The sequence below is a fragment of the Streptomyces sp. NPDC002144 genome, from assembly GCF_053593695.1.
This window is the reverse complement of sequence record NZ_JBSFDB010000010.1, coordinates 1-222,664: the sequence shown is the minus strand read 5'-3', so window position 1 is coordinate 222,664 and position 222,664 is coordinate 1. Positions and strand designations below refer to the sequence as shown.

Genomic DNA, 222,664 nt, shown 5'->3' with positions numbered 1-222,664 from the left:
TTCGACGAGCTGGTCTTCAAGTACTACAAGGACCAGGACGCCGCCGTGGCCGCCCTGCGCAAGGGCGAGGTCTCCTTCGTCGCCGGCCAGCCCGCCCTGACGCCGGCTCAGGCGGCCTCCCTCAAGGGCCAGTCCGACATCAAGGTCAACGACGCCCCCGGCCGCCGCTTCTACGCCCTGGCGACCAACCCGGGCGCGAAGGCGAAGAACGGCCAGAAGTTCGGCGACGGCGACCCGTCCCTGCTGGACCAGCGGGTGCGGCACGCGCTGTTCCTGGCGGTCGACCGCAAGACGATCATCGACAAGGTGTTCCAGGGCCACGCGGTCGAGGGCCAGGGCTACATCCCGCCCCGCTTCTCGACGTACTTCTGGAAACCGGACCCGGGCCAGGAGCTCGCCTACGACCCCGCCAGGGCCGCCCAGCTCCTCGACCAGGCCGGGTACAAGAAGAACGCCGACGGCAAGCGGGTCGGCAAGGACGGCAAGCCGCTGAACTACCGCGTCCTGTGCCACGCCACCGACCCCAACGACAAGGCGGTCGGACAGTACCTCAAGGAGTGGTGGGCGAAGCTCGGCATCGGCATGAGCCTGGACTGCCTGGACAACGTCACCGACCCCTGGCTCGCCGGCAAGTACGACCTCGCCTTCGACGGCTGGTCCGTCAACCCCGACCCGGACTACGTGCTGTCCATCCACACCTGCGCCGCCCTGCCCGCCACCCCGAAGGACACCGGCGCGACCGACAACTTCGTCTGCGACAAGACCTACGACGAGCTGTACGCCCGGCAGCTCGCCGAGTACGACCCCGGCAAACGGGCCGGCATCGTCAAGCAGATGGAGTCGCGGCTGTACGACCTCGGCTACATGAACGTCATGGCGTACCCGAACGCCGTCGAGGCCTACCGCACCGACCAGATCAAGTCGATCGAGACGATGCCCAGGGCCGCCGGCAACATCTACGGCCAGGACGGCTACTGGAGCTGGTGGTCCGCGGTCCCGGCCGACTCCGGCGACTCCTCCGGCGGCAGCTCGACCGGCGTGATCATCGGGGTCGTCGCGGGTATCGTGGTCCTCGCCGGGGCCGGGGCCTTCCTCGCGCGGCGCCGGCGCGCCACCGCCGACGACCGCGAGTAGGCCGTGTCCATCCAACCGACGGCGCCCGACTCGGCGTCGGCAGCGGTCGACAAGGCCGCCGTACCGGTCCCCGCCGGTACGGCGGCCCGTGGCCCACGGGCGCGGACCGCCACCGCGTATCTGCGCTACGGGGCGGCCAAGGCGGGCGGCGCCGCCGTGTCGCTGCTCGCCGTCCTGGTCACCGGCTTCTTCCTGTTCCGGCTGATCCCGGGTGACCCGGTCAAGACGATGACCGGCGGCCGTCCGGTGTCGGCCGGACAACTGGCCGAGTACCACAAGGAGTTCGGCCTGGACCTGCCGCTGTGGGAGCAGTTCGCCGACTACTGCCGCAAGGCGCTCACCGGCGACCTGGGCACCTCGTACCAGTTCCGCACCCCGGTCATCGACAAGATCACCGAGGCGCTGCCGAACACCCTGCTGCTGACCGGCACGGCCTTCGTCCTCTACACCGCGCTCGGCATGTTCCTCGGCACCCGCTCGGCCTGGCGGCACGGCGGACTCGGCGACAAGCTCAACACCGGCCTGGCGCTGACCCTCTACTCCGTCCCGTCCTTCTGGCTGGGCCTGCTGGTCATCATCGTGTTCGCCGTGGGCCTCGGCCCCATTCCGGGCCTGTTCCCGACCGGCGGCATGGAGTCGGGCGGCAAGGAGGGCTTCGCCTACGTCCTCGACGTCGCCCACCATCTCGTCCTGCCGGTGGTCACGCTGGTCGCGGTCGAGTACGGCCAGACGCTGCTGGTCACCCGCTCGGCGCTGCTCGACGAGATGGGCAGCGACTATCTGACGACCGCCCGCGCCAAGGGCCTGAGGGACGACCTGGTGCGGCGCCGGCACGCGGTGCCGAACGCGCTGCTGCCCACGGTCACCCTGGTCTTCGTCAACCTCGGCCGGACCGTCGCCGGCGTCATCCTGGTCGAGACCGTCTTCTCATGGCCGGGCCTCGGCGGGCTGTTCTACCAGGCCCTGAGCGTGCCCGATCTGCCCCTGGTGCAGGGGCTGTTCCTCTTCTTCGCCTCGTCGGTGATCGTCATGAACACTCTGGCCGACCTGGTCTACCCGCTGCTCGACCCCCGGGTGGGCCGATGACGACCGACACCGCGCCCGGGCCCCGCACGCTGGCCTGGCAGCGCCGGCGCCGCTCCGCCGCGCGGTTCTGGCGGCAGTACCGCACCCACCGCGCGGGCCTCGTCGGGCTGGCCGCGCTCGCCCTGTTCGCGCTGGTCGCGCTGACGGCCCCGCTGACCGTCGGCTCCGGGGTGACCGGGGTGACCGACGCGCCGGGCAGTCCGCTGCAGGCGCCGAGCGGTGAGTTCCCGCTGGGCACCGACCGGTTCGGGCGGAACCTGCTCGGACTGGTGGTGTGGGGCTCGCGGGTCTCGCTGCTCGTGGGGCTGCTCGCGGCCGTGCTGTCGGTGGTGATCGGCACGGTCGTCGGGATCACCGCCGGGCACTTCCGGGGGGTGTACGCGACCGTGCTGATGCGGATCACCGACTGGTTCCTGGTGATGCCGGCGCTGGTGCTGGCCATCGCGCTGACCACGGTGATGCCCCACTCCCTGGGCACGGTGATCCTCGCGATCGGCGTCACCTCCTGGCCCACCACGGCCCGGCTGGTGCGCGCGCAGACGCTGGCGGTCGAGTCACGGCCGTACATCGAGCGCGCGAAGGCGCTCGGCGGCGGTCACTGGCACGTCATGAGCCGACATGTGCTGCCCAACGTGATGCCGCTGGTGCTCGCCCAGACGACCCTGATGATCTCCTCCTCCGTCCTCGCCGAGGCGACCCTGGCCTTCCTGGGCCTCGGCGATCCGACGGTGATCTCCTGGGGCGGGCTGCTGCAGGACGCGCGGGAGGCGGGCGCGGTCAGCTCCGGCGACTGGTGGTACCTCGTGCCGCCGGGCATCGCCATCGCGGTGGTCGCGCTGGCGTTCACCCTGTGCGGGCGCGCGGTCGAGTCGGTTCTCAACCCCAGGCTGGGGGTGGCCCGTTGACGCTGCTGGAGGTCCGGAACCTGGAGGTGACCTACCCGGGCGGGGCGGCCGCGGTACGGGGCGTGGACCTGTCCCTCGCGGCGGGCCGCAAGCTGGGCATCGCGGGCGAGTCGGGGTGCGGCAAGTCGACGCTGGCGCTCGCGCTGCTGCGGCTGCTGCCCGCCGGGGCGCGGGTGTCCGGGGAGGTCCTGCTGGACGGCGAGGACGTCCTGACCATGCGGTGGGGGCAGGTGCGGGCGGTGCGCTGGGCGGGGGCCTCGATCGTCTTCCAGGGCGCGATGCACTCCCTCAACCCCGTGCACCGCGTGGGCGACCAGATCGCCGAGCCGATCCTGCTGCACCGCAGGGCGACGGCGTCCGCGGCGCGTGAGAAGACCGGCGAACTGCTGGAGCACGTGGGCCTGCCGGCCTCCCGCGCCTCCGCCTACCCGCACGAGCTCTCCGGCGGTCAGCGCCAACGCGTGATGATCGCCATGGCGCTCGCCTGCGACCCCCGCCTGATCATCGCCGACGAGCCGACCACGGCACTGGACGTGATGATCCAGGCACAGATCCTCCGGCTGATCGAACAGCTCGTGGCGGAACAGGACGTGGGTCTCGTCATGATCAGCCACGACCTGGCCGTCCTCGCCGACACCTGCGACCGGCTGGCGGTGATGTACGCGGGCCGGATCGTCGAGGAGGGCCCCGCCCGGCAGGTCTACGAGGACGCCCGGCACCCGTACGCCAAGGCCCTGTCGGCCGCCTTCCCGCGCATCGGCGACCCGGCCTCCCGGTTCGCCCCCCGCGGCCTGGCCGGCGACCCGCCCGACCCGTCCGAGCTGCCCTCGGGCTGCACGTTCCACCCACGGTGCCCGGAGGCACTGGACCGCTGCGCCACGGAGGACCAGCCGCTCCGCGACGCGGGACCCGGCCGAGAGGCGGCCTGCGTGCACGTGGGCGCGCCCGGACCGGGACCGACGGCTGCGGCAGAGGACGCGAGGAGTACGACATGACGACGGGGAGTCCTGCCGAGCGTCCCGAACCGGCGGCGACGGCGCTGCTCAGTGCGCGGAGCCTGCGGGTGACGTTCCCGGGGCGGCGCGGGGAGGCGGCCGTGCGGGCCGTGGACGGCGTGGAGCTGGACCTCCGGGCCGGGGAGATCGTGGCGCTGGTCGGCGAGTCGGGCTGCGGCAAGACGACGCTGGCGCGCACCCTGCTGGGGCTGGTGAAACCGACGGAGGGGCAAGTCCGGTTCGCAGGGGCGCCGTTGGAGTACACCTCCCGAGCCCTCAAGGCATACCGCCGACGCGTCCAGCTCGTACTGCAGGACCCGAGCGGGTCGCTGAACCCTCGGCACACCGTGTACGACGCGGTGGCCGAGGGGCTGCGGATCCACGGGTACGGCGGCGACGAACGCACCGCCGTGGCCTCGGCGTTGTCCCGGGCGGGGCTGCGTCCCGCGGAGCGCTTCTTCCTGCGCTACCCGCACGAGCTGTCCGGCGGTCAGCGCCAACGCGTGGTCATCGCGGGCGCGTTGGTCCTGGAACCGGAGCTCATCGTCGCCGACGAGCCCGTGGCGTCACTGGACGCGTCCGTGCGCGGCGAGATCCTGGCGCTGCTGCTGCGACTGCGCACGGACCTGGGCCTGTCCGCCCTGGTGGTCACCCACGACCTGGGCCTGGCCTGGAACATCGCGGACCGCGTGGCGGTGATGTACCTGGGCCGGATCGTGGAGACGGGCGACGTGGAACAGGTCCTCACCGCCCCCCGGCACCCCTACACCCAGGCCCTGTTGTCGGTCCTCCCGGAGGCGCCGGGCGCCCCGCTGGTCCTGACCGGCGAACCCCCGGACCCGTCCCGCATCCCCCCGGGCTGCCGCTTCCACACCCGCTGCCAGATCCTGTCCTCGGGCGAGGCGGACACCACGGGCGTCGCAAGCCGCTGCCGCACGGAGGACCCCGAGATCCTGACCGCGTCCCCCGTCCCACAGGTCGCCTGCCACTGGGCGCGGGCACGGGTGACCACATAACCCCGCGCTACGTCACGGGCGGTGCCACGAACACCCCAAGGGGCGCGGGGAACTGCGCGACCAGCCACGACGGCGCCACGGCCGACGGACAACCCCCGCCCTGAACGCCAGTTCCCGGCACCAGCCAAACTCGGGGTACCGGGAACAAGGGCTCAGCCGCCGCAGGCTTACGCGTGGACGACGTCCTTCTCCTCCGCGAAGTGGCAGGCAGACTCGTGGGCGGCCGGAGTGTCGGCGCCCTTGAAGCGTTCCGGGATCGCCAGCACGGGCACCTCCTCCGCGCACTTGTCCTGGGCCTTCCAGCAACGGGTGCGGAAGCGGCAGCCCGAGGGCGGGTTGGCCGGGGACGGCACGTCACCGGTGAGGATGATCCGCTCGCGCTGCTCCCGCGCCTCCGGGTCCGGCACCGGAACAGCCGACAGCAACGCCTGGGTGTAGGGGTGCGTCGGGTGCTCGTAGATCTGCTCGTCGGAGCCGATCTCGGCCATCTTGCCCAGGTACATCACGCCGACCCGGTCGGAGATGTGCCGGACGATGGACAGGTCGTGCGCGATGAAGATGTACGACAGGTTGAACTCGTCCTGCAGCCGCTCCATCAGGTTGATGACCTGCGCCTGGACGGAGACGTCCAGCGCCGACACCGGCTCGTCGCAGATGATCACCTCGGGGTTCAGGGCCAGACCGCGCGCGATGCCGATGCGCTGACGCTGACCACCCGAGAACTGGTGCGGATAGCGGTTGATGTACTCCGGGTTGAGCCCGACGACGTCCAGCAGCTCCTGCACCCGGCGCCGCCGGTCACCCTTCGGTGCCACCTCGGGGTGGATGTCGTACGGCTCCCCGATGATGTCACCCACGGTCATCCGCGGGTTGAGCGAGGTGTACGGGTCCTGGAAGATCATCTGGATGTTCCGGCGGACCGCCTTCAGCGCCCGCCCGGACAGCCTGGTGATGTCCTGGCCCTTGTAGAAGACCTCGCCGGAGGTGGCCCGCTCCAGGTTCATCAGCAGCTTGGCGACCGTCGACTTGCCGCAGCCCGACTCACCCACGATGCCCAGGGTCTCGCCCTGGTGCAGGTCGAAGGAGATGCCGTCGACGGCCTTCACCGCACCGATCTGACGCTTGATGACGATGCCCTGGGTCAGCGGGAAGTGCTTGACCAGGTTGCGCACCTGAAGGATCGGTTCGCCCCGCTCCACCGGCGCGTCGAGCGCGGCCACCGCCTCCGTCTCGGAGTTGACGTCGGCGACCTCCACGTCGGAGACGTTCGGCGTGGCGTCCTGCGGCTCGGCGGCCGGGGTCGTCTCAGCCATGGATCGTCTCCTTCCAGAAGTGGCACGCGCTGGCGCGGCCGGGCAGTTCGCTGCCGTCCGCCTCGGTCACCGGGACCAGCGGCGGGCGGTCGGTGCGGCAGATGTCCTGCGCCTTCTCGCAGCGCGGGTTGAAGGCACAGCCGCTGGGCACCTTCAGCAGGTTGGGCGGCAGACCCTTGATCGCGTACAGCTCCTGGCCCTTCTGGTCCAGACGCGGGATCGAGTCGAGCAGACCGCGGGTGTAGGGGTGGGCGGGACGCTTGTACAGCTCGTGCACCGGCGCCGTCTCCACGATCCGGCCCGCGTACATCACCGCGATCTTGTCGGCGACGTCCGCGACGACACCGAGGTCGTGGGTGATGAGGATCAGGCCCATCTGGTACTCGCGCTGGAGCTCCGCGAGCAGGTCCATCACCTGGGCCTGCACGGTCACGTCGAGGGCCGTGGTGGGCTCGTCGGCGATGATCAGGTCCGGCTCCAGGGCGAGCGCCATCGCGATCATGATGCGCTGGCGCATACCGCCGGAGAACTGGTGCGGGTAGTCGTTCACCCGGGCCGCGGCGGCCGGGATGTTCACCCGGTCCATCAGCTCGATGGCCTTGGCCTTGGCCGCCTTGCGGGACATCCCCTGGTGGACGCGGAACATCTCACCGAGCTGGAACCCCACGCTGAGCACGGGGTTGAGCGCGGAGAGCGCGTCCTGGAAGATCATCGCGATGCGGGCACCGCGCAGCTTGCGCCGTTCCTCGGCGGACATGGTGAGCATGTCCTCGCCGTAGAACCGGATCTCCCCCTGGGGGATGCGGGCCGGCGGCATGTCGAGGATGCCCATGATCGCCTGCGCGGTCACGGACTTGCCGGAGCCGGACTCGCCGAGCACGGCCAGCGTCTCCCCGGAGTTCACCGAGTAGTTGACACCGTTGACGGCCTTCACCACGCCGTCGCGGGTCTGGAACTCGACGTGCAGGTCGCGCACTTCGAGCAGCGGGCCCTTGCCCTTGCCGTCGCCGGACAGGGACGCCGGAGCGGCGTCGGTCGGGTCGATGATGGTCACGTACGCCTCCCTCAGCGCATCTTGGGGTCGAAGGCGTCGCGGACCACGTCGCCGAGCACGATGAACGCCAGCACGGTGAGGCTCAGCGCGCCGGCCGGGAACAGCAGCGCGTGCGGCGAGGTCAGGAACCGGTCCTGGGCGTCACTGATCATCAGACCCCAGGAGATGTTCGGGGACTGGATGCCGATGCCCAGGTAGGACAGGGCGGCCTCGGCCGAGATGTAGACGCCGAGGTTCATCGTCGTGATGACGATGACGGGGGCGAGGGTGTTGGGCAGGATGTGCCGGAAGGCGATCCGCCACGAGTCCGCGCCCAGCGCCCGGGCGGCCGTCACATAGTCGTTGTACTTGTTGGAGATGACCTCGCCGCGCATGATCCGGAAGACCTGCGGCCAGCCGAGGATCGCCATGATGAACGAGACCGACCAGACGTCGCCGCCGCCCCAGATCGACATGATCAGCAGACCACCGACGATCAGCGGCAGCGCGGAGAACACCTCGGTGATCCGGGACAGGACCGCGTCGATCCAGCCGCCGACCAGACCGGCCAGCATGCCCAGCAGACCGCCGATCAGGGTGGTGACCACGGTCGTCACCACACCGACGACGATCGAGTTGCGGGTGCCGTACACGGTGCGGGTGTAGATGTCGCAGCCCTGCACGTCGAAGCCGAACAGGTGCCCGGACGTGGGCGGGTTCATGGAGTTCTGCAGCTGGCAGAACCCGTCGGAGTACGGGGAGCGGGCCGTGAACAGACTCGGCGCGATCGCCAGGGCGAGCAGGCACACGATGATGAACGCCGTCACCAGGAACATGGGCCGCTTGCGCAGGTCCGTCCAGCCGTCCTTGAGCAGGCTGGCCTGCCGGGCCGCCGCCTTCTCCTCGGCCTCGATCTCCTTGGCGATGGCGGCCTCGTCGGTGGTGGGCCTCTCTATCGTCTTCTCACTCATAGCGAATCCTCGGGTCGAGCACGGCGTACATCAGGTCTACGAGGAGGTTGGCGACCAGGTAGATCAGCACCAGCAGGGTCACCAGACCGACCACGACGGGCCGTTCACGCAGATAGACCGACTGCGCCAACTGGCCACCGATACCGGGCATGTTGAACACGCGCTCGGTGATGATGGCGCCGCCCATCAGGGCGCCGAGGTCGAAGCCCAGGAAGGTGACGACCGGGATCAGCGAGTTGCGCAGCGCGTGCAGACCGATGACCCGCCGCATGGGCAGGCCCTTGGCGATCGCCGTGCGGACGTAGTCGGCGCGGATCGACTCGCTCATGCTCGTCCGGGTGAGCCGGGAGATGTACGCCATGGAGGTCGAGGCGAGGACGATGGCGGGCAGGATGTAGCTCTGCGGCCAGCCCTTCTCGATACCGGCGACCGGCGTGATCTTGAGGTTCACACCGAACTCCAGCTGGAGCACGCTGCCGAGCACGAACACCGGGATCGAGATGAGTACCAGCGTCGAGATCAGCACGACGTTGTCGACGAACTTGCCCTTCTTCAGGGCGGAGAAGACACCCGCGACGATGCCGATCACGGCCTCGATCGCGAACGCGGTCAGACCCAGCTTGAGGGTGATCGGGAACCGCTCCGAGACGATGTCGGAGATGGCACGTCCGTTGTACGTCTCGCCGAGGTCACCGGTGAAGACGCCGCTGATGTAGTGCCAGTACTGCTGGTAGAGCGGCTCGTTGAGGTGGTAGTGCGCGCGGAGGATCGCCGCGACGTTGGGGTCGGCCCGCTTGTCGCCGGCCAGTGCCTGGATCGGGTCGCCGGGCAGAGCGAAGACCAGGCAGAAGATGATGAACGTGACGCCTATGACCACAGGGATCACCTGCAGCAGGCGGCGCACGACGTATCGGCCCATGGGTACTCCAGAGGGGGTGCTCGACCCGACCGTGGCCGAGGGGAGAGCACGGTCGGACGGGAGACGGCGCAGAGGTGAGCAGGGGAAGGGTATTCCTCCCCCTGCTCACCCCGTACCGTTCAGGACTGCTCAGAACCTGGTCAGCTGAGCTTGACCTGGTCCCACAGGATCTGGTGACCGGCGACCTTCATCGACTTGATCTTGTCGCTGAAGCCGGCGTTCATCGTGTAGAAGTACACCGGGATGTACGGCAGGTCCTTCAGCAGCACGTCGTCGGCCTGCTGGTAGATCTTGATCGCTTCCTCGTGGGTCGGGGCCTGGTCGCCCTGGACGAGGAGCTTCTCGAACTGCTCGTTGACGTAACCCGAGTAGTTCGAACCGTTGGTGATGGCGTCCTTGGAGAAGATCGGACGGAGGTAGTCCTCCATGTCCGGGTAGTCCATGCTCCAGCCCATACGGAACGCGCCCTGGTACTTCTTGGCGTCCAGGTCGTTCAGGATGGTCTGGAACTGCTCGAACGGCTTGGCCGTCACCTTGATGCCGAGGGCCTGCTGGATCTGGTTGGCCACGGCCTCGACCCACTCCTTGTGGCCGCCGTCCGCGTTGTAGCCGATCTCCAGCTTGTTGCCCGGCAGACCACCGCTCTGCTTGTAGAGCTCCTTGGCCTTGGTCGGGTTGTAGGTGCAGGAATCGCCGCAGGCGCCCTTGCGGTAGCCGTCGATGATCGGGCTGATGTAGTCGTCCGCGGGCGTACGGGCGCCCAGGAAGATCTTCGACGTGATCGTCTTGCGGTCGATCGCCATGGAGATCGACTTGCGCAGGTCGGCGTTCTGGAAGGCCTTGTTGTACTTGATCGGGAAGCCGATGTAGCCGACGGCCGAGTCGGCCTCGTCGATGTAACGGCCCGGCAGGTCCTTGTGGTACGTCGGCAGGCCCGAGTTGGGGATCGTCAGCAGCGTGTCGAGGTTGCCGGCGACGAGGTCCTTGTAGGCCGTGTCCAGGTTCGAGTAGATCTTGAAGTTGACACCCTTGACCTCGATCTTCGAGGCGTCCGGGTACTTGTCGTACTTCGTGGTGTCGATCTCCTGGTTGTGCTTGAACGTGCCCTTCATCTGGAAGGGGCCGTTGCCGATCGGGGCCTCGCCGAAGCCCTTCGGGTCCTTGAAGAACGCCTTGGGCAGCGGGACGAACGCCGTGAAGGACAGCTGCGACGGGAACGCGGAGAACGCGCCGTCGAGGGTGACCTGGAGGGTGTTGTCGTCGATGGCCTTCAGACCGGAGAGCTTGTCGGTCTTCGGCTTCTTGCCCTCGCCCGGGTTCAGGTCCGCGTAGCCCTGGATGTGGCTGAACAGCGGGTTGGTCTGCTGGGCGTTGGTCTGGTTCGCGCCGTAGTTCCAGGCGTCGATGAAGGACTGGGCGGTGACCTTCTCGCCGTTGTGGAAGGTGTAGCCCGACTTCAGCTTGATCGTCCAGACCTTGTTGTCCTTGGACTCGATCGACTCAGCCATGGCGTTGACGACCTTGTTGTCGGCGTCAAGCTTGGTCAGACCCGTGAAGAGGGCGTTGATGACCTGGCCGCCCTCGGTCTCGTACGTGTTGGTCGGGACCAGGCTGTTCTGCGGCTCACCGATCTCCACCGAGACCACGCCGTTGCCCTTGCCACTGCCCGAGCTGCCGTTGTCCCCGCCGCCGCCACAGGCCGTCGCACCCAGCGCCACTACGGCGGCTATCGCAACCCACTTGGCGCTCTTGGCACCACGCATGGGGCTCCTCCTCATGAGTCCATTGGTTCACCGCATGGGGGAGCACATGACACATCACCGTTACCGGTGCCTGAAATGGTCAGGTGCCCCCGCGCTCGATGAGTCGGCGCCGCTGCAGCGCGTGACCCGTTGATCCGAGCTCTACGCGCCTAACTATCTGCCATGCACCGGGGCCGAACCACTCCCCCAAGGTCTCGGTTCGATCACACCTTGCGCGAACATCTTCCAAAATCCGGACAAAGGGTTTGCTGAAAGATCCCTGCGAAACGGACTTGTTACACATCTACCGGTCACGGCCGTCCGCATTCCGGACACATGGCTGTAATAAATCGGTTGCGGAAGAGTCGGTTTGCGTGCCTGCGCCAACAGGGACTCCAACGGGTCGTCAGACCACGGCTGTTCGTCGCACAGCCGGAGTACAGGCAGGACCGACATCAGCGCAGGGTAGTGCCAATGACCCGACATGTGGGGCCCTCGAACCAAGATGAAGGGTTTTCCCTACCTTCCCCGAAACCGGGACCGGGCACCGCGTCAGACGCGGTGCCCGGGATGTTCGTACTGACGCGGTGTCAGCCGTGCTTGGCGCGGCTCGCGGCGCGGGCGCGCTCGCGGGCGTCCAGGTTCACCTTGCGGATGCGGACCGCCTCCGGGGTGACCTCCACGCACTCGTCGTCCCGGCAGAACTCCAGGGACTGCTCCAGGGAGAGCTTGCGCGGCGGGACGATCGACTCGGCCACGTCGGCCGTGGACGAGCGCATGTTGGTGAGCTTCTTCTCCTTGGTGATGTTGACGTCCATGTCGTCGGAGCGCGAGTTCTCGCCGACGATCATGCCCTCGTACACCTCGGTGCCGGGCTCGACGAACAGCACGCCGCGCTCCTGCAGGTTCGTCATCGCGAACGCCGTGACCACGCCGGCGCGGTCGGCGACCAGGGAGCCGTTGTTGCGGGTCTGCAGGGTGCCGAACCAGGGCTCGTGGCCCTCGTGGATGGAGTGGCCGATGCCGGTGCCGCGGGTCTGGGTCAGGAACTCCGTACGGAAGCCGATGAGACCGCGGGAGGGCACCACGAACTCCATGCGGACCCAGCCGGAGCCGTGGTTGGACATGTTGTCCATCCGGCCCTTGCGGACGCCCATGAGCTGGGTGACCGCGCCCATGTGCTCCTCGGGCACGTCGATCGTCATGCGCTCGACCGGCTCGTAGACCTTGCCGTCGACGTCCTTGGTGACGACCTGGGGCTTGCCGACGGTGAGCTCGTAGCCCTCCCGGCGCATGGTCTCGACCAGGATGGCGAGCGCGAGCTCACCACGGCCCTGGACCTCCCAGGCGTCGGGGCGGTCGGTGTCGAGCACCCGCAGCGAGACGTTGCCGATGAGCTCGCGGTCGAGACGGTCCTTGACCTGACGGGCGGTCACCTTGCGGTCCTTGACGGCCGCCTTCGCGTCGGCGCCCTTGCCGGAGCCGCCACGGCCGACCATCGGGGAGGTGTTGGTGCCGATGACCATGGAGATCGCGGGCTCGTCGACCGTGATCAGCGGCAGCGGGACCGGGTTCTCGGTGTCGGCCAGCGTCTCGCCGATCATGATGTCCGGGATGCCGGCGACGGCACAGATGTCACCGGGACCCGCCTTCTCGGCGGGCTTGCGGGTGAGCGCCTCGGTCATCATCAGCTCGGAGATGCGGACGTTGGCGACGGTGCCGTCCCGCTTGATCCAGGCGACGGTCTGGCCCTTCCTGAGCTCGCCCTGCTCGACGCGGAGCAGCGCGATACGGCCGAGGAAGTTGTCGGCGTCCAGGTTGGTGACGTGGGCCTGGAGCGGCGCGTCCTCGTCGTAGGTGGGGGCCGGGATGTGGTCCAGGATCGTGGAGAAGAACGGCTCCAGGCTGGTGGAGTCGGCCGGCACGGTGCCGTTCTCCGGCTTGGTCAGCGAGGCGATGCCGTCACGGCCGCAGGCGTAGACGATCGGGAACTCGATCTGCTCCTCGTCCGCGTCCAGGTCGAGGAAGAGGTCGTAGGTCTCGTTGACGACCTCGTCGATGCGGGAGTCCGGGCGGTCCGTCTTGTTGATGCACAGGATGACGGGCAGCCGCTGCTGGAGGGCCTTGCGCAGCACGAACCGGGTCTGCGGAAGCGGACCCTCGGAGGCGTCGACGAGCAGGACGACCCCGTCCACCATGGACAGACCGCGCTCGACCTCGCCGCCGAAGTCGGCGTGGCCGGGGGTGTCGATGATGTTGATGGTGATCGGGTCCCCGCCGTCCTTGGGGTGGTACTTCACCGCCGTGTTCTTGGCGAGGATCGTGATGCCCTTCTCACGCTCCAGGTCGTTCGAGTCCATCATGCGGTCGTCGACGCCCTCGAGCTGGTGCGCGGCGAAGGCGCCGGCCTGCTTCAGCATGCCGTCGACGATGGTCGTCTTGCCGTGGTCGACGTGGGCGACGATGGCGACGTTGCGGATGTCGTGGCGCGTGGCCATAGTGAGGCGTACTCCCGGAGTGTGAGGAACGGGCCGTCGCGTACGTCTGTGTGACGCGGCCCCTGCCGGGCGCAACATGCCACGGCCTCACCCCATGGTACGTGCCGTCCCGGGCAGGGGCTCGCCGGCCTCAGTTCCCGCTCGGACTGGGCGAGGCCTTCGCGCCCTTCCGCAGGAATCCCATGTCCTCGTAGACCGGCGCCCGGAAGCCGAACGCGCCCGCGTTGACCAGGTCCTTCCGTGCGGCGACCAGCTGTGGCCGCTGGTACAGCGGAATCGATCCGGCGGCCGCCCAGATCCGTGAGTCGGCCTTGCGGATCAGGGCGTGGTTCTCGTCGTCGTCCAGGGTGGAGGCAGCCTGGTCGAACAACTGATCCACCTGGTCGGTGCCGACGCGGGTGTAGTTCTGCTCCACGTTCAGCGATCCGTCGGCGGCGGGCACCGGCTTGGCGTAGATCGGCCGTGCGTCGGTCGCCGGGAAGGCGGAGGCGGGCCACGAGTACAGCGCGAGGTCGTAGTCGCCGGAGGCGATGTGGTCCTTGAAGTAGCTGTCGTCGGACACCTTCACGATCCGCGTACGGATCCCGACCCGGGCCAGCATCCCGCTGATCCGGTCCGCCACCGTGCGCAGGCTCTCCGAACCGGCGCCCGAGGGGATCACCAGGCGCAGGTCCAGCGCCTTGCCGTCCTTGGCCAGCACCCCTGCCGAGGCCCCGGCCGGGGCCGCCGTGCCCTTCGGTGCGTACGCCCCCGGCGCACCGCCCTGCCTGAGCTGGGCGTCGCCGTACTGCTTGCCGTCGGCGAGGTGCTTCGCGCCGTCCTCGCCCTGGTGCCTGCGGTCGTCCATGGCCTGGGCCTTGTCGTCCTCGCCGACGATGTACGTCCCGTCGTCGCTGTCGGACTCGTCCCGTGACTTCTTGCTCTCGGATCCGGCCGCCTCGGAGCTCTTCTTCTTCGTGTCTGTCTTTTCTCCCTTCTCTTCCTTCTGCTCCTTGACCGGTCCGCCCCGAACCCAGCCGGCGTCGGCGAGCAGCGCCTGGGCCTCGGCGGTGTCCTGGCCGCCGAGCGCGCCGCTGTTGTCGGCGTACGCGGCCTGCCCGGCGAGGGCGAGATGGCTGCCGACCGGCACGGCGGGCAGGCCGAGCGGTCCGAGTACGGCCTTGGCGAGGGCGGCGCGGTCGATGGCTCGGGCCACGGCACGGCGTACCCGCTCGTCGGTGAGGGGGCCGGCGGAGCCGTTGAGGGCGAGCTGGGTGTAGGCCGGTTCCAGGGACTTGCGGACCTCGAAGACGCGCAGGGCCTGCTGCTGCAGCTCGTACCCGATGATCTTCCTGACCTGCTTCTTCAGGGTGCGCATTTCCTTGCCCGCCGACTCGTCGTCGGTGTCGTGCTTCAGGGCCCACGAGCGCAACGACTTCGCGGCCAGACGTCCGCCGCCGGGGCCCATCAGCGGGGTGCCGGTGCCCTTGGAGCGGGCGGCCAGGTCGATGCGCTGGGCGTCGGCGGGGTCGATCTCGGCCAGGTCGATCTTCCCGTCGGCCAGCGCGGCGGCGCGCTTGTCGCGCGGTACGGCGGTGAGGTCGATCTCGGACAGCTTGGCGGGCCGGCCCCACCAGCGGGCGTTGCGGACCAGGGTGACCTTGTCGTCCTTCGGGTCGACCTGGCGCGGGGTGAAGGGCCCGGCGGTGACCTTGAGCTTGCGGCGGGCGCCGTCGTTGAAGGCGTCCGGGGTGCCCATGACGTCTTTGGGGTACAGCGGGGAGAACAGTGAGCGCCAGTCGGCGTAGGGCCGGGCGAAGGTGACCTTGACCTCGAGGTCGTTGGCGCCGCGCTCGACCTTCTCGATGCGGTCGTAGCCGGCGTTGCGGGCGGTCCAGTAGGCGCTGTCCTTGCCGGACAGGGCGCGCCACTGGGCGGCGAAGTCGGCGGCGCCGATCTCCCGGCCGTCGCTCCAGACGGCCTGCTGGTTGAGCCGGTAGACCACGACCTGCTTGGGCTCGGTCTTGACGACCCGGGCGGACTCCAGATAGTCGGCGTCACGCACCGGCCGGCCCTGGGCGTCCAGCCGGAACATGGCGGGCAGCACGGCCTGGGCGATGCGGGTGGTGGTCGCGTCGGCGTCCGACTGGAAGGTGTTGAGGGTGTCCGGTACGTCGTCCACGGCCCAGCGCAGTGTCCCGCCGTCGGCGATCAGCTGCCGGCCTGACGAGGCGATGTCCTGCCCGGCGAGCGGCTTGCCGGCGGGGTCGTCCGAACCGCACCCGGCGAGCACGGGCACGGTGAGCGCGCTCGCGGCGAGGAAGGCGACCGAACGCGTGACGCTCCGCTGACGGGAGCGGCGCGATGGGCCGTCGTTCGTCTGCGACGCCGTCGTAGCCGGTCGCGCCCCGCGGCGCGGCCGCTGGTCGATGCTCTCCCGCGCCCCTTCAGGGCGCTGCAGTCCGGCGCCGTCGTAGGACATCTCTGCTACCTCCGGGGGAAGCCGCTCTCGCCGCCGGTGCGGGCGGGTCTGATCACTTTTGGCGGTATTTGGAGTTGATCAGATGTACGGCCCCACTGAAAGGGAAACGGTTCGCCAGGCCGGGACGACACGGCGACGAGGACGTCGAAGCCCACCCGTGCGGCCTACCTCACGCCGGCCTCCGGCCTCGGTTGCCGGGGGGTCCGCCCGGAGCCAGACTGAGAAGCGGGCCGGGCGCGGCGTGCGCTCCGGCGCTCAAAGAGCGCATACAGGCGTGCACTGGAGGCCTGCAATCCGCCAATCGCTGCACATCCCTTCCCAGCGGCAGGTGTGACGCGCAACACTCGCAGGCGCATGAACGTTGCCACCTGAGGCCCGACGGCTCATGGAAGTGAGGTCACGTCATGTCCGTGCAAGACGACCTGACGTCGGTCCAGCGCTGCCTCGACGACCTGTCCCGGTCGGTGAACCGCCTGGAGCAGGAGCTGGGCGGCAACACCCTGGACATGCGCCGAGTCCGCGCCGACGCCGAGCACCTGCGGGAGAGCGTCCAGCTCCTGCGCGCCGCGGCGGCGGTGAAGGCCGCGCCCGGCAAACCGGAACTCGTCACCATCCCCGACCAGCCGTACGACGACTCTCTGTGGACGGACTCCGACGACGAGGGTCTCGGCGCGCACCACCGCAAACATCACTGAGCGCCTTCCCACACCGACCGGAGTCATGAGTTGGCCACTGGTACGGAACCCCATCTGAACAGCGGCGGCGTGAGAACGGGTACGCGCGCCGCGATCGACGCCCCGCATCTGCGGACCGACCGCTGGTGGCTGGCCCCGGCCGCCACCGCGGCCGGCCTGCTGGCCTTCATCGTGTACTCGACCTGGCGGGCCTTCGCGAACGCGGACTACTACTCGGCGCCGTACGTCTCGCCGTTCTACTCGCCGTGTCTGGCGGAGAACTGCAAGAACATGCCCTCGGGCCCGAACGCCGATCTCTTCGGCAGCTGGTGGGCGATCTCCCCGGCGATCATCATCCTGATCTTCCCGCTGGGCTTCCGCCTGACCTGCTACTACTACCGCAAGGCCTACTACCGGGGCTTCTGGGCCTCTCCCCCGGCCTGCGCGGTGGCCGAGCCGCACAAGAAGTACACCGGCGAGACCCGCTTCCCGCTGATCCTGCAGAACATCCACCGGTACTTCTTCTACGCGGCGATCCTGGTCGCGGGCGTGCTGACCTACGACACCGTGCTGTCCTTCCGCGACACGGACGAGAACTGGGGCCACATGGGCCTCGGCACCGTCGTCTTCCTGGTCAACATCACGCTGATCTGGGCGTACACGATCTCCTGCCACTCCTGCCGGCACATCGTCGGCGGGAAGCTCAAGCACTTCTCCAAACACCCCGTGCGCTACAAGGCATGGCAGTTCGTCGGGCGGCTCAACGCCCGGCACATGCTCCTGGCCTGGGCGTCGTTGGTGAGCGTGGCGCTCGCCGACTTCTACGTCTATCTGGTCGCATCCGGTGTCTTCGACGATCCGCGCTTCTTCTGACTGAGATGAGTGGGGCCTAACTGATGTCCGTGGTCGACCGCCAGGAGTGGGACGTCGTCGTGGTCGGCGCCGGGGGCGCGGGCCTCCGGGCCGCCATCGAGGCGCGCGAGCGAGGCGCCCGTACGGCAGTCATCTGCAAGTCGCTGTTCGGCAAGGCGCACACCGTGATGGCCGAGGGCGGCATCGCGGCGGCCATGGCCAACGTCAACGCGCACGACAACTGGCAGGTCCACTTCCGCGACACCATGCGCGGCGGCAAGTTCCTCAACCAGTGGCGGATGGCGGAGCTGCACGCCCAGGAGGCCCCGGACCGGGTGTGGGAGCTGGAGACCTGGGGTGCCCTCTTCGACCGTACGAAGGAAGGGAAGATCTCCCAGCGCAACTTCGGCGGCCACGAGTACCCGCGCCTGGCGCACGTCGGCGACCGTACGGGCCTGGAGCTGATCCGCACCCTCCAGCAGAAGATCGTCTCCCTCCAGCAGGAGGACAAGAAGGAGACCGGGGACTACGAGTCCCGCCTGAAGGTCTTCCAGGAGTGCACGGTCACCCGGGTCCTGAAGGACGGCTCGCGCGTGAGTGGCGTCTTCGCCTACGAGCGCGAGACCGGCCGTTTCTTCGTCCTGGAGGCGCCCGCCGTCGTCATCGCCACCGGTGGCATCGGCAAGTCCTTCAAGGTCACGTCGAACTCGTGGGAGTACACGGGCGACGGCCACGCACTGGCCCTGCTCGCCGGAGCGCCCCTGCTGAACATGGAATTCGTGCAGTTCCACCCGACGGGCATGGTCTGGCCGCCGTCGGTGAAGGGCATCCTCGTCACCGAGTCGGTCCGCGGCGACGGCGGGGTGCTGAGGAACTCCGAGGGCAAGCGGTTCATGTTCGACTACGTCCCCGACGTCTTCAAGGAGAAGTACGCCGAGTCGGAGGAGGAGGGCGACCGCTGGTACGAGGACCCGGACAACAACCGGCGTCCCCCCGAGCTGCTGCCGCGTGACGAGGTCGCCCGCGCGATCAACTCCGAGGTGAAGGCGGGCCGGGGCTCCCCGCACGGCGGTGTCTTCCTGGACGTGTCGACCCGGATGCCCGCCGAGGTCATCCGGCGCCGGCTGCCCTCCATGTACCACCAGTTCAAGGAGCTGGCGGACGTCGACATCACGGCGGAGGCGATGGAGGTCGGGCCGACCTGCCACTACGTGATGGGCGGCATCGCGGTCGACTCGGACTCGGCGGCGGCCCGAGGGGTGCCCGGACTGTTCGCGGCCGGCGAGGTCGCGGGTGGCATGCACGGCTCCAACCGTCTCGGCGGCAACTCCCTCTCCGACCTGCTGGTCTTCGGGCGCCGGGCCGGCTGGCACGCGGCCGAGTACGCGACCGGCCTCACGGAGAACCGCCCGCCGGTGGACGACGGCCAGGTGGACACGGCGGCGGCGGAGGCCCTGCGGCCCTTCTCCGCCGAGGGCCCGGCCCCCGGCGAGGACGACGGACGTCCACCGGAGAACCCGTACACGCTCCACCAGGAACTCCAGCAGACCATGAACGACCTGGTGGGCATCATCCGCCGCGAGGGCGAGATGGAGCAGGCCCTGCAGAAGCTCGCGGATCTGCGGGTACGGGCCCGCCGGGCCGGCGTCGAGGGCCACCGTCAGTTCAACCCCGGCTGGCACCTCGCGCTGGACCTCAGGAACATGCTGCTGGTCAGCGAGTGCGTGGCCCGGGCCGCGCTGGAGCGCACCGAGTCGCGCGGCGGCCACACCCGGGAGGACTTCCCGGCGATGGACCGCAAGTGGCGCAACGTGAACCTGCTGTGCCGGCTGACCGACCCCACGGGCGGGCTCGCGGCCACGGACCCCGTCCGCGGTCAGATCGACCTCACCCGCGAGAGCACCGAACCCATCCGCCCCGACCTGCTCGCCCTCTTCGACAAGGAAGAGCTGGTCAAGTACCTCGCCGAAGAGGAGCTGTACGAGTGAACAGCTACGAGGCCCGCTTCAAGGTGTGGCGGGGCGACGTCAAGGGCGGCGGCCTGGAGGACTTCGCCGTCGAGGTCAACGACGGCGAGGTGGTGCTCGACATCATCCACCGCCTCCAGGCCACCCAGGCCCCCGACCTCGCGGTCCGCTGGAACTGCAAGGCGGGCAAGTGCGGTTCGTGCTCCGCGGAGATCAACGGCCGCCCGCGTCTGATGTGCATGACCCGTATGTCGGTGTTCACGCGGGAGGAGACGATCACGGTCACTCCGCTGCGTGCCTTCCCGGTCGTCCGCGATCTCGTCACGAACGTCGGCTTCAACTACCAGAAGGCACGGGAGGTCCCGGCCTTCGTGCCGCCCGCGGACCTCGGTCCCGGCGAGTACCGCATGATGCAGGAGGACGTGGACCGCTCCCAGGAGTTCCGCAAGTGCATCGAGTGCTTCCTGTGCCAGGACACCTGCCATGTCGTGCGGGACCACGAGGAGAACAAGCCCGCGTTCGCCGGCCCGCGCTTCCTGATGCGGGTCGCCGAACTGGACATGCATCCGCTGGACGCGGCCGCCGACACCGGCCTGGACCGCAAGAAGACCGCCCAGGACGAACACGGCCTCGGCTACTGCAACATCACCAAGTGCTGCACGGAGGTCTGCCCCGAGGGCATCAAGATCACCGACAACGCCCTGATCCCTCTGAAGGAACGCGCCGTTGACCGCAAGTACGACCCACTGGTATGGCTGGGCTCGAAGATCAGGAGGCGCTCCTCAGCAGGCTGAGCGCCCGCAGGAGGTTGCCCTCGGCGATGGCCCGCATCGGCTCCGGTTCCGGGAAGTCGCCCTGGACGAGGGTCAACGGGCCCGCGACCAGGCTCAGGTGCATGGCCAGGCGGTACAGACGCATCCGGTCGGGGTCCAGGTCCGGGACGCGCAGGGCGTCGTAGTGCGGACCGAAGCGGATCTCCAGGAACACGTGCTCGTGCTCGACGTCGAAGTAGAGCAGGCCCTCGATGTCGATGAGTGCCGGGTGACCGTCTGCGGTCAGCAGTACGTGGTCCGGGCCGAGTTCGCCGTGGATGAGGGTGTGGGAACGGTTTCGGGGCCGGACCTCGGCGGCCAAAGCCCGTACTTTGTCGGCGAGTTCGTCGTGGGCGGCCGCCACGCGGGGTTCGAGCGCGGCGGCCTGCTCGATGGAGCGCAGGGCGCCCTCGGTGACCCGTTGCTCGCACGAATCCCCGTACGAGACACCGCCGTTGTCGACCAGGGCCACTTTGCCGAAGGCCGGGGCGTCCTGGGCGTGCAGCGCGGCGAGCATCTCCGCGAGGCGTTCCATGAGGGCGGGCGCCGCCTGTGGATCCCGCTCCAGCGCCTCCTCCAGGCTGCCGCCGGTGACGTCCTCGACGATCGCCGCGTCGGCCGGGAGGTGGGTGTGCGTGGCGTCGACGTGCAGCAGGCGGGGCGTGCGGACGCCGGCGGTGGTGAGCCGGTCGTGGGCCGCGGTGAGCAGGTCGAGGCCGGTGCCGTGGGAGAAAGGGTCGCGCAGGTCGGAGGGGCCCGCGTCCCAGTAGTCCTCGCCGGCCGACCAGAGGTAGGCGACGGCGGTCGTGCCGTCGTCGAGGGCGAGACGGTAGACGCCCTTCTTGCTGCCGCCGCGCAGCCGGCGCACCGCGGTGAGGGCGCGGCCCGGACCTAGGGCGGCGCGGGCGAGCGGGGCGAGGTCGGCGGGGGTGGCGTGCTGGCGTGTGGCGCTCACCGGCCCGAGTCTCCCCCGTATGCCCGCCCCCGGCCTCCCCTTTTCCCGCCGCTGCTCCTTCCGCTGCTCCTTCCGCCCCCTGGCCGCCCCCCACTCGCGCCCCCGCATTACCGCCCATACGCTCCGAAATGTGACGCCATCCTTGATCCGAGGCCGGCCCCGGCGGGCCACCTCCCACATATGCGCGCGGGTGATGTACACCCTGGTCGGCGTGCTGGTCGGGGTGGTGTGGCTGGTACTGCCGGGGGCGACGGCTCCCGAGACGCACGCGGCCGCCATGGGCGCGTCGGCGAGCACGGACGAGACGTCGACCGCCGACCTGGTGCTGCCGCTGGTCGCGGCGGGCGCGGTCCTCGTGCTGGGCGTGTACGGGTACGTACGGCGGACCCGGCGGGCACGGACCCGGACGACACCGGCGGCGGCCGCCGCCATGGCGCCCGACACCTCACCCCTCACCGAACTCGACGAACTCGACGAACTCGACGAACGGGCACGGCAGTTGCTGGTCGAGGCCGACGACGCCGTGCGCACCCGCCGCGAGGAACTCGATCTCCTCCGGGCCCGGATCGGTCCGGAGGCCGCGGAGCCCCACGCACAGGCCCTGCGGGACGCCGAGGCCGAACTGGCGGCCGCCTTCCGGATACGGCAGCAGTACGAGGACGGCGTACCCGAGGACGAGACCTCCCGTCGGCACACGCTCACCGGGATCGTCGGCCGGTGTCAGGAGGCGCGGCGGCGGCTGGAGGGGTTCGACCGCGGGGACCTGGGAGAGGCGCTGGAGTTCGCCGAGACCCGCTTCCGTGACCTGACCGCCCGCACCGGAGCCACCGGGACGACCCCGACCCGCCTCGCCGAGCGCTACGGACCCACGGCGACCGGCCCGGTCACCGGGTACGTCGAACAGGCCAAGGACCGCCTGGTGATCGCCACCACCCACCTCAACCAGGTCCGTCAGTCGACCGACCTGGACGACGAGGAGAGCGCGGTACGGCATCTGCGGGCCGCCGAGACCTCCACAGCCCGGGCCGACGCCCTGCTCACCGCCGTCGACCGGCTCGCCTCCGACCTGTCGGCCGCCGAGAGCCTCCTCCCGGCCGCCCTGACCGGCGCGGAGGCGGAACTCACGGGAGTGAGCGATCGCGCCGACGCCGACCGCGTGCTGGCCGCCGTGAGGGAAGAGGTGACGGCACGGCCGTACGATCCCCTGGACGCCCTTCGTCGCGTGGTGGGGGCGACCGTGCCGCTCGGGGCGGGCCGGGACGGTGTGCTGTCGGCAGCGGCCCTCCTGGTCGCCCGGAACGCCGTCGCCACCGCCGACACCCACATCACGGTGCGCCGAGAGTTCGTGGGCAGCACCGCGCGCACCCGTCTCGCGGAGGCACGCCGGCTGCTGCTCACCGATCCCTGGTCGGCCGCCGTCCGGGCCGACGAGTCGATGCGGAGCCCCTAGAACAGGCTCAGCAACGCCTCCGCGGGGTCCGTCAGGCCCGTCTCCCCGTCCGGGAGGGGCAGTTCGAACCACACCGTCTTGCCGCGAGGTGTCCGCCGGGAGCCCCACGCGGCGCTGAGCAGGCCGACCAGTTGCAGTCCGCGGCCGCCCTCGTCCGTGTCCCGGGCGCGCCGGCGCCGTGGCTGGACAAGGCCGGAGTCCCAGACCTCGCACACCAGCGTGCGGTCCAGCAGCAGCCGGAGCCTGATCTCGCCCTCGCCGTAGCGCAGGGCGTTCGTCACCAGCTCGCTGACCAGCAGTTCGGTGGTGTCGACCAGCGGCTCCAGGTCCCACGACAGCAGCTGTCCGCGGGCGTACTCCCGGGCCCGGCCCACGCTCCGCGGCTCCCGCGGCAGCGTCCAGTCGCCGACCGAGTCGGCGGGCAGCCCCTGCACCCGGGCCATCAGCAGCGCGATGTCGTCCTCGCCGTGGTGGGTGTCGAGGGTGTTCAGGACGTGGTCGCAGACGTCCTCCAGCGGCCTGCTGGGATCCGTCAGCGCGCCCACGAAGGCCTGCAGGCCCTCGTCCAGGGGATGATCGCGGCTTTCGACCAGTCCATCCGTGTAGAGCGCCAACAGGGCGCCTTCGGGCAGTTCGACCTCCACCTCCTCGAAGGGCTCGCCGCCGACGCCCAGCGGCATGCCCGGCGGCACGTCCAGCATCAGCGCGTCCTCGCCCGGTTCGACCAGGACCGGCGGCAGATGGCCCGCGTTGGCGAAGGTGCAGCGACGGGTGACGGAGTCGTAGACGGCGTACACGCAGGTCGCCAGGTACACCTCGGACAGGTCGGCCTCACGGGGCCGGCGCGCGGCCCGGGTGGCCTGCTGGACGCCGCCGGGGGCGCCGAGCCCGCGGGCGATCTCGTCCAACGCCGAGAGCACCTCGGCCGGTTCGAGGTCCAGCAGGGCCAGCGTCCGTACGGCGGAGCGCAGTTCGCCCATCGCCACGGCCGCCCGCAGACCGCGGCCCATGACGTCGCCCACCACCAACGCCGTGCGGTGCCCGGGCAGTTCGATCACGTCGAACCAGTCGCCGCCGACCTCGCTTGGCCGGTCGGAGGAGGAGTTGCCGGGCAGGTAGCGGCAGGCGATGTCCAGTCCGGAGGCGACCGGGTCGCCGGGCGGGAGCAGCGAGCGTTGCAGTATCAACGCCCGTTCGTGCTCGCGCCGGTAGAGACGGGCGTTGTCGATGCAGACGGCGGCCCGGGCCGCGAGCTCCACCGCGAGGTCGCGGTCCCGGTCCCCGAACGGTTCGCTGCCCTTCGTACGGGCGAACTGCGCGAGCCCCACCACGGTGTCGTGGGCGACCATCGGCACGGCCAGCGTGGACTGGACGACTCCGCCGTCCTCCGCGGGCACGAGCTGGGTGCGGGCGGTGCGCAGGGCGTCCGCGCAGGGCGAGTTGAACGGGTAGTGGTGGACGGCGCCCACGGCGACCGGCGCGCCACCGCCGACGAACGGGGCGTCGGAGACCGCGCTGGCGAAGGCGACCCGGCGCAGCTGCGCGCTGCCGTCGGCGAGCCCGGGCGGGGTCTCGTCACCGGCCAGCAGGCCCTGGTAGAGGTCGACGGTCGCGAGGTCGCAGAAGCCGGGGACGACCACGTCGAGGAGTTCGCGGGCCGTGGTCTCCAGGTCGAGGGAGTTGCCGATGCGGGCACCCGCCTCGTTCAGCAGGGCGAGATTGCGCCGTGCGGCGGCCGCTTCCCGGGCGGCGGCGCGGCGGGCGGTGATGTCGGTTCCGAGCCAGGCGATGCCGATGGGGCGGCCCGATCCGCTGTGCACGCGGTAGAGGTTGATGGACCAGTGGCGGCGCTCGTCGGAACCCGGCAGGAAGCCCGTGACGTGCATGTCCGTGATGGAGTCACCGGTTTCGAGGACCCGGCGCAGGGTCGCGGCGACCCGCTCGGCCTCGGGCCGGGGCAGATAGTCGTGGACGCCCTTGCCGAGATGGTCGTCGGGGGTGCCGCCGAACAGCGAGGCGAACCGCTGGTTGGCGCGCCGCACCCGCAGATCGGTGTCGATCAGCAGGAACCCGAACGGAGATTGACCGAAAATCGACTGCGATGCGGCAAGGTCGGTCTCGATGCTGCGCAGAGTGCGCACGTCGACGACGATGCAGACGGCACCCCGGCGGGCGTCCTCGGTCTGCGTGGGCATGACGTACACCTCGGCGAGGCCGCGCCCGCCCGCGTCGTCCTCGGCGGTCGCGGGCACCCGGAAGGGCACCACACCGGTCCACTCCCGTCCGTCGAGGATCTCGGCCATCTTCCGCTGCCCCTGCTCGCGCAGGTCGGGGTCGATGAAGGCCTCGATGGGGTCCATGCCGACGGCCCGCTCGGCGCCGATGCCGAAGAGCTGCTCGGCGCGCAGGCTCCACTGGTCCACCAGGCCGTCGGGGCCGATCGAGAAGGACGCGACCTTGATGTAGTCGTAGATCGAGCCGGGCGGGCTGCTCTGCCACATCGCGTCACCGGGCGGTGTCCCGTCGAAGGAGGACAGCCCGGTGCCACCCGTCGCCCGGCCCGTGCCGTCCGCCGCGGCGGCTGCCGCGGCCTCCGCCCTCGCGCCGTCCGACGGGTCCTCGGACTCCGTGGCCTTCGCTGGTATCTCGCTCACGCGAACCGTCCCCTCCAGCTCACCGCGTCCGGTACCGGTCACCGGGGGCGGCTGCCCGCAGTATCCAGCACTACGGCGCCGCACAACACGGTGTTCACGATCACAGCACGGTCCCGGCGGTTTTCGGTCCCGGCTGTGAGAACACTTCCAGTCTTCTAACCAGCGGACACGCCGTCGAATCACACCCTTCCGTGGCTTGTGCCGACGCGCGCCGCAGTTCTACAGAGCGGGGGCCGCCGTACAGCCTCCGCCGTCTCAGTTCGGCACGGCGAGCTCGAACCACACCGTCTTTCCCGCCGCGCCCGGCCGGGTACCCCAGCGGCGGGAGGAATGGGCCACCAGCTGCAGTCCGCGGCCCCCTTCGTCCTCGGGGTGGGCGACGCGCTCGCGGGGCGGGTCGGGCAGCGGGTCGGAGACCTCGACCAGCAGCACGGCGGGGAGGCGGGGCGAGCGGACCAGGCGGACGCCGATGGGGCCGGTGGCGTGTCTCAGGGAGTTGGTCACCAGCTCGCTGACCAGCAGGGCGGCAAGGTCACCGAGGACGTCCAGGCGCCAGGTGTGGAGCTGGCCGCGGACCGCCGTGCGGGCGGTTCTGACGACGTCAGGTTCCGCGGGAAAGGTCCACTCGGCGCAGTCGCCTTCGGTGTCGATCACGCCGATCACTTCCCGGGCCAGGAACTCGCCCCACGCATGTCCGGTTTCGTGGGGTTAATGGGCACATACCCGATATCCAGGGGGCAGTACCGTCCATGGGGGCGCACGGTGGCACGAACGGCGTACAGGGGGTTCGAGTGCGTCTGTCGAGTACCTCTAGGGACCCGGCTGTGTCACCTTGCGGACCGCTTCCACGTCCTGGTCCAGCCAGTCCACGTCCCAGGTCTCGTCCGGGGACAGCCAGCGCAGTTCGTCATGGTCCTGGAGCGGCTTGGGGGCGGGGGACCCCGGCAGAAGGCGGGCCGTGAAGACCTGGAGGACGTACGGCGGCCTCAGCGGCCACTCCCCCGGCACGCGCCGCACGGCCTCCGCGTCCACACCCAGTTCCTCGCGCAGTTCGCGCACCAGGGCCGCCTCGGGGGTCTCCCCCGCCTCCACCTTGCCGCCCGGCAGTTCCCAGCGGCCGGCGAGCTCGGGTGGGGCGCTGCGGCGGGCGGCGAGGAGGCGGCCGTCGTCGAGGAGGGCGGCTCCCACCACCACGATCCGTTCGCTCATGGGCGGGAGCCTACGGGAGTCAGTCGACCGCGCCGCCCTGGCCGTTCTGACCGATGCGCTCGACCCAGTAGAGCTGTTTGTGGCCGCGGTCGTCGAGGCTGTCGGCGATCTTCTGGGCCTCCGCCCGGGTCGCGTACCGGCCCACGCGGTAGCGATTGCCGTTGTCGTCCTGCCGTATGACGAGCCAGGGAAGAGTGATCGTGCCGTCGTTCATCGCGCCCCACCGCCCCCGCCCTCTGAGGAAACCGCAATCCGCATATGCCCGAGCCTACGCCTTACCTTCACGCAGCGAATACGGCTTTTCACAAAGAGGTACGCAACCGGCCAGATCGAGGGGGGCGCACGAAAAGGAACGCGCCGCCTCCGGGCGTGCGCGCATCCAGTTGGCGACATGCCAGAGGCACCTGCGGCGACCTGCGAGAACGTCCGGATTTCAGCGGCGGAGGAACGGGTTCCGGGGGGCGGCCGCAGGAGCTCCGGGAATGGTTGCCGGGGGTAACCGCCGTAAAGGTGTGCGCTATTTCACCGGGAGGTGGTACGCGACCCGGTAGCGGTCGGCCGGGATGACCACGTCGGCGGTCTCCACGGGGCGGCCCGAGGCGTAGAAGGTGCGCTGTACGACGATGACGACATGGCCCGGGACGCCGCCCAGGGCGAGCAGTTCCTCCGCGAGGCCGGGGCGGGCGCCGACCTCCTCGGTGACGTTGTCCACGATCACGTCGATCGCCGCCATGCGCTCGACGACACCCATGCCGCCCAGCGGCCCCTCCTCGGGGAGCATCACGGGCGTGCGCCCGGTGACCGCGAGGGGCTCCCAGGAGGTGGAGAGCATCATCGCCTCGCCGGCCTCCCGGAACACGTACCGGGTGCACATCACGCGGTCGCCGGGCCTGATGCACAGGCGCTCGGCGACGGCGCCGCTCGCCTCGGTCTGCTCGCTGCTGGACTCCCAGGTGCCACGTGCGTCGGCGTCCGCCTGCTCCTGACGGAAGGGGGTGGCCCCGCCCGCCGGGCGGAAGCCGGAGCGGGCGACACTGCGGGGCACCGGCCGCTCGCGCACATACGTCCCCGAGCCGGAGCGGCCCTCGACCAGACCCTCGGCCATCAGCACCTTGCGCGCCTCCAGGGCCACGGTGTCCGAGACGCCGTACTCCTCGCGGATTCTGGCCTGGGACGGGAGACGGGTGTGCGGTGGCAGCGATCCGTTGACGATCTTCTGGCGGAGATCACCCGCGACACGCAGGTACGCCGGCTGCTCACCGAAAGTCACTGGCCGCTCCCATCAGGTTGTACAGACAGCAACAGCGTGGCAACCGTGGGTTCCGCCATGCAAGCAAAGGCCAGAGAATCACTCGATGTGGTGACATGCGGCCCCTGAAGCCTTTACGCAGGCACTTTCTCCCCGCTATGGCCGCCGTCACACCTCGACATCGGAACCTCCTCCGGTGCCCCCCTCCTGGGCGCCCGGATCGTCCGTCGCGGGCGGGGTCGTGGCGAGGCCCAGAGCCTTGCGGGCGGTGACCGACCGGCGCGGGGACTCCTCCACCGTGATCGGACCGTAGGCGGCGTAGAAGCCGTCCGCGTCGGTGGCCGCGGCGACCTGTGCCCACTGCTTGCCCAGGGAGTCCACCTCCTTGGCGACGGCGGAGACGGGGCTCTTCGCGTCCGCCGGCCACACGTGCTGCCGGAGCAGGCCGGCCTCCTTGGTGAACGCGTCCGACACCCGCCCCGCCCAGGCCGTGTTGGCCCGCAGGTCCTCCCCGGGGCTGACCGCGGGCTGACCGTCGAGGGCCACGTTGCCTAGGTTGACGGCCCGCAGGTAGGCGAGCTGATGGGCGTTCAGCGACCGGCCGTCGTTGCGCAGTGAGCCGGTGAGACCGGCGGTCTCGTCGGTGTTGCCGAACACGCAGGTGACGTCGCGGTCGCCGAGCCGCCAGCTCTGCCGGGTCGGCGTCAGGTAGTACACGTCCACATCGACGGGTACGGCCCAGGAGTCCATGGCGTAGGTGTAGCGCAGCGCGTAGCACCGGGTCTCGGCGACCTGGCTGACCTTGGCGTCCCCGGGGAAGGACGGGTATCCGCCCATCGTGAAGGCGGCGAAGACCTCGCCGTCGTGCCTGCCTTCGCACGGCAGCTTGTCGACGTCGTAGGTGAAGCCCTCCAGGGACCCGCCGGGCACGTCGAAGCACTCGCCCTTGGCCAGGGTGTAGGCACTGCCGTTGTCCTTCGCGGCGTCCTTGAAGCCGTCCCAGAAGTCGGACACGCCACCCGTGGCCAGCGTCAGCACCCACAGGGCGATCCCGAGCGAGGACAGCACGGAGCCCGTCACGGCCATCCCCCTGCCCCGCTCCCCCGTCCGCCGGATCTGCCCCAGCGCGATCAGTCCCAGCAGCAGCCCGGCCGCCGGAACGCAGCACAGGATGCCGAGCACGAGAGAGGCGACGGAGAGCCCGTTTACCGGCGCGGGCCGGTTGTAGGGGCTGTATCCCTGCCCCCAGGGCTGGTACGGGTACGGCTGCGCGTGCGGCCCCTGGGCCCCGTACGGCCCCTGCGGGTACGGCGGCTGCCCGTACGGCGGCTGCGGGAACTGGCCCTGCTGGTAAGGCCCTTGGGGCTCCTGCGGCTGCGGGGGCACAGGGGGCGGGGGTATGGACACGGGTACCGTGCTCCTGTTTCGGGGCGGCGCCGGGGGTGCGCGTGGGGGCGGGCGGGGCGTACGCGCCGACGTGCTGCGCCGGCGTACCTGCCTGGGCGCATGGTAAGCGCGAGGTGAGCGGGGGTGGAACGGTGGCCGCCCCGCCTCAGTCCGCCTTCTCGACCGCCAGCCTGCGCTGTTCCTCCTCCACGATGCGCCGGGCGATGGTGGCGTCCGATATGTCGACCGCGTCCGGGGTGGCGTCGGCGGTGTCGCTGCGGCGGGCGTAGGCGTCGAAGAGGCGGTCCTTGTTCTCGAGGATGCGCAGCAGGCGTTCGTCCACGCTGTCCGTCGCGAGCAGGCGGTGCACCTGGACCGGACGGACCTGGCCCATGCGGTGGGCGCGGGCCACGGCCTGGTGCTCCAGGGTCGGTTTGACCTGCGGCTCGCACAGGACGACGACGGACGCGGCCTGGAGGTTCAGGCCGACGCCGCCGGCCTCGATCTGTGCGAGCAGGACGGCGTGCCCGTCGGCGGCCGTGAAGTCGTCGACCAGGCGCTGGCGGCGGGCGGCCGGGACACGGCCCGATATCGGCCCGAACGTCTCCTCGCCCAGCGCCTGTTGAACGGCGGCCAGGACGTCCCGGAAGTACGAGAAGACGACCACTTTCAGGCCGTTGGCCGCCGCTTCGGCGACCAGTTCGCCGAGCCGCTGGAGCTTCGCGGACTTCGCCGGGTCGGCATAGGCGGCCCGGCGCATGGCCATGAAGTTCCCCTCGGCGACGGCCGTGCGGTACGCGTCCTGGTCGGCGGCGGAGAACTCCTCCCACTCGTCGGTGTGCAACAGGGCGGGCAGCTCGGTGAGTACGTCCTGCTGGTTGCGGCGCAGATAGGCGGGCGCGACGGATCTGCGGAAGACGTGCGGGCCGGCCACCGCGTGGCTGTCGTGGATCTCGGGCACGAGGTCGGGCTGGAGGTAGCGGACCAGGGTGCGGAACTCCTCGACGCGGTTCTCCATCGGTGTGCCCGTGAGGAACAGGACACGGTCGCAGGCCCGCGTCCAGGCGGCGATGGAGCGGGCGCGGCGGGTGTCGGGGTTCTTGACGTAGTGCGCCTCGTCGACGACGAGCATCCCGGGAACGCTGCCGTCGCGGGCCGTGCCGCCGCGAGCGGCCCTTCCGGGTGCCGGCAGGGTGTGCAGGAGGTCGAAGGTGGTGAGGGCGACGCCGCCGCGCTCACGCCACTCGGCGTACGCGTCCTGCCGGTCGGGGCCGTGCACGGGCACCGCGCGCAGGGTGCTGCGGGAGCGGATCTCCCGGGTCCAGTTGATCAGCACGCTCGCCGGGGACACCACCAGGAAGTGGGTCTGCCCCTGGGCCGCGAGATGGGCGAGGGCGGCGATCGCCTGGACCGTCTTGCCGAGGCCCATCTCGTCGCCGAGGACGACCCGGCGCTGGGCGAGGGCGAAGCGGGCGCCGAAGGACTGGTAGCCGCGCAGCGAGACCCGGCGGTGGGTGTCGTCGAGCGGCTGGGCGTGCACACGCCGGGCCACCTCCGAGGGCAGGAAGCCCTCGGCGGCCGCCTCGTCCGTACGGTGCTCGGAGACCTCGGCGAGCTGGCTGTAGTACTCGGCGGAGCGCAGCTCGAAGTCGACCCAGGCCTCGATGTCGGACGCCGGGCCGCGCAGCAGGTCGGTGGACGCCTGGGCCAGTTGGAGCGGGGTGCCCTTCGCGTCCGCGTCGGCCGCCAGCTCGCTCAGCCGCGCCGTCGCCGTGAGGGCGGCCTCCTTGCGGCGGCGCCCGGCGAGGGCGAGACGGAGGCGGCCGGTGGCGGGGCGGGCCGCGGGCAGCAGCTCGCGCAGGGTGCGGTCGAGCCGCGCGGCGGTGTCCACGGCCCTGCGCAGCTCCGGGCCGGCCTCGACGAGGCGGTGCAGGGCGACGACGAGGGCGGTGGTCCGGGGTTCGGGGCGGTCCACGTCGATGCGGACCGACACGGTCTCCTCGACCGCCCGCGCGATCTGCCCCGCGGCGGCCAGGGCCTGGTCGGCGGTCTGGGCGCCGACGCCGGGGATCTGCCGCAGCTGGAAGCGTCCGGCCTCGTACACCGAGCGCACCGTGGTGAACCCCGCCGCCTCCACGGCCGCGAGCCGCAGCCGGCCCTCGGTGGCGTCCTTGAGACGGGCGACGGGGATCGACTCCAGTTCCTTGGCGACCAGTTCGTCCCGCAGCGGAGCGAGCGCGGAGCGGACCGCCTCGAGGGCGCGGGCGTGGTCCTCGAGGACGGTGCGGGCGGCGTCGTACAGCCGTGTGCCCCGCGCGCACACCTCCCGCGCCCGCCGCCCCACCGGCGCGGTCCGCGCCTCCCCCACGTCCACCATGCCGCCCCTCGCCCGCCGTCCAGCCCGGTACGCACATCTTGGCACCGGGGACCGACAACGGGGCGGCCTGTGGACAACGGGGCTCAGTCCCCGAACCCCGTCCGCCGGGTCAGCTTCTCCCAGGCCGTGACGTCCTCGCGCACCTGGTCCAGGTGGCCCAGAACCGCGCTCACTCCGTCGTCGCCGAGGGGCAGGCGCAGGGGCGTGCGGTCCGACTCCAGGGCGCGCAGGACGAGCGCGGCCGCCTTGGCCGGGTCGCCGGCGTGCTCATCGAAGCCGGCGTCGACCATCGCGCGCGTACTGCCCACCGTGGCGTAGGCGCCGCCGTCGGCGCTGGCCCGTGTGCCCTCGTAGAGCGAGGTCCGGAAGGCACCCGGCTCGACGATCAGCACCTTGACGCCGAACTCGGCGGCCTCGCCCGCGAGCGCCTCGGACATGCCCTCCAGGGCGAACTTGGTGCCGCTGTACGCCGAGAAGCCGGGGAAGGACATCTGTCCGCCCATGCTGCTCATCTGCACGACGGCCCCCGAGCGCCGCTCCCGCATGGACGGCAGCACGGCCCGCACGAGCGCAGCGGGCCCGAACACGTGCACGTCGAACAGGTCGCGCAGTTCGTCGTCCGTGGTCTCCTCGAAGGCACCGACGTGCCCCCGGCCCGCGTTGTTGACCAGCACGTCGATCCGTCCGTGCCGTGCAAGCACGTCCCGTACGGCCGGCTCGGCGGCGGAGACGTCGGCGACGTCGAGCCGCAGCGCCTCCACCTGGTCGGGGTGCGCGGCGACGAGGTCGTCGAGGCCCTCGGGCCGCCGCGCGGCGCCCACCACCACGTCGCCGTCGGCGACCGCCGCCTCCGCGAGGGCCCGCCCGAGTCCGCTGCTCGCACCGGTGATCAGCCACACCTTGTTCATGACACCTCTCCTGAATCGGTCCGCGTCCAGGCTGCTCCCGGCGCCCGCGGCCCGTCCAAGACCTACGCTGACAACCGATGGTTATGACGACGGACGTCCATGTACGCGACCTGCGCTACTTCGTCACGGTCGCCGAGGAACTGCACTTCACCCGCGCGGCCGAACGGCTGTACGTCTCCCAGCCCGCCCTGAGCAAGCAGATCCGGGCGCTGGAGCGGCAGTTGGGGGTGCAGCTGCTGCGCCGGGACCGGCAGGGCGTGGAGCTGACCCCGGCCGGCGCGGAACTGCTGCCGCACGCCCGGAGGGTGATCGAGGCGTGGGCGGAGGGCGCGTCGGCGATGCGGGAGGCGCGGGCCGCGCTGCGCAGCACGCTGGTCGTGGGCATGAGCACCAGCCCTGGCCGTGGCGGTCTGCTCCCGGCCATCCGCTCCCGCTTCACGGCCGCGCACCCGGGGGCCACGGTCCGGCTGCGGCAGGTCAGTTGGGAGGATCCGACGGCGGGCCTCGCGGACGGCGAGGCGGACGTGGCGTTCGTCTGGCTGTCCCTGCCCGACCAGGAGCGGTACGCCTGGACGGTGGTCGCCGAGGAGCCCCGTCTGGTCGCCCTCCCCGACACCCACCCCCTCGCCGCCCGCCCCGAGATCGACTTCGCGGACCTCGCCGACGAGCCCTTCCTCGCCCTGCCGCCCAGCGCGGGCCCCCTGCGCGACTACTGGCTGGCGCTCGAGGAACGCGGCGGCCGTCCGCCCCGGGTGGGCGCGGAGATCGCCAGCACGGAGGAGACGTACGAGGCCCTGGTCGCCGGCCTTGGGGTGTGCCTGGTGGCCACGGGCAACGTCCCGCTGGTCACCATGGGCGGCGTGGTGACCCGCCCGGTGCGCGGCCTGGGCCCGAGCCGCTATGTGCTGGCGTGGCGCCGGGAGGACCGGCGGGCACTGGTGGCGGGGTACGTCGAGGCCTGCCGGCAGGTGGCGCGGGGCGGCTGAGCCGCCGGTCGTCCTCGAACGGCATCGGCCCCGTCCCTGCGGGCGAACCGCACCTCACGAGCAACCAGGAGTCAGCACCCGGTCAGCACGGCAACGCTGAAGGGGCTGAGATCACCAGAGCTCAGCCCCTTCTGATCTGCGCTGGACGAACCACCTGGCGCACGGAAATGGACCGCTCACACGTTGAAGCGGAACGTCCACCACAACGCTCTCACCTGCGGAAACGGGCTTCTGAGAGATCCAAGTCAGCACAGAATCAGCACGGAAAAACAAGGTCAGCACCTAGGCCACTTCGTCGTACCCCTCCGGGGTTCGCGGAGCCTCGCTCGGGACCTCCACCGGCACGGGCCTCATGGCATTCTGCATGACCTCACGGCAGCGGTGCCAGGCACCCGGAACGAGGTGCCCATAGATGTCCACGGTGGTCTTGATCGACTTGTGGCCCAGCCAGCGCGAGACCTCGTGGATCGGGATGCCGTTTGCAAGAGCAGTCGACGCGAAGAAGTGCCTCAGCGAGTGCGGGGTGTACTTCGGCTTGCCGTTCACGTCGACCAGACCGGCGGCCCGACATGCCTTCTTGAAGTGGTAGCCGTACGTCGTTGCCGTGGGCATGGTGCCCTTGCCTCGCTCACGCGGGGCGAAGAAGACTTCGAGCTGTCGGTCCTTGCCCGCCTTGTCCTTGAAGGCAACCGGGATCGAATCCCACTGCTCCAAGTGGGCGTCGATCTCCTCGTCGATGAACGGAGCGACCGGGATGTCTCGGTACTCCCCCTCGGCCCGATGCTTCAGCGGGACGAAGGTCGTACGGCGGTCCCCACGGTTGGCCTGCGAGCTGACCTGCCAGCGGACGCGGATGAAGTCGGTCCGCCGGCACTCGCTCGCGAAGGCCAGGGTCTCGCTGATCCGGAGGCCAGCCCCCGACTGCAAGTAGATCGACAGCCGGTACTGAGGCGAGATGTGCTTCGCCAACAGCTCGACCTCTTCGAGGCTGGGAATCTCGTCCTCGTCCACGGCGAGCGAACTCGTCCGAGGGATCTTGACACCCTTCGCTGGGTTCTCGGATATGCGCTTCTCAACGACGGCAGCCTCAAGCATCGCGGCCACGAACTTCATCCGGTCGTTGATCGTCGAAGCGGCCATGCCCTCGCCCTTGCGGTGCAGCGCCGCTACGAAGCGCTCGAAGTCGGCCTTCGCGAGCCCGGCGAGAGTCTTGCGGCCGAGGTGGGGGACGAGGTGGTTCTTCGTGAACCCCTCGTAGTTGCGCAGGGTGCCCTCGGCGAGGATCTGCCGATCCAACCACTCCCGCGACCAGGCCCGAAGCGTTATAGCGCCACGCTGGGGGTCGAGGTAGATCCCCATCCCCTTGTCGTGCTCGACCTTGGAGGCGAAGGCGTCAGCTCCGTCCGGACCGGTCTTCTTGTCGAACGTCTTCTCTCGCTGACGCGCGGTCCGGCCGCCAGGCTCTCTGTAGCGGACAGTCCATTTGTGCCCACATCGCGCCTTGTCGCAGGGGTACTCCTTGCTCTGCGGGTCGGTCTTGCACTTCTGGAACACCGTGGCCATGCGGCCCCCTATCTCTTGTCTCTGTTTCAGGCACAGGTGTGCCGCTATCCGTAGTGGTCTTCGAGGTACGCGACGATGTCGCGCTCGCGGAATCTCAGGAGCCGCCCCACCTTCTGGGCCTTCAACCCCCAGTGGCGGTACTTGTTCCGCACGGTGATGTCGCTGACCTTCAGCCATTCGGCCACTTCTTCCGGGGTCAGCAGCCGGTTGCTCCCCCCTGCCGTCAAGGCGCCACCCGCCCGTTCGCCTCGAAGGCGGCGTGGGTGACCGGCATCAGCTCGGCGAAGATCGCCTCGGCCTTCTCGGCGCACATCTCGATCTCGCGCTGAGGGTTGGAGACGAAGGCGGCGTCCTCGCGGTGGGTACGCAGGCTCAGGAAGTTCATGAGGCCGCGGGGGTTCAGGGTGACGTACATCGAGCTGTAGATGCCGACCGGGAGGGCTGCGCGGGCGACCTCGCGGGCGATGCCGGCGGAGAGCATCCGCTCGTAGGACTGGTAGGCGGTCTCGTAGGCGCGGAACAGCTCGGCGTCCACGGTGGCGAACTGCTCTGGGGTGCCGGGCTCGAATCGGTAGTGGCCGGGCTTGCCGGTTTGGACGAGGTTGCGGCCTACGGAGGGGAGGTAGAAGTCGGGCCTCAACTCGCGGTAGCGGGCGGACTCTTCGTTGTACGAGGCGATGCGGTGGCGCTGCCATTCGCGGAAGACGAAGATCGGGGCCTCGATGTACAGGGTGAGACTGCCGTGCTCGAACGGGCTGCCGTGACGCTCGCGCATGAGGTACTTGATCAGGCCCTCGTCGCTGGCGGCCAGAGTCCGGCCGGTCTCGTCCTGGCGGGCCTGGGCGCCGAGGGTGGAGACACGGGCGGCCCGTACGACGGCGAGGTCCGAGAGGTTGTGGTCGACGAGTTCGACGCGCATGTCGGAGCGGAGGTTGAAGGGGCTGGTCACGGCTGACCCTTTCTGGTCTCAGGTTTACATTCAGGCCGCGTTGCGTGCGGCGTGCTCCTCGTAGGAGCGGCGGGACTGCTTCGTGAGGTGCCACATGCCGAAATCGCACTGGTAGACGCGGTTTTCACGGTTCTGCGGGTGGCGACCCTCCCAGCGCTGGGCCTGGCGGTCGCGCTTGGCCTGGGCCCGGCCGAGGGCCTTCTCGGCGGCGCGGCGGTCGCCGAAGGCTCGCTTGTCGGAGCAGTCGCAGGTGTGGAACTCGACGGTCTTCACGGGGAGGGTTCTCCTTGGCTGATCAGGGACGCTTCTTTGCGATCAGGCCACTGTTTCGGGCCATCCGCATGTAGGTGAGGACCGTCTGACGCTGGACGCCGAGGTATTCGGCGAGGTGGCGAGCCGGGTTGAGTACCCCGTCAGCCTCGGCCTTGAGGTAGTGGGCGGCAAGGCGGACGAGGAAGGCTTCGGTGACACGGTTGCCCTGGCGGAGGTCTCGCAGCTCGGCGATCTCGGCTTCGGTCATCTTCGGGGCGCGGAGTGCGTTCGTCATGGAGGTATCCGTTCTGCGGTCATGTCGCCCGGAACTTGTCGCACGGGCAGGTGGGTATCTGACAGGCGCCTCGGGCGGCGCCGGCAAGCGAGTGGGTGAAGGGGGCGTGGCCGCAATCGGGGTGGAAGCACCAGCCCTTCCAGCCCTTCTTGCCGTCGATGTTGGCGAGCGTGACGCCGGGGGCGTAGAGCTTGACCAGGCGGCCGGTGCCCCCGATCGCGAGCTTGTTGGCGAAGGCTTTCGCCTCGGCCTCGTTGCCGAACGGGGCCCAGTTGAGCCCGCGGCTTCCGTCCTTCCAGGTGTGGACCAGGGCCACCCAGTCGCGCATCTGGAGGATCTCGCCCATCTCCTTGATCAGGGCTTTGGCCATCTGGTCGGCGCTCTCGAAGGTGGGGTCCTCCAAGAGCGCCTTCACGGCCTCGACCTCTTCCTTGCGGGGGGTGATTCGCATGGTTCCACCTTAACACGGTGGTTCCATGTTTACATGGTGAGCGGGATGAGCTGCATCACGCGGTCGTGAAGCTGAGCCAAGGTGCCGTCGTTGCGGATCACGTCGTCGAAGAGGTACCCGGCGAGGGCGTTCTCGCTGACGTGGCCTGCCTCTCGGATGGGCTCCTGGCCGGGCCGCTCGATCGCGACGACAAGGCCGCCATGGGCGCGGATAGCTTCGGCCTCGTTGGGGAAGCGCACGTCGGTGATGACGGTCGCGCCCCACGTCGTGAAGTCGCGGAACAGGGCGTCGACCCAGACGTTCTCGCCGAGGACTCCTCGGCCGCCCTCGGTCCCGAGGCGCTGGAGGTAGCGGCGTACCTCCGGATACGTCTCCTTCGCGGCGTCCCAGCCGTACTGGTCGACCTCGTACCGCAGAGTGGTGAACCCGTCGGAGTAGGACGGCTCGTCGAGGACAGGGTTCATCGCGTACAGGATGTCGCGCACCTTGTCGGCGAAGGCCCGGCGGGACCAGCCTGCGTCGAGGAGGGCCTGAGCCGCGCTGTCCTTGCCCGAGCGGGCGGCGCCGGCAAGTCCAATCAGGGGAATGGTCACGGGAGTTGTCCTTTCCAGTCAGGCGGAGGTGGTGTCGGCGGCGGCCGGGGCTGCCTCGTCGATGGCGGTCTCGAAGGACCAGGCGCCCTCCATGAGGGACAGGCGCATTTGCAGGTCGGCGTGACGGCCCTGAAGCTCGCGGAGCATCCGGTCGACCTCGCGGTACTCCTCGCGCAGATCGAAGGTGCGGGTGGCGCGCTGGGCACGGGTATGCGCGGCGGCCTTCTCGTGGACGAGAGCGGCGTCGGCCTGGTGCAGCTCGACCAGGGCCCAGATCAGCTCGCGCGTCTTGTCGCGGACTCCCTTCGGGGCCGGGTAGTCGCCGATGCCGGTCTCCAGGCGGCGGACCGAGAAGTCGCGCTTCGTCTCGCGCTTCGTGTAGACGTGCAGCCCCTCGGCCAGACGCGAGCCCCACACTTCGAGGTCGCCCTCGCAGGCCGCGTACGAGGCTCGGCCATACCCGACGTACAGGCCGGACGGGAGGAACTCCCAGGCGTTCTCGTTGGGACCGTTCGTGTGCCAGGTGACGAGCGGCTCGTCGTAGACGGGGGCGATCTGGACCGTCCCGCGGATTCGGGGGCCGGTCACGCGGTAGGTGGTGATCCAGGGCCGGTCGGGAGTAGCCCACGGCTTGTCGTCGGGCTCGGTGGTCGACCGCTCGAATGTGACGGTGCCGAAGGACAGGCCGACGTGCCCGGCGTACTTGAAGGTGTCCATGCTCATGGTGGTGTGCTCTCTGTGAGGGCCGCCCCTGCCCTCTCCCTGTATGGACGGGGGCGGCTGGTGTGCTCGTGACGGTCAGGCGGCGTAGCAGGCGTGGACGGGGATGCCCTCGGCCTTGGCGTGCTGGATGCAGTTCTCAGCGCACTCGACGAAGAAGGCGAGGGCCTTCTCGGCGGCGTCGGAGAGGGTCTGGGCCATCTCGAAGCGGGCGTTCTGCATGCGGAGCAGCTCGTCGCCGAACATCAGGTAGAGGCCCTCGCCGCTCCAGTAGATCCGGCCTCCGCCGCGTGGGTTGTTGGCGTTCTGCTCGTGGAACACGGCGTCGCCCGTGAGGCCGCGCTCGATGCGGACTCGCATGCTCGCGCCGTCCGAGAGGGTCAGGCGGTCGGTGTGCGTCTTCATGGGACTTCCCTTCGGGTCAGACGGTGGTGCCGGCGGGGCGCGCGGCGTAGAAGCGGAGGGCCTCGCGGGCCTGGGCTCGGGCGTACGGCTTGCCGTAGAAGCCGAAGCAGGAGTCGACGTGCTCCCAGGTCTCCATGGACTCGTCGGGGTCGTCGTCACGGGTCCAGCCGACGCGCTCCTCGACCACGAAGCCCCACACGTCGCCCTCGGCCCATGCCTCGTATTCCTGCATCTCGGCCTCGACGTATCCCTCGGTGAGGAGGCCGCCGTCGATGGCGCGGGCCTCTTCGCCGGTCACGTACCAGAGGGAGCGCGGCCCCCGTTCTGGGCTGGACTCCAGCACGATCCCGCCGTGGTAGATCGAGACGTAGCGGGTGAAGATGTCCACGCCGGTCCAGCGGTTCCACTTCAGGCGCTCCCACGCCCAGGCGAGCGGGCCGCCGTCCTTGTCGACGGGGTGGTACTGGCCGAGGTGGGTGTCGATGGTGATGACGTGGACGAGCGTCTCGGCGTCGTTGCGGGGGTTCTCGGGGTGCTCGTCGAGCACCAGGCGCACGCGGAAGCGGCCGTCTTCGGTGGTGGCGAGTACATCGGTCATGTTCGGTTCCTTCGTGGGGTGGGGGCCGCCCCGGCTCTCCCTGTGTGCGAGGGCGGCCCGTGGTGCGAGAGGTGATCAGGCGGCCGGGGCTGCGGCGAGGGCCTCGGTGTCCCAGGCGGGTATCGGGCGGCCGATCTCGGCGTATCGGGCGGCGCGCTTCGCGGCGTTCGCCGAGCCCGAGTACGGGCAGCCCTTGTGACGGCGAGGCGGTGCGGGGTTGGCGCCCTTCCGGTCCCGCATGTGCGAGTAGTAGACCTCGATCTCGGCGTCGCACAGCTCGTCGACCAGGGCCCAGCGGTGTTCGCTGCCGGGGTAGCCGTGGTGGGCGCCCGCGCATCGGGTGCGGGTGCAGCCTTCCGGCTCGGGGACCGGAGTGGTGCGGGGGGCGTAACCGAGTTCGGTCATGCGGGCCCAGGCGGCTTGGAGGCTCTCCAGGTTGCGCGGGGTGGCGCGCAGGAAGGAAGCGAGGAACGGGGCGGTCATGTGTCCTGCCTTTCAGGCGAGTTGGGGAGGTCAGGCGTTGTTGAGGCGGTCGAGGGTCTCGTCGGCGTGACGTTCGAGGATTCGGTGTGCGATCTCGTGCTGTCGGTAGGCAGCGGCGAGGGTGCGGATCTTCTGGCCGTAGTGGGCGAGGTAGCCGAGGTACGGGCCGAACTCCAAGGTCACGGCGTACTTCATGTCGGCTTCGATCTGGGCCTTCTCTTCGGTCAGGTCGATGTGGTCGCGGAGGTTCTTCAGGCCGTCCGGCTGGGCGTTCATGTGGTGGGCCTTTCGGTTCAGGCGTGGTCGGGGGCGGGGAGGTAGCCGAGGGTGCCGGCGGAGTCGATGACCCAGACCTCGCCCTCGTCGAAGACCAGATCGCGGGGGAGGATCTCGGAGCCGCAGTTGTCGCAGCGGAAGCGGCCGGAGGGCTGGACGCCGAAGGGGGCCTTGTTGCACTCGGCGCAGATGATCGTGATCACGGGTAGCCTTTCTGGGGTGGCCCCTCCCTCTCCCTGTGGGAGGGGCCGCTTGCGTCAGGAAGTGGTCTTGTAGCCGTCGCGGCAGGTGACGTACGAGGTGTCACCGATCAGGGCCCAGCAGTCGGCATGTCCGTCGATCTCGCCCCAGAGCACGCGTCCCTGCTTCTGCATGCGCTCGTCGAAGGTCGGGATGTGCCGGGGAGGCTTCGGCTCGTGGTGGACGCCCACGGCGTCGGCGAGGATCAGGAAGACGGCGGCGCTGAATCCGGCGACGATGGCGCGGAGGAGCTTCTTCACTTGCCCTCGGTCCCTTCGAGCAGGGCGAGCAGCTCGTCGACTGCCGCGTACTCGGCGGGGCTGACGTAGCGCCATTCCTTGTCGGGGAGCATCTCGACTGGCAGGGCCAGGGCGAGGCTCTCGGCGGTCTCGGCGAGGTTGCAGAGCGTGTACCACTCCTGTGTGCCTGGGTCGTAGTCGTTGCGCCAGGCGGTGACCTCTCGGGCGGTCTTGAGCACGTCGGCGACGAGGTTCTTGATCCTTTCGAGCGCGATCGACTCGGCGTTCCGGATGGTTGGCATCATGTTTACACTCCGTGCGGTGGAAGCCGGGCGGGTCAGTTGGACCAGAAGACGTGGATGCCGCCGGACACCTCTTCGGCGTGCAGGCCGCCGCTGAACAGCTCCTCGGCCGCCCTCGTCCAGTCGATCTCATTGAAGGGCCAGCGCGTCATGCGCTCCTTGTCCTCGTCCGAGGAGGTCATCTCGGCCCACTCCTGGGCGTAGCTCGCCTCGTCGTCGTAGAAGCCCCGGTAGGCGTCGCGAAACTTGTCGATCCAGTGCGCGCGGTCGGACTGCTCGCCGAACACCTCGACCCAGCAGGCGAACGCTTGGGCCTCGTCCTCGGTCAGGCTGGCCAGGGCCTCGGCGATCTCAGCCGCCTCGGACGGCGAGCACTCGCCCTCCAGGGCTCCGCAGAAACCCTCGTGGTCCATCACCCACAGTTCCTCGTGGGAGGTCTCCCGCTTGTGCAGGTCGGCCGGGGTGACCAGATCGGCCGTGTCGGCGGCGTACCAATCACCCACCAGGCGACCGGCGTTGTAGCAGGCCAGGCAACCGATCCAGACTTGCGGGTCGACCTTACGGGCCGTGATCATGCGTCCTCGCTTTCGCGGTAAGGGGGCCGCCCCTCCCACTCCCTGTTTGGGCAGGGGCGGCCAATGGGCGGGGGTCAGACGGAGATCAGGTCCCAGCCGTCGAGGATGTGAGCGATGGCGGCCTCGTCGATCCGGGCCTTCGCTGCGGCCTCGCGCTCCTCGTACGTCGGCAGGTCGAAGGACATGACCGTCTGGGCGAGCGGGTCGGCTTCGAGCGGCTCGAAGAATCCGGCGACCACCACGTCACCGATCCGGAGGAGGAGGGACAGCGCGCCGCACTCGGGGGCGATGAAGGCGATCTGGTCGTCAGGCTTGATCATGATGTGGCTCGCTTTCGAGTGACTGGGGAAGGGTTAGGCAGCGGCGGGGGTGGAGGCGTCGCGCACTGCGGTAAGCGCGGCCTTGACCTGGGCGAGCGCTTCGGCGCGCTGACCGGCCGACTTGTACTGCCAGGACTGCACCTTGAAGACCGGCGCATCGGTCGGGCCCTCGTACGAGCCCAGCCACTTCAAGATCGAGCGGCGGTGGGCGAGGTCTGCCGCCTCCCGGCGGACCACGGCGGCCAAGATGGTCTGCCAGTGGTGCTCGACCCAGAAGGCCGGGGTGTTCACGCGGTTCGTCAGCGCGGTGCCCACGTGACCCGCGAGGCCGGACTCGTCGTCGTACTCGTTGGCCAGGTTGTGAATCGCGCGGCTGCGGAATCGCTGGGCGGCGAGTCGCAGTTCCTCGCGGTCGGTCGACAGGGCGAGGCAGACCACTCCGCGGTGCTGGTCCACCATGCCGGCGGCAGCCTTGATCGCGTCGGGCAGGGACGTGCTCATGTAGTCCTCACGTTCGGGGATGGTTCGATGCGGGCTGGCATCGTCAGAGGGGAGGAACCGCCTCCCGCTGACACCCCATGCGGGGTGTTTCGCCTTTGCATCCGGGGGAGTTGGGCCGCCCCTCCCCGAGAGGGGGAGGTCAGGGAGGGACGGCAGTTCAGGGGTGGGTCAGGCCCGTGCGAGATCGCTGTTCGAGGTGACCTCCTGCACGGAGATCCCGTGCTCGTGAATCACGCCGCAGTCGTCCTCGCCGCAATCGCACTCGTCGCGGAGCATCTGTGCGTGCATCTCGGCGCAGCCCTGGGCGTACTGCCAGGCCGACCACAGCGAGGTGAAGCGGGACTCGGCGTCGCGCTCGTATCCCTCGCGCTGCGTCACCAGGACCCGGCCGTTCGCCTGTGCCTCGACCTCCCACAGGCCCACCAGGTCGCCGTTCTCACGCCAGACCCGGACCTCATGGTTCGGCTCGCACTCGCCCTCGAAGGTGCACCCCGAGCCATCGCAGTAATTCGAGAAGCAGTGCCATGTCTCGGCCGGGTCGCACTCGGAGTCGCGACAGGACTGGCACTCGCGGGCATTCATGATGTGCATCCCGCAGCACTCGCAGTCGTACGCGCCTCGGATGATCTCCTCGGACTCGTCTTCGAGCAGATCCCAGCCCTCGGGGATGAAATCCCACACGTCGTCGGGCTCGTCGTCGAGGTAGTGGTCGATGTACGTCGTCTCGCCCCTGTCGTCCTCGACGATCAGCATCAGGTACCAGCGGGCGTCGGAGGGGGCAACGATGGTCGACATGTGTGCTCGCATTCAGGGGAGGGGGCCGCCCCTGCCCTCTCCCTGTGTGGGAAGGGGCGGCCTGGTTACAGGTTTACACTCGGGCTTAGGCGTCGACGGTCTCGACGAACCCGGCGTCCTCCCGCTCGGCGAGCTGGGCCTCCAGCTCCGCGATCCGCTGACGCGCCTTGTCGTAGGCGAAGGACACCTCGTCGAGGCGGTTGCGCAGGTTGTAGGCGATGGACAGCAGGTCGAACCGCTGCACGTCGCGCTTCTGGAGGTTGACCGGGCGGACCGGCTTCGGGGCCTCGATCTCGGCGACCATCTGCGCCGTGATGAAGATGAACCCGCCGCAGTAGGTGCAGCGCTCCTCGGCGTCCTGCTCGGAGACGTTCCGCTCGTAGAAGCTGAAGTCGACGCACCCGTAGCACCGGAAGTCGCCGTCCGACTTCTTGACCCCCACCGCCTTGCCGTACTGGCGGTCGGTGTCGGAGAACACGTACTCGGTCATGTGACCTTACCCTTCAGGCTTGGCTGGTCTCAAGTTTACACCAGCCCGCTTTGTTTGGCCGAACCGGGCTGGTTCGGCGTGGTTCCAACTTTACCATGCTCGCTGTTCGGAGTTTCGCGTTTGGCCTGGTCAGCGGTAGGCACTCCCATTGTCCTACCGCCCGGACTCTTGGCCGGTCGCTTCCCTCCCGGACCTTGCGGCCCGTTCAGCTTGCGGTGGTCACACCTTAACACGCTTCCCGGTCCGATCCGCAACCCCCTTGCGTGAGCTGCGATTTCCCGGTCCTGCCTGCCCTTCCCGTTCGGCCCGTTGCCGTGCCGTTCGGTGCGGTGTGGTCACACCTTAACACATTGCTCGGGGTGCCTGTCCATTCGGCCCGTACGTACGCCGTGCCTGCCCTCCCCTACGCGTGCGCGTGACGCAGGCAGGCAGACAGGCAGCGTGCAACGTCCGTCATGTCTGGTCGACGACTGCGCGTCCTGCTGTGTGCGTGTCTCACGCGCTCTGTCTGTCGCTGTCTCATCCGTGCATGCATGCGTCATTGCTCACGCTGTGACCACGTACATCCGATGCGAGGTGCTGTGTGTACGTGTGTCACCACATGTCCGATTACACCCAATCCACCGGCCTCTTGCCCTTGCGTTCGATCTCGCACCGACTTGCGCCGACGCCTGGGGATGGGTGGGGGTATGACCCAGCCGGCAACGGAAGAGGGGCCGCCGGGTCTTAGCAGCTCGGATTCTGCCACGGTTCCAAGGTCGACCACGCCCCCGCGCTCGCCCGCCCTCCAGGTCGTAAATGTGCAGGTCAGCGGCGGCGAGAGCGTTCTGCAGGGTGGTCGCCACGAGTGCACAGGAATGAGCGCCGGCGGATGGGGCCCAGCGTCGCTCACCACGCCGTCAGCGCGGCCCAGCTCGGCCGCGCTCGCCCGCCCGAAGTACGTCTTCGCGTCTTCCCGCAGTGCCGCCCTTCCGGGCGGCCCTCGCCGCTGGCGTCTTCACGCTATCCGCCCTCCGGGCGGCCCTACTCCTTCGCCGCCGCTTCCTTCCGCCGTCGCCCTTCCGCCGTCGCCCTTCCGCCGTCGCCCTTCGGGCGCCGCCGGGGTGTGAGCGAGGTCACAGGCTTTCTTCTTTCCGGAATCAAGATCATCTAGCGACTTCTATATGTAAGTACGTAAGTCGCGAGTAGCAAGGCTTGAGCCCCTGTCGGGGCTCGCCAGCATGAAGACGCCTTACGTATTTCGCGCGTCCGCGAATTGCAGGCTTGGCCCCCGGAGGGGGCCACCTGAATGAAGACGAAAGACGTACGCACGTAATCGCGTCTTTCGCGCATGGGGGGCCTGCTTGAAGATCCTCGAACTCTGCGCAGGGTACGGCGGCGTCGGCATGGCTGTCGCTCCCCTCATCGGCGGGCGCGTCGTCTACGTGGCGGAAAGCGCGCCAGGCCCGAGCGCCGTCCTCGCTGAGAGGTACCCGAACGCTCCCAACCTCGGCGACATCCGCGAGATCAACTGGGCTCAGCTCGTGGGCCTGGTCGACGTGATCACCGCAGGGTTCCCCTGCCAGGACATCTCGATTGCGGGGAACCGGGTTGGAATTCGAGGCGCTCGCTCTGGAGTTTGGGTCTACGTCCTTGAAGCAGTTCGCGTCATACGACCGCGAATCCTCTTCTTGGAAAACGTCTCGAACATCCGGACGCGCGGGCTCGAAGTCGTCCTCGGTGACCTGGCCGAGATCGGGTATAGCGCGCGGTGGGTGTGCGTTCGAGCTACCGCAGCTCACGCCCCTCACCTCCGTGACCGGTGGTTCTGTATCGCGACCCCTGAAGACCCCGACCTCGAACTTGGGATCTAACGGCGGCGCTCGCCCGCCGGCTGAACGTCGAGCTGGGGGGCATGGCCCGACCCTCGACGACGAAGCGTGCTACCTGCTCCCGTACTCGGAAGCGATCCTCGAAGGCCGCGAGCCCGAGCCTGCGGTCGACGGCCCCAACTCCCCCGCGCACTGGTGGGGTGAGTACCTCCCCGCTATCCGGCAGTGGGAGGCAGTGACCGACCGTGCCGCTCCCCCGCCAACCGAGGCAGGCCGCAAGGGCGGCCCCCGCGTAACCGTCGAGTGGGTCGAGTGGCTCATGGGCCTCCCCCTCGGCTACGTCACCGCCGTCCCCGGCCTGACGCGCGGGCAACAGCTTCAGATCCTCGGGAACGGCGTCGTCCCGCAACAGGCTTCCGCCGCGTTCGCGGCACTCCTCGCCCTGGGGGTGTGATGCCGAACTGGGCTTCCTCAGACCGACGCGAACGGTTGCCGGCGGACTGGCCGAAGATCCGACTCCGCGTCCTGCGCCGAGACGGCCATCGCTGCACGGCCCGTGATCAGTACGGGCAGCGCTGCGAGGAACCGGCTACGGACGTGGACCACATCGTGCCTGGTGATGACCATCGAGAGACCAACCTTCGAGCACTCTGCGGGTTTCATCACCGGGCCAAGTCCTCACGCGAGGGAGCCCTCGCTCTGGCCGCACAGCGGCGACGGATCAATCAGCGGTTCAAGCGGACCGAGGCCCATCCGGGGCTTCTGTAAGGGAGGCGCCCGTGTTCACTGCTGCCTGGGTCGCATGGATCGGCCTGTTCGTCGTGATCGAGGGCGCCGCCCTGTACCTGAAGGAACCCGGCGACACCTTGTCCGAGCATGTCTGGAAGTGGTTCCACACCGCGAAGGGCACCGTGCCGGACCGGACAACCCGGCTCCGCCGTTTCGTCCTGGTCGCGTTCCTGGCCTGGGTCTCCGCCCACTTCCTGACGGGCGGCATGTTCTGACCTGACATGAAGGAGGTGAGCCGGTGCCCGGCCCCGTACCCAACCGTGAAGCTGATCTGGCTCGCCCCCGAGAGCGCAAGGGCTCGGACGTTCAGTCGGTGACACGAGGCGTCGCCCGGCCCACGAAGGTGCCGAACGCTGACCGCAACTGGCACCCCATCGCGAAGCGCCTGTGGGACTCCCTGAAGGAGTCCGGCCAGGCCGACTTCTACCAGCAGTCCGACTGGGCGCTCGCCTACTCGCTGTGCGAAGACCTCTCCTACTACAAGAAGTCCGGCAAGCGGTCGGGACAGATGCTCCAGACCATCTACAGCGCCTTCGAGCGGCTCCTCGTCGCCGAGGGCGACCGACGCCGCGTGCGTATCGAGCTGCACGAGCCCGAGCCCGAGGAGCAGTCCGCGGCCGTCCTCGCCATCGCCGACTACAAGAAGGAGCTGGGCTTCGCCAAGTAGGTGAGCCGCCCTTCGGGCGGCCCAACCATGAGGGGAGGTGAGTCCCATTCCAGCCCTCACAGCAGAAGAGATCGACGCCCTCGAACCGTCGTTCCTCGGTCCGACGTGGACGAAGGAGCCGGACGGTTCCTGGAAGCTCCCCGAGCGCACGCTCGGCTGGCAAATCGCCGGTTGGTGCGCCGAGTTCCTCAAAGCCGAGGACGGCGGGCCCTGGCGCTTCACGCGCGAGCAGCTCCGTTTCGTCTTGTGGTGGTACGCGGTCGACGAGAACGGCCGCTTCATCTACCGCAAGGGAGTCCTCCAGCGCCTCAAGGGCTGGGGCTTAGGGCAAGGACCCGCTCCTCGCGGTCATCTCCCTGGTTGAGTTCGTCGGGCCCTCCCGCTTCTCGCACTGGGACCAGGCCGGGCAGCCGGTCGGCGTCCCGCACCCCCAGGCGTGGGTGCAGATCGCGGCCGTCAGCCGCGACCAGACGCGCAACACGATGACGCTGATGCCGTCCCTGATGTCGGACAAGCTCATCGAGACGTACGGCATCAAGGCCGGGGCCGAGCTGATCCGCGCGAACGGTGGCCGGCAGAGGCTCGAAGCGGTCACGTCGTCGTTCCGCGCCCTTGAGGGCGGCCGAGTCACGTTCACGGTGCTCAACGAGACGCACCACTGGGTGACCGGCAACAACGGCGACCGCATGTACGAGACGATCGACGGCAACGCGACGAAGAAGGACTCGCGCTATCTGGCGATCACGAACGCGTACCTCCCCGGCGAGGACTCCGTCGCCGAGAAGATGCGTGAGGCGTTCGAGAAGATCCGCGAGGGCCGCGCTGCGGACATCGGCTTCATGTACGACTCGATCGAGGCCCACCCGGCGACACCCCTGACGCCCGAGGCGATCCGTATCGTCCTGCCGAAGATCCGTGGTGACGCGGTGTGGCTGCGGGTCGAGACGATCCTTCAGTCGATTCTCGACACGACGATCGCGCCGAGCCGCTCGCGGCGTATGTGGCTGAACCAGATCGTTGCGGCCGAGGACGCCCTCTTCGGCCCGGCCGAATGGGATGTGCTCCGTAACGACGCGCTGACGCTCCAGCCCGGCGACGAGATCACGATCGGCTTCGACGGCGGCCTCCGTGACGACAGCACGGCCCTGGTGGCTCTGCGCGTCAGCGACATGGCGGCCTTCGTGCTGGGGCTGTGGGAGAAGCCGGACGGTCCGGCCGGGAAGGACTGGGAGGTCCCCCGCGACCAGGTGGACAGCGCCGTGCACGACGCGTTCCGCGCGTTCGAGGTGCAGGGCATGTACGCCGACGTTGCCCTCTGGGAGTCCTACATCTCCGAGTGGTCGCAGGCGTACGGCGAGGGCCTGGCCGTGAAGGCGCCCGGCAAGGACGCGATCGGCTGGGACATGAGGACCAGCCTCAAGGCCGCGACCCTGGCGAACGAGCGCCTGATGCGCTCGATCTTCGATCGCAAGCTCGCCCACGACGGCGACCTGAAGCTCCGCCGGCACGTGCTGAACGCGCGGCGCCGGACCAACAACTACGGCGTCTCCTTCGGCAAGGAGAGCCGCGAGTCCCCCAAGAAGGTCGACGCGTACGCGGCCCTGATGCTCGCGCACGAGGCCCTGTTCGACCTGCGCGCCCGTGGCCGGAAGGTCCGTAAGCGGACTGGCCGGGGCTTCTTCCTGTAGCAGTGTAAAGATGTAACCAAGGGTGGTGAGTTCATGGCCGACACCCAACCCGCCTCCCTGGCGGTGCAGCTCCTCGCCATCCTTGGCCGGGATAAGGACCGGCTGACCCGGATCGACGACTACCTTCACGGGCGTCACGACGATCCGTACATGCCCGCGATGGCCGACGACGAGTATCGGCTCCTCGCGAAGCGGTCCATATCGAACTGGACCCCGCTCCTCGTCAACACCCCGGCACAGGCCCTCTACGTGGACGGCTACCGGGCGGGCGACGAGGACGGCAAGGGCTCGGCGACGGATCTGTCCTCTCCCCAGTGGGAGCACTGGCAGCGTTCCCGCCTCGACGCCCGGCAGTCCGCCGTCTACAAGGGCGCTCTGACGTACGGGCATTCGTTCACGCTGACCGAGCGCGTCAAGGGCGTGGTGCTGACGAAGGGCCTGTCCGCGCTGCGGACGGCTGCCCTGTACGAGGACCCGGCGAACGACGACACCCCGTACGCGGCGCTGACCGTGGTGACCTGGCCGCACGCCGAGACTCCCGGCCGGGCCCGCATGTGGGACGGCACCTTCGAGTACGCGGTCACCTTCAAGTCGCTGGACGACGCGGACGGCGTGAAGGTCGGCAAGGGCAGGCGCCACGGCGCGAGCGAGTGTCCGGTGACCCGCTTCGCGGCGTCGGTGGACCTCGAAGGCCGCACGGTCGGCGTGATCGAGCCGATGATCCCGCTCCAGAACCGGATCAACCAGACCATCTTCGATCTCCTCGTCGCCCAGACGTACGCCTCGGTGAAGGTCCGGACCGTCACGGGCATGGCCCCGCCGGTCCAGCGCGATCCGGAGACGGGTGAGGTCGTCTACGACGATCAGGGCAACCCGATCCCCCTGCCGATCAACCACAACGCGAAGCGGTTCCTCTTCGCCGAGGACCCCGACGTGAAGTTCGGCAGCCTCGACGAGACCCCGCTCGGCGGGTTCATCGACTCGATCGACATGAGCATCCGGCACCTCAGCGCCGTCGCGCAGGTACCGCCTCACCATCTGCTCGGACAGATCGCCAACCTCTCGGCCGAGGCTCTCCAGGCCGCCGAGACGGCGCTGTCTCGCAAGATCCAGGAGTTCCGCACGGTGTTCGGTGAAGCCTGGGAGAGAGTGTTCAGGCTGGCCGCCGAGCTGGAAGGCCAGGGCGCTGCCGACGACTTCAAGGGCGAGGTCATCTGGCGCGACATGGAACAGCGCAGCCTCGCGCAGGCCGCTGACGCGCTGGGCAAGCTGCGCGAGCAGCTCGGTATCCCGGCGAAGGGTCTGTGGAAGCGCGTCCCGAACGTCACGCAAACCGAGCTGGACGAGTGGGACGACCTTGCTGACGAGGAAGACTCGGTGGGTCAGCTCGCGTCCGCGTTGAACCGCGCGACGCCCGAGCCGGTCACCGCGGATTCGATGCCGGCGGCTGCATGACGCGGAAGTCGAGGCAGGCCGAGACCGATGAAGTCTCGGCCGCCTTCCACGTCGCGCTGACGCAGATCGGCGCGCAGACCACAGCTGAGGCCCTGGCCCTGTGGGCGGACGTTCCGGTCGACCAGCGGGCGGCCACGGCGGGCGGATGGCTGCGCAAGGCCATCACGCTCGTCATGTCCCGTCGTCGCCAGTCACGCGACTTGGCGCGGGCCTACTACCGGCTCGCCCGAGCGCTCCAGACCGGAACGACGGTCGCCGACCCGTATCACCCCGAGCCCACGTACGTGACACTCGCCGACCTGCGGCGAGAGTTCGCCGCCCTGGCGGGCACGTACGAGCCGCCCTCCGAGAGCCCGTCCGACCCCCCGCCTGATACAGGCGAGAAAAACTCGAGGTCCGCCGGCACCGATGAAACGGCGCCCGAAGACGACGACCAGGGCCAGACGCCCGGCGACGACTCGGCAGCCGTCATCGACGACCAGGACCAGGGCGACGGACAGGACGGCGAAGACGACTGGGAGCGCATCCTCGTCGAGGAGCTGAACGGGCTCCGTGAGGAAGAGGACCGGATCGAGCGCCAGGCCGAAGAGGAGCTTCGGATCGTCCTCGAAGCCCTCGGTCCGGCCAACCTCGACCGGCGCATGACCGTCGAGGACGCCGACCCCGACGAGGCCAAGCGGCAGGCGGGATCGCAGCAGGCAGCCGCGGCCTCCCGCATCGCCATGAACGGCGCCCGGTCAACGAACTGGACGCACATGACCCGCGACCGGCGGGCCCTCGGATACGTGCGCCTGTCGCGTACGGGCACCCCGTGCGGCTGGTGCGCCATGTTGATCAGCCGGGGCCCGGTCTACAAGTCCCGCGAGTCCGCCACCTTCGCGGACGGCGACAAGTACCACGACAACTGCCACTGCTACGCGATGCCGATCTGGAATCGGGATCAGTACCAGTCGAGCGAACTGACCGCCCTTTCGCGGCAGTACGAGTCCCTGTGGCCAGAGGTCACCAAGGGTCACACCGGCAAGGACGCGGTGAGCGTCTGGCGCCGGTTCATCCGCAAGCAACAACGAGCCGCAGCCCAGGAGGCGCGGCAGTCCACGAGCACGGCCCCGGAGGCGTGAAGTGTCTGACGAGAAGCCCAACGACGAGGAGACCCCGAGCGGCGAGACCCCGCCCGGCCAGAAGCCGGACGAGGAGCAGAAGCCGAACGACAAGGCCGGTGCCGGCGGATCGTCGACCAGCGAGGAAGACGAGCTGCCCGACTGGGCCCGCAAGGAACTGGCGAAGGTCCGCATTGAGGCGGCCGGATACCGCACTCGACTGCGGGACGCCGAGACGAGGCTCTCCGGAGCCAAGAGCCCGGAGGAGTTCGAGGCCGCCCTCGCGGACGTGAAGGCCAAGAACGCCGAGCTTGAGCGCTCTCTCCTCATCTCCACCGTGGCCCGCAAGTTCGACCTCCCCGAGGCCCTGGCGGGTCGCCTGCGCGGCGACACCCCCGAGGAGCTGGAGGCCGACGCGAAGGCCCTTCAGGCTCTCGTCACCCCTGCCGCCCCGCCCTCTCTCGGCGGCGGCCTCGATCCGTCCGACGAGGACGACGGAGAGATGGACCCGCGCAAGCTCGCGCGGCGAACCAGGCGCTTCTAGCGCCTCCGATGACCCCCCTTTCTGAACCCCCGTGCTGAACCGGCCGGGGGTCTTTTCATGCCCCGGAGGTAACACCCCTTGGCCACCGCACAGCATCAGGTCGTAAAGCCTCAGAAGCTGGTCAACACCGCAGTCGGGATGCTTGAGCAGGAGCTGATCATCCCCAACCTGTTCCAGAAGCAGGGCGTCGACCAGTTCAAGGGTGCCGAGAACGACACGATCTCCATGAAGGTCGAAGGCATCCTGCCGTTCCACGACTACGCGTGGCGTAACGACCGCTCGAACCCCATCGTCTTCGACGAGTACAGCGAGCGGACCATCGCCGTGACCTTCGGCGGCAACGTGTACTCGGCGGTCAAGCTCACCGACGAGCAGAACGACTTCGACATCGACAACTGGTCGAAGCTCCTGCGCCCGCAGTCCAAGGCTGTGGCTCGCGGCCTCCAGCGCCGAGCCGTCAACCTCCTGACCGGCCAGACCTACAACGCCACCATCGGCAACGCTCAGCAGAACCTTCGCGGTGCGCTGATCGAGGCCCGGCGCGTGCTGAACGCCTTTCACGCTCCGAAGGAGGGCCGTTACCTTCTGGTCGGCACCGAGTTCGAGTCGGCGCTCCTGAACGACGACAAGCTCAACCTCGCGCAGAACGTCGGTGACAGCGAGGCCGAGTCCGCGCTGCGTACCGCGAGCATCGGCGACCGCATGGGCTTCCGCATCGTGGTCGACCAGACCATCCCTGCCGACACCGCGTACGCCTTCGCGTCCTCGGCGTTCATCTTCCTGTCCGGCGCCCCGAGCGTCCCGCAGTCGGTTCCTTACGGCGCGACCACCTCGTTCGAGAACATCGCCCTGCGATGGGTCCGCGACTACGACCCGCTGTACATGCAGGACCGCTCGGTCGTGAACACGTACGCGGGCTTCCGGTCCGTGACGGACGTGCTCGTCGGCTGGGACCAGGCGAACGAGAAGGAGATCGTCTCCACTCAGGAGCACTTCGTTCGCGGCATCAAGCTCCAGCTCGACGGCAAGTCCGACTACCCGGCGGCCGGAAGCGAGCTGGCCACGATCACCGGCGTCTCCGACGCGAAGGTGTGGACCCCGACCGGCATGAAGGCCGAGACGGACCCGGCCAACGCCTGACCTGACCGGCGGAGCTGGTTCATCTGGGCCTGATTGCAGATGGCCCAGCTCCGCCGTCCCTTCTCCCGAGAGGAGTCTCATTGGCGTACGCCACTCTCGACGAGCTGAAGGGCCGCCTCGACTGGGAGTTGGACGCCGACGAGCTGCGCATCGCTGCCGGCGCATTGGAAGACGCTTCGGACCTTGCGGCCACCTACGGCCGTGACTGGCCCGAGGACACCGCGCCCCGGCTGGTGAAGACGCTCGTGCTGAAGTCCGCGGCGAGGTACATGCGGAACCCGAACGGCTACACGCAGAGCCGGGCCGGGGACGAGACGCTCGCCTGGTCGGACATCGGCCGTGATGCGGGCACCGTGTACTTCACCCGCGAGGAGATCCGGCTCCTTGAGGAGCTGGCCGGGCGCAAGCGCGGGATCTCCAGCGTGGTCGTCTCCGCCTGGGGCACGAAGCCCCGTGCGGCCGATGTCGGCCGCGTGCCGGTCGACTACTCCCCCGCCTCGCCGTTCCCCCTGTTCGGGGATGAGGTGAGCCCCTGGTGAGCATGCAACGCAGGCGGGGCCAGATGGCGACCGTGTGGGCCACGAAGGAGATCACCGACAACCGGGGGAACAAGGTGATCACCGTGGACGAGGACAACCCGATCACAGTGAGGGCCGCCTTCATCCCGCAGCGGTCCGGCAAGGCCGAGGTCCCCGGCCAGCAGCAGATCAACGTGACGCGGATGATCGTGGACGCCCATGTCGAGGGCGTCACCCTCTGGTCCCGCGTCCGCTGGCAGGGCCGCATGTGGGACGTGGTGACTCCGCCGGCATACCACCACGGCGACCGCCGCACCCGGCACTGGTCGATCGACGTGAGGGAGCGGCCCTGATGGCGCACATCGAAGACAAGGTGGGTCGACACAAGCTGGAGAAGTACATCGCTCTCCTGCCCGGCGTTCAGGACGCCCTTGACGAGGCCCGGTTCGAGATCGCTGCCCGCGCCGAGGAGCTGCTCCTTCAGCATCGCCTCGAAGGCCACGCACAGATCGACGTGGTGGACGGCGATGTCGACAAGTACGTGGTCCTGGACGACGAGCGCGGCAAGGCCGCTGCCCTGTCGATCGAGTACGGCCGCGCCGCTTCCGTCGAGGTCCGGACCCGCAAGGACGGCACCACGTACCTCGCCACGGTGGGCGCGATGGACGGCCTGTTCATCCTGGCCCGCGCCGCGAACCTCCCCAAGAAGCGGAAGGGGAAGGTGCACCTCGACTGATGGCAGGCATCCCCGACCACATCAAGGCCATGGCGGAGCTGTCGCCGGTCGAGGATCTCCTCCTGGCCGTGCTGCGCGAGGGCCTGCCCGGCGTCCGGGTGAAGTCCCTCGTCGACCTGCACGAAGAGTTCCCCCTCGTCCTGGTCCGCCGCGACCCGACGTGGGGCGAATGGCAGGGCGACACCCGCTTCACGGACGCGGCCCGCATCGTCATCAACACGTTCGCGCCGGACCCCAACGGGGACGAGGACGCGGCGATTCTCGGCGAGGCCGTCCGCGTCGTCATGCGCGACGCCTGGCTGAACCAGAAGGTCTATCCGCGCCTTGGCCACATCATCCGCGTGGACCTGAATTCCGCGCCGAGACGCGCTTCGGACTGGGCGACCGCTACCGGCCCCGTCCAGTACGCCGACCTCCCAACGGGGGTGTGGCGCTACGAGTCGATCTACGACGTGCAGATCCGTAAGCCACGGACTCGCCCCTACACCCCCTGATAGTTCCCATCACGCAAGGCCCGGTCCCCATTCGGGGTGCCGGGCCTTTTTGCGTGCGCGAGTAAGGATGCAGCCTCTTGGCGATCAACGACAACGCAGTTCTTGTCGTCGGGTCCGGTAACTACCTGACGGCGCCGGTCGGCACGGCAATGCCCGCCGATCTCCTGACGCCTACCTCCCCGTGGCAGAACGTCGGTCACACCTCCCTGGAAGACATCTTCGGAATCACTTCCGAGGGCGGCGAGGCGACCACGATCGGGTCGCTCCAGAACAAGTCTCTGCGCACGAAGTACAGCGCGCGTACGGAGACGATGACTTTCACGCTCCAGCAGTTCGACACTGCCGGGCTGAAGCTGTACTTCGGCGCCAACGCGCCGATTCTGCCGGACGGTTCGGTCGGCGTTCCAACCAACCCGGAGCCCACTCAGTCGGCGTTCCTCGCGGTATTCGTGGACGGCGACAACCACTTCGCCTTCTACGCGCCCCGAGCGGAAATCTACCGCGCCGACGACATGGCGATCTCGGACACCGAGTCCCTCGCCGGTCTGCCGCTCGGCGTCAAGCCGATGGCCTACGGCAACAACACCTGGACGTACGCGATCACGCCTCTCGGCGGCGTACTGGCGACCGGTGCTTCCGCCGGCACCCCCGGCTCCTTCACTCCTGACGGCGCCACCACCCCGGCCAACCTCGCCGGCATGTCCAGCGTGATCGCCACCCCGACGACCGCATGGACCACGGGTCAGCACGTGATCCTCGGCGACGGCTCGAAGGCGTACTGGAACGGAACCGCCTGGGTGGCTGGCCAGGCGTGATGACTCCCGGCGCGGGCGCATTGCGGACCCGCCCGCGCCGGGCCTCCCCCTCTCTCCTCGGTCCGCTCCCCCCTGTCTGTCTTCTCTCTGGAGGTCCGCAACCCCATGGCTTCTTACTCCCTCGACGACATCCGCGCCGCCGCTGAGCGCAAGTACGGCTCGACCGACATCGAGGTCGGCGGCGAGACCGTCCGACTGCTCAACCCGCTGCGCCTGCCCAAGGCTCGGCGCGATGCGCTGCTCGCCCTTCAGGAGCAGATGGGCAAGGAGGACAGCGACCAGGCCGAGCTTCTGTCCGAGGCGATCCGCACCGTGGCGCAGTCCGAGAAGGCCGCCGCGAACCTGCTCGACGAGGTGGGCGGCGACCTCGCGATCCTCGCCGAAATCTTCGGCCACTACGGCGAGAGCACTCAGGCGGGGGAAGCCTCGGCCTCGCAGGGCTGATCGACGAATACGGCGAGGGTCTGTACCCGGACCTGCTCTTCCACTTCGGCATCGACCTTGCCGAAGTGATAGCAGGCCGGGGCCCTTCCCCGTCTCTCGTCCTTCTGCTTGTGCAGAGGCTTCCCGACACCTCTCTTACGGTCGCGCTCGCGTCGGGCGGCCGTGAGTTCTTCGGCTGGGGTCAGGACCGGCACATGACCGCCGACCTATTCGACGCGATCAACCAGAACACCAGGGCGACCGGCCAGTGGGGCAAGAACAAGGCCCCCAAGATTCCGTCCTACCCGAGACCGCAGCCAAAGAAGGCCCCGGAAAAGAAGGCCAAGAAGCTGCGCTCCGTCGCCGAAATCTACAAACACTTCCAGCGGAGGTAAGCCGGTGTCGGATGCGAATGTTGTCGGCCGCGTAGCGGTAAAGGTCATGCCGGACACCTCCGGCTTCAAGGATGACCTGAAGGAAAAGCTCAAGAAGATTGAGCACGACATCGCGGTCACCATTCGCACGAAGGCGGACGCGAGCGGCGCCCGCAAGGATGTCCTTGAAGCGGTCCGGGCGATCAACAAGGACAACAAGGCCACCGACACCCGCAAGATCCGCTTCTACACGAAGCTCGACCTCAACGGCATGTCCAGCGAGGTCGCCAAGGCTGTACGCGAGTACCAGGCCCGCGCGAACCAGCACCGGATCACCTTCAACGCGACCGGCCGTCAGGTCGTAGACGAGGCCCGCCGGGTTCGCCGGCAGGCGGATGCCGAGCTGTCCGACCTGCACATCGGGGTCAACCTCGACAACCAGGGCTCGGTCATGGCCGCCATCGGCAAGGTGAAGGCCGCCCTCGTCGCGCTTGGCGAGACGGACATCGCCGTCGACATCAACGAGCCGAGCCTCAACGCCGCGATCCACATGTTCGAGGACCGCCTCGACGAGATCGGGCACATCAACCTCCGGGTCGACAAGGACAGCAAGGCATCGGTCGACGCCGCCGTGTCGGAGATCGAGCGAGAGCTTCAGAAGCTCGCCGAGACCGACATGAAGGTCAAGCTCGACCAGGCGTCCTTGGAAGAGGCGAAGCGCAACCTGCTCGCCGAGTCCCGCCGGGCTGCTCAGGAGACGGCCGACGAGATTCAGCAGGATCTCGACGCCATCCGCATCAAGCCCAAGCTCGACGAGCAGAAGGTCGCCCAGATCAAGCGGCAGCTCGAAGCAGCCTTCGAGCAGATGCACGCGCTGAAGGCGCAGATCACGCCCGAGCTGGACGCGCTCGCGAAGCGCAAGGTCGAGCGCGACATCGACGATCTTCAAGACAAGATCGACAAGCTCAAGTCGGAAGTCGAGCCCGAGGTCTCCCGTACCGGAATCCTCGGCGTGATGACGCACATGGCGATCCTCACGCGTAACCGGGTCGTCGACATCATCCCGAAGGTGAACGCCTCGGCTGCGGCTGCAACCGTCGCTGCCCTGAAGGCGCTCTCCGGGGCCCGAGTGATCAGCGAGATGTTCGAGGGCCTCTGGGACACGCTCAAGAACCTCGACAAGGGCGCCCCGATGATCGGCACCCTTGCGACGGCCATCGCCGGTCTGGGCGCCTCGGGCATCGCGGCGGCGAGCAACCTCGCCTCGCTGTCCTCGTCGCTGGCGTCGATCGGGCCAACGGCCCTGCTTTTGCCCGGACTTCTGGGCGGCATGGCCGTGGGCCTGGGTGTCTCGATCGCCGCCTTCAAGGACTTCAACAAGGTCGTCCCCGAGGTCAAGTCGGCACTGTCCGGCCTCCAGGACACCATCTCGAAGAACTTCTGGGACAAGGCCGCCGAGCCCATTCGGAACGTCGTCGATGACCTGCTCCCGAAGTTCACTGCCGGCGTCTCGAAGACCGCTACCGAGCTGGGCGGGTTCTTCGGCTCCTTCGCGACCAACCTCGGCACCTCTCTGTCCCCGGCCTTGGACCAGATGTTCAAGGACCTGTCGGACTCGATCAGCATCGCGACGGACGGCACGGACACCTTCGCGTCGATCATCTCGACCCTCGGCCGAGTCGGCACGAGTTACCTGCCCGACCTCGCGTCCTGGTTCGTCAAGATCAGCGAGAACTTCGACGCCTGGCTGAAGAAGAAGGGCGACAACGGCCTCAAGGACATGATCGACCAGGGCATCCAAGCCCTGAAGGATCTCGGGTCCATCCTGGCCGACACGGGCGGCATCCTCGCTGGCTTCGCTCGCGCGGCTGAGTCCGCCGGCGGATCAACGCTCGGCACCCTTGCCGACGCTCTCGACCGCATCCACAAGACTGTGGACAGCGAGGGCTTCCAGAAGGGGATGACCGCAGTCTTCGCCTCGGCCCACGAGGCGATGCAGCGGATCGCCGACGAGTCCGGCCCGGCCGTCGAGAACCTCTTCAAGTCCCTCGGCTCGCTCCTGACGACGATCCTGCCGCAGGTCGGCACGGTCATTGGCACGGCTTTGGGCGCCATCGCGGGCGCCCTCTCGCAGCCCGCCGTGACCGACGGCATCAAGGCCCTGTTCGACGGCATCGAATCCGCGGTGAGTGCCCTCGCCCCGGCGATGGCCCCGCTCGGCGCGGCCTTCGGTGCACTCCTGCAACTGGTCGGCTCCATGCTGACCAGCCTCGGTCCGCTGATCGCGTCCATCCTGACGCCGCTCTCGCAGGCGTTCACCCAGCTCGCCCCCGCGATCGAGCCCCTGATCGGGCTCCTCGGCGAGGCCCTGGGCGGCGTGGTCGCCGCGCTGGCACCGCTCCTGATGTCCGTGGTCGAGGCCGTGACGCCGCTGATCTCGGCACTGGTCGAGGGCCTGGCCCCGATCATCCCCCTGATCACCGAGGCCCTGTCCGTCATGTCGGAGGCGCTTCAGCCGGTCATCGAGATTCTGATGCAGATTCTCACGGCCGCGATCATGCCTCTGATCCCGGTTATCCAGTCACTCGCCGCCGAGTTCCTGCCCCAGATTTCCGAGGCATTCGCCGCCGTCATGGAGGCGATTCAGCCGCTCCTCGAAGCACTGCTTTCCCTGGTGAACTTCCTGATGCCGATCCTGGCACCAGCGATCGAGTTCATCGCGGGCCTCTTCCTGGGCGCCCTGGTCGACGCGATCAAGGGTGTGGCTGATGTCTTCACCGGACTGAAGAACATCTTCGTCGGTGTCTGGGACATCATCGTCGGCGTCTTCAAGACGGTCATCGGCTTCTTCAAGGGCACGATTACCGGCGACTGGTCGACTTTCGGCAACGGCCTGAAGCAGCTCTGGAACGGAATCAAGTCGTTCCTTTCCGGCCTGTGGGACACGATCAAGGGCGCCTTCAATATCTTCCTGAGCGTCGGAATCCTCGGCGTCGGAGGAAAGCTACTCAAGGGCATCGGCGAGATGTTCAAGGGTGGCTGGACGGCCGTAAAGACGATCTGCCTTGAGCTGTGGAGTTCGCTCTCCTCACGGTGGTCGACTTTCCTCGCCGACCTGAAGGCGGCGCCGGGCGCGGCCCTGTCGGCTATCGCCAAGTTCTTCAGTCAGACGTGGGCCGACATCAAGACCGCCGCGACGGCGGCCTGGGACGCAGTGAAGGGCATCTTCAAGTCGAAGCTGTCCGATTGCGTCACCACCGTGAAGGAGCTGCCCGGCAAGGTCAAGGAGGTCTTCTCCGGAGCGGGCCGCATCCTGCTCGACGCCGGTAAGAAGATCATCGGCGGTCTGATCGACGGCATCAAGTCGATGTTCGGTGCGGTCAAGTCCAAGCTCGGCGAGCTGACCAGCAAGCTGACGGACTGGAAGGGTCCGGCCCCGAAGGACGCCAAGCTCCTTTACAACGCGGGCCAGTTGATCATCAAGGGTCTGATAAAGGGCCTTGAGTCGCAGTACGACAAGGTCAAGAAGTCGCTGCAAGACCTCACGGCGCAAATCCCGAAGAACGCCTCTAAGGGATTGAAGGACCGGATCAACAAGGACCGGACCAAGCTCCTTCAGTTGCTCGCCCAGTGGGAGGGCATCGGGAAGAAGCTCGAAGCCGCGAAGGACAAGCTCGACAAGATCCGCGAGGAAGCCGCCAACTACCGGAAGCAGATCGCGGATCAGGTCATCGGCACTGGCGATGTGACGAAGATCGAGGACACCTCGTTCAGCGGAATCTCGTCGGGCCTGAAGAACGCAGTCGAGCAGGCTAAGAAGTTCGCGGCCGTCCTCAAGCGGCTCAAGGATCTGGGCCTGAACTCCACGACGTTCGACCAGATCGCCTCCGCCGGACCGGAGGCCGGCCTCGCCGCAGCCGAGGCTATTGCGAACGCAGGCTTGAGCGGCGTCAACGAGATCAACGACCTGCAAAAGGAGCTGGAGAAGTACGCCAACTCGGCCGGGTCCACCGCGTCGCACTACATGTACGACGCCGGGATCAAGGCGGCCGAAGGGTTGGTCAAGGGTCTCGAAGCTCAGCAGGACGCGATCGAGAAGCAAATGCTCAAGATCGCGGACGCCATGGTCAACGCGATCAAGAAGGCGCTGGACATCCACAGCCCGAGCCGCCTGTTCCGCAAGCTCGGCAACTTCGTCGGCAAGGGCTTCGGCCTCGGCGTCGAGGACCAGCAGACGCACGTGGAGCGCGCGACCAACGCCCTCGCGGCGAGCGCAGTGTCGGGCGCCTCTCGGCATGTCACGGCCGCCGTCTCGGGCGGCCTCTCGGCGGCTGGTGGCGGCCAGTCCGTGACGAAGGTTCTGAACTACTACGCGGGCTCCGGTAGCTCCCTCTCGTCCGAGGAGGAGCTGTTCGCGGCTGCCTCGCGGGCAAGGATGGTCGGCTGGTGAAGCTCGAACTGAGCAGCCCCTCGGACAGGCTCGACCTGGCCGGGTTCGAGACTGACGGAGTGGGGTTCCAGGCCCTTGCCGGCATCACCGGCTTGGGCCTGCCCCAGCTCTCCGTGCAGTGGCTTGAAGGCGCAGGGGACGGCGCCGCCTACCGTGGGCGGCGCGTCCTCCCCCGCGACATCGACATCCCCCTCGACATCGTGGGGCGCAACCGGGCGCACCTCGCCGAGCTGGTGACTCGCCTCGCGCGGGTCCTGGCCGACGAGTGCACCCTGACGTACATCGACGCGGCGGGGGTCCGCTGGTCGACACCGGTCCGATGGATCGGCGGAGGCAACATCGACCCCGGCACGGGTGACCGGGACGTTCAGACCGTCATCACCCTGCGGGCCCCCTCTCCGTACTTCCTGGCGGACTCCGCGCAGACGGTCACGATCGGCGGCACCACGGCGGCCCCGTTCCTGTCGGCCATGTCGTCGATGCCGCTCTCCTCGTCACAGGCGATCGGCTCAGCAGAGCTGACCAATGACGGCGACGTGGCCGCGTATCCGGTGTTCCAGGTGTTCGGGCCGGGTGACAACTTCAAGGCCATCGGCCCCGGCGGGGAGACGCTCTGGTACACGGGCTCGATCACCTCGACGGGCAGCATCACCGTCGACATGGGGACGGGCGTCGTCAAGGACGGCTCGGGCGCGAACGTGTACCGCTACCTGTCCACCGCTCCCCGCTTCTGGTCCGTCCCTCCGGGGACATCGACGATCTCTGTCTCGCTCCTGAACACGACGACCGCCTCGCGGATCGTCGTCTCGTGGCGACCTCGTAAGTGGGTGGTGATCTAGTGCGGCAAGAGGATCTCCTCGTCGAGGTCCGGGACAAGACCCTGACTCGCGTGGGGGCCATCCCTGCGGATCTCCTGACCATGGAGGCGACCGACACCCACAACAACGTCGGCACGTGGAAGCTCCAGATCAACGCGGAGCATCCGCTCGCCGCTGTCCTGTCGACTCCGGGCGCCGGCATCATCGTCACCGGTCCGGCCGACGTGCTGTTCTCGGGGCCGGTCACGAAGACCGAGACGGCCGTGACCGCGACCGATCCCCTGGGCACGCTGACCGTCGAGGGTGTCGACGACACGATCATCCTGTCCGACATGCTCGCCTGGCCCGACCCGGCCAACGGGGATGCCGCCACGCAGAGCCGGGCCTACGACGACCGGACCGACGCGGCCGAGAACCTCATGCACGCGTACGTCAACGCGAACTGCGGGCCGGGCGCCCCGGCCAACCGGCGCCGGACCGGGCTCATCATGGGCACGAACGGCGGGCGCGGCCAGATCGTCAGCAAGTCCCCCCGCTTCCAGCAGCTCGGCGAGCTGTGCAAGGAGCTGGCCGACCCGAACGGCCTGGGCTTCCGGATCGTGCAGCGCGGCTCCAACCTTGTCTTCGAGACGTACGCGGTCGCCGACCGCACGAAGGAGGCCCGGCTCGGCGTCGTGAACAACACGCTCGCCGGTCAGCGGGTCACCGTGTCCACGCCGCAAAAGACTCGCGTAATCGTCGGCGGCGACGGGGACGGTTCCAACCGCCTGTTCGTCGGCGTCGACAACGCCGACTCGCTCGCCGCCGAGTCCGACTGGGGACGCCGCATCGAATCCTTCGTGGACGAGCGGTCGACCACCGACACGGCCGAGCTGACGCAGAAGGGTACGGAGGCCCTCGCAGACGGCGGCACCACCGTGAAGGCGGCCCAGGCCGTACCGATGGAAGACAGCGCTCTCGACTTCGGACGCGACTGGTTCCTCGGCGACAAGGTATCCGTCATCGTCGGCGGCACGGAGATGGCGGCCGTCGTCACGGGCATGGTCCTGAAGGTCGACGAGGACGGCTACCGGCTCGGCGCGACCCTGGGCGACCCGACTCCGCTCGATCCCGACGCGGCGGCGGCTGCCGCGCAGAAGGACTTGGAGTCGCGCGTCTCCTCGCTGGAGCGCACAGCGGAGGCCACCCCGCCCGGCCCTCGCGTTGTCGATCCCGGCGGCATCACGCAGGCCACGCCGCCCACCGCCTACCCGCAGGGCGCGACGACCGAGTTCTACCTGAGCGCCACCGCGGCTACTGCCGGCGGCTGGGACTTCGGTGGCAAGTGGGGCTACGTCACGACCCGCGTGTGGAGTGGCGGCGACGCTACGCAGACTTGGCGCCGGGTCCACGCGAACACAACGGCGCACGAGATGTGGGTGCGTGGCGGCAACTCAACCGGCTGGTCGCCTTGGCGGCAGGTGGCCTTCGACAGTCAGCTCACCGCCTCCGCTGTCACGCAGTCGACGGCCGTCGCGAGCTACCCCGAGGGCGTGTCGACCCTCTACATGACCGACACCGAGGCCACGTCCGGCGGCTGGGACTTCGGCGGCAAGTGGGGAATCCTCGTTACTCGCAAGCTGCGCGGCGACGCTACGCAGACGTGGCACCGAGCGGCGGGCACCTCCGCGACCGAGACGTGGATGCGCTCCGGTAGCGGCTCCGGGTGGGGGCCGTGGCGACAGGTGGCCTTCGACAACATCCTCAGCGCGACGGCGGTCACCCAAGCATCGCTGCCGTCCGCCTACCCAACCGGCACGTCCACCGTGGTCATGGACTCCACGCAGGCCACGGCCGGCGGATGGTCCTTCGGCTCGGGCGGCCGGTACGGAGTCCTGACCACCTTCCACCCCGTCGGCAGCACGTACGCACACCAGACGTGGCGGCGACTGAGCCCGACCGTCACCGAGGAGTGGTTCCGCACTGGGAACGACGCGGCGGGCTGGACGGCTTGGAAGACGGCCGCGCATGCCGAGCAGACCCCGCGCGGAGTGCTGGCCTTGCAGACCCTCGGGACGACGGCCTACGTCGGCGACACCGAGTCCATCGTCTACACCCAGCAGTTCCAGGCTGACGCGGGCCGTTGCTACAAGGTCACGATCCGCATCGCGGCCGTGGACACCGACGCGACGGGCGACAACGCCAACACGAACATCCGGTACGCCAAGCAGAGCGCCATGACGACCGTGCGATGGGCGACCGGTACGACGGTCAGTACGTCCTCGACGGCGATCGGCACGTTCTACAGCACCACGTACGACGACGACTCGAACTCAGCGACCGGCATGGACGCCACCTTCTACCTGAACAACCCCCCGGCCGGGCCGATCACGGTCGGCGTGGGGCTCAACACCCGCCGGGCTGCCGCCACGTACGGCATGGTCCGCTTCCTGCCGTCGACCCTCTCGACTCTCGCGATCGAGGATGTCGGCGCGGCCCTGTAAGGAGTCTCCCCTTTGGCAATCACGTCCTACCCGTTCGACAACCAGTCCGTCACGGAGACCCAGTTCTCCCAGATGTTCCGGGAGTTCCAGGAGTCGGGAGTCGTCGCCTCGTTCGGCGGCTCCGGCTTCACGGTCACGGCCGGTACGGGCATGAACCTGAACGTCTCCTCGGGCTTGGCCTTCCTGCGCGGGCACATGGTGCAGTCGACCGCGACCGAGGTCGTCACCATCCCGGCCGCCGGCACCTCCGTACGGGTCGACCGAGTGATCCTGCGACTCGACCCGTCGCTGAACTCCATCGTCCTCGCGGTGAAGCAGGGCACCGCAGGCTCGACGACCCCGGCCGCCCTGACCCAGACGGACACGGGCATCTATGAATTGCCCCTGGCTCAGGTCACGGTGAATGCGAGCGTCACCTCGATCGCGTCCGGGGACATTCAGAGGACGCGTCCCTTCGTGGGGACTCGCATCCTCGTCTGGAACTCCCTGACCCGTCCCACGAGCCCGCGCCTGGGACAGATCGGCTACAACGCCGACACCTCCGCTTTCGAGTTCTGGAACGACACGGCATGGACGCCGCTGATCTCGAATGTCTCCTGGGCCAACCTGTCGGGCAAGCCTGCGACGTTCCCCGCGTCCGCGCACACGCACAAGTGGGCGGAGATCACTGACGCCCCCACGTCCCTGCCCCCGGCCGCGCACACGCACGACTGGACGCAGGTCACGGGCAAGCCGACGAGCTTCCCGCCCACCTCGCACGAGCACGACTGGACGCAACTCAATAACGTCCCCACGTCGTTCCCGCCGTCGTCCCACTCCCACGCGTGGTCGTCCATCACCTCGAAGCCGAGCACGTTCCCGCCCTCGTCTCACTCGCACTCGTCCTACCTTGAGTCCGGCGACACGATCGCCTGGGCCAACGGCACGAAGCGCGTGCACGCCGACTCCGTGTCTGGCTCCGGGACGTATTACGCGGTGTGGGTGCAGGGCGACGGCACCTTCGCGCGCAACACCAGCTCGCGCCGCTTCAAGCAGAACATCCGGGACATCGACATCGACCCCGAGGCAGTTCTGTCCCTGCGTCCCCGCATCTACGACCGGCGCCCGAAGGAAGAGGGCGGCGACTACCTGCGGGACGAGTTCGGTCTCATCGCCGAAGAGGTCGCCGAGACACTCCCCGAGATCGTCACCTACGACGAAGAGGGACGCATCGACGCCCTGCGCTATGACCTGCTCGGCGTCGCGCTCCTGTCCGTCGTGCAGGACCAGGCCGACCGGATCGAGCGACTGGAGCAGCTCGTCTCGGAGCTGTCCCGTTGAGCATGTCCCCTGACGTACAGGTCGCATTGGTCTCTGCCGGCGGCATGGTCACCGCGGCTTTGGTCGGCGTGCTGGTCGAGCTGGTACGCCGCCAGGGGACAGCCCTCGCCGAGGTGCGCGAGCACGCCCAAGAGGCCCGAGATCAGGTCTCCAACACCCACACGACGAACCTCCGGGACGACTTGGACCGCGTGATCGCGGGACTCGATCGCGTCCTTGACGGCCAGGCCGAGCACAGCCGGGACATCCGCGAACTGCGCGCCGAGTTGTCCCACGAGCGGATCGAGCGCCTGGCCGTCTCCGAGCGGCTCGACACCCACATCTCGACGACCGCCCCCTAAGACCTCCCATTCCCCGAGGCCCTGTCCCCACGGACGGGGCCTTTCGCATGTCCCAAAGGAGGACACCCCCTTGACCACTCAGGCTCAGAAGATCCTCGGCATAGCCAGGGCCGAGAAGGGCTACCACGAGGGCCGGAAGACCGGTCACTGGAACAACGACCAGAAGTACAGCGACGAGACCCCTGGCCTGGAGTGGAGCGACTTTCAGGCGTGGTGCGCGACGTTCGTGTCCTGGTGCGCCATGAAGGCCGGGCTCGCCGACCTGTACCCGCGCACCGCGTCGTGCGCGACCGGCGTCGCCTGGTTCAAGCAGCGCGGGCGGTTCTCGGCCTTCCCCGCGATCGGCGCCCAGGTGTTCTTCGGCAAGAACGGTGGGACGCACACCGGCCTCGTCTACGACTACGACGACGACCCGGACGGCTTCATCTACACGATCGAGGGCAACACCAACGCGGACGGCAGCCCCGAGGGCGACGGCGTGTACGAGAAGAAGCACCGCCGCAAGGACGCCTACGTGTTCGGCTACGGCTACCCGGCCTTCGCCGAGGGCATCAAGTCGGCTGACCCGGCCTGGAAGGACAAGGCCCCGAAGCCCGAGCCCTCGAAGCCCAAGCCGCCGGCACCGAAGCCCGCTCCGGTGAAGACCGCGATCGTGTCTCTTGACCCTGCGGTAAAGCCGGGCGTCCACCACAAGCAGGTCAAGGAGCTTCAGCAGCTCCTCATCAAGGCCGGGTACGGCCCGATCAAGGGAGCCGTGACCGACTTCTACGGACCGGAGACTCAGCGCGCGGTGGCCCGCTTCCATGACCGGAACCCGAAGTACCGAAGCGGCCTGCACGACCCGAAGATCGGGCCGCAGGGCTTCATCGCTCTCCAGAAGCAGGCGGGCCGCCGATGAGCAAGCACCGCAAGCCCGTCGCCGCCGTCCTGTCTGCTCTGCCCGTCCGCTACCGCTCGCGCGCCGGGGCCGTCGTCGCGGCCCTGGGCGTGATCGTGAGCGTCGCCGCCACCGTCTACGCCGACCGGCCCGAGGTCGCCCTGATCGTTCAGGTAGCGACCGCCCTGGGCCTGGTCGAAGGCCGGGACTCCGAGTAGCACTGCGCCCCCCTGCTGGCCCTTCGCGGGTCGGCAGGGGGGCGCCTTTCGTCGTCTCAGGACTGCTTGGCCTTGGCCTTCTTCTCCGCCTCGATCTGATCCAGCGTGGCCACGCGGGTACGGCGTCGCCGCTGTGCCGGGGGCTTCTCGGCCGCCGTCGTCTTCTTCGCGGTTGTCTTCTTGGCGGTTGTCTTCTTGGCGGTCGTCTTCTTGGCCGTCGCCTTCTTCGCCGCAGGCTCGGGCTTCTCGCCCTCGTCCACCGCGTTCAGGTAGAGCGGTCCTTGCTCCGCCTCTTCCGCCGGCACCAGGGGGCCGAAGACCTTCTCGACGGGGGCAATGTCCTCGGCGCACAGGTCGCGCGTCACGCCCTCACCGTTCTCAGGGGTGAGCGTGTACCGCGTGGCGGGGCGGTCCTTGCGTTCGCAGATGTCACAAACACGCACGGTGATCGTTAGATCCATTCTCCGCTCCCCTCGCCTGCGGCTTCCTCGCGACGATTCCACCGCAGGCGAGGGGGCTGGGTCAAAGTTGTCAGGCGGTCTGGGGCTGGATTCGCTTCAGGTAGCGGCTGCCGGTCCGGCGGTCGCGACCCATGACCTTCGCGAGGTTGGGGCCGTTGACCTCCTTGCCCTGGGCGGCGAGGGTCTCGGCGGCCTTGCGGATCTCCTCGTCGCTCGGGCCGGGGCGACCGGGACGGCGACGGGCGCGGGCCTTGGCCACCTCGTCGACCGGCGGCTCGATGCCGTCGAGGGTGGGCTGAACGGGCTCGGCGTCCTGGTCCTGGTGCTCGTCCTGGCCCTGGCCCTCGACGGTCTGCGGAGCCTCGGCCTGCACGGGTCGTGCGGAGCGGATGACCATGTGGGCGACGTGACCGGCGACGATCGCGGGGACGGCCGAGACGGCTGCGACCAGGGCCTTGGAGGAGGTCATGTACCCGGCCGCGATCCAGTGGGCGACGACCTGTCCCGTCAGGGTCATGCCCAGGGCGCCTATCGCACCAGCGACGGCCGAGCCCCGGCCCTTCTCCCCCTTCTCGCGGCTCTCGGTGAACCAGACCGCGACGACGGCGTAGACGCTCATGCAGACCGGCATGCCGGCGGCGACCCACTCGCCCCATCCGGCGGTGCGGGCGAGCTGGTACTCGCCGGGGGCGGACATGGCGAGGGCGACGGCCAGGACGAGGGCGCCGACGACGTAGGCGTACCAGGGCAGACGAGGCAGGCGTGCAGACGTAGACATGGGTGTGCCTTTCAAGGCGGTGCAGGTGAAGGGGAGGGGGTTACTTGGCCATGGCCGCGCGAGCGGCGCGGAAGGCGGCGAGGCCCTCGGGGGCGAGGGGGCCGCGCTCGGCCCCGGCCTCGTCGAGCAGCTCGCGAACGGAGGCGGACAGCTCGACGCCCGAGCAGACGCCGCAGATGCCGGACTCCTGGCCAGCGGGGAGCAGACGGCCGCAGCCGTCCTCGCAGTCGGCGTACTGCTTCCACTGCCGCTTGCGCTCGGGGCGCTTGCGGTCGAGGCGGTCAACGATCAGGCGCGCGGCGGAGTAGACCTTCGCGGGAAGGCCCTGGGTCACGGCGTCGGTGATCTCGCCGATGGTGGCACCGCGGTCGAGCCAGTCGGCGACCTCGGGGGCGAGCTTGCCCACCTGCCGGTCGGACAGCTTCAGGCGGCTGTCGATCGCGGCGAAGCGGCGCAGGATGCGGGCGGCCTCGGCGGTCTGTTTGTCCTGCTTCTCGCTGGTGCCCTCCCTCTGCTCAGCCCCGGTCGGGGCGTCGCTGTCCTGCGGAGGGAAGGGAGGGATCTTTCCCTGGTCCTTGGAGGAGTTCCTTTCCCCCGAAGGGGACGTTCCCGCGTTCCCAGGGGCCGGGTCTCCGGTTGCCGGAGATGCGGGAACCGGGGAGACCTCCGTCTGGGGAAGGTCATGGATGGCCGTCTCGGTCCACACGCGGCCGGTCTCCGGGTCGCGGATGGTGAACCGGAAGTAGTAGCCGTGGGCCACCAGCTCATCGAGAGCGTTGGCGACGCCCTTGCGGCCTACGCCGGGGTTGTTGTCGGCCAGGGTGCGCACGTCTTCCTTGGCCCCATCGGGCAGGGAGATCAGGTGCAGCCACAGGCCACGCGCGGTGAAGGACAGCTTTCGGTTACGGGCAGTGCTATTAGGCACCACCGTGAAGTCCCGATCGTGCCGGGTACGATGGATTCGCATTGGGAGCTACCACTCTCAGTGCCAGACCCCGGAGCGTTGGCGCGCTGCCGGGGTCACTTGTTTTCACTTGAAGATCGACATCTCTGTCGGGTCACAGCTTGACATGATCAACGTCTGAAGGTCAACCTTTACATCGACAACTGAAGCTCAGGACTCATCCTCCGGGATGACGGCCGCGTGCAGAAGTGAGACCGCAAGCCGATGAAGGGGGAGACATGCCCAAGTCCAAGATCGTCGATGAAGAGGAAGTTAAGCGCTGGTTCGAAGAGGGCCAGACGTACGAGTGGATGCAGACGCAGTACCGCGAGAAGTACAACATCGAGACCTCAGTCCCCATGTGGTCGGCGTACCGAAGGCGCAGAGGGCTCGAACGCCGGAACCTACGCGATGACCAGTTGCTTCCCTGGAAGATCAAGGACGAGCACCGTCATCAGTACCCGGCCCTCATGCTGCGGGCCGAGGCTCGGCGTCGCGCCGGCAAGGAGCTGACCGAGCGCGACGAGCGCCGCCTTGCGTCCTGGAAGCGGATGCTCGACGAGGACAAGCTCGTCGTGCACTACGACGGCGAGACCGAGGACGGCTTCTTCTACGTGCCGCGCGAGGAGCGCGACAAGGACCTGATCCGCGAGCCGCGCGCCAAGACCGGCAACAAGGCTCGTGACTGAACAGTACACCGACTATCGAACGTTCTCGAACGACTGTTCGTATCCACCCCCCGGCTGATCGAGCGGGGGGTTTCTCATTCTCAGGTCGTATGCACCCCTGACCTGGAGCTAGGTAAGTTAAGCGGACGGTAAACGTCCGGTGAACGTCACGTGTGGACGATCACAGAGTTCGGATACCGGACGCACATTGACACTGTGTGTGGCCACCACATAGAACAGTGACCAGTAAGTCTCATGTTTACATCGAGGGGGGTCCAGCATGCCGCTGAAGGCGACGAGCGCTGAGCCCGTGACGCCGCCGTACGGCACGAAGTGCCTGTTCGTACGGGACGGCGAGGACGTGCGCAACGAGGGAGCGCTCTCCGATCTGTACGGGCTCGCAGGTCTCACGAAGGCTCGACACATGATCAAGGAGGGGACCCTGCTCAGCGCTGTCAAGTTGAACCTGCCAACTGGTATGTCCCTCGTCGGAGACCCCTCCGCCTGGGACTGTGCCCTGATCGTCGACACGAAAACCCCGGCGGCCTCCATGCGCAAGGCGCTCGACCTGGTGAAGCTCATCGGACTGGAGCTGATCCCGGAAGAGGAGCACGAGCCCGAGCTGCTGGACGACGGAACGGTGCGCTTCTGGCTCGTCCCGTCCAACCCCGAAGACCCGTTCGCCGAAGAGATGGAGCCCACCGCTTGAAGATCGTCGACCTGACGCCGACGCCGACCGTCCCTCGTGACGGCTGGGACCGGCCGCTCGTCATCCCGAAGCAGGGCGGCAAGCCCAGGGCGCTGACCCGTACGACGACGTTCATCGACTGCATCGAGGACAAGAGTGCGCTGTCCGACTGGCACAAGCGCATGACCCTGGTAGGGGCGGCCAAGCGGCCTGACCTTCTGGACGTGGTGAGGCAGCTCGACCCGGAGGACCAGGCCGACAAACGCAGGCTCACGGCCCTCGCCGAGCAGGCGATCGACATCGCCGGGGCGAACACGAAGCGGGAGAAGGGCACGCACCTTCACACGCTGTCGGAGTACGTAGACCGCGGTGAGCCCCTGCCCGCCGGCACCGCCGTGCGCGACCAGCTCGACATGGCCGCCTACATGGGGGCGACCGTCGAGTTCACCGTGAAGGCCGTGGAGAAGTTCGTCGTCGTCCCCGAGCTGGGCACGGGCGGTACGTTCGACCGGCTCTTGGAGTACGCCGGGCCCGGCCCGGACGGCGAGCACGTCGAAGGTCACTTCATCGGCGACCTGAAGACGGGCAGCGTCCAGTACGGCGCCCTCAAGATGGCGTCCCAGCTCGCGGTCTACAGCCGGGGCGAGTTCTACGACTACACCCGCTTCCCCGTCGACCCGGCGGACAGGAAGGCGTTCGCCGCGTGGAAAAAGCGCGAGGTGCCGGCGGACGAGGCGGCCCAGGCGTACACGCCTCTGCCCGGCCACGTCTCCCAGAAGTGGGGCATCATCATCAACCTGCCTGCGGGCTCCGCCGATTGCACCCTGTACTGGGTCGACTTGGAGATCGGCTGGGCTGCGGCCAAGCTCGCCCGCGAGATCCGCGCCATGCGCAGCGTGAAGAACGCGATGCTTCCGTGGGTGACCGGCCTCACAGATCCGAAGGCCGCTTAACTGCGGCCCGCGTGTTAAGTTTGTACCCAGAGACCAAGGGAGTGAAGTGAACGCAGATCAGGCGGAACTCGTCACGTCTTACCCGGACGGGACGATCGGCGTCACCATCAAGTACGGCAAGGGCTACGAGGACACATGGGCCGTGTTCCGTGGCTCCGTGAGGCAGGTCCGTCAACTGATCTGCGACTACTTCGGGTTCGAGTGTAAAGATGTAACCAGTCTCTCGCTGAGCGATCTGGTCGTCAATGCGACGAACCTCGCCCACGGCAAGGGCAACATCGCCTCGATCCTCGACGCCCGGATCATCCCGGACGGCGCTCCCGAGCAGCTCCCGGCGAACGACCCCTGGGCGGCGGCCACGGCTGCCAAGCCTGAACCCAAGGCCGACAACCCGTCCGCCTGGATTCTCGGCGAGATCGAGACGCAGACGACCATCGCCGACCTGCAAAAGCTGTGGGCGGCGAACCAGGCGATGTTCGCCGACCCCGCCGTCATGGCCGCCTACAAGGCCCGAGGCAGGGCCCTGAAGAACGGATGAGGCCGATGGTCGTCGTCCTCGCCCTGGTCCTGGCGGTGTCCGTACTGGGCGCCGTCATCACACCGAGGCTCTCCGAGCCCACCCCCTACACCCGCACTGAAGGAGAAGAAACCGAGTGACCCTGAACTTCGTCGAGATCCCGACCGCTGGCGGCGGCTGGTTCAAGCCCGCTGATGTGAAGGACGCCGTGGCGTTCCTGATCGAGGTCAACTCGTACGAGGCCCAGCGCCCCACCCCGAACGGTCCGAAGGACTCGGCGCTGTGCGACATCACCGTGTTCAAGGACCGCGAGGCCCTGGAGAAGCTCGCCCCCGAGGTCAACAAGGGCACGCGGGTCGAGCAAACCCTTCTCGCCCGTGACCTGGAAAAGGTCGTCGGCAACGCCACGATCGTCAAGCTCGACCAGGTTCCGCCGAAGCGGCCGGGCGCACACCCGGCATGGGTGTGGCGTCCCGTGAACGACGCCGCTGTCCGCCAGAAGGTCATCGAGTACGCCCAGGCCCGCGAGGCCGCCGTTCAGGCCGCCGTCGCCGAGGCCCCGTCCTTCGACTGATCCCGCGAGGAGCTGGGGGCTGGTCGCAAGGCTGGCCCCCGCCCTCGGGTCTGGAGGACCCCGTGAACCGTCCCGACTGGGACTGCTGGGCGATGAGCATCGCCGACGCCGTGGCCACTCGTGCGGACTGCACGCGGGCCCAGGTCGGCGCCGTGCTCCTGTCCCGTACGAACCGCGTGCTCAGCGTCGGTTACAACGGCCTGCCGGCGGGACTGCCGGGCTGCGCAACGGCCGCGAACTGTCCGCGCGGTCGGCTCTCCGTCGAGGAGTGCGCCCGCGATTCGGACTACTCGAACTGCGCGGCCGTCCACGCCGAGGCCAACGCCATCCACCACGCCGACCCCGCCCAACTGCGGGGCTCGACCTTGTACGTCACCCGCAAGCCGTGCCCGGCCTGCCTGACCCTGATCCGTTCGGCGGGAATCCGCCGCGTCGTCCACAGAGAGGAGCCGCCGAGTGCTGACCCCCGCTAGGTCGCTGGCCCTGCATGCCGAGTCCGGCAAGGAGCTGCCGCGCGTCGAGGCGTTCGATGCGCTGTACGGCATGGGATGCCGCCCGCGTCACGGCGAGGTCATCATGATCGCGGGCCGGTCGGGCACGCAGAAGTCCGGCTTCGCCCTGTACTGGGTGGCGCAGATGAACCTTCCCACCCTGTACTTCTCCGCCGACATGTCCGCCTTCACCGCGTCCTCGCGGCTCGCGTCGATGGCGACCGGCGACACCACAGAGATGGTCGAGGCGGGCATGGCGGCCGGAGGCCGTCACCGCGAGGAGTACCTCTCTTCGCTGGCCCCCCTGAACATCACCTTCTCGTTCGGCTCGCCGATCACCTGGAAGACGGTTGACGAGGAGCTGGAGGCGTACGTCGAACTGTGGGACGCCTACCCGGCCGTGCTGGTCTTCGACAACCTCATGGACTTCGAGGGCGCCGAGTCGGACTACACCGAGCAGATGTCCGTGATGAGCGGCCTCACCGAGCTTGCGCGCGCGACCGGCGCGACCGTGATCGTCCTGCATCACGCGAGCGACAAGAGCTGGGAGGCGAAGTCGGACCCGTGGGCCCCGCCGTCCCGAGACCAGGTGAAGGGCGGTCTCAGCGAGAAGCCCGAGCTGTCCCTGTCGGTCGCCCTGGACCCGACCTCGCACGAGTACCGGGTCGCGGTGATCAAACAGCGCATGGGCCCCTGTGATCCCACGGCCAGGCGGTACGCGTCGATGCGCTGTCACCCCGAGGTGACCCGCTTCTCGAAGCTCGAACGGGTCGTGCCGATGGCCACTCCCTCTCAGCCCTGGTCTCCGACCGGCATCCTCAATCAGAAGGCGGTGTAAAGTTTGACCCCAAAAACGACCGAGCGGAACCGTGCCAACCGGCGCAAGGGCGCCGCCTGGGAGACCGAACTCCTCGCGGGCCTGCGGTCCGTAGGAGAGGACGCCGAACGGCTCCGGCTGGCTGGTGCAGAGGACGAGGGCGACCTCGTTGTCCGTGAAGACGACGGCCTGTTCACGGTCATCGAGACGAAGAACGCCAAGCTCGAACCGGGCCCGTTCCTCGACGAGGCCGAGCGCGAGCGGCTCAACTTCGCCAAGCACAGGGGTATTCACCCCGATCAGGTGGAAGCGATCGTCGTCGTCAAGCGCCGGGGCAAGGGATGGCGCAAGGCGTTCGTCCTGACCACGGTCGAGGCGTACTTCGGACTGGACGCCGAATGACCGCGCTGACGTACGAGGAAGAGGCCGAGCGCGAGCGCCTGGTCCTGGAGCTGGGCCGGTTCGATCTGGAGACAGCTGCCGGCGCCGGGCTCGAATCCCTCGGATACGACGACGACAAGGGGTGGTTCGTCGGAAGGCGGGCCTCATGAGGTTCAGCCGGATCGACAACGACCACCAGGGCGAGAGCGAGAAGCCGACCCTCGAAGCGGTCTTCGCCCACTACGAGATCGAGTTCGACGACCACCGCGCGAAGGGCATGACGCACTGCCCGTTCCACGAGGACGACACCCCGTCCTTCTCCTGGAACACCGACCGCCAGGTGTGGAAGTGCCACTCGTGCAACGAGGCCGGGGACTCCTACACGCTGATCATGAAGAAGGAGAAGACCGACTTTGTCGGAGCCAAGCGTTTTGCAGCCTCTCTCGCCTTCGCAACGCGAGATGTTGGAGGAGGCGACCGCGGCCTATCAGGCAGCTCTTACGCCGGGCGTCGCAAGGTACCTGCTCGATCGCGGGATCGGGCGGGACGAGGCAACTACGTACCGGCTTGGCGTCGTCGGTGACCAGCCCTTTCCCGGCCACGAGAAGTACCGGGGCATGCTCGCCATCCCCTACCTCGACCGGCATGGCAGTCCGCTGACGATCCGCTTCCGCTGCCTTGAGGAGCACGACCACCGGGCCAACTTCCACGGGAAGTACAACACGATCAAGGACGACCCGCCCCGCATGTACGGGATCGACTCGGTTCACCAGGCCGGGGACACGCTCGACGTGGCGGAGGGCGAACTCGACCGGATCATCCTGCGGAAGATCGGCCTTCACGCGGTCGCCATCCCCGGCGCCGCCCTCTGGCAAGGACGCCACAGGCGGATGCTCGCAGGCTTCAACCGCGTCCGCGTGTGGGGCGACCCGGACGACGCGGGCGCCGAGTTCACCGCCCGCATCTGCCGGGCCCTGCGGTCCGCGAAGGCCGTACGGCTGCGTGACGGCGACGTGACCGACACCTACATCCAGGGGGGCGCTCACGCCCTCCTCGACCTGATCAAGGAGGACACCCAGTGACCGAGGCGACCACCGCCAAGAAGACCGCCGGCAAGCGGCCCGCCCGTGCGGCCGATCCCCTGGCCGCCATCCTGACGGAGGTCCGCAACCAGGCCCGGACGGTCGGCGACCTTCCCCCGAACCTCGTCGGCGGACACCTGCCCTCGCGAGGGGCCGACAACTACCGCATGCGGGCGGACGACTGGGCCGCGATCAACGAGGCCCGCGAGGACGCCGGGACGCTCGGCGTTGACGGCCTGGCCGTCCAGACCGCCTTCGCCGCCTTCGGCGGTCGCACCGTCGACGAGATCCGCAGCGGCCTCGTACGGCTGGCCGCTCTCGCCGTGTCGGCCGTGGCCCAGATCGACAGGGGGCCGAAGTGAGCGATCCCCTGCCGGGCGAGCCGGGCCCGACCTTGAAGCGGCTGTACGAGGAGCTGGAGCCGGACGTACGCGAGACGGTCCTCGTCCGGCTGCTGGACGGCTCCTCGGCCGAGCGCCTGGCCCTGGTCCTGCGCAAGCACGGACACCGCGTCTCCGCCTCCACCATCCGCACCTACCGCCGTTCCCTTCGTGATGGAGTGTAAAGTTTGAACCAGTCCGAGCTGCTGAACGACCTTCTCGCCACGCCGACCGCCCCGGCCCTCGCGGGCCGCCAGGCCGACCCCGACAAGGACTTCACCCGTCAGATCGAGGTCACTGGCGACGCGGCCGAGGTGACCGTGCGCGGTCCCGAGGGAATCGACCCGGAGTCCACGGCGGCCGATGTGCTCCGCGCCCACCACCTCGACCCCGCCGAGTGGGAGATCACCGGCTTCCGGTCGAGCGAGTGGACCATGCCGAACGGCGAGCCGGGCGTTTCAGCCCGCTTCTCCTTCGGCCGCCGCAGGGTGCCGGCGATTCTCGAGCGTCCCAATGTCGACGAGCTGCTTCGTGTCTTCGAGGACCACATCCCGGCGCCCCGCTCGGCGGAGCCCGAGGACGGCGAGTGGACGTACGTCATCGCCCTCGGGGACATGCAGTTCGGCAAGGTTGACGGGGACGGCTACGAAGGCACCCTGCACCGCGCGATGGACTGCATCGACAAGGCCGCCGACCTGCTGTCTCAGTACCGGTGGCGGTACAAGATCGAGCACGTCCACCTCGCCTGGCTCGGCGACCACATCGAAGGCTTCGTCTCACAGGGCGGCTCGAACGTGGCCCGGACCCAGCTCACCCTTACCGAGCAGATCCGGTTGACCCGTCGTCTCATGACGTACGCGATCCTCCGCCTCGCCCCGCTGGTCGCCCGACTCACGGTCGTCGCGGTGCCCGGCAACCACGGTGAGGCCGTCCGTGTGCTCGGCAAGGGCATGACCCGCTACGACGACAGCCATGACACCGACGCCCTGATCTCTGTCGGCGAGGCTCTAGCCCTGGCGGGCGAGGAGTACGCGCATGTCGAGGTGTACGTCCCCGACACGGACGAGCTGACGGTCGTCGTCGAGTGCTCGGGCACGGTCGTTGCCCACGCCCACGGCCACCAGTGGCGGCCCGGCAAGCACTTCGAGTGGTGGCGGGGCCAGGCGTTCGACAAGACGAGCGCGATGCACACCGCGGATCTGCTCCTCGCCGGTCACCTGCATCACGAGTTCATCGACACGGACGGGCCCAGGACGTTCATCCAGGTCCCCGCCATGGAGTCCGAGTCGACGTGGTGGCGGCACCTGAAGGGCACGCGCGGGGCGCCCGGACTGCTGGTCATGGTCACGAAGGACGGCGACGTGCCGGTCAAGGAGGTGGTCAGGTGAGCGCCTCACCGGGCGTCGACTGGCGGGTCCTCGACCTGCCCGAGGTCGTGGCCCTCGCGGGCCGGGCTGCCCGCCGCATCGCGGACGGCTACGAGGACACGCTGACGATGGAGTACGAGGACGCCCGGCAAGAGGCGCTCATCATCCTGGCGACGAAGCCGCAGATGGTGAACGAGTGCCTCGCGGACCCCGCGCTTGGGCTCGGCGTGCTCTATCACCGCCTGGTGCTCGATCTCGTCGACCGCGTGAAGACCGAGGCCAAGCGCCGCATCCGGCACACCTCCTACGAGGCGGCCTGCAATGCGGCCGAGAGGGGCCGCGTGTGAGCGGTTACGACCGGCGCCTCGTCGAGCACCTCCTTCCGGCCGTGTGGGACGTGGAAGCCGCCTACGGCATCCGCAACCCACAGGCCCCGGACGCCGACATGCCGCGCGGGACCGTCGACAAGAAGGCCGCCGGCACCCTGTTCGCCCACCTCGCCGACATCCGGCGGGGCTGGGCGACCGCCCCTCTCTCCCTGGTCGAGAAGCGAGCGCTGTTCATGCACTTCGCCCTCGACTGGGACGACCGCCGGATAGCGGCCCGCGAGGCGGTCACCGACCGCGCCGTCCGCTACCGGCTCGAACGAGGTGTCGGCAAGCTCGCCGCCCACCTCAACGGCACTGACTACATCGACAGCTACGACGAGTTGGAGGACGCAGCTTGAGCGAGACCCCGCCCGAGGGGCCGGTGATCGTGGAGCCCCCGGCCGGTATGGGCCCGGAAGAGTACGAGTTTTGGGACGACGCCACCCTCACCTACTACGAGCGCCAGGACGACGGCACGGTCATCTCCCGGCCCTACAACCAGAACGAGGTCACCCAGTACCAGGCCCGAGCCGCCCTCGACAGCCTTCAGCAGGAGGCCACGACGGCGATTGACTACCTGAGCGACCGGATCGACCTGAGCCTCGCCTATCTGGCGCTCACGGCGCCGACCGCCGAGGAGACGGCGGCGCAGATCAAAGTGCTGTCCGACCTCGCCGCATACAGCGCCGGAACCCTGAAGCGGGTCATCAAGGTTCTGTCCGTCCTGCTGAACCGGCCGGTCTGATCTTGGCCGAGCCGCTGACCATCACCACCCAGAAGGAGAACCCCATCAACACCCCCGTCGTCCCGTTCGGCCCGACCGGTCAGACCGTCTACGAGCGCACCTACAGCCGGACCAAGGCAGACGGCACGCGCGAGACGTGGCCCGAGACGGTCCGCCGCGTGGCCGCCGGCAACCTGGCGCTCGTCTACGGTCCGGCCGAGGGCTGGAGCGACGCCGTACGGGCCGAGCATGACGAGCTGGTCGCCCTCATGGACCGCTTCGCCGTGCTCCCCGCTGGCCGCCACCTGTGGGCGTCTGGCGTGAAGGGCAGGCAGTACCTCTTCAACTGCCACGTCTCAGGCTGGGGCGAGAAGCTGTCCCGCCACTTCGAGTTCAGCTTCATGCGACTCATGGAAGGGGGCGGTGTCGGTGCGAACTACAGCTCCCGCTTCCTGGTCCCGTACGGCCTGCCTCGCCGGGCTCTGACCGTTCACGTGGTGTGCGACCCCTCGCACCCGGACTACGAGGAGATGAAGGCCGCGGGTCTCCTCTCGACCGCCTACGACTCCGACTGGGCCGGAGCCTTCGAGGTCGAGGACTCCCGCGAGGGCTGGGCCGCCGCGATGGTGGACCTGATCGACACCTTCATGACCGACGACGAGGTGAAGCACAGCGACCGCGTGTACGACGTATCGCGCGTGCGTGGCAAGGGCGCCCGCCTGAAGACCTTCGGCGGCGTCGCCTCGGGCCCGGCCCCCTTCGGCCGCATGATGCAGGAGATCGGCCGCGTCATGTCCGACGCCTCCCGCCGCGAGTTCTGCTTCTCGTACTGCTCACGCGAGCTGTGCCACGACTGCACGAACCGCCGGCACCTGACGCCGACCGAGGCCATGGAGATCGACCATGCCATCGCCGAGTGCGTCGTCTCGGGTGGCAACCGGCGCTCGGCCCGCATGGCGATCTGCCACTGGGCGGACCCGTACATCGACGACTTCCTGTCGTGCAAGCTCGACCCCTCGAAGCACTGGACCACCAATGTGTCGGTCGAGATCGACCAGGACTTCATCGAGTACCTGTCCGGCGACCGGTTCGACGACTTCGGCCCCGGCGGCACGGAGCTGGCCCGCAAGGTGCACCGCAAGGTCGTCGAGGGAATGCTCGCGAACGGCGAGCCCGGCTACTGGAACTCGACCTTCAGCAACGAGGGCGAGCCCAACACGGTCGTAGCGACGAACCCGTGCGGCGAGATCGCGCTCATGCCGTGGGAGAACTGCAACCTCGGGCACATCAACCTCGACGCCTTCGTGGTCGACGGTCACGAGGCGTACGACGAGACCGGCCTGAAGCGGGCCCACGAGCTGATGACCCGCTTCCTGATCCGGGCCACGTACGGCGACGTGAACGACGCCGAGCAGGCCGAACGCCTGGCCGCCAACCGGCGAATCGGCGTCGGCCACCTGGGCGTTCAGGGGTTCCTCGCCAAGCAGGGCATCCGCTACAGCGAAGCGCCGGCGCACACCCGCTTCCGGCTTCTCCTCCGCCGCCTGAAGCGCACGGTCCGGGAGGCCGCCCGTACGTACGCGTTCGAGCTGCGGATAGCCGAGCCGGTCAAGGTGACCACCGTGGCGCCGACCGGCACCGTGGCCAAGCTGCCTGGCGTGACCGAGGGCATCCATCCCGTCTACGCCAGGACGTTCCTGCGGCGCGTCCGCTTCTCGCTCGCCGACCCGGCACAGGCCGCGAAGGTCGAGGAGTTCAGGGCGGAAGGGTACGAGGTCGAGCCCTGCGTCTACGACGCCTCCGGGAACACGGCCGTCGTCTCCTTCCCCACGCTGGACAAGCTCGTCGAAGAGGTCGAGGCGCGCGGCTACCCGGCGGACCTGGTGGAGTCGGCCGACGAGCTGTCCCTCGGCCAGATGCTTGCCTTCCAGGCGATGTACCAGGCGGAGTACGCGGACAACGCGGTGAGCTTCACGGCGAACGTGCCCGAGGGCCTGGACGTGGACGAGACGGCGGACGTGATCGAGAAGTGGCTGCCCCACCTGAAGGGAACCACGATCATGGTCGACGGCACCCGACCGCAGGCCCCGTACGAGCGGATCACCCGCGAGCAGTTCGAGGCGTACGAGTCCTATCGGGTCGAGGACTCCACCGACGAGGAGTGCTCGAACGGCGCTTGCCCGATCAGGTAACTGCCTTGTGTAGAAGCTAAGTTGGGCCCCTTTCGAGGGGCCCTTCTGGCGTTCCCGCAGGTAGAATGGCTACATGACGTTCAAGATGACGTGGGCGCTGGTCGCCGAGCACGCAGACGAGTGGACCGGCAGCGACTTCCGCGAGGCGGCTGCGGTCCTCGACGAGAAGATCGGGACGGCCGTCTCTGAGAGCGGCATGAACCCCGATGCGCAGGCTCACTTCCGCGAGACGTTCCTCGCCCCGGTCCGGGACGGCATTAACGTCGCCGGGAAGGCGGCAGTCGAGGCCGGGCGAGAGTGGAGCGAGGCCGCGGGTCCTCTGCTCGTCGCCCTGACCCCGGCTGCGTAAGGTCAACTTCGGCACCCGTGGCAAGTCCTGGCAAGTTTCTCGACGTCTCGGTGCTGCTTCGTGCAGGATCAGGCACAGAGGGCGACACCAGCCTCACGAGGAGGGCATCATGGCACTGCGCAAGCTCGGCAAGGACCCGAACAGCCCCAACGGCAACTCGCCCACCGTGTACTTGGACGAGGAAACGGACAGGTACCTCGTGCAGGGGTTCAAGGTTGTGGACGAGGAGCGACTCGCCGAACTGAACCTCCCTGCCCACGAAACGGTGGTGGACATCCCTCGGTACATGGCGAAGTTCTTCCTCGACATCGACAAGGACCCCGCCACCGCCATCCCCGACCCGGAGGAGAAGAAGGGTGCCGGCCCCAACGTTTGAGGAGCTGTTCCGCGACTGCCACAGGACTGCCGTCCATCTGGAGTCGCGCGACGCTTACATGAAGTCGGACCCCGTTTTCCTCGACTGGCAGGCCGGTGCGACCATCGACCCGGCGGAACGCTGGGGTGCCTGGCTCTCCATTGTCTCGGAGGCCGTGTCCCGAGGAGTCGAGGTGCGACGGGCGCGAATCGTCTCGGTTCCCGTAAGCGAGTACATTCGCTTCGAGCACGAGGTGACGGCGCGGCTGAATATCGCGGCGGGTGAAGATGTACGTTGGCTGTCGCGGCGAAATGCGACGGGCCTGTCCCTGCCGGGAAACGACTTCTGGGTTTTCGACTCCAGCCTTGTGTACGTGAATCACTTCGACGGTGAAGGCGAACCTACGGAGCCGGAACTCACAGAGGACCCGGAGATCGTAAAGCTCTGCGGAGCCGCATTCGAGGCCGTCTGGAGCGTAGCCACGCCCCACGCAGAGTTCGAGCTGTACTGAAACTTCGCATAGGATCGCCACCGCAAAATGGAACCGGCATCTTCGAGCGTCCAGGAAGCCCGCAAGTCGCTCGGACGGCGCCTTGGTGAAATCCGAAAGTCGGCCGGGCTCACTAAGAGAGCCCTGGCTCAAGGACTCGGATGGCACGAGTCGAAGGCATCGCGCTTCGAGAGCGGCACACGTGCGCCCTCGGAGCGCGACCTTCGTGCGTGGTGCCACGCATGCGGTGCGGACGATCAGGCCGAAGACCTGGTTTCGACGGCCCAGGGCATCGAAGGCATGTACGTCGAGTGGCGCGAGATGGAGCGCGACGGCCTCACCTATGCCCAGCGGTCCGCCCTGCCGCTCTGGGAGCGCACTCAGCGCTTCCGCTTCTACTCGCCGTGGCTGATTCCCGGCCCAGTGCAGACCGCCTCGTACATTAAGGCGCTGCTGACTTCCATTCGCGACCACCGGGGCCTCGCCGACGACATCGACTCCGCGGTTGAAGTCCGCGTCGAGAAGCAGAAGATCGTCTACCGGAATCACCAGTTCTCCATCGTGCTGGAAGAGGACGCCCTCTACCATCGTGTCGGCGGGCCGGCGGTCCTGGCCGGACAGCTCGGGTACCTGCTCACAGTCATGGCTCTGCCCACAGTGAGTATCGGAATCATTCCGCGAGATATCGAACGGCCTTTCATGCCCGTCGAGGGGTTCTTCCTCTTCGACGATCACACTGTGAACGTCGAACTGGTATCCGCGCACCTGACTGTCGTACAAAGGCATGAGGTCGCAATGTACGCCGAGACCTTCACGGCACTGGCCGAACTCTCCGTCACTGGGCACGCCGCACGCGACATCATCACCAGGGCCATCAATTCACTCGACTGAGCCTGGCAAGTATGGGCACACTCCTGGAGTTATGCTCGCCGCCCCTCCTACCGTTATGCGCACGGTTCCAAAACGTGCCTGGGAGGGACGTGATGGCATTGGCAAGTCCGGGCAAGTCGGAGGTACTTGCGGACGAATTCGAGGACGACGGCGACCCCTTTAGCGTGGCGGAAGCATCCTCGCTTAGCGACACCGTTCTCACGTTCCGCCTGGGCACGACGACTCGCGAGCAGTTGGACCGCTACTTGCCGCGACTTGCCAACGAGTTGAGCGGCATCCTCGACACGGACTTGGGCGCCCAGGAGGACGGCGATGTACAGCAAATCGTCCGCAAGGCGAGGAAGCTGATTGAACTCCCGAACAGGCCGACCAGCGAGACGCCGACGTTCGGAACCTTCATCTACCTCCGAGATGTCGCAACCCTGTTGCGCCGGCTGCTGTGGATCTACACCGCGCGGAACGATCTGGAGGCGCCGTGACGGTCAGAGAAGACCAGATCGTCCGGGAGCTGTCCCACTACATCGCCAAACACCCAGAAGAACAGATGGCGTTGATGCCGGTCTACGACGCCGCCGTGGACCACTCGCGGCGCCGAGCCTGCACCCACGACCAGCGCTGCCCTGTCGTGGTGACGGGGGCCGTCGTCGTGAACGAGGAGGGCCGCGTCCTCTGCCTGCGGAACGGGAACGGCTATGCGCTCGCCGAGGCCCAGCCGGAAGAGGAGGACGACACCCTCAGCGGTGCGGCCCTACGCCTGCTGACCGAGCAGATCGGCATCCGCGACGTGTGGACGCAGCCCGGCTCTGAGGGCGCCTTTCTGGTCGACGTGACCAGGCCGGGCCAGCACAGCTACGGGCCGCGCCTCCGCGTCGGCATCCGATACCTGTTCCGCGCCCACTCCGGTGCCGTCTTCCCCTCGATGATCGACATGGGCGCAGCGGCCTGGATGCCCCTCGCCGAAATCGGCATCGAGGCCGTCCGCAGGCGCGTAGAGAGCCACTTGATCGGAATCCAGTGAGCCCCCGCAATCAACAACTCGCCTACATCGCAAGCCTTTTGGCGCTCGGCGGCGCCATCCTGCTCGGAATCTGGAGGGGCTGAATGCAGTACGTGCACAGGAGTGCCAGGGCGACGCACGACGAGCCGCCCCCTCCGCCAGTCGGAACGGTCCCCACGCACCGGCCGCCGTCTGATGTCCGCGTGGGCGATTTCATCCTCCTCGACGGCCAGTACCAGCGAATACAGGACATGAGGTCCACCGGCACCGCCTCGGTCCGCGTCCTGCACTTCGCCGGACGTGCCCCCTGGACCATGCGCGAGGCGCAGACCACTTACCGGCCCATCGACTACTGCTGATCGCAGCCCCCTCGGGCCCGCACGACCCCCTTCACCCTCTCGACGCGAGGAGCTTTGGCATGCGCTTTCGCAAGATTCACGGAGCGGGCAACGACTTCGTACTCTTCACGGACCCCGGCCAGAAGGACGACACGGCCTGGGCCAAGACGGCGGAGCAACTGTGCGCCAGGCGTACCGGTGTGGGGGCGGATGGCCTGGTCGTCAGCCGTCCCGCTGAAGACGACCCCGCCATGCTCGAAGTCCAGTGCTTCAACGCGGACGGGTCGGTCGCCACGATGTGTGGCAACGCGCTGCGGTGCGCGGCCTGGGCAGCCCACCACGACGACGGCCTCGGGGCGACAAACGTCCGGAAGCTCCGCATGGCGGGCGTCGTGCACGAAGCCGTTATCGACACGGACTCCGTGTGGGTCACAGCCGAGGTCCGGGCGATCGAGCCCCGTCGCTTACAAACCGTCATCAACGGCCAGCCGACATGGTTCGACAGCGCGCACACCGGGACCGAACACGTCGTCGCCGTCGTGAACGACGTGGACGCGATCGACACAGAACTCGTAGGCCGGATCGTCCGGCACCACGAACGCGTCGCCCCCCTCGGCACGAACGTCAACTTCGTCCAGCACCTTGGCGGCCAGGCGCTGAAGATCCGCACGTACGAGCGCGGAGTCGAGGCAGAGACCCTCTCCTGCGGCAGTGGAGCTGTCGCCGCATTCGTCATCGCCACCATGCGCGGCCTCGTCGGCAAGCGCGAGGTCACGGTGCACAACAAGGCCGGTGAGCCTCTCACCGTCCGCCCGCACGAGCGCCATCCGAACCGGACCGCATGGGTTGGCGGGCCGGTCACCTACACCTTCGAAGGGGTACTCGCATGACCCTCTTTCTCGACTCCAGTTCGGACCAGCCGGTACACGTGGCCGCCGAAGCGCTCCGCGCGTGGGGGCGGAGCCGCAAGGGCCTCGGCGTCGCCCTCATCTACGGCCCCGTGTCCGCCGAGGACCGGCTCTACCACTCGAAGTGTCCCGTCGAACAGCGGTCTGTCACCGCCCTGGGCGAGGCCCTGGAAGAGATCGGCGCGAAGTGGAAGGTGCTGGACCCCACCGAGCCCGACTTCATTCAGGAGCTGTCCGGGTACGACGTAGCCCTCTCCAATCTCCACGGCCCGTACGGCGAGGATGGCCGGTTGCAGGGCCTGCTCGACTACCTGCGCGTGCCCTACTGCGGCAGCGGGGTGCAGGCATCCGCGGTGGCCGCAGACAAGATCCTCTGCAAGCGGGTGATGCTGACCCTCGGCGTCCCGACGCCCGGCTGGCGTGTCTGGTCCGGCGGCCCGACGAACTGGGGCGGGCAGACCGTCATGGTGAAGCCGCCCTTCGGCGGGTCCAGCGTCGGCATGAGTCTCGTCCGTGAGGCGGAGGAGCTACCCCGCGCCCTCGCGGACGCTGCCGGCGCAGAGGGTGACGAGGTACTGATCGAGGACTACGTGATCGGCACTCCGGTGACCGTAGGACTGCTGGAGCTGCCGGGCGGGTCCGTCGTCGTCTTCCCGCCGCTGACCACCGAGGCGACCGAAGCCGAGTTCTACGACGCCGACACCAAACTGGACATGGACTCCAAGGGGACGGTGACCGTCCGCGTCGCCGAGCTGGAGCCCGTCACCCTGGACAGGATCAGCAGGGACGCGCGGACGCTGTGGGACGGGATGGGGCTGCGCGGCTCCGCCCGCATCGACTTCATCGTCACGGAGGACGGCGACGCCTTCGTGCTGGAGGTCAACACCACGCCGGGCATGTCCCGTGACAGCAACTTCGCGGTCGGGGCGGCGATGGTCGGGCTCACGCACACGGATGTCGTGCTGGCGATGCTTCATGAGGCCCTGGCCCGGCCGCCGTACGATGTCCCCCTGCCCACTCCCGTGTTCTCCAGCACCACGCCGACGCGGGAGGCTGCCGTCTCGCCGTAGGAGCCTGCCGCTGTGCCGCGCGTCCACGATGTCCCCCTGTGTCGACAGCTCATCGAACCCGCCGAGTGGGATCTACACGGCGGCTGGGCACTGGGAGACAGGATCGAATGGTCCAACCGGGCGTGCGGCCTGGCGTCGCTGAGGGCGATCGTGCTCGCCTACGGGCGCGAGGCGCCCACGGTGACGGAACTCCTGAAGCTCGCGGTCAAGCACGAGGTTCTGACCCCGCGTGGAGCCCTTCACGCGGGGATCGCGAGCCTGGCAGCCGACCTCGGAGTGCCAGCGACCGCAGAGCCGGTACCGGCCGACGAACTGCTCGGCCGCCTCGACGATGCCCCACTCATCGCCTCCGTGACCGAGCAGTTTCCCGACGATGGGCGCAAGGGCGGACACCTCGTCATCCTTCACGGCTACGAGGACGGCCCGGACCCGACGATCCTCTTCCGAGACCCGTCGAGATGGGGCCAGACGCACGATCGCGTCCCCCTCAGCCGCCTGTCCTGCTCGTACACGGGCCGCGCAATCACCTTCGAACCCCTGAAGACCAACGGAGACTCTTGATGCCCGAGGCAGACGGCGACACGGCCGAGACGACTGCCGGCCGGACGATCGCTGTACTCGGCGAGATGCTGGAGCTAGGCGACGAGGCGGTAGACGCCCACCGCGAGATCGGACGCTTCGCGGCCGAAGTCGGCGTCGATCTCGTCGTGGCGGTCGGTGGAGACCTCGCCAAGCAGCTCGCCCTCGCAGCGGGCGACGCAGGCGTACCCGACATTGCGATCGTGGGCGACAACAAGACCGCTGCCGCCTATCTCCACACCGTCGTGAAGCCAGGCGACACGGTCCTGGTCAAGGCTTCACGCGGCGGGCAGCTCTGGCAGATCGCCCAGTCACTCTCTGGCCAGCCCGTCACGAACCTGTCCGGCCAGCCTGCCGACTGATGGCGCGCGGTGACCCGCTAACTCGCCAGACCGAACGCCGAGTCGGCGCTCTCCTCCTTGACCGCCGGGGCAGCGTCGACAGGCTGCAAGGGCGTGGGGTCGGAAGGGGCAGGCTGTTCGACCCCCGCCTCGTCCTGGGCCTCGACGACGGTCGTTAGATCCTCGCTCGTCACCTCGGACGCGGCTTCGCCTTTGGCCTCAACCTGGGTGGCGTCCACGACGGTATCGACGATCTCACCGATGGCGGCCTGGGAGACCTCTTGCGGGTTCTCCACGACGACCGGTGCCGGGTCGGCGATCACCTCGTTCGTGGTCGGGTCCGTGAGCGTCACCTCGACCATGCACGGAGGTGCTTCCGAGGACTCCTCGATCGGGGCCACCACGTCGGCCGTGACGGTGACCGACTCGGACACCTGGGCAGTAGCCGTGACCTGAAGGGCTTCCACGTCCGCGTCACGGTCCATGTCGAGCGCGTAGACCGTGAACTGAGGTTCCGTGCCGGGCAGGCTGATGTCCGCCATGAAGGTACGGAAGGGCACGAGGCCGTCCGGCAGGCTCTTGACGGCATCCTCGATCGGGTCGGGAACAACCTGCTTCACAGCGCCCTTGATGCTGTCCTTGATGCCGCTCTTGGCCTTCTTCTTCGGCTTGCTCGCCTTCTTCCTCGTCGTGCCGGCGGAGCCACTCTTGCCCGGCGCGGCCTTGCTGCCCCTGACGGCCGGGGCCGCGCCCTTGGCTCGCCCGTCCTGGGCGACGACCTTCTTGTCCAGGCTCGCAGCGGCGATGTAGCTGTCGGCGTCGGGGGCTTCAACTCCGTCGCTCGCGGCGGTGAAATCGGCGTCTTCGGCGGGCGTGAGGTGTCGGTACACCTCGCCGTCGACAAGGACGTACGCGCCGTCGTCGTCGCCGTCGTCCTCGTCCCCCGGCCTGAAGCCGTAGGCGAGTTCGTGAGCCTCTTCCTGCGTCATACCTCGGCTCAGGGCTTGGCGGACGATGGCTTCCCGCTGCTCGGGGGTGAACTCCACCCCGGAGATGCCTCCGTGCCCGTCGAAGAAGGTCGGGATGTAGCCGTCGCTCTCGGCGGGCCGTGTGGAGCCGTTTCCGGCGTTGCGGGCGGCTGCCTCGCCTCCTTGGCTCTGCGAGTCCTCTGCGGCCACGTCAGGGACGCTATGGCCCGGCCTCTGCCCCCTGTTGCCCGGCGTCTCGTCGTCGGCCACGTCGACTGTCGCCAGGGTTCCGGCGTAGACGATTCCGGCCGCAGCCATGCCCCAGCTCAGCATGGCGAGCCTGCGTTGCGGCTCACCCTTGGCAGGGATGGCCAGGATTCGAGAGACGGGTTTGCGATGGCGCATGGCGGTGCGGCCCCCCATAAGTGGAATCTGAGAGTCCACCGATTAGAACATGGGAACGCGCGTTCGACCGAAGGGGGTATGTCTCGATAAAAGATCATCATCCTCGGGGGGCATTCAGCTCATACCGGCGGATGACGCGAGCCCACCCCTGGGCCCCCTCTACCCCCCGGTAGCCACTCGTCCAAAGTCAGCACCAAGTCAGCACGGAAGGGGTTCCGAGGGGTGATGGGAGGTGCTTCCAGGTCAGCACCAAGTCAGCACGGGAACGAAAAGGGGGCCCACCCCCGAAGGGATGGACCCCATCTGACCTGCATGTTTGCAAGATCAGGAGTGCCGTGCTATGTGACCTGCTACACGTTGAAGCGGAACTCCACCACGTCCCCGTCCTGCATCACGTAGTCCTTGCCCTCCATCCGCGCCTTCCCCTTCGCGCGGGCCTCGGTGACCGAGCCGGTCTCCACCAGGTCGTCGAAGGAGATGACCTCCGCCTTGATGAAGCCCTTCTGGAAGTCGGTGTGGATGACGCCGGCGGCCTCGGGGGCGGTGGCGCCCTTCTTGATGGTCCAGGCGCGGGATTCCTTCGGGCCGGCCGTGAGGTAGGTCTGCAGGCCGAGAGTGTCGAAGCCGACGCGGGCCAGGGTCGCGAGGCCGGGCTCGTCCTGGCCGACGGACTGGAGCAGCTCCAGCGCCTCCTCCTCGTCGAGCTCGGCGAGGTCCGCCTCCAGCTTGGCGTTGAGGAAGATCGCCTCGGCGGGGGCGACCAGGGCGCGCTGCTCGTTCTTGAAGTCCTCGTCGACCAGTTCGTCCTCGTCGACGTTGAAGACGTACAGGAAGGGCTTGGTCGTCAGCAGGTGCAGGTCGTGGAGCGGCTCGGCGCGCTCGCTGCCCTGGACGATGCCGTGCGCGAAGAGCGTGTCGCCCTTCTCCAGGATCTCCTTGGCCTCCTCGACGGCCTTCACCTTCGGCGCGACGTCCTTCTTGATCCGCGACTCCTTCTGCAGGCGCGGCAGGACCTTCTCGATGGTCTGGAGGTCGGCGAGGATCAGCTCGGTGTTGATCGTCTCGATGTCGTCCTTCGGCGAGACCTTGCCGTCGACGTGGACGACGTTCTCGTCCTTGAAGGCGCGGATGACCTGGCAGATCGCGTCGGACTCACGGATGTTCGCGAGGAACTTGTTGCCCAGGCCCTCGCCCTCGGAGGCGCCGCGCACGATGCCCGCGATGTCGACGAAGTCGACGGTCGCCGGCAGGACGCGCTGGGAGGAGAAGATTTCGGCCAGTTTGGTGAGCCGCGCGTCGGGGACGCCGACCACGCCCACGTTCGGCTCGATCGTGGCGAACGGGTAGTTGGCCGCGAGCACGTCGTTCTTGGTCAGGGCGTTGAACAGGGTCGACTTGCCGACATTCGGCAGACCGACGATTCCGATCGTGAGCGACACGTTGCGACTTCCCGTACGTGAGAGGAGGGGACTGGAGGGGCTGGGCCGATCCCCCAGTCTACGGCGTGCCCGACCCCCCTCCGGCTACCGATCGAACGCATGGCCAAGCTCTGCCCTCCGGCGTGTCCGAGACGCGATTCGGCACATAAACCGACCTAGGTTGGTGGTGTGGAGCAACACAGGACGCGACCCCCGCACGACCGAACGCGACGCGGCACGCCCCCGCTGCCCCCACAGGCGGCGCACGGCGGGGCCGCCGAGGCCGGCGCCCGTCCCGCGCAGCAACGTCCGGCCGCCCGTCCGGCGTCGCGGCAGCCGGGTCCGCCGCCGGCCGAGGCGGTGCGACGGCTGCCGAACCCGCGGCTGACCGGGCTGGGCGGCGGTCTGTTCAGCGGGACGGCGATGCTCGTGCTGGGCTGCCTGGACGCGTTGCTCTTCGGGTCCTCGACCGCCTTCTACGGCGTGCTGTTCCTGCCGGTGTGCCTGCTGACGGCGGTCTGGGTGCGCAGGAACGACCTGGTGAGCGCCCCCGTCGTCGTACCGATCGCCTTCGCGGTGGGCCTGCTGCCGATCGCCGACGACGGTGGCGGCGGGCTGCTGGGGCGCCTGATGGGCCTGGTGACGGCGCTCGCCACGCAGGCCTTGTGGCTGTACGGGGGGACGCTGGTCGCGGGAGCGATCGTCACCGTGCGCAAGATCGCCCTGCGGCGCCGACGGGCGCTCCGGTATCGGAACGACCCGTTCCGTTAGCCGTCCGTCGCCGCGTGCATCGCCGCGCCCACGATGCCGGCGTTGTTCTGCAGCTGCGCCGGGACGATCTCCGCCGCGATGCCCTCGATGTGGGGCAGGAACTTGTTCGCCTTGCGGCTGACGCCGCCGCCGATGATGAACAGGTCGGGCGAGAAGAGCATCTCGACATGGGCGAGGTACTTCTGGACGCGGTGCGCCCAGTGCTCCCAGGAGAGCTCCTCGTCGTCCTTGGCCTTGCTGGAGGCGCGCTTCTCCGCGTCGTGGCCGTGCAGCTCGAGGTGGCCGAGCTCGCTGTTGGGGACGAGGATCCCGTCGACGAACAGGGCGCTGCCGATGCCGGTGCCGAAGGTCAGCAGGATGACCACGCCCTTGCGGTCCTTGCCGGCGCCGAAGTGCATCTCGGCGACGCCCGCCGCGTCCGCGTCGTTGACCACCGTCACCGGGAGGCCGCCGAGGCGCTCGCTGAACAACGCGCGCGCGTCCGTGTCGACCCAGCTCTTGTCGACGTTCGCGGCCGTACGGATGTGGGAGCCGTCCGTGACCACGCCCGGGAAGGTCAGGCCGACCGGGCCGGTCCAGCCGAACTGGTCGACGACCAGCTTGACCCCGTCGGCCACGCTGTCGGGTGTCGAAGGGTGCGGGGTGAGCACCTTGAACCGCTCCTGGGCCAGGTCGCCCCTGTCGAGATCAACAGGGGCGCCCTTGATCCCGGATCCGCCGATGTCAACGCCGAAGATCTGCATGGCCCTACGTTACGACGGACGACTGGCGGTCACTCGGCCGAGGTTCCGGTGCGCTCGGCGATCAGTGCCGCCGCCTCCTCGCGGAGGTCACGGCGGAGTTCCTTGGGCAGCGAGAAGGTGATGGACTCCTCGGCCGCCTTGACGATCTCCACGTCCTCGAAGCCGCGCTGCGACAGCCACTGAAGGACCTGCTCGACCAGGACCTCGGGGACGGAGGCGCCGGAGGTCACGCCGACCGTGGAGACGCCCTCCAGCCAGGCCTCGTCGATCTCGTCGGCGAAGTCCACCAGGTAGGCCTCGCGGGCGCCGGCCAGCTTGGCCACCTCGACAAGGCGCTTGGAGTTGGAGGAGTTGCGGGAGCCGACCACGATGACCAGGTCCGCCTCGGCGCCCATCTGCTTCACCGCGAGCTGGCGGTTCTGGGTGGCGTAGCAGATGTCGTCGCTGGGCGGGGAGATCAGCTGCGGGAACTTCTCCTTTAGGGCGTCGACGGTCTCCATGGTCTCGTCGACGGAGAGGGTGGTCTGGGAGAGCCACACGACCTTGGACGGGTCGCGGACCTCGACCCCGGCGACGTCGCCGGGGCCGTCGACCAGCGTGATGTGGTCGGGGGCCTCGCCGGAGGTGCCGATGACCTCCTCGTGGCCCTCGTGCCCGATCAGGAGGATGTCGTAGTCCTCCTTGGCGAAGCGGACGGCTTCCTTGTGGACCTTGGTGACCAGGGGGCAGGTCGCGTCGATGGTGGCCAGCCTGCCGCGCTCGGCCTCCTCGTGGACGACGGGGGCCACGCCGTGCGCGGAGAACATCACGATGTTCCCCTCAGGGACCTCCTCCGTGCGCTCGACGAAGATCGCGCCCTTCTTCTCCAGGGTCTGCACGACGTACTTGTTGTGCACGATCTCGTGCCGGACATAGATCGGAGCCCCGTACTGCTCCAGGGCTTTCTCGACGGCGATCACGGCGCGGTCCACACCCGCGCAGTAGCCCCGGGGGGCGGCGAGCAGGACACGGCGGCCAGGCGAAGCGGTCATGCGACCCATCGTAAGGCCGCGCCCGGGAGGCCGAAGATCATGTCCGGTCGGCGCAGCCGGCCCGGGGTGTCGGTTGCGGCCGTTACCCTCGCGGCATGGCTCTCAACACGTCCGCGGAGACTCCCCTGCCCGTCGGTGAGGTGTCGCGGCTCATCGGCGGGTGGATCGACCGGCTGGGGGCTGTCTGGGTCGAGGGGCAGATCACGCAGTTGTCGCGGCGGCCCGGCGCCGGGGTGGTGTTCCTGACGCTGCGCGACCCCTCGTACGACATCTCGATCGGGGTCACCTGCTATCGGCAGACCTTCGACGCGGTGGCCGACATCGTGAGCGAGGGCGCGCGGGTCGTCGTGTACGCCAAGCCCGAGTGGTACGCACCCCGCGGCCAGCTCTCGCTGCGCGCCGCCGAGATAAGGCCCGTCGGGGTCGGTGAACTGCTCGCGCGGCTGGAGCAGTTGAAGAAGACGCTGGCCGCCGAGGGCCTGTTCGCGGCGGAGCGGAAGAAGCCGTTGCCGTTTCTGCCGCAGCTCATCGGGCTGGTGTGCGGACGGGCCTCCGCGGCCGAGCGGGACGTGCTGGAGAACGCCCGGCACCGCTGGCCCGCCGTCCGCTTCGAGGTGCGCAACGTCGCCGTCCAGGGCGTGCACGCCGTCCCGCAGGTCGTACAGGCCGTGAAGGAGCTCGACGAGCTGGGCGACGTGGACGTGATCATCGTCGCGCGCGGCGGCGGCAGCGTGGATGATCTGCTGCCCTTCTCGGACGAGCAGCTGGTGCGCGCGGTCGCCGAGTGCCGTACGCCGGTGGTGTCGGCCATCGGTCACGAGCCGGACAACCCCCTTCTCGACCACGTGGCCGACCTGCGGGCCTCCACACCGACCGACGCGGCCAAGAAGGTCGTACCGGACGTCGGGGAGGAGTACGAGCGGGTGCGGCAGCTGCGGGACCGGGCGCGGCGGTGCGTGGAGGCCTTCGTCGAGCGGGAGGAGCGGGGGCTAGCGCACGCCCTCGCCCGGCCCTCGATAGAGGATCCGCACCGGATGATCGACGAGCGGGCCGACCATGTGGCCTCGCTGGTCGAGCGGTCCCGGCGGACCCTCGGTCATCTCCTCGACCGCGCCGACTCCGAGCTGACGCACACGCACGCGCGCGTGGTGGCCCTCTCCCCCGCCGCCACCTTGAAGCGCGGTTACGCCGTGCTGCAGAAGGCCGACGGGCACGTGGTGCGGGACCCGGCCGAGGTGGCGGCCGAGGAGCCGCTGCGGGCGCGGGTCTCCGAGGGTGAGTTCTCCGTACGAGTCGATGTCTAGGGTGGGCGGATGAGCAGCAAGGTGGCGGAAGAGGCGCTCGGGTACGAGCAGGCCCGGGACGAGCTGATCGAGGTCGTACGACGGCTGGAGGCCGGCGGTACGACGCTGGAGGAGTCCCTGGCGCTGTGGGAGCGGGGCGAGGAGCTGGCCAAGGTCTGCCGGCGCTGGCTGGACGGGGCGCGGGCCCGGCTGGACGCGGCGCTGGCGGAGGAGGCCGGGGACGAGGAAGGCGAGTAGCCGTACACGGGTTCGTGTGAGGCGGATCACCGCGGCCCGTTTTTTGTTGAAGCTTGAATTTCCTTGGCGTACCTTCGTCACGTCAGCATATCCGGACCGCGGTCCGGTACGGAGCCCGACGCCACCCCGAGGAAGATCCCCCATGTCTCTCGTTCTTGACCCCGCCGCCCAGGACCTGCTGTTCCGCGAGGCCCGCACCGCGAACACCTTCACCGACGAGCCGGTCACCGAAGAGCAGGTGCAGGCGATCTACGACCTGGTCAAGTACGGCCCGACGTCCATGAACCAGTCGCCGCTGCGCGTCACGCTGGTCCGCTCCGCCGAGGCCCGTGAGCGTCTGGTGAAGCACCTGGCCGAGGGCAACCAGAAGAAGACCGCCGCCGCCCCGCTGGTCGCGATCCTCTCCGCGGACAACGAGTTCCACGAGGAGCTGCCGCACCTCTTCCCGCACTTCCCGCAGGCCAAGGACATGTTCGCGGGCAGCCGCGAGGCCCGTGAGAAGAACGCCGGCCTGAACGCGGCCCTGCAGGCCGCCTACTTCATCATCGGCGTGCGCGCCGCCGGCCTCGCCGCGGGCCCGATGACCGGCGCCGACCTCGCGGGCATCCAGAAGGAGTTCCTGGACGACGACCACACCCCGCTGATGGTCGTCAACATCGGCAAGCCGGGCGAGGACGCCTGGTTCCCGCGCTCCCCGCGCCTGGAGTACGAGCAGGTCGTCACCACGGTCTGAGCGGGTTCCGTACGACGAGAGGCCCCCGGCGGTGTCGCCGGGGGCCTCTCGCGCGCTCTTACGCGGTCACGACGTCTTCAGCGCCTGAGCCATCTCGGTCAGCTGCTGGAAGGAGCCGGTGCCCGCGACCACGGTCGTCGAGCCCTTGGCGGGCAGCACGAGGGCGTCGTAGCGGCCGCCGGTGTAGCGCGTCCAGGTCCGGCCGTCGATCCGCTGAGTGTTCTTGGTGGCCGTCGCGCCCTGGGTGGCCTGGTCGATGAACTCCGACGGCTTCTGAGTGGACTGCTCGATCTGCACGTACTGACCGTCGGGGGCGTGGAAGCCCAGGTGCCACGCGTCGAAGTTCGCGCCGTCGAAGCGGATCGAGGTCGCTTTCCAGGCCGTCGGCAGGCCCTCGGGGGCGGCCACGGGGTAGGCCGCGGAACGGCGCGCCGTGAGGAGCTCGACGCGGTAGTCCACCCGGGGGATGTCGGGAGCGGAGTCGTCGTGCGGGATGAACACGTAGATGAGCGCCGCCGCGATCCCGATCAGGCCCAGGGAGAGGACCATGTCCCGGACCGTTTTCTGCTTGCCGTTCGAACCTGCCACGCCCCCTATCGTCGCAGGTGCCCGGTCCGCTCATCCGTGGGGTCCCCTGCTCATTTTGTCGGACTGACGATAGAGTCGAGGGTCGAACCCTCATCCGGCCGTCGTCGTATCAGAAAGGTGCGCCTCGATGACCGAGCATCATCACCTGCCGTCCGAGCTCGAAGTCCCCAGCGAAGCCCCCGACCGCAACCTCGCCCTGGAACTCGTCCGGGTGACCGAAGCCGCCGCGATGGCCGCCGGCCGCTGGGTCGGGCGGGGCGACAAGAACGGCGCCGACGGTGCCGCGGTGCGCGCCATGCGGACCCTCGTCCACACGGTGTCGATGAACGGCATCGTGGTCATCGGCGAGGGCGAGAAGGACGAGGCGCCGATGCTCTTCAACGGAGAGCGTGTCGGAGACGGCACGGGGCCGGAGTGCGACATCGCCGTCGACCCGATCGACGGCACGACCCTGACGGCCAAGGGCATGCCGAACGCGATCGCCGTGCTGGCGGCCGCCGACCGCGGGTCGATGTTCGACCCGTCGGCCGTGTTCTACATGGACAAGCTGGTCACCGGGCCCGAGGCGGCGGACTTCGTCGACATCGACGCGCCGGTGTCCGTGAACATCCGGCGGGTGGCCAAGGCCAAGCGGTCGACGCCGGAGGACGTGACGGTGGTGATCCTGGACCGGCCGCGGCACGAGGGGATCATCAAGGAGATCCGGGAGGCGGGCGCGCGGATCAAGCTGATCTCCGACGGTGACGTCGCCGGGTCGATCTACGCGCTGCGCGAGGGCACCGGCGTCGACATGCTGCTCGGCATCGGCGGTACGCCGGAGGGGATCATCTCCGCCTGCGCGGTGAAGTGCCTGGGCGGGACCATCCAGGGCAAGCTGTGGCCGAAGGACGACGCGGAGCGGCAGCGGGCGCTCGACGCCGGGCACGATCTGGACCGGGTGCTGATGACCGACGACCTGGTGTCCGGGGAGAACGTGTTCTTCGTCGCGACCGGCATCACCGACGGCGAGCTGCTGCGCGGCGTGCGCTACCGCTCGGAGACCGCGACGACCGACTCGATCGTGATGCGCTCGAAGTCGGGCACGGTCCGGCGGATCGCCTCCGACCACCGGCTGAGCAAGCTGCGGGCCTACAGCGCGATCGACTTCGACCGGGCCAAGTAGCGGCGGCGGCCGGCGCATGAACAAGGGGGCGCCCCCTGGTGCGGAGGGGGCGCCCGGCTCACGTACGTCTCGCCGCTAGCCCGCCTGCGCTATGCGTCCCTGGGCCCGCGCGGCCTTCTTCAGCTCCATCTCGCGGCGTCGGCGGCGGGCCAGGACCACACGGCGTTCCGCGGCGGTCAGGCCGCCCCAGACGCCGTAGGGCTCGGGCTGCAGCAGGGCGTGTTCACGGCACTCGACCATGACCGGGCAGCGGGCGCAGACCCGCTTGGCCGCCTCCTCGCGGGAGAGCCGGGCGGCGGTGGGTTCCTTGGAAGGGGCGAAGAACAGGCCGGCCTCGTCGCGCCGACACACCGCCTCGGTGTGCCATGGAGCGTCTTGGTCCCTGTCCCGCACTGGCCCCCGCTGGGCCGGTACGGCAGCTACCTGCAGGGACGTATGCGGCGGTTGCAGCACGGTCTACTCCTGACGACGGCTTCGCGAGCGAGAGACGATGCAGCAAGCCCTACCCGCTGTGCGCGCGCCTATGCACTGAGTTCCGAACCGCTGGAATCCACGATTCACACTTGTCAACGGCCCAGGTGTTTGCGCAAACTCCGGTCGACCTTGTGCTGAACGCGATCGAGGATGTCGGCGACGAGCTTGCCCCGCTTGGGCCGCGCCTCCACGTTGCCCAGCACGGCCCAGCCGTCGACGTAGACGACGGGGGCGTCCGGGTCGGACGAATCCAGCGGAGCCACCTCGAAGTTGCCGAGCACACCGCCGCCGGTGCCGCGCAGCGACACGTTCTCCGGGACGCGGACCTCGATGTTGCCGAAGACCGAGACCGCCTTGACCACGACCTGCTGGTACTCGAAGAGGGCCTCGCTGAGGTCTATCTCCACGCTTCCGAAGATCGCGTACGCGTGGATACGGCGGCCGGCCCGCCAGCGGCCCTTGCGCATGGCGCTGCTGAACACCGCCACAACGTTGTCGTCCGGGTCCACCGGGATCGCGCCCACGGTCGGGCGGCTCGGGGCCGCGGCGAAGGCGGGGGCCGCTCGATGGCGGTGGGCGGCCGGCAGGTCCCGGATGAAGACCTCCAGCTCGCCGACCGTCTTGGCGGCGAGCACGCCCTCCACCCGCTCGGCGTGCTCGTCGGCGGTCAGGCGGCCCTCGGCGAGGGCCTCGCGCAGGATGTCGGCGATACGGTCCCGGTCGGCGTCCGAGGCACGCAGCTCCGGCGCCGCGGGGGCGGGTTCGGTGTGCTTCTGAAGGTCCACGGCAGCAGCGTACCCAAACACGATAGATCGCGACACCCCCGACTGAGCCTTACCTCACAGGCTTCCGGCCTTGGACAGGTTCTAGGCTGGTGAGGCCCGCCAACGTCGGCGGGTCGTCGTCTGTCGAGTGAGGAATGGCCCGCGATGCCGCCTAGTTCCCCCCCGCCCAACCCTGCGTTCGCGTACACCGATCTGCTCCCCATGGGAGAGGACACCACCCCCTACCGGCTGGTGACCTCCGAGGGTGTCTCCACCTTCGAGGCCGACGGGCGGACGTTCCTCAAGGTGGAGCCGGAGGCGCTGCGCAAGCTCGCCGAGGAGGCCATCCACGACATCCAGCACTACCTGCGGCCCGCCCACCTCGCCCAGCTCCGCCGCATCATCGACGACCCCGAGGCGTCCGCCAACGACAAGTTCGTCGCGCTGGACCTGCTGAAGAACGCCAACATCGCGGCCGCGGGCGTGCTGCCGATGTGCCAGGACACCGGCACGGCGATCGTCATGGGCAAGCGCGGGCAGAACGTCCTCACCCGGGGCGGCGACGAGGAGGCCCTGAGCCGGGGCATCTACGACGCCTACACCCGGCTGAACCTGCGCTACTCGCAGATGGCCCCGCTGACCATGTGGGACGAGAAGAACACAGGCTCCAACCTCCCGGCCCAGATCGAGCTGTACGCGACCGACGGCGGCGCCTACAAGTTCCTGTTCATGGCGAAGGGCGGCGGCTCCGCCAACAAGTCGTTCCTGTACCAGGAGACCAAGGCCGTCCTGAACGAGGCCTCCATGATGAAGTTCCTGGAGGAGAAGATCCGTTCGCTGGGCACGGCCGCCTGTCCGCCGTACCACCTGGCGATCGTCGTCGGCGGTACGTCCGCCGAGTACGCGCTGAAGACCGCCAAGTACGCCTCCGCGCACTACCTGGACGAGATCCCGGCCGAGGGCTCCGAGCTCGGGCACGGCTTCCGGGACAAGGAGCTGGAGCAGAAGGTCTTCGAGCTGACGCAGAAGATCGGCATCGGCGCGCAGTTCGGCGGCAAGTACTTCTGCCACGACGTACGGGTCGTCCGGCTGCCGCGGCACGGCGCTTCCTGCCCGGTCGCCATCGCCGTCTCCTGCTCGGCCGACCGCCAGGCGCTCGCCAAGATCACGCCCGAGGGCGTCTTCCTGGAGCAGCTGGAGACGGACCCGGCGCGCTTCCTGCCGGAGACGACCGACGAGCACCTCGACGAGTCCTCGGACGTCGTGAGGATCGACCTCAACCAGCCGATGGAGTCGATCCTCGCCGAACTCACCAAGTACCCGGTGAAGACCCGCCTCTCGCTCACCGGTCCGCTGGTCGTGGCCCGTGACATCGCGCACGCCAAGATCAAGGAACGCCTCGACGCCGGCGAGGAGATGCCGCAGTACCTGAAGGACCACCCGGTGTACTACGCGGGCCCGGCGAAGACCCCGGAGGGCTACGCCTCCGGTTCCTTCGGCCCGACGACCGCCGGCCGCATGGACTCCTACGTCGAGCAGTTCCAGGCCGCGGGCGGCTCCAAGGTGATGCTCGCCAAGGGCAACCGCAGCAAGCAGGTCACGGACGCGTGCGGCACCCACGGCGGCTTCTACCTCGGCTCCATCGGCGGCCCGGCCGCCCGCCTCGCCCAGGACTGCATCAAGAAGGTCGAGGTCGTCGAGTACGAGGAGCTCGGCATGGAAGCGGTCTGGAAGATCGAGGTCGAGGACTTCCCGGCGTTCATCGTGGTGGACGACAAGGGCAACGACTTCTTCCAGGATCCTGCTCCGGCGCCGACATTCACCACGATCCCGGTGCGGGGTCCCGGGCTCGCGTAGTGCCTCTGGTGCGGCAGGGGATGGATTTCGCCCCCGCCGCCCCTACCCGGCCCATCCCCAGGGGCTGCCGCCCCTTCGACCCCGCCCAGGGGGCTCCGCCCCCTGACCCCCGTTCGGCCCGAAGGGCCTCGTCCTCAAACGCCGGACGGGCTGGATGGTGCAGCTGGACGAACAAGTCCAACGACTTCTTCCAGGACCCGGCCCCGCAGCCGACGTTCACGTCGATCCCGGTGCGGGGACCGGGGCCGGCCTGATCTCTCGGACGGACGCCCGCCCCTGATTGCGGCAGGGGCGGGCGTCTCTGATCAGCCGCTGCAGAGGACCAGGTTGACCGTGCCGCCCACCGGGACCGTCTTCGGGCTGTGCGGGTCGGCCATGAACACCGAGCCCGGCTTGCAGCCCGTGACCGGCCTCTTGGAGACCGCGCCGAGCTGGAGCTGGGCCTTTGCCAGCAGCTGCTTGGCGTACACCAGGTCCAGGCCCGCGAAGTCGATGGTGAACGAATCCCCGGGCTTGCCGACGACCACGGTGGTGAGCTTGCTCCCGTGCTGGGTGGCGCCCCTGGAGGCGACGGCGCTGTGCGCTTCCTGACCACCGCTCATCGAGGCCAGGGCCGTGCCCCCGCCCGCGACGATCAGCGCGGTGGCGACCGCCGCGATGCCGACGGCCCGCCTGCGCCGGGTGCGGCGGACGATGCCGGGCGCGTCGAATTCGGGCGCGTCGGCGGAGTTCGCGTAACGGTTCATGGCGTTCACCAGTTCCTCTTCGAAGGGTGCGCAGCCGGAGGGCCGCGCCTCGTGCGACGTCATCGGATTCCTCCCTGGGGCTGCCGTGGTGAAGGGCCGGAGAGTGCGGGGAACTGGCTTCTCAGCTTCTCGATCCCCCGGGCCAGCTGCGAGCGCACCGTGCTCGGGGAGATGTCCAGGTCGACCGCTATCTCGGTGTCGGAGAGGTCGTGGAAGTACCGCAGCACCACGACCGTCCGCATCCGCATGGGCAGTTGCTGCAGCGCGCGCACCAACTGGTCCCTGCTGTCGGCCTGTCCGTACTCGTCCCCCGGCGCCACGCGGTCGCCGCTGTCCGGCACGGTCCTGCGGAACCTGCGCCAGCGGTCGTTGGCCAGGTTCACCATGATCCGCCGCACATAGGCGTCGGGGGCGTCCTTGGCCGAGATCGCGCGCCACTTGCGGCAGGCCCGCTCCAGGGTCTCCTGGACCAGGTCCTCGGCCGCGTCACGGTTGCCCGTGAGCACCAGGGCACCCCGGAACAGCGCGGCCGACCGGGCGGCGACGAAAGCGTCGAAGTCCGTCTCCACACGCTCCTCCCTTCCTGTCACCCGTCCTCGACGCGCACGTCCCCCGGTCTGCTGCACGGCCGTGGTGAGACGTGGGTCACAGCACCCGGGTGGCCCAGGAGCCGGAACATCCCCGCCCTCCCGATCGCTGTACGGAACATGAGCGAATACCGGATCGAGCACGACTCCATGGGTGAGGTACGCGTCCCCGCCGAGGCCAAGTGGCGGGCCCAGACCCAGCGCGCCGTCGAGAACTTCCCCATCTCCGGCCAGCACATCGAGCGCGCCCACATCGAGGCGCTCGCCCGGATCAAGGGCGCCGCCGCGAAGGTGAACGCGCGGCTCGGGGTGCTCGACAAGGACATCGCCGAGGCGATCCAGGAGGCGGCCGCGGAGGTCGCCCGGGGCGACTGGGACGAGCACTTCCCGATCGACGTCTTCCAGACCGGTTCGGGCACCTCGTCCAACATGAACACCAACGAGGTCGTCGCCACGCTGGCGAGCGAGCGGCTGGGCCGGGACGTCCACCCCAACGACCACGTCAACGCCTCACAGTCGTCCAACGACGTCTTCCCCTCCTCCATCCACATCGCCGCGACCGCCGCCGTCACCCAGGACCTGATCCCGGCCCTGGAGCACCTGGCCGGCTCGCTGGAGCGCAAGTCGGAGGAGTTCGCGGACGTCGTGAAGTCGGGGCGGACGCATCTGATGGACGCCACGCCCGTGACGCTCGGTCAGGAGTTCGGCGGGTACGCGGCCCAGATCCGGTACGGCGTCGAGCGGCTGCGCGCCTCGCTCCCCCGCCTCGCCGAGCTGCCCCTGGGCGGCACCGCCGTCGGCACCGGCATCAACACCCCGCCCGGGTTCTCCGCGGCCGTCATCGAGGAGGTCGCCCGGGTCACCGGGCTGCCGCTGACCGAGGCCCGCGACCACTTCGAGGCGCAGGGCGCGCGGGACGGCATCGTCGAGACGAGCGGACAGCTCAGGACCATCGCGGTCGGGCTGACGAAGATCGCCAACGATCTGCGCTGGATGTCGTCCGGCCCGCGCACCGGGCTCGCCGAGATCGCGCTGCCCGACCTGCAGCCCGGTTCCTCGATCATGCCGGGCAAGGTCAACCCGGTGATCCCGGAGGCGGTGCTCATGGTCGCCGCGCAGGTCATCGGGAACGACGCCACCGTCGCCACCGCCGGAGCGGCCGGCAACTTCGAGCTGAACGTCATGCTGCCGGTGATCGCGAAGAACATCCTGGAGTCGGTCCGGCTGCTGGCCAACGTCTCCCGGCTGCTCGCCGACCGCACCGTGGACGGCATCACCGCGAACCGGGAGCGGGCCCGTGAGTACGCCGAGTCGTCGCCGTCCGTGGTGACGCCGCTGAACAAGTACATCGGGTACGAGGAGGCCGCGAAGGTCGCCAAGAAGGCGCTGGCGGAGCGGAAGACGATCCGTCAGGTGGTGCTGGAGAGCGGATACGTGGAGCGCGGCGACCTGACCGAACAGCAGCTCGACGAGGCGCTGGATGTCCTGCGGATGACGCGCCCGTAACCGATCGTCGCCGTGGCGAGAACCGTGACGCGCGCCGCAGCGTCGTATGCCTGCGGCACCTAATATCTGTGCATGACGGACGGTGGAGCGGTGAGTACGGGCGTGGCGGGCGGTTCGACGGGCTTCTGGGCCCCCGGGACACAGGTCCTGTGGCGGTACCGGGAGAACGCCGGCGATCGCGTCCACATCGCGCGTCCCGTCACCGTCGTCCGGGACGACGCCGAGCTGCTCGCCGTGTGGCTGGCGCCCGGCACGGAGTGCGTGAGACCGGTGCTCGCCGACGGCACGCCGGTGCACCAGGAGCCGCTGCGCTCGCGGTACACCAAGCCCCGGACCGTCCAGCTCGACCGCTGGTTCGGCACGGGCGTGCTGAAGCTGGCCCGGCCCGGCGAGCCCTGGTCGGTGTGGCTGTTCTGGGAGCCGGGCTGGCGGTTCAAGAACTGGTACGTCAACCTTGAGACACCGCTGGAGCGTTGGGCCGGCGGAGTCGACTCCGAGGACCACTTCCTGGACATCTGTGTGTATCCCGACCGCAGTTGGGCCTGGCGCGACGAGGACGAGTTCGCGCAGGCCCGGCAGGACGGGCTGATGGACGACCACGTGGCCGAACAGGTACGCCGGGCGGGGCTGTCCGCGGTGGAGGTGATCCGCGCCTGGGGCCCGCCGTACAGCGACGGCTGGCAGCACTGGCGCCCGGATCCGTCCTGGGCTGTACCTTCGTTGCCGGAGGACTGGGACCGTACGCCCGCGCACGTGTCCACATGAGACCCTTGATGCGCCCCCGGTCTGCAACCGTAGGATCGTCCTCCGCAAAGTAGTCAGGGGTCGGTGCGCAGCACCTTCGTCGAGGGGCGGTGGTCGGGTGGCGGGTGGACGCGCAGAGGCAACTGTCGGAGTATGCGCTGGGCTTGACCGATCGTCACCGAGGGGCGGCAGGACGTGAGCGAGGGGTACGAGGGCAACACCGGAACGAGCCGTGAACGGTTCGCCGGTGGCACAGGAACATCCTCTGACCACGCGGGAATTCCGTTCCGGGTGCAGGTATTCCGGGTATCGGGATTTCGGCGGGACCAACCGCGCGTACGACGCGCAGCCCCGGACGGACGGATTCGACACGCGTGACGGAGCATCCGATCTCCTTCGAGCGCCCGCAGCCGGGCGCCGACCCCGCGGACGCCCGCGGGGCGCTCCTGCACACCCAGGCACCGGTGGCCACGCCCTCGGCGGCCTTACCCGCACAGGCACGCACCGGGGAGACACCGTCGACGCCGGGTACGGCCACGCCGTGCGGCAAGGGAAAGGAACCGGCCTCGCCCTCCGACATCAGCGGCCCCGAGCACTCCCAGCCCGCGGCCGTGGAACCCGACACCCATCGCCCGCGGCCCGTGCCGGAGTCCATCCCGGCGCAGCCGGGCACCGAGCCGGACCGGCCGCAGGACGGCCCCGAGCGCCGTACCGGACAGGGGCTGCCGCCCGGGCGGCCCACACCCATGCGGCGGGACGGGGACCGGCTCAGGTTCGTGGGAGCGGCGACCCGGCGGATCGCCCGGGGCATCGACCTGGACGAGATCGTCATGGGTCTGTGCCGGGCGACCGTGCCGACGTTCTCCGACGCGATCCTGGTCTATCTGCGCGATCCGCTGCCGGTCGGTGACGAGCGTCCCATGGGCCCGCTGGTGCTGCGGCTGCGGCGCACCGACCGCATCCCGACCGAGCGGGACACCGAGGGCTTCTCACCGGCGCTCCAGCCGGAGCCGGCCGAGCTGTCGGAGCTGGACACGCTGGGCGCCGAGCTGTGCGAGGTGCGGCCCGGCAGCGCGCTCGCGGAGGTGCTGCGCGGGGTGCGGCCGGTCTTCACGGACGCGCCCGGCGCCCACGCCGCGCTGCCCGAACTGCTCGGCGACGGCGGCGAACTGGCCGTGCCCGGCGGGCAGCGCGCGATCCTCGCCCCGCTGCGGGGCCGGCGCCGGGTGATCGGCGCCGCGCTGTTCCTGCGCCGCCCGGAGCGCATCCCCTTCGAACCGGACGACCTGCTGGTCGCCGCCCAGCTGGCCACGCACAGCGCGCTGGGCATCGACAAGGCGGTGCTGTACGGCCGTGAGGCGTACATCGCCGACGAGCTGCAGCGCACGATGCTCCCGGAGACCCTCCCGCGCCCCACGGGCGTCCGGCTGGCGTCGCGCTATCTGCCGGCCGCGGAGACGGCACGGGTGGGCGGCGACTGGTACGACGCGATCCCCCTGCCGGGCAGCCGGGTCGCGCTGGTCGTCGGTGACGTGATGGGTCACTCCATGACGTCGGCGGCGATCATGGGCCAGCTGCGGACGACGGCCCAAACGCTCGCGGGACTGGACCTGCCCCCGCAGGAGGTCCTGCACCACCTCGACGAGCAGGCCCAGCGCCTCGGCACGGACCGCATGGCGACCTGTCTGTACGCCGTCTACGACCCCGTCTCGCACCGCATCACCATCGCCAACGCGGGCCATCCGCCGCCGGTGCTGCTGCATCTGGGCGGGCGGGCCGAGGTGCTGCGGGTGCCGCCGGGCGCGCCGATCGGCGTCGGCGGCGTCGACTTCGAGGCCGTGGAGCTGGACGCGCCGGCCGGGGCGACCCTGCTGCTGTACACCGACGGGCTGGTGGAGTCCCGGCTGCGGGACGTGTGGACCGGCATAGAGCAGCTGCGCGAGAAGCTCGCCGCGACCGCGGCGCTGACGGGACCGGACCATCCGCCGCCACTGGAGGCGCTGTGCGACGAAGTGCTCGACATGCTCGGACCGGGCGACCGGGACGACGACATCGCACTGCTCGCGGCCCGCTTCGACGGGATCGCGCCGAGTGACGTGGCGTACTGGTTCCTGGAGCCGGAGGACGCGGCCCCCGGCCGTGCCCGGCGACTCGCCCGGCGGGCACTGGCCCGCTGGGACATGGAGGACCTGAGCGACTCGGTCGAGCTGCTGGTGAGCGAGGTCGTCACGAACGCGGTGCGGTACGCGTCGCGTCCGGTCACCCTGCGATTGCTGCGGACCGACGTGCTGCGCTGCGAAGTGGGCGACGACGTGCCCCAGTTGCCGCGGCTGCGCCAGGCCCGGGCGACCGACGAGGGCGGCCGCGGGCTGTACCTCGTCAACCGGCTGGCACGGCGGTGGGGGGCGACCCGGCTGAGTACGGGGAAGGTCGTCTGGTTCGAACTCAGCAAGACGGCCGTACCGAGCTGACGAAGTGAGGAGGGGCGCCCGGTGTGATCACCGGGCGCCCCTCCTTCTTGCCGTCTACTGACCGCCGTTCGGATTCAGCGGATCCACCGGGGGCGACGGGGAGTTGGACGGGCTGTTGCTGGGAGAGTTCGACGGGCTGTTGCTGGGAGAGTTCGACGGGGAGTTGCTCGGCTTGTTCGACGGGGTGCTGCTCGGCGTGTTGGACGGGGTGTTGCTCGGGGTGTTCGACGGGGAGTTGCTGGGGGTGCTCGACGGAGTCTCCGACGGCTGGACCGCAGCGCCCTGGGTGGTGTCCAGTTCGAACTTGGTGACGCTGTCCATCACACCGAAGGTGTAGGCGGCCCAGATCCGGGCCGGGTAGCTGCCACCGTTGATACGGCCGCTCGGGCTTCCGGGGACATTGCCCGTGGCGCCCGTCATCGGGACCTGGGCGTGCGACTTGGGGTCCTCGCCGAACAGGCCGACGGAGGTCACCAGGTTCGGCGTGAAGCCGGTGAACCAGGCCGACTTGTTGTTGTCGGACGTACCCGTCTTGCCGGCCACCTGCTGGCCGTCGCGCTCCGGGTTGCTCGCCACCGACGTCTTGGCCGTACCGTCGTCGACCACGCCCGTGAGGACCGAGGTCACCGTGTCGGCTGCCTGGGGGGTGATGACCTGGTCGCCGACGGGGTTCGGGAAGCTGACCGCCTGGTTCTTGCGCTCGGCCGACTTGATGATCGTCGGGGTGACCTTCTTGCCGTGGTTGTCGAGGGTGGCGTAGATGCCGGCCATCTCCATCGGGCTGGCGCCCATGGAGCCCAGCGTCTGCGCGGGAACCGCCTGCATGCCCTTGGTGTCCATGCCGAGCTTGCCGGCGACGGTCATCACCTCCTGCATGCCCACGTCGACACCCATCTGCGCGAAGACCGAGTTGACGGAGTCGTTCATCGCCTTCTGGACGGTGATCTTCCCGTAGTTCTGCTTGTCCTCGTTGGGCGGGGCGAAGCCGACCTTGGTGCCGTTGTCGACCACCTGGCGGCCGCTCGTGCCGTCGTAGATCGTGTTCGCGTCGATGGCCCGGCCGTCCTGGGTCTTCGCGTCCTCGTTGAGGGCGGCGGCCAGGATGACCGGCTTGAAGGTGGAGGCGGGCTGGTAGTCCTTGCGCGTCGCGTTGTTCGTGTAGTGCTTGAAGTAGTCGACGCCGCCGTACAGGGCGACGACCTTGCCCGTCTTCGGGTCGACGGAGACCGCGCCGGCCTGGACGACGCCGTCGACCTTCCGCTTCTTCTCGTTGAGCTTGCTGGTCAGCTGCTGCTTGACCGACTGCTCCAGCGACTTCTGCTTCTTCTTGTCGATGTTCAGGGTGACGGTCCAGCCGCCCTGGGTCACCAGCGCCTCGGCGTCATTGAGGTTGGAGGCGGTGCCGTTGGCCACGAGCTGCCGCTCCAGCGCCGCGTTGGCCGCGTCCACCAGGTAGCCGGTCTGCCCCTCCATGCCGGGCGCCGCCTTGGGCGCCTTCGGCACCGGGAACTTCAGGGCCTGACGCTTGCCCGCGTCCAGCCAGTTCATCTTGACCATGTTGTCCAGGACGTAGTTCCACCGGGCCTGCGCCAGCCTCTTGCCGGTGTCGGTGGCGATCGCCCAGTCGTACTGGTTCGGCGCCTGGAGGAGCGCCGCGAGGTACGCGCCCTCCTGGACCGTCAGCTTCTGGGCGTCCTTGTGGTAGTACGCCTGCGCCGCGGCCTGGATGCCGTAGGCGCCCCGGCCGTAGTAGCTGGTGTTGATGTAGCCGGCGAGGATGTAGTCCTTGGACTTCTGGCGGTCCAGCTTCAGCGAGATGACCAGTTCCTTCAGCTTGCGCGTGACGGTCTGGTTCTGGGTCAGGTAGTAGTTCTTGACGTACTGCTGGGTGATCGTCGAACCGCCCTGCGCGCCCTTGCCGGAGAGCGTGTTGAGCAGGCCTCGGGCCGTGCCCCTCAGGTCGACGCCGGAGTCCTTGTAGAAGGTCTTGTTCTCGGCGGCGACGAAGGTGTGCTGGACGTCCTTGGGGACCTCGGCGAGGTCGACGGTCTCCCGGTTGAGCTTGCCGCTGCGGGTGAGGATCGAGCCGTCGCTGTACTTGTACACGTTGCTCTGCAGCGTGGCGTCGGCGTTCGCGGCCGGTATGGGGGTCATGACGTACAGCGCGACGAAGGCGCCCATGCCGAGCAGGCAGAGGGCGAAGATCGTGCCGACGATCTTCTTCCAGGTGAAGAGCCGGCGTATGAAGCTCCGGCCGTCCTTGCCCTTCCCCTTGCCCTTGGGCTTGCCCCGGCCCTTGGCCGCCTTGCGGGCCGCCGCCCGGCCGCCGATGACGGTGGGCTCCATCGTGTCCGTGCCGCCCGCCGGCGCCGCCGGTGCGGACGAGCGCGTAGGGGGCGCCGCGCGGCGGCCACCGCGCTGTCGCGCTCGTCTCTCTTCGGCCCGTCCCATGAGTCCGATCCGCTCCGCTTCGTTCATGTGTGCTCACGAGTCACACAGGTTCGCCGCTCAGGTCAGCTCAGAAAGCTAACACCAGGAGATAGGGCAAAGGTCCGTCGATCCGGCCTTTTGCGGGCGTGACAATCAGCACCCGTTCCATAGGAACCGACGGATCAGAGCGGTTCAGGGTTGCTCTGCGGGGGTAAAGTGATATCACTTAGATAGAGCCGAGCTAGGTAAGAATTCGGCCAATCAGACCGTGAGAGACGTACGAGAACGGGGGACCGTCCATGTCCGCACAGGACTCCGCACCCACCGCCGACATACCGGAGATGCCCGCGCCACGGGTGCGGGAGGTGACCGCGCACAGTATCGGCGGGGCGCTCGCGCTGCTGCTCGGGCTGGTCGGGCTGCTGATCGCCGTCGTGCTGTTCGTGGCCGCCTCGGCGAATCCCGGCTTCGCGGTCGGCGGCGTCGTCGTCCTCGTCGCCGCGCTCATCTCCCTGCGTGGCCTGAACACCGTGGCACCGGGCGAGGCGCGGGTGGTGCAGCTCTTCGGGCGCTACCGGGGGACGATCCGGCAGGACGGGCTGCGCTGGGTCAACCCGTTCACATCGCGCACGAAGATTTCCACCCGTGTACGCAACCACGAGACCGCGGTGCTGAAGGTGAACGACGCCTACGGCAATCCGATCGAACTGGCCGCCGTGGTGGTCTGGAAGGTGCGGGACACCGCCCAGGCGACGTTCGAGGTCGACAACTATCTGGAGTTCGTCGCCACGCAGACCGAGGCGGCCGTACGGCACATCGCCATCGAGTACCCCTACGACGCGCACGAGGAGGGCGGGCTGTCGCTGCGCGGCAACGCCGAGGAGATCACCGAGAAGCTCGCCCTCGAACTCCACGCGCGCGTGGAGGCGGCCGGTGTGCAGATCATCGAATCCCGGTTCACCCATCTCGCGTACGCTCCCGAGATCGCCTCGGCGATGCTCCAGCGGCAGCAGGCGGGAGCCGTCGTGGCGGCCCGGCGGCAGATCGTGGACGGAGCGGTCGGGATGGTCGAGGCGGCGCTCGCCAGGATCTCCGAGAGGGACATCGTGGAACTGGACGAGGAGCGCAAGGCGGCGATGGTGTCCAACCTATTGGTGGTGCTGTGCGGGGACCGCGCGCCGCAGCCCGTACTCAACACCGGGACCCTCTACCAGTGACGGAACCCTCCGAGAGCGCCACGCCCGGGCGCCGGCCGCAGCAGCGCAAGCAGGTGCTGCTGCGGCTGGACCCGGCCGTCTACGAGGCGCTCGCCCGCTGGGCCGGCGACGAGCTGCGCTCCGCCAACGCCCAGATCGAGTTCCTGCTGCGCAGGGCACTGAAGGAGGCGGGGCGCCTTCCCGGGGACGCGGGGCCCATCCCCAGAAGGGGCCGGCCACCGACGCCACCCCAGTGACGGAGTTGTGACATTCGGCCCTCACCTGCGGGGCCCCACGCCCCGCCATGATCTACACACCGTGCGTATACATGATGGGTATACACGCCGTGTACAGTCCTCGCCATGTCCATCGGTCACACCCTTCTGGGGCTCCTTGAGTCCGGGCCGCGCCACGGTTACGACCTGAAGCGGGCCTTCGACGAGAAGTTCGGTCACGACCGGCCGCTGCACTACGGCCAGGTCTACTCGACGATGTCCCGGCTGCTGAAGAACGGCCTCGTCGAGGTCGACGGCATCGAGGCGGGCGGCGGGCCCGAGCGCAAGCGGTACGCCATCACCGACGCCGGGATCACCGACGTCGAGCGGTGGCTCGCGACGCCGGAGGCCCCCGAGCCGTACCTCCAGTCGACGCTCTACACCAAGGTCGTCCTCGCGCTGCTGACGCACCGCAACGCGGCCGACATCCTCGACACCCAGCGTGCCGAGCACCTGCGGATGATGCGCATCCTGACGGATCGGAAGAGGAAGGGCGACCTCGCCGACCAGCTCATCTGCGACCACGCCCTCTTCCATCTCGAGGCCGACCTGCGGTGGCTGGAGCTCACCGCGGCGCGTCTCGACAAGCTCGCCGAGGTGGTGGCCAAGTGACTCCTGCCGGTTCCCTGCTGATCGCCGACGACCTGCACAAGGCGTACGGTCCGACGGTCGCCCTCGACGGCGCCGAGTTCTCCATCCACCCGGGCGAGGTCGTCGCCGTGATGGGCCCCTCCGGGTCCGGCAAGTCGACGCTGCTGCACTGCCTCGCCGGAATCGTGCCGCCCGACTCGGGTTCGATCATCTACAACGGGCGCGAGATGGCGACCATGAGCGACGCCGAGCGCAGTGCGCTGCGGCGCTCGGAGTTCGGGTTCGTCTTCCAGTTCGGGCAGTTGGTGCCGGAACTGACCTGCGTCGAGAACGTCGCCCTGCCCCTCAGGCTGAACGGCACCCCCCGCAAGGAGGCCGAGCGGACCGCGCTGACCTGGATGGAGCGCCTCGAGGTCGACGATCTGCGCAAGAAGCGGCCCGGCGAGGTCTCCGGCGGTCAGGGGCAGCGGGTCGCCGTCGCCCGGGCGCTGGTCACCAGCCCGCGTGTGCTGTTCGCCGACGAGCCGACCGGCGCGCTCGACTCGCTCAACGGCGAGCGCGTGATGGACCTGCTGACGGACGCGGCCCGGTCCACCAACGCGGCCGTCGTGCTCGTCACGCACGAGGCGCGGGTGGCCGCCTACTCGGACCGCGAGATCGTCGTACGGGACGGCAAGTCCCGGGACATGGAGCGGGTCGTATGACACTGCGGGGGTGGGCCGGGGATCTGGCCATGGGGGTGCGGTTCGCCTTCGCGGGCGGCCGTGAGGGGTGGACGCGGGCCGTGCTGACGGCCGTCGGCGTCGGCCTCGGTGTGGCGTTGCTGCTGCTGACCACGGCGATACCGAGCGCGCTGTCCGCACGGAACCAACGCGGCACCGACCGGGACGACTTCACGTACAGCGGGAAGGTACTCCCGAAGGCGGACGACACGCTGATCATCGGCAGGGCCGACACGACGTTCCGCAGCAAGGACGTACGGGGGCGGCTGCTGGAGCCGGAGGGGACGCGGTCCCCGCTGCCACCGGGAGTCGCGAAGTTCCCGGCGAAGGGCGAGATGGTCGTCTCGCCCGCGCTGGAGAAGCTGCTGAAGTCCGGTTCCGGCGAGCTTCTGCGGGACCGCCTGCCCTACCGGGTGACCGGGACGATAGGACACTCCGGGATCATCGGGCCCGGCGAACTCGCCTACTACGCGGGCGCGACCGGGCTGGAGAACCATCTCGCCACTGGCTACGTCGAGCGGATCCACTACTTCGGTCCCTCCGCCCAGCATCAGCCGGACAAGCTCGACCCGATCCTGCTGCTGCTCATCATGATCATCTTTGTGGTGCTGCTGCTGCCCGTCGGTGTGTTCATCGCGGCCGCCGTGCGCTTCGGCGGCGAGCGCCGCGACCGCAGGCTCGCGGCGCTGCGACTGGTCGGGGCGGACGGGCGGATGGCGCGCCGGATCGCGGGGGGCGAGGCGCTCGCGGGGGCGCTGCTCGGCCTCGTGCTCGGCACCGTCTTCTTCCTGGCCGGGCGGCAGTCGGCCGGGCTGCTCGTGGTCCGGGACATCAGCGTGTTCCCGAGCGACCTCAATCCCTCGCCCGCGCTGGTCGTGCTGGTCGCCGTCGCCGTGCCGGCCGCGGCCGTGCTGGTGACCCTGTTCGCGCTGCGCGGAGTCGTCATCGAACCGCTCGGTGTGGTCCGTACGGCGAAGCCGCCGCGCCGGAGGCTGTGGTGGCGGCTCCTGCTGCCGCTGGGCGGGCTCGGGTTGCTGTACCCGATGGTCGGACAGGGCAACCGCAACGGGGACTTCAACGAGTGGATGGTGATCGGCGGCACCGTCCTGCTGCTGATCGGCGTCACCGCGCTGCTGCCGTGGGTCGTGGAGGCCGTGGTGAACCGGCTCGACGCCGGCAGCGTCTCCTGGCAACTGGCCGTGCGAAGGCTGCAGTTGAGCAGCGGGTCGGCCGCCCGCATGGTCAACGGCATCGCGGTCGCGGTGGCCGGGGCGATCGCCCTGCAGATGCTGTTCTCGGGCGTGCAGCACGACTACGTCAAGGCGACCGCCGACGATCTGCGCCGCGCGCAGCTCCAGATCAACCTGCAGGGCCATGTCACGCCGGAGCTGCTGCGCACCCAGTTCGCCCACACCAAGGGCGTGCGCAGCGCGCTGACCCTGGCCACGGGCTCGGTGGGCGACCGGGCGAAGGACCCGCAGAACTCGACCGAGGTGGCCGTCGGCAGCTGCGCCGAACTGCGCGAGGTGGCACGGCTGACGTCCTGCCGCGAGGGCGACGTCTTCCGGATCACCGGCCGCGGCGAGTACGACGACGCCGCGAAGTTCGCCAAGCCGGGCACCACCCTGTGGTTCGAGGGCTACAGCGACGCCAGCCACGTGTCGGTGAAGATGCCCGCCGGGATCAAGACGGCCGGCATGCGCGAGGACCCGACCGGCTACGAACGCGGCGGTCTGCTGTTCACCTCGGGCGCGCTGCCCGGGGCCGCGGTGGCCGAGCTGGCCCAGGAGGCGTTCGTCGCGGTGGACTCCTCGGTGCCGGACGCCCGCGAGTACGCGCGCAACACCGCCGCGCGGCTCGATCCACTGGCTGATGTGTACGCCCTGACGGAAGGCAAGGTGAATCTGCAGTTCCGTTCCATCCGCACCGGCCTGTTCGTCGGCGCGACCTGCGTCCTGATGCTGATCGGCGCGAGTCTGCTGGTCTCCCAGCTGGAGCAGTTGCGGGAGCGCAGGAAGCTGCTGTCGTCGCTGGTCGCCTTCGGCACCCGGCGCCGCACGCTGAGCCTGTCGGTGCTGTGGCAGACGGCGGTCCCGATCGGGCTGGGGCTGGCGCTGGCCTCGGTGGTCGGACTGACCCTGGGCGCGGTGCTGCTGCGGATGACCGGCGAGTCGGTGACCGTGGACTGGGCGAGCGTGCTGTCCATGACGGGCATCGGCGCCGCCGTGGTCCTCGCGGTGACCGTGCTCAGTCTGCCGCCGCTGCTGCGGCTGATGCGCCCGGACGGCCTGCGCACCGAGTAGGCGGTTCCCGGGCGCCGGGCCCCTCCCCCTGCGACGGGGAGGGGCCCGGCCCGTTCACAGGCTGTAGCTCTGCACCACCCGTCGTACCTGCGCGAACAGCATCCCCACGTTGACGGACTTGCGGCAGACGACGACCGCGACGACGTCCTGCTGCTCGTTCATCCGCACGAACAGGTGGGTGAGGTTCTCGCTGTTGACGAGGATCTCCTGGAAGAAGTGGTTCTCGCTCTGCATCCCGCGTCGTTCCTTGAAGACGTCCTCGATCATCACCACCGTGCGGCCCTGGAACAGGTCGAGGGTGGCGCCCGCGAGCAGGTCCAGGACCTCCGGCGGGTGGTTGTCGACCGTCTCGTACGACAGCAGCATGCCGGTCGACATGTCGACGACGCCCGAGGCCACACAGTCGGGCGCGTCCGTACGGAGAGACTTGACCAGGCCCATCACCTGGTCGGAGAAACCGGGGGTCATACGCTTCGTCGCCATCCCTTCAGACTCCTTCAGCCGTCTTGTTCATGAGGATCGAACCGATCCGGTCGAGCGCCGGCTGGGTCGCCCGGTGCAGCCTGTCGACGTCCAGGCCCTCGTCGCCGAGGACGACCATCAGGGCCGTGTCGCCGACGGCGTAGAAGGCGGCACAGCCGTGGCTGCCGTAGGTAACCGTCCGGCGCAGGGTGCCCCGGGCGGTCGCCTGGGCGGTGCGCCGGGCGAGGCCGAGACCGGCCGCGGCGAGCGCGGCGAGTCCCTCCGGGTCGATCGAGTCGGCGGTGTCGGCGGCGATGAGCAGCCCGTCGGACGCCGCGACCGCGGTATCGGTGATGCCGGTCACCTGCTCCCGCAGGCCGCGCATCTCGTGCGCCAGGGCTTCGTGATCCATGTAATCAACTCCTCCTTACTGCTGGGCATGTGTTCATCCGGGGCTTCCGTTCATCTCGGGCTTCCGTTCATCTCGGGCTTCCGTTCCTGAGGCGGAAGAAGCCGCCCGGGCGGCGGCGGGGCAGGTCGACGGGCGAGGGCTGCTCGGGCGGGGGCGGGGCGGGCGGCGGGGGTGTGCGGTGCCGCAGGCCCTCGGGGGGTGTGTGGACCGGGATCGGGGTGGGCGCCGGCGCGCACTCCAGTAGTCCCTCGGCGAGCATGCGGGCCACCTCCACGGTGACGGTGTAGACCCCGCGCCCGGTCCGGAAGGCGAGGTCGCGGGAGGTACGGCGGCCATCGGCATGGGTGAGCAGATCCCACCGCAGCTCACTGAACGGGCCGTCCGACTCCCTCACGGGCCGGGGGCGTTCGCGGTCCGGGTGGACGGGGTGGGGCATAGCGGCGAGCGCGGCGAGCTTGCGGGAGGCGTCCTGCAGCAACCGGGAGGGCGGCTCGCCGACGGCGACCGGGGCGGGCGGTTCGAGGCCGGGGGCGGCGTGCTCGCAGTCCTCCACCCGGCCCGCGACGATCGCGAACGCGGCGTCCCGCAGGGCCATCGTGCACACCACCCTGAGCTGGGCGGCCCCGGCGAACCCGTGCGCGATCAGCCCCGTGCCCGGCCAGCGCGCTCCCCCGGCCTCCCGCACCAGCGCGGCCCACTGCTCCCCGCTCACCCGCCCCGAGCGCAGCAGCAGCGCCTCAGCGCCGGGTGCCCCCGGCGACTCGACGGAGACGACGAGACCGCCGCGCAGATGGAACACCCCGCCCGGTGTCCCGGCCACCCGCAGCTCCCCCGTGAGCCCCTCCCGTCCGCATGCGGCCAGGGACCGCGCCAGCAGCTCGTAGCCCGACATCACGCCCCTCGCCCTGCCGCAGGTCGCACATACGCCTGACGCGTAGCGCTGAGGGGGGAATGTGTATCAGTCCGCGCGCATATTCCGGCCGGAGATTTCCGACCTGTCCCCGGATGGCGGAAGTTGAGCCCGGGGGCCGCGCAAATAGCTTTGTTCGGCGCGCATTTGATCGAACACCGGGGGTGTTTCGAACGCCGGTCGCGGCGCCTCAGAAGCGTGCCGAACGGCCTCTCCGGTGTCGGCGGACAGGTTGGTCGGCACCCGGGCGGGGCCCGACGGGAGCAGCGACGCACAGGGTTTCTTGGCGCAGGAGGACGGAAACAGCGGCGCACAGGGATTCTTGGCGCAGGAGGACGGGAGCACCGCCGTCCCGGACGGGCGCGGCCCCGCTCACTCCCCGCTCACTCCTGCCGGGCGGAGTCCCCTGTGTCGCCCTCGGCGGCACCCGGGGCCGCCCCCACGGACTCTCCCTCGGTCCGAACCGCCGCGTCCTCGATCACCGGCCCGGCATCGGCGGGTTCACCGGCGTCAGTACCGGCGGCCGCCTGGCGCTCCGCGTCGTACGCCCGCAGATAACCCACCACCGTGTTCGTCACCGCCACCAGTGGTACGGCGACCACCGCGCCGCCGATGCCCGCCACCATGCCGCCCGCGGCGACCGTGAGGACCACCGCGAGGGGGTGGACGCGGACCGCGCGGCCGAGGATGAAGGGCTGCAGGATGTGGCCCTCGATCTGCTGGACCGCGAGGACCACGACCAGCGTCATCACCGCGGTGAACACGCCCTGGGTGACCAGTGCGACGACCACCGCGAGCGCGCCGGAGGCCACCGCGCCGACTAGCGGGATGAAGGAGAACAGGAAGATGAACACGGCCAGCGGCACGGCCATGGGGACGTCGAGGAAGTAGATGCCGATGCCGATGAAGATGGCGTCGATGAGGGCCACCAGGACCGTGCCGCGGACGTAGGCGGTCAGCGTCCGCCAGGCACGCGGGCCGGCGCCGGCGACCGCGGGCCGGGCCGCCGCGGGGACCAGCTTCAGGGACCACTCCCAGATGCGCCGGCCGTCGTAGAGCAGGAACAGCGTCGAGAAGAACGTCAGCAGGATGCCGGTGAGCGCCTCCACGACGACCTGGACGCCCTCCAGACCGAAGGAGGTGATCTGGTCGGTGTTGGCGCCGACCGCCTCCCGCAGGTTCTTGGCGATCTGGTTGATCTGCTTGTCGGTGACGTGGAAGGGGCTCTTCAGCAGCCAGTTGCGCAGATCGTCGATGCCGTTCTGGATCTGGTCGGAGAGGTTGTCGATGTTCTCCATGACCTGCCAGGTCACGAACCAGCCCAGCAGTCCCAGGATCACGAAGCCGAAGATCGCGGTGAGGGCGGTGGCGGGCCCGCGCGGGACGCCGTGCCGCTTCAGGCGGGCCACCGTCGGCTGCAGCAGCGCGGTGATGAGCAGCGCGATGACGAAGGCGAAGACGACGAGTTGTACGGCGCTGATGACCCGCATCAGCACCCAGACGGTGCCCGCGAGCACCAGCAGCCGCCAGCCCGCCTCGGCGGCCACCCGGACACCCCAGGGCACGGCCTGGGCGGGGTCGGGGCGGGCGGGGGCCGGGTGGACCTCGATGACGTGGTCGACGTGATCGACGTGATCGACGTGGTCGTTCCGGTCGCCGGCGCGTGCGGGCTGTTTCTCGGTGCGGACGGGCCGGGCGGACCTGCGGGGCGGGGGGCCGACCTCGGCCTCCTCCCGCTCCACCTCGGCGCGGCGCTCGTCCAGCCGCTCGCTCACCTCGGTGAGACCGGCGCCGAGCCGGCCGAGCCACCCTGGCACTCGCGACATGATCCGTCCTCTTCCCCCGCGTACCCGGGTGCTGGCCACCACTCCCCCCTGGAGTCGTTCGCGTCCGACCGTACAGGGCGACAGCCCCTCCCCCTAGGACGGGGAGGGGCTGTCGAAGGTTGAGAGCGGGGCGCGGGACCCCGACGGCTCAGTACCAGTGGTTGGCTTCCCAGAAGGACTGCGCCGCGCACGGGCTGCCGTAGCGGCTGTTCATGTAGTTCAGGCCCCACTTGATCTGCGTGGCCGGGTTGGTCTGCCAGTCGGAGCCCGCCGAGGAGTACTTCGAGGCGGGCAGGGCCTGGAAGAGACCGTAGGCACCGGAGGAGGCGTTGATCGCGTGGTAGTTCCAGCTGGACTCGTGGTCCACGATGTAGCTGAAGCACTGGAACTGGCCGGCCGGCACCATCTGCCGGGCCATCGACTGGATCTCGGCGACGCTGTACGAGCTCTGGACCGGGAAGTCGGCGCTGCTGCGGCTCGCGGCGGACTTGGCCTGGGCGCGCTCCTTGGCCTCCTTCGCCGCCTTCTCGGCGGCGGCCTTCTTGGCCACGGCGGTGTCGGCGGCAGCCTTGCGGGCGGCCTCCTCGGCGTCCTTCTTGGCGCTCGCGTCCGCCTGGATGGCCTGGGCGTCGGCCTGCTGCGTCAGGGACGCGGTCTGCACCTGGGCCTGCTGGCCCGCGGGTATGTCCGCGAGCAGCGTGGTGTCGGCTGCCGTCGCCTCGGCGTCGTTGTTCTGCGCGACGCTGCCCGAGGCAACGCCCACGACACTTCCGACGGCGGTGACCGCGGTGGCCGAGGCCACTGCGAATCCCCGGACCGAAATCCGGCTCACACGGTTTCCTTCCAGCATCGCCCGCTTCGGTGACCCTGGCGGACGCAATCGTGCCCCTAGACGCTGGCCTCCCAACTGCGGGGTCACGGGAGGCACGGGCCCGGTGGGCAACTCCCGTGCGGGGAGCGCCGCGTGGTGCTCGGGCGGCATACGACGACCGGTATGGAGTTGACGGGTGGTGCTTCTGTGGCGCCGTACCGCTGGGGGTACAGCTGTGTCGTATGCGGGGCCTGACAGGAGTGAGACTCTGCCGTACGCGGACGCCGGGTGGCAATTCCGAGTTGCGTGTGAAAGCTCACATCCGGTTTGGCCCTGGGGATTTCGCGAAACCACCACACGTGAAAGCGCCGCCCCACTAGGCTCACAGCCTTTGCGGGACGGCGCCAACTGGTGCGCGATCGGTCAGATTTGCCCGTCTTCCAGCATTTCGGTCACCAGGGCGGCGATCTGGGACCTCTCGGACCTCGTCAGGGTCACATGGGCGAAGAGCGGGTGCCCCTTCAGCTTCTCGACGACGGCGACGACACCGTCGTAGCGGCCTACGCGCAGATTGTCCCGCTGTGCCACGTCATGGGTGAGAACCACCCGTGAATTGGCGCCGATCCGGGAGAGAACGGTCAGCAGGACGTTCCGTTCCAGCGACTGCGCCTCGTCCACGATCACGAACGCGTCGTGCAGCGAACGGCCGCGGATGTGGGTGAGCGGCAGGACCTCGAGCATCCCGCGCGCGGTGACCTCCTCGATGACCTCGCGGCTGGTGACCGCGGACAGCGTGTCGAAGACCGCCTGCGCCCAGGGGCTCATCTTCTCGGCCTCGGAGCCCGGCAGATAGCCCAGCTCCTGCCCGCCCACCGCGTACAGCGGACGGAAGACCATCACCTTCTGGTGCTGGCGGCGCTCCAGGACCGCCTCCAGACCCGCGCACAGCGCGAGCGCCGACTTGCCGGTGCCGGCCCGGCCGCCCATCGAGACGATCCCGACGTCCGGGTCGAGCAGCAGGTCGAGCGCAATCCGCTGCTCGGCACTCCTGCCCTTGATGCCGAAGGCCTCCCGGTCTCCGCGCACCAGGCGGACGTTGCCCTCCGCCGTGACCCGGCCGAGCGCCTTGCCGCGCTCGGAGTGGATGGTCAGGCCGGTGTGCACGGGCAGGTCGGACGCCTCGGGGACGTAGACGTGCCCCTCCTCGAAGAGGATGTCCACCTGCTCGGCGGGCAGGGTCAGCTCGGACATCCCGGTCCAGCCGGAGGAGTCCGTGATGGCGAGTTCCGCGCGGTACTCCTCGGCGAGGAGGCCCACGGAGGACGCCTTGATCCGCAGCGGCAGGTCCTTCGACACGACGGTGACGTCGAACCCCTCGGCCTGCAGATTGCGGGCGACCGCGAGGATGCGGGAGTCGTTGTCCCCCAGGCGGTAGCCGGTCGGCAGAACGCTGGGGTCCGAGTGGTTGAGCTCGACACGGACGGTCCCGCCCAGCTCCCCGATCGGAATGGGGGCGTCGAGGCGGCCGTACTTCACCCGGAACTCGTCGAGCAGACGCAGGGCCTGCCGGGCGAAGTAACCGAGTTCGGGATGGTGCCGCTTCGCCTCCAGCTCCGTGACCACCACGATGGGGAGCACGACCTCGTGCTCGTCGAAGCGGCTCAGGGCGTTCGGGTCGGCCAGCAGGACGCTGGTGTCGAGAACATAGGTGCGCCGGTCTGGCTTGTGGCGCTTTGTGCTGGTCACCACGGAAGGACGTACCCCCTCGGATGAGGTCGGGGAGCGACGGAGTGGAGCTGGACCGGTCGACGGCCGCGATGCACGGGCCGAGAACCGGCCCTCCGCCTTGTCTTCCGTGCTGGAACCGCACGGTCGGGCTGGTGCAAAGGGCCTCCCGGGCGGACGGCCCCGTGCCGCCCGCTGAGATCCGACACCCGTGGTTCGGGCATCGACCTGACTGGCTTATGCCCTCGAACATGCGTCACCATGCCGACACGAATGACGGCGCTCCGGTGAACTCATTGTTACTTCCACCCCAAAAAGGGGTAGACGCCCCGATCGGTACGGCAGCCGCCGTAACGGTACGTCAGCCGCCGTAACGCCTGTGTCGCGCCGCGTAGTCACGCAGGGCGCGCAGGAAGTCGACCTTGCGGAAGGCCGGCCAGAAGACCTCGCAGAAGTAGTACTCCGAGTGAGCGGTCTGCCACAGCATGAAACCGGACAACCGCTGCTCGCCGCTGGTGCGGATGACCAGGTCGGGATCGGGCTGGTCGCCGGTGTAGAGATGGCGCCCGATCATGTCGACGTCCACGGCCTCGGCCAGGTCCTCCATCGCGGTGCCCTTGTCGTGGGCGTCCAGGAGCATGGAGCGCACCGCGTCGGCGATCTCCTGGCGGCCGCCGTAGCCGATGGCGACGTTGACGAGTATCCCGTCGACGCCGGCGGTGGCCTCCTCGGCCTCCTTCAGGGTGGTCTGCATCCGGGGCGGGAGCAGGTCGAGGGTGCCGACGTGGTGCACCCGCCAGCGGCCGTCCGTCGCGAGCGTCCGTACGACGTCCTCGATGATCCCGAGCAGCGGGCCGAGCTCCTCCTGCGGACGGTCGAAGTTGTCCGTCGACAGCAGCCAGAGGGTGACGACCTCGACGTCCGTCTCCGTGCACCAGCCGAGGAACTCCTCGATCTTCTCCGCGCCGGCCCGGTGACCGTGCACGGTCGTGGAGCCGGCCGCCTTCGCCCAGCGGCGGTTGCCGTCCATGATGACGCCGATGTGCTTGGGCACCTGAGCGTGGTCCAGGTGGCCTTCCACCCGGCGTGCGTACAGCCTGACCAACAGGCCGCGCAGCTTGTCGCGCAGGTTCACGTGATCGTCAGCCCCTCCGTACCGATGCGGTCCCCGCGGCCCGCAGCCTACCGGTGGTTGTAGCAGGCGCCTATTTGAGGGCGCGGCGGGCTGTTGGCGCCGCCGACGGGATCCCTCTTGGGGAGTACCCCGTGTGGACACGAAAACCGGGTGGGTCTGTGCACGACGACCGGGCGGGTGCGGGCACAAAAAACGGGCCGGTCCGTGGGGGGGAGACGGACCGGCCCGAGGGGGGGTTTCCACCATAACCCTTCGTAAGTGATGCTGCGTGCATCGGCGTGCCACAACTACTCTCCGGAATCGAACGGCGACGCCCGGGTGGTCGCCGCGAGGGGGTTCCGGAGGGGTTTCATGGCCGGATCACTGCGGTTTCCCAGGGAGAACGCGGAGATGTGAAGGAAAGCGGAAGACTGTGCGGCGTTTGGCTGATCGGTGTCGGCATCGCCCGGGTGGGTGACCCGGGCCGCGAACGTCCGCTTGACGCCGGAGCGGGTCGCGCCGCCGGGAAAACGGCACCGCGCAGCCCCCTCCTCTGCGCGGTGCCGCCCGCGCAGCTTTGCTCACGCGAATTACCTTGGTCTGAACTTACGTGACACGTGGGGCTGAATACCACTCGCGGTCATAACAATGCGGAAACCGCGATCCGGGATGGATCTGGGACCCCGCGGCGGATCTGGACAGATGTCAGACAGATCTCGGGCACGCCAGGGCCGCATCTAGGACAGAAACCGTCCTAGTCAGCCCCTACGGTCGGCCCATGACCCTCAGGATCAGCTGGAACGAGGCGAGCGCACGACGACTGGAGCGGCAGTTCCTGGCCAACCCTGCCGAGCGGGGCACTCCGGTCTCCGACATCGTCGCCGCGATGCTCGGCGCGCATGCGCAGGTGCTGTCCGCCGCCGAGCTGTCGGTGGGGGTGAGGGCGACGGGGGTGACACGGGACGAGGTGCGCGGCGCGCTGTGGGAAGAACACGCGCTCGTGAAGACGTACGGCCCGAGGGGCACCGTCCATCTGCTGCCGGCCGCCGAACTCCCCCTGTGGAGCTCGGCGTTGCCCGCGGTGCCCTCTGCGGCGAGTCCGCCCGCGCCGGACGTGCGAGTGAGCGAGGAACAGGCGGAGCGGATCCTCGCCGCGATCTCCGACGCGCTCGACGGGGCGTGTCTGACCCTGGACGAACTGGGCGAGGAGGTCGTCGCCCGCACCGGCCCCTGGGCCGGCGACCGGGTCATGCCCGCCTTCCAGGACCTCTGGCCGCGCTGGCGCCAGGTCATGCACCGGGCCGGCCAGTCCGGCGCGCTGTGCTTCGCCCCGGACCGCGGCCGCAGGGCGACCTTCACCCGCCCGGCCCAGTTCACCGCGCTCCCGGCGGACGAGGCCCTGGGTGAGCTGGTACGACGCTATCTGCGCGCGTACGGCCCCGCGACCCCGCGGACCTTCGCGAAGTGGCTGGCGGCGAAGCCGGGTTGGGCCGCCGAACTGTTCGGCAGGCTCGCCGAGGCGGGCGCGATCGAGGAGGTCGTCTTCGAGGGCACCGGGGACTGGTGGATCGCGGCCGGCGACACGGAGTTCCCCGAGGAGCGGGTGCGCGGGGTCCGGCTTCTGCCCTACTTCGACGCGTACGGCATCGCGGCGCAACCCCGGGAGTCACTGTTCCCGGGGGACGCCTACCGGAGGGCCCTGGCGGGCGGGCAGGCCGGCAACTACCCCGTGCTGTTGGTCGACGGGGTGGTGGCGGGCGTCTGGCACCAGCGGCGCCGAGGCCGCCGTACGACGGTGACGGTGGAGCCGCTCGGGCGGCTGACGGGGCGGCAGGAGCGGGAGTTGGGCGAGCGGGTGGACCGGGTGGGTGAAGTGCTGGGGACGGCGGTGGAATTGGTGGTGGGGGAGGTGGGGGTGGGGCCGCATGCGTAGGTGTTGCGGACCGTTGCCTTGCGAACCATTGCCCCTTTGGTTGGTACATGGTTGGTTTCGCTGGTACATGGTTGGTATATGGCCCGCGTGGGTCAGCGGATGGGCTTGCGGGCCTCGATGAGGTGTCGGGTGCTGTGGGCGACGAAGGGGCCCTCGGACTCGATCCGCTCGTGCAGGGCGCGGAGTTGGGGCTCGTAGGCCTCGGCGGTGAAGCCCGGGACCATCCAGATGACCTTGCGCAGGAAGTGGACGACGGCCGCGATGTCGTGGAACTCGATCCGCAGCCGCTCGGCACGCAGGTCGACGATCTCCAGGCCGGCGGCCTCGGCGCCGGCGCGTTCGCGGTCGGGGTGGCGGTCGCTGACGGATGCCTCCGGCTGGGGGCCGAGGAAGTGCTCGACCAGCTCGAAGACGCTGCGTGGGCCGACGTGCTGGGCGAAGTACGTGCCGCCGGGCTGCAGGACCCGGGCGATCTCCGTCCAGTGCGGGGTGACGGGGTGCCGGCTGCTGACGAGGTCGAAGGCACCGTCCGCGAAGGGCAGCGGCGCGTCCTCGGGGGCGGCGACGACAGCGGTTCCGCGCGGGCGCAGCAGCTCGGTGGCCTTGGCGACGTTGGGCGGCCAGCCCTCGGTGGCGACGGTGAGCACGGGGATCTTCGGGGCCCGCCCGAGGGCGAAGTCCAGGACCTCCCCGCCCCCGGTCTGGACGTCGAGTGCGGCGGAGGCCCGCGCGAGACGTTCGGCGAGCGAGACGGCGTAGCCCCACGAGGGCCGCTGCTCGGTGGCCCGCCCCTCGAACCAGGAGAAGTCCCATCCGTCGGTGGGCACGGCGACGCCTTCGGCGAGGAGGTCGTCGAAAGTGCGAGGTTCACTGGTTCGGTGTTGAGGGGCCATGGGTTGATCCTGGCAAGGAGTTGCTGGTCGGCGCCGCTGGTTTTTTCGGGGGCTGGAGCTTGTCGGGGGGGCTGGAGCTTTTCGAGGGCCGGAGCTTTTCGAGGGCCGGAGCTTTTCGGGGGTGCTTGAGCAGGGCGCCGAAGACGACGAGCGGCCCGCCGACAGGGTCCCCCCGCCGGGCTCACGGATCGGCGATGAGCCCACCCACGCCAGACCCTGACTCCCCCTGTGCCCGACGGCGACGACCTGCCCACCACGGTCCACGACGACGGCACGCACGGGCCGACTCAGGGGACGAGCGGCCTTACCTCTGTCGCCGCGAATCGTACGAAGCCCTCCGGGTCGGGCTCGTCGCCGGTCGGTTGGAGGATCACCGTGTCGGCGCCGGCCTCCGCGAGCCGTTGAACGGCCTTGGCGACGGCGCCGGCGTCTCCGGCGACACCGAGGTCGGGGACGTTCTCGACGCCCTCGTCGACGAGTGCGGCGCGCAGACGGGCGGCGGCGTCGACGCCGGTGGCGGCGAGGAGGAAGACGACGACTTCGTGCGGTGCGTCGGCGCCCGCGCCGGCGTCGGTGCGGCCGCTCGACTCCCTTCCCTCGTCGATGAGTTGCCGGGCCCGTCGTACCCCATCCGCGGTGGTGGAGGCGGTCAGGATGGTGCCGTCGGCGGCCTCGCCGGTCAGCCGCAGCGTACGGGGCCCGGTGGCGCCGGCGAGGACGGGCACGGGTTCGGCGGGCGGCCAGTCGAGAGCGACGTCGTCGAGACGGACGTACCGCCCGCTGGTCGTCAGCCGCTCCCCGCGCAACAGGGCGCGCAACGCGACGAGGTGCTCGCGCAGCAACGTCACCGGCGACTCCACCCGCGCGCCGACCTGGCCCATCCAGTCCTGCACGCCGTGACCGACGCCGAGGATGGCGCGGCCGGGGAACATACGGTGCAGCGCGGCGGCCTCCATGGCGGTGACGGCGACGTTCCGCAACGGGACGGGCAGCAGCCCGACCCCGATCCGCACCCGCTCGGTCCAGGCGAGGGCGGCAGCGGCGGTAGAGATCCCGCCCTCCCTGAAACAGTCCTCCCACAACCACAACTGCTCCAGCCCACACTCATCCGCAACACGAGCAACACTCCGAAGCCGCTCGGGGGGAAGCTGGGGACGGAACACAGCGCCTAGTCCGGTCATGGTGGCGTTCCTACCCCGGGGACGGCCCCGAGCAACGACTTTACGAACCCCACGGTCAGGGTTGACGTAGTACGTAGAGGCGACGCGGGCCCGGTACGGCGATCACCGCGGCGAAGCGGGGATCACCTGCGAACCAGATCTCCCGGACCTGCGCCTTGCGTTCGGGCCTGGCCCGTTTCCCGAGGCGGCCTCCCCACCACACGGACCGCACATGAGAATGCATGGCCATCGTCACCCGTTCGTCCGGCGCCTCCGGATGGGGGAACCTCAGCCAGGCGTACCCGGCTCGAACGCCTGGTGTGTTGCCGACGCCGCTCTCCGGCGTGTGGAACGTCTGCCATGGGTACCGCCGAAGCAGGCGCCGCGCACGCAACGCCCCCCTCCAATAGGCCACCTGGAGAAACGTCCGGTAGAACGCGTACGCCATGGGTGCGAAGAAGAGCCACAACGTCCAGGCGGCGGACATGCTCACGTACCACGCCAGCAGGCCCGTCCACGCAACCGGCCAGAGGATCTGGCCGAGGACCGCACACGTGAGGAGCTTCGCCCAGGCACGGCGGGTGGCCGCGTCGTCCCAGGCCGAGCGATGGTGCGTAGGGGCCATTTCAGTCCAAGGTGAGGATCGCGAGCGGTCGGCCATCGGGGCACGGAACGTATGCCGTGTTCTGCAGCAGTCGGTGCCCGGTGGTGTTTCCCGCTTCCTGCGGTGCGGTCAGGCGCGTCTGTACGAGCGAGACCGGGCCGCAGGACAGATCGAGGACCTCGATCCGCTCGGCGTCCTTGGTGCTGAGGGCGGCTCGGGCCGCGAGGAGGCCACGGGGCGCCCAGTCCGTCGTACGAGAGGCGAGTGTGAACAGGGAGAGCAGCAAACCTCCCACGCTGGCAGCCAGTAACAGCTGAGCCATGCGGAAGACCGGCCCAAGACCAGCCAGCAGCGTCTCTCGGGCTGTGCCGTCAGGAAGCCCCGTCAACATGAGCTCCAGTGCGTCGCCCTGCCGGCCCGCCTGTGCAGGTACGTGCACTGCCTCGCTCAGTTCCTGCAGAGGAAGCGGGACGAATCCCGGGGGTACTGCGAACCAGATCTCGGCGTCCTGGCCGAGAGCCGACTCGTCGATCAGGTACGGGACGGCGTTCATGCTGATTCACCGGCTCCGCGCAGCAGGAAGTGGATGGTCCCCAGCGTTGCCGGAAAGTCGACGCCCAGGGTTCTGGGCCCGTCGAGCAGGTTGGCTGTCGTGTTGGCCTCATCGGTGTCCAGGCAGTCCGCACCGTCGCTCGCGACACCGTAGAGAGCCGTCCCGGCGCCCAGGTAGGTAGCCGGCGCATCGACCTTCTCAGCGATCGGTGCGAGCCGTCCGCCGAAAACCCTTGGGTGAGCCAGGATGTTCAGCGCGCCTTCGGCAGTGGCGGCCTCCGACCTGACGGACGTCCCGATCGCCTTGACCGATGTCACGGCATTGGTGCCGGTCCTCGCAAGTTTCTGGCCGAGGGACAGTACCTCGTCGGCCTCTCCGGTCAGCGAGAGCAGTTCGCCGGACTCTCCCAGAGCCCTGACACCCAGATACCCGCCTTTCATCACGGCGCCCAACCCGGGCAGCATCCCAAGGAAGTCCCCCGCGACTCCGAGAAGGTTGCTCCAGAAGTCGAGGTCCGTCCGGCCGTCGAGGATGCCGTCCTTCAAAGACGCCAGAACCTTGGGATCGCTGACGCGCAGGCCGAAGGCGATGCCGCTGAGCAAGCCCGCCACCAGAAAGAGCACCCACGGCGCGACGACCGTGAGTCCCAGCAGCGCCAGTGCGCCCAACACCGCTGCACATGCGCTGAGAATGTCCGGCAGGTTGTCGCCCAGCCAGTCCAGGACCCTGTCGAACGCTCCGGGTTCCTGCGGAGCCAACTTCCTTGTGGCGTTGCGGATCTTGTCGGCCCGGTAGTGAGCCTTCTGTTCGTGCTCCTCGGCCAGCTTCCTCGCCTTGCCGATGACTTGGTCGAGTTCAGCCTGGGCTTCCACGACGGACGCATTGGCGTGGGTCAGTGCCTTCTTGGCCGCGGTGTGCTGGCCACCCGACTTGTGGAGCTCTGGAGCGTTTCCGGCCTTGCTCGCCCGCCCCTTCGCCGCGTCCAAGACCGCCCTCGCATCCTTGGCGTCCTCCTCCAGGCGTCCGGCACGGCGCTGAAAGTCGTCGAGTTCGCCCTCCCAGCGATGCAGTTGCCGGGCCGCCTTGCGGATGGAGTGCGCGGCGTTCTTGAGATTGACCGGCAACGGACCATCTTCCAGCTGGTCTCGGAACGCGACGGCCGCGTCGCCCTTCCAATAGCTGCCGTCCAGCAGCTTGGTCACCAACCCATGCGCCTCTTCAAGCGCTTCGGCGCAGTTGGCAAGCTTCCTGTGCAGTTCGCGTACGGTGTCCGTGCATCCCGGCGCGGGGTTGAAACCGAGATGCGGACACCCCTGGTCGGGAACCCGGGTGGCGGACTTGGGCTCATGGCTCACTTGCCCCTCCCCGCCCCGCTCTTGCCCTCTCTGGCCTTCCTCAACGCCTCGTCAAGCGCTCTGTCCACTTCGCGGTAGCTGTCTCTGCTCTTCCCGATGATCTCGGCCAGTTTCTCGGTCTGTTCGCCGATCTGCGCGGTGCCGTACTTCCAGTCCTCCTGGAAGTCCTCACACGCGGAGTCCAGATCATCCGTCCCCAGCCCTGTGACGGTCGCGTCACTCAGCGCCCTGCGCAGCCCCCTCAGTGAACTGCCCGACTTCTGCAGCAACTTCATGAAGTGAGCGAGTTCGTCCTCGTCCACGACGAGTCGGTCCGCCATACCCGGTCGCCCCTCTCCCCGCTTGATCCACACCGATGGAAGGAACGACGCCGCCCGCATTTCGTGATGGGCGCGGATACGGTCGCTCCGTGGCGTAGCGGGCAGGGCGACGGGGCTGGGAGGTTCCGGGGATGGCGCGGCGGTGGCGGGACGGGCGGGGGAAGTTGGTCGTGCGGGTCGGGAAGGAGGGGGATGACGTCTCGGTACCGCTGGAGATCGCGACCTCCTATCGGGCGCGCACCAAAGGATTGCTGGGACGTGACTCCGTTGACGGTGTTCTCCTGCTGTCACCGGCCAACAGCATTCACACCTTTCGTATGCGCATCCCCATCGACGTCGCCTACCTCGACCGCCGCCTCAAGGTCGTCGCCGTGCGGACGATGAAGCCGGGCCGACTAGGGCTGCCGCGGCTCCGGTCACGGCATGTGCTGGAGGCTGAAGCGGGGGTCATGGCGGGCTGGGGGATCAGGGTCGGGGTGCGGGTGGATGTCGTGGTCGGCGACGCCTGATCGCGAACGGAGGATCAGGTGGGTTGCCCCGGAGTTCGCTCCACTCGCCGGTGCCGCCACCAGTGCTCGGGATCCCTGCCCGGTCCGGAAACGGTGTGGGCGCGGAAGACGCGGTCGATGTCGGCGACTGCAGACCGCAGGCCCTTAGCGTGCGCGCCGTCGAGCTGATGGACAAGCCGCTCGAGGTCGTCGCGGGCTTCCAGGTCACGCCTGAACAGGTCCTCCCGGTATCCCTTTGCGGGGTTCCGCTCCGTCTCGAGTCGGCGGGCGAGCCTCTCCCATACGCGCAAGGCGTAGTGGACGCGACCTTCCACACTCGACGTCGTACCCGTGGGGCAGGTGGCGAGGAAGGCGTCGGAGACGGGGGTCGGAAGGGGTTCGTGGTCGAGGACTTCGGGCAGGGGTTCCACCGTCGCCCGGGGGAGATCGGGCACCGCCTCCTCCACCATGTCGACCCGGTACGTCGTGTCCTCGTCCGAGTCGATCGTCTCCAGTCGGCAGCGCACGGTCCGGCCGTCCGCCGTCGCGACCAGGTAGGCGCTGTCGAGTTCGATGTCCGGGGCGGGGTAAAGGACCGACGTCGCCGTACGGGCCGCGAGGCCTTGGGCGAGGGCTCTCTCATCCAGCTCGCCGGCCGTCTCGTCCTCGATCTGGACTTCGAGTTCCAGGGCCAGGTCGCCAGGCGGCAGTACGCGGTATGTACACAGGACAGGAGCGTCCCAGCGGCGCACTTCTTGGTCCCCGTCCAGATCGGTGACGTCCACCGCCCCATCCGCCATAACCAGTAGCCCCGCCAGGGCCTGTCGAAGTGCCGACGACTCCAGTTCAGCGACGGTGAAGAGGTTCGCGATCACTTGTACGTCCCGTCATACACCTGCTTGGCCTTCGCGACCTTGTCCGGGTTGTTGACGAACTTCGGGTCACGCCGAAGTGCTTGTGAGTTGCCCAGATCGCCCTTGTTCCGGACGATCTCCTTCAGGGCAGCGTATTCAATGCGGTCCATGTCGACCAATCCCGGGCCGGACACCGGGAAAACCGTTCCGGTGTCCTCGACTCGGTATCGGCGGCCGTTGATCTCGTACGTGTTTCCGTCGGGCAGGAGCTTCGCACGCCCCTTCGCGATTCCCTCGATGTCCGAGCGAACCAGGTTCTCGTTTCCTCGCAGGATCACTGTGTTGTGTTCCTTGACTTGACCGCTGCCCGCTCCGCCGACCGTGTGCCGTTTGTTGGGGAACCTCAGCGTCTTCCCGGCCGCAGGACCGGCGACGTCGTCTCCCGCCTGCCACCGGTCGGCCGCCTTGTCCGCCTCGTCGGCCTGCTTGCGCGCCTCCTCGGCCGCCTTCTTGGCTTCCTCGTCGCAGCCATCCTCGGCGAGTACGACGTACCCGCCGCCGCCCGACGCGAGGATCGTGGTTCCGGTGCCGGCGGAACCGGTTACGTTGCCGCTGATGTCCGGGGCCGTGCCGTCGTACGGGATGGGGTGGCGCGGTGCTGAGATCGTGCAGCCGGTCTGCCTGGCCTTCTTCTCTGCTTCCTCGGCTGCTTCGTCGGCCTCCTTCGCCGCCCTTTCAGCGCCCGCCACGTCCCCCGCCTTGGCGGCTCGCTTCGCTTCCTCCGCTGCCTCGGCCGCTTCCTCCGCGAGCTTGCCCAGTTTGCCGAGTTTGCCGAGGTCGCCGACCTTTTCGACGACCTTGGCGCCGTCGTAGCCGGGGATGAAGAGGGAGCCGATGTTCCACAGGACGTGGCTGACGGCGCGGGTCTTGTGGCCGTTGTTCCAGTCGTCCGCCGTGTCCTTGCCGATGAACATGTCGTAGAGGACGGTTCCGCCGGTCTTGAGCGAGGAGCCGCCCCAGCCCAGGACGGCGCCCAGGTAGTCGCCCTTGGACCACTTGTCGCGGGCGTCCTTGGAGTTGTTCATCCAGTCGTGGCCGAGCTGTTTGCCGTAGTCGCCGATGCCCTTGACGGTGTCGAGGGGGTGGCGGGCCATGTCGTAGATGCCGGTGAGGTCGCCCCAGACGCCGTCCACGAAGATGCCCTGGCCGACCTGTTTGATCTGGTCGCCGGCGCAGCCGAAGAAGGCGCCGACTCCGGAGAAGCAGCCGGGGTGCTTATCACCGTCGTTGCCGCCGGTGGTGGGGGTCGTCTTCTTGTCACCGGTGGGGTTCTGGCCGTTGCCGGTGGGGTCGCCGTTCCCGGTGCCGGCGGTCGAGCCCGTGCCGTCGCCCTTGCCCGCCCTGACGTCCGTTCCGCCGCCCCCGGCGGGGGCCGGGCAGGCCATGCCGGTGACCTTGCAGACCTGGGCCCCGATGCCGCCGTAGATCTGCGTGCCCAGGCTGCTGACGAGCAGTGCCGTGATGATGGCGGCGACTATCGCGACCAGGCCGGCGTACTCGACGGCCGTCTGGCCGTCGTCGCGGCGCCAGCGGATCATGCGGGCGAGGGAGAAGGGGCGGCGGTCGGCGCGGTCGGGGGTGGGAGTGTCGTACCACTGCCTGCTCTCCGACTGGAGCAGGAGGCAGAGGATGACGGTGGGGAGGAAGAGCTGGAGGCCCGCGCGGCCGGAACCGGCGGCGAGATTGGCCAGGCCGCCGAGGATCAGCCATGCCTGTACGGCGACGAGGCCGCGCCGGACCCAGGGGCCGCCCTGTCGGCTGCGCCGGGCGAGCCACCAGCCGAGGGTGCCGGGGGCGGCGGCGTAGGCGACGCGGGCGAGGACTCCGGCGTCGAGGGTGTCGTACGAGGCGGTGGTGAGGAGGATGCCGAGGGCGCCGAGGACGGTGAAGGCCAGGAGGACGTGGAGGAGGACGAAGGCCACCGACAGTGAACGCGGCGGCTCCCCACGTTCCGCGGGCTCGCGCCCCATCCCCGGCCACTCCGCCACTCCCCCGCCCGACGCCATGCCCCCTCCTCCTCAACCTCCTGCGGCTGCACCGCTGTTGGTCCGCAACATTGGCCGAGGGTAGGGAGGAGGCGGGGCGCCCGAGATGGGTCCGGGGGCCCAAATCGGCACCCAAAATGGGGTGGTTGGGGTCTGCGCGCTTTGGTGCGTGGGCGTCAGCTCTCCGAGCGGGGGAACGTCACCTCCACGCGGCGGTTCTTCTTGCGGCCGTCCTCCGTGGAGTTGTCGGCGATCGGGTACTGCTCGGCGTAGCCGCGTACGTCGAAGGTGATGTTCGGGTCGTTCAGGTCGTCGTCCAGGACGGCCTGTACGGCGTTGGCGCGCTGCTTGGACAGGACGACGCCGTGGGCGTGGGTGCCGAGGTTGTCCGTGAAGCCGAAGACGCGTACCTGGGTCGCGTTCTGCTTCTTGATCTCCTCGGCGATCGCGGCGATGCGTGCCTTCGCGTCGGCGTTCAGCTTTGCGCTGTCCTTGGCGAACAGCACCTCGGCCTGCAGCGCGAAGGTCACTTCGGTGTTGGTGTCCTCCCGGCGTTCGTCGCCGGACTGATCCTCGACGACCGACTTGATGTCCAGGACCTTGGGGGCGGCGAGGGTGCCGCCCTCGGGGAGTTTGAGGTCGGGGTCGTTGGGGTCGATCTTGACCGGGGCGGAGGCGGAGGCCTCGGTGTCGGGGGCGGTGGTGGGGCTGTCATCGGCGTGGGCCGTGACGATGCCGGCCAGGTTCGTGGCGACCATGAGGGCCGCCGCCGCGACGACGAGGGGGAGGCGTGGAGTGGTGGTCACGGTCGGCCTCACCCGGAGATCTTGATCGTGCCGCTGGAGAAGGTGGGCAGCTGGAACGTGACTTCTGTCGTGGACGCCGGGGGAGAAGGGAACTGCATGAAGACGGGCAGTGACTGACCTGCCTCGAGTGTGGCGAAGCCGGTTGTGGTGAGCGGCCGGCCTTCCGTGTCACGCAGTACGTAGTAGCGCTTCTTCCCCTGCGAGTCCACGAGGGTGGCACCGCCGAGGGAAATGCCGTGTTTGACGATCTCGGTCTCGTCCCCGCTCATCTGGGGAGGCACGACCACGGACTTCGCCCCGTCGTTCTTCAGGTTCCCGTTCACGGTGACGAAGCCGCCCGAGTCCCGTGTGGCAGTGGTGAGCTGGAGGAGCAGTCCGTCCTGGCCCTTCAACTCGGCCATAGGCGCCTCTGACTGGCCTTCTTGAGCACTCGGCTCGGATCCGCTGTCCTTGGAGGCGGACGCCGATGTGTCCGGCTTCTTGTCGTCGCCGCCACCACCACCGCCACAGCCGGCCACACCGAGGGCCAGCCCGGCCACAACGGTCAACGCGACCATCCCCCTGCTTGCCCTCGCGGTGAACCGAATGCTCATCACTCTGCTTCCTTCTTCACTCATCGTTCGCTTGTCACTCGGTCAGGTGGACGTCAAAAAGGTCCTGAGGCTTGGGGAGGCTCGTCGGATCATCCGGGTTCGGGTCCCATTTCCTGCCGTCCTTGCACGTGAGCTCCGGCAGCGGGGTGCCCGCAGCTCCCCCGCCCGGCAGTTGGAACTCGCAGAGCGACTCGATCACGGCGGTGGCGTGCGCGTCCGACTTCATGTTCTCCGTGCCCGGAACGACGGACTGCCCGACAGGCTTGTTGGTCGTGACTGCCACCGTGTATGTCAGCACGCCCGGATTACAGGAGTCCAAACGAGCGTCGTTCTGCGCGGCCAGCTGACCAGCGCGCCCGCATCCGTCGACCGCACCGACGCCCTTGAAGATGTCCCCCCACTTCGTTGGGTCCAGGATGTCCGTGGTCCACTGGCCCGCGAGTTCGTCCCGGGTCTGCTGTGCAGCCGCCAGGGCGGCCGCGTCGGCCGCTGTCTGAGCCCCGTTTCGATTCACCGCCGCCTGACCGACCGCGAAGTAGGCCAACGCAAGAAAGAGCAGGCCCGCCACCACCATGATGTAGATGGGGAAGGCCTGCCCTGCGTCGCGAAATCGAGACGGAAGCCTCACACGATCTTGTTGATTTGCGCCAGGATCCTCTGCAGGATCGTCTGACCGATGTTCGTACCCGTAACCGCCAGCACGATCGCCACAACCACCGCGATGATCCCCAGATACTCCACCGCGGTCTGCCCCTTGTCGGCGGCGCGACGCTGCATGGCCTCGACCGTCGTGTTCTTCCAGCCGTTCACACGCACCTTGGCCGCCACGGCCTTCTCCAGCATCAGGTCGCTCATGGTGGTCCCCTCCGGGTTCGCTTCCGACGCCGGAACCGTACGCCGCGGCACCCCGCTCACCAGAGGGCCCCAGGGCCCAATCGCGGGCCCAATCCCGGACCCAGACGCTCCCCCATCCCGGCACGGCAGCTCACCCCAGCCCTCGGCCCGAACCGGGCGCCGTGCCGAGCCACTTCGCCGCCGCCTCGGCGCGGCTGGTGCTGTGGAGCTTGGCGAAGATGCGGTTGATGTGGTTCTTGACCGTCTTCTCGCTGATGAAGCACATGGCGGCGATCTGCTGGTTGGTCATGCCGGACGCGATGAGGTCCATGATCTCCGCCTCCCTCGTGCTGAGTTGGTAGCACTTCCTCAACTGTGCCACAGATGGTTGCGTTTGCGAAGGGGATTTGGATTGATTGCCTCCCCGCAAGGGGAATGAGGGGGCGTCAGCATATGCAGTCGCACTTCCCAGGCCCTCCGGCAACGGTTCCGCCGACGTCGGGCGCGTCTCGCGCAGTTGCGCCAGCAGCGCCCCCGTCGCCGTCGCCGTGAGGTGGGGGCGGCCCTGTCTGATGTCCCTTACCGCCGACACCAGTTCGTCCGCCGTGAACTCGCCGTGGACCAGGTAACCCACCGCGCCCCGGCGCAGCGCCTCCTGGACGATCTCCGACTCCCTGCTGTACGTGAGCATCACGACCGGCGCGATCGGCACCAGGTACGGAAGGGCCGAGATGCCGTCCACACCGGGCATCCGGACGTCCAGGAGGACGATGTCGGGGCGGTGTCGGCGGGCCGCCTCGTAGGCCTCGCGGCCGTCCGCCGCCTCCGCCACGACCGTGATGTCCTCGCGGCCGGAGAGCAGAGCGGTGAGGCCCGCGCGGACCACGGGGTTGTCGTCCGCGACGACGACCTTGAGCGGTGCGGGGACCGCGCGTTCCTGGAACGGGTTCGGCGGCGGCTGCGACGCGCCGGGGTGGGGGAAGGTCTGTTCCGGCATCTGCGGCCTCCTCTCGTGGGTGTGGGGGACTCGGACGTCGTACTGGGTGCCACTTGGTCCTGTTCGGTCCTTAGCAGTCTCATTCGGTGCTACTCGGTCGTCCTCACGCCGTCTCCGTCGTCAGTGCGGCCAGCGGGAGTTCCAGGCGGACCTCCGTGCCCGTCGGGTGGCCGCCGCGGCCGATGCGGATGCGGGCGCCCACCGAGGCGGCCCGCTCGACCATGCCGACCAGGCCGAAGTGGCCCGCGCGGCGGAGCTGTTCGAGGGTCGTGCCGGGAGGCAGGCCCTTGCCGTCGTCGTACACGCTGATGCGCAGCAGGCCGTCGTGGACGCCCGCGTTGACCTCCACCCGGGTCGGGGCGGCGTGGCGGTGGGCGTTCTCCATGGCCTCCGTGGCGATGGTGAGGAGTTGGCGGGCGACGGCGGGCGGGACGGGGGGTACGGCGTGTTCGCCGATCGGGCGGTAGGCCGCCCGTAGACCGGTGCGGGTGCTGAAGTCACGGGTGCGGGCGGCCAGTTCGACCAGGACGTCCGTGCCGTGGTCCGGGTCGTTCTCGCGGCGCAGGTCGGTGAGGAGTTCGCGGGCCTCGGACGCGGCGCGGCGGGCCGAGCGGGCCACCAGTTCCGCCTGCTGTCTGACCAGGGCCGGGTTCATGCGTTCGCTGCCGGCCGAGCCGGCCAGGCCGTCGGCGGCGAGGGCCACGCCGTGCAGGGTCTTGGCGACCGAGTCGTGCATCTCGCGGGCCAGCCGGGCGCGTTCGGCGCTGACCGCCTCGGTGACCGCCAGCCGGGCCTGGACCTGGGTCAGGGCCTGGGTCGCGGAGCCGAAGCGGAGCATCAGGCCGCGGAGAGAGGAGCCGACCGCGCCCGCGATCACGCAGAGGCCGGGCAGCAGCAGGGCCTCGGCCAGGTTGCCGTGCAGGTCCTTCCTCGTCGCGTAGACCATCAGCAGGATCAGCGACTGCAGCGAGGCAAAGCAGGCCGCGCCGCGCCAGCTGTAGACGATGCCCGCCAGCAGCGGGGTGCAGACGCCGACGTAGGCGAGGGTCGTGTCGGGGCCCGCGGAGACCAGGAGCAGGAAGCCGAAGAGGGTGTCCACGACGAGCAGCGACGGGTGGCGCAGCAGGAGCGGGCCGAAGCGCTCCCAGTCGCGGAAGAGGACGTACGAGCCCATGAACGTGACGACGACGGCGGCGCCGACGAGGCGGGTCGCCAGGCCGGGGGACGCGTTGAGCAGGGCCGCAGGGGCCGCGAGGCTGATCATGGCCAGACGGAAGCCGAAGACCTGTCGGCACATGGCCTGGAGGGCGTTGAGCTGGATGGGCAGCGTCGGGGCCTCGGGGGCCTTGCGGCGGCGGCCTTCGGCGCCGGGTGCGGGTGCCGCGGAGGCCGGTTCCTGTGGCGTCCGCGGCTCGCGGTCCGCGCGGGTGGCCTGCCGTGGCACGCCCGGCAGGGGGGTCGCGTCCGCCGGGGCCCATCCCGGTGGCAGCGCGGGAGTCACCGAGGTGACCGGGATGTCGGGCGCGCCGGTGCGCACGTGGTCCGGCAGGACCGTGCCGGCCGGCGGGGTGGTGATCTCCGGCGTCCTCGGCCGGCGCCACAGCAGCCCGGTGGCCTCCCTCGTCGTCGCCATGTCCGCGCCCTCCCCCGCTACTTGCCCGTGATCGTGCCGAAGTCGGTGCCCGAGCCCAGCAGCAGACCCGCGCCGAGCAGGAGCAGGGTGGCCGGCACCATGAACGTGGTGATCATCAGCGTGGCCCTCGGGACGGCCCGCGCGGCCTTGCGGCGGGCGTTCTGGGCGTCCGTACGGCGCATGTCCTTGGCCAGGGAGACCAGGGTGTCGACGATCGGGGCGCCCAGTTCCTCGCCCTGCTGCAGGGCCGTCACGAACATCGCCACCTGCTCGGAGTCGTTGCGCCGGCGCAGTTCGGCGAAGGCCTGGCGGCGGCTCATGCCGAGGTCCATCTGGCGCAGGGTGATGCGGAGTTCGTCGGCCCAGGGGCCCTCGTAGCGGGAGGCCACCCGGTCCAGGGCCTGGCGGAAGCCGAGGCCCGCGCTGACCACGACGGCGAGTACGTCCAGGAAGTCGGGCAGGGTCCGCTCGATCACGTCCTTGCGGATGCGGATCGCGGCCCAGATGCCGACCTCGGTCCAGAACGCGCCGAAGGCGAGCAGGAGGAGGGCCACGAAGTACTGGCCCCGCATCAGGAAGACCAGGAAGCCGACGGCGCCGAGGAAGCCGTAGACCGCGCGGCGGGCCGCGTAGCGGTCGATGGTGAGGCCGCCGGGGTTGCCCGCGAGGTCGATCTTGCGGCGGTACTTGGCGACCAGGGTGGGGCCCATCAGGCGCAGGACGGCGGGCGCGTACCGCATGCCGAGCCGGTCGATGAGCGAGTCGACCGCACCGGTGCGGGTGGCGCCCACCTCCAGGGCGAGCACCAGGTCACCCGGCAGCTTGGCCTCCGCGCGGTACATGCGGATCCCGGCGAAGACGCCCCAGACGCTCAGGCCCATGACGGCCGCGAGCAGAAGTGCCATTTCTTTCCTCCCCTCGGCGGAGAACTGTCGGGCGGGTCAGACGTCGATGCGGGACATACGGCGGATCAGGACGAAGCCGACGGCGTAGAGCGCGAAGGCGATGATCACGCAGGCCTGGCCGACGGGCGATCCGGTCATCCGGTCCAGGGCGCCGTCCTTGACCCCGTTCATGAGGAACAGGGCGCCCACGCCCAGGGCGGGGACGGCGTACGAGGTCATGGTGACCTGGGAGAGCTGGGTGCGGATCTCACGCCGGGTCTCCTTGCGCTCCTCCAGCGTCTCCGTGAGGTTGCGCAGCGCGCCGACGACCTGTCCGCCGGCCCGGTTGGAGAGCACCAACGTGGTGACGAGGACGACCAGTTCGCGTGAGGGCAGCCGGTCGGCGAGGTCGCCGAGGGCCTCGTCCATGGACTGGCCGATCGCCAACTGGTCGGCGACCTTGCCCAGTTCCTCGCCGGCCGGTGCCTCCAGTTCCTCCGCGGCCATTCCGATCGCCGTCCGCAGGGCGAGTCCGGCCTGGGTCGCGTTGGCCAGGATGCGGGCGAGTTCGGGGAGTTGGTTGATGAACCTCTCGATGCGTTTCTGCCGTTGCCAGTTGAGGAACTGCACGGCCACGCCGACGCCGAGCAGCCCGGCGAGCGGGCCGAAGAAGGGGGCGAGGGAGGCCTGTCCGATGAGCCACAGGGCGGCGACGGTGGCGAGCATGTAGGCGAAGAACTCGCCGGGGGTGACGTCGAGGCCGGTGGCGGCGAGCCTCAGTTCCAGCTTCTTGCCGAGCCGGGTGCGGCGCAGCCGCCGGTCGAGGGTCCGGAAGCGGCGCGCGCGGCCGCCGGCCGGGATCTGGCCGGTGTGCGCGAGCCGTTCGATCAGCGCGGCCCGTTCCGCCTTGCCGGTGGCGTAGGTGTGCACGCCCATGACGGCCAGGACGCAGGTCAGCAGGGTGATGCCGGTGGTGAGGGTGACGAGGTTCTGCAGATCCATGGGACGGCACCTACCTGGCTTCTCGGGTGGCCAGCTCGTCAGCGGACCGGGCGACGCCGAAGGCCTGTGGGATGGGCTGGTTGGACATGTAGAGGCGGTCGGCGGTGCGGCGGGTGAGCGGGAAGTGCTGGAAGGCGCCGTAGATCCGGCCGTCCGGGGCCATGGGCTGGGCGTTGAACCGGGCCACGGTGGCGAGGCGGTACGGCTCCCCGCCGTGGCTGTCGAGCAGGGCGATCTCGGTGACGCGGCGGGCGCCGTCGGCGAAGCGGGTGAGCTGGATGATGACGTCGACGGCGCTGTTGATCTGGTCGTGCAGGGCGATGAAGGGGACTTCGACGTCGGACATGGACGCCAGGGTCTGCAGGCGCATCAGCGCGTCCTCGGCGCTGTTGGCGTGCACGGTGGCGAGTGAGCCGTCGTGGCCGGTCGACATCGCCTGCAGCATGTCGAGGGACTCGCCGCCGCGGACCTCACCGACGACGATGCGGTCGGGGCGCATGCGCAGGGAGTTGCGGACCAGGTCGCGGATGGTGATCTGGCCCTTGCCCTCGACGTTCGGGGGGCGGGACTCCAGCCGGATGACGTGGGACTGCTGGAGCTGGAGTTCGGCGGAGTCCTCGATCGTGATGATGCGTTCGCCCTCCGGGATCAGGCCGGAGAGGGCGTTGAGGAGGGTGGTCTTGCCGGTGCCGGTGGCACCGGAGACGATGATGTTGAACTTCGCCTGCACCAGGCCCGCGAGCAGGAACAGGATGTGCTCGTCGAGCGAGCCGAAGCCGACCATCTCCTGGAGCGTGAAGGAGCGGGGGAAGCGGCGGATGGTGAGGGTCGCGCCGGTCAGGGACAGCGGCGGGATGATCACGTTGACGCGCTCGCCGGAGGGGAGACGGGCGTCGACCATCGGGTTCGACTCGTCGACCCGCCGGTTGACCGTGGAGACGATGCGTTCGATGGTCTGCATCAGCTGGTCGTGGGAGGCGAAGCGGATCGGCAACTGCTCCACCCGGCCGCCGCGTTCGACGAAGATCGCGTCGGGTCCGTTCACCATGATCTCGGTGATGGACGCGTCTTCGAGGAGCGGCTCCAGGATCCCGAGGCCCAGTGCCTCGTCCACCACCCGCCGGATCAGCTGGGAGCGTTCCACCGTGGAGAGCACCGGGCCCTCGCGGCTGATGATGTGCCCGAGGACCCGCTCGAGCCGGGCCCGGCGTTCGGCGGCGGCCAGCGAGGACATCTCCGCGAGGTCGATCTCCTCCAGGAGCTTGGCCCGGTACGAGGCGACCATGTGGCCGTCCTCGCCCCGATGGCCGTTCTCCTCGGGGGCGTTGATACGTGCCCGCAGGCTCATGGTGCGTGCTCCTCGCGTGCCTCAGTGGTCGAGCGGCATGGTGGCGGTCTTGCTGGCCTCGTAGTCCCCCAGTCCGGGGAAGAGTTTCGGGATGCGCACGGAGGCGGTCACGGTCACCGAGTCGCTCCCCACCGCGGGGGAACACCGCACCGTCAGCCGGCTGCTGACGGCGTCCGCGCAGGCCGCGCCCGCGTCCTGGCGCAGGGAGGCGGCCCGAGCCCCCGCCCGGGCCGCCGTGCCGGCCTGCTGGGCGGCGTAGGCGACGAGGCCGAGCTGGATGCCGGCGAGGGCGACGAGCAGCAGCACCGGGATGAACCCGAGGTACTCGATGGCCACTTGGCCCCGGTCCCGACGCGGGCGGTGACGTGTGCGGTCGTACGGCATCTCAGTCCTTCACCTCCTCCACCGCGCCCGCGTGTCCGTGCACAGTGATGGGGACGGAGACCGCGCCCGGGAAGAGCAGCGGGACCCGTATCGACACGTCCGCGGTCACGAAGCCGGTGCCGCCGCACTGGTCCACCGTGGTTCCTCCCCGCCAGGACGCCGAGAGGTCCTTCAGCGCCGCCTGCTCGCACACGCCGAAGCGCTCCCCCCGGTGAGCGGCCGTGCCCGCCCGTACCCCCTCGTCCGCAGCATTCCCCGCGAGCGTGTACGCGTACCCCACCAGCACGAGCTGCCACAGCACCACCAGCGTCACGATGATCAGCGGGGTCATGCCGAGGAACTCGATGGCGACCTGACCGCTGTCCCCTCTCCGCACGGCCCCGGGCCTCCTCATCCCCCGCCCTCCCTCCGGCGCCGGAAACTCACCGCGCCCCGGTCGCCCCGGAACCGCCCGCCGCCCCGGTGAGCCGCCTCGGCCGCCTTGACCAGCCCCAACTCCCCGGCCAGTGACCACAGGGCCTGCTTGACCACGCCCCTGCTGTCCAGTTCATGGACCCGGCCCGCGTCCACCGCGCCCTGCAACTCCTTGAAGTTGGCCGGGATCACGGTCCCCGCCACCGCGGTGCCGGTGATCTTCTGGATCAGCTGCGGCTGGATCTCGGTGGCCCGGCTGTGCCGGTTGACGACCACGGTCGTCTCCTCGGCCTTGCGGATCTGCAGCCGGTCCCACATCCGTACCGCCCGCTTGGCGCCACGGACGGCGACCACGTCCGGGGTGGTGACGAGCAGGGCCATGTCCGCCATTTCGACGGCGGCCGCGCCCGCCCCGCTGAGCTGCGCCCCGCAGTCGATGACCACGACCTCGTACCGTGACCGCAGCGCGCTGACGATCTGCCGCGCGCCCCGGTCCGTGACCTCCTCGCCCCGCTCGCCCTCGCCCGGTGCGAGGAGCAGGGCGATCCCCGTGTCGTGCCGGTAGACGGCGTCGGCGAGCACCCGGGGCGAGATGTCCGTGATCGCGGCCAGGTCGACGACCGAGCGGCGGAACTGGACGTCGAGGTAGGACGCCACGTCCCCGGTCTGCAGGTCCATGTCCACCAGGGCCGTGCTCCGGCCCGAGGCCTGGGCCGCCAGCGCCAGTTGGATCGCGGTCAGGGTGGCTCCCACCCCGCCCTTCGCGCCGCTGACGGTGACCACGGTGCCGCCGACGCCGGTGAACACGTCGCCGCCGGAGCCCAGATGGCGCCGTACGCCCACCGACCACTGGGCGACCGCCTGGACGCGGCTCGCCAGCTCCTCATAGCTCAGCGGGAGGGCGACCAGTCCGCGTGCGCCGTAGTCCATCGCGGCCTGGAAGAGTCCCGGGCTGGCGTCCGAGGTGACGAGGATGACGCCCACCGCCGGGAAGCGCAGGGCCACTTCGCGGATGAGTTCCAGGGCGGGGACGGGGCCGATGCGCTCGTGGACGACCACGACCTCGGGGAGTTCGTCGATGGACTCGGCGGCCAGCCGGGCCAGGGTGTCGACGAGCTGGGTGGAGTCGACGACCGGGGCCACCGGCTCGGCGTCCGGGAGCTGGCTGAGCAGCGTCGTGATGGAACGGACCGCGTCCGCGTCCCCGACTGCCGGGAGGATCCTGGTGGGCATGGGGGCCTCTCACTTGTCCTTCGCGAGCTGGTACGTCCGGTCCTTGTCGGGGACCGTGGTGCTGCCGCCCGGCGCCACCAGGGCGAGCCGGACCCGCTGGGCGAACGACTCGGCGTAGGTGATCCGCTGGGCGTCGAGGGTGGAGAGGGCGAAGGTGATGGGGACCTCGTCGGTGGGCTGCTGGTTGTTCTTGTCGCTCGCGGAGGGATCGAGCGCCTTGATCTCGCCCACGTCCAGCACCTTCGCGTTTGTTACGATGATCTTGGACTGGGCGGGATCACCCTCCTTCTCGCCCGCGAAGGTGGCGTACACGTTGACCGTCGAACCAGGCGTGATCTTGCCTGCCACACCGGTCGCCGCGTCGATCATGATGGCGACCTCCTGCTGACCCGGTTGCAGAGCGGGCTGGTCGACGATCATGTCGCTCTGCAGCAGGGACCCGGCCCGCAGTGTGGTGACGGCGATCTTGCCCCGGACGGCGTCGAGATCGGTGATGGCGTTGTGCGACAGCCACCGTTCGGGCATCTTGATCTTCTCGAACTGGCCCGCGGTCAGCTGGGTGTACGGCGCGATGTTGTCCTTCACCTGGTACGCGGTGACCTCGGGGCCGACCTTGGACTTCACGTCGCTGATGACGGACAGGACGCCGGCGAACGCGCCGAGGGCGCACAGGACCGACAGGAGCAGGAGGAGCACGCCGCGGCGCTGACGGGAGTTCATGTGCCGTACAACCTCATTGGGGATATCGGTCGGGCGGAATGGGATCGGTCGGGCGGTGCGGGGGGGGGCGCTGGGGACTCACCCGGCCGGCAGCTGGTTCTCCAGCAGCGGTGGCGTGGCGGAGCAGAACACGCAGCGGTCGCCGATGACGTCGATGCCGCACCAGTGGCAGCTGCTCTGCCGGACGGACGCCACCAGCTGGTAGAGGACCGAGAGGTCGGGGAGGAAGGTCGCGAACTCGACCAGCTTGTTCGTCCCCCACCAGGTCGCCGACTCGGCGGGCGGGACGGTCTCCCTGAGCCCCTGCACGTTCCACTGCTTGGCCAGCGTCGCGCTCACCCAGTCCGACTGGAGCTGGCCCTTGGCGACCAGCATCCAGGTGCCGAACTCCGGTCCCGCCAGGGCGGCCGTGGGGCCGAGCTTCACCAACTGCGGTTCGGGGTGGGCGAGGACCGCGAAGTGGCTGCCGGGCACCCAGGACTTGGCGTGCGACCTCAGACCCACGGGGACGCGGTCCAGGCGGGCCACGGAGCCGAGCAGCGCGCCGGCGTGGATGTAGTGGGTGAGCAGCCGGCCCGCGGAGGCCAGGACGCCCGGGGAGAGGTCGCAGGACGCCAGCTGCCGCAACTGCCGGGCCAGGACGGCCAGTCCGAGCGGGGGCAGATCGGGCCGGAACAGGGCGATACGGTCGCTCTCCAGGAGGGAGCGGATGGTGTGCAGCCGGCGTTCCACTCCGGGCGGGGCGGCGCGCGAGGACACGACGACGAGATGCCCGTACTGGTCGACGAGGCCCTGGACGGCGGACAGCGCCTGGTCGAGCGGCTGTCGGTCGAGGTCCGGCAGGACGACGGCGGGCAGGGTCCGTTCGTCCAGCGGCGGCAGCGCCATGTCGGCACTGGTCACGGCAATGGCAGTTGGCACGCGCAGCTCCCCGTGTTACGCCGTCGGCCCACCGGGGCGGGGTTACTCCGGTACACCGATATGACTTCACTGCGTGACTACCTCAGCACTGTATCCACGCCTCTGTGACCGGAGAACAGCGTTTCTGTAGCTGATGGGCAACTGCCGTTTCACAAGACACGTCAAAACGGGGCAGGTTGAGCATCTCGCCGGCACCGAAGCGAGCCGGCGCCGGACGGCCGAGTTGGTCTGGACCTCTTGACAGCCGGATTGGTCTGGACCAACTTGTTGTCATGTCCCCACTGAGACGATCGACACGGCTCTGGTCCTCAGCCGTCACCGCCGCCCTCGCCCTGTCCCTCGCGGGCGCGGGCCAGGCGTCCGCAGCGGACGTCAACAACGCGAAGAACGCCGGTTTCGAGTCCGGCCTGAGCAACTGGACCTGTTCCGCCGGCAGCGGTACGACGGTCTCCTCCCCGGTGCACGGCGGCTCGGCCGCGCTGAAGGCGACACCGGCCGGGCAGGACAACGCCCAGTGCGCCCAGACGGTGGCCGTGAAACCGAACTCGACGTACTCGCTCAGCGCCTGGGTGCAGGGCGGCTACGCCTTCCTGGGCGTCACGGGCACGGGCACGACCGACGTGTCGACCTGGACGCCGGACTCGTCCTCGTGGAAGCAGCTGACGACGAGCTTCACGACGGGCGCGGCCACCACGTCCGTCACGGTCTACACCCACGGCTGGTACGGACAGGCGGCCTACTACGCCGACGACGTGTCCGTCCTCGGCCCGGACGGCGGCGGGGGCGGCGACCCGGCCCCGACGGTTCCGGCGACGCCGTCCGGCCTCGCGGTCTCGGGTACGACGTCCTCGTCGGTGTCCCTGTCCTGGACCGCGGTCTCGGGCGCCACCGGCTACAACGTCTACCGCAACGGCACGAAGGTGACCGCGGTGACCGGCGCCTCGGCGACCGTGACCGGGCTCGCGGCCGCCACCTCGTACTCCTTCCAGGTCACCGCCACCAACTCGGCGGGTGAGTCGGCGAAGTCGGCGGCGGTCACGGGCACGACCGCGACCAGCGGCACGGGCGGGGGCACCTCGCTGCCCAAGCACGCGGTGACCGGGTACTGGCAGAACTTCAACAACGGCGCCACGGTCCAGAAGATCTCGGACGTCTCCGCGCAGTACGACATCATCGCGGTGGCGTTCGCGGACGCGACGTCCACGCCGGGTGCGGTGAGCTTCACCCTCGACTCGGCGGGGCTCGGCGGGTACACCGTCGACCAGTTCAAGGCGGACATCGCGGCGAAGCACGCGGCCGGCAAGAAGGTGGTCGTCTCGGTCGGCGGGCAGAACGGCACGGTGTCGGTGAGTGACTCCGCCTCGGCGACGAACTTCGCCAACTCGGTGTACTCGCTGATGCAGACGTACGGCTTCGACGGCGTCGACATCGACCTGGAGAACGGCCTCAACCCGACGTACATGTCCCAGGCGCTGCGGTCCCTGTCGGCGAAGGCCGGCTCGTCCCTCGTCATCACCATGGCCCCGCAGACCATCGACATGCAGTCGACGTCGGCCGGCTACTTCCAGACCGCGCTGAACGTCAAGGACATCCTGACCGTCGTCAACACCCAGTACTACAACAGCGGTTCCATGCTGGGCTGCGACGGCAAGGTCTACTCGCAGGGCTCGGTGGACTTCCTCACCGCGCTCGCCTGCATCCAGCTGGAGGGCGGCCTCTCCCCGTCCCAGGTGGGCCTGGGCCTGCCCGCCTCGACGAGCGCCGCGGGCAGCGGCTACGTCTCCCCGACGGTCGTGAACAACGCCCTCGACTGCCTCACGAAGGGCACGAACTGCGGTTCCTTCAAGCCCTCGAAGACGTATCCCGACCTGCGGGGCGCGATGACCTGGTCCACCAACTGGGACGCGGCCGCGGGCGGTTCCTGGTCGGGCTCGGTCGGACCGCATGTGCACGCGCTGCCGTAGAGGCCGGGATCAGCCCAGGGGGCGGTAGTACCCGAGCACGAAGGCCAGTTGTGCGAACCACTCCTGGACCCGCTCCCGGCGTTTCGCGTCGACGGCACATTCGTAGAACGTGCCGTCGACGTGGATCACGGCGACCATGAGGGTCTTTCCGGAGGGGCCGGCCTTGTAGTGGACGCTGCGAATCTCGTGCCAGCCGAAGTCGACGGACAGACCGTGGTCGTCGAAGGCGACACCGGCGGAGTCGACCAGGATCGAGTAGTCGCGGTCGACCGCCAGGAACTCCGGCGCGGGCGCGGGTGGTTGCTGGGAGAAGGCGTGCGGCGGTGGGGGCGGGCCGAAGCCCGGTGGGGGCGGTGGGCTCGGTGGACTGGTCATGCGGCCTCCGTCGCGAGGGGCGGTCACGGTGATCGAGCGGGCGGTGCACCTTATCGATCCCGTTCGTCGGTCCCGTCCGTCGGTCCCGTCCGTCGGTCCCGTTCGTCGATCCTGTTCGTCGATCCTGTTCGTCGATCCCGTGTGAAACATTTCCCCGGTGCCACCGCATCAATGAAGTGAGAGCGGCGCCGCGGCAGGGGGAAGACGGTATGAGACAGGCACGTGCGGACGAGTACGCCGAGTTCGCGGCCGCCCGCGCCGGGCATCTGTACCGCTCCGCCTGTCTGCTGACCGCCGGGGACACGCATCTCGCCGAGGACCTGGTGCAGGAGACCCTCGGCCGGCTCTACGTCAGATGGGGCCGGGTGTCCCGGGTGGGCAACCCCGCGGGGTACGCCCAGACCGTGCTCACCCGGACCTTCCTCGCCCACCAGCGGCGACGCAGCAGCACCGAGCAGGCCACCGACACACTCCCCGAACTGCCCGACGGCGCCCCCGACGGGGACCCCTCGCTGCGGCTGACGCTGTTGGAGGCGCTCGGCCGGCTCGCCGCCAAGGACCGGGCCGTGGTGGTCCTGCGGTACTGGGAGGACCGTTCCGTCGAGGAGACCGCCGACGTCATGAACGCCAGCTCGGCCGCCGTACGGACGCGGTGCGTGCGGGCGCTGGGGCGGCTGCGGGAGCTGCTCGGCGAGGACCTCGGCGAGTACGCCCGCCCCTGACCCACATCACTTCAGCCCACTCACCTCACCTCGACCCACCTCACGTCAACCCTCAGCGAAACGGTGGTCCCCCATGCCCGTCGAACAGTACAGCGACCCCTTCGAGGACCGGCTCACCGCCGAACTGCACCAGGCGGGCAGCGCCTTCGCGACCGACCGGGCCGAACTCGTCGCCGCCGGTGTCCGCATCGGCCGCCGGCGCCTGCTGCGGCGCCGGGCCGCCGTCGTGGGCGGCGCCGCCTCCCTCGCGCTCGTCGGAGTGGGCGGGGCGCTGCTCCTGCCGGGCGCCGGATCCCCGCCGCGGGCCACCGCCACGGTCGGCACCTCCCGGCACACCCCCGAGCCGGCCCCCGACCCCGTCTCCGCCGACCAGCTGATCCGCACCCTGGAAAAGCTGCTCCCGCAAGGCAAGTTCAGCCAGGCGCAGGCGCGCGGCACGAACGAGAAGCTCGGACCGTTCGTGCACCTCGTGTACGACGACGGGAAGGGCGCGGCGGCGATCGAGGTGGGCCTCGACCGGATCGAGCCGGGCAGCGACCAGGCACGGCAGACCACCGAGTGCCCGGGCAAGGCGTATGTGCACTACGACGCGTGCGGCACGACCCGGTTGTCGGACGGCTCGGTGGTGATGGTGCTGCAGGGGTACGAGTATCCGGACCGCCGCGTCGACACCAAGTACTGGACCGCCGAACTCGTCACGCCCGAGGGCGGGCACATCAGCGTCGGCGAATGGAACGCGGCGGCGGAGAAGGACTCGCCCCTCACACGGCCCGAACCTCCGTTGTCCGCCGCGCAGTTGAGGCAGCTGGCGGCGGCCGGCCCCTGGCGGGACGCCGTCGACGCGATCCCGCGGGACCCGAGCGCGCCGGCCGCCGAGCCGACTGCGACCGCCTCCCGGAGCACGGTGTCCGTCGCCCCGATGCTCAGGAGCCTGCTGCCCGCGGGGAAGTTCACGGTGTCCGAGGACAGCGGCCAGGACACCGGCTTCGGCTACCTCGTCCTGGACGACGGCAAGGGCAAGAGCCTCGTCCAGGTCAACGTCCAGGCCGACATGTCGGACGTCGGGGCCGAGCTGTTCGGCTCCGGCTCCGAGACGCTGCCCGACGGGACGAAGGTCGCCCTGCACCAGCGGCCCGGCGAGAAGGGCGGCGCGGGCGTCGTGTGGTGGACCGTCGACACCCTGCGCAAGGACGGGCGGCGGGTGGTGATCAGCGCCTTCAACTCCGGCGCCCAGGACACCCCGGCGACCCGCAAGACCCCCGCCCTGACCATGAAGCAGCTGAGGGCGATCGCCCTCAGCCCCAAGTGGTGGAAGTGACGGGCCGAACAGCGACCCGCGCGGGCGGACGGCTATCGCCGACCACAGCCGTCCGCCCCGCAGGTACCGAGCTCGAACCACACGCTCTTGCCCGGCCCGTCGTGACGCCAGCCCCAGCGCAGCGCCAGCGCCTCCACCAGGAACAGCCCCCGCCCGCTCTCCCCCGTGCCCGCGTCGAGCACCCGTGGAACGCGCCGGCCCGAGTCGCTCACCTCGCAGCGCAGCACCCCGTGGGCCGCGGACAGGGTGAGCCGGAAGCCGCCGCCTGAGTGCAGCAGCGCGTTGGTCGCCAGCTCGCTGACGAGCAGCTGCGCCACCTCCACCACCTCGGCGTCCCGGTCCGCGATCCCCCACGCCTCCAGCTGTCTTCGCACCTCAGAGCGGGCCCGCCGCACGGACGAGGGAAGGGGGCCGTACTGGACGCTCAGGTCACCGGCACCCAGGGGCGGTTGAGGGTACGCGGCATGATGCGGGTCGGGATCCGGGCGAGTGCTCCCGGAGCGTTGCAGCATGCGGAACAGGATGACCTCCCCCCGGGCACGGGACACGGGGAGGACTACCCGATTCCATACCTGCGTACCTGCCCGTGCCCTACCCGTACTGCAGCCGTACGGTGGCTCCGTGCTCGTCGTCGCGGACGTCGACGTACGCGCACACCTGCCGGGTGAACCACAGCCCCTGCTCCGGCTCCAGTTCGGGCGTGGGCGGCGGCACGAACCCGGCCAGCGGATCACCGACCCGGCGCGCGGCGCGCAGCTCGCACACGCAGGCGGGCGCCTCGCCCCACAGCCGTACGGCGGTGACGGGCCCGAGCATGCCGAGTGCCGCGGTCACCGCCTCGGTGAACAACTCGGCGTCCACCCGGGTCAGTCCACGGGCCACCGCCCGTGAGCGTACGGCGTCGGCGTACGGTTCCCGGAGGAGTTCCGCGTCCGGCGGAGGCGGTGCGAGCGGCACGGCGTCCAGCTCGGCGGTGAGGCGGACCGGGTCCTCGTACACGCCCGAGCCGGGGTGGGCGCGGCGGGCCGCCTCGACGATCGCCTCACCGGCGGTACGGGTGTCGTAGGCGCACAGGACCGTCGTCGCCATCGGCGCGAACAGCAGGTTCGCGAGGGCCTCGTAGCGGATCCACTCGGTGGTCTCCCGGGCGGAGCGCCCGGCACGGCCGTCCCAGACGGGTTCCATCAGGAGGTGGACCCGGCCGCCGGGTCCGGCCTGCGCGGCGAGGTAACCGGCGCCCTGGGCGACCGCGTTGGCGGCGGAGCCGGTGTACCAGTCGGTGTGCTCGATGAGCGCGACCTCCTTGGTGTCGCTGCCGAGGGCGTCGCGCAGGAGCTCCAGCTTGGCCGGGGCGGCGATGGCCGCCGGCGGGGGTTCGCCGGGGGCGCCCAGGCCCTCGGTGAGGAAGGGCACGGCGGTGGCCACGAACTCGTCGTCGGCGCCGAAGACGCCCATGCGGTGGTCGAACGGGGTCGGGGTGGGGGTGGGGGTGGAAGCTGGTCGAGCGGTCATGTTTCTCCTTCGTGGGGAGGGATCTCGTGGGGAGGGGGTCTCCGTTGGGGAGGGGATCTCCGTGGGGAGGGGTCTCCCTGGCGGGGTGGGGATCGGTTCACCGCTGGGCGGTCACCCAGGCGGCGATCTGGCTGCGGTTGCTGAAGCCGAGCTTGCTGAGGATGCGTTCCACATGGCCTTCGGCGGTCCGGCGGGCGATGACGAGACGGTCGGCGATCTGCTGGTTGGCCAGGCCCTGGGCGACGAGTTGGGCGACCTCGCTCTCCCGGCGGGTGAGACGGACGCCGTCGCCCCGCTCGGCCGGCGTCGACTCGGGCCGCTGCGGCGGGAGTTCACCGGTGGGCTCCCCCACCGCGTAGCCGACGGTGGCCGTGAGCCCGAGGGCCGCGCCGCACGCGTACGACCGCTCGTAGGCTGCCCTGCCGAGGGTCTCCCGGGCGCGGGACTCGCTCTCCAGCCGGGTGGCGCCGAGGGCCTGGGAGCCCCAGCGGAAGCGATCGACGTCGGCCCAGACGCGGTCGGCGCCGCCGAGCAGGACCGCCGCGCGCTCGGCGGCCCCGCGGCGGGCGGCGGTCTGGGCGAGCAGGTCGAGAGTGAGGCCGATGCCGATGATGTCGCGGACGGCGAGTTTGCGGCGCAGGGCGTCCCGGGCGTGCCGCTCGGCCTGCTCCCACTCGCCCTTCACGGTGTGCGCGAGGGCGAGCATCCGCAGCACGTACGACAGCACCCACTCCTCGCCGTGCTCCTCGCACAGCCGGCGGGTCTCCACGCACACCTCGATGGCCTGGTCCGCCTCGCCCAGGAAGCCGAGCGCACAGGCGAGTTCGACCCGGTCCAGACCGACCAGGGACAGGTGCTGGCCGGGAACACGGCCGCGGGCGACGGTGGCCCGGTAGTGCTCCAGGGCGCCGGGGACGTCGTTGTTGAACAGGCGCAGGACGCCGATGACGTACTCGGCGTGGGCGGCCTCGGCCTCGTCGCCGAGGGAGCGGGCCAGGTCCCTGGCCTCCTCGGCGCGTGCCCGCCCCGAGGTCAGGTCCTCCTGGGAGCCGGCGAGCAGGCCCACGATCCACAGGGCGCGGGCCCGTTCGCGGGTCTGCTCGGGGCAGGCGGCCAGGGCCCGGTCGAGCCAGTAGCGGCCCTCGCGGGGCGCCCCGCAGGCGTGCCAGTAGAACCACAGGGTGCCCGCGAGGCGCAGTCCGGCACGGGCCTCGCCGGGTTCGGTGAGGCTGAAGTCGAGGGCGGCGCGCAGGTTGTCCTGGTCGGCGCGGAGCCGGGCGACGATGTTCCGCTGCCCCGGCCCGAACCAGGCGCTCTCGCAGCGGGCGGCCCGGCGCTGCACCCACTCCCGCTGCCGGCGCCGCGCGGCGACCTCCTCGCCCGCCTCCCGCCGTAACTTCTCCAGGCCGTAGTGGCGCAGGGTGTCCAGCAGCCGGTAGCGCACCCCGCCGGGGCCCTCCTCCCGGCCCAGCACGGACTTGTCGACGAGACCGGCGACGGCCTCCAGCACCTCGTACGCGCGCACCCGCTCACCGTCCGCGCACACCGCCTCGGCGGTCTCCGCGTCGAAGCCGCCGGCCAGCACGGACGCCCGCGCCCACACCAACTGCTCTTGCTCGGTGCAGAGTTCATGACTCCAGTCGACGGCGGCCCGCAGGGTCTGGTGGCGGGGCAGGGCGGCGGTGGAGCCGGCGGTGAGGAGGCGGTAGCGGTCGTCGAGGCGCTCCAGGAGCTGTTCCACACCGAGGACGCGCATGCGGACGGCGGCCAGTTCGATGGCGAGCGGAAGGCCGTCCAGGCGGTGGCACAGCCGGGCGACGGCGGCACGGTTGGCGGCGGTCAGCCGGAAGCCGGGGACGACGGCGGCGGCCCGGTCGGCGAACAGGGCGAGGGCGGGGTAGCCGTCGGCCGAGGTGAGGTCGCCGTCCGGGTCGGGGACCGGCAACGGCCGTAACTCCAGCAGGTGTTCCTCGGTCAGACCGAGGCGGTGGCGGCTGGTGGCGAGGACGCGGACGCCGGTGGTGCCGTGCAGCAGGGCGGCGGACAGGTCCGCGCAGGCCTGGAGGAGGTGTTCGCAGTTGTCGAGGACGAGCAGCAGACGCCGGTCGCGCACCTGCTCGACGAGGGCGTCCAGCGGGGGCTGGCTGGAGTGGTCGTGCAGGCCGAGGGCGTCGGCGGCGGCGACCGGGACGAGCGCCGGGTCGTCCAGCCCGGCCAGCTGCACGAAGCGGACGCCGTCGGGGAAGGTGCGCTCGACGCGGGCCGCGATGCGTGCGGCCAGGCGCGTCTTGCCGACGCCGCCCGGTCCGGTCAGCGTGACCAGGCGTGCCCTGGCGAGCAGCTCGCGGCCCTCGGTCTGTTCGCCGCGCCGGTCGACGAAGCTGGTGGTGTCGACCGGCAGATGACGGTCCCGTCGTGGCGCTGATCCACCCATGATCAGCCTCCCCTGGCAACGGAACCTCACTTTCCTCTTGGTTCGGCATATATGCACGTCCCGGTCACACCCGCGAGTGCACTTTGCCGGAGGTCCGTGCGGGGAGAACGGGCGCGCGTACACTGCGCGCGCCCCGCCGTCGCGCCCGCTCGGCGCGGTCCTGGCGGGTCCATGAGCCCTGCCCGGACCGCCCCGGCGGGATGCCGTGCGGCACCTTCCTCGGTGTCGCGTCACCCGGCGGGCGTTTCCTCCGGTGCCGCCTCGCCTTCCCGGCGTCCGCCGGTGACCCGGTGGAACTTCTGCGCGGCCTCGGCCCTCTTCTGCTCGCGCCTGGCCTTCGCCTCCTCCTTGCGGACCTGCTCGGCGGCCTCCTCCATCGCCTTCAGCTCGGCGCGTACGCCGTCGACCGGGCGGCGCTCGAGGACGGCGTCGTAGCGCATGGCCAGCAGGTCCAGCACCTGGGTGTCGCTCTCCTTGACCTCGGCCAGGATCGCCGTGCCGCCGGGCGCGACGTGGGGAGTGAAGGCGACGGCGGCCTCGGTGGCCTCACCGGCCCGCTTGAAGTCGTAGCCTCCGCCGATCATCGCGCCGATGCCCCAGCCCATCAGCACGCCCAGCGGTCCGCCCAGGATGCCGACGACCGAGCCGACCAGTCCGCCGACGGCGGTGTTGCGTCCGGCCGCGGTCTCCAGGCCCTCGGGAACGCGGACGGTGCCGTCGTCGAGGCGCTCGATCAGGACGGCCCCGCGGACGTCGGCGGCGGGTGAGGAAAGGTGCTTGAGGTCGCTGAGGGCCTGGTAGGCGGTGGCCCGGTCGGCGAAGCGAAGGGCGACGGCGTTCTCGGTCGTGGTCGTGGTCATGAGATACCTCCGTGGATTGCGGTCTGCTTCGTCGTTCTGTGAGACAGTATGTATCAGAGATGGCTTGTGAGTCAAGTTGTCTCACAGCGTAGGGTCCGCCGCACTGTGGCCGACGGTTAAGGTTTACGAGGCAGACCGTCTCACAAGCTGCCGAGAAAGAGGTGTTCCGATGCCCCGGACCAACGACGACCCCCGCGCCCTGCGCAGCCGTGCCGCCGCCCTGGCCGCCGCCACCGAACTCCTCGTCGAGGGCGGCCCCGAGAACGTCACCCACGCCGGCGTCGCCAAACGAGCCGGCATCGGCCGCGCCACCGTCTACCGGCACTGGCCCGACCAGCAGACCCTTCTCATCGACGCGCTCGCCAACGACGTCCAGCCGCTGCTCTCCTTCGACGACAGCCCCGTGCGCGACCAGTTGGTGCATCAGATGGTGGAGATGACCCACCGGCTCAATCAGCCGAGCGCGGTGTCGGTGCTCGCCACGGTCATCCAGCGGGCCGAGCGGGACGACGAGGCGCGGCGCATCCGCGAGGAGATCTTCGGGAAGGCCGACGAGGACTTCACCCGCTCGCTGGCCGCCGCCGTCGAGCGCGGCGAACTCCGCGAAGGCGCCGAGGAGCACAGCACGGATCTCATCGCCCGTATCGTCGGCCCGCTGCTCTTCTACCGCTTCCTGCACGGGGTACGTCTCGACAAGGACCTCGTGGTCAGCCTGGTCGACGGCGCGCTCGCACCGTGGCAGACGAACGCCTGACCCTGCGTCGCGGGTGGAAAGCAGTGAGGGCGGGCCCGTGTCGGGCCCGCCCTCACCTTGCGGGGCAGGGGGGATCCACCCCGCGTCCATGGAGCGCCGACGACTAGGCGGCGGCGCTCATCCGGCTCAGTACCGCGACCCCCGCCGAGGGTGTCCCCTGCACCCCGCCGCGCTTCCCCTCGCGCCAGCCCGTCGCCACCCGCGCCCCGACCGACGGGACTTCGTCGGCGCCCCCTTCCAGCGCGTACAGCCCGGCGCGTACGCCGTCGACCGGGCGGCGCTCGAGGGCGGCTCCGTACCACAGCGCCAGCATGTCCAAGGTGTCGGTGCCGGACTCCCCGACCGCTGCGAGGACGACCGCCGCCCCGTCGTCGGGGCGCTCGACCAGTACGGCGCCGTGGATCTCGGCGCCGGCGGCGTTGAGGTGCCTCAGCGCGCCCAGCGCCTGATAGGCGGCGACGCGGTTGGTGAAGCGAAGCGTGATGACGTTCTCGTTCATGGGCATGAGCCGTCTCCTCGGGCCCTGCGGCAGACCCACGGCGGACCTGCGACGGACGCGCTCGATCGGTAAGGGAGGCATTCCTTCGAGCTGTGAGACAGTATGTATCGAAGAGCAAGTGTGAGTCAAACAGTCTCAGAAAATGGGGGAGGAAGAGGTGCCGGATGCCCCGGACCAATGAGGACCCCCGCGCCCTGCGCAGCCGCGCCGCCGCCCTGGCCGCCGCCACCGAACTCCTCGTCGAGGGCGGCCCCGAGAACGTCACCCACGCCGGCGTCGCCAAACGAGCCGGCATCGGCCGCGCCACCGTCTACCGGCACTGGCCCGACCAGCAGACCCTCGTCATCGACGCGCTCGCCCACAGCGTCCGGCCGCTGCTCACCTTCGACAACAGCCCCGTACAGGCCCAGTTGACGGCCCGGATCCAGCAGCAGGCCGACTGGTTCGACCAGCCGGCCTCCGCGTCCGTCATCGCCGCCGTCGTCGAACGGGCCGAGCGCGACGAGAACGCGCGGCGCATCCGCGAGGACATGTTCGACCGCGTCGGCCGGCACTTCACGGACGCGCTCGACGCCGCCGCCCGACGCGGTGAACTGCGCCCCGGTGTCCAGGCGCACGCCGGGCCGCTGATGGCCCGCATCGCCGGCTCGCTGTTCTTCCGGCGCTCGATGCTCGGGGAACGGCTCGGCCACGACGTCGTGGCGGACGAGGTCGACAGCGCGCTCGCCCCGTGGCTGCCCGACGCAAGTCAGCCCGGCGGACGTGCCGGAAGCGACCACGACGGCGGACCGGATCCCGCCGGTCGACCGGCCACCACAACTGCTCCCGCCGACAACTCCGCGGAGCCGAGGGCGAGTCACCGCCCGCCCACCCCCAACGACTCGTGAACGTCCGAAGCCGCCCGGGCGTCGAGGGCACCCTCGAGGGCGGTCTCGTACACCGTGGGACGCTCGGGGCGTCGTACTCGTGCAGGGGTTCCGGGGTCACGGGCCCCGCCGGGCGTGGAGGGAGCCCGGGCAGGCCCCGCCACGCCTGCCGGGCGGCGGGAGTCGCTCGGAGCCGGCCGCGCGCTCACCCGGGGCGTCCGGGGGGCGCGCGGCCGATGTTCTACACGTCCGACGCTTCCTCGTCGAAGTAGGCGTCGAGCACCGCGTCCAACTGCTCGTCCCACTCCTGGAAGCGTGACCGGGCCGGTGCCTCGATCTCGATCGGGTACCAACGGCGGTCCGGGGTGTGGACGGTGACGGTGTACCGCTTGCCGAAGCGGGGGGACTCCGTCTCGACGGCGCCGATCTCGTCCCAGCGGAACTCGCACTTCTCCTCGTCGAGGCTGAGACGGATGCCCCGGCGGTCGGCGACGATTCTGGCCCGCCGGTCGGCGGCCTCGAACACGGGCCCGTCCGCGGCCTCCTCCTCACCGGAGTCGGCGTCGGTCTCGTCGGTCTGGGCCCCGGCCACCGGGGTCTCCGCCTCCTCCGCCTCGACGTCCCCACCCTCGGACGTGGCGTCCTCCGGCTCCTCGGCCACGGGTGAGGTCAACCCGGGGATGAACGCCGGGTCGAACCCGGCGCCCTTCACGGGCTCTGCCTTCAGGGGCTGACTGCTCGAACCTATGCGCTGCTCCACAGCGGGCAGTATGGTCGACGATCCTGTGTCGGACACAGCGGGCCCCAACTTCGTTATCAGACGCCTACACGAACCAGCTCAGCACCAGCGCCACCACGAACCCCGCCACCGACAGGACCGACTCCAGGACCGTCCAGGTCCTGAGGGTGTCGCGTTCGGTGATGCCGAAGTACTTGGCGACCATCCAGAAGCCTCCGTCGTTCACATGGGAGGCGAAGATGGAGCCGGCCGAGATGGCCATGATGACCAGGGCGACGAAGGCCTGGGAGTGGTGGCCCTCCGCGAGGAGGGGCGCGACGATGCCGGCCGTGGTGACGATGGCGACCGTCGCCGAGCCCTGGGCGACGCGCAGGACGAGGGAGATCAGGTAGGAGAGGACCAGGACCGGCAGGCCCACGTCGTGGAAGGTGTCGGAGAGCGCCTGGGCGACCCCGCTGGCCTTGAGGACCGCGCCGAAGATCCCGCCCGCGCCGACGACCAGCAGGATGTTGCCGACCGGCTTGAGGGAGGCGGTGGAGACGGTCTCGAGGGACTTGCGGGACCAGCCCCGTCGTATGCCCAGCAGGTAGTAGGCGAGGAGCAGGGCGATCGTCAGCGCCACGAAGGGGTGGCCGAAGAACTCGATCACCGAGCGGCCGGTGGAGGGGTCCAGCGCGATGGAGGAGAAGGTCGCGGCCAGGATCAGGATCAGCGGGGTGCCGATGATGCCCAGGACGGTGCCCAGCGGCACGGGCCTCTCCTGCGGCTCGACGCCGGACGCGCGCTGCTCGTCGATCACCGCCTGCCGGGCCTCGGCCGCCGCCTCCACCATGTCCTGCGGTACGGCCACGAAGACGCGGTTGCCGATCCACGCCGAGTAGGCCCAGGCGGCGAGCACCGCCGGGATGCCGCAGACGACGCCCATCAGGATGACCCAGCCGAGGTCGACGTGCAGGAGGCCGGCGGCCGCCACCGGACCCGGGTGCGGGGGCAGGAACGCGTGGGTCATGGACAGGCCCGCGAGCAGCGGGAGGCAGTACAGCAGGATCGACCTGCCGCCCCGCTTCGCCGCCGCGTACACGATCGGCGCGAGGACGAAGATGCCGACGTCGAAGAAGACCGGGATGCCGAAGATCAGGCCCGTCAGGCCCATGGCGAGGGGGGCTCGTTTCTCGCCGAACAGCCCGAGCAGCCGTGACGCCAACACCTCTGCGCCGCCGCTGACTTCGAGGATCGCGCCGAGCATCGTGCCGAGGCCGATGATGATCGCGACATGGCCGAGGATGCCGCCCATGCCGGACTCGATGGTGGACACGGCGTCCGACCGCTGGACCGTGCCGAAGAGTTCGGTGACGGAGAGCCCGGCGAGCAGGCCGACGGCTATGGAGACGGCGAGCAGGGCGACGAAGGGCTGGATCCTGACCTTGATGATCAGGAAGAGGAGGAGCGCGATACCGAGGGCGGCGACCGTGAGGAGGCCGGGGGTTCCGTCGATCAGGAGGAGCAGGCCACCGGTGTGGGGCGGGGCCTCTGTGGGGGCGGTCGCGGCGAGCTGGAGGGACATGGGGGTCCTCTGGGTAAGTGCATCGGGCTTTCGGGCAGGGGGGATCGCGGCACGGCACCCAGGGAGTCCTGGGTGCCGTGCCGTGTACTGCGTGCGGGAGTTGCGGGAGTCGAGGTGCCGTCAGCTCAGGACGGCGAGCGCGTCGATCTCGATGAGGAGACCCGCGGGCAGGCCGACGTAGACCGTGGTGCGCGCGGCGGGCGGGGCGGTGAGCGCCTGCTCCTCGAAGTAGGCGTTGTAGATGTCGTTCATCTCGGCGAAGTGGTCCACGTCGGTCAGATAGACGCGGATCATCATCACGTCGTCCCAGCTCGCGCCGCCCTCCTCGAGGATCGCCTTGACGTTGGCGAGGGTCTGGAGGGTCTGTTCGCGCAGGGTGGGGCCGGCGGGCGTGGGGGGCTTGCCGTCCTCGGCGGGGAGGAAGCCGACCTGTCCGGCGACCTGGAGGATGTTGCCCTTCTTGACGCCGTGGGAGAACTTCGCGGGCGGGGTGGTGTGGGTCTTGGGGGTGAGTGCGATCTTGTCGGTCATACGGGGTCCTTCGCTTCGCTGTCCTTCACGGGGGTTCTTCCGGAGTACTCGCCGCTGATGGCGTCGGCCGTGCGCCGCACCAGGGGCAGCAGGCTGAGGAGTTCGTCGGCGGTGACGACGACGTTGGGCGCGGAGACCGACATCGCGGCGACGACCCGGCCGTCGGCGCCGCGGACGGGGGCCGCGACGCAGTTGATGGACTCCTCGTGGCCCCCGAGGTCGGTGGCCCAGCCCTGCTCCCGGGCCTTCTCCAACTCCCTCAGGAAGGCGGGGGCGTTGGGGGTGGAGCGGGCGGTGTACGCGGGGTAGTCGAGCTTGTCGGCCAGGGCCCGCCGCTCGGCCTCGGGCAGGTCGGCGAGGAGCAGCTTGGCGACGGCGGCGACGGTGATGGCGACGGGTTTGCCGATCCGGGAGTACATGCGTACCGGATAGCGGCTCTCCACCTTGTCGATGTAGAGCACCTCGTTCTCCTCGTACACGGCGAGGTGGACGGTGTGTCCGCACTGTTCGTTGAGGCGTACGAGGTGGGGGTGGGCGATCTCGCGGATGTCGAGGTTCTCCATCGCCTCCTGGGCGAGGGCGATGAGGCGGGCACCGAGGCGATAGCGCTGGTCGGACTGGCGGTAGACCATGCCGTGTTCGTGCAGGGTGCGCAGGAGGCGCAGAGCCGTGGACTTGTGCACGCCGAGGCGGTCGGCCACCTGGCCGAGGTCGGCGGGGCCCTCGGCGAGCAGCGGCAGGATGCTGAGCGCTCGGTCGACGGTCTGGCTCATGGGGTGCGTACCTCCTCCGGGGCCTGCTCGGCTCGGGTCCAGCCGGGGCCGAGTCGAAGTCTCCCCCACGTGTCGTCGTCGAGGGCGGCGAGGCGGTCGGCGGTGTCGCGGGAGAGGGGTGCGGCGAGGTCGCCGGGGACGGTGAGGGCGGCGGCGGCCGCGAGGTGGCCGTGGCGGAGGCGGGCGGGCACGGGCAGCTCGCGGAGGGTGGCCGAGAGGAACCCGGCGGCGAAGGCGTCACCGGCGCCGACGGTGGCGACGACGTCGACGTGGAGGGCGGGCACGAAGGTGGTCGTCGGACCGGTGAACGCCGTCGCTCCCCGCTCCCCCTGCTTGACCACCAGGACCGCCGGTTCGGGCAGCGCCCGGCGGACGGCCGCCGGTCCGCCCGTGACGCCCCAGGTGTGCTCGGCCTCGTCCTCGCCGACGAAGACGATGTCGGACCGGCGGGCCAGGTCCCGCAGCACGTGCGCTCCGTCCGCGTGCGGCCACAGTCCGGCGCGGTAGTTCACGTCGAAGGAGATCAGCGGGCGCCCCGGACGCGGTGCGGTCAGCTCGCGCATCAGGGCGAGGCAGCCGTCGGACAGTGCCGCCGTGATCCCGGACAGGTGCAGGATCCGGCCCGCCCGCACCGCCGCCAGGTCGACGTTCTCCACGGTCATCGCGGACGCGGCCGAGCCGGCGCGGTAGTACGCCACCTCGTGCGCGTCGGTCGCCCGGTCGCCGGCCGTGCGGAAGTAGACGCCGGTGGGGCGGGCGGGGTCCCGGTGCACGGCGGAGACGTCGACGCCGTGGCTCGCGACGGTGTGGACGAGGTGGTCGCCGAAGCCGTCGGCACCGACTCTGCTCACCCACCGCACGGCATGGCCGGCGGCCGCCAGGACACACGCCACGTTGGACTCGGCACCGCCGATGGCGCGGTCGAAGGAGGGGACGTCGGCGAGGCGGCCCGGGCGGGAGGGCAGGAAGGCGACCATGGACTCGCCGAGCGCGACGACGTCCACGCCGTCGCCGGCACTGCTGGGTCCGCTGGCGGTCACGATGGTGGTGGCTCCCGGGTCGGATGCGGGGACGGCTCCGTTGACCCCGCGTTGGCCGAGATGTTAGACAGCAGTGAGCGATATACGCAATGGATGTTGCACACACTGCAACAGGCCAGATCAGGGAGGCTTCCATGACAGCCGACAGTCCCTCCGAAGCCCTCGCGAGCCTCTCCGGGGAACGTGTCGACCACCGCTTCAAGGGCCTCCCGCCGGACGCCGAGGGCCTGACCGTCGGCGAGCTGGCCGCCCAGCGCCGCAACCTCTTCACCGACGGCTTCACCACCCCCGTCCTCGCGCTGTCCGCCGAGCGCCTGGAGCACAACCTCGCGCTCATGGAGACGTACGCCGTCCGCCACGGCCTCTCCTTCGCCCCGCACGGCAAGACCTCCATGGCGCCGCAGCTGTTCCGGCAGCAGATCGAGCGCGGCGCCTGGGGCATCACGCTGGCGGTGCCGCACCAGGTGCGGGTGGCCCGCCGGTTCGGGATCCGGCGGGTCTTCCTCGCCAACGAGCTCGTGGACGCCGCCGCCCTGCGCTGGATCTCCGGCGAGCTGGACGCCGACCCGGACTTCCGGTTCGTCTGTTACGTCGACTCCGTGCGCGGGGTCGAGCTCATGGACGCGGCGCTGGAGGGGGCCGCCCGCCCGCTGGACGTCGTCGTGGAGCTCGGCGCCGGTGAGGGCGCCCGTACCGGTGTCCGTACGGAGGCGGAGTGCGCGGCCGTCGCCGACGCGGTGGCCGGGACGCGGACGTTGCGGCTCGTCGGGGTGGCGGGCTACGAGGGCGAGGTGCCGCGGGCCGATCCGGAGCGGGTGCACGCCTGGCTGCGGCGGCTGGTCGCGCTCGCCGTCGACTTCGACAAGGCGGGGCGTTTCACGGGCCTCGACGAGATCGTCGTCAGCGCCGGCGGCAGCGCCTGGTTCGACGCGGTGTCCGACGTGTTCGCGGAGATTCCCGAACTGTCCTCCCGCGTACTGAAGTTGCTGCGCTCGGGCGCCTATGTCTCGCACGACGACGGGCACTACCGGAAGGTCACGCCGTTCAACCGGGTCCCCGAGGAGGGCGCCCTGGAGCCGGCGTTCCGGCTCTGGGCGCAGGTCGTCTCGCGGCCCTCCGCCGAGCAGGCCTTCGCCAACGCGGGCAAGCGGGACGCGGCCCACGACCTCGACCTGCCCTTCGCCCAGGTGGTCCGCCGGGACGGCACCGAGCGCCCGGCCACCGGGGTCGAGGTGACCGGTCTGTCCGACCAGCACGCGTGGCTGCGGACGACCGGCGAGGCGGACCTCGAGGTCGGGGACTGGGTGGGGATGGGGCTGTCGCACCCGTGCACGTCCTTCGACAAGTGGCAGCTGATCCCGCTGGTGGAGGCGGACGGCACGGTCGTCGACTACATCCGTACGTTCTTCTAGAGGGAGCCCGCGATGGAGGAGCTCGTCATCCGGGACGCGGACGTGGTGGACGGCAGCGGTGAGCCGTCGTACCGCGCGGACGTGGTGATCGACCACGGCAGGATCGTCTCGATCGTCAAGGAGGCGGCAGCGGCCGGCTGTCTGCGGCCCAAGGCCGTGCGGGAGCTGGACGCCGAGGGGCTGGTTCTCTCCCCCGGCTTCATCGACATGCACGCCCACAGCGACCTCGCCCTGCTGCGCGACCCCGACCACAGCGCCAAGGCCGCGCAGGGGGTCACCCTCGAAGTCCTGGGCCAGGACGGGCTGTCGTACGCCCCCGTCGACGACCGCACCCTCGCCGAGGTGCGCAGCGCGATCACCGGCTGGAACGGCCACGGCGACGACATCGACTTCGACTGGCGGTCGGTCGGCGAGTACCTGGACCGCCTCGACCGGGGGATCGCCGTCAACGCGGCCTATCTCGTCCCGCAGGGCACGGTCCGGATGCTCGCCGTCGGCTGGGAGGACCGCGAGGCGACCCCTGAAGAGCTGGACCGGATGCGGCAGTTGGTCGCCGAGGGGATGGAGCAGGGCGCGGTCGGCATGTCCTCCGGGCTGACCTACACGCCCGGCATGTACGCCAAGGACGCCGAACTGACCGAGCTGTGCCGGGTGGTGGCGTCGTACGGCGGCTACTACTGCCCGCACCACCGCAGTTACGGGGCAGGCGCGCTGGAGGCGTACGAGGAGATGGTGGCCCTGACCCGCGAGGCGGACTGCTCCCTCCATCTCGCCCACGCCACCATGAACTTCGGCGTGAACAAGGGCCGCGCGCCCGAGCTGCTGTCGCTGCTGGACGAGGCGCTGGCGGCCGGGGCGGACATCACCCTGGACACGTACCCGTACACCCCCGGCTGCACGACCCTCGTGGCGATGCTGCCCAGTTGGGCGAGCGAGGGCGGGCCGGAGGCGGTCCTCAGGCGGCTGGAGGACGACGACACGGCCGAACACGTCCGGCACGACCTGGAGGTCGTCGGCTCGGACGGCTGTCACGGCGTGCCCATCGAGTGGGACACGATCGAGATCTCCGGCGTGACGGACCCCGGCCTCGCGGACTTCGTGGGCCGTACGGTCCGGCAGTCGGCGGATGCGCGCGGCGAGGCCCCCTGGACCACCGCCCGTCGCCTGCTGCTCGCGGACCGGCTGGGCTCGACGATCCTCCAGCACGTCGGTCACGAGGAGAACGTGCGGCAGATCATGCGGCACCGCGTCCACACCGGCGGCTCGGACGGCATCCTGCGGGGCACCAAGCCGCATCCGCGGGCCTACGGCACCTTCCCGCGGTATCTCGGCCGCTATGTGCGGGAGTTGGGGGTGCTGTCGCTGGAGGAGTGCGTCGCGCACCTCACCTCGCGCCCTGCGGCGCGGCTGCGGCTGCCCGACCGGGGACTGGTCCGTGAGGGCTACCGGGCGGACCTGGTGCTCTTCGATCCGGCGACGGTGGCGCCGGGGGCGACCTTCGAGGAGCCGCGCACCCTGCCGACGGGCATTCCGTACGTCTTCGTGGACGGGAAGTTCGTGATCGAGGACGGCAGGCGCACGGACGTGCTGGCGGGACGGGCGGTCCGTCGTAGTCCCGTACGACGGAACGCCACCCGGGCCTGACCTACGGCTTGGGCAGCACGCACCCACTGGCGTTGAGGTTGAGCTTGTTGCCGGTGGTGAAGCAGGCGGGTATCTGGTACGTCTCCTCGGCGTAGTTGATGCCCTCGCGGACGGTGACGTTGCCGTTCGCGTCGACCTCGCACGGGTTGTTCTCCGTGCAGCGCTCGCCGTCCTCGTTGCCGGTGTTGTTGACGGCGACGACCTTGCCGGTGGCGTTGTCGATCACCGGGGAGCCCGAGGTGCCGCCGATGGTCTGGCAGGCGGAGGTGTAGCGGACGGAGTCCTTCCAGGTCCAGTCGCCCTCCTTGAGGCGGTAGACGAACCCGTCGATGTTGCAGGCGTAGGTCCGCTTCCAGTAGCCGGACACGACCGTGATCGCGGTGCCGGCGGTCGGGTGGGTGTCCTGCACGGTGAGCGGGCTGATGCCGTAGGAGCTCTTGATCGCGGAGTACGTGGTCGTCAGACGGTAGATCGTGACGTCCGTGTCGGTCATGGTCGAGTAGACGACCTGGTTGGCGCGGAGCGTGGCGACCTTGGTGCCGGCCGAGTTCAGCAGACCGAAGGTACGGCTGGAGGACTGGCCGGTGATGACCTCGCCGGGCTCCGGGAATCCGGTCTCCAGGCAGTGGCCGTTGGTCATGACCAGCGCCGGGTCGGTGTCCGCGGAGTTCGGGAAGCGGACGACCGAGCCGGAGCAGTTGCTCAGCGAGACGGTGCCGGCGAAGTTGACCGCCGTGACCGCCGGGGCCGGCGCGGACGCCGCGACCGCCGGTGCCGCGCCGGATCCGGCGAGCACCAGCGCGGTGACCACGGCGCCGAGAGGCTTCTTCATGTGGGGGTCCCCTCATTGCGACAGATTTTGTCATGGGCATTGTGAGGGGAGGGGGGTGGTGGGGCAAGGAGCGGTTTCAGGACCGGCGTTGGCGGATTTCCGTACAGGCGAGTTTCAGGACCGGCGGTGGCGGATTTCCGCGCAGGCGGTGTCGACGTACTGGACGAGGGTCCTGGGACTGTCGGTGATCCGCGCACCGAGCTCACCGGCTCGCTGCAGGCGGGCGGGGGTGAGACGGTTGACGAAGAACACCGCGGGCCCGGCGAAGAGGCCGCTCTCCCTCCAGCGCGCGAGGTCGACGAGTCCTTCGTCCCCGCCCGGACCGCGTGAGACGTCGGAGATCAGCAGGTCGAACCCGAAGGAGCCGAGGAAGACCTCGGCACTCGGCCCGTCCTGGGCCAGGATCACCGCGGCACCCTGGTCCTGCAGCCGGCGCACCCGCTGGAAATTCTGCTCCGGGTAGTCGTCGACCCACAGGATGCTGACGCCGGTGTAGTCGCTCCGCGCCTGTCCCGCGGGCGGCTCCTCGTCCTCCCGGATCATCGCGACCGGAGCCGCGCCGCCCTCCTGCAACCGCCGCACCAGCTGGTCGGCCTGCGGAAGCCGCATCCACTCCTCGATGAGGTGGACGAAGTTCTGGTCGCGCGCGAGTTCCGGGAACACGGTGGGCAGGTCGTCCTCCAGACGCGAGAGGACCCTCGCCCAGGTGTCCCGGTCCTCCCGGTCGGGCTCCGCGAGGCCGTGCCCGGTGACGGACTCCACCGTGGTGCTCCACGACTCGTCGGTCACCTGGGCCCACTGGCCCAGCACCCGTCGGGCGGTGCGGTACTCCAGGAACTCGCGCGCCGCGTGGGCGTACGTGCCGTCGCCGGAGACGAGCACGCGGTAGAAGTCGGCGTACAGGTACTGCAGCAGCAGCGTCCTGATCACCGCCTCCGCTTCGAACGCCTCCCACACAGGGTTGAGCGCGCACTCCAGCCCGAAGCCGTTGATCAGCCGCTTGATCCGCCGCGCGTTGCGGTCGGAGCGGTCCGCGATCAGTCTCACCAGGGGCTCGTCCAGCAGATCCCGGATGCCCGAACGGTCGGCGCAGCTCCGCACGTATGCCTCGGCCTCGGCGCCGCCCGGTACCGGCAGCCGGTAGCTCGTCTGGAACACCTTCTCCATGTACGCCGATCCGGCCGACCCCAGCACCGAGCGGTCACAGCCGATCACGAAGGCCAGTCCCGGCACGTCCAGATAGACCTTCACCGCCTCGCACACCGCGAGGACCGTCTCCTCCGGACAGCGGTCGAGGTCGTCGACGAAGACGACCAGCAGGCGGCGGGGTTCGTGGGACGCCGCGTCCGCCCACTCCGTCGCCAGCTTCAGCAGCGCGCCCCGCATCATGTTGCGGGACTTGGCGTCGACCGACAGGTCCCGCCAGAACCGGTCCACGAGCCCCGCCACCCCGAAGGGCGCGGCCGCCACGGTCAGGGTCGCGCGGACAGCCGCGACCAGGGTCTGCTGCCCCGACAGCCGCCAGAGCGCGCGTCGTAGCACCCGCCGGTCGAACCGCATCAGGACCGACTTGATCAACCCCTCCAGCGCGTCGGCGCCCGTGGAGGTCCAGGCGTTGTACCAGACGGTCTCGACGTCCTCGTACCGCCCCGTGAGCTCGGTCTCCACCAGCCGCATCAGGCTGCTCTTGCCCGTGCCCCAGCCGGCGTCGACGGCCAGCGTGAACGGGGTGGCCGTACGGGAGTCGTGCAGCAGCCTGGCCAGTTCCCGGGCCGCCCGGCCGGCACCCAGCAGATCGGCGTCCGGTTCCGCCACGGGCTCGTCGTTGAGCAGCTTGAACTCCATGCACTCCCCCTTCGGCAGGGTGAACCTACCCAGGGGACGGACGAGTTGGGGCACGGCCGGTTCCCGGCCTCACTTGGGGTGCTTGGTGGCCCCCTGGCCCCGCCCCTGCTTGTTGCCGGAGTTCCCCGGGGCCGCGGTGGTCGTGATGGGGGCCGAGGTTACGGGGGCGGTGGTGGTTCCGGTCGAGGGCTGCGGTGCGGTGGCGGATGCCCCGGTCCCGGACGTCGCCGTGCCGTGAGCGGTCGACTCGCTCGCGGTCGCGGGGGCGGACGGCCGCGTACCGGCGGGGGCCGCCGATGCGCCGGCGCCGCGCGGGGATGCCGTGGGGGCCGGGGAAGCGTCCGCCGACGGTGCCGGGCGTCCGTCCTTCCCCTGCGGTCCCCCCGAGGACGCGCCGGAGAGGGAGAGCGCGGTGATCACGGCCGCCGACAGCGCGCCCGCCGCCCCGGCGGCGACCACCATCCGCCGCCGTCCCCGCGTCCCGCGCTCGCGCCGGCGTGCGGCGGCCCGGCCACCGGCGGGCGGCGCCGGGTCGGTCCCGGGCACCCTGGGCAGCTCCGCCGTCCGGTCGTACGCGTTCTGCCAGCCGTGCGCGGCCGCCGGATCCGCGTAGCCCTCGTACACGGGCGTCGATTCCGGGGTCGGGTGGTACACGTTCGGCGGATCCTGCGGGGCGCCGTTCTTCCCGTTCGCGTGCTGAGGTGACCCGGACATGACCGCGCATTCTAGGGACTGGTGGGACCCCTGAGACAGCTACCGGCGATAACAGCCCAAACCGAGGCGTCTCGCGTGGTGGAAAACACGGTCCGAGAGGCGTTACCGGGCCGTAAGCTCCCAGACATGCAGGTGATCCAGTCGACCAAGCTCGCCAACGTCTGTTACGAGATCCGGGGCCCGGTGCTCGAGGAGGCGATGCGGCTCGAGGCGGCCGGGCATCGGATCCTCAAGCTGAACACCGGCAACCCGGCGGCGTTCGGCTTCGAGTGCCCCCCGGAGATCCTGGAGGACATCCTCCGCAACGTCTCCACCGCACACGGCTACGGCGACGCGAAGGGCCTGCTGGCCGCCCGCCGCGCGGTCGTCATGCACAACCAGACCCTCGGCATCGAGACGGACGTCGAGCACGTCTTCATCGGCAACGGCGTCTCCGAGCTGATCGTGATGGCGATGCAGGGCCTGCTGGACGACGGCGACGAGGTGCTCGTACCGGCCCCGGACTATCCGCTGTGGACCGCCGCCGTGTCGCTGTCCGGCGGTACGGCCGTGCACTACCGGTGCGACGAGCAGGCCGACTGGATGCCCGACCTCGCGGACATCGAGCGCAAGGTCACCGACCGCACCAAGGCCCTCGTCATCATCAACCCCAACAACCCGACGGGCGCGGTGTACGACGAGGCGATGATCAAGGGCTTGACGGACATCGCCCGCCGCCACAACCTCCTCGTCTGCTCCGACGAGATCTACGACAAGATCCTGTACGACGGCGCCACGCACACCCCGACCGCCGCGGTCGCGCCGGACCTGCTGACCCTCACCTTCAACGGCATGTCGAAGGCCTACCGGGTGGCCGGCTACCGGGTGGGCTGGATGTCGATCTCCGGGCCGCGCGCGCACGCCGACTCCTACATCGAGGGCCTGACGATCCTGGCGAACATGCGGCTGTGTGCGAACATGCCCGGTCAGCACGGAGTGGTCGCCGCGCTGAGCGGGCGGCAGTCCATCAACGACCTGGTGCTGCCGGGCGGGCGGCTGAAGGAGCAGATGGACACGGCGTACGAGCTGCTGACACGGATCCCGGGGGTGAGCTGCGTACGGCCGAAGGGGGCGCTGTATCTCTTCCCGCGGCTCGACCCCAAGGTGTTCAAGATCAAGGACGACCGGCGGATGGTGCTGGACCTGCTGCGCAGCGAGAAGATCATGGTCGTGCAGGGTTCCGGGTTCAACTGGCCCGAGCCCGATCACTTCCGGGTCGTGACCCTGCCGACGGTCACGGATCTGCGGGACGCGGTGGGGCGGATCGGGCGGTTCCTGGACGGCTACGGCCAGCCCTAAACCTTCTTCGCGCCACGGATTCCGGGATCTTCTTGGATTCGCTCAACTTTAGACGAAATCTAAGCTAGGATGGTTTCCTGACAGCTTCTGGAGGCCATCCCATGTACGAACCGATCCGCACCAAGTCGGTCCACAGCACGATGGCCGGCACGAGCTCCGACTTTCCGCACCGCTCCCGCGAGGAGGAGCTGGACATCCAGCTCGCGGGACACCTCGCCGCGCTGCTCGCCGTCACGGACGAGCTGCGGGCGGCGGCTCCCTCCGCCGACCTGGACGAGGCGGCCGAGCGGCTCGCCGAACAGGTGGCCCGGCTGCGCGGCGGGGTGACACCGGTGCGCATGCAGGTGGCACCGGCCGAAGTCGACCTCACCACCCTGCACGAGCGGGCGCACGCCCTGGCGGGCCGCGCCCTGGTCGTGGCGGCATCGCGGGCCGACACGGCGGCGGCGATCCTCGCCGCGGAACGCATGGACGCGCACACGGAGGCCCTTGACCCCCGCGAACTCGCGTCCCGCTGAGCCCCCGAGGGCTCCCCTGACGGCCCCGGTCCGCGTGCACCCGCAGCGACGCGCGGACCGGGCGCCACACACTGCGTTGGCTTGAGCCGCGTTTCTCTGCGTCGCCGGGTTCGTGACGTGCGGTTGGCCGGGGTGTGTTTCGCCGTAGGGCTTGGTGCCGGCTCGCGGCTGCGGGTCGGTTGTGGCTTGTCGCGCCCACGCGGCGGAGCCGCATATCGATACAGCCCCGCGCCCCTTTGGGGCGTTGCAGGGCCGGGGCTGGTTGGACACCGTCTGTTCACCCTCTACGCCGGGGAATGTTGGGTTCCGGGAGCACGCTCCCCGGCGTGAGACGTATCGCAGGAATCGTCCTCGCGGTGTTGCTGATCGGCGGCGTGGTGGCTGCCGTCGTGGCGGGCCGGGAAGCGGACGACAAGGGCACGGCAACGAAGACCGTGCGCATGGTGATCGGGTCCGAGAAGGCGGAGTACTTCGCGGACCCGGCTGTGGTGAAGGCCCTCGCCGCCAAGGGATTCACCGTGAAGGCCGAGACCTCCGGGTCCTGGGCCATGGAGGGGCTCGACCTCAAGGGGTACGACCTCGCGTTCCCGTCCAGTCAGGCACCCGCCGTCGAACTGGCCGCCCGCCACAAGGTGCAGGGCACCCTCGCCCGCCCCTTCTACTCGCCGCTCGTCGTCGTGGCCCACCGCAGCGCCGCCCAGGTGCTCGCGGCCAACGGCCTCGCGACCCTGGACACCGAGCACCGCGGCACCCTGAAGATGGCCGCCTATCTCGACGCCGCCCGCCACGACCGTACGTGGCAGCAGCTCAAGGGGGCGAGCAAGTACGGGGAGTTGACGGGCACGCTCTTCCTCTCCTCCACCGACCCGGAGACCTCCAACTCCGGCGCCCTCTACCTCGCCGCCGCCTCCTACGTGGCGAACGGCGGCCGGGTGGTGGCGAGCAAGGCCCACCTCGACCGCACAGAGCCGCTGATGAAGAAGCTGGTGCAGGTCCAGGGCGCCCAGCAGTCCAGCTCGGACGCGGTGTTCCGGGACTTCGTCAGCGGCGCCGGCAATCCGCTCGTGGTGGTCTACGAGTCCCAGGTCGCCTCGCTGCTCGCGGGCGGACAGCAGCCCGGTGACCTCGTCGTGCTCTACCCGGACACCACGGTCAACAGCGACCACACCGTCGTGCCGTTCACCGACAACGGCAAAGCGCTCGCCCAACTCCTGTCCACCGACCCAGGGTTGCGCAAGCTCGCCGTGAAGCACGGTTTCCGGCCGCAGGGCACCGCCACCGAGTTCGCCTCGGCGACCACCTATCTGAAGCAGGAACTGACCGGTGTCCGGCAGGCGCCCGTGCCCACCTCCGCGGTGCTGCACGAGATGGCGCGCCGGGCGCGCGGATGACACGGGGGACCCCATGAGCAGCTTCAACACCAGTCAGAACAGCGGCAGTCAGCACACCCTGAGCGGGGACGACGTCTTCACGCTCACCCCGCCCGAGCCCGTCGCGCCGGTGCCGCGGGAGAAGGCCGGCGGGCTCGTGCCGGTGGACGACAGCGTCCGTACCGACATGGCCGCGAAGGCCTCCGCCTACGTCGCCGGTCTCGCCGCCCTGGACGCCCGCTCGCCCGAGTTCGCCGGCAAGGTCGGCGAGATCACCGGACTCGGCGCCGGAGAGATGCGGACCGCGGCCGCACAGTCCAACCGGATGCTGGAACGGACCGTGAAGAGCCTGCCGAGCAAGGGCGGGGACGCCCAGTCGCAGGTCGCCGGCTCGCTGGTCGAACTCCGGCGGGTGGTGGAGGACCTGGACCCGCGGGACCTGCCCGCGAACAAGGGCCGGAAGTTCCTCTCCCGGCTGCCCGGCGGGAACAAGCTGCGCGACCACGTCGCCAAGTACGCGTCCGCACAGGGCACCCTGAACAGGATCGTCGGCTCGCTGCGCGGCGGCCAGGACGAACTGCGCAGGGACAACGCCGCGTTGCAGACCGAGCGGGTCCGCCTGTGGGAGACGATGGGCAAACTGCAGGAGTACGTGGTGCTCACCGAGGCCCTGGACGCGGCCGTGGAGCAGCACCTCGCCGGGATCCCGGACCCCCAGGAGGCCGACGGTCTCCGCGCCGACGTGCTCTTCCCGGTCCGGCAGAAGCACCAGGACCTGCTCACCCAGCTCGCGGTGTGCGCGCAGGGCTACCTCGCCATGGACGTCGTACGCCGCAACAACGACGAGCTGATCAAGGGCGTCGACCGGGCCGCCACGACCACCGTGTCCGCCCTGCGCATCTCGGTGATGCTGGCGTCCGCGCTGGACAACCAGAAGAAGGTCGTCGAGCAGGTCAACGCCCTGCGCGGGACCACGGAGGACCTGATCCGGGGCAACGCGGAGATGCTGTCCACGCAGAGCGGGGAGATCCAGCGGATCGCCGCGGACCCGGCCGTGGGGGCCGAGACCCTGCGCTCGGCGTTCCAGCAGATCTACCGGACGCTGGACGCGATCGACACCTACAAGGTGCGGGCGACCGAGGCGATGGCGACGACCGTCGAGAACCTGACGGCCGAACTCCAGTCCGCAAGCGCCTACCTGGAGCGCAGCCGGTCGCGGGGCGAGCTGGAAGGGGGTCTCGCATGAGACGGACCCTCACCGCCGTCGTGTCGGCGGCGGCCCTGCTGACCGCCTGCTCCTCGGCGCACAAGACCGACCCCGACGCCCCTCGGCCCGGCACCCTGCGGGTCCTCGCCTCCAGCGAACTCGCCGACATGGCCCCGGTCCTGGGCCGGGTCCGCAAGGACATCGGCCTCACGGTCCGGCCCACCTACATGGGCACCCTCGACGCCGTGAACCTGCTGGCGTCCGGCAAGGCGGACGGCCGTTACGACGCCGTGTGGCTGTCCTCGAACGACTATCTGCGGCTGCGCCCGCAGGCGGCGAAGAAGGTCGTCTCCGAGACGCCGGTCATGTCGAGCCCGGTGGCCATCGGCGTCAGGACGGCCACCGCTCAGGCGCTCGGCTGGACGCCGGAGAACGTCACCTGGTCCCAGGTGGAGAAGGCCGTACAGGACGGAAAGCTGACGTACGGCATGACGGACCCGGCCCGCTCCAACTCCGGCTTCTCCACGCTCATCTCGGTCGCCTCCGCCCTCTCCGGCGCCCAGTCGGCGCTCACCGACGCGGACGTGGCCAAGGCGACGCCCCGTCTGAAGGAGTTCTTCAAGGGGCAGAAGCTGACGTCGGGTTCGTCGGGCTGGCTGGCGACGGCCTACAAGCGGCGCGGGAACGTCGACGCGCTCCTCAACTACGAGTCCGTCCTCAAGGGCATCCCGGGCCTGACCGTGATCCGCCCCAAGGACGGCGTGGTCACCGCCGACTACCCGCTCTCCTCCCTCGCCGACACCGACGCGGCGACCCGTGAGGAGGTCCGGCGCCTGACCGAGGCCCTGCGCTCGCCGCGGATCCAGCGCGAGATCACCGCCGACACCCACCGCCGCCCGGTGATCCCCTCGGTGCCTCCCGCACCCGGCCTCGACACCACCCGCCGCCGCGAACTCGCCTTCCCCGGCACGCTTTCGGTCGCCGACGGCCTGCTGCACTCGTACGAGAACGAACTGCGCCGCCCCTCCCGCACCGTCTACGTCCTCGACACCTCCGGCTCCATGGACGGCGACCGCCTCAGCCGGCTGAAGAAGGCCCTCTCGGACCTGACCGGCGACTTCCGCGAACGGGAGGAGGTGACGCTGATGCCCTTCGGCTCGGACGTGAAGAGCGTACGGACCCATGTGGTCGACCCGGCCGATCCGCGGGCCGGCCTGAAGGCGATCCGCAAGGACACCAAGAGGCTGTCCGCCGACGGCGACACCGCGATCTACACGTCCCTGGAGAAGGCGTACGAGCATCTCGGCACCGGCGGCGACACGTTCACGTCGATCGTGCTGATGACGGACGGCGAGAACACGACCGGCGTCAAGCCGAAGGACTTCGACACCTTCTACCGCTCACTGACCGGCGCCCAGCGGGACACCCCGGTCTTCCCGATCCTCTTCGGCGACTCCGACCGCAGGGAACTGACCCACATCGCCGACCTGACCGGCGGCCGCCTCTTCGACGCGCAACACGGCTCGCTGGACGGCGCCTTCGAGGAGATCCGTGGCTACCAGTAGGTTCTTGAGGTTCCTGGAGTCCCGCAAGAACATCGCGGGAAGCGCGGGCGGTCTGGCGGGCCTGGTGCTGACGTTCGCGGGGGTCGCCGGGCCGTACTGGCCGGTGGTGGTGGCCGGGCTCTACGGCGCGGGCGCGCTCATCGCCCCGCCGGAACGACCGCCGCTGCCGGACTTCCCGTCCCCGTCGGCCCAGCTGGAGGAACTGCGGGCCGACTTCGACAAGCTGGGCACCTATCTGGCGGAGGTCGACCTCCCTCCGGCCGCCGCGGGCCGCCTCACCGAGCTGACCGACCTGCTGACCGCGCTGCTGGCCCCGGGCTGGGTGACCGAGGTCCTGGCCCAGGACCCGGAGGGCGTGCACACCCTGTCCCGGACGGTCCGCCAGGACATCCCGGAAGCGGTCGACAGCTACGTACGCACCCGCTGGTGGACCCGTATGACCCCGGGCTCCGAACCCCCGGAACGCCACCTGGAACGCCAGCTCACGCTGCTGCAGGAGGAGGCGGAGCGACTGGCCACGACCCTGCGCGAGACGGAGGCCCGCCGCCAGGAGACGCACACCCGCTATCTGGAAGAACGTTCCCCTTGAGGAAACGGCGAAGGCCTGCCCCTTCCCTCCCGTCGGGGCGGACGGAAGGACAGGGGCAAGCCCGAGCCGCGCACGCCGTTGTGCGCGGCCTCGCCGTACATCACCGCGGCCGGCCGTGACGATCACTGGTCAGGGCCCATCCCAGCCGGCCGCGGAGCCTCACGAGCCGGACGTCAGCCCAGCCGCTGCACCAGCGCCCGGTACTCGTCCCACAGCTCCTTCGGCGTGTGGTCCCCGAACGTGTTGAGGTGCTCGGGAATCAACGCCGCCTCCTCCCGCCACACGTCCTTGTCGACGGTGAGCAGGAACTCCAGGTCGGACTCGGACAGTTCGAGCCCCTTGGTGTCGAGGGCACCCTTGGCCGGGAGGACACCGATCGGCGTCTCGACACCCTCCGCCCTGCCGTCCAGCCGCTCCACGATCCACTTCAGGACGCGGCTGTTCTCACCGAACCCGGGCCAGACGAACTTGCCCTCGTCGTTCTTGCGGAACCAGTTGACGTAGTAGATCTTCGGCAGCTTGGACTGGTCCTTGTCCTTGGCCACGTCGATCCAGTGCCCCATGTAGTCGCCCATGTTGTAGCCGCAGAACGGCAGCATGGCGAACGGGTCCCGGCGCAGCTCGCCGACCTTGCCCTCGGCGGCCGCGGTCTTCTCGGAGGCCACGTTGGCGCCCAGGAAGACACCGTGGTTCCAGTCGAAGGACTCGGTCACCAGCGGAACGGCGGAGGCGCGCCGGCCGCCGAAGAGGATCGCCGAGATCGGCACGCCCCTCGGGTCCTCCCACTCGGGCGCGATGATCGGGCACTGTGAGGCCGGGACGGTGAAGCGGGCGTTGGGGTGCGCGGCGGGCTCGGCGGACTCCGGCGTCCAGTCCCGGCCCTTCCAGTCGGTGAGGTGGGCCGGGGTCTCCTCCGTCATGCCCTCCCACCAGATGTCGTTGTCGTCCGTCAACGCCACGTTGGTGAAGACCGAGTTGCCCCACAGGGTCTTCATCGCGTTGGCGTTGGTGTGCTCACCCGTGCCGGGCGCGACGCCGAAGAATCCGGCCTCGGGGTTGATGGCGTACAGCCGGCCGTCCTCGCCGAAGCGCATCCAGGCGATGTCGTCGCCTATGGTCTCCACGGTCCAGCCGGAGACGGTGGGCTCCAGCATGGCGAGGTTGGTCTTGCCGCAGGCGCTCGGGAAGGCGGCGGCGACGTACTTGGACTCACCGGTCGGCGGGGTGAGCTTCAGGATCAGCATGTGCTCGGCCAGCCAGCCCTCGTCGCGGGCCATGACGGACGCGATGCGCAGGGCGTAGCACTTCTTGCCGAGCAGGGCGTTGCCGCCGTACCCGGAGCCGTAGGACCAGATCTCGCGGGTCTCGGGGAAGTGCGAGATGTACTTGGTGGAGTTGCACGGCCACGGTACGTCCGCCTCGCCCTCGGCCAGCGGGGCGCCCAGCGTGTGGACGGCCTTGACGAAGAAGCCGTCCGAGCCGAGCTCGTCGAGGACGGGCTGTCCCATGCGGGTCATCGTGCGCATGGACACCGCGACATAGGCGGAGTCGGTGATCTCGACGCCGATCGCGGAGAGGTCCGAGCCGAGCGGGCCCATGCAGAACGGGACGACGTACATCGTCCGGCCCTTCATCGAGCCGCGGAAGACGCCCTTCTCGCCGGAGAAGATCTCCCGCATCTCGGCGGGGTCCTTCCAGTGGTTGGTGGGGCCCGCGTCCTCCTCCTTCTCCGAGCAGATGAAGGTCCGGTCCTCGACGCGCGCGACGTCGGTCGGGTCGGAGGCGGCGTAGTACGAGTTGGGGCGCTTGATCGGGTCGAGCTTCTTGAAGGTGCCCTTCGCGACGAGCTCCTCGCACAGGCGCTCGTACTCGGCCTCGGATCCGTCACACCAGACCACGTTGTCCGGCTGGGTCAGTTCGGCGATCTCGTTCACCCACGAGACCAGTTCCTGATGCTGGGTGGGAATGACGGGGGGAGCCGCGTTGTCGCGCGCCACGATTGCTCCTAAATGAGGGATTTTGTGTTGGAGGCCCCGTGGGGGCTGCGGCCCGGATGCTTCGTGGCTGGATCTTCAGCGCTCATCCGGTGCCGACCGCACTCATTTGATCATCCGACGCGAGTGCCCATATGTCCAGAGGGCCTCACAGGTGAGCGGAGTGGGGATCGTCACGTCTCTTTTGTGTGCGACGCGTTTATTTGCGTGCACCTAGGGTTCAAGTGACCGTTTCTTTGCGCGGTACGCCCCGGCCGCCAACCGCCGTGAGATGATGGCCACTCTTGGCCGCTTCCGCGTCCGCACTGATTCGTAACTTACGGTTCCGTAGGTACGATGCGAGACATGACAGCGCCCGTCCCCGACGCGTCCACCGGAACGCCGGCCGCCGGCCGCGGTTCCGAAACGGCCTCCATCCCGCACCAGATCAAGCAGCACGCTCAGCAGCTCGCCGAGCCGATCAAGCCGAAGCTCCGCGGCTGGCTGCATCTGGGCATGTTCCCGGCCGCGCTCATCGCCGGCCTGGTCCTCACCGCCCTCGCCGACTCGGCCAGAGGACGCATCGCCTGCGGGATCTACGCGCTGACGGCCTGCCTGCTGTTCGGCGTGAGCGCGCTCTACCACCGGGGCAACTGGAGCCCGCGCATGGACGGCGTGCTGCGCCGCCTCGACCACGCCAACATCTTCCTGATCATCGCCGGCACCTACACCCCGCTCACGATGCTCCTGCTGCCGGGCGCCAAGGGGCAGTGGCTGCTGTGGGGCATCTGGGGAGCGGCCGCGGCCGGGATCATCTTCCGGGTCTTCTGGGTCGGCGCTCCCCGCTGGCTCTACACCCCCTGCTACATCGCGATGGGCTGGGCCGCCGTCTTCTTCCTGCCCGACTTCATGCGCACCGGCGGCGTCGCCGTCCTGGTCCTGGTCATCGTCGGCGGCCTGCTCTACAGCGCGGGCGGCGTGATCTACGGCATCAAGCGGCCGAACCCCTCACCGCGCTGGTTCGGCTTCCACGAGGTCTTCCACTCCTTCACGCTGGCCGCGTTCGTCGTCCACTACGTCGGGATCTCCCTGGTGGCGTACCAGCACGCCTGACCGCTCCACCGCTCCATCTCATGGCCACGGCTTGCCGCCGTGGCCATTTTTCGTATGCCGGTAGGGACTATCGATTGACAGCTTCTAGATTTTGAGAGTTACTCTCATTTCATGGTTACTGTCACCCCAAACCCCCGGCGTTGGTGGGCCCTGGCCGCCCTCGTCGCGAGCATGCTCACGCTCGGCTTCGACACGACGATCCTCAACGTGGCCCTGCCGACCATGGCCGCGGACCTCGGCGCCACCACCGGCCAGCAGCAGTGGATGGCCGACTCCTACGTCGTCGTCTTCGCGGCACTGATGCTCCCCGCCGGACTCCTCGGCGACCGGTTCGGACGGCGGCTGATGCTGATCGTCGGACTCGGGATCTTCCTGACCGGCTCACTGGCGGGCGCCCTGGCCGGGGACGTGAACTGGGTCATCGCGGCCCGGGCCCTTATGGGCGTCGGCGCCGCCCTGGTCACCCCGCTCGCGCTCTCCGTGCTGCCCACCCTGTTCGCCGCCGACGAGCAGCCCAAGGCGACCGCGATCGTCACCGCCGCCTCCGCGCTCGGCCTGCCGCTCGGCCCGATCATCGGCGGCTGGCTGCTGAACCACTTCTGGTGGGGCTCGGTCTTCCTGGTCAACGTCCCGATGGCCGCGATCGGCATCGCCGCCTGCGTCTTCCTGCTCCCCGAGACCCGCGACCCCGCCTCCCCCGAGGTCGACACCGTCTCCACCGCGCTCACCGCGACCGGACTCGGCGCCCTCGTCTACGCGATCATCGAGGCACCCACCCGCGGCTGGGGCGACCCCCTGGTCCTGGCGATGTTCGTAGCGGCCGTCGCCCTCATCACCGCCCTGGTCCTGCGCGAACGCCGGGTGGAGCGCCCCATGCTCGACATGACGCTCCTCGCCCACCGCGGCTTCCTCTTCAACACCATCGCCGCGACCCTGGTGATGTTCGTCCTGTCCGGCCTGCTCTTCGTGCTGCCGCCCTACCTCCAGGCGGTCCTCGGCAACGACGCCTTCGGCACCGGCCTGAGGCTGCTGCCGATGATGGGCGGCCTCCTGGTCGCCTCCCGCACGGCCCCGCAGGCCACCGTGCGCTTCGGCGCCCGCGCCACGGTCGGCGCCGGCCTGGCGGTGCTGGCCTTCGCCGCGTTCCTCGGCAGCCGTACGACGGTCGACTCCGGCTACGGCTTCACCGCGCTGTGGCTCTCCATCACCGGCCTCGGCTTCGGCTTCTCGCTCATGCCCGCCATGGGCGGTGCCCTGGGCGCCCTGCCCCGCGACCGGGCCGGCAGCGGCTCCGGGCTGCTCATGACGCTGCGCCAGGTCGGCGGCGCGGTCGGGATCGCCCTGCTCGGCAGCCTGCTCTCCGCCACCTTCCAGGACCGGCTCGACGTCACCGGACTGCCCGCGGGGGCGGCCGACACCGCCGGGGACTCGGTGGTCGCGGCGCACATCGTCGCCGAGAAGGCGCACTCCGCCCACCTGGCCGCCTCCGCGAACAGCGCCTACGTCCACGGCATGGGACTGGTGCTGCTGGTGTGCGGGGCCGCGGCGCTCGTGTCGGCGCTGCTGGCGGCGGTCTTCCTGCCCGGCACGCAGGCCGCGCGGGAGACCGCGTCGCTGCCGGAACCCCCGGAGATGGCCGCCGAGCAGGCGGATGCCCGACAATGACCGGCATGACGGCCGCCCGATCCCCCCTCTCCCCCGCCGACCGCCCCGGACTCGGTCTCCGCGAACGCAAGAAGATCAAGACCCGCGAGGCGATCCGCACGGCCACCTATGAGCTGATCAAGGAACAGGGCTACGACGCCACGACGATCGAGCAGATCGCCGAGCGGGCGGAGGTGTCGCCGTCCACCGTCTTCCGCTACTTCCCCACCAAGGAGGACATCGTGCTCACGGACGAGTACGACCCCCTGATGCTGGAGGAACTGCGGGCCAGGCCCCCCGGTGAGCCGTGGATGGACTCGCTGCGGCACATCATCGAGACGGCGATCGAGCTCACCACCCGGGAAGACCCCGAGATGATGAGGATGCGCGCGCATCTCGGGGTCCAGGTCCCCGCCGTCCGCGCCCGGATGTTCGAGAGCATGTCGGAGACCGGGCGCATGCTGTGCGAGGCGATCGCCGAGCGCTCCGGCCTGAAGCCGGACGACCTCCGGGTCCGGGTCCACGCGATGTCCCTGATCGGCGGCCTCATGGAGGTCTCCATGTACTGGGCGGAGAACGACTTCAAGGGCGAGCTCAAGGACCTCATGCACCAGGCCCTCGACGTCATGGAACACGGCCTGCCCACCCGAAACCCCTGAGCCCCGCGCCCCGCGGCATGCCATCCTGACCGGGTGAACGGTCCCGAGATCCACGTCGAGTTCGCTCCCGACCTGACCCCGTTCGTGCCGCGCGGCCCGCGCCGGACGCTCGTCACCGACGGTGTCTCCTCCCTCGGCCACGTCGTCGAGTCGGCCGGCGTCCCGCTGACCGAGGTCGGCTCCCTCTGGGTCCACGGCCGCGAGGTCCCGACGTCGTACGTCCCCGCCGCCGGCGACGCGGTGGAGGTACGGCCCGTCGAGCGCCCCCAGCAGGTCCCCGGCGCACCCCTCCGCTTCCTCCTCGACGTCCACCTCGGCACCCTCGCCCGCCGGCTGCGCCTGCTGGGCGTGGACACCGCCTACGAGTCGACGGACCTCGGCGACCCGGCCCTCGCCGCCCTCTCCGCCGCCGAACAGCGGGTCATGCTCAGCCGCGACCGTGGCCTGCTGCGGCGCCGCGAACTGTGGGCGGGCGCCTACGTCTACAGCACCCGCCCCGAGGACCAGCTCCGGGACGTCCTGGACCGGTTCCGCCCCGAACTGCGGCCCTGGACCCGCTGCACCGCCTGCAACGGCCTGCTGAAGGAGGCCACCAAGGAGGAGGTGGCGGACCAGCTGCACGGCGGGACCCAGCGGTCGTACGACGTCTTCGCCCAGTGCCGGGACTGCGGACGCGCCTACTGGAAGGGCGCGCACCACGAGCAGCTGGTGGCCATCGTGGAACGCGCCCTGGAGGAGTTCGCGCGTTAGTCCCGGCCGGCCAGCGCGGCCCGCAGCCGGTCCCGGTCGGTGGTCGGGGCGTCGCAGGCGAAATGGCGGCAGACGTAGGCGGCGGGCCGTCCGTCGACGAGAGGACGCTCGGCGAGCAGCGGGAACTCATCGCTACCCGGTGTGCCGACGGCGACCACCGCACCCGGGGAGGTGCCCAGAAGTGCCGTGCGGTGCAGGGCCTTCGTGCCCTCCTCGTCGATCGCCGGCCCGACGATCGCGACCTCCTTCGGCCCCTCGAGCACGGCCTCGGCGACCGCCAGCCCCCAGCCGATGAACCGGGGCACCCGCGGACCGAGCGCCTTCACGACGCCCAACGCCCGCTCGGCGGCGGTGCGATGGGGCTCCGCGCCGGTCTGGGCCGCGTAACTCAGCAGTGCGCCCGCGGCGGCGGTCCAGCCGGAGGGCGTCGCGTTGTCGGTCGGGTCCTGCGGCCGGCGGATCAGCCGCTCGGCGTCGGCGCCGGTGTCGTACAGCGAACCCGACTCCTGGTCGACGAAGCGCGCGAGGACATGGTCCAGCAGGAACCCGGCGAACTCCAGCCACACCCCCTCCCCCGTGACCGACGCGAGCGCCAGGAAGCCCTCGGCCACGTCGGCGTAGTCCTCAAGCACGCCCGCGTTGGCGCCGGCCTGGCCGTCCTTGCTGGTACGGGCGAGGCGGGCCTGCTCGTCGAGATGCAGCCGGACCAGGAGATCAGCGGCGCCGACCGCGGCCTCGACCAGGTCCGGGCGGTCGAAGTAGGCGCCGGTCTCGGCCAGCGCGGCGATCGCGAGACCGTTCCACGCGGCGACGACCTTGTCGTCACGGCCCGGAGCCGGCCGCCCTGCCCGCACGCCGAGCAGCCGCTCCCGGATCGAGCCGACCCTCTCGGCGTCGAAGACCCCGTCCTGCTGCGGGAGTTGGAGCACGGACTGACCGTGCTCGAAGGTGCCCTCCTCGGTCACCCCGAAGTACTGGGCGGCCAGTTCGGCGTCCTCGTCCCCGAGCACCTCGGCGAGTTGACGGGGCGTCCAGACGTAGTACGCCCCCTCGACGTGCCTGCCCGTCCCGTCGTCGCTGTCGGCGTCCAGGGCCGAGGCGAACCCGCCCTCGTTCGTGCGCAGTTCACGCACCATGAAGTCGGCGGTCTCCAGGGCGACCCGGCGGGCGAGTTCCGAGCCGGTGGTACGCCAGAGGTGGGCGTAGACGCGGCACAGCAGGGCGTTGTCGTACAGCATCTTCTCGAAGTGCGGCACCACCCAGTCACGGTCGACGGAGTAGCGCGCGAACCCGCCCCCGAGCTGGTCGTAGATGCCGCCGCGGGCCATCCGCTCACAGGTGTCCGAGGCCATCTGCAGGGCGCCCTCGGAACCGGTGCGGGCGTGATGCCTCAGCAGGAACTCGATCACCATGGACGGCGGGAACTTGGGCGCCCCGCCGAACCCGCCGCGCTGCGGGTCGTACTCCCGGGTCAGCCCGAGCAGCGCCTGCGCGAGCTCCTCCTCACCGGGGATCTCCGTACCGCCGTAGTTGATCTCACGCTGGGACAGGTCCCGCACGATCTTCCCCGCGACCTCCGCCACCTCGTCCCGCCGGTCCGCCCAGGCGGCCCGCACCCCCTCCAGCACCTGCCGGAAGGACGGCATGCCATGCCGCGGGGCGGGCGGGAAGTAGGTACCGAAGTAGAAGGGCTCGGCGTCGGGCGTGAGAAACACGGTCATCGGCCACCCACCCTGCCCGGTCGCCGCCTGCACCGCCTCCATATAGACGGCGTCGACATCGGGCCGCTCCTCACGGTCGACCTTGATGTTGACGAAGTGGTCGTTCATGAAGCCGGCGACGACTTCGTCCTCGAAGCTTTCCCTTGCGAGGACATGGCACCAGTGGCAGCTCGAGTAACCGACGCTGAGCAGCACCGGAACGTCTCGCCGACGCGCCTCCTCGAAAGCCTCGGCAGACCACGGCCACCAGTCCACGGGGTTGTCGGCATGCTGCAGGAGGTACGGGGACGTCTCATGGGCCAGTCGGTTCGCCATATACCCATCGTGCCCGACGGGCCCCGACAGGTGGCGACGCGGGCGTCCACCAGGGGCCCGCCCCTGAGCACACCACCCGATCCGCTCAGCGCCAGATCGGCACGACTCGCGAGAAGTCCCAGGTGCGATCCGCTTTCACCCCGGGGCGGACGAGGCAGTGAGTGACGAACGATCCGACGATCTTCCGTTTCTCATCCAGTGCCATCTCGCCGACCTGCCAGCGCTGCCGTGTGGTGTCAGGCACCCGACTGCAGCCGTGAGCCTGGTCGAAGATCAGCCGTTCGAGGGCGGTATCCACGAGCGGCCCGCTGATGCTGCATCTCCGGCAGTTGCGGCAGGAGTACACATACGGGCTCCGCTTGCTCCTCCCCTTCTGGGCGCACAGAGCACCACCGCACGTCGTGCCGTCGGGGCTTCGAGCCCCACACCGAAGGAAGCCCGTGCCGAGGTGGCGTGGTACGGGTCGGCGGCTGTCGGTGAGTCTCGGGGCGCCACTGCCTCGGTGCAGGAACAGGCTCCCGGGCGAGAAAGTGGCGCACACCGCGTGCCATAGTTCGGGCGTCGAGATGGGCTGCCACTGCCCCACCACCGGTTCTCCCGTCTCGCGGACGAGCAGCAGTTCGCCTCTGTTCGCCCGGTAGCCGCATACTCTCGGTGCGGTGATGATCTGGGTTACCGTCTGGCCGTTGGGTCTGCCTCCCCGTGTGCCGGTGACGCCGAGTTCGCACCAGTCACGCGCGATGGCTCGCACGGCCTTTCCCGAGAGCCGATCACCGATCGCCTGCTCCACCAGCTTCGATTCTTCGGGATGGAGCGTGATCCTGTCCTCGAGCCAGCCGAACGGCCGTGGTCCGCTGTGCGGTACTCCTTCGACAGCCCGGGCCCAGTGCCAGTGGGACAGCCTTCGGCTCCTCACCCGCGTCTCCGTCGCGGCCGCGTCCAGCGACCGTACCGCCTGCATGAGCCCCTCCTGGGAGTACGGATCCCGAACACCCTGCGGATCGACGTAGATCCGCCCCGGCGAACTGGTCAGCGCGACGAAGAACCGGGCCAGATCCTCCGCACGGCGGTACAGCCGGTCGTCCGCGACGCAGACCACCCCTTTGATGGGCTGCCCGCCGTCGGTTCGCCCGCGCACCAGGTCCGCCATCAGGCGATCGAAGCCGGGTCTCGCGACTCCGGCCTTCGACGCGCTGCGAGCGTTGTCGCTGTATGCCATCACAACGACGCAGCCATGATCGCGTGCGGTGCGCTCGTTGATCCGCAGTTGATAGCGCACCCCGTGCCCGTCACGCTGCCGGCTGTCTTCCGACGTACGTGCATACGACGCGACCGGAATCAGCCCACCACCCGTTTCGCTCGCACCATGCTGAATCACAGCGCCCCCCGATTCGACAATGAGCACTACACCCGTAAGAACGAACGAATGCCCTCGAGGTCACCCCAGACGAACGCGGTGATCGCTGCCCTCTCGCGCTCGCGGCCCACGGGAAGGACACTCGTAGGCGAAGCAGTTGTCGCCGGAGGGGGACGGGACATGCGGGACGGCCATCGGGCTGATGCCGAACGGCTGTTGGCACGGGCGGTGGAGGAGGAGGTGCGGCGCTCCGGCGGACGTACCGACGGAGCGGTCCTGCTGTCGCGGGCGCGCGGCGCGTTGGACGCGATGGCCGAGACGTCCGCGGAGGAGTACGAGGCCTATACCCGCGCGCTGGACGAGGCGGAGGCCGGGCGGCTCTCGTTCGCGCAGCGGTACGCGAAGGAGGGCGCCGGAACTCCTTTGCTGGTGGCGGCCGTTGCCGCTCTCGCGGCCGCCGTCTCCGACCTGGTCCTGGGCACGGACACGGGCACCGCGCTGGGCGCCGGCGTGGCCGTCGGCGTCGTGGCCGCCGCGGCGACGGTGGTCAAGGTGGCCGGCTCCCATCTGCCCGCCGCCCACCATCGCGCCGGCGCCGCGAGCCAGCCCGGCGGGCCCGAACAGCTGCGGCTGCAGTGGCTGACGGCGCTGGAGGTGCGCGGCATCCGCCCGTTCCTGGACCAGCAGCGCGTTCTCGCCGCCTCGACGGGCCCGAAGAAGAAGGGCCCGCAGCTGCGCGGCACGGACAAGAGCGCGGCGGCCCGCGGGCGCAGCGTGCTCGCGCAGTCGTTCGGGCAACTCCCGGAGCCGGTCGGCGCGTTCGCGGGCCGGCGGCAGGAGATGGCGCGGATCCGGCAGTGGGTGCAGGCCTCGCGCGCGATGACGGAGACGCGTCCGACGGTCGTCGTGCTGCACGGTGCGCCCGGCAGCGGCCGTACGACGCTCGCCGTACGGGCCACGCACGACCTGAAGGACTACTTCCGCGGCGCCTGTGTGGTCGATCTGCGCGGCGGCAGCCCGGAGGAGTCGCCCCTGTCCACCCGTGACGCCCTGCTGCATCTGCTCAACCGGCTGGGCGCACCCCGCGAGCAGCTGCTGTTCCGTGAGCGTTCCTCCCCCGACCAGCAGGTCAAGCGGCTGAGCGAGCTGTACCACCAGCATCTGACGGGTGTCGCGGTGACGATCGTCCTGGACGACGCCTCGGACCCGGAGCAGGTCCGCACGCTCGTCCCGGAGCGTTCCGACAGCCTGGTCCTGGTCACCGCCCGCGAGCCCCTCGCGCTGCCCTCCGTTCTGCCGGCGGACGTCCATCAGCTGCCGGTGCAGGCGCTGGACGCGGCGGGCGCGGAGGAGCTGCTGGACGCGGCGGCGCAGGACAGTTCGGGGCCGTACGACGCGGATTCCGCGGACCGGATCAGACAGTTGTGCGGCGGGCTGCCGCTGGCGCTGCGCATCGCGGGGTCCTCGCTGGGGCCGCGCTCACCGCGCCAACTGGCCACGGATCTCGGGGCGTACGGACCGGTCGAGCCGACGGAGCGGGCGCTGTGGCTGCGGTACACCGACCAATCGGAGACGGCCCGGCGGCTGCTGCGCCGGCTCGCTCTGGCCGGCCGTGCCTCACTCGGCGCCGCCGCGGCGGCCTCCCTGCTCGCGACCGACGAGACGGAGGCCACCCGTCATCTGGTGGCCCTGTCCCGCGCGGGTCTGATCGACCATGTGCGGGGCAACCGCTACCGGCTGCACGACCTGGTCCGCGCCTTCGCGCAGGCCCGTCTCCTCGACGAGGAGGACCCGGCCGAGCGTACGGCGGCGCAGGAACGTCTGATCGTGAACTACGCGGATCTCGCCGACTCGGTGCTGCGGCTTGTCGACGGCAACATGTCGACCCGCTCGGACCGCTTCAGCCCGCACGGGTTCACGTCCCTGGACGAGGCGCTGCGCTGGCTGGACGACGAGTCGAGCTTCATCACCTCCACGCTGCGGCACGCGGAGGGCGTGAACCAGGCGGCCGTGCTGAACCTGCTGGGTGCCCTGTGCGACTACTGCCTGCTGCGCGGCGACCTCTACCGGCTGGGCGAGATCAGCGAGCTGGCGCAGGCCGTCGACCAGGGTCTGCTGGTCCGCTCGGTGCAGTGGCGCACGGGTATCGCCGCCCGTCAGCTGGGCGAGCTGGACAAGGCCCGGACGACCCTGACCTCGGTCGTGGACCTGTACATGGAGGCCCACCACGACGCGGGCGCGGCCCGGGCGCTGTGCTCCCTCGGCATCACCCTGCACCACCAGGGCAATCTGACCGAGGCGACGGCGCGGCTGCGGGAGGCACTGGAGCTGCAGTCGGTTCCCGAGCTGGCGACGGACCGGGCCTGGACGATGCACGCGCTGGCGGCGGTGGAGCGCGACCGCGGCCATCTGCCGGAGGCGATGCGGCTGCTCACCGAGTCCCTGGTGCTGCACCACGCCGGCGAGTCCCTGCACGGCGAGGCCTGGGCCCACTTCCAGCTCGGCCAGCTCGGTCTGCGGATGGGTGACGTCCCACGCGCGGAGGCGGAGCTGCGGGCGGCCCTGGACCGGTACGGCCGTACCCGCGACGCCCGCGGCGAGGCGTGGGCACTGACCCAGCTGGCGCGCGCCCGGCTGGTGGCCGGCGATCCCTCCCCGGCGGTCGACGGCCTGCGTCAGGCGGCGGCCCGGCACCGGGAGAACGAGGACGCGCGCGGCGAGGCCTGGACGGTCTACTACCTGGGCCAGGCCCTGGAGGAGACCGGCGACCTGGATCAGGCGGTGCGCGAGCTGGAGCGCTCCCGCACGATGTTCTCCCGGATGCGGGACGTCTACGGCCTCGCGTGCGCCCGGCACCACTCGGCCCGCGTCACCCGCGACCAGCGGGCGGCCCAGACGGGGTCGCTGCGCAACTCCGGCTTCGCCCGCCAGCTCCTGGTCGACGCTCGCGCCGACTTCCAGCGCATCGGCGTCGCCCACGGCGAGGCGTGGACGTGTCTGGAGCTGGCGGTGGTGGACGCGGGCAACGCCCGCACCCAGCAGGCGCTCGCCCTGTGCGACGAGGCGGCGGGCCTGTTCGCCTCCTACGGCGACCGCCGCGGCGAGGACTGGGCCCGCTTCCTGCGCTGCACCCTGCTCCCCTACGCGGCCCCCGGTGGTGTGGAGGTCGGCACCGCGGTCGCCCAGGAGGATCTGGCCGAGCTCGCCCGCACCGACCACGCCCTGCGCGACGCGAAGCTCGACGACTACGTGGGGGCGTACCAGCTGCTGCTGGAGCGGGGGGTGAGTCTGGAGGCGGGCTGGCAGGCCTGGCGGCTGGGGATGGTGCCCAGCCGGCATGCGCGGGAGGTCATGGGAGTGGCGGTGCCGGCCAGACAGTGACCGGCACCGCCCTCCGCCTCGTCAGCTCTGGCGCGCCTCGGTGTCGGCGGAGGTCTTCGCGGACTCGGTGTCCGGGTCCGCCGGCTCCTTGAACTTGACCTTGCCCATGTGGCGGTTCATGGACTTCATCAGGGCCCACACCGCCAGGGCCATCGCCGCGAAGACGATGAAGCCGAGGACGCCGGGGGTGACCTTGTTCTCGTCCACCTCCTTGGCGAGGGGGGCGAGGTGCGTCATTGCCAGGCTCACGCTTGCGCTCATGTCAGGCATTGTCCCGGACGCCCGCGAAGAGGTCGTCCTCGGGGAGGGAGGTATCGACGAGGGACTTGGCGAGCTCGTACTCCTCGGTCGGCCAGACCTCCTTCTGGATCTCCATCGGGACCTTGAACCAGCCGCCGTCGGGGTCGATCTGCGTGGCGTGCGCGATCAGCGCCTTGTCGCGGATCTCGAAGAAGTCGGCGCACGGGACGTGGGTGGTCAGGGTGCGCTCGGTGCGCTCGAACTCGGCCCACCGCTTGAGCCAGTCCCCGTACGGCGACTCCATGCCGCGCTCCAGCAGCGCGTTGTGCAGTGCCTCGGTGCGTGGGCGGTTGAAGCCCTGGTTGTAGTACAGCTTCAGCGGCTGGTACGCGGGACCGAACTCGGCCTCCGGGTACTTCTCGGTGTCCGCCGCGCCCTCGAACGCCACCATCGAGATCTTGTGGGTCATGATGTGGTCGGGGTGCGGGTAGCCGCCGTTCTCGTCGTAGGTGGTGATCACCTGCGGACGGAACGAGCGGATCTGCTTCACCAGCTCGCCGGCCGCCTTGTCGACGTCCTCGAGCGCGAAGCAGCCCTCGGGCAGCGGCGGCAGCGGGTCGCCCTCGGGCAGGCCGGAGTCGACGAAGCCGAGCCACTCCTGCTTGACGCCGAGGATCTCGCGGGCCTCGTCCATCTCCTTCTTGCGTACCTCGTGGATGTGCTCCTCGATGTACTTGTCCCCCTGGAGCTTCGGATTGAGGATGGAGCCGCGCTCCCCGCCCGTGCAGGTCACGACCAGCACGTCCACCCCCTCGGACACGTACTTCGCCATGGTGGCCGCGCCCTTGCTCGACTCGTCGTCGGGGTGGGCGTGCACGGCCATCAGTCGCAGCTGGTCAGTCAAGACTCAATCCTTGGTAAGTCGGCGCCCCGGTGTCTTCGGGTGCGATCGGCGGCTTCTATAGTGACCGAATCGGGGGGCGAATAATTCCGGGGTCCGGCTCCGGGGGCCCCGCGCCGAGAGGACGATCATGAGTACGGCGAGCACTCAGCTGCCCGAGGGCCGCTACGGTCGCTCCTCGGACGAGCGCGCCGACCGCAAACTCAAGATCGCCGGGACGGTGCTCGGCGCCCTGCTGCTGGCACTGATCGGTTACTTCGCCTACCACTACGTCGGCCAGAACAAGATCAGCGGCGAAGTGATCACCTTCGAGCCCCAGAAGGACTCGGTGCGGATCCATCTGGAGGTCCGCAAGGACTCCGGTACCTCCGGCTACTGCACGATCCGCTCCCAGGCGGCGGACGGCACCGAGGTGGGCCGGGCCGACTTCCGCTTCACCGGGAGCGCCACCCGCATCGACCGGGTCCTCACGCTGCGTACGACGGCTCCGGGCACCACGGCGGAGCTGCTGGGCTGCCACGCCGACTGACGTCATCCGGAAACGTGGCGGCTGACCTGCGCCGACGTAATTCTGATGGCTTATGTCCTCCCCCTTCGGCCGCTGAATTGTTAGGCTCGTGGTTTCGCCCATCCGTGAAGGAACATTCTTCTGGGTAGGGCGATGCTTTGTATTCCCAGTACCTACGAGGAGCACCTGTGACCCAGACCAGCGAGAACGTCACCTGGCTGACCCAGGAGGCGTACAACCAGCTCAAGGCCGAGCTGGAGTACCTGTCTGGTCCTGCGCGCACGGAGATCGCCGCCAAGATCGCGGCCGCGCGCGAGGAGGGCGACCTGCGTGAGAACGGCGGGTACCACGCGGCCAAGGAAGAGCAGGGCAAGCAGGAGCTCCGTGTGCGCCAGCTGACCCAGCTCCTGGAGAACGCCAAGGTCGGCGAGGCCCCGGCGTCGGCGGACGGCGCCGTGGCACCCGGCATGGTCGTGACGATCGCCTTCGACGGCGACGAGGACGACACGCTGACCTTCCTGCTGGCGTCGCGCGAGTACGCGAGCTCCGACATCGAGACCTACTCGCCGCAGTCCCCGCTGGGCTCCGGTGTGATCGGCCACAAGGTCGGCGAGGACGCGGAGTACGAGCTGCCGAACGGCAAGAAGGCCTCCGTACGGATCCTCAAGGCCGAGCCCTACAACGGCTGACCCAGGCCCCCGCATGCCCTTGGCGAGCCCCCGGCGTCCCGGTGACGCCGGGGGCCTCGTCATGCGGTCGGGTGATGCGGTGGGTCATGCGGTCGGGGTCACGCGGTCGGGGCTCACGCGGTCGGGGTCACGCGGTCGCCGAGCGGTACTTGCGCACCGCGAGCGTCCGGAATATGACGATGATCAGCGCCGAGTAGATCAGTGAGGCCCACACCGGGTGCACCATGGGCCAGGCGCCGGACGCCGACTGGCCCGGGTTCGCGAACAGCACGCGGCAGGCCTGCACCGTGGCGCTGAAGGGGTTCCACTCGGCGATGTGGCGCAGCCACGGGGTCATGTGGCTGGTGTCCACGAAGGCGTTCGAGATGAACGTCACCGGGAACAGCCAGATCAGCCCGCTGGAGGTGGCCGCCTCGGGGGTGCGCACCGACATGCCGATCAGGGCACCGATCCAAGTGAAGGCGTACCCGAGCAGGAGCAGCAGGCCGAAGGCGCCGATGACCTTGGCGGCGTTGGTGTCGCCGTTGGAGCCCACGCGCCAGCCGACCAGCAGGGCGACCACGGCGAGGACGACCAGGGTCAGTGCCGTCTGCACCAGGTCCGCCAGGGTGCGCCCGGTCAGCACCGCGCCGCGGGCCATGGGCAGCGAGCGGAAGCGGTCGATGAGGCCCTTGTGCATGTCGTCGGCGATGCCCGCGCCGGAGCTGGCGGTGGCGAAGGTGACGGTCTGCGCGAAGATGCCCGCCATCAGGAAGTTCTTGTAGTCGGTGGCGCTGGTGCTGCCGCCGATCTGCATGGAGCCGCCGAAGACGTAGGTGAACAGCACCACGAACATGATGGGCTGGATGAGCCCGTAGATGATCATTTCGGGGATGCGGGACATCCGGATCAGGTTGCGTTTGGCGACGACCATCGAGTCCCGGAAGGACTGGCTGACCGGGTTCGTGCTCGGCGCGACCCGCACGGCGTCGGTGACGGCGCTCACTTGGCTGCCTCCTTCTTCTGACCGCGTCCCTTGGGCCCGGCCTGCTCGTCGGTCTCGGCTTCCTTGATCTCGGCGACATGTCCGGTCAGGGAGAGGAACACGTCGTCGAGGGTCGGGCGGCGCAGCCCGATGTCGTCTATCTCGATGCCGCGGACGTCCAGCTCGCGGATCACCTCGGCGAGCAGCTTGGCGCCGCCGGTGACGGGCACGGTGAGCTTGCGGGTGTGCTCCTCGACGGTGAGCTCGCCCTTGCCGAAGCCGGCGAGGACCTCTCCGGCGACCGTGATGTGCTCGCGCTCGTGCACCACGACCTCGACGCGCTCGCCGCCGGTGCGGGCCTTGAGCTGGTCGGAGGTGCCGCGCGCGATGACCCGGCCGTGGTCGACGACCGCGATGTCGTGCGCGAGGTGGTCGGCCTCTTCCAGGTACTGGGTCGTCAGCAGCAGGGTCGTGCCGCCGGAGACGAGCTGTTTGATGACCTCCCACAGCAGCTGGCGGTTGCGCGGGTCCAGGCCGGTCGTCGGCTCGTCCATGAACATCACGGGCGGGGAGACGACGAGGGCGGCCGCGAGGTCGAGGCGGCGGCGCATGCCGCCGGAGTAGGTCTTCGCGGTCCGGTCGGCGGCGTCCGTGAGGTCGAACTGGTCAAGGAGCTCGGCGGCGCGGGCCTTCGCCGCCTTGGCCTTCATCTGGTAGAGCTGGCCGACCATCTGGAGGTTCTCGCGGCCGGTCAGGTACTCGTCGACCGCGGCGAACTGGCCGGACAGGCCGATCGAGCGGCGCACCTCGTTCGGCTGCTTGAGCACGTCGAGGCCGGCGACGACCGCCTTGCCGCTATCCGGTTGCAGCAGCGTCGTCAGACAGCGGACAGTGGTCGTCTTGCCCGCGCCGTTCGGCCCGAGCAGGCCCAGCACGGTGCCCTCGGGGACATCGAGGTCGACGCCGTCCAGAGCCCTTACGTCCCCGAAGGTCTTCACGAGACCTTCGGCATAGATGGCGCCTGGCATGTGAGTCTCCACGTCGTCGGGGATGCTTCGAAAAGGCCTAGGCAAGCCTAGGTTTGTGCGATTCGTTCCGCCTGATGGATGAGGCGGCGGCGGCCACGAGACACACCATAACGCGATGTATCGCGTCCCTCAATGGATTTACCCGATCGAGTGACATCGAGCGACGAAGAGTCCCTGACCAGGCCGTTCCGCTTGGTGCGGGCGGCCCACGACCAGCCCACGACCAGTCGAGAACCTCAGCGGAAGACGGCGTGACCCGCCCTCAGCCTCAGCCGATGACCGTGTAACCGGCCTCGCGCAGCGCCCGGCCGACCTCGGCGCAGTGCTCCGGCCCCTTCGTCTCCAGGTGCAGCTCGACCTCCGCCTCCGTGAGCCCGAGCCGTGGATCGGTCCGTACGTGACTCACATCGAGCACGTTAGCGTCCACCACTGACAACACCCCGAGAAGCGTCGCGAGCGCCCCCGGCCGGTCCGTCAGCCGCAGCCGTACGGCCAGGTAGCGGCCCTGCGCCGACATGCCGTGCCGCAGCACGCGCTGCATCAGCACCGGGTCCACGTTCCCGCCGGACAGCACCGCGACGACCGGGCCCGCGAAGGAGCCGGGCTCGCTCAGCAGGGCGGCGACCGGGCTCGCGCCGGCCGGTTCGACGACCAGCTTGGCCCGCTCCAGGCACAGCAGCAGCGCGGCGGCGAGCTGGTCCTCGCTGACCGTGCGGACCTCGTCCACCAGCTCCTGGACGATCCCGAACGGCACGTCCCCGGGCCGCCCGACCTTGATCCCGTCGGCCATCGTCACCGGGTTCTCGACCGGCACCGGGCGCCCGGCCGTCAGCGAGGGCGGATAGGCCGCCGCGCCCTGCGCCTGCACGCCCACGATCCGCACGTCCGGCCGCAGGGCCTTCACCGCGACCGCGATACCGGCCGCGAGGCCTCCGCCGCCGATGCCGACGACGACGGTCCGCACCTCCGGGCACTGCTCCAGGATCTCCAGGCCGACCGTGCCCTGGCCGGCGATGATGTCGGGGTGGTCGAAGGGGTGGATGAACACCGCGCCCGTCTCGGCCGCGTACGCCTGCGCGGCGGCCAGCGTCTCGTCGACCACCTGCCCGTGCAGGCGCACCTCGGCGCCGTACTCGCGCGTGGCGCTGATCTTCGGCAGCGGGGCGCCCCGCGGCATGAACACCGTCGCCCGCACGCCGAGCAGGGAGGACGCGAGGGCGACGCCCTGCGCGTGGTTGCCGGCGCTCGCCGCGACCACCCCGGCGGCCCGCTCCTCCGGCAGCAGCCCGGCGATCCGGACGTACGCGCCGCGCAGCTTGAAGGAGCCCGTCCGCTGGAGGTTCTCGCACTTGAAGTGCACCGGCGCGCCGACCAGCTGGGACAGATGCCTGCTGCCCTCCATCGCCGTCACCCGTGCCACGCCCGAGAGCATCTTCTGGGCGCCCCGAACGTCGTCGAGGGTCACGTGCCGCAAGGAGTCAGCCGTGCTGTAGCTCATGACTCAAGCATCGCAGTTCACAGGGTCCCGCGACCGGTGTGACCAACCTCCGAGACTGGTTTGCGCAGCGCCGGTACGGCCCGCCTTCCGGCCGCGTACTCTGTCCCCCATTCACAGACCACTTTCATGAAGCGAGCCTCCGGCCATGCCCACAACACCCGAAATGTCGATGGACATGACGACCGTCGGTGACAGCGGTCTCCTCGACACGCTGCAGCACGAGGTGGCGGTCTTCGCCCGACGTGCCGAACAGACCCGGCTCGGGGGGGTCGGGCAGGTGCGCAACTCCATGGACCGCGCCGCATACCTGCTGCTCAACCGCCTGGACAAGGAAGGTCCGATGGGCGTCAAGGCGCTCGCCGCCAGCATGGGCATCGACTCCTCGACGGTCACCCGGCAGGTGGCGCCGCTCGTGGACACCGGGCTCGTCAAGCGCACCTCGCACCCCGAGGACGGGCGCGCGGTGGTGCTCCAGCTCTCCCCGCGCGGGCTCTCCCGGCTGGAGGAAGTGCGCTCCTCCAGGCGACAGTTGATGGCGGAGTTGACCCAGGACTGGGAGCAGGAGGAGCGCGAGGCGTTCTGCGCGCTCCTGACCCGCTTCAACACGGCCCTGTCCGCCCGAATGACGGCCCAGGGCGTCCCGGGCCCGGAGTCGTCGTCCCCTTCGTAGACCCTCGGCACGCGTGTGACGGGGGGCGCGTACGGGGGTGGGGGCGTGGCGCTTCACGCGTGCGGGGGTAGGGGCGTGGCGGTTTCGCGCGCGGCGCCTCACGCACGTGTGTCGGGACTGCACGCGCGTGTGGGTGCGTCGGGGGGCCGCCCGTGTTGAAGCCTCGGGGGCTCCGCGCGGACGTATGACGTCGGGGGGCCGCACACGTGCGTGGATGCGTCGGGGGCCTCCGCGCACCTGGCTGCATCGGGGGCTCCGAGGGTGCGAGGGTGCGTCTCTGGGCTCCGGAGGGTGCGTGGGGCCGTGCCGTTGGCTGCTTTCGCCGCGCGCTGGGGCTTCGCGGGCTCCGGGCCCGTCGGCAGTTGCTTCGCACGTGCAGAGCGCGTCGCACTGCTCCGCCCACGCCATGATGGCTGCTTTCGCGACTACTGCGCGTGTGTGGGTGGGGGCGTTGGGGGCTCCGCAGATGTGCGGGTACGCCAGCGGCTCCCAGCGTGCGTGGCCGTGCCGGTGGCTGCTTTCGCTGCACGCGGGAGCTTCGCGGGCTCCGAGCGCGTTGTCAGCTTCTTCCCGCGTGCATAAACGCATCGCGCCGCGCCGCCCACGCGATGATGGTTGCTATCGCGGCTGCTGCGCGCGCGTGTGGATGGGGGCGTCGGGGGCTCCGCGGACCTGCGGGTACGCCAGGGGCTCCGAGCGTGCGCGGGCGCGTCGGCGGCTAGCGCGCATGCCGTGACCGCGCGTGCCGTGGGCGCGTCGGGGGCTGATGCGCGTGCCGTGAGTGCGTCGGCGGCTGCCGCGCGTGCCGTGGGCACGTCGGGGGCTGGTGCGCGTGTCGTTCGGCGCGTCGGCGGCTGGTGCGCGTGCCGTGGGTGCGTCGGCGGCTCGTGCGCGTTCGTGGGTGCGTCGGGGGCCGCGCGTGTGTTGGTTGGGGAGCCGGGCGTGTTGTGGTTGTCGCGCGGCTCTTGACCGTGGGGCCACCTCTGGCCTCATATGAGACCGGGCCCGTCGTACACGGTTCCGGATGCCGTACGCGGCCGGGCCCCGGTTCCGCAAGGTCGCGTCAGGGCGGGAGGCGCGGTGCGACAACGGCAGGCGTTGCAGGGCGCCCGCCGGGCCCGGGAGTTCGAGGCGTTCGTCGCGGGCGCGGCAGGGCGGCTGCTGCATGCCGCCACGCTGCTCACGGCGGAGGCCCCGGACGACAACCCGCGCGCGCGGCGCCTGCTGACGCTGGCCCTCGCCCACACGTACATCTCCTGGAACCGGCTGCGCGGCGAGGACCCGTACGACCGCGCCCGCCAGTACCTGGCCACCCGCTTCGCCCGCGCGGCCTGGCACCAGTACGGCGGTCTGGGCCGCGCCCGGACCCACCCCGGCGCCGCCCTGGCCACGCTCGCACCGCAGGAACGCCTGATCCTGGTCCTGCGCCTCTACGAGGGCGTCGCCGAGGAACAGACGGCGGCCCTCCTGGGCCTGCCGGTGGAACGGGTCCGCGCTATCTGCGACCGGGCGACGACCACGCTGCTGCAACCTCCGCGGAGTCCCGCCCCGGCCGTGGTGGGGGCGAAGGTGGCACCGTCATGAGGCGCCGCGATGGCGGGATGAGGAGCGCACGCGCGGGTGACGCCGGCGTGGCGGCCGTACGCGCGCGGAGCGGCCCGGGTGAACGGGGGTGGCACCGGTGAACCGGACCGAGCGGGAAGCCACCGTGCGGCGGATCATGGAGCAGGCTCCGCCGCCCGTGCCGCCGGACCTGTACGCGGAGGTCATGCGCCGGGGCGCCCGTATGGTGCGCCGCAGGAGGATGGTCCGCCGGACGCTGTGGCTGCTGCTGTGCGCCGTGGCCGTGGCGTTCTTCGTGTGGGCCATGATGGCCCGCCCGTGGGTGGAGCCGCCCTCGCAGACGACTCCCCCGTACACGGGCTGGTGAGCCGCGCGGGCGGCTAGCCGAGGGCCTGCTGCAGGTCCTCCAGGAGATCGTCCACGTTCTCGATGCCCACGGAGAGGCGGACGAGGTCGGCGGGCACCTCGAGGGCCGAGCCGGCCACGGACGCGTGCGTCATGCGTCCGGGGTGCTCGATCAAGGACTCGACGCCGCCCAGGGACTCGCCGAGCGTGAACACCTTGGCGCGGTTGCAGACCTCGACGGCCGCCTCCTCGCCGCCGGCCACCCGGAACGACACCATGCCGCCGAAGGACCGCATCTGCTTGGCGGCGACCTCGTGGCCGGGGTGCTCGGGCAGACCCGGGTAGAGCACGTGCGTCACGCGCGCGTGCCGGGTCAGCATGTCGGCGACCCTGCCGGCGTTCTCGCTGTGCCGGTCCATCCGCACGGACAGCGTCTTGGCGCCGCGCAGCACCAGCCAGGAGTCGAAGGGCCCGGCGACCGCGCCCATCGCGTTCTGGTGGTACGCCAGCTCCTCGCCGAGCGTCTCGTCGGCGACGACCAGCGCACCGCCGACGACGTCCGAGTGGCCGCCCATGTACTTGGTCAGGGAGTGCACGACGACGTCCGCGCCGAGCGCCAGCGGCTGCTGCAGGTACGGCGTGGCGAAGGTGTTGTCCACGACCAGTTTGGCGCCCGCGTCACGGGCGACGTGGGCGAGGGCGGCGATGTCGGTGATGCCGAGCAGCGGGTTGGAGGGGGTCTCCACCCACACGGCCTTGGTCTTCGGGGTGATGGCGGCCCGTACGGCGGACGGATCGCTGGTGTCGGCGACCGACCACTCCACCCCCCACCGGGCGACGACCTTCGCGAACAGCCGGAACGTGCCGCCGTACGCGTCGTTGGGGATGACCACGTGGTCGCCGGGGCTGAGCAGCGTACGCAACAGGCAGTCCTCGGCCGCCAGTCCGGACGCGAACGCGAGACCTCGGCGACCACCCTCGAGGGCGGCGAGGTTCTCCTCCAGGGCGGTCCTGGTCGGGTTGGCGCTACGGCTGTACTCGTAGCCGCCGCGCAGGCCGCCCACGCCGTCCTGCTTGTAGGTCGATACCTGGTAGATCGGCGGGACGACGGCGCCGGTGAGGGGATCGGCAGTGTTGCCCGCGTGGATCGCGAGGGTCTCGAAGTGCTGACTGATGTGCCTGTCGCTCATGGGCACCGAGGGTAGTGCGCTCGCGGGGCGAGTGACGGACGCCGAGGCCGGAGGGGTCCCACGGTCGGGATTTCCCTCGGTCCCAGGGCCGGCCGGACACCGGTCCGGGGAGTTTTCCACAGGTGCGCCGAGCGGGTTGGCCAATTGTCCGAGGCGTCTGGAACGCTTGAGGCATGGAAATTCTCTGGGTCCTGATCGCGCTGGTCATGCTCGGCTTCGTGCTGCTCCCGGTCATGCGGCGTCGCCGGGGCATGATCGAGCAGGTCCCGCCGGGCCACCCGGACGCCGCGGACCCCGCGAACTACGGCTTCGTACGCGAGGAGGAGCTGGACGTCCGCATGCCCGGCCCCGACCAGGACCTGCTGGACGTCCTGGACCTGGTGCAGCGCACACAGGACTACCGCGCCGCCTCCCAGCTGCTCGCAGGCACCGAGGCGGAGGGCGAGCTGCGCTGGCAGCGCGTGCAGGCCTTCGCGGGCGCCGCGTCGCTGGAGCTGCAGCAGCGGCCGGGCGGGGTCAGCGAGACGCCGGGCGGGCAGTGGCTGCGGGTGTGGCGGGCCGAGCATCCCAAGGACGCGGGCGGGGCGGCCGTACACGCGGAGTTCCTGGCGCAGCAGGCGTGGCGGACGGCGACGCGGGGCACGGACGAGTTCCGGATCATCATGGAGGAGGCGAGGGCGGCCTGCGGCGACGCGGCGCTGCTCGCACCCGGCGACCCGGTCCCGTACATCGTCGAGCTGTCGGTGGCGCGCGGACTGGCCTATCCGCGGCCGGAGTTCGAGCAGCTGTGGCTGAAGATCCTGGACCGCGCCCCGGCGCACATGGGCGCGCATCTGGCCGCGCTGCACTACTGGTGCGAGAAGTGGCACGGCTCGCGGCAGCTGGCGTACTCCTTCGCCGAGGCCGCGGCGGCGAGAGCGCCGCAGGGCTCGCTGCTGGCCGCCATGCCGCTGTTCGCGGTCTTCGAGCACCTGCCCGAGGTGAACCTGGTCAGCGGCTTCTACCAGAGCGAGGTCGTCACGAAGGCGATCCACGGAGCGCTGCACGCCGTCCACTCGGCCCGCCCGGACGACCCGATGCTCGCGCACGTACGCCATCTGCTGGTCTTCTTCCTGGTCCGCGCGGAGCGCTGGTCCGAGGCGATGAACCAGCTCATACACATCGACGGCCACATCGGAGCCCTCCCCTGGACCCTGGCCGCCGACCCGGCGGCGGAGTTCGCGGTGTACCGGGCACTGGCGGTGGCGGGCTACGAGGCGAACGGCGGCAGCCCGGCGACGCTGCCCCAGTGACCCGTGCGGGAGCTTCGGAATTCCGACCCGAGTTGGGTGACCCGGTCGAGACGGCCCGCGGTCGGATCCGGAAATGAATGGCCGGCAGGGACCGACGGGCGGCACGCTGTCCGCCATGGATGAACCGCAACACAGGATCCGCGCGCTGCACACCGCGACCACGATCACGGTGTACCAGGCATACGCTCCGGAAATCGGCCTGCCCGCCGTCGAGGAAGGCCGGTTTCCCGCGGCGTGGAAACGGGACAGGATGACATGGATCAAGCCGTCCTTCCTGTGGATGATGTACCGCTGCGGCTGGGCCGCCAAGGAGGGGCAGACGACCGTCCTGGCAGTCGAGATCAGCCGCGACGGCTTTGACTGGGCGCTGCGCAACGCGTGCCTGTCGAACTACGTCCGCGGGGTGCATCCCGACCGAGCCGACTGGCAGCGTCAGTTGAAGCGTGCGCCCGCTCGCGTGCAGTGGGACCCGGAGCGGGACCTGCGCCTGCGGCCCTTGCCGTACCGATCGCTGCAACTCGGCCTCACCGGTGAGGCCGCGCGACGCTACGCGGACGAATGGACGGTCGCCATCCGCGACGTCACCCCACTCGCGCACGAGATCCAGGCCCTCGTCCGCGACGGGGACCTGGACTCGGCGGCCGGACGCCTGCCCCGGGAACATGTCTATCCGGTCGAAGACCTGTCCCTCGCCCACTTGCTGGGATGACAGACCGCACCCCGACGATCGTGTCGGGATCGCCGCAGCCACAATCGGTCGGCCGGAGCATCGAGTAACGGATGAAGCGCGACGACTCCTGGGCGCAGCAAGATCCTTAGTGCCTCCGACATGGACGGAATCGATGTGGCCGACGTGACCTGACCGAATCTGGCGCCCGGCGGGCGGAGACGTTGGGCTCCGCCCGCCAGGTTGTCAGGGAGCGTCGATGAGGCCGTACTTCGGGACCGTCACCGTGCGGGCTCCCGGCGTGCCGCCGAGGACGACCTTGCGGTAGGTGATGTTGTTGGCCGTGCTCTGCTCCTTGAGCCGGTTGTCCGGGTTGGCGATGACCTGGATGTAGTAGGTGCCGTTCGGCAGGTCGGAGACGTCGAAGGACTGACCGGGCCGGTACTGGCTGTAGGTGTCGCCGTTGCCGACGTCGAGCACCTCACGCACGGACACGGCGGTCTCCTCGCCGCAGGCGGTGGCGAGGTCGGTGTTGTACGGGTGCCAGTTGGCGTTCTTCACCGTGTAGTCGATGGCGTCGGTGTTGGCGAGGCAGAAGGCCTCCTTGCCGCTGCGGACGATCTCCCTCTTGTCCGCGCCGAGCAGCCGGTAGCTGGCGAAGTCGCTGAAGTGCCAGTGCTGGTGACCGTCCCGCGGGTCCCACTCCATGGTGCCGGTGGGCGTGTAGCCGACCTGCTTGCCCTTGGCGTCGTAGAAGTACTGGTAGGCGTCCATCTTCTCCGCGCCGGGCTTGCGGAACCCGTCCACGACCAGCGGGGAGGGGCCGCCGTTCCAGACGGTCGCGCTGAAGGCGAGGTAGTCCTTGCCGGGAGCGGCGCCCACTCCGCCCTCGTCCCCGTTGGTGATCGCGATGCCGTACGCCGGGAGGGCGCGCAGGTCCGGCTTGGGCGCGTCCGCGGGGACGGTCGCCCTGCCGACCGGGCGATGCGCGGCCGGCTGAGGGCTCTTCGAGGCATTCTTCCGCCCGCGCCCGGCGCCCCTCAACCCATGGCCACCACCGGAGTCCTGACGGACCGTCACCTTGATGGTCTGGGTCTTGTCCGGCATCCCGAACAGGTCGCGGTACTTCTTCGCCACCGACACCTTCGCGGTGTACACACCGGCCGAGAGGTCGACCGTGTCACCCTCGCGGAAGCCCTGGGACGTGGCCGCGGCCCAGCCCTTCTCGACACCCCACACGCCGCCGAGCGTGAACGGGTTGTCGGAGCAGCTCTCGGGGTAGTTCGAGGTGGCCGGGGCGTCCGGACGGATGCGGCCGGCCCGGTTGTTCGGGCAGAACGACTGCGTGGTGTCGACCACCTTCGCGCCCGACGCGTCGCTGATGCTGACCTTGAGGAAGTCCGGCAGGCCCGAGAAGTCCTTCACCAGGTCCTTCGGCAGGGTCTTGGTCACGGTCCGGCCACCGGAGTGGATCACCTGAGAGGCGACGATCGGGTCGTTGTAGGACTTTCGCGTCACCCGCATCTCGAGCGGTCCCCCGTCGACCGTCACATAGGTGCCGAGATTCAGGTAGACGCCGGCTTCTCCCTGGTACCGGTCCAGGGTCACCGAGGTGGAAGCGGCGATGAGGTCGAGCTTCGGTGTGCCCGGCTGTGTCGCCGCTCCCGCGCCGGGCGCCGCGAGGGTCGCGGCGGTGCCGACGGTGAGGGCTGCGGCGGCGATGAGCGCCGAACGCCGTAAGGCCGTGGGGTGGTGTCTGGTCATGAGTGCTCTCTCTGCGTCTGGTCGGGACGAGTGGTGCACGTGGTGCAGGCACGTCAGGAAGTACTTGTGTGCCATCTGTGAAAAGGGTGAGAAGTCGGCCGAGGTTGCCTGACGACCGGAAATCACCTCCCCACTAATTCGGTTGCCGCCGCACCCGTACATGCGGGCTAATGCCACCCATGGCCGACATCGAGGGCTCGTACGACGATCTGTTCACCGCGGTCCCCAACGCGCTGGGCGCGCTGCTGGACGCCGGGGACACGGGCGGCTCGGTGGCCGTCTTCGTGGACGGTGAGCCCGTGGTGGACGTGTGGGGCGGGTTCGCCGACAAGGAGCGAACCGTGCCGTGGGGGCGGGACACCCTCGTCGGCGTCTTCTCGGTGACCAAGACGATGACGGCGCTGTGCGCACTGGTCCTCGCGGACCGCGGCGAGTTGGATGTGGACGCGCCGGTGGCCCGGTACTGGCCGGAGTTCGCCGCGGCCGGCAAGGAGGGTGTGCTGGTACGGCACCTGCTGTCGCACACCGCCGGGCTGCCCGACTGGGAGGGGCCGGTCGAGGAGCTCTACGACTGGCCGGCCGCCACCGCCCGTCTCGCCGCGCAGGCTCCGCTGTGGGAGCCGGGCAGCGCGGCCGGGTACCACTCGCTCACCCAGGGGTTCCTGGTGGGGGAGGTGATCCGGCGGGTCAGCGGCCGGAGCGTGGGCGAGTTCTTCGCCGAGGAGATCGCCGGGCCGCTGGGCGCGGACTTCCACCTCGGGCTCGGCCCCGAGCACGATCACCGCGTGGCCCCGGCCGTTCCGCCGCCGTCGCGGGACGAGGACTACGCGGCGAGCGCGGCGGGCGGGCCCGAGGTGCCCGCCGCCGCGACCGCGATCCGGCTCCGGGACGGCAACAGCCTGGCCTGGCGGCGGGCGCAGATCCCCGCGGCGAGCGGCTTCGGCAACGCCCGCTCGGTCGCCCTCGTCCAGTCGGTACTGGCCTGCGCGGGGACCGTGGACGGGGTGCGGGTGCTGTCGCCCGCGGGGTGCGAGCGCGCGGTGCGGGAGCAGTTCAGCGGCGACGACCTGCGCCTGGGCATGCCGATGCGGTGGGGTCTGGGGTACGGGCTGTTCGGCGGTACCTACGGATGGGGCGGCTGGGGCGGCTCCCTCGTCATGATCGACCCCGAGGCGCGGATGGTGGTCGCCTACGTGACCAACCAGATGCGTGAACCCGGTGACGACAACCGGGGGCTGGAGATCGTCATGTCCGCGTACGACGGGGTGCAGGGGCTGCGGGCCTGAGCCGGACGGGGCAGCCCGCCGGCCTCACCACGGCACCGGCGTCCCGTCCCAGGAGAAGAGCCGGCCCGTCGGCCCGTCGTCGGGCAGCAGTGCCAGGCGTACGGCCCCCTCGGCGCCCTCCGCCGGGTCGCCGCCCACGGCCTTCGCGCCCGGTAGCAGGTCGGTGGCGCGCAGGCCGGGGGCGAGGGCGTTGACCTTGAAGCCGTCCTCGGCGAGTTCCTGGGCGTGGAGCAGGGTCAGGAGGTTGAGGGCGGACTTGGAGGCTCGGTAGGCGGCGGAGCCCGGACGGCCCGGCGTGAACTGGGGGTTGGGGTGGGTGCTCCAGGTCAGTGAGGACGTGCCGCTGGAGACGTTGACGATGCGCGGGTGCGCAGAGCGGCGCAGGGCCGGCAGGAAGGCGTTGGTCACCTCCAGGACGCCGATCACATTCGTCTCGTAGGCACGGCGGAACTCCTCCGCGCTCGACTCGGTCGGTGGGGCGAGGGAGGGGTTGATGCCCGCGTTGTTGACCAGGACGTCCAGGTGCTCCACCTGTGCGGCGGCCTTGGTGACGGAGGCGGGGTCGGTGACGTCGAGGACCAGCGGACGGGCCCGGTCGCCGATCTCCTCGACGGCCCGCCGGCCGCGCCCGGAGTCCCGCGCGCCCACGTACACGGTGAAACCCTCGGCCGCGAGCCGCCCGGCAATATGGCGGCCGATTCCCTTGTTGGCACCCGTGACGAGTGCGGTGCGATCGTTCATGTCGACCACGGTCCTCCGGCGGGTACCGGTCTGCCAGGGACGACCTGTACCAGGCAGTGGGCGGGCCGGGGTTCGCCAAAGGAAGGTGGGCGGGTGCCGAGGCAGGAGTTGGCGCGGTTCCTGCGGGAGCGGCGCGCGGGGCTGCGGCCGCGGGACGTGGGGCTGCCGGACGGTGTGCCGCGCCGCACTCCGGGGCTGCGGCGCGAGGAGCTGGCGGAGCTGGCCCATATGTCGGTCGACTACTACGTACGGCTCGAACAGGCCCGTGGGCCCCGGCCGTCGGCGCGGATCCTGGACGGGCTCGCGGAGGCGCTGCGGCTCAGTCCCGCCGAGCGCGACCATCTCTTCCGCCTGGCCGGGTCGGCGGCGCCGCCGGGTGCCGGTCCGGTGCGGAGCGTACGGCCGCATGTGGCGCGGATGCTGGAGCGGCTGCCGGAGACGGCGGCGATCGTGACCGACGCGGCGTACGGGCTCGTCGCCTGGAATCCTTTGGCGCAGGCGGTGTTCGGCGGTGACCTCGGTCGCGGGACGACGAACCTGGCCCGGCGGCGCTTCCTGGGCGAGGGGCGGATGTACGACAGTTCCAGCGCGGAGGAGTTCGGGCCCATCGTGGTGGCACGGCTGCGCAGGGCCGCGGACCGGTATCCGCACGACCCCGGGCTCGCCGCCCAGCTGGCCCGACTGCGGGCCGGCAGCGCGGAGTTCCGGGCGTTGTGGGAGGACCGGCCGGTCCACGCGCCCGGCCACCGCACCAAGACCGTCGACCACCCGGCCGTGGGCCGCCTCCACCTCAACTGCGACGTCCTGCTCGTCCCCGAGGACGACCAGGAGGTCGTCCTGATCACGGCAGACCCGGGCACCCCGTCCGCCCGCGCCCTGCGCCACCTCACGCACGTGGCCCACTGACCGGAGTGGCGAGAGCCGTCGTGCCTACGGCGTGCAGGGGGGAGGGCCCCCGGACGCCCGACACCGGATCGGCCCGGGCAGCCCGAGCAGCCCGGAGGTCACGGAGTCCCGGGCGCCGCGGATCGTGCCCGGGGTCCTGGCCGGGGGCCGCTCTCGGGCCGGCGGGAGGCGGTTCGGGCGCGCGGCAGTCGGGTCGTGCTCGCCACCGCGACGACGAAGCGGCGGCGACCGGTCGGCTTCGCCTCGTCGACGTCACCGCAACCCGCCCGCCGCCTCACCCACGCCCCTCAACTGCCTTTGCTGGGCCGCACCCCGGCCGACAGGAGACGGGCATGGAGGGCGGATCGTGCCCGGGGCCGCTCTCGGTCCGACCGAGGACAGTTCGGGCGCACTGCCGTCGGAGCCTTGCTCGCCACCGCGACGACGGAGCGGCGGCGACCGGGCGGCTTCGCCTCGTCGACGTCACCGCAACCCGCCCGCCGCCTCACCCACGCCTCTCAACTGCCGTTGCGGGGCCACTCCCCCGGCCGACAGCCGACGGGCATGTAGGGCGGATCAAGCCCGAATTGCTGGCCGGGGCCGCTCTCGGGCCGGCCGCAGGCGGTCGGGCGCACGGCCGTCGAGGGCGTGCTCGCCGCCGCCGCGACGGAGCGGCGGCGACCGGGCGGCTTCGTCTCGTTGACGTCGTCGCGGCCGGGCCGCCGCTTCATCCGCGCCTCTCGACTGCCGTTGCTGGACCGCTCCCCCGGCCCACAGGAGACCGTACGGGGGGAGCGGGACTCAGGTCAGATCGTTGACGTGTCGATCACGAAGCGGTAGCGGACGTCGCTGGAGAGCACCCGCTCGTACGCCTCGTTGATCTCGTCCGCGCGGATCAGCTCGATCTCGGCGCCGAAGCCGTGCTCGGCGCAGAAGTCCAGCATCTCCTGGGTCTCCTGGATGCCGCCGATGCCGGAGCCGGCGAGGGTCTTGCGGCCGCTGATCACCGAGAACAGGTTGAGCTTGACGGGCTCCTCGGGCGCGCCCACGTTCACGAAGGCGCCGTCCGTCTTGAGCAGGGACAGGAAGGCGTCCAGGTTCAGCGGGGCCGAGACCGTGGAGAGGATCAGGTCGAAGGTGCCCTTGAGGTCCTTGAAGGTCTGCTCGTCGCTGGTCGCGTAGTAGTGGTCGGCGCCCAGCTTCAGCCCGTCGTCCTTCTTGCGCAGGGACTGCGAGAGCACCGTGACCTCGGCGCCCAGCGCGTGCGCGATCTTGACGCCCATGTGGCCGAGGCCGCCCATGCCGAGGATCGCGACCTTCTTGCCGGGGCCGGCGTTCCAGTGGCGCAGGGGCGAGTAGGTGGTGATGCCGGCGCACAGCAGCGGGGCGGCGACGTCGAGGGAAAGGCCGTCGGGGATGCGGACGACGTAGTTCTCGTCGACGACGATCTTCTCGGAGTAGCCGCCGTAGGTGGGCTCGCCGTCCTTGCCGATCGCGTTGTACGTGCCGACGCCGCCCTTGAGGCAGTACTGCTCCAGGCCGGCCTGGCAGTTCTCGCACTCGCGGCAGGAGTCGACCAGACAGCCGACGCCCACGCGGTCGCCGACCTGGTGCCGGGTGACGCCGGAGCCCACTGCGGAGACGACGCCCGCGATCTCGTGACCGGGGACCATCGGGAAGATGGCCTCGCCCCAGCCCTCACTGGCCTGGTGGATGTCGGAGTGGCAGATACCGGCGAACTTGATGTCGATCAGCACATCGAACTCACCGACCTCGCGGCGCTCGATGGTGGTGCGCTCCAGGGGAGCCTTCGCCGCGGGGGCGGCGTATGCGGCAACGGTGGTCATGCCGGGATTCTCCTAAGCGGGGGTTCGCGCCCGGCTGCCTTCTGTCGTTCCGTCCGGGCACGGTGATCAGCATGCCCCGCCCCGGCGGATCCACCCAGGCCACGGTTCTGCATACGTCCGGCGTTCCTACCACTGGCGGGGTCAGGCTGCTGGGCGTACGACCGTGAATACTTGCCGTATGGACGAACAGCCCGAGGCCGCACAGGGGGCCGGCGGCGCCCTGGACCGGCGTGCCGAGCTCAGTGAATTCCTGCGCACCCGGCGGGCCCGGCTGAAGCCGGAGGACGTGGGGCTGCCGGACTTCGGCCGGCACCGGCGGGTGCCCGGGCTCAGACGCGAGGAGCTGGCGCAGCTCGCCGGGGTCTCCGTGGCGTACTACACCCGGCTCGAGCAGGGCAACGGGCGGAACGTGTCGGCGGAGGTGCTGGACTCGATCGCGCGGGCGCTGCGGCTGAGCGACGCCGAGCACAACCACCTCACGCACCTGGCCAAGCCGAAGCAGCACAAGAAGAAGCCCGCGGCCCGGACCGAGCAGGTGCGGGGCGCGCTGCGCCAGCTGCTGGACACGATGGACGGGGTGCCGGCGTACATCGGGGGGCGGCGCGGGGACATCCTCGCCTGGAACCGGATGGCCGCGGCCGTCTTCGGCGACTGGGGGGAGCTGCCGGCCCAGCAGCGGAACTGGGCGCGGCTGGTGTTCCTGACGCCCGAGTACCGCGATCTGTTCGTGGAGTGGGAGCAGAAGGCGAGCGACATCGTCAGCTTCCTGCGCATGGAGGCGGGCTGCTACCCCGACGATCCGCGGCTGTCCGCGCTGGTGGGCGAACTCTCCGTCAAGAGCGAGGAGTTCCGGCGGCTGTGGGCCACGCACGACGTCCGGGAGAAGAGTTACGGCGTCAAGCGGCTGCGGCATCCGCTGGTGGGCGATCTGACGCTCAACTACCAGTCCTTCCGGCTGGCCGACGACGACGGACAGGCGATGACGGTGTACCACGCGGAACCGGGTTCCCCCTCGGCGGAGGCTCTGCGGCTCCTGGCCAGTTGGGGCGCGGACGCGACCCGCGCGGGGCGGGTCAGCCCCGATACGGCGGCATGACCCCCCACCCCCACCTGGGCACCGGCTGCTCCGCCGGGGGTTTGGCCTCGGGGCCGGAGAAGTACAGCGCCAGCCTCGTCCCCCACTCGATGTAGGCGAGGAACGCCGAGCGGAACTCCGCGTCGGTGGGCAGGCCCGCTTCGTCCGCCGCGTCCTGGATGAGGTTGACCCAGCGGCGGCGTTGCGGCTCGGTGATGTTCTTGGCGAAGTGCTTGGCGACCATGTGGCCGTGGCCGCCCTGGGTGACGGAGTAGGCGGGCGGGCCGCCGAAGACCTCGGCGAGCCAGAGGGCGACGTGCTCGGCGTGGTCGGGGGCGAGGTCGGCGAAGAGCGGGGCCAGCAGGTCGTCCTTGAGGACCCGGTCGTAGAACGCCGTCGTGAGGCGGGAGAAGGCCTCCGCGCCGCCCGCCCAGGCGTACAACGACGGCACCGACGCGCCCCTCCCCCGGACCGTCGTCGGCTTGTAGTGGCGCATCTCCTCGATGTGGCCGACGTACGGCTGGATCTCCGCCAGGAACTCCGGGAACAGCTCCGAGTCGCGGAAGCCCTCCATATGGTCCTGCGTCGAGGTCCAGGTGATGCGCAGGACGTAGTGCTCGAAGTCCTCCTCGCAGCGCGCCAGTTCGTAGTCGACGCACTGCGGTGCCTCGGCCAGCCGGCCGGCGGCGCGGGTGTAGGCGGCCAGGAACTCGGCCGAGCGGTCCTCCGGGATGCGGTACCGGATGTATTCGACGGTCTCGGTTGTCATGGGTTCACGGAAACACGGAAGCCCCGCCGGAGGCTGCACCTCCGGCGGGGCTTTCGCTGACGGCTCACTCGCCTCGCGAACGGCTTACTCGCCTCAGCGAACGACTCACTCGCCTCGCGAACGGCTTACTCGCCTCACTGCCCGGCTCACTTGCCGTAGTACGCGTTGTAGATCGAGATCGTCGACTTGTTGTTCTTCTTGTCGGTGATCTTGGCGTGGAACGAGATGGCCTGTCCCTTCGCCGGGTTCTTCACGGTGATCTTGCCGTGGACCACGTTGACCTGCTTCCAGGTCTGGCCGTAGTCGTACGACACGTACACCGTCAGCGACTTGAGGTTGCTGCCCTTGGCCGCGCCCTCGACGGTGACCGGGATGGAGACCGTCCTGCCGGCCGGCACCCGGTTGTCGAGACCGGTCGTGGCGTTGAAGCGGACCGTGGACGCCGGCAGCGTGGCCGACGTGCCGGCGGCCGGCTTCTTGGAGTGGAACGTCCAGCTGGCGTCGATGCGGGTGGAGGCCGCGGCGACGTGGACGCTGCGCTTGACCGAGGTCGTCAGCCGGTACTCGGCGTCACCCGAGGGGACCTTGAACTCCTTCTCGCCGAACAGCGGGTCGTCGTTGGAGCCGACCTTGGTGCCGTTGCGGTAGAGGGTCGTGGTGACCCCGGTGAAGTCCGAGGAGCCCGCGTGGCCCGCGCCGTCGGAGAACAGCGGGATGTAGCCGTAGATGCTGTTGCCGTCGCGGAAGACGCCGTAGTACGTGTTCAGGTGCGGGCCGAAGACCGCCGTGTTGAAGGTCTTCGTGTACTTCTGGCCCGCCTTGAAGGACTGTGCGTCACCCAGCGTGTAGTACGCCTCCGGGATCGGGAAGCCGTCCCGGTCGTGGCCCTTGTACTGCGTGAAGTCCCACGACCAGCGGATCTTGTCGGACGTCGACAGGTACAGGGTGCGGGCGCCGGGCAGCTGCTGCTCGATGCCGTTGAAGAAGACGACGTCGTCGGGGAACTCGCCCAGCGCCATCAGCGCGCCGGTCTTGCCGACGGCGCCCGAGCCGAGGTTGTTCCGCACCGCGGCGAGCTCGCTCGCCTTGAAGTGGCGGACCTTGTCGCCCTGGATCTTCTTGACGTCCGCGGTGGTGGCCACGTCGTACTCGGTGTCCGCGCCCTTGGTCCACTGGCCGTTCCAGGTCTGGTGCAGGCCCGTGACGTCGCCGCCCAGCGGCGCCATGCGCACGTCGGCGAAGGACTGCATACCGAGTCCGATGCCGATGCCCGCCGGGTCGTAGTTGTACCCGATCATGGCGAGCTGCTGCTTGGCCTGGGCGTCCGGCACGGTGATGTCGGCCGCCTTGGTCGTGCGGGCGTCGATGGTCACCGTGGTGTTCTTGGTGACGGACAGCTTCGGCTGGACCAGCCAGTCGACGCCGCCCTGGAAGTTCACCAGGTCCTTGGCGATCCAGGCGTCCAGGAGGTAGTTGCCCTTGGGCAGGCGCATGGTCGTGGTGCCGGTGTCCGAGAGGGTCACCTGGTAGCCACGGCCCTCGGCCAGGCCGGAGTAGCCGAGCAGGGCGGTGTTGTAGTTGCCGGTCGGCTTTCCGTCCCGGTCGATGTGCTTGATCGTGACGTCGTACGACTCGACCTCACGCTGCACGGCCGCGGCCGTGCGGACCGTCTGGCCGCCGCCCGTCGCCGTCACGTACGCGGAGTACGCGCCGTCGAGCGTGCCGCCGAGCTTGGTGTTGACGGTCAGGTCGACCGAGGCCTTGCCGCCCGCGGGGACGGTCACCTTGGTCGCGGCCAGCTTGAAGAAGCCGGCCGGAGCGGCCTGGCCCTTGGGGTTGGTCGCGGTGGCCGCCAGGTTCAGCGTGACGTCCTTGGTGCCGAGGTTGCGGTACGTCACCTGCTTGGTGTCCGGCTTGTCGTCGGTGTGCGGCCACTGCTGCACCCCGAAGCTCACCGACACCGGGTCGGCGATCACGGTCTGCTGGATGGCCTTGTCGACGGCGATACGGCCCGAACCCTGCTGGAACGGCGTGTACTTGCCGCCCTTCGCGGAGCCCGTCAGGGCGCCCTTGAGCTCGGAGAACTTCCAGTCGGGGTGCTCCTGCTTCAGGATCGCCGCCGCGCCCGCGACATGCGGGGTCGCCATCGACGTACCCGAGATGGTCAGGTAGCCGGGCGGGTTCTCGCCGACCTCCTGGTCGATGACGCTGCCCGGGGCCGCGGCGGCCGTGATGTCCACGCCGGGGGCGGTGACGTCGGGCTTGATGGCGCCGTCGAGGGCCGGGCCGGTGGAGGAGAAGTCGGCGAGCCTGTCCTTGTCGTCGACGGCGCCGACGGTGAGGGCGTCCGCGGCGCTGCCGGGCGAACCGATCGTCTCCGGGCCGTCGTTGCCCGCGGCGATCGCGAAGAGGATGCCCTTCTCCTCGGACAGCTTGTTGACCTCGGCCTCGAGCGGGTCGATGCCGGGGGTGTCCTGGCCGCCCAGGCTCAGGTTGACGATGTCGGCGCCCTGCTCGGCCGCCCACTCCATGCCGGCGAGGATGCCCGAGTCGTCACCGGAGCCGGTGTCGTCCAGGACCTTGCCGTTGAGGATCTTGGCGCCGGGTGCCACGCCCTTGTACTTGCCGTGGGACTTGGCGCCGGTGCCCGCGGCGATGGACGCGACGTGCGTGCCGTGGCCGAAGTGGTCGGTGGCGTCGGCCGCGGTGGAGAAGTTCTTGGCGGCGATCACCTGGGTCTTGAGGTCCGGGTGGTCCGCGTCGACACCGGTGTCCAGGACCGCGATCTTGACGCCCTTGCCGGTGTAGCCCTTGGCCCAGGCGGTGGGTGCGCCGATCTGCGGAACGGACTTGTCGAGGCTGGCCTTTCGGGTGCCGTCGAGCCAGACGTGTGCGATGCCGGAGGCCGTACGGTCGCCGTTGGTGACGGCGTCCCACAGCTCGGGCGTCTCCTTGACCGGGGTCTGGACGGCGTCCGCGTTGAGGGCCTTCAGGGTCCGGCGCAGGGTGCCCGCGTCACGGACGTCGGCCTTGGCGGCCGTGGCCGCGCCCTGGTAGCCGACGATGACCTTCAGGCCCTTGGCCTGGGACTTGCGGGTGGCGGACTTGTTGAGCTCGGTGATGTCGAACAGCCGCTGGTCGAGCTTGCCGCTTGCGACCAGTCGGGCCGCGTCCGCCGGGACGACGAGCGTGTGCCCGTCGGCCTTGCGGAACTGCACGGGTATGTGTTCGCGTCCCTTGGCCCGCTCCAGGCCGACGACACGGCCCTTCGCGTCGACGACGACCTGGTCGCCGGTGATCAGGGTGATGCGGTGCTGGGACGCGAGTGAGGACTTCGAGGCCGCGCTCGGGTGCTCGGCCTTGGCCTGCGCCGGGCTGGTCATACCCGCCGCGAGGGCCACGGCGGCCGCCGTCGCCACGGTGGCCGCGCATGCTCTCTTCACTTGTCTGCGCAAGTCTCCCCCTGGAGATGAAGTACCGGGCGAATTCCCCGTTCACCCGGCCGGGGGAACTACCGCACACATGAACGGACCCCCCGGGATACGCAGTATGCCGGGGGGTGATCAGCAACCTCAAGAGTTGAGAGAAGGGCGGGAGAGGCGTCCGCCGACTGTTACACGCCTGGGGGAAAGCCGTTACCGTTCCGTCGGGTTAAGCGCCGGCGTTCTCCTTGACCGTGATCTTTCCCTTGCGGATCGTCGCCAGCCGCGGGGCCTTCCGCGCGATCGCGGAGTCGTGGGTGACCATGATGAAGGTCAACCCCAGCTCCTTCCACATCCGTTCGAGCACGTCCATGATCTCGTCGCGCATCGACTCGTCGAGGTTTCCCGTGGGTTCGTCCGCGAGCAGCACCTTCGGCTGCTTGACGAGCGCGCGGGCGATGGCGACGCGCTGCTGCTGGCCGCCGGACATCTCCGAGGGCAGATGGGCGAGACGCTCACCCAGACCCACCGAACTCAGCGCCTCGGCGGCCCGCTCGCGCCGGTCCTTCACCTTGACACCGAGGGGGACGAGAGCGGTTTCCACGTTCTCCTGCGCGGTGAGCGTCGGGATGAGGTTGAAGCTCTGGAAGACGAAGCCGATGTTCTCGCTGCGGACCTTGGTCAGCCGCGCCTCGGAGAGCTTGGCCAAGTCGGTCCCGTCCAGCACGACTTCACCCTCGGTGGGCCGGTCGAGGCCGCCGAGCATCTGCAGCAGCGTGGACTTGCCGCCGCCGGTGGGGCCCTGGATGACGAGACGGTCGCCGTCGCCGATGGTGAGGTCGACGCCGTCGAGGGCGTGGATGGTCTCCTTGCCCCGGGTGTAGCGCTTGGTGACGCTTCTGAGTTCGTACATGGGGTTCGCTCCTGGGTGGGGTTGCTGGTGGTACGGGTCCTGGGCCGGCTATTCGACGCGGCGCAGCGCGTCCGCCGGCCGCAGCCGGGACGCCCGCCAGCCGCCGAACGCGCCCGCGATCAGGCCGCCCGCCACCGCCAGGGCCACCGCGACGGCCACCGTCGTGACACTCACCGGTGCCGTCAGCGCGACGTCGAGGGTCTTGGCCGCCGCACGCCCCGGGCCGCCGAAGCCGCCACCGCCACCGGGGCCGCCGCCGAAGCCGCCGCCCCCGCCACCGCCCAACTGGGCCTGCAGAGTGGGGCTGATGGCCGTCACGACGTACGCGCCGGCGAGTCCGAGGGCGATACCGAGCGCCCCGCCCAGCAGTCCGTTGACCATGGCCTCGCCGACGACCTGCCGGGTCACCCGGCCCGACTTCCAGCCCAGCGCCTTCAGCGTGCCGAACTCACGGACCCGCCGGGAGACGGCGGAGGAGGTGAGCAGACCGGCGACGAGGAAGGCGGCCACCAGCACCGCGATGGACAGCCACTTGCCGACGTTGCTGGCGAGGCTGGACGCCGTGGACAGCGAGCCGGACACCGTGCCGGCGAGGTCGGAGGAGGTGGTGACCGTCGTACCGGAGACGTTCTTCTGGATGGTCGACTTGACGGCGGAGATCTGCTTCGAGTCGGTCGCCTTGACGTAGATGGTGGTGACCTTGTTCTTCTGGCCCGCCAGCGTCTGGGCCTCCTTCAGCGGCATGTAGAGATTGGCCGCCGAGTCACCGCTGTCGGCCGTGGCGATACCGATGACCGTGAACTTGACGCTCTTGATCGTGACGGTCGAACCGACCTTGTACTTCTTCTCCTTGGCGTACGCCGAGTCGGCCACCAGCACCTTGGCGGAGCTCTCCGTCGTCCTGAAGGTACGGCCGCTGGTGATCTTCGACGAGGTCAGCGGGCCGAGCCCGGTCTGGGTGACGTCGGTGCCGTAGACCGAGAAACTGTTGACGTCGAAGTTGGCGCCGCCGCCCTGCACCTCGCCCTGCGGCTGGCCGGTGCCGCCGCCCCGCTGGAAGCCGCCGCTGCCGCCGTTCTGCTGGAACTGGCCGCGGGTGAACTGGCCGCTGATCTTCACCACGTTGAGGCTGAGTCCGCCGACGGCCGTAGACACGCCCTTCTGGCCCGCGACCTCGGTGACGGTGGAGGAGGCGAGGGTCGTGAAGCCCTGCGGCAGGATCCGGTCGCTGCTCTGCGTGGACTTGTCGTCGTCGCCCTGCGCGTCGAACTGGAAGCGCGGCCGCTGCGAGCTGCTCGTGGTCGGCGTCGCCGCCTTGGTGACCGTCATGTCCGTACCCAGGCCGTAGAGCGACTGGAGGACCTTGTCCTGGGCCTTCCCCATGCCGGAGGACACGGAGTTGACCACGATGACCAGCGCGATGCCCAGCGCGAGACCGGAGGCGACGACGAGGGCCGCCTTTCTGCGGCGGCGCAGTTCGCGCCTCAGGTAGGTGAAGAACATGGCCGCAACGTAGGGACGGCGCGTGATGACTCGATAAGGCCGACATAAGAGCTGCATGAGAAGCCTGTGGCCCGCCCCGGAACGGCCTCGGAAACACCGATGCCGCCCCTGGGGGCGGCATCGGAACGCTGTGGACCGACGGTGCGTCAGACGGCCGAGCCGGCCTTCCACTGGGCCCAGCTCAGGTTCCAGCCGTTGAGACCGTTGTCCGGCTGGACGATCTTGTCGCCGGTGTTGGAGACGACCACGACGTCACCGACGATCGAGTGCGTGTACATCCAGTAGGCCGGCGTGCTGGTGTCGTTGGCGCCCTTGGTGTCGGACAGGCCCACGCAGCCGTGGCTGGTGTTGACGCTGCCGAAGATGGACTTCGCGCCCCAGTAGTTGCCGTGCAGGAAGGTGCCGGAGTTGGTGAGCCGGATGGCGTGCGGCACGTCCTTGATGTCGTACTCCGCCTTGCCGTCGTTGTCGGTGAAGCCGACGGTCGTGCCGTTCATCCGGGTCTGCTTGTACTTCTCGGACATCACCATGATGCCGTTGTACGTGGTGTGCTCAGGCGAACCGGCCGAGATCGGGATGGTCTTGACGACCTTGCCGTCCTGCGTGACCTTCATCTGCTTGGTCTTCGCGTCGACGTAGGAGATCTGGTTGCGGCCGATGTGGAAGGTGACCGTCTTCTGCTGCACGCCGTAGACGCCGTTGGCTCCCTCGACGCCGTCCAGCGCGAGCTTCAGCGTGACGGTCGAGTTCTCCTTCCAGTACTGCTCAGGGCGGAAGTCGATGCGGTTGGCGCCGAACCAGTGCCCGACGACCTCCTGGCCGCTGCTGGAGGTGACCGTGATGCCCTTCTGGACCGCGGCCTTGTTGGTGATCGACTTGTCGAAGTTGATCGACACCGGCATGCCCACGCCGACGGTGGTCCCGTTGTCCGGCGTGAAGGTGCCTATGAAGCTGTTGGCCGGGGAGACCGTGGTGAACGAGGCGTTCTCGTGCGCGACCCGCCCCTCGGAGTCCTTGGCGGCCGCGGCGACCTTGTAGGTGGTCGAGCGCTCCAGCTGGGCGTTCGGCTTCCAGCTGGTCTTGTCCGCGGAGAGCGTGCCGGCGACGGCGGTGCCGTTCTCGGTCGTCATGCTCACGTTGGTGAGCGTGCCCTTGCTGACGGTGACGGCCGCGGAGTTGTTGATGGAGGCGTTGTCGGTGCCGTCCTTGGGCGTGATCTTGATGTCGGCCTCCGACGCCTTCTTGGCCGCCGCCTCGTCGGCCTTCGCCTGCGAGGTGTCGTTGTTCCCGCTGCCGGAGGCCTTGTCGCCACCGCCGCCGCCGGAACAGGCCGAGAGCACCAGAACCCCACCGAGCAGGGCGGACGCGACCGTCAGGCCCCTGCGCCGCCTACTGTTCGTCATCACACGCTTCTCCATCAGTCGCCGTATCCCCTAAAACCCCGAGGGTCCCCGTTTTCCACGAACCTCGGCGTTCACGAACCTCAGCCCGTGACGAACCTCAGCCGTCAACGAGCTTCAACGCTACGACCGGTTTCTCCCGTTCCACATTCCTCTGATGTGTGGGGCACACCACGTCCGCCGGGGCGGAGGGTGCGGATGACGGCCTGCGCGTTCCCTGAGACGACGAAACCCCGGACGGCGGTTGCCGGCCGGGGTCACCGATGTCTCCGGGCCGCTCAGCCGACGCCGTCCTCCTCGTCGTCCTCCCGGACATCATCGTCGTCCAGGTCCCAGTCCGGCGAATCCGGGTCGTAGTCGATGGGCTCGCTCGACCAGGAGGCCTGCGCGAGTTCCACCCCGGGCACCTCCCTCACCAGGTCGAACGGGTCGACGAGGTACGCGAGGGCCTCGGCAGTGTCTTCCGTCACAGCGCCCTCGGCGTGCGCCCGCTCGTCGTCGGGCATGTCCTGCTCGTCGGCGATCCGGCGCAGAGCCGCCTTGGTCACGGCGTCGGCGTCCTCCACCTCGAGGACGAGCTCCACCCGAAGGCGGACAAAACGTGATGTCTCTTCAGTACTCATGGCGGGAGCGTACGGTGCTTGGCTCCCGTGACTTTCCCGTGACCCGCGCCTTTCACTAACATCGCCCCACACGGCCAATTAGCCAGCGCCACAAGGGGATCGATATTCCGTGTCATCCGCTCGCCGATCGTTGCTGACCGCCACCGCCGCGGGGACCCTTCTGGGTGCCCTGTGGTTCGTCCCGTCCGCCAACGCGACACAGGACACCCCGGCGAGAACGCAGCCCTCCGCGACCGCGACGACGCAGGCCAGGGTCACGTCGGCGCAGACCTCCGAGACGTCCGCGGACTCCGCGGACTCCGGGTCGGCGCAGGAGAGCACCGAGCTCGCCGACACCGGAAGCATCGACACGACCCCGTACGTCGTCGGCGGAACGCTTTTCCTCACGCTCGGTGCGGGCTTCGTCGTCTACTCGGTACGCCGTGAACGCCTCGGCTTCTGACCGCACCTGACATCCGGCAAGGGGCCTCACGCCCAAGGCGTGGGGCCCCTTCGGCACGTCTACCGCAGTGGCCCGGTCACCGTCTCGACGGCGGCCACGAGCTTCCCCTCCCGCACGAACGCGTCGGCGGCGGCCAGGTCCGGCGCCAGGAACCGGTCCGGCCCCGGACCGGCGACACCGGCGGCCCGTACGGCCTCGATGACGGCCCGCGAGGCGGGCGCCGGGGTCAGTCCCTCGCGCAGCTCGACGGCGCGCGTGGCGGCGTACAGCTCGATGGCGACCACGCGCGCGAGGTTGTCGACGGCGGTGCGCAGCTTGCGCGCGGCCGACCAGCCCATGGAGACGTGGTCCTCCTGCATGGCGGAGGAGGGGATGGAGTCCGCCGACGCCGGGACGGCCAGCCGCTTCATCTCGCTCACCAGCGCGGCCTGCGTGTACTGGGCGATCATGAGCCCGGAGTCCACCCCCGCGTCGTCGGCGAGGAAGGGCGGCAGCCCGTGGCTGCGGTTCTTGTCGAGCAGCCGGTCGGTGCGGCGCTCGGCGATGGACGCCAGGTCGGCGGCGGCGATGGCGAGGAAGTCGAGGACGTAGGCCACGGGCGCGCCGTGGAAGTTTCCGTTGGACTCCACGCGCCCGTCGGGCAGCACGACCGGGTTGTCCACGGCCGACGCCAGCTCACGCTCGGCCACCAGACGGGCGTGCGCGATGGTGTCCCGGCCGGCGCCGGCGACCTGCGGGGCGCAGCGCACCGAGTAGGCGTCCTGGACGCGCGGGGCGTCGTCCTGGTGGTGTCCGGTGAGCTCCGAGTCCTTCAGCACCGCGAGCATGTTGGCGGCGGAGGCGCCCTGCCCCGGGTGCGGGCGGATGGCGTGCAGTTCGGGCGCGAGCACCTTGTCGGTGCCGAGCAGCGCCTCGAGGCTCAGCGCGGCGGTGACGTCGGCCGACTTGTAGAGGGTGTCGAGGTCGGCGAGGGCCATGACCAGCATGCCGAGCATGCCGTCGGTGCCGTTGAGCAGGGCGAGGCCCTCCTTCTCGCGCAGCTCGACGGGCGCGATCCCGTGCTCGGCGAGCAGGTCGCCCGCGGGCCGCACGGTCCCGTCCGGGCCCTCGGCCTCCCCCTCGCCCATGAGCGTGAGGGCGCAGTGGGACAGGGGGGCAAGGTCGCCGGAGCAGCCGAGGGAGCCGTATTCGTGGACGACGGGGGTGATGCCCGCGTTGAGCACGTCGGCCATGGTCTGCGCGACCTCGGGCCTGACGCCCGTGTGTCCCGAGCAGACGGTCTTCAGCCGCAGGAACATCAGGGCCCGTACGACCTCCCGCTCCACCCTCGGGCCCAGTCCGGCGGCGTGCGAGCGGACGATGTTGCGCTGCAGCTGGGCCCGGAGCTCCTGGCTGATGTGCCGGGTCGCGAGGGCGCCGAAGCCGGTGCTGACGCCGTAGACCGGCTCGGGCTTGGCCGCCAGCGCGTCCACGATCCCGCGGGCCGCGGCGAGTGCCGCGACCGCCTCCCCGGAAAGCTCGACACGAGCGCCGCCGCGCGCCACGGCGAGAACGTCGGACGCGGTCACCCCGGACGTCCCCACCACCACAGTGTGCATATCCATATTCAGGAGCGTACGCAGTGAAGACGGAGATGTCACTAGCGGGGAGAGGTTACGACCCTTACACCCGGCGCCCCCGGAAACGCCGCCGCTCCACGGCCCCCTCCCCCGTCGGCGCCGCGTCGGCCAGCCGTACGACGGGGTCGTCGGGGCCCTCCCGGCCTGCGATCACGGGCTTCGACGCCCGCTCGGCCTTGGCCTTGTACTGGGCCGCGTCGGCGAGCCGGAAGAGACGGCGGGCCGAGCGGACCGGACCGATGGGGTCCTCCGTGGACGCCACCCCGCAGGCCACACCCTCGCCGAGCTCCAGCTCCGCCGCCCGGCGGCACAGCTCGTCGGCCGCCTTCACCACCTCGTCCGCGGAGGGCCCGACCGCGAGCAGACAGAACTCGTCCCCGCCGAGCCGGGCGGCGAGCGCCCCCGGCAGCATCGCGCCGCACAGCGAGAGCACGGAGCCGAAGCGTTCGAGGAGCCGGTCGCCGACGGCGTGTCCGCGGGTGTCGTTGACCCGCTTGAGACCGTTGAGGTCGCAGACGACGAGGCTGACCGCCGTGCCGTCCACCCGATGCCGCTCGACGGCCTCCTCCAGCCGCACGTCGACGGCGCGGCGGTTGGCGAGGCCGGTGAGCGCGTCGGTGTAGGCAAGCCGTCTCGCCTCCTCCAGCCGCTCCGCCTGGGCGATCCCGGCGGCGACGACGGCGGCCAGCACGGTGGCGAAGTCGGCGTCGGCCCGCACGAAGACCGGCACGCCGAGACGCCGGGCGACATACAGCTCGCCCCACGCCCGTCCGTTCAGCACGATCGGCGCGACCACACAGCAGCCCCGGCCGCGGCGGCGCAGTGCGGCGACGCGCTGGTGGACGTAACCGGGCCGGCGCCCCGCGGCGGGACCCTCGGCCGTCTCCACCCAGGCGTTGGGCTCCCCGCCGCCCGCCCACCGCTCGTGCAGGAACTCGGTGATCTCGGGAAACTGATGGACGGGATACGACTCGTCGTCCGGGAACTCGTCCTCCCCCGTGGCCCGCTCCCCCACGTTGACGAGGACCCGCAGCCGCCCCAGCTCCCGCTCCCACACCGACAGCGCGGCGAAACTCCCGCCCAGCGCACGGCACGCGCCGACGGCCGCGGCCCGCCACGCCTCGCGCGAGCCGTGGGCCGCCGCCATCCCCTGAGCCAACGCGACAACGGCCGCAAGCCGCTTGTCCTCACCCATCACACCAGGTTAGGGAGGTTTGTGGGGTTTCGTTCGATTGATGCGGCGGTGGGGTGACCGGCCGGCCGCGCCTGGTCAGGTCGCCGAGCGGCCCCACGGGATCCGGTCACTCACCCGGCCACTGGGGCTTCCGCTTCTCGTTGAACGCCGCCACTCCCTCCGCCCGGTCGCCGGAGAACGCCACCGACCGCCATGCCGCGTCCTCGACCTCCAGCCCGGCCCGCAGATCCAACCCCTGCCCGAGCCGCAGGGCCCGCTTGGCCGCCCTGAGCCCCACGGGCGAGTTCACGGCGATGCGGGACGCGAGGGCCAGCGCCTCCTCGGTGTCCCGCCCCTCCTCCACCAGCTGGTCCACGAGCCCCAGCTCCCGCGCCTCCACCGCCTCCAGACGCCGCGCCGTGAAGATCAGCTCGGCGGCCCGCGCGGCCCCGACCCGCCTCGGCAGCAGCTGCGTACCGCCGCCGCCCGGGATGACCCCCACGGAGACCTCCGGCAGCCCCACCACGGCCGTACGGTCCGCCACGATCAGGTCGCAGGACAGGGCGAGCTCGAACCCGCCGCCCAGCGCGAAGCCGTGCACGGCGGCGACGGTCGGCACGGGCAGTTCCAGTACGCCGGTGTAGGCGCCGCGGGCGACGGGCCGCTGCCGGACCAGATCGGCGTCACTGAAGGAGTTCCGCTCCTTGAGGTCGGCGCCGACGCAGAAGGCACGCTCGTGCGTGGAGGTCACCACCACGACCCGTACGTCCCGGTCGGCGCCCAGCGCGGCGCAGGCCTCGGCGATGGACCGGGCCATCGCGGTGGAGACGGCGTTCATGGCCTTGGGCCGGTCGAGGGCGAGCTCCGCGACATGCCCGCCGTCGCCGTGCCGCCGTACCAGCACGAACTCCCCGAACCGCTCCTCGCCCATGACACCCTCCGGTTAACGCGGGTTAACAACACCTCGCCCGATCATCGCAGCCGGGTGCGCGGTGAGGGAAGGCCGGTTCCCGGGGCCGGGGCCGACAACCCGTTCGAGTGACATCCCGCCCAACTCCCCACCCACCCCCCACAGCACCGCATAACGTGCGTCCGCCACGGCGCACCGGGGGCGCGAACGCATCGGGGAGGACGCGATGAGGGAGCCGGAAACGACGGATCCAGTACGACACAGGGAACGGCCAGGACGGACGGGCACGGCACTCCGCGACGAACCACCGGGGCCGACAACGACCGGGAAGACGCCGGGACCGACCGGGGCGTCGGCGGCACGGGAACCGGGCAGTACCGCGTCCGCCGGACCGCGGGGGCCCGCCCGGCCAGGGGGACTCGCCCGAGCGGCCACACAGGACATCGAACCCGTCTCCGCCCGCGTCCCTCTCTTCGGATCCCGGATCAGGGGGCGGCACAGGCGGCCGCGACCGCGGAAGGTGCTGTTCGCCGTCGGGGGGCTCGCCCTCGCGGCCGGGGCGTTGAGTCTGGTGCGGCTCACTCCCGAGGCCGGGATCGGCGGAAGCGGGACCGCGGAGGCCGAGCCTCGGCTGGACCCGGGCAGTGGGGCGGAGCAGGACACCAACGCCGTCGCCACCGTCGCCGCCGCACCCACCGCCGCCCCCTCGGCCACCTCCGTGATGGGCGGGGTGAGTGCCACACCGTCGGCCACCTCGACGTCCGTGCCCGTGACGGCCGGCCCGTCATCGCGGCCGACGTACGCCGCCCCCGCCGTAACCCCCGGCAGCACCACGATCCCCGAGGCGCCGAACACCCCGGCACCGGAGACCACCGCGCCCCAGGCACCCCACGGCCCCGAGGCGACACCGGCGGCTCCCGCCCCGCAGCCGACACCCACCGCCGGCCGCAGCACGGCCCCGTCGGCCACCCCGAGGCCGGTCAACCCGGGCCTGTGCGTGCCGATCGTCGGGCTGTGCGTCGGCGGGTCGGGGCAGCACGGCTGACGGCCCTGAAAGAACAGTGGGCTGCGGGTGCCCGCAAGCGCCGTCGGCTATACCGCGCCGCCGCCCCTGCGGGTGAGCAGCCACGGCTCCACCACGCCCAGGCCACGCACCGGCCGCTGCCACATCGGCTGGAGGGCGAAGCGGTAGACCGGGGGCTCCTCCCCCTCCTTCTCCGCCGTCGCCGCCGCCTCGGCCGCCTCCGCTTCGGAGGCGGGCGCCTCCGCGGTGCGGATCAGTTCCTCCGCGAAGGCGCTGTCGACGAGGACGGCGTCCCGGGGAGCTATCGAGGTGAGCCGGGAGGCGAGGTTCACGGTCGTTCCGAAGACATCGCCCATTCGGGTGGTCACCGTGCCGAAGGCGATGCCCACCCGCAGCTCCGGCATCGTCTCGTCGTTCGCCATGGTCTCGATGAGGCGCAGCGCGATCTCGGCGGCCACGCCCGCGTCGTCGGCGGCGTACAGGACCTCGTCGCCCAGCGTCTTGATCAGCCGGCCGCCGTGCGCGGCGACCAGGTCCGCGGCCGTCGTCTCGAAGGCCTCGACCAGCTCGCCGAGCTCCTCCTCCTCCATCCGGCGGGTCAGCCGCGTGAAGCCCACCAGGTCGGCGAAGCCGACGGCGAGGCGCCGGTCGACCATCTCCTCGTCGTCGGCGGCCTGCACGACCCGCCCGGCGGAGGCCGCGAGCTGGCGGCGCCAGACGTAGACCAGGAACTCCTCCAGCTCGGGCAGGAGCAGCTCGACGATCGGGTACGTCACCTCGGTCCGGGTCATCCCCGGCTCCGGGGGCTCCGTCAGGCCCTCCAGGAAGGAGTCGATCTGCCACTCGGCGAGACGGGCCGTGGTCTGGCCGGTGGAGCGGGCCACCTGGACCGCCATGGCCTCGCTGAGCAGGCCCGCCTCGACGAGACCGGACAGCCGGCGCAGCGCCAGGACGTCCGCCTCGGTCAGCGCCTTGGCCTGGCCGATGTCGGCGAAGCCCATCGCCCGCCAGAAGCGGGTCGCCAGCTCGACCGAGACGCCGGCGCTACGGGCCGCCTGGAAGGGCGTGTAGCGCCGCTCGGCACCCAGGATCAGGTGTTCGAGACGCAGGGCGAGCGGGTCCTCGCCGGGGTCGGCGGCGTGGGGGTCCACCCGGCCGTCCGCGTCCGAACCGGAGCCCGTGTCGTCGACGGTCACGCCTGCTGCCCTTCCGATCTGCCACGGTCAGGTATCGACCGGCCTTCACTCTACGGCAGCTGTGCGCTACCTCACTCCCGTGGAGCCGACGCTACGTCACCCGTACCGCCGCGGTGACCCGCGCCGGTGCGGGCCCCGTCCTCACAACGCCGCACGCGCCGACTTTTCTCACGCCGGCCGCAGATGCACGATGTCTCCCGCTCCCACCGGCTCCTGGACGCCGTCCGCCGTGGCGATCACGAGCCGTCCGTCGCCGTCGACGGCCACCGCCTCCCCGGTGACCGAGCGGTCCCCGGGCAGTTCGGCCCGTACCGTCCGGCCGAGCGTCGCGCAGCCCGCCGCGTACGTCTCCTGCAGACCGCTCTCGGCGGGGTCGCCGCCGGCCTCCCGCCAGCGCCCGTACCACTCCTCCAGGGCGCGCAGCGCGGCCCGCAGCAGCGGATCCCGGTCGGTGCTCACCGCTCCGGCCAGCGCCAGCGACCCCGCGGCGGGGACCGGCAGCTCGCTCTCCCGCAGGGTGACGTTGACGCCGACGCCGATGACCACGCCATCGTTCCCGGCGCGCTCGGCCAGGATGCCGCCGGCCTTGCGTTCCTCACCGGCGATGGAGACGAGCAGGTCGTTGGGCCATTTGAGTGCGGTGTCGACGCCCGCGGCCCGCGCCAGCCCGGTCGCCACCGCCACGCCGGTCAGCAACGGCAGCCAGCCCCAGCGGGCCACCGGCACCTCCGCCGGATTCAACAGCACGGAGAAGAACAGACCCGAGCGGGCCGGTGCGGTCCACTGGCGGTCCAGGCGGCCCCGCCCGGCGGTCTGCTCCTCGGCGACCAGGACCGAGCCCTCGGCCGCCTTGCCGGCCGCCGCCAGGGCGACCAGGTCGGAGTTGGTGGAGCCGGTGGCGCGGACCACCTCCAGTTCCCGCCACAGCCCGCCCTCCCGGACGAGCCCGCGGCGCAGCGCCACGGCGTTGAGGGGAGGCCGTTCCAGATCGGACCAGCGGCTGTCGTCTGATGCATCTCGCGGCGTCATGCAAGCCACCCTAGGTGTGTGAAACGCCGCACTGCTGATTCGTAGGGCCACCACTACTCTACGGATGAGTAACCGTCCCCCCTTTTTGAGCAGGCAGGGAGCCGCGATCCCGATGTCCGAGCCGGAAGCGATCGACATTCACACCACTGCGGGCAAGCTCGCGGATCTCCAGCGTCGTATTGACGAGGCGACGCATGCCGGCTCCGCGCGCGCCGTCGAAAAGCAGCACGCCAAGGGCAAGTTGACGGCCCGTGAGCGCATCGAGCTGCTGCTCGACGAGGGTTCCTTCGTCGAACTGGACGAGTTCGCCCGCCACCGCTCCACCAACTTCGGCCTGGAGAACAACCGCCCCTACGGCGACGGCGTCGTCACCGGCTACGGCACGGTCGACGGCCGCCCCGTCGCCGTGTTCTCCCAGGACTTCACCGTCTTCGGCGGCGCTCTGGGCGAGGTGTACGGGCAGAAGATCGTCAAGGTGATGGACTTCGCGCTGAAGACCGGCTGCCCGGTCATCGGCATCAACGACTCCGGCGGCGCCCGTATCCAGGAGGGCGTGGCGTCCCTGGGCGCGTACGGCGAGATCTTCCGCCGCAACACCCACGCCTCCGGCGTCATCCCGCAGATCAGCCTGGTCGTCGGCCCCTGCGCGGGCGGAGCCGTCTACTCCCCCGCGATCACCGACTTCACCGTCATGGTCGACCAGACCTCGCACATGTTCATCACCGGCCCGGACGTGATCAAGACGGTCACCGGCGAGGACGTCGGCTTCGAGGAGCTGGGCGGCGCCCGCACCCACAACTCCGTCTCCGGCGTGGCCCACCACATGGCCGGCGACGAGAAGGACGCCGTCGAGTACATCAAGCAGCTGCTGTCGTACCTGCCGTCCAACAACCTCTCCGAGGCGCCGGTCTACCCGGAGGAGGCGGACCTCGCGGTCACCGCCGAGGACCTCGAGCTGGACACCCTGGTGCCGGACAGCGCGAACCAGCCGTACGACATGCACACGGTGATCGAACACGTCCTCGACGACGCCGAGTTCTTCGAGACCCAGCCGCTGTACGCGCCGAACATCCTCACCGGCTACGGCCGCGTCGAAGGCCACCCCGTCGGGATCGTCGCCAACCAGCCGATGCAGTTCGCCGGCTGTCTCGACATCAAGGCGAGCGAGAAGGCGGCCCGCTTCGTGCGCACCTGCGACGCCTTCAACATCCCCGTCCTCACCTTCGTGGACGTCCCCGGCTTCCTGCCCGGCGTCGACCAGGAGCACGACGGCATCATCCGCCGCGGCGCCAAGCTGATCTACGCCTACGCCGAGGCCACGGTCCCGCTGATCACCGTCATCACCCGCAAGGCCTTCGGCGGCGCCTACGACGTCATGGGCTCCAAGCACCTCGGCGCCGACCTCAACCTCGCCTGGCCGACCGCCCAGATCGCCGTCATGGGCGCCCAGGGCGCGGTCAACATCCTGCACCGCCGCACGATCGCCGAGGCCGAGGCCAACGGCGACCTGGACGCCACCCGCGCCCGGCTGATCCAGGAGTACGAGGACACCCTCCTCAACCCCTACGTCGCGGCCGAGCGCGGCTACGTCGACTCGGTGATCATGCCGTCCGACACCCGCCGCCACGTCGTCCGCGGCCTGCGCCAGCTGCGCACCAAGCGCGAGTCCCTGCCCCCGAAGAAGCACGGCAACATCCCCCTCTAAGGAGACGCTGTGAACATCAAGGTCGTACGGGGCAACCCCACCCCGGAGGAACTGGCGGCGGCCCTGACGGTGGTCAGGGCCCGAGCGGCGGCGGCCTCCGCCGCGCCGGAGACCCCGGCCAAGGACAGGGACACCTGGTCCGACCCGTCCCGCATCGCAGCCCGCCGCCTCCCGCAGCCGGGGCCGTCGGCATGGGCGCGAACTTATTGGCCAGGGTGAGCGGAGGATCTTCAGGGGCGCGAGGCTGTATCGATATGCGGCTCCGCCGCGTGGGCGCACAGTAGTGCAGCCACGGGCGCCAATTGAGTACCCGTACTCAGGCGCCCTCCACGGCCAAGCCCCACGCTGGTGGCATGCTGTGGTCCGACCCCGAGAACGAGCCGCCCGAGGAACTGCGCGAAACGCAGGACATGTTGCGGCGGCTCGGCGTTCTCATGGCGCTGGCCATGGTCCTGGCGATGATCGTGATCGGCCTGAGGTGAGTCCGGCGGCGGCACCTGACTAACCTGACCGCATGACTGCACAGCGCCGCAGGCGTCTCATCCTCGCCTCTCAGTCCCCCGCCCGACTGAATCTGCTCCGCCAGGCGGGCCTGGACCCCGAGGTCATCGTGAGCGGCGTGGACGAGGACGCCGTGACCGCGCCCACCCCCGCCGACCTGGCGCTCGCCCTCGCCGAGGCCAAGGCCTCCGTCGTCGCCGCCCGGCCTGAGGTCCAGGGCGCCCTGGTGATCGGCTGCGACTCCGTGCTGGAACTGGACGGCGAGGCGCTGGGCAAGCCGGCGGACCCCGAGGAGGCCACCGCCCGCTGGAAGGCGATGCGCGGCCGGGCCGGGACGCTCCAGACCGGCCACTGCGTCTGGGACACCACCAGCAAGCGGTACGTGTCGGGCACGGCCTCCACGCTCGTCCGTTTCGGTGACCCCAGCGACGAGGAGATCGCCGCCTACGTCGCCACCGGCGAACCCCTCCACGTGGCCGGGGCGTTCACCCTGGACGGCCGCAGCGCGCCGTTCATCGAGGGCATCGACGGCGACCACGGCAACGTGATCGGCCTCAGCCTCCCGCTGCTGCGCAAGCTCCTCGCCCAACTGGGCGTCGGCATCACGGAGTTGTGGGCGCCGGCGGAGAAGTGACCGGCGAGCCCTCGTCGCCCTCGGGCCCGGGCACGTCCGCGGGCGGCGTGTCGGTGGGCTCGGCGGGCTGCTCCGGTGCCTCGTAGGTCATCAGCAGCAGCACGATGAGGGCCAGCACCACGACCATGAACACGAACGCGGGCCAGCCCACCAGCCCCCACAGGAGGGCCGCCAGGAGGGCGTGCACGACCGCCGCGCTGATCAGCAGGACGCGGCCGAAGCCGGCCGCGGGGCGGTTGCGTATCGCCACCAGGAGCGCGACCAGGCCGCACAGGGCGTAGTAGAGGCCGAAGACGATCCCGCCGATCTTCGAGGACAGCGACATCGTGTCCGGGTCGAGGCCGGCCAGGGACATGTCCTGGCGGTCGACGACGATCCCGAGGAACCAGTTCAGCGCGGCGACCCCGAACGCCTCGACGAAGAGGACGACCGCCACGACCCATGCCACCGGCCTGCGCACCACCGGTCCCCACCCACTCTCGAGCCAAGTTCGGGTTACTCCAAGTACGTTTCGATCCATCGCGAACGCTACTAACGGGTAAACCCCGGGACAAGGGTTGTGTCGACCGCAAAGAATCATTGGGCCATTCGTAGGGACTCCACAAAGAAACAGAGTGGCCCGCAGCACGCTCTCACAGAGACCTTGACCACATGGGAGAGCTAGGGTTGCCGGGAGGAGTCCTGCGTACCTGGGTACGACAAGGGATTTCGCGGGTCGAGCGAGCCTCGAATCACGCTCCGTGTGGGCAAGCTCACCATTGGGGACGGGTCGAAGTGCCTCGTCGGCAGTCCCTAAACTCGGCTTGTTTCAAGGAGGGAGCCTCAATCGTGCGCAAGGTGCTCATCGCCAACCGTGGCGAAATCGCTGTCCGCGTGGCCCGGGCCTGTCGGGACGCCGGCATCGCGAGCGTGGCCGTGTACGCCGACCCGGACCGGGACGCTCTGCATGTCCGCGCCGCGGATGAGGCGTTCGCCCTGGGCGGTGACACTCCGGCCACCAGCTACCTGGTCATCGACAAGATCCTGAACGCTGCCCGGGAGTCGGGCGCGGACGCCGTCCATCCGGGCTACGGCTTCTTGTCGGAGAACGCCGACTTCGCGCAGGCGGTGCTGGACGCGGGCCTGAT

The 222,664-nt window shown here is 69.8% G+C and carries 233 protein-coding genes and 1 other RNA gene (1 of these 234 cut by a window edge); 115 read left to right on the top strand and 119 right to left on the bottom strand.

Translation table 11 applies throughout. The features are described 5' to 3' along the window. The 5 genes in view from ACWCQ1_RS17900 to ACWCQ1_RS17880 are tightly spaced (at most 3 nt apart) and all read left to right on the top strand, a layout consistent with a single transcriptional unit that may run on beyond the window. Positions 1-1,134, top strand: the 3' portion of a protein-coding gene (locus ACWCQ1_RS17900) for an ABC transporter substrate-binding protein (protein WP_451026860.1). It extends 735 nt beyond the left edge of the window; 1,134 of the gene's 1,869 nt are visible here — the last part of the coding sequence; its start codon lies beyond the left edge, outside the window; it ends in the stop codon at positions 1,132-1,134. A 3-nt stretch (positions 1,135-1,137) separates the two neighbouring features. Beyond that, positions 1,138-2,220, top strand: a complete 1,083-nt coding sequence (locus tag ACWCQ1_RS17895; protein ID WP_451026859.1) for an ABC transporter permease — start codon at positions 1,138-1,140, stop codon at positions 2,218-2,220. Further along, the gene (locus tag ACWCQ1_RS17890; RefSeq protein WP_451026858.1) at positions 2,217-3,125 is read left to right on the top strand and encodes an ABC transporter permease; all 909 of its coding nucleotides are present in this window, start codon (positions 2,217-2,219) and stop codon (positions 3,123-3,125) included. Before ACWCQ1_RS17895 ends, ACWCQ1_RS17890 begins: the two co-directional genes overlap by 4 nt. Next, positions 3,122-4,120 (top strand): ABC transporter ATP-binding protein, encoded by a 999-nt coding sequence (locus ACWCQ1_RS17885; RefSeq protein WP_358594255.1) that lies wholly within the window; start codon positions 3,122-3,124, stop codon positions 4,118-4,120. Before ACWCQ1_RS17890 ends, ACWCQ1_RS17885 begins: the two co-directional genes overlap by 4 nt. Continuing rightward, the gene (locus tag ACWCQ1_RS17880) at positions 4,117-5,136 is read left to right on the top strand and encodes an oligopeptide/dipeptide ABC transporter ATP-binding protein (protein ID WP_451026857.1); all 1,020 of its coding nucleotides are present in this window, start codon (positions 4,117-4,119) and stop codon (positions 5,134-5,136) included. The genes ACWCQ1_RS17885 and ACWCQ1_RS17880 overlap by 4 nt, the downstream gene beginning before the upstream one ends. A 167-nt stretch (positions 5,137-5,303) precedes the next feature. Here ACWCQ1_RS17880 and ACWCQ1_RS17875 read toward each other — a convergent pair whose 3' ends face one another. The 7 genes from ACWCQ1_RS17875 to ACWCQ1_RS17845 form a co-directional block, all read right to left on the bottom strand. Beyond that, entirely contained in the window at positions 5,304-6,449 is a 1,146-nt protein-coding gene (locus ACWCQ1_RS17875) for an ABC transporter ATP-binding protein (RefSeq protein WP_358594261.1), read from the bottom strand. After that, positions 6,442-7,503, bottom strand: coding sequence for an ABC transporter ATP-binding protein (locus ACWCQ1_RS17870; RefSeq protein WP_451026856.1), 1,062 nt, complete (start codon positions 7,501-7,503; stop codon positions 6,442-6,444). The genes ACWCQ1_RS17875 and ACWCQ1_RS17870 overlap by 8 nt, the downstream gene beginning before the upstream one ends. An 11-nt stretch (positions 7,504-7,514) precedes the next feature. Continuing rightward, positions 7,515-8,453, bottom strand: coding sequence for an ABC transporter permease (locus ACWCQ1_RS17865; protein WP_133044444.1), 939 nt, complete (start codon positions 8,451-8,453; stop codon positions 7,515-7,517). After that, the gene (locus ACWCQ1_RS17860) at positions 8,446-9,372 is read right to left on the bottom strand and encodes an ABC transporter permease (RefSeq protein WP_133044443.1); all 927 of its coding nucleotides are present in this window, start codon (positions 9,370-9,372) and stop codon (positions 8,446-8,448) included. The genes ACWCQ1_RS17865 and ACWCQ1_RS17860 overlap by 8 nt, the downstream gene beginning before the upstream one ends. Positions 9,373-9,512: 140 nt before the next feature. Next, positions 9,513-11,135 carry a peptide ABC transporter substrate-binding protein gene (locus ACWCQ1_RS17855; RefSeq protein ID WP_358594265.1) on the bottom strand — a complete coding sequence of 541 codons (1,623 nt, stop codon included), beginning with the start codon at positions 11,133-11,135 and terminating at the stop codon, positions 9,513-9,515. Positions 11,136-11,704: 569 nt separating this feature from the next. Then, positions 11,705-13,612: a translational GTPase TypA gene (gene typA, locus ACWCQ1_RS17850; protein ID WP_133044441.1), complete on the bottom strand. Its 1,908-nt coding sequence runs from the start codon at positions 13,610-13,612 to the stop codon at positions 11,705-11,707. Positions 13,613-13,742: 130 nt separating this feature from the next. Continuing rightward, positions 13,743-16,073 carry an ABC transporter family substrate-binding protein gene (locus tag ACWCQ1_RS17845; RefSeq protein WP_358594268.1) on the bottom strand — a complete coding sequence of 777 codons (2,331 nt, stop codon included), beginning with the start codon at positions 16,071-16,073 and terminating at the stop codon, positions 13,743-13,745. A 404-nt stretch (positions 16,074-16,477) separates the two neighbouring features. Here ACWCQ1_RS17845 and ACWCQ1_RS17840 point away from each other — a divergent pair, with 404 nt between their 5' ends. Genes ACWCQ1_RS17840 through ACWCQ1_RS17825 form a run of 4 tightly spaced genes read left to right on the top strand, consistent with a single transcriptional unit; the run spans position 16,478 to position 20,360 of the window. Next, positions 16,478-16,768, top strand: coding sequence for a hypothetical protein (locus ACWCQ1_RS17840; RefSeq protein WP_133044439.1), 291 nt, complete (start codon positions 16,478-16,480; stop codon positions 16,766-16,768). Positions 16,769-16,798: 30 nt separating this feature from the next. Further along, positions 16,799-17,620 (top strand): hypothetical protein, encoded by an 822-nt coding sequence (locus ACWCQ1_RS17835; RefSeq protein ID WP_133044438.1) that lies wholly within the window; start codon positions 16,799-16,801, stop codon positions 17,618-17,620. A 23-nt stretch (positions 17,621-17,643) separates the two neighbouring features. Beyond that, a complete protein-coding gene (locus ACWCQ1_RS17830) occupies positions 17,644-19,587 on the top strand; it encodes a fumarate reductase/succinate dehydrogenase flavoprotein subunit (protein ID WP_358594272.1) in 1,944 nt (647 codons plus the stop codon). Then, positions 19,584-20,360, top strand: coding sequence for a succinate dehydrogenase/fumarate reductase iron-sulfur subunit (locus ACWCQ1_RS17825; protein ID WP_451026855.1), 777 nt, complete (start codon positions 19,584-19,586; stop codon positions 20,358-20,360). Before ACWCQ1_RS17830 ends, ACWCQ1_RS17825 begins: the two co-directional genes overlap by 4 nt. On the opposite strand, the gene ACWCQ1_RS17820 is transcribed toward ACWCQ1_RS17825, so the two are convergent. Continuing rightward, positions 20,335-21,333 (bottom strand): phosphotransferase family protein, encoded by a 999-nt coding sequence (locus ACWCQ1_RS17820; RefSeq protein WP_451026854.1) that lies wholly within the window; start codon positions 21,331-21,333, stop codon positions 20,335-20,337. The two genes, ACWCQ1_RS17825 and ACWCQ1_RS17820, sit on opposite strands and share 26 nt — an antisense overlap. Positions 21,334-21,463: 130 nt before the next feature. Between ACWCQ1_RS17820 and ACWCQ1_RS17815 the strand changes: the two genes are divergently transcribed. Further along, positions 21,464-22,783, top strand: coding sequence for a hypothetical protein (locus tag ACWCQ1_RS17815; protein ID WP_451026853.1), 1,320 nt, complete (start codon positions 21,464-21,466; stop codon positions 22,781-22,783). On the opposite strand, the gene ACWCQ1_RS17810 is transcribed toward ACWCQ1_RS17815, so the two are convergent. The 8 genes from ACWCQ1_RS17810 to ACWCQ1_RS17775 all read right to left on the bottom strand — a co-directional run bounded on the left by ACWCQ1_RS17810 (position 22,780) and on the right by ACWCQ1_RS17775 (position 32,566). Further along, on the bottom strand, positions 22,780-25,437 hold the full coding sequence (locus tag ACWCQ1_RS17810; RefSeq protein WP_358594281.1) for a SpoIIE family protein phosphatase: 2,658 nt from the start codon (positions 25,435-25,437) through the stop codon (positions 22,780-22,782). The two genes, ACWCQ1_RS17815 and ACWCQ1_RS17810, sit on opposite strands and share 4 nt — an antisense overlap. A gap of 255 nt (positions 25,438-25,692) precedes the next feature. Then, on the bottom strand, positions 25,693-26,100 hold the full coding sequence (locus ACWCQ1_RS17805; RefSeq protein ID WP_358594284.1) for an ATP-binding protein: 408 nt from the start codon (positions 26,098-26,100) through the stop codon (positions 25,693-25,695). A gap of 147 nt (positions 26,101-26,247) precedes the next feature. After that, positions 26,248-26,646 (bottom strand): (deoxy)nucleoside triphosphate pyrophosphohydrolase, encoded by a 399-nt coding sequence (locus tag ACWCQ1_RS17800; RefSeq protein WP_358594287.1) that lies wholly within the window; start codon positions 26,644-26,646, stop codon positions 26,248-26,250. 19 nt (positions 26,647-26,665) lie between these two features. Then, entirely contained in the window at positions 26,666-26,860 is a 195-nt protein-coding gene (locus tag ACWCQ1_RS17795) for an SPOR domain-containing protein (RefSeq protein WP_133044431.1), read from the bottom strand. A 303-nt stretch (positions 26,861-27,163) separates the two neighbouring features. Further along, positions 27,164-27,916: a GntR family transcriptional regulator gene (locus ACWCQ1_RS17790; protein ID WP_133044430.1), complete on the bottom strand. Its 753-nt coding sequence runs from the start codon at positions 27,914-27,916 to the stop codon at positions 27,164-27,166. Between the two features lie 147 nt (positions 27,917-28,063). Beyond that, positions 28,064-29,302, bottom strand: a complete 1,239-nt coding sequence (locus ACWCQ1_RS17785; RefSeq protein ID WP_451026852.1) for a DUF4190 domain-containing protein — start codon at positions 29,300-29,302, stop codon at positions 28,064-28,066. A gap of 145 nt (positions 29,303-29,447) precedes the next feature. Further along, positions 29,448-31,658, bottom strand: a complete 2,211-nt coding sequence (locus tag ACWCQ1_RS17780) for a DEAD/DEAH box helicase (RefSeq protein WP_451026851.1) — start codon at positions 31,656-31,658, stop codon at positions 29,448-29,450. A gap of 83 nt (positions 31,659-31,741) precedes the next feature. Next, positions 31,742-32,566, bottom strand: coding sequence for an oxidoreductase (locus tag ACWCQ1_RS17775; RefSeq protein ID WP_133044427.1), 825 nt, complete (start codon positions 32,564-32,566; stop codon positions 31,742-31,744). A 77-nt stretch (positions 32,567-32,643) separates the two neighbouring features. Between ACWCQ1_RS17775 and ACWCQ1_RS17770 the strand changes: the two genes are divergently transcribed. Continuing rightward, positions 32,644-33,552, top strand: a complete 909-nt coding sequence (locus ACWCQ1_RS17770; RefSeq protein WP_451026850.1) for a LysR family transcriptional regulator — start codon at positions 32,644-32,646, stop codon at positions 33,550-33,552. A 282-nt stretch (positions 33,553-33,834) separates the two neighbouring features. On the opposite strand, the gene ACWCQ1_RS17765 is transcribed toward ACWCQ1_RS17770, so the two are convergent. The 21 genes from ACWCQ1_RS17765 to ACWCQ1_RS17665 form a co-directional block, all read right to left on the bottom strand. Next, positions 33,835-35,115 carry a tyrosine-type recombinase/integrase gene (locus ACWCQ1_RS17765; protein ID WP_450863333.1) on the bottom strand — a complete coding sequence of 427 codons (1,281 nt, stop codon included), beginning with the start codon at positions 35,113-35,115 and terminating at the stop codon, positions 33,835-33,837. Positions 35,116-35,159: 44 nt separating this feature from the next. Continuing rightward, positions 35,160-35,342 (bottom strand): helix-turn-helix domain-containing protein, encoded by a 183-nt coding sequence (locus ACWCQ1_RS17760; RefSeq protein ID WP_123995340.1) that lies wholly within the window; start codon positions 35,340-35,342, stop codon positions 35,160-35,162. Further along, on the bottom strand, positions 35,339-36,034 hold the full coding sequence (gene thyX / locus ACWCQ1_RS17755) for an FAD-dependent thymidylate synthase (protein ID WP_450863637.1): 696 nt from the start codon (positions 36,032-36,034) through the stop codon (positions 35,339-35,341). The genes ACWCQ1_RS17760 and thyX overlap by 4 nt, the downstream gene beginning before the upstream one ends. A gap of 60 nt (positions 36,035-36,094) precedes the next feature. Then, positions 36,095-36,337 carry a hypothetical protein gene (locus tag ACWCQ1_RS17750; RefSeq protein WP_450863331.1) on the bottom strand — a complete coding sequence of 81 codons (243 nt, stop codon included), beginning with the start codon at positions 36,335-36,337 and terminating at the stop codon, positions 36,095-36,097. Between the two features lie 22 nt (positions 36,338-36,359). Continuing rightward, positions 36,360-36,611: a hypothetical protein gene (locus ACWCQ1_RS17745; protein ID WP_450863330.1), complete on the bottom strand. Its 252-nt coding sequence runs from the start codon at positions 36,609-36,611 to the stop codon at positions 36,360-36,362. 19 nt (positions 36,612-36,630) lie between these two features. Continuing rightward, positions 36,631-37,062, bottom strand: coding sequence for a hypothetical protein (locus tag ACWCQ1_RS17740; RefSeq protein WP_451026849.1), 432 nt, complete (start codon positions 37,060-37,062; stop codon positions 36,631-36,633). A gap of 29 nt (positions 37,063-37,091) precedes the next feature. Further along, complete coding sequence (locus tag ACWCQ1_RS17735) at positions 37,092-37,655, bottom strand: deoxynucleotide monophosphate kinase family protein (protein ID WP_451026848.1); 564 nt, start codon at positions 37,653-37,655, stop codon at positions 37,092-37,094. An 18-nt stretch (positions 37,656-37,673) separates the two neighbouring features. Next, complete coding sequence (locus tag ACWCQ1_RS17730; protein ID WP_450863325.1) at positions 37,674-38,378, bottom strand: hypothetical protein; 705 nt, start codon at positions 38,376-38,378, stop codon at positions 37,674-37,676. A gap of 75 nt (positions 38,379-38,453) precedes the next feature. After that, positions 38,454-38,780: a hypothetical protein gene (locus ACWCQ1_RS17725; protein ID WP_450863324.1), complete on the bottom strand. Its 327-nt coding sequence runs from the start codon at positions 38,778-38,780 to the stop codon at positions 38,454-38,456. A 16-nt stretch (positions 38,781-38,796) separates the two neighbouring features. Further along, positions 38,797-39,378 (bottom strand): hypothetical protein, encoded by a 582-nt coding sequence (locus ACWCQ1_RS17720; protein WP_450863322.1) that lies wholly within the window; start codon positions 39,376-39,378, stop codon positions 38,797-38,799. 75 nt (positions 39,379-39,453) lie between these two features. Further along, positions 39,454-39,861, bottom strand: a complete 408-nt coding sequence (locus ACWCQ1_RS17715; protein ID WP_450863320.1) for a hypothetical protein — start codon at positions 39,859-39,861, stop codon at positions 39,454-39,456. Between the two features lie 30 nt (positions 39,862-39,891). Next, the gene (locus tag ACWCQ1_RS17710) at positions 39,892-40,137 is read right to left on the bottom strand and encodes a hypothetical protein (protein WP_450863318.1); all 246 of its coding nucleotides are present in this window, start codon (positions 40,135-40,137) and stop codon (positions 39,892-39,894) included. A gap of 17 nt (positions 40,138-40,154) precedes the next feature. Further along, on the bottom strand, positions 40,155-40,340 hold the full coding sequence (locus ACWCQ1_RS17705; RefSeq protein WP_450863316.1) for a hypothetical protein: 186 nt from the start codon (positions 40,338-40,340) through the stop codon (positions 40,155-40,157). Between the two features lie 54 nt (positions 40,341-40,394). After that, entirely contained in the window at positions 40,395-40,637 is a 243-nt protein-coding gene (locus ACWCQ1_RS17700; RefSeq protein ID WP_450863315.1) for a hypothetical protein, read from the bottom strand. Continuing rightward, entirely contained in the window at positions 40,634-40,921 is a 288-nt protein-coding gene (locus tag ACWCQ1_RS17695) for a hypothetical protein (RefSeq protein WP_450863314.1), read from the bottom strand. The genes ACWCQ1_RS17700 and ACWCQ1_RS17695 overlap by 4 nt, the downstream gene beginning before the upstream one ends. 32 nt (positions 40,922-40,953) lie before the next feature. Further along, positions 40,954-41,493: an antirestriction protein ArdA gene (locus ACWCQ1_RS17690; protein ID WP_450863312.1), complete on the bottom strand. Its 540-nt coding sequence runs from the start codon at positions 41,491-41,493 to the stop codon at positions 40,954-40,956. A 74-nt stretch (positions 41,494-41,567) separates the two neighbouring features. Beyond that, positions 41,568-41,813, bottom strand: a complete 246-nt coding sequence (locus ACWCQ1_RS17685) for a hypothetical protein (RefSeq protein ID WP_123995353.1) — start codon at positions 41,811-41,813, stop codon at positions 41,568-41,570. A gap of 33 nt (positions 41,814-41,846) precedes the next feature. After that, positions 41,847-42,314, bottom strand: a complete 468-nt coding sequence (locus ACWCQ1_RS17680) for a hypothetical protein (protein WP_450863310.1) — start codon at positions 42,312-42,314, stop codon at positions 41,847-41,849. Positions 42,315-42,342: 28 nt separating this feature from the next. Next, positions 42,343-42,409: hammerhead ribozyme type II (locus tag ACWCQ1_RS17675), an RNA gene on the bottom strand. Between the two features lie 73 nt (positions 42,410-42,482). Further along, positions 42,483-43,109, bottom strand: a complete 627-nt coding sequence (locus ACWCQ1_RS17670) for a hypothetical protein (RefSeq protein ID WP_450863308.1) — start codon at positions 43,107-43,109, stop codon at positions 42,483-42,485. An 85-nt stretch (positions 43,110-43,194) separates the two neighbouring features. After that, positions 43,195-43,599, bottom strand: a complete 405-nt coding sequence (locus ACWCQ1_RS17665; RefSeq protein WP_450863307.1) for a hypothetical protein — start codon at positions 43,597-43,599, stop codon at positions 43,195-43,197. 1,343 nt (positions 43,600-44,942) lie between these two features. Here ACWCQ1_RS17665 and ACWCQ1_RS17660 point away from each other — a divergent pair. The 16 genes from ACWCQ1_RS17660 (at position 44,943) to ACWCQ1_RS17585 (ending at position 55,800) form a co-directional block, all read left to right on the top strand. Further along, complete coding sequence (locus ACWCQ1_RS17660; RefSeq protein ID WP_451026847.1) at positions 44,943-45,452, top strand: DNA cytosine methyltransferase; 510 nt, start codon at positions 44,943-44,945, stop codon at positions 45,450-45,452. A gap of 193 nt (positions 45,453-45,645) precedes the next feature. Beyond that, a complete protein-coding gene (locus tag ACWCQ1_RS17655) occupies positions 45,646-45,864 on the top strand; it encodes a hypothetical protein (protein ID WP_450863303.1) in 219 nt (72 codons plus the stop codon). Between the two features lie 325 nt (positions 45,865-46,189). Continuing rightward, on the top strand, positions 46,190-46,414 hold the full coding sequence (locus ACWCQ1_RS17650; RefSeq protein ID WP_123995360.1) for a hypothetical protein: 225 nt from the start codon (positions 46,190-46,192) through the stop codon (positions 46,412-46,414). Between the two features lie 23 nt (positions 46,415-46,437). After that, positions 46,438-46,866 carry a phage terminase small subunit gene (locus ACWCQ1_RS17645; RefSeq protein ID WP_451026846.1) on the top strand — a complete coding sequence of 143 codons (429 nt, stop codon included), beginning with the start codon at positions 46,438-46,440 and terminating at the stop codon, positions 46,864-46,866. Positions 46,867-46,903: 37 nt separating this feature from the next. Beyond that, positions 46,904-47,230: a hypothetical protein gene (locus ACWCQ1_RS17640; protein WP_450863299.1), complete on the top strand. Its 327-nt coding sequence runs from the start codon at positions 46,904-46,906 to the stop codon at positions 47,228-47,230. Between the two features lie 76 nt (positions 47,231-47,306). Beyond that, on the top strand, positions 47,307-48,554 hold the full coding sequence (locus tag ACWCQ1_RS17635; RefSeq protein ID WP_451026845.1) for a terminase: 1,248 nt from the start codon (positions 47,307-47,309) through the stop codon (positions 48,552-48,554). A gap of 33 nt (positions 48,555-48,587) precedes the next feature. Next, complete coding sequence (locus ACWCQ1_RS17630) at positions 48,588-50,009, top strand: phage portal protein (RefSeq protein WP_450863296.1); 1,422 nt, start codon at positions 48,588-48,590, stop codon at positions 50,007-50,009. Continuing rightward, positions 50,006-51,130 carry a VG15 protein gene (locus tag ACWCQ1_RS17625; RefSeq protein WP_450863294.1) on the top strand — a complete coding sequence of 375 codons (1,125 nt, stop codon included), beginning with the start codon at positions 50,006-50,008 and terminating at the stop codon, positions 51,128-51,130. The genes ACWCQ1_RS17630 and ACWCQ1_RS17625 overlap by 4 nt, the downstream gene beginning before the upstream one ends. Position 51,131: 1 nt before the next feature. Further along, positions 51,132-51,653: a hypothetical protein gene (locus ACWCQ1_RS17620; RefSeq protein WP_451026844.1), complete on the top strand. Its 522-nt coding sequence runs from the start codon at positions 51,132-51,134 to the stop codon at positions 51,651-51,653. 138 nt (positions 51,654-51,791) lie between these two features. Then, a complete protein-coding gene (locus ACWCQ1_RS17615; protein WP_451026843.1) occupies positions 51,792-52,793 on the top strand; it encodes a hypothetical protein in 1,002 nt (333 codons plus the stop codon). A gap of 80 nt (positions 52,794-52,873) precedes the next feature. Then, positions 52,874-53,332, top strand: coding sequence for a hypothetical protein (locus tag ACWCQ1_RS17610; RefSeq protein ID WP_450863288.1), 459 nt, complete (start codon positions 52,874-52,876; stop codon positions 53,330-53,332). Between the two features lie 2 nt (positions 53,333-53,334). Next, the gene (locus ACWCQ1_RS17605) at positions 53,335-53,664 is read left to right on the top strand and encodes a phage head completion protein (RefSeq protein ID WP_450863635.1); all 330 of its coding nucleotides are present in this window, start codon (positions 53,335-53,337) and stop codon (positions 53,662-53,664) included. Then, positions 53,664-54,047: a DUF5403 family protein gene (locus tag ACWCQ1_RS17600; RefSeq protein WP_450863287.1), complete on the top strand. Its 384-nt coding sequence runs from the start codon at positions 53,664-53,666 to the stop codon at positions 54,045-54,047. Before ACWCQ1_RS17605 ends, ACWCQ1_RS17600 begins: the two co-directional genes overlap by 1 nt. Beyond that, a complete protein-coding gene (locus ACWCQ1_RS17595) occupies positions 54,047-54,541 on the top strand; it encodes a hypothetical protein (RefSeq protein WP_123995368.1) in 495 nt (164 codons plus the stop codon). Before ACWCQ1_RS17600 ends, ACWCQ1_RS17595 begins: the two co-directional genes overlap by 1 nt. Positions 54,542-54,618: 77 nt before the next feature. Next, positions 54,619-55,356, top strand: coding sequence for a phage tail tube protein (locus ACWCQ1_RS17590; RefSeq protein ID WP_450863285.1), 738 nt, complete (start codon positions 54,619-54,621; stop codon positions 55,354-55,356). Positions 55,357-55,461: 105 nt separating this feature from the next. After that, complete coding sequence (locus tag ACWCQ1_RS17585) at positions 55,462-55,800, top strand: phage tail assembly protein (RefSeq protein WP_450863283.1); 339 nt, start codon at positions 55,462-55,464, stop codon at positions 55,798-55,800. 219 nt (positions 55,801-56,019) lie between these two features. Here the strand turns inward: ACWCQ1_RS17585 and ACWCQ1_RS17580 are convergent, their stop codons facing one another. Beyond that, positions 56,020-56,736: a hypothetical protein gene (locus tag ACWCQ1_RS17580; RefSeq protein WP_451026842.1), complete on the bottom strand. Its 717-nt coding sequence runs from the start codon at positions 56,734-56,736 to the stop codon at positions 56,020-56,022. A 48-nt stretch (positions 56,737-56,784) separates the two neighbouring features. Here ACWCQ1_RS17580 and ACWCQ1_RS17575 point away from each other — a divergent pair, with 48 nt between their 5' ends. The 7 genes from ACWCQ1_RS17575 (at position 56,785) to ACWCQ1_RS17545 (ending at position 66,660) form a co-directional block, all read left to right on the top strand. Continuing rightward, the gene (locus tag ACWCQ1_RS17575) at positions 56,785-60,603 is read left to right on the top strand and encodes a phage tail protein (protein ID WP_451026841.1); all 3,819 of its coding nucleotides are present in this window, start codon (positions 56,785-56,787) and stop codon (positions 60,601-60,603) included. Further along, positions 60,600-61,442 (top strand): phage tail family protein, encoded by an 843-nt coding sequence (locus tag ACWCQ1_RS17570; RefSeq protein ID WP_451026840.1) that lies wholly within the window; start codon positions 60,600-60,602, stop codon positions 61,440-61,442. Before ACWCQ1_RS17575 ends, ACWCQ1_RS17570 begins: the two co-directional genes overlap by 4 nt. Further along, positions 61,427-63,904, top strand: a complete 2,478-nt coding sequence (locus ACWCQ1_RS17565; protein WP_450863277.1) for a Gp37-like protein — start codon at positions 61,427-61,429, stop codon at positions 63,902-63,904. Before ACWCQ1_RS17570 ends, ACWCQ1_RS17565 begins: the two co-directional genes overlap by 16 nt. 12 nt (positions 63,905-63,916) lie before the next feature. Continuing rightward, positions 63,917-65,224 (top strand): tail fiber domain-containing protein, encoded by a 1,308-nt coding sequence (locus tag ACWCQ1_RS17560; RefSeq protein WP_450863275.1) that lies wholly within the window; start codon positions 63,917-63,919, stop codon positions 65,222-65,224. Between the two features lie 2 nt (positions 65,225-65,226). Continuing rightward, the gene (locus ACWCQ1_RS17555; RefSeq protein ID WP_450863273.1) at positions 65,227-65,565 is read left to right on the top strand and encodes a DUF2746 domain-containing protein; all 339 of its coding nucleotides are present in this window, start codon (positions 65,227-65,229) and stop codon (positions 65,563-65,565) included. A 70-nt stretch (positions 65,566-65,635) separates the two neighbouring features. Beyond that, positions 65,636-66,463: a C40 family peptidase gene (locus ACWCQ1_RS17550; protein WP_451026839.1), complete on the top strand. Its 828-nt coding sequence runs from the start codon at positions 65,636-65,638 to the stop codon at positions 66,461-66,463. After that, on the top strand, positions 66,460-66,660 hold the full coding sequence (locus tag ACWCQ1_RS17545) for a DUF7439 family protein (RefSeq protein WP_450863269.1): 201 nt from the start codon (positions 66,460-66,462) through the stop codon (positions 66,658-66,660). Before ACWCQ1_RS17550 ends, ACWCQ1_RS17545 begins: the two co-directional genes overlap by 4 nt. 56 nt (positions 66,661-66,716) lie before the next feature. On the opposite strand, the gene ACWCQ1_RS17540 is transcribed toward ACWCQ1_RS17545, so the two are convergent. The 3 genes from ACWCQ1_RS17540 to ACWCQ1_RS17530 all read right to left on the bottom strand — a co-directional run bounded on the left by ACWCQ1_RS17540 (position 66,717) and on the right by ACWCQ1_RS17530 (position 68,866). Further along, positions 66,717-67,121, bottom strand: a complete 405-nt coding sequence (locus ACWCQ1_RS17540) for a hypothetical protein (protein WP_451026838.1) — start codon at positions 67,119-67,121, stop codon at positions 66,717-66,719. A 70-nt stretch (positions 67,122-67,191) separates the two neighbouring features. Then, positions 67,192-67,899 (bottom strand): hypothetical protein, encoded by a 708-nt coding sequence (locus tag ACWCQ1_RS17535; RefSeq protein ID WP_450863266.1) that lies wholly within the window; start codon positions 67,897-67,899, stop codon positions 67,192-67,194. Positions 67,900-67,939: 40 nt separating this feature from the next. After that, on the bottom strand, positions 67,940-68,866 hold the full coding sequence (locus ACWCQ1_RS17530) for a hypothetical protein (RefSeq protein WP_451026837.1): 927 nt from the start codon (positions 68,864-68,866) through the stop codon (positions 67,940-67,942). Between the two features lie 215 nt (positions 68,867-69,081). Here ACWCQ1_RS17530 and ACWCQ1_RS17525 point away from each other — a divergent pair, with 215 nt between their 5' ends. The 30 genes from ACWCQ1_RS17525 to ACWCQ1_RS17380 all read left to right on the top strand — a co-directional run bounded on the left by ACWCQ1_RS17525 (position 69,082) and on the right by ACWCQ1_RS17380 (position 86,383). Beyond that, on the top strand, positions 69,082-69,531 hold the full coding sequence (locus ACWCQ1_RS17525; protein WP_450863263.1) for a hypothetical protein: 450 nt from the start codon (positions 69,082-69,084) through the stop codon (positions 69,529-69,531). Between the two features lie 259 nt (positions 69,532-69,790). Continuing rightward, on the top strand, positions 69,791-70,219 hold the full coding sequence (locus tag ACWCQ1_RS17520; RefSeq protein WP_451026836.1) for a hypothetical protein: 429 nt from the start codon (positions 69,791-69,793) through the stop codon (positions 70,217-70,219). After that, positions 70,216-71,151, top strand: a complete 936-nt coding sequence (locus tag ACWCQ1_RS17515; RefSeq protein ID WP_451026835.1) for a hypothetical protein — start codon at positions 70,216-70,218, stop codon at positions 71,149-71,151. The genes ACWCQ1_RS17520 and ACWCQ1_RS17515 overlap by 4 nt, the downstream gene beginning before the upstream one ends. A gap of 46 nt (positions 71,152-71,197) precedes the next feature. Next, positions 71,198-71,689: a hypothetical protein gene (locus ACWCQ1_RS17510; RefSeq protein WP_451026834.1), complete on the top strand. Its 492-nt coding sequence runs from the start codon at positions 71,198-71,200 to the stop codon at positions 71,687-71,689. Beyond that, positions 71,686-71,808, top strand: coding sequence for a hypothetical protein (locus tag ACWCQ1_RS17505; protein WP_451026833.1), 123 nt, complete (start codon positions 71,686-71,688; stop codon positions 71,806-71,808). Before ACWCQ1_RS17510 ends, ACWCQ1_RS17505 begins: the two co-directional genes overlap by 4 nt. Beyond that, on the top strand, positions 71,805-72,242 hold the full coding sequence (locus ACWCQ1_RS17500) for a hypothetical protein (protein ID WP_450863258.1): 438 nt from the start codon (positions 71,805-71,807) through the stop codon (positions 72,240-72,242). Before ACWCQ1_RS17505 ends, ACWCQ1_RS17500 begins: the two co-directional genes overlap by 4 nt. Positions 72,243-72,304: 62 nt before the next feature. Further along, a complete protein-coding gene (locus ACWCQ1_RS17495) occupies positions 72,305-72,715 on the top strand; it encodes a deoxycytidylate deaminase (RefSeq protein ID WP_260338011.1) in 411 nt (136 codons plus the stop codon). Further along, complete coding sequence (locus ACWCQ1_RS17490) at positions 72,699-73,571, top strand: AAA family ATPase (RefSeq protein ID WP_450863254.1); 873 nt, start codon at positions 72,699-72,701, stop codon at positions 73,569-73,571. The genes ACWCQ1_RS17495 and ACWCQ1_RS17490 overlap by 17 nt, the downstream gene beginning before the upstream one ends. 3 nt (positions 73,572-73,574) lie before the next feature. Continuing rightward, positions 73,575-73,952 carry a hypothetical protein gene (locus ACWCQ1_RS17485; protein ID WP_451026832.1) on the top strand — a complete coding sequence of 126 codons (378 nt, stop codon included), beginning with the start codon at positions 73,575-73,577 and terminating at the stop codon, positions 73,950-73,952. Continuing rightward, positions 73,949-74,101 (top strand): hypothetical protein, encoded by a 153-nt coding sequence (locus ACWCQ1_RS17480; RefSeq protein ID WP_450863251.1) that lies wholly within the window; start codon positions 73,949-73,951, stop codon positions 74,099-74,101. The genes ACWCQ1_RS17485 and ACWCQ1_RS17480 overlap by 4 nt, the downstream gene beginning before the upstream one ends. After that, entirely contained in the window at positions 74,098-74,514 is a 417-nt protein-coding gene (locus tag ACWCQ1_RS17475) for a CHC2 zinc finger domain-containing protein (RefSeq protein WP_450863249.1), read from the top strand. Before ACWCQ1_RS17480 ends, ACWCQ1_RS17475 begins: the two co-directional genes overlap by 4 nt. A 34-nt stretch (positions 74,515-74,548) precedes the next feature. Beyond that, positions 74,549-75,013, top strand: a complete 465-nt coding sequence (locus ACWCQ1_RS17470) for a hypothetical protein (protein WP_451026831.1) — start codon at positions 74,549-74,551, stop codon at positions 75,011-75,013. After that, positions 75,010-75,375: a hypothetical protein gene (locus ACWCQ1_RS17465; RefSeq protein WP_450863245.1), complete on the top strand. Its 366-nt coding sequence runs from the start codon at positions 75,010-75,012 to the stop codon at positions 75,373-75,375. Before ACWCQ1_RS17470 ends, ACWCQ1_RS17465 begins: the two co-directional genes overlap by 4 nt. Then, positions 75,372-75,578: a hypothetical protein gene (locus ACWCQ1_RS17460; RefSeq protein WP_123995392.1), complete on the top strand. Its 207-nt coding sequence runs from the start codon at positions 75,372-75,374 to the stop codon at positions 75,576-75,578. The genes ACWCQ1_RS17465 and ACWCQ1_RS17460 overlap by 4 nt, the downstream gene beginning before the upstream one ends. 3 nt (positions 75,579-75,581) lie before the next feature. Next, positions 75,582-76,781, top strand: coding sequence for a hypothetical protein (locus tag ACWCQ1_RS17455; protein ID WP_450863243.1), 1,200 nt, complete (start codon positions 75,582-75,584; stop codon positions 76,779-76,781). Further along, positions 76,778-77,107 (top strand): hypothetical protein, encoded by a 330-nt coding sequence (locus ACWCQ1_RS17450; protein WP_450863242.1) that lies wholly within the window; start codon positions 76,778-76,780, stop codon positions 77,105-77,107. The genes ACWCQ1_RS17455 and ACWCQ1_RS17450 overlap by 4 nt, the downstream gene beginning before the upstream one ends. Next, entirely contained in the window at positions 77,104-77,487 is a 384-nt protein-coding gene (locus ACWCQ1_RS17445; protein WP_450863240.1) for a hypothetical protein, read from the top strand. Before ACWCQ1_RS17450 ends, ACWCQ1_RS17445 begins: the two co-directional genes overlap by 4 nt. After that, on the top strand, positions 77,484-77,873 hold the full coding sequence (locus ACWCQ1_RS17440; protein ID WP_450863239.1) for a hypothetical protein: 390 nt from the start codon (positions 77,484-77,486) through the stop codon (positions 77,871-77,873). Before ACWCQ1_RS17445 ends, ACWCQ1_RS17440 begins: the two co-directional genes overlap by 4 nt. A gap of 2 nt (positions 77,874-77,875) precedes the next feature. Beyond that, entirely contained in the window at positions 77,876-80,044 is a 2,169-nt protein-coding gene (gene nrdJ, locus ACWCQ1_RS17435; protein ID WP_451026830.1) for a ribonucleoside-triphosphate reductase, adenosylcobalamin-dependent, read from the top strand. A gap of 73 nt (positions 80,045-80,117) precedes the next feature. Beyond that, a complete protein-coding gene (locus tag ACWCQ1_RS17430) occupies positions 80,118-80,393 on the top strand; it encodes a hypothetical protein (RefSeq protein ID WP_450863235.1) in 276 nt (91 codons plus the stop codon). Positions 80,394-80,502: 109 nt separating this feature from the next. Then, positions 80,503-80,769: a hypothetical protein gene (locus tag ACWCQ1_RS17425; protein ID WP_451026829.1), complete on the top strand. Its 267-nt coding sequence runs from the start codon at positions 80,503-80,505 to the stop codon at positions 80,767-80,769. Beyond that, on the top strand, positions 80,750-81,259 hold the full coding sequence (locus tag ACWCQ1_RS17420) for a DUF6879 family protein (RefSeq protein WP_451026828.1): 510 nt from the start codon (positions 80,750-80,752) through the stop codon (positions 81,257-81,259). The genes ACWCQ1_RS17425 and ACWCQ1_RS17420 overlap by 20 nt, the downstream gene beginning before the upstream one ends. Before the next feature lie 27 nt (positions 81,260-81,286). Then, on the top strand, positions 81,287-82,129 hold the full coding sequence (locus tag ACWCQ1_RS17415; RefSeq protein ID WP_450863229.1) for a helix-turn-helix domain-containing protein: 843 nt from the start codon (positions 81,287-81,289) through the stop codon (positions 82,127-82,129). 92 nt (positions 82,130-82,221) lie between these two features. Further along, complete coding sequence (locus ACWCQ1_RS17410) at positions 82,222-82,608, top strand: hypothetical protein (RefSeq protein ID WP_450863227.1); 387 nt, start codon at positions 82,222-82,224, stop codon at positions 82,606-82,608. Next, positions 82,605-83,147 (top strand): NUDIX hydrolase, encoded by a 543-nt coding sequence (locus ACWCQ1_RS17405; protein WP_450863226.1) that lies wholly within the window; start codon positions 82,605-82,607, stop codon positions 83,145-83,147. The genes ACWCQ1_RS17410 and ACWCQ1_RS17405 overlap by 4 nt, the downstream gene beginning before the upstream one ends. 182 nt (positions 83,148-83,329) lie before the next feature. Then, positions 83,330-83,485 (top strand): hypothetical protein, encoded by a 156-nt coding sequence (locus tag ACWCQ1_RS17400; RefSeq protein WP_450863225.1) that lies wholly within the window; start codon positions 83,330-83,332, stop codon positions 83,483-83,485. A gap of 59 nt (positions 83,486-83,544) precedes the next feature. Then, positions 83,545-84,354 carry a diaminopimelate epimerase gene (gene dapF / locus ACWCQ1_RS17395; protein WP_450863224.1) on the top strand — a complete coding sequence of 270 codons (810 nt, stop codon included), beginning with the start codon at positions 83,545-83,547 and terminating at the stop codon, positions 84,352-84,354. Next, positions 84,351-85,442, top strand: a complete 1,092-nt coding sequence (locus tag ACWCQ1_RS17390; RefSeq protein WP_450863223.1) for a D-alanine--D-alanine ligase family protein — start codon at positions 84,351-84,353, stop codon at positions 85,440-85,442. The genes dapF and ACWCQ1_RS17390 overlap by 4 nt, the downstream gene beginning before the upstream one ends. Before the next feature lie 12 nt (positions 85,443-85,454). Further along, positions 85,455-86,003 (top strand): C39 family peptidase, encoded by a 549-nt coding sequence (locus tag ACWCQ1_RS17385; protein ID WP_450863221.1) that lies wholly within the window; start codon positions 85,455-85,457, stop codon positions 86,001-86,003. Next, on the top strand, positions 86,003-86,383 hold the full coding sequence (locus ACWCQ1_RS17380; RefSeq protein ID WP_450863219.1) for a glutamate ligase domain-containing protein: 381 nt from the start codon (positions 86,003-86,005) through the stop codon (positions 86,381-86,383). The genes ACWCQ1_RS17385 and ACWCQ1_RS17380 overlap by 1 nt, the downstream gene beginning before the upstream one ends. Before the next feature lie 17 nt (positions 86,384-86,400). Here the strand turns inward: ACWCQ1_RS17380 and ACWCQ1_RS17375 are convergent, their stop codons facing one another. Both ACWCQ1_RS17375 and ychF read right to left on the bottom strand, forming a co-directional pair. Further along, a complete protein-coding gene (locus tag ACWCQ1_RS17375) occupies positions 86,401-87,540 on the bottom strand; it encodes a hypothetical protein (RefSeq protein ID WP_450863218.1) in 1,140 nt (379 codons plus the stop codon). A 545-nt stretch (positions 87,541-88,085) separates the two neighbouring features. Further along, entirely contained in the window at positions 88,086-89,174 is a 1,089-nt protein-coding gene (gene ychF, locus ACWCQ1_RS17370) for a redox-regulated ATPase YchF (RefSeq protein WP_358594301.1), read from the bottom strand. 168 nt (positions 89,175-89,342) lie between these two features. Here ychF and ACWCQ1_RS17365 point away from each other — a divergent pair, with 168 nt between their 5' ends. Beyond that, entirely contained in the window at positions 89,343-89,924 is a 582-nt protein-coding gene (locus ACWCQ1_RS17365) for a DUF6542 domain-containing protein (protein ID WP_451026827.1), read from the top strand. Here the strand turns inward: ACWCQ1_RS17365 and ppgK are convergent. Then, positions 89,921-90,667 (bottom strand): polyphosphate--glucose phosphotransferase, encoded by a 747-nt coding sequence (ppgK, locus tag ACWCQ1_RS17360; protein WP_208783903.1) that lies wholly within the window; start codon positions 90,665-90,667, stop codon positions 89,921-89,923. The two genes, ACWCQ1_RS17365 and ppgK, sit on opposite strands and share 4 nt — an antisense overlap. Before the next feature lie 29 nt (positions 90,668-90,696). Further along, positions 90,697-91,707, bottom strand: a complete 1,011-nt coding sequence (locus tag ACWCQ1_RS17355) for a 4-hydroxy-3-methylbut-2-enyl diphosphate reductase (RefSeq protein ID WP_358594308.1) — start codon at positions 91,705-91,707, stop codon at positions 90,697-90,699. 86 nt (positions 91,708-91,793) lie between these two features. Here ACWCQ1_RS17355 and xseA point away from each other — a divergent pair, with 86 nt between their 5' ends. The 3 genes from xseA (at position 91,794) to ACWCQ1_RS17340 (ending at position 93,972) form a co-directional block, all read left to right on the top strand. After that, on the top strand, positions 91,794-93,002 hold the full coding sequence (xseA, locus tag ACWCQ1_RS17350) for an exodeoxyribonuclease VII large subunit (protein WP_451026826.1): 1,209 nt from the start codon (positions 91,794-91,796) through the stop codon (positions 93,000-93,002). A gap of 9 nt (positions 93,003-93,011) precedes the next feature. Beyond that, positions 93,012-93,239 carry an exodeoxyribonuclease VII small subunit gene (locus ACWCQ1_RS17345; RefSeq protein WP_451026825.1) on the top strand — a complete coding sequence of 76 codons (228 nt, stop codon included), beginning with the start codon at positions 93,012-93,014 and terminating at the stop codon, positions 93,237-93,239. A gap of 142 nt (positions 93,240-93,381) precedes the next feature. Continuing rightward, entirely contained in the window at positions 93,382-93,972 is a 591-nt protein-coding gene (locus ACWCQ1_RS17340) for a malonic semialdehyde reductase (RefSeq protein WP_356762172.1), read from the top strand. A gap of 66 nt (positions 93,973-94,038) precedes the next feature. On the opposite strand, the gene ACWCQ1_RS17335 is transcribed toward ACWCQ1_RS17340, so the two are convergent. Then, entirely contained in the window at positions 94,039-94,560 is a 522-nt protein-coding gene (locus ACWCQ1_RS17335; protein WP_451026824.1) for a DUF4245 domain-containing protein, read from the bottom strand. A gap of 127 nt (positions 94,561-94,687) precedes the next feature. On the opposite strand from ACWCQ1_RS17335, the gene glpX reads away from it, so the two are divergent. Next, entirely contained in the window at positions 94,688-95,722 is a 1,035-nt protein-coding gene (gene glpX / locus ACWCQ1_RS17330; RefSeq protein ID WP_133044417.1) for a class II fructose-bisphosphatase, read from the top strand. A 75-nt stretch (positions 95,723-95,797) separates the two neighbouring features. On the opposite strand, the gene ACWCQ1_RS17325 is transcribed toward glpX, so the two are convergent. Next, positions 95,798-96,175 (bottom strand): WhiB family transcriptional regulator, encoded by a 378-nt coding sequence (locus tag ACWCQ1_RS17325; protein ID WP_133044416.1) that lies wholly within the window; start codon positions 96,173-96,175, stop codon positions 95,798-95,800. 113 nt (positions 96,176-96,288) lie between these two features. Then, a complete protein-coding gene (locus ACWCQ1_RS17320) occupies positions 96,289-96,981 on the bottom strand; it encodes a DUF1707 SHOCT-like domain-containing protein (RefSeq protein ID WP_358594316.1) in 693 nt (230 codons plus the stop codon). 144 nt (positions 96,982-97,125) lie between these two features. On the opposite strand from ACWCQ1_RS17320, the gene ACWCQ1_RS17315 reads away from it, so the two are divergent. Continuing rightward, positions 97,126-98,817: a fumarate hydratase gene (locus ACWCQ1_RS17315; protein ID WP_358594319.1), complete on the top strand. Its 1,692-nt coding sequence runs from the start codon at positions 97,126-97,128 to the stop codon at positions 98,815-98,817. 305 nt (positions 98,818-99,122) lie between these two features. On the opposite strand, the gene ACWCQ1_RS17310 is transcribed toward ACWCQ1_RS17315, so the two are convergent. Then, positions 99,123-99,626: a hypothetical protein gene (locus ACWCQ1_RS17310; protein WP_358594322.1), complete on the bottom strand. Its 504-nt coding sequence runs from the start codon at positions 99,624-99,626 to the stop codon at positions 99,123-99,125. Continuing rightward, positions 99,623-100,132 carry a SigE family RNA polymerase sigma factor gene (locus ACWCQ1_RS17305; RefSeq protein WP_451026823.1) on the bottom strand — a complete coding sequence of 170 codons (510 nt, stop codon included), beginning with the start codon at positions 100,130-100,132 and terminating at the stop codon, positions 99,623-99,625. Before ACWCQ1_RS17305 ends, ACWCQ1_RS17310 begins: the two co-directional genes overlap by 4 nt. Before the next feature lie 138 nt (positions 100,133-100,270). Here ACWCQ1_RS17305 and ACWCQ1_RS17300 point away from each other — a divergent pair, with 138 nt between their 5' ends. From ACWCQ1_RS17300 to ACWCQ1_RS17290, 3 genes are all read left to right on the top strand, one after another. Further along, positions 100,271-101,656, top strand: a complete 1,386-nt coding sequence (locus tag ACWCQ1_RS17300; protein WP_133044411.1) for a class II fumarate hydratase — start codon at positions 100,271-100,273, stop codon at positions 101,654-101,656. Positions 101,657-101,728: 72 nt separating this feature from the next. Continuing rightward, entirely contained in the window at positions 101,729-102,421 is a 693-nt protein-coding gene (fomD, locus tag ACWCQ1_RS17295) for a cytidylyl-2-hydroxypropylphosphonate hydrolase (RefSeq protein WP_133044410.1), read from the top strand. A 353-nt stretch (positions 102,422-102,774) separates the two neighbouring features. Continuing rightward, entirely contained in the window at positions 102,775-104,871 is a 2,097-nt protein-coding gene (locus ACWCQ1_RS17290) for a SpoIIE family protein phosphatase (protein ID WP_133044409.1), read from the top strand. Positions 104,872-104,925: 54 nt separating this feature from the next. On the opposite strand, the gene ACWCQ1_RS17285 is transcribed toward ACWCQ1_RS17290, so the two are convergent. Beyond that, complete coding sequence (locus ACWCQ1_RS17285; RefSeq protein ID WP_358594570.1) at positions 104,926-107,322, bottom strand: transglycosylase domain-containing protein; 2,397 nt, start codon at positions 107,320-107,322, stop codon at positions 104,926-104,928. A gap of 278 nt (positions 107,323-107,600) precedes the next feature. On the opposite strand from ACWCQ1_RS17285, the gene ACWCQ1_RS17280 reads away from it, so the two are divergent. From ACWCQ1_RS17280 to ACWCQ1_RS17260, 5 genes are all read left to right on the top strand, one after another. Further along, positions 107,601-108,518, top strand: a complete 918-nt coding sequence (locus ACWCQ1_RS17280) for an SPFH domain-containing protein (RefSeq protein ID WP_133044408.1) — start codon at positions 107,601-107,603, stop codon at positions 108,516-108,518. Then, on the top strand, positions 108,515-108,754 hold the full coding sequence (locus ACWCQ1_RS17275) for a hypothetical protein (RefSeq protein ID WP_133044407.1): 240 nt from the start codon (positions 108,515-108,517) through the stop codon (positions 108,752-108,754). Before ACWCQ1_RS17280 ends, ACWCQ1_RS17275 begins: the two co-directional genes overlap by 4 nt. A gap of 105 nt (positions 108,755-108,859) precedes the next feature. Then, complete coding sequence (locus ACWCQ1_RS17270; RefSeq protein WP_133044406.1) at positions 108,860-109,384, top strand: PadR family transcriptional regulator; 525 nt, start codon at positions 108,860-108,862, stop codon at positions 109,382-109,384. Further along, positions 109,381-110,067 (top strand): ABC transporter ATP-binding protein, encoded by a 687-nt coding sequence (locus ACWCQ1_RS17265; protein ID WP_358594330.1) that lies wholly within the window; start codon positions 109,381-109,383, stop codon positions 110,065-110,067. The genes ACWCQ1_RS17270 and ACWCQ1_RS17265 overlap by 4 nt, the downstream gene beginning before the upstream one ends. Further along, the gene (locus ACWCQ1_RS17260; protein WP_451026822.1) at positions 110,064-112,388 is read left to right on the top strand and encodes an ABC transporter permease; all 2,325 of its coding nucleotides are present in this window, start codon (positions 110,064-110,066) and stop codon (positions 112,386-112,388) included. Before ACWCQ1_RS17265 ends, ACWCQ1_RS17260 begins: the two co-directional genes overlap by 4 nt. Positions 112,389-112,442: 54 nt before the next feature. Here ACWCQ1_RS17260 and ACWCQ1_RS17255 read toward each other — a convergent pair whose 3' ends face one another. The 7 genes from ACWCQ1_RS17255 to ACWCQ1_RS17225 form a co-directional block, all read right to left on the bottom strand. After that, positions 112,443-112,871, bottom strand: a complete 429-nt coding sequence (locus tag ACWCQ1_RS17255) for a hypothetical protein (RefSeq protein ID WP_133044403.1) — start codon at positions 112,869-112,871, stop codon at positions 112,443-112,445. A 4-nt stretch (positions 112,872-112,875) separates the two neighbouring features. After that, positions 112,876-113,262 (bottom strand): roadblock/LC7 domain-containing protein, encoded by a 387-nt coding sequence (locus ACWCQ1_RS17250; RefSeq protein WP_207929805.1) that lies wholly within the window; start codon positions 113,260-113,262, stop codon positions 112,876-112,878. Positions 113,263-113,329: 67 nt separating this feature from the next. Then, a complete protein-coding gene (locus ACWCQ1_RS17245; protein ID WP_358594339.1) occupies positions 113,330-114,154 on the bottom strand; it encodes a MarR family transcriptional regulator in 825 nt (274 codons plus the stop codon). A gap of 401 nt (positions 114,155-114,555) precedes the next feature. Next, positions 114,556-115,998 (bottom strand): AI-2E family transporter, encoded by a 1,443-nt coding sequence (locus ACWCQ1_RS17240; protein WP_133044401.1) that lies wholly within the window; start codon positions 115,996-115,998, stop codon positions 114,556-114,558. A gap of 148 nt (positions 115,999-116,146) precedes the next feature. Then, positions 116,147-116,830: an aggregation-promoting factor C-terminal-like domain-containing protein gene (locus tag ACWCQ1_RS17235; RefSeq protein ID WP_208785572.1), complete on the bottom strand. Its 684-nt coding sequence runs from the start codon at positions 116,828-116,830 to the stop codon at positions 116,147-116,149. A gap of 402 nt (positions 116,831-117,232) precedes the next feature. Continuing rightward, a complete protein-coding gene (locus ACWCQ1_RS17230; protein ID WP_133044399.1) occupies positions 117,233-118,558 on the bottom strand; it encodes a PhoH family protein in 1,326 nt (441 codons plus the stop codon). 337 nt (positions 118,559-118,895) lie between these two features. Then, a complete protein-coding gene (locus ACWCQ1_RS17225) occupies positions 118,896-119,669 on the bottom strand; it encodes an isoprenyl transferase (protein ID WP_358594344.1) in 774 nt (257 codons plus the stop codon). Positions 119,670-120,426: 757 nt separating this feature from the next. On the opposite strand from ACWCQ1_RS17225, the gene ACWCQ1_RS17220 reads away from it, so the two are divergent. Then, a complete protein-coding gene (locus ACWCQ1_RS17220; RefSeq protein ID WP_358594347.1) occupies positions 120,427-121,581 on the top strand; it encodes a winged helix DNA-binding domain-containing protein in 1,155 nt (384 codons plus the stop codon). 92 nt (positions 121,582-121,673) lie between these two features. On the opposite strand, the gene ACWCQ1_RS17215 is transcribed toward ACWCQ1_RS17220, so the two are convergent. The 6 genes from ACWCQ1_RS17215 to ACWCQ1_RS17190 form a co-directional block, all read right to left on the bottom strand. Beyond that, positions 121,674-122,474 (bottom strand): class I SAM-dependent methyltransferase, encoded by an 801-nt coding sequence (locus ACWCQ1_RS17215; protein WP_358594350.1) that lies wholly within the window; start codon positions 122,472-122,474, stop codon positions 121,674-121,676. A gap of 287 nt (positions 122,475-122,761) precedes the next feature. Continuing rightward, complete coding sequence (locus ACWCQ1_RS17210) at positions 122,762-123,655, bottom strand: LLM class flavin-dependent oxidoreductase (RefSeq protein ID WP_451026821.1); 894 nt, start codon at positions 123,653-123,655, stop codon at positions 122,762-122,764. 55 nt (positions 123,656-123,710) lie between these two features. Continuing rightward, complete coding sequence (locus ACWCQ1_RS17205) at positions 123,711-124,259, bottom strand: hypothetical protein (RefSeq protein WP_358594356.1); 549 nt, start codon at positions 124,257-124,259, stop codon at positions 123,711-123,713. A 1-nt stretch (position 124,260) separates the two neighbouring features. Continuing rightward, positions 124,261-124,791: a hypothetical protein gene (locus ACWCQ1_RS17200; RefSeq protein ID WP_451026820.1), complete on the bottom strand. Its 531-nt coding sequence runs from the start codon at positions 124,789-124,791 to the stop codon at positions 124,261-124,263. Continuing rightward, a complete protein-coding gene (locus tag ACWCQ1_RS17195; protein ID WP_358594362.1) occupies positions 124,788-126,146 on the bottom strand; it encodes a hypothetical protein in 1,359 nt (452 codons plus the stop codon). Before ACWCQ1_RS17195 ends, ACWCQ1_RS17200 begins: the two co-directional genes overlap by 4 nt. Continuing rightward, the gene (locus tag ACWCQ1_RS17190; protein WP_358594365.1) at positions 126,143-126,466 is read right to left on the bottom strand and encodes a hypothetical protein; all 324 of its coding nucleotides are present in this window, start codon (positions 126,464-126,466) and stop codon (positions 126,143-126,145) included. The genes ACWCQ1_RS17195 and ACWCQ1_RS17190 overlap by 4 nt, the downstream gene beginning before the upstream one ends. A gap of 131 nt (positions 126,467-126,597) precedes the next feature. Here ACWCQ1_RS17190 and ACWCQ1_RS17185 point away from each other — a divergent pair, with 131 nt between their 5' ends. Then, positions 126,598-126,975, top strand: a complete 378-nt coding sequence (locus ACWCQ1_RS17185; RefSeq protein WP_358594368.1) for a DUF192 domain-containing protein — start codon at positions 126,598-126,600, stop codon at positions 126,973-126,975. A 14-nt stretch (positions 126,976-126,989) separates the two neighbouring features. Here the strand turns inward: ACWCQ1_RS17185 and ACWCQ1_RS17180 are convergent, their stop codons facing one another. From ACWCQ1_RS17180 to ACWCQ1_RS17105, 16 genes are all read right to left on the bottom strand, one after another. Beyond that, positions 126,990-127,829 (bottom strand): hypothetical protein, encoded by an 840-nt coding sequence (locus tag ACWCQ1_RS17180; RefSeq protein ID WP_358594371.1) that lies wholly within the window; start codon positions 127,827-127,829, stop codon positions 126,990-126,992. Further along, positions 127,826-129,874, bottom strand: a complete 2,049-nt coding sequence (locus ACWCQ1_RS17175) for a hypothetical protein (RefSeq protein ID WP_451026819.1) — start codon at positions 129,872-129,874, stop codon at positions 127,826-127,828. The genes ACWCQ1_RS17180 and ACWCQ1_RS17175 overlap by 4 nt, the downstream gene beginning before the upstream one ends. A gap of 155 nt (positions 129,875-130,029) precedes the next feature. Then, the gene (locus ACWCQ1_RS17170; RefSeq protein WP_358594376.1) at positions 130,030-130,659 is read right to left on the bottom strand and encodes an OmpA family protein; all 630 of its coding nucleotides are present in this window, start codon (positions 130,657-130,659) and stop codon (positions 130,030-130,032) included. A gap of 8 nt (positions 130,660-130,667) precedes the next feature. Continuing rightward, positions 130,668-131,252, bottom strand: coding sequence for a hypothetical protein (locus tag ACWCQ1_RS17165; protein ID WP_451026818.1), 585 nt, complete (start codon positions 131,250-131,252; stop codon positions 130,668-130,670). A 34-nt stretch (positions 131,253-131,286) separates the two neighbouring features. Further along, on the bottom strand, positions 131,287-131,880 hold the full coding sequence (locus ACWCQ1_RS17160; RefSeq protein ID WP_451026817.1) for a pilus assembly protein TadG-related protein: 594 nt from the start codon (positions 131,878-131,880) through the stop codon (positions 131,287-131,289). Then, on the bottom strand, positions 131,877-132,107 hold the full coding sequence (locus tag ACWCQ1_RS17155) for a hypothetical protein (protein WP_451026816.1): 231 nt from the start codon (positions 132,105-132,107) through the stop codon (positions 131,877-131,879). Before ACWCQ1_RS17155 ends, ACWCQ1_RS17160 begins: the two co-directional genes overlap by 4 nt. A gap of 130 nt (positions 132,108-132,237) precedes the next feature. Further along, entirely contained in the window at positions 132,238-133,083 is an 846-nt protein-coding gene (locus ACWCQ1_RS17150) for a response regulator (RefSeq protein ID WP_451026815.1), read from the bottom strand. 103 nt (positions 133,084-133,186) lie between these two features. Beyond that, positions 133,187-134,716, bottom strand: coding sequence for a sensor histidine kinase (locus ACWCQ1_RS17145; protein ID WP_358594384.1), 1,530 nt, complete (start codon positions 134,714-134,716; stop codon positions 133,187-133,189). Between the two features lie 17 nt (positions 134,717-134,733). Then, positions 134,734-135,621: a DUF5936 domain-containing protein gene (locus ACWCQ1_RS17140; RefSeq protein ID WP_358594387.1), complete on the bottom strand. Its 888-nt coding sequence runs from the start codon at positions 135,619-135,621 to the stop codon at positions 134,734-134,736. Positions 135,622-135,657: 36 nt separating this feature from the next. After that, positions 135,658-136,602, bottom strand: coding sequence for a type II secretion system F family protein (locus ACWCQ1_RS17135; RefSeq protein ID WP_451026814.1), 945 nt, complete (start codon positions 136,600-136,602; stop codon positions 135,658-135,660). Between the two features lie 10 nt (positions 136,603-136,612). Next, positions 136,613-137,950, bottom strand: coding sequence for a CpaF family protein (locus tag ACWCQ1_RS17130; RefSeq protein ID WP_133048987.1), 1,338 nt, complete (start codon positions 137,948-137,950; stop codon positions 136,613-136,615). Between the two features lie 21 nt (positions 137,951-137,971). After that, positions 137,972-138,334, bottom strand: coding sequence for a TadE/TadG family type IV pilus assembly protein (locus ACWCQ1_RS17125; protein WP_358594392.1), 363 nt, complete (start codon positions 138,332-138,334; stop codon positions 137,972-137,974). Between the two features lies 1 nt (position 138,335). Continuing rightward, the gene (locus ACWCQ1_RS17120) at positions 138,336-138,728 is read right to left on the bottom strand and encodes a TadE/TadG family type IV pilus assembly protein (protein WP_133048985.1); all 393 of its coding nucleotides are present in this window, start codon (positions 138,726-138,728) and stop codon (positions 138,336-138,338) included. Continuing rightward, entirely contained in the window at positions 138,725-139,981 is a 1,257-nt protein-coding gene (locus ACWCQ1_RS17115) for an AAA family ATPase (RefSeq protein ID WP_358594395.1), read from the bottom strand. The genes ACWCQ1_RS17120 and ACWCQ1_RS17115 overlap by 4 nt, the downstream gene beginning before the upstream one ends. 9 nt (positions 139,982-139,990) lie before the next feature. Next, on the bottom strand, positions 139,991-140,701 hold the full coding sequence (gene cpaB, locus ACWCQ1_RS17110) for a Flp pilus assembly protein CpaB (protein ID WP_133048983.1): 711 nt from the start codon (positions 140,699-140,701) through the stop codon (positions 139,991-139,993). Positions 140,702-140,779: 78 nt separating this feature from the next. After that, positions 140,780-141,589, bottom strand: coding sequence for a hypothetical protein (locus ACWCQ1_RS17105; protein ID WP_358594576.1), 810 nt, complete (start codon positions 141,587-141,589; stop codon positions 140,780-140,782). A 305-nt stretch (positions 141,590-141,894) separates the two neighbouring features. On the opposite strand from ACWCQ1_RS17105, the gene ACWCQ1_RS17100 reads away from it, so the two are divergent. After that, positions 141,895-143,586, top strand: a complete 1,692-nt coding sequence (locus ACWCQ1_RS17100) for a chitinase (RefSeq protein WP_358594398.1) — start codon at positions 141,895-141,897, stop codon at positions 143,584-143,586. A 9-nt stretch (positions 143,587-143,595) separates the two neighbouring features. On the opposite strand, the gene ACWCQ1_RS17095 is transcribed toward ACWCQ1_RS17100, so the two are convergent. Beyond that, positions 143,596-143,961 (bottom strand): hypothetical protein, encoded by a 366-nt coding sequence (locus ACWCQ1_RS17095; protein ID WP_451026813.1) that lies wholly within the window; start codon positions 143,959-143,961, stop codon positions 143,596-143,598. 209 nt (positions 143,962-144,170) lie between these two features. Here ACWCQ1_RS17095 and ACWCQ1_RS17090 point away from each other — a divergent pair, with 209 nt between their 5' ends. Both ACWCQ1_RS17090 and ACWCQ1_RS17085 read left to right on the top strand, forming a co-directional pair. Continuing rightward, the gene (locus ACWCQ1_RS17090; RefSeq protein WP_133048981.1) at positions 144,171-144,683 is read left to right on the top strand and encodes a SigE family RNA polymerase sigma factor; all 513 of its coding nucleotides are present in this window, start codon (positions 144,171-144,173) and stop codon (positions 144,681-144,683) included. A gap of 73 nt (positions 144,684-144,756) precedes the next feature. Further along, a complete protein-coding gene (locus ACWCQ1_RS17085) occupies positions 144,757-146,001 on the top strand; it encodes a hypothetical protein (RefSeq protein ID WP_358594404.1) in 1,245 nt (414 codons plus the stop codon). Positions 146,002-146,033: 32 nt separating this feature from the next. Here the strand turns inward: ACWCQ1_RS17085 and ACWCQ1_RS17080 are convergent, their stop codons facing one another. From ACWCQ1_RS17080 to ACWCQ1_RS17065, 4 genes are all read right to left on the bottom strand, one after another. Then, complete coding sequence (locus ACWCQ1_RS17080) at positions 146,034-146,513, bottom strand: ATP-binding protein (protein ID WP_358594406.1); 480 nt, start codon at positions 146,511-146,513, stop codon at positions 146,034-146,036. A gap of 79 nt (positions 146,514-146,592) precedes the next feature. Further along, positions 146,593-147,513, bottom strand: a complete 921-nt coding sequence (locus ACWCQ1_RS17075) for an MEDS domain-containing protein (RefSeq protein ID WP_358594409.1) — start codon at positions 147,511-147,513, stop codon at positions 146,593-146,595. A 97-nt stretch (positions 147,514-147,610) separates the two neighbouring features. Beyond that, complete coding sequence (locus ACWCQ1_RS17070) at positions 147,611-149,947, bottom strand: ATP-binding protein (protein WP_451026812.1); 2,337 nt, start codon at positions 149,945-149,947, stop codon at positions 147,611-147,613. Positions 149,948-150,177: 230 nt separating this feature from the next. Next, complete coding sequence (locus ACWCQ1_RS17065) at positions 150,178-150,807, bottom strand: hypothetical protein (RefSeq protein ID WP_451026811.1); 630 nt, start codon at positions 150,805-150,807, stop codon at positions 150,178-150,180. Positions 150,808-150,976: 169 nt separating this feature from the next. Between ACWCQ1_RS17065 and ACWCQ1_RS17060 the strand changes: the two genes are divergently transcribed. Beyond that, complete coding sequence (locus ACWCQ1_RS17060; protein WP_358594418.1) at positions 150,977-151,561, top strand: TetR/AcrR family transcriptional regulator; 585 nt, start codon at positions 150,977-150,979, stop codon at positions 151,559-151,561. Positions 151,562-151,664: 103 nt separating this feature from the next. On the opposite strand, the gene ACWCQ1_RS17055 is transcribed toward ACWCQ1_RS17060, so the two are convergent. Further along, entirely contained in the window at positions 151,665-152,066 is a 402-nt protein-coding gene (locus ACWCQ1_RS17055) for a hypothetical protein (RefSeq protein WP_358594420.1), read from the bottom strand. Between the two features lie 158 nt (positions 152,067-152,224). Between ACWCQ1_RS17055 and ACWCQ1_RS17050 the strand changes: the two genes are divergently transcribed. Then, positions 152,225-152,947, top strand: a complete 723-nt coding sequence (locus ACWCQ1_RS17050; protein ID WP_451026810.1) for a TetR/AcrR family transcriptional regulator — start codon at positions 152,225-152,227, stop codon at positions 152,945-152,947. A 220-nt stretch (positions 152,948-153,167) separates the two neighbouring features. Here ACWCQ1_RS17050 and ACWCQ1_RS17045 read toward each other — a convergent pair whose 3' ends face one another. The 5 genes from ACWCQ1_RS17045 to ACWCQ1_RS17025 all read right to left on the bottom strand — a co-directional run bounded on the left by ACWCQ1_RS17045 (position 153,168) and on the right by ACWCQ1_RS17025 (position 157,573). Next, positions 153,168-153,686 (bottom strand): hypothetical protein, encoded by a 519-nt coding sequence (locus tag ACWCQ1_RS17045; protein ID WP_451026809.1) that lies wholly within the window; start codon positions 153,684-153,686, stop codon positions 153,168-153,170. A 64-nt stretch (positions 153,687-153,750) separates the two neighbouring features. Then, positions 153,751-155,229, bottom strand: coding sequence for a GntP family permease (locus ACWCQ1_RS17040; protein ID WP_133048971.1), 1,479 nt, complete (start codon positions 155,227-155,229; stop codon positions 153,751-153,753). Positions 155,230-155,349: 120 nt separating this feature from the next. Next, complete coding sequence (locus tag ACWCQ1_RS17035) at positions 155,350-155,760, bottom strand: RidA family protein (protein ID WP_133048970.1); 411 nt, start codon at positions 155,758-155,760, stop codon at positions 155,350-155,352. Further along, on the bottom strand, positions 155,757-156,533 hold the full coding sequence (locus ACWCQ1_RS17030) for an IclR family transcriptional regulator (RefSeq protein ID WP_133048969.1): 777 nt from the start codon (positions 156,531-156,533) through the stop codon (positions 155,757-155,759). Before ACWCQ1_RS17030 ends, ACWCQ1_RS17035 begins: the two co-directional genes overlap by 4 nt. Further along, positions 156,530-157,573 (bottom strand): sugar kinase, encoded by a 1,044-nt coding sequence (locus tag ACWCQ1_RS17025; protein WP_358594433.1) that lies wholly within the window; start codon positions 157,571-157,573, stop codon positions 156,530-156,532. The genes ACWCQ1_RS17030 and ACWCQ1_RS17025 overlap by 4 nt, the downstream gene beginning before the upstream one ends. 134 nt (positions 157,574-157,707) lie before the next feature. On the opposite strand from ACWCQ1_RS17025, the gene ACWCQ1_RS17020 reads away from it, so the two are divergent. Together ACWCQ1_RS17020 and ACWCQ1_RS17015 are read left to right on the top strand one after the other, a co-directional pair. Next, entirely contained in the window at positions 157,708-158,985 is a 1,278-nt protein-coding gene (locus tag ACWCQ1_RS17020; protein WP_451026808.1) for an amino acid deaminase, read from the top strand. A 12-nt stretch (positions 158,986-158,997) separates the two neighbouring features. Further along, entirely contained in the window at positions 158,998-160,629 is a 1,632-nt protein-coding gene (locus tag ACWCQ1_RS17015; RefSeq protein WP_358594439.1) for an N-acyl-D-amino-acid deacylase family protein, read from the top strand. 1 nt (position 160,630) lies between these two features. On the opposite strand, the gene ACWCQ1_RS17010 is transcribed toward ACWCQ1_RS17015, so the two are convergent. The 3 genes from ACWCQ1_RS17010 to ACWCQ1_RS17000 all read right to left on the bottom strand — a co-directional run bounded on the left by ACWCQ1_RS17010 (position 160,631) and on the right by ACWCQ1_RS17000 (position 164,020). Further along, entirely contained in the window at positions 160,631-161,461 is an 831-nt protein-coding gene (locus tag ACWCQ1_RS17010; RefSeq protein ID WP_133048965.1) for a trypsin-like serine peptidase, read from the bottom strand. A gap of 114 nt (positions 161,462-161,575) precedes the next feature. Beyond that, positions 161,576-163,306: a P-loop NTPase fold protein gene (locus ACWCQ1_RS17005; protein ID WP_451026807.1), complete on the bottom strand. Its 1,731-nt coding sequence runs from the start codon at positions 163,304-163,306 to the stop codon at positions 161,576-161,578. Positions 163,307-163,375: 69 nt separating this feature from the next. Continuing rightward, positions 163,376-164,020, bottom strand: a complete 645-nt coding sequence (locus ACWCQ1_RS17000) for a RodZ family helix-turn-helix domain-containing protein (protein WP_358594445.1) — start codon at positions 164,018-164,020, stop codon at positions 163,376-163,378. Between the two features lie 126 nt (positions 164,021-164,146). On the opposite strand from ACWCQ1_RS17000, the gene ACWCQ1_RS16995 reads away from it, so the two are divergent. From ACWCQ1_RS16995 to ACWCQ1_RS16970, 6 genes are all read left to right on the top strand, one after another. Next, the gene (locus tag ACWCQ1_RS16995) at positions 164,147-165,358 is read left to right on the top strand and encodes a pyridoxal phosphate-dependent aminotransferase (RefSeq protein WP_358594447.1); all 1,212 of its coding nucleotides are present in this window, start codon (positions 164,147-164,149) and stop codon (positions 165,356-165,358) included. Between the two features lie 101 nt (positions 165,359-165,459). Further along, on the top strand, positions 165,460-165,876 hold the full coding sequence (locus ACWCQ1_RS16990; RefSeq protein ID WP_133048961.1) for an SCO4983 family protein: 417 nt from the start codon (positions 165,460-165,462) through the stop codon (positions 165,874-165,876). A gap of 296 nt (positions 165,877-166,172) precedes the next feature. Then, positions 166,173-167,267 carry a substrate-binding domain-containing protein gene (locus ACWCQ1_RS16985; protein ID WP_451026806.1) on the top strand — a complete coding sequence of 365 codons (1,095 nt, stop codon included), beginning with the start codon at positions 166,173-166,175 and terminating at the stop codon, positions 167,265-167,267. Between the two features lie 13 nt (positions 167,268-167,280). Beyond that, on the top strand, positions 167,281-168,492 hold the full coding sequence (locus tag ACWCQ1_RS16980; RefSeq protein ID WP_451026805.1) for a toxic anion resistance protein: 1,212 nt from the start codon (positions 167,281-167,283) through the stop codon (positions 168,490-168,492). Beyond that, entirely contained in the window at positions 168,489-170,018 is a 1,530-nt protein-coding gene (locus ACWCQ1_RS16975) for a substrate-binding and vWA domain-containing protein (RefSeq protein WP_358594459.1), read from the top strand. The genes ACWCQ1_RS16980 and ACWCQ1_RS16975 overlap by 4 nt, the downstream gene beginning before the upstream one ends. Further along, positions 170,005-170,607, top strand: a complete 603-nt coding sequence (locus ACWCQ1_RS16970; RefSeq protein WP_358594462.1) for a hypothetical protein — start codon at positions 170,005-170,007, stop codon at positions 170,605-170,607. The genes ACWCQ1_RS16975 and ACWCQ1_RS16970 overlap by 14 nt, the downstream gene beginning before the upstream one ends. Positions 170,608-170,780: 173 nt before the next feature. On the opposite strand, the gene ACWCQ1_RS16965 is transcribed toward ACWCQ1_RS16970, so the two are convergent. After that, positions 170,781-172,604 carry a phosphoenolpyruvate carboxykinase (GTP) gene (locus ACWCQ1_RS16965; protein WP_358594465.1) on the bottom strand — a complete coding sequence of 608 codons (1,824 nt, stop codon included), beginning with the start codon at positions 172,602-172,604 and terminating at the stop codon, positions 170,781-170,783. Positions 172,605-172,946: 342 nt separating this feature from the next. Between ACWCQ1_RS16965 and trhA the strand changes: the two genes are divergently transcribed. The 4 genes from trhA (at position 172,947) to ACWCQ1_RS16945 (ending at position 176,746) form a co-directional block, all read left to right on the top strand. Next, the gene (trhA, locus tag ACWCQ1_RS16960) at positions 172,947-173,693 is read left to right on the top strand and encodes a PAQR family membrane homeostasis protein TrhA (protein ID WP_358594468.1); all 747 of its coding nucleotides are present in this window, start codon (positions 172,947-172,949) and stop codon (positions 173,691-173,693) included. A 111-nt stretch (positions 173,694-173,804) separates the two neighbouring features. Beyond that, a complete protein-coding gene (locus ACWCQ1_RS16955) occupies positions 173,805-175,358 on the top strand; it encodes a DHA2 family efflux MFS transporter permease subunit (RefSeq protein ID WP_133048956.1) in 1,554 nt (517 codons plus the stop codon). 5 nt (positions 175,359-175,363) lie between these two features. After that, positions 175,364-175,996, top strand: a complete 633-nt coding sequence (locus ACWCQ1_RS16950) for a TetR/AcrR family transcriptional regulator (protein WP_358594471.1) — start codon at positions 175,364-175,366, stop codon at positions 175,994-175,996. Between the two features lie 33 nt (positions 175,997-176,029). After that, positions 176,030-176,746 (top strand): Mut7-C RNAse domain-containing protein, encoded by a 717-nt coding sequence (locus ACWCQ1_RS16945; protein WP_133048954.1) that lies wholly within the window; start codon positions 176,030-176,032, stop codon positions 176,744-176,746. Here ACWCQ1_RS16945 and ACWCQ1_RS16940 read toward each other — a convergent pair. Beyond that, entirely contained in the window at positions 176,743-178,782 is a 2,040-nt protein-coding gene (locus ACWCQ1_RS16940; RefSeq protein ID WP_451026804.1) for a thioredoxin domain-containing protein, read from the bottom strand. The two genes, ACWCQ1_RS16945 and ACWCQ1_RS16940, sit on opposite strands and share 4 nt — an antisense overlap. A gap of 85 nt (positions 178,783-178,867) precedes the next feature. Further along, positions 178,868-180,187 carry a recombinase family protein gene (locus ACWCQ1_RS16935; RefSeq protein WP_358594477.1) on the bottom strand — a complete coding sequence of 440 codons (1,320 nt, stop codon included), beginning with the start codon at positions 180,185-180,187 and terminating at the stop codon, positions 178,868-178,870. A gap of 132 nt (positions 180,188-180,319) precedes the next feature. Here ACWCQ1_RS16935 and ACWCQ1_RS16930 point away from each other — a divergent pair, with 132 nt between their 5' ends. Further along, positions 180,320-183,520: a tetratricopeptide repeat protein gene (locus tag ACWCQ1_RS16930; protein ID WP_451026803.1), complete on the top strand. Its 3,201-nt coding sequence runs from the start codon at positions 180,320-180,322 to the stop codon at positions 183,518-183,520. 21 nt (positions 183,521-183,541) lie between these two features. On the opposite strand, the gene ACWCQ1_RS16925 is transcribed toward ACWCQ1_RS16930, so the two are convergent. Both ACWCQ1_RS16925 and mca read right to left on the bottom strand, forming a co-directional pair. After that, positions 183,542-183,790, bottom strand: a complete 249-nt coding sequence (locus ACWCQ1_RS16925; protein ID WP_133048950.1) for a hypothetical protein — start codon at positions 183,788-183,790, stop codon at positions 183,542-183,544. Next, positions 183,783-184,664 carry a mycothiol conjugate amidase Mca gene (gene mca / locus ACWCQ1_RS16920; protein WP_133048949.1) on the bottom strand — a complete coding sequence of 294 codons (882 nt, stop codon included), beginning with the start codon at positions 184,662-184,664 and terminating at the stop codon, positions 183,783-183,785. Before mca ends, ACWCQ1_RS16925 begins: the two co-directional genes overlap by 8 nt. Positions 184,665-184,791: 127 nt before the next feature. Between mca and ACWCQ1_RS16915 the strand changes: the two genes are divergently transcribed. After that, on the top strand, positions 184,792-185,190 hold the full coding sequence (locus ACWCQ1_RS16915) for a DUF4307 domain-containing protein (protein WP_358594483.1): 399 nt from the start codon (positions 184,792-184,794) through the stop codon (positions 185,188-185,190). Between the two features lie 167 nt (positions 185,191-185,357). Beyond that, positions 185,358-185,858 (top strand): transcription elongation factor GreA, encoded by a 501-nt coding sequence (greA, locus tag ACWCQ1_RS16910; protein WP_133048947.1) that lies wholly within the window; start codon positions 185,358-185,360, stop codon positions 185,856-185,858. Positions 185,859-185,985: 127 nt separating this feature from the next. Here greA and ACWCQ1_RS16905 read toward each other — a convergent pair whose 3' ends face one another. The 3 genes from ACWCQ1_RS16905 to ilvA form a co-directional block, all read right to left on the bottom strand. Then, entirely contained in the window at positions 185,986-186,843 is an 858-nt protein-coding gene (locus tag ACWCQ1_RS16905) for an ABC transporter permease (RefSeq protein ID WP_133048946.1), read from the bottom strand. Then, complete coding sequence (locus ACWCQ1_RS16900) at positions 186,840-187,850, bottom strand: ATP-binding cassette domain-containing protein (protein ID WP_133048945.1); 1,011 nt, start codon at positions 187,848-187,850, stop codon at positions 186,840-186,842. The genes ACWCQ1_RS16905 and ACWCQ1_RS16900 overlap by 4 nt, the downstream gene beginning before the upstream one ends. Positions 187,851-188,118: 268 nt before the next feature. Continuing rightward, positions 188,119-189,348, bottom strand: coding sequence for a threonine ammonia-lyase (gene ilvA / locus ACWCQ1_RS16895; RefSeq protein ID WP_133048944.1), 1,230 nt, complete (start codon positions 189,346-189,348; stop codon positions 188,119-188,121). A gap of 163 nt (positions 189,349-189,511) precedes the next feature. On the opposite strand from ilvA, the gene ACWCQ1_RS16890 reads away from it, so the two are divergent. The 3 genes from ACWCQ1_RS16890 to ACWCQ1_RS16880 all read left to right on the top strand — a co-directional run bounded on the left by ACWCQ1_RS16890 (position 189,512) and on the right by ACWCQ1_RS16880 (position 191,948). Beyond that, positions 189,512-190,018, top strand: coding sequence for a MarR family winged helix-turn-helix transcriptional regulator (locus ACWCQ1_RS16890; RefSeq protein WP_133049000.1), 507 nt, complete (start codon positions 189,512-189,514; stop codon positions 190,016-190,018). Positions 190,019-191,098: 1,080 nt separating this feature from the next. Continuing rightward, positions 191,099-191,602 (top strand): sigma factor-like helix-turn-helix DNA-binding protein, encoded by a 504-nt coding sequence (locus ACWCQ1_RS16885; RefSeq protein WP_133048943.1) that lies wholly within the window; start codon positions 191,099-191,101, stop codon positions 191,600-191,602. Between the two features lie 97 nt (positions 191,603-191,699). After that, entirely contained in the window at positions 191,700-191,948 is a 249-nt protein-coding gene (locus ACWCQ1_RS16880; protein WP_451026802.1) for a hypothetical protein, read from the top strand. Between the two features lie 13 nt (positions 191,949-191,961). Here the strand turns inward: ACWCQ1_RS16880 and ACWCQ1_RS16875 are convergent, their stop codons facing one another. Continuing rightward, complete coding sequence (locus ACWCQ1_RS16875) at positions 191,962-193,116, bottom strand: cystathionine gamma-synthase (RefSeq protein WP_451026801.1); 1,155 nt, start codon at positions 193,114-193,116, stop codon at positions 191,962-191,964. Positions 193,117-193,289: 173 nt separating this feature from the next. Here ACWCQ1_RS16875 and ACWCQ1_RS16870 point away from each other — a divergent pair, with 173 nt between their 5' ends. Together ACWCQ1_RS16870 and ACWCQ1_RS16865 are read left to right on the top strand one after the other, a co-directional pair. Next, entirely contained in the window at positions 193,290-194,408 is a 1,119-nt protein-coding gene (locus tag ACWCQ1_RS16870) for a hypothetical protein (protein ID WP_451026800.1), read from the top strand. A gap of 115 nt (positions 194,409-194,523) precedes the next feature. Then, complete coding sequence (locus tag ACWCQ1_RS16865) at positions 194,524-195,117, top strand: DUF4291 domain-containing protein (protein WP_451026878.1); 594 nt, start codon at positions 194,524-194,526, stop codon at positions 195,115-195,117. A 204-nt stretch (positions 195,118-195,321) separates the two neighbouring features. On the opposite strand, the gene ACWCQ1_RS16860 is transcribed toward ACWCQ1_RS16865, so the two are convergent. After that, positions 195,322-196,839 (bottom strand): lysyl oxidase family protein, encoded by a 1,518-nt coding sequence (locus ACWCQ1_RS16860; protein WP_451026799.1) that lies wholly within the window; start codon positions 196,837-196,839, stop codon positions 195,322-195,324. A 179-nt stretch (positions 196,840-197,018) separates the two neighbouring features. Here ACWCQ1_RS16860 and ACWCQ1_RS16855 point away from each other — a divergent pair, with 179 nt between their 5' ends. Next, positions 197,019-198,125 (top strand): serine hydrolase domain-containing protein, encoded by a 1,107-nt coding sequence (locus ACWCQ1_RS16855; RefSeq protein WP_358594500.1) that lies wholly within the window; start codon positions 197,019-197,021, stop codon positions 198,123-198,125. 24 nt (positions 198,126-198,149) lie between these two features. On the opposite strand, the gene ACWCQ1_RS16850 is transcribed toward ACWCQ1_RS16855, so the two are convergent. Next, positions 198,150-198,866, bottom strand: a complete 717-nt coding sequence (locus tag ACWCQ1_RS16850; RefSeq protein ID WP_358594503.1) for an SDR family oxidoreductase — start codon at positions 198,864-198,866, stop codon at positions 198,150-198,152. Positions 198,867-198,959: 93 nt separating this feature from the next. Here ACWCQ1_RS16850 and ACWCQ1_RS16845 point away from each other — a divergent pair, with 93 nt between their 5' ends. Next, the gene (locus tag ACWCQ1_RS16845; RefSeq protein ID WP_451026798.1) at positions 198,960-199,772 is read left to right on the top strand and encodes a helix-turn-helix transcriptional regulator; all 813 of its coding nucleotides are present in this window, start codon (positions 198,960-198,962) and stop codon (positions 199,770-199,772) included. A 497-nt stretch (positions 199,773-200,269) separates the two neighbouring features. On the opposite strand, the gene ACWCQ1_RS16840 is transcribed toward ACWCQ1_RS16845, so the two are convergent. Both ACWCQ1_RS16840 and ACWCQ1_RS16835 read right to left on the bottom strand, forming a co-directional pair. Beyond that, on the bottom strand, positions 200,270-200,482 hold the full coding sequence (locus ACWCQ1_RS16840) for a hypothetical protein (RefSeq protein ID WP_451026797.1): 213 nt from the start codon (positions 200,480-200,482) through the stop codon (positions 200,270-200,272). A gap of 75 nt (positions 200,483-200,557) precedes the next feature. Further along, positions 200,558-201,598, bottom strand: coding sequence for an NAD(P)-dependent alcohol dehydrogenase (locus tag ACWCQ1_RS16835; RefSeq protein ID WP_358594509.1), 1,041 nt, complete (start codon positions 201,596-201,598; stop codon positions 200,558-200,560). 178 nt (positions 201,599-201,776) lie between these two features. Between ACWCQ1_RS16835 and ACWCQ1_RS16830 the strand changes: the two genes are divergently transcribed. Beyond that, complete coding sequence (locus ACWCQ1_RS16830; RefSeq protein WP_133048933.1) at positions 201,777-202,694, top strand: helix-turn-helix domain-containing protein; 918 nt, start codon at positions 201,777-201,779, stop codon at positions 202,692-202,694. Here the strand turns inward: ACWCQ1_RS16830 and ACWCQ1_RS16825 are convergent. The 6 genes from ACWCQ1_RS16825 to ACWCQ1_RS16800 all read right to left on the bottom strand — a co-directional run bounded on the left by ACWCQ1_RS16825 (position 202,672) and on the right by ACWCQ1_RS16800 (position 211,303). Then, positions 202,672-203,442 carry a globin domain-containing protein gene (locus ACWCQ1_RS16825; RefSeq protein WP_133048932.1) on the bottom strand — a complete coding sequence of 257 codons (771 nt, stop codon included), beginning with the start codon at positions 203,440-203,442 and terminating at the stop codon, positions 202,672-202,674. The two genes, ACWCQ1_RS16830 and ACWCQ1_RS16825, sit on opposite strands and share 23 nt — an antisense overlap. Positions 203,443-203,588: 146 nt before the next feature. Beyond that, on the bottom strand, positions 203,589-206,885 hold the full coding sequence (locus ACWCQ1_RS16820; protein WP_451026796.1) for a S8 family peptidase: 3,297 nt from the start codon (positions 206,883-206,885) through the stop codon (positions 203,589-203,591). Positions 206,886-207,093: 208 nt separating this feature from the next. Then, positions 207,094-207,777: an ABC transporter ATP-binding protein gene (locus ACWCQ1_RS16815; RefSeq protein ID WP_133048930.1), complete on the bottom strand. Its 684-nt coding sequence runs from the start codon at positions 207,775-207,777 to the stop codon at positions 207,094-207,096. A gap of 48 nt (positions 207,778-207,825) precedes the next feature. Further along, positions 207,826-209,280: an ABC transporter permease gene (locus tag ACWCQ1_RS16810; protein WP_358594519.1), complete on the bottom strand. Its 1,455-nt coding sequence runs from the start codon at positions 209,278-209,280 to the stop codon at positions 207,826-207,828. Positions 209,281-209,426: 146 nt separating this feature from the next. Then, positions 209,427-210,698: a L,D-transpeptidase gene (locus ACWCQ1_RS16805; protein ID WP_358594522.1), complete on the bottom strand. Its 1,272-nt coding sequence runs from the start codon at positions 210,696-210,698 to the stop codon at positions 209,427-209,429. A gap of 260 nt (positions 210,699-210,958) precedes the next feature. Continuing rightward, the gene (locus ACWCQ1_RS16800) at positions 210,959-211,303 is read right to left on the bottom strand and encodes a hypothetical protein (protein WP_133048927.1); all 345 of its coding nucleotides are present in this window, start codon (positions 211,301-211,303) and stop codon (positions 210,959-210,961) included. Positions 211,304-211,412: 109 nt separating this feature from the next. On the opposite strand from ACWCQ1_RS16800, the gene ACWCQ1_RS16795 reads away from it, so the two are divergent. Next, positions 211,413-211,745 (top strand): LPXTG cell wall anchor domain-containing protein, encoded by a 333-nt coding sequence (locus tag ACWCQ1_RS16795; RefSeq protein WP_358594525.1) that lies wholly within the window; start codon positions 211,413-211,415, stop codon positions 211,743-211,745. 59 nt (positions 211,746-211,804) lie between these two features. Here ACWCQ1_RS16795 and hutH read toward each other — a convergent pair whose 3' ends face one another. From hutH to ACWCQ1_RS16780, 3 genes are all read right to left on the bottom strand, one after another. Next, the gene (gene hutH / locus ACWCQ1_RS16790; RefSeq protein WP_358594582.1) at positions 211,805-213,343 is read right to left on the bottom strand and encodes a histidine ammonia-lyase; all 1,539 of its coding nucleotides are present in this window, start codon (positions 213,341-213,343) and stop codon (positions 211,805-211,807) included. Between the two features lie 64 nt (positions 213,344-213,407). Beyond that, positions 213,408-214,559, bottom strand: coding sequence for a diguanylate cyclase domain-containing protein (locus tag ACWCQ1_RS16785; protein WP_451026795.1), 1,152 nt, complete (start codon positions 214,557-214,559; stop codon positions 213,408-213,410). 106 nt (positions 214,560-214,665) lie between these two features. Next, positions 214,666-215,469, bottom strand: a complete 804-nt coding sequence (locus ACWCQ1_RS16780) for an enoyl-CoA hydratase/isomerase family protein (RefSeq protein ID WP_358594531.1) — start codon at positions 215,467-215,469, stop codon at positions 214,666-214,668. A 499-nt stretch (positions 215,470-215,968) separates the two neighbouring features. Between ACWCQ1_RS16780 and ACWCQ1_RS16775 the strand changes: the two genes are divergently transcribed. Beyond that, positions 215,969-216,493 carry a hypothetical protein gene (locus ACWCQ1_RS16775; protein ID WP_451026794.1) on the top strand — a complete coding sequence of 175 codons (525 nt, stop codon included), beginning with the start codon at positions 215,969-215,971 and terminating at the stop codon, positions 216,491-216,493. Between the two features lie 47 nt (positions 216,494-216,540). Here ACWCQ1_RS16775 and ACWCQ1_RS16770 read toward each other — a convergent pair whose 3' ends face one another. Then, positions 216,541-217,668 (bottom strand): adenylate/guanylate cyclase domain-containing protein, encoded by a 1,128-nt coding sequence (locus ACWCQ1_RS16770; RefSeq protein WP_133048924.1) that lies wholly within the window; start codon positions 217,666-217,668, stop codon positions 216,541-216,543. Positions 217,669-217,836: 168 nt separating this feature from the next. Further along, complete coding sequence (locus tag ACWCQ1_RS16765; protein ID WP_133048923.1) at positions 217,837-218,697, bottom strand: biotin--[acetyl-CoA-carboxylase] ligase; 861 nt, start codon at positions 218,695-218,697, stop codon at positions 217,837-217,839. A gap of 112 nt (positions 218,698-218,809) precedes the next feature. Here ACWCQ1_RS16765 and ACWCQ1_RS16760 point away from each other — a divergent pair, with 112 nt between their 5' ends. The 4 genes from ACWCQ1_RS16760 (at position 218,810) to ACWCQ1_RS16745 (ending at position 221,537) form a co-directional block, all read left to right on the top strand. Then, positions 218,810-220,402: an acyl-CoA carboxylase subunit beta gene (locus tag ACWCQ1_RS16760; protein ID WP_358594538.1), complete on the top strand. Its 1,593-nt coding sequence runs from the start codon at positions 218,810-218,812 to the stop codon at positions 220,400-220,402. 9 nt (positions 220,403-220,411) lie between these two features. Next, on the top strand, positions 220,412-220,621 hold the full coding sequence (locus tag ACWCQ1_RS16755; RefSeq protein WP_133048921.1) for an acyl-CoA carboxylase subunit epsilon: 210 nt from the start codon (positions 220,412-220,414) through the stop codon (positions 220,619-220,621). 134 nt (positions 220,622-220,755) lie between these two features. Further along, a complete protein-coding gene (gene mmpB / locus ACWCQ1_RS16750) occupies positions 220,756-220,884 on the top strand; it encodes a morphogenic membrane protein MmpB (RefSeq protein ID WP_133048920.1) in 129 nt (42 codons plus the stop codon). 32 nt (positions 220,885-220,916) lie between these two features. Beyond that, positions 220,917-221,537, top strand: coding sequence for a nucleoside triphosphate pyrophosphatase (locus tag ACWCQ1_RS16745; RefSeq protein ID WP_133048919.1), 621 nt, complete (start codon positions 220,917-220,919; stop codon positions 221,535-221,537). On the opposite strand, the gene ACWCQ1_RS16740 is transcribed toward ACWCQ1_RS16745, so the two are convergent. Further along, positions 221,506-222,057, bottom strand: coding sequence for a hypothetical protein (locus ACWCQ1_RS16740; protein ID WP_451026793.1), 552 nt, complete (start codon positions 222,055-222,057; stop codon positions 221,506-221,508). The two genes, ACWCQ1_RS16745 and ACWCQ1_RS16740, sit on opposite strands and share 32 nt — an antisense overlap. A gap of 308 nt (positions 222,058-222,365) precedes the next feature. Between ACWCQ1_RS16740 and ACWCQ1_RS16735 the strand changes: the two genes are divergently transcribed. Continuing rightward, the coding region (locus ACWCQ1_RS16735) for a biotin carboxylase N-terminal domain-containing protein (protein WP_451026792.1) at positions 222,366-222,664 on the top strand (299 nt) is incomplete at its 3' end.

Bases quoted from the DNA above. Each gene is read 5' to 3' on its own strand.
- ACWCQ1_RS17890 (WP_451026858.1), top strand. From the start codon at position 2,217: ATGACGACCGACACCGCGCCCGGGCCCCGCACGCTGGCCTGGCAGCGC.
- ACWCQ1_RS17880 (WP_451026857.1), top strand. From the start codon at position 4,117: ATGACGACGGGGAGTCCTGCCGAGCGTCCCGAACCGGCGGCGACGGCG.
- ACWCQ1_RS17875 (WP_358594261.1), bottom strand. From the start codon at position 6,449: ATGGCTGAGACGACCCCGGCCGCCGAGCCGCAGGACGCCACGCCGAAC.
- ACWCQ1_RS17865 (WP_133044444.1), bottom strand. From the start codon at position 8,453: ATGAGTGAGAAGACGATAGAGAGGCCCACCACCGACGAGGCCGCCATC.
- ACWCQ1_RS17860 (WP_133044443.1), bottom strand. From the start codon at position 9,372: ATGGGCCGATACGTCGTGCGCCGCCTGCTGCAGGTGATCCCTGTGGTC.
- ACWCQ1_RS17855 (WP_358594265.1), bottom strand. From the start codon at position 11,135: ATGCGTGGTGCCAAGAGCGCCAAGTGGGTTGCGATAGCCGCCGTAGTG.
- typA (WP_133044441.1), bottom strand. From the start codon at position 13,612: ATGGCCACGCGCCACGACATCCGCAACGTCGCCATCGTCGCCCACGTC.
- ACWCQ1_RS17845 (WP_358594268.1), bottom strand. From the start codon at position 16,073: ATGTCCTACGACGGCGCCGGACTGCAGCGCCCTGAAGGGGCGCGGGAG.
- ACWCQ1_RS17840 (WP_133044439.1), top strand. From the start codon at position 16,478: ATGTCCGTGCAAGACGACCTGACGTCGGTCCAGCGCTGCCTCGACGAC.
- ACWCQ1_RS17830 (WP_358594272.1), top strand. From the start codon at position 17,644: ATGTCCGTGGTCGACCGCCAGGAGTGGGACGTCGTCGTGGTCGGCGCC.
- ACWCQ1_RS17800 (WP_358594287.1), bottom strand. From the start codon at position 26,646: ATGAGCGAACGGATCGTGGTGGTGGGAGCCGCCCTCCTCGACGACGGC.
- ACWCQ1_RS17795 (WP_133044431.1), bottom strand. From the start codon at position 26,860: ATGAACGACGGCACGATCACTCTTCCCTGGCTCGTCATACGGCAGGAC.
- ACWCQ1_RS17780 (WP_451026851.1), bottom strand. From the start codon at position 31,658: ATGGTGGACGTGGGGGAGGCGCGGACCGCGCCGGTGGGGCGGCGGGCG.
- ACWCQ1_RS17775 (WP_133044427.1), bottom strand. From the start codon at position 32,566: ATGAACAAGGTGTGGCTGATCACCGGTGCGAGCAGCGGACTCGGGCGG.
- ACWCQ1_RS17770 (WP_451026850.1), top strand. From the start codon at position 32,644: ATGGTTATGACGACGGACGTCCATGTACGCGACCTGCGCTACTTCGTC.
- ACWCQ1_RS17765 (WP_450863333.1), bottom strand. From the start codon at position 35,115: ATGGCCACGGTGTTCCAGAAGTGCAAGACCGACCCGCAGAGCAAGGAG.
- thyX (WP_450863637.1), bottom strand. From the start codon at position 36,034: ATGCGCGTCGAACTCGTCGACCACAACCTCTCGGACCTCGCCGTCGTA.
- ACWCQ1_RS17745 (WP_450863330.1), bottom strand. From the start codon at position 36,611: ATGACGAACGCACTCCGCGCCCCGAAGATGACCGAAGCCGAGATCGCC.
- ACWCQ1_RS17740 (WP_451026849.1), bottom strand. From the start codon at position 37,062: ATGCGAATCACCCCCCGCAAGGAAGAGGTCGAGGCCGTGAAGGCGCTC.
- ACWCQ1_RS17730 (WP_450863325.1), bottom strand. From the start codon at position 38,378: ATGAGCATGGACACCTTCAAGTACGCCGGGCACGTCGGCCTGTCCTTC.
- ACWCQ1_RS17725 (WP_450863324.1), bottom strand. From the start codon at position 38,780: ATGAAGACGCACACCGACCGCCTGACCCTCTCGGACGGCGCGAGCATG.
- ACWCQ1_RS17720 (WP_450863322.1), bottom strand. From the start codon at position 39,378: ATGACCGATGTACTCGCCACCACCGAAGACGGCCGCTTCCGCGTGCGC.
- ACWCQ1_RS17715 (WP_450863320.1), bottom strand. From the start codon at position 39,861: ATGACCGCCCCGTTCCTCGCTTCCTTCCTGCGCGCCACCCCGCGCAAC.
- ACWCQ1_RS17710 (WP_450863318.1), bottom strand. From the start codon at position 40,137: ATGAACGCCCAGCCGGACGGCCTGAAGAACCTCCGCGACCACATCGAC.
- ACWCQ1_RS17695 (WP_450863314.1), bottom strand. From the start codon at position 40,921: ATGATGCCAACCATCCGGAACGCCGAGTCGATCGCGCTCGAAAGGATC.
- ACWCQ1_RS17690 (WP_450863312.1), bottom strand. From the start codon at position 41,493: ATGATCACGGCCCGTAAGGTCGACCCGCAAGTCTGGATCGGTTGCCTG.
- ACWCQ1_RS17685 (WP_123995353.1), bottom strand. From the start codon at position 41,813: ATGATCAAGCCTGACGACCAGATCGCCTTCATCGCCCCCGAGTGCGGC.
- ACWCQ1_RS17680 (WP_450863310.1), bottom strand. From the start codon at position 42,314: ATGAGCACGTCCCTGCCCGACGCGATCAAGGCTGCCGCCGGCATGGTG.
- ACWCQ1_RS17670 (WP_450863308.1), bottom strand. From the start codon at position 43,109: ATGTCGACCATCGTTGCCCCCTCCGACGCCCGCTGGTACCTGATGCTG.
- ACWCQ1_RS17665 (WP_450863307.1), bottom strand. From the start codon at position 43,599: ATGACCGAGTACGTGTTCTCCGACACCGACCGCCAGTACGGCAAGGCG.
- ACWCQ1_RS17630 (WP_450863296.1), top strand. From the start codon at position 48,588: ATGGCCGACACCCAACCCGCCTCCCTGGCGGTGCAGCTCCTCGCCATC.
- ACWCQ1_RS17625 (WP_450863294.1), top strand. From the start codon at position 50,006: ATGACGCGGAAGTCGAGGCAGGCCGAGACCGATGAAGTCTCGGCCGCC.
- ACWCQ1_RS17615 (WP_451026843.1), top strand. From the start codon at position 51,792: ATGCTTGAGCAGGAGCTGATCATCCCCAACCTGTTCCAGAAGCAGGGC.
- ACWCQ1_RS17605 (WP_450863635.1), top strand. From the start codon at position 53,335: ATGCAACGCAGGCGGGGCCAGATGGCGACCGTGTGGGCCACGAAGGAG.
- ACWCQ1_RS17600 (WP_450863287.1), top strand. From the start codon at position 53,664: ATGGCGCACATCGAAGACAAGGTGGGTCGACACAAGCTGGAGAAGTAC.
- ACWCQ1_RS17595 (WP_123995368.1), top strand. From the start codon at position 54,047: ATGGCAGGCATCCCCGACCACATCAAGGCCATGGCGGAGCTGTCGCCG.
- ACWCQ1_RS17585 (WP_450863283.1), top strand. From the start codon at position 55,462: ATGGCTTCTTACTCCCTCGACGACATCCGCGCCGCCGCTGAGCGCAAG.
- ACWCQ1_RS17555 (WP_450863273.1), top strand. From the start codon at position 65,227: ATGTCCCCTGACGTACAGGTCGCATTGGTCTCTGCCGGCGGCATGGTC.
- ACWCQ1_RS17545 (WP_450863269.1), top strand. From the start codon at position 66,460: ATGAGCAAGCACCGCAAGCCCGTCGCCGCCGTCCTGTCTGCTCTGCCC.
- ACWCQ1_RS17540 (WP_451026838.1), bottom strand. From the start codon at position 67,121: ATGGATCTAACGATCACCGTGCGTGTTTGTGACATCTGCGAACGCAAG.
- ACWCQ1_RS17535 (WP_450863266.1), bottom strand. From the start codon at position 67,899: ATGTCTACGTCTGCACGCCTGCCTCGTCTGCCCTGGTACGCCTACGTC.
- ACWCQ1_RS17530 (WP_451026837.1), bottom strand. From the start codon at position 68,866: ATGCGAATCCATCGTACCCGGCACGATCGGGACTTCACGGTGGTGCCT.
- ACWCQ1_RS17525 (WP_450863263.1), top strand. From the start codon at position 69,082: ATGCCCAAGTCCAAGATCGTCGATGAAGAGGAAGTTAAGCGCTGGTTC.
- ACWCQ1_RS17520 (WP_451026836.1), top strand. From the start codon at position 69,791: ATGCCGCTGAAGGCGACGAGCGCTGAGCCCGTGACGCCGCCGTACGGC.
- ACWCQ1_RS17505 (WP_451026833.1), top strand. From the start codon at position 71,686: ATGAGGCCGATGGTCGTCGTCCTCGCCCTGGTCCTGGCGGTGTCCGTA.
- ACWCQ1_RS17480 (WP_450863251.1), top strand. From the start codon at position 73,949: ATGACCGCGCTGACGTACGAGGAAGAGGCCGAGCGCGAGCGCCTGGTC.
- ACWCQ1_RS17475 (WP_450863249.1), top strand. From the start codon at position 74,098: ATGAGGTTCAGCCGGATCGACAACGACCACCAGGGCGAGAGCGAGAAG.
- ACWCQ1_RS17470 (WP_451026831.1), top strand. From the start codon at position 74,549: ATGCTCGCCATCCCCTACCTCGACCGGCATGGCAGTCCGCTGACGATC.
- ACWCQ1_RS17430 (WP_450863235.1), top strand. From the start codon at position 80,118: ATGACGTTCAAGATGACGTGGGCGCTGGTCGCCGAGCACGCAGACGAG.
- ACWCQ1_RS17425 (WP_451026829.1), top strand. From the start codon at position 80,503: ATGGCACTGCGCAAGCTCGGCAAGGACCCGAACAGCCCCAACGGCAAC.
- ACWCQ1_RS17415 (WP_450863229.1), top strand. From the start codon at position 81,287: ATGGAACCGGCATCTTCGAGCGTCCAGGAAGCCCGCAAGTCGCTCGGA.
- ACWCQ1_RS17410 (WP_450863227.1), top strand. From the start codon at position 82,222: ATGGCATTGGCAAGTCCGGGCAAGTCGGAGGTACTTGCGGACGAATTC.
- dapF (WP_450863224.1), top strand. From the start codon at position 83,545: ATGCGCTTTCGCAAGATTCACGGAGCGGGCAACGACTTCGTACTCTTC.
- ACWCQ1_RS17390 (WP_450863223.1), top strand. From the start codon at position 84,351: ATGACCCTCTTTCTCGACTCCAGTTCGGACCAGCCGGTACACGTGGCC.
- ACWCQ1_RS17380 (WP_450863219.1), top strand. From the start codon at position 86,003: ATGCCCGAGGCAGACGGCGACACGGCCGAGACGACTGCCGGCCGGACG.
- ppgK (WP_208783903.1), bottom strand. From the start codon at position 90,667: ATGCAGATCTTCGGCGTTGACATCGGCGGATCCGGGATCAAGGGCGCC.
- ACWCQ1_RS17355 (WP_358594308.1), bottom strand. From the start codon at position 91,707: ATGGGTCGCATGACCGCTTCGCCTGGCCGCCGTGTCCTGCTCGCCGCC.
- xseA (WP_451026826.1), top strand. From the start codon at position 91,794: ATGGCTCTCAACACGTCCGCGGAGACTCCCCTGCCCGTCGGTGAGGTG.
- ACWCQ1_RS17345 (WP_451026825.1), top strand. From the start codon at position 93,012: ATGAGCAGCAAGGTGGCGGAAGAGGCGCTCGGGTACGAGCAGGCCCGG.
- ACWCQ1_RS17340 (WP_356762172.1), top strand. From the start codon at position 93,382: ATGTCTCTCGTTCTTGACCCCGCCGCCCAGGACCTGCTGTTCCGCGAG.
- glpX (WP_133044417.1), top strand. From the start codon at position 94,688: ATGACCGAGCATCATCACCTGCCGTCCGAGCTCGAAGTCCCCAGCGAA.
- ACWCQ1_RS17315 (WP_358594319.1), top strand. From the start codon at position 97,126: ATGCCGCCTAGTTCCCCCCCGCCCAACCCTGCGTTCGCGTACACCGAT.
- ACWCQ1_RS17310 (WP_358594322.1), bottom strand. From the start codon at position 99,626: ATGACGTCGCACGAGGCGCGGCCCTCCGGCTGCGCACCCTTCGAAGAG.
- ACWCQ1_RS17300 (WP_133044411.1), top strand. From the start codon at position 100,271: ATGAGCGAATACCGGATCGAGCACGACTCCATGGGTGAGGTACGCGTC.
- fomD (WP_133044410.1), top strand. From the start codon at position 101,729: ATGACGGACGGTGGAGCGGTGAGTACGGGCGTGGCGGGCGGTTCGACG.
- ACWCQ1_RS17285 (WP_358594570.1), bottom strand. From the start codon at position 107,322: ATGGGACGGGCCGAAGAGAGACGAGCGCGACAGCGCGGTGGCCGCCGC.
- ACWCQ1_RS17280 (WP_133044408.1), top strand. From the start codon at position 107,601: ATGTCCGCACAGGACTCCGCACCCACCGCCGACATACCGGAGATGCCC.
- ACWCQ1_RS17270 (WP_133044406.1), top strand. From the start codon at position 108,860: ATGTCCATCGGTCACACCCTTCTGGGGCTCCTTGAGTCCGGGCCGCGC.
- ACWCQ1_RS17260 (WP_451026822.1), top strand. From the start codon at position 110,064: ATGACACTGCGGGGGTGGGCCGGGGATCTGGCCATGGGGGTGCGGTTC.
- ACWCQ1_RS17255 (WP_133044403.1), bottom strand. From the start codon at position 112,871: ATGGCGACGAAGCGTATGACCCCCGGTTTCTCCGACCAGGTGATGGGC.
- ACWCQ1_RS17250 (WP_207929805.1), bottom strand. From the start codon at position 113,262: ATGGATCACGAAGCCCTGGCGCACGAGATGCGCGGCCTGCGGGAGCAG.
- ACWCQ1_RS17245 (WP_358594339.1), bottom strand. From the start codon at position 114,154: ATGTCGGGCTACGAGCTGCTGGCGCGGTCCCTGGCCGCATGCGGACGG.
- ACWCQ1_RS17240 (WP_133044401.1), bottom strand. From the start codon at position 115,998: ATGTCGCGAGTGCCAGGGTGGCTCGGCCGGCTCGGCGCCGGTCTCACC.
- ACWCQ1_RS17220 (WP_358594347.1), top strand. From the start codon at position 120,427: ATGACCCTCAGGATCAGCTGGAACGAGGCGAGCGCACGACGACTGGAG.
- ACWCQ1_RS17215 (WP_358594350.1), bottom strand. From the start codon at position 122,474: ATGGCCCCTCAACACCGAACCAGTGAACCTCGCACTTTCGACGACCTC.
- ACWCQ1_RS17210 (WP_451026821.1), bottom strand. From the start codon at position 123,655: ATGACCGGACTAGGCGCTGTGTTCCGTCCCCAGCTTCCCCCCGAGCGG.
- ACWCQ1_RS17205 (WP_358594356.1), bottom strand. From the start codon at position 124,259: ATGGCCCCTACGCACCATCGCTCGGCCTGGGACGACGCGGCCACCCGC.
- ACWCQ1_RS17200 (WP_451026820.1), bottom strand. From the start codon at position 124,791: ATGAACGCCGTCCCGTACCTGATCGACGAGTCGGCTCTCGGCCAGGAC.
- ACWCQ1_RS17190 (WP_358594365.1), bottom strand. From the start codon at position 126,466: ATGGCGGACCGACTCGTCGTGGACGAGGACGAACTCGCTCACTTCATG.
- ACWCQ1_RS17185 (WP_358594368.1), top strand. From the start codon at position 126,598: ATGGCGCGGCGGTGGCGGGACGGGCGGGGGAAGTTGGTCGTGCGGGTC.
- ACWCQ1_RS17175 (WP_451026819.1), bottom strand. From the start codon at position 129,874: ATGGCGTCGGGCGGGGGAGTGGCGGAGTGGCCGGGGATGGGGCGCGAG.
- ACWCQ1_RS17165 (WP_451026818.1), bottom strand. From the start codon at position 131,252: ATGAGCATTCGGTTCACCGCGAGGGCAAGCAGGGGGATGGTCGCGTTG.
- ACWCQ1_RS17155 (WP_451026816.1), bottom strand. From the start codon at position 132,107: ATGAGCGACCTGATGCTGGAGAAGGCCGTGGCGGCCAAGGTGCGTGTG.
- ACWCQ1_RS17150 (WP_451026815.1), bottom strand. From the start codon at position 133,083: ATGCCGGAACAGACCTTCCCCCACCCCGGCGCGTCGCAGCCGCCGCCG.
- ACWCQ1_RS17145 (WP_358594384.1), bottom strand. From the start codon at position 134,716: ATGGCGACGACGAGGGAGGCCACCGGGCTGCTGTGGCGCCGGCCGAGG.
- ACWCQ1_RS17140 (WP_358594387.1), bottom strand. From the start codon at position 135,621: ATGGCACTTCTGCTCGCGGCCGTCATGGGCCTGAGCGTCTGGGGCGTC.
- ACWCQ1_RS17135 (WP_451026814.1), bottom strand. From the start codon at position 136,602: ATGGATCTGCAGAACCTCGTCACCCTCACCACCGGCATCACCCTGCTG.
- ACWCQ1_RS17130 (WP_133048987.1), bottom strand. From the start codon at position 137,950: ATGAGCCTGCGGGCACGTATCAACGCCCCCGAGGAGAACGGCCATCGG.
- ACWCQ1_RS17125 (WP_358594392.1), bottom strand. From the start codon at position 138,334: ATGCCGTACGACCGCACACGTCACCGCCCGCGTCGGGACCGGGGCCAA.
- ACWCQ1_RS17120 (WP_133048985.1), bottom strand. From the start codon at position 138,728: ATGAGGAGGCCCGGGGCCGTGCGGAGAGGGGACAGCGGTCAGGTCGCC.
- ACWCQ1_RS17115 (WP_358594395.1), bottom strand. From the start codon at position 139,981: ATGCCCACCAGGATCCTCCCGGCAGTCGGGGACGCGGACGCGGTCCGT.
- cpaB (WP_133048983.1), bottom strand. From the start codon at position 140,701: ATGAACTCCCGTCAGCGCCGCGGCGTGCTCCTCCTGCTCCTGTCGGTC.
- ACWCQ1_RS17105 (WP_358594576.1), bottom strand. From the start codon at position 141,589: ATGGCGCTGCCGCCGCTGGACGAACGGACCCTGCCCGCCGTCGTCCTG.
- ACWCQ1_RS17100 (WP_358594398.1), top strand. From the start codon at position 141,895: ATGTCCCCACTGAGACGATCGACACGGCTCTGGTCCTCAGCCGTCACC.
- ACWCQ1_RS17095 (WP_451026813.1), bottom strand. From the start codon at position 143,961: ATGACCAGTCCACCGAGCCCACCGCCCCCACCGGGCTTCGGCCCGCCC.
- ACWCQ1_RS17090 (WP_133048981.1), top strand. From the start codon at position 144,171: ATGAGACAGGCACGTGCGGACGAGTACGCCGAGTTCGCGGCCGCCCGC.
- ACWCQ1_RS17085 (WP_358594404.1), top strand. From the start codon at position 144,757: ATGCCCGTCGAACAGTACAGCGACCCCTTCGAGGACCGGCTCACCGCC.
- ACWCQ1_RS17080 (WP_358594406.1), bottom strand. From the start codon at position 146,513: ATGCTGCAACGCTCCGGGAGCACTCGCCCGGATCCCGACCCGCATCAT.
- ACWCQ1_RS17075 (WP_358594409.1), bottom strand. From the start codon at position 147,513: ATGACCGCTCGACCAGCTTCCACCCCCACCCCCACCCCGACCCCGTTC.
- ACWCQ1_RS17070 (WP_451026812.1), bottom strand. From the start codon at position 149,947: ATGGGTGGATCAGCGCCACGACGGGACCGTCATCTGCCGGTCGACACC.
- ACWCQ1_RS17065 (WP_451026811.1), bottom strand. From the start codon at position 150,807: ATGACCACGACCACGACCGAGAACGCCGTCGCCCTTCGCTTCGCCGAC.
- ACWCQ1_RS17060 (WP_358594418.1), top strand. From the start codon at position 150,977: ATGCCCCGGACCAACGACGACCCCCGCGCCCTGCGCAGCCGTGCCGCC.
- ACWCQ1_RS17055 (WP_358594420.1), bottom strand. From the start codon at position 152,066: ATGCCCATGAACGAGAACGTCATCACGCTTCGCTTCACCAACCGCGTC.
- ACWCQ1_RS17050 (WP_451026810.1), top strand. From the start codon at position 152,225: ATGCCCCGGACCAATGAGGACCCCCGCGCCCTGCGCAGCCGCGCCGCC.
- ACWCQ1_RS17040 (WP_133048971.1), bottom strand. From the start codon at position 155,229: ATGTCCCTCCAGCTCGCCGCGACCGCCCCCACAGAGGCCCCGCCCCAC.
- ACWCQ1_RS17035 (WP_133048970.1), bottom strand. From the start codon at position 155,760: ATGACCGACAAGATCGCACTCACCCCCAAGACCCACACCACCCCGCCC.
- ACWCQ1_RS17030 (WP_133048969.1), bottom strand. From the start codon at position 156,533: ATGAGCCAGACCGTCGACCGAGCGCTCAGCATCCTGCCGCTGCTCGCC.
- ACWCQ1_RS17020 (WP_451026808.1), top strand. From the start codon at position 157,708: ATGACAGCCGACAGTCCCTCCGAAGCCCTCGCGAGCCTCTCCGGGGAA.
- ACWCQ1_RS17015 (WP_358594439.1), top strand. From the start codon at position 158,998: ATGGAGGAGCTCGTCATCCGGGACGCGGACGTGGTGGACGGCAGCGGT.
- ACWCQ1_RS17010 (WP_133048965.1), bottom strand. From the start codon at position 161,461: ATGAAGAAGCCTCTCGGCGCCGTGGTCACCGCGCTGGTGCTCGCCGGA.
- ACWCQ1_RS17005 (WP_451026807.1), bottom strand. From the start codon at position 163,306: ATGGAGTTCAAGCTGCTCAACGACGAGCCCGTGGCGGAACCGGACGCC.
- ACWCQ1_RS17000 (WP_358594445.1), bottom strand. From the start codon at position 164,020: ATGTCCGGGTCACCTCAGCACGCGAACGGGAAGAACGGCGCCCCGCAG.
- ACWCQ1_RS16995 (WP_358594447.1), top strand. From the start codon at position 164,147: ATGCAGGTGATCCAGTCGACCAAGCTCGCCAACGTCTGTTACGAGATC.
- ACWCQ1_RS16990 (WP_133048961.1), top strand. From the start codon at position 165,460: ATGTACGAACCGATCCGCACCAAGTCGGTCCACAGCACGATGGCCGGC.
- ACWCQ1_RS16985 (WP_451026806.1), top strand. From the start codon at position 166,173: ATGTTGGGTTCCGGGAGCACGCTCCCCGGCGTGAGACGTATCGCAGGA.
- ACWCQ1_RS16980 (WP_451026805.1), top strand. From the start codon at position 167,281: ATGAGCAGCTTCAACACCAGTCAGAACAGCGGCAGTCAGCACACCCTG.
- ACWCQ1_RS16975 (WP_358594459.1), top strand. From the start codon at position 168,489: ATGAGACGGACCCTCACCGCCGTCGTGTCGGCGGCGGCCCTGCTGACC.
- trhA (WP_358594468.1), top strand. From the start codon at position 172,947: ATGACAGCGCCCGTCCCCGACGCGTCCACCGGAACGCCGGCCGCCGGC.
- ACWCQ1_RS16955 (WP_133048956.1), top strand. From the start codon at position 173,805: ATGGTTACTGTCACCCCAAACCCCCGGCGTTGGTGGGCCCTGGCCGCC.
- ACWCQ1_RS16950 (WP_358594471.1), top strand. From the start codon at position 175,364: ATGACGGCCGCCCGATCCCCCCTCTCCCCCGCCGACCGCCCCGGACTC.
- ACWCQ1_RS16940 (WP_451026804.1), bottom strand. From the start codon at position 178,782: ATGGCGAACCGACTGGCCCATGAGACGTCCCCGTACCTCCTGCAGCAT.
- ACWCQ1_RS16930 (WP_451026803.1), top strand. From the start codon at position 180,320: ATGCGGGACGGCCATCGGGCTGATGCCGAACGGCTGTTGGCACGGGCG.
- ACWCQ1_RS16925 (WP_133048950.1), bottom strand. From the start codon at position 183,790: ATGCCTGACATGAGCGCAAGCGTGAGCCTGGCAATGACGCACCTCGCC.
- ACWCQ1_RS16915 (WP_358594483.1), top strand. From the start codon at position 184,792: ATGAGTACGGCGAGCACTCAGCTGCCCGAGGGCCGCTACGGTCGCTCC.
- ACWCQ1_RS16900 (WP_133048945.1), bottom strand. From the start codon at position 187,850: ATGCCAGGCGCCATCTATGCCGAAGGTCTCGTGAAGACCTTCGGGGAC.
- ilvA (WP_133048944.1), bottom strand. From the start codon at position 189,348: ATGAGCTACAGCACGGCTGACTCCTTGCGGCACGTGACCCTCGACGAC.
- ACWCQ1_RS16890 (WP_133049000.1), top strand. From the start codon at position 189,512: ATGTCGATGGACATGACGACCGTCGGTGACAGCGGTCTCCTCGACACG.
- ACWCQ1_RS16875 (WP_451026801.1), bottom strand. From the start codon at position 193,116: ATGAGCGACAGGCACATCAGTCAGCACTTCGAGACCCTCGCGATCCAC.
- ACWCQ1_RS16870 (WP_451026800.1), top strand. From the start codon at position 193,290: ATGGAAATTCTCTGGGTCCTGATCGCGCTGGTCATGCTCGGCTTCGTG.
- ACWCQ1_RS16865 (WP_451026878.1), top strand. From the start codon at position 194,524: ATGGATGAACCGCAACACAGGATCCGCGCGCTGCACACCGCGACCACG.
- ACWCQ1_RS16860 (WP_451026799.1), bottom strand. From the start codon at position 196,839: ATGACCAGACACCACCCCACGGCCTTACGGCGTTCGGCGCTCATCGCC.
- ACWCQ1_RS16855 (WP_358594500.1), top strand. From the start codon at position 197,019: ATGGCCGACATCGAGGGCTCGTACGACGATCTGTTCACCGCGGTCCCC.
- ACWCQ1_RS16850 (WP_358594503.1), bottom strand. From the start codon at position 198,866: ATGAACGATCGCACCGCACTCGTCACGGGTGCCAACAAGGGAATCGGC.
- ACWCQ1_RS16840 (WP_451026797.1), bottom strand. From the start codon at position 200,482: ATGAAGCGGCGGCCCGGCCGCGACGACGTCAACGAGACGAAGCCGCCC.
- ACWCQ1_RS16835 (WP_358594509.1), bottom strand. From the start codon at position 201,598: ATGACCACCGTTGCCGCATACGCCGCCCCCGCGGCGAAGGCTCCCCTG.
- ACWCQ1_RS16830 (WP_133048933.1), top strand. From the start codon at position 201,777: ATGGACGAACAGCCCGAGGCCGCACAGGGGGCCGGCGGCGCCCTGGAC.
- ACWCQ1_RS16825 (WP_133048932.1), bottom strand. From the start codon at position 203,442: ATGACAACCGAGACCGTCGAATACATCCGGTACCGCATCCCGGAGGAC.
- ACWCQ1_RS16815 (WP_133048930.1), bottom strand. From the start codon at position 207,777: ATGTACGAACTCAGAAGCGTCACCAAGCGCTACACCCGGGGCAAGGAG.
- ACWCQ1_RS16810 (WP_358594519.1), bottom strand. From the start codon at position 209,280: ATGTTCTTCACCTACCTGAGGCGCGAACTGCGCCGCCGCAGAAAGGCG.
- ACWCQ1_RS16805 (WP_358594522.1), bottom strand. From the start codon at position 210,698: ATGGAGAAGCGTGTGATGACGAACAGTAGGCGGCGCAGGGGCCTGACG.
- ACWCQ1_RS16800 (WP_133048927.1), bottom strand. From the start codon at position 211,303: ATGAGTACTGAAGAGACATCACGTTTTGTCCGCCTTCGGGTGGAGCTC.
- hutH (WP_358594582.1), bottom strand. From the start codon at position 213,343: ATGCACACTGTGGTGGTGGGGACGTCCGGGGTGACCGCGTCCGACGTT.
- ACWCQ1_RS16785 (WP_451026795.1), bottom strand. From the start codon at position 214,559: ATGGGTGAGGACAAGCGGCTTGCGGCCGTTGTCGCGTTGGCTCAGGGG.
- ACWCQ1_RS16780 (WP_358594531.1), bottom strand. From the start codon at position 215,469: ATGGGCGAGGAGCGGTTCGGGGAGTTCGTGCTGGTACGGCGGCACGGC.
- ACWCQ1_RS16765 (WP_133048923.1), bottom strand. From the start codon at position 218,697: ATGACGCCGCGAGATGCATCAGACGACAGCCGCTGGTCCGATCTGGAA.
- ACWCQ1_RS16760 (WP_358594538.1), top strand. From the start codon at position 218,810: ATGTCCGAGCCGGAAGCGATCGACATTCACACCACTGCGGGCAAGCTC.
- mmpB (WP_133048920.1), top strand. From the start codon at position 220,756: ATGCTGTGGTCCGACCCCGAGAACGAGCCGCCCGAGGAACTGCGCGAA.
- ACWCQ1_RS16745 (WP_133048919.1), top strand. From the start codon at position 220,917: ATGACTGCACAGCGCCGCAGGCGTCTCATCCTCGCCTCTCAGTCCCCC.
- ACWCQ1_RS16740 (WP_451026793.1), bottom strand. From the start codon at position 222,057: ATGGATCGAAACGTACTTGGAGTAACCCGAACTTGGCTCGAGAGTGGG.